This window comes from Flavobacterium galactosidilyticum, assembly GCF_020911945.1.
Classification (GTDB): Bacteria; Bacteroidota; Bacteroidia; order Flavobacteriales; family Flavobacteriaceae; genus Flavobacterium; species Flavobacterium galactosidilyticum.
In genome coordinates, this window is the sequence record NZ_CP087135.1 from 3,255,172 (window position 1) to 3,485,857 (window position 230,686).

Sequence of the window (230,686 nt, forward strand, 5' to 3'; positions counted from 1 at the left end):
CGTGGCAACTATTGTGCAAACCAACTTTATAAGGAAAACGAGCATTTAGTTTTTCAACTTTTAAAATATCAGTCAAAAATTCAGTTAGCTCATAAACATTCTTTCTAATTTGCTCTACTTTTTCCGGATGTAAATCGTCTTTTAAATGCTCCTTTACATGCAAAACACAACTTCCGGAAGGCGCTACTATATACTCAAACCCATCAAAATTTTTAATAAAATTAGTATCACAACCTTTGCTTGATGTAGCAAAACCGCTATTAGCCATAGGCTGGCCACAGCAAGTTTGTTCCAATGGAAAACTTACATCACAACCTAATTTTTCTAATAACTCCAAAGTAGCAATACCTACCTTGGGGTAAAACTGATCGATATAACAAGGTATAAATAAGGCGACCTTCATTAGTTATTTAATTTTATAAATCCACCATCAATAGGATAATCAGAACCCGTAATAAAACCAGCTTCATCACTGCAAAGAAACAAGGCAAGAGCGGCCACTTCATCTGGTTTGCCCATTCGTCCGATAGGTTGTGATTGAGATAATTTGTCGAAAATTTCAGCTTCTTTTCCTGGATACGTTTTTGATATAAATCCATCTACAAAAGGCGTGTGCACTCTTGCAGGAGAAATAGAATTACAACGGATATTCTCGTTCAAATAATCCTTTGCAACCGACAATGTCATTGCCATTACGGCACCTTTTGCTGTAGAATATGCGAATCGATCTGGAATTCCTACCCAGGCCGCAATAGAAGCCATATTTACAATTACACCGCCATTGCTTTTTCTAAATTGTGGAATCGCAGCATGCAAACAGTTGTAAACTCCTTTTACGTTTACATTCATAATACGATCAAAATCAGCCTCAGGAGTTGTATCTACTTTACCAATATGAGCAATTCCTGCATTGTTTACAAGAATATTAATCGCTCCAATTTTTTCAAAAGTGGCAATCACTTCTTGTTGATTAGCCACATTACAGGCATGCGAAAAAACTTTTCCACCGTTTGCCTTTATTTCGTCAAGAGCATCTTTAGCACTTTCGTCAGTTAATTCAAGAATATGAACCGTTGCTCCTTGTTTGGCAAATAAAGCCGAAATCGCTTTTCCTATTCCGCTACCGCCTCCGGTAACTACTGCAATTTTATTTTGTAATGAAAACATACTTTCTTTTTTAAGATTTTAAATATTTTACAACGAAACTCCCCGTTTCCACGGAATAAAATCGTCTTGATTTAACTGAACCGCTTTCGGGATAATTTCGCCACTGGCTGCTTTAATACAATATTCTAGAATATCTTCTCCCATTTCTTCAATTGATTTTTCACCACTAATAACTGGACCACAGTCAATATCAATAATATCACTCATTTTTTTAGCCAAAACGGAATTAGTCGCCACCTTAATCACCGGACAAACAGGATTTCCCGTTGGCGTCCCTAAACCTGTTGTAAACAAAATTAATGTGGCTCCAGCCGCAGCTTTACCAGTTGTTGCTTCTACATCATTTCCTGGCGTGCACACTAAATTCAATCCTGGTTTTGTAACGGGTTCTGTATAATCCAAAACATCTACTACTGGTGCCGTTCCACCTTTTTTGGCCGCACCAGCACTTTTGATAGCATCAGTAATCAATCCGTCCTTGATATTTCCAGGAGATGGATTCATGTGAAAACCAGAACCCACTTTGTGCGCCAAAGCATCATAAGATTGCATCAAATCGATAAACTTCTCCGCTGATTCTTTTGTGACACAACGGTCAATTAAATTCTGCTCTACACCACACAATTCAGGGAATTCTGCTAATAAAACTTTACCTCCTAAAGCTACTAACAAATCCGAAGTATAACCAACCGCCGGATTAGCAGAAACGCCACTAAAGCCATCGCTTCCTCCGCATTTCACACCTAAAACTAAATCGCTTAATGGTGCTGGAGACCTTCCTAACTTATTTATCTCTATCAATCCTTCAAATGTTTGTTTGATCGCATCAGCAATCAATTGCTCTTCACTAACAGTTTGTTGTTGTTCGAAAACAAGCAATGGTTTATCAAATGAAGGATTTTGTTTTTTAACATCGTTTACAAAATCTTGCACTTGCAAATGCTGACAACCCAAACTCAAAAGCGTAATTCCAGCTACATTAGGATGATTGGCATACGAAGCCAACAATGCGCTCAAAGTCGCCGAATCCTGACGCGTACCGCCACATCCTCCTTGGTGATTCAAGAATTTAATTCCATCAACGTTTTTAAACACGCGACTAGTGTTCGTATTTGGTGCAAGTTGGATGTTAACCGAATCCATATCTTCACCATTTTGGTATGCTTTCAACAACTGATTGGTATATTGAGTGTATTTATCACTCACAGAATAACCCAATTCGTTTTGCAATGCTTCTTTTATTACATCAAGGTTTCTGTTTTCACAAAAAACTGTTGGCACAAACAACCAATAATTAGCGGTTCCTACACGGCCGTCTTTTCTTTTATATCCCTTAAAAGTTCTATCCTTATACTTGGTTACATCTGGTGCTTGCCAAGAGTTTTTAACTTTTCTGTAGGCATAAGGTTCAGCAGCATGTTTAAGGTTTTCGATAGTCATCAAACTGCCTTTAGCAACATCAAACTGTACTTTTCCGACTAATACGCCGTACATAATAACCTCATCACCCGCTTTTAAATCTGTGGTATAAAATTTATGTTTTGCTTTAATTGTATTCTGAAGAACGAAAGTTTCTCCTTCAAAAATCACATCTTCATTTTGCGGTAAATCTGTTAAAGCCACCAAAACATTATCTTTTGGGTGCATTTTTATTACCAGTCTTTTCGTTTCATTATTTAACATAGTTGATATAAATAAAATTTATGCTTTATTAGCTTTGTGTCCGTTGAATGCGAATAATAATATTACTGAGAAACATACTAACGGAACTAAATACCCCATTTGAATACTTCCTGTAGCGTCAGAAATTAATCCTAAAACAGGAGGTAATAGCGCTCCGCCTACAATTGACATTACGATTAATGATGATCCAATTTTAGTATTATTTCCTAAACCGTCTATGCCCATTGAAAAGATAGTAGGGAACATAATACTCATAAAGAATGCAATAGAGATTAATGTATAAACTACAACCATCCCAGTTCCTGTAATGGCGAGGATTGTCAAAAAGATATTAATCATAGCATAGATGATCAACAATTTGCGAGGTTGAATGTATTGCATCAAAAATGTACCAGCAAAACGGCCTAACATAAACGCTAAACCAAAGAATCCTAAATATTTAGCAGCTGCTCCTTCTTCTATTCCAGCAGCAGTGGTTGCCATTTTAATAAAAAAGCTTCCTACACAAACTTGAGCGCCCACATAGAAAAACTGTGCTACAATTCCCCATCTTAATTTCATTGACTTAAGTGCACTCGAAAAACTAGATTCCCCAGCACCTTCGCTATCATTTTCTTTAACATCTGGCATCCTAGTGAAATAAACTAGTATTGTAACAACAAAAATGATCAGCCCTAAAACCAAGTAAGGCATCTTAACACTTGCCGCTTCTGATGCTAAATAAGCTTGTAAATCTACTGATGACATGCTTGCCATCTCAGCTTCTGTATAATTTTTACCAGACAATATCATTGGCCCTACAAAGGTAGGTGCTATAAAAGCAGCTAGCCCATTAAAAGATTGTGCAAAATTCAGTCGCTTAGTCGCAGTCTCTGGCGGACCTAATACAGTAACATAAGGATTTGCCGCAGTCTCTAAAAATGTTAAACCACAAGCGATAATAAATAGCGCACCAAGAAAATAAACGTATTGTAACGAATTTGCCGCTGGCACAAAAAGAATCGATCCAATACCAAAAAGCACTAAACCAATTAAAATCCCTGTTTTATAACCATATTTACGGGCTACGAATCCCGCAGGCAATGCCATAGCAAAATAGGCAATAAAAACAGCGGAGTCAACTAGCGAGGATTCTAAATCTGTTAAGTTGAAAGCTTTTCGCAAATGCGGAATCAAAATAGGATCTAGATTATGAACAAATCCCCAAAAGAAAAACAAGCTAGTCACTAACATAAATGGAAAAAGCCACTTTTTTGATTCAGTAGAGTCCTCATTTCCTTTTTTATCACAAGAAAATTTACTTTCTTGCAAATCAATATTTACAGCGCTTTTTTGTGGACCCAACTGAGAATTTAATGCCATACCTATTTTTTTTATTAAATTTATAATTATTTGGAAGTCGAAAGTTATAATAATTACGATATACTAATTAATCCGATATTATCTTTGTTTAATTACTATTTACCCATACAACAGTAATGAAAATCGAAAAAACTAAAATAACTCCTTACTTAAACACCTCAATTTCTGTAATTTCCAGAGAAGAGACATTTTTTCAATCTCCTTTTCATTCGCATCCAGAACTTGAATTAGTGTATATTAAGGAGAGCTTTGGCAAGAGGATCATTGGGAATTCTGTAGCTCCTTTTGAATCTGGAGACATGGTCTTTTTAGGTTCTGATATTCCTCATGTCTGGCTGAACGATGAAATGTATTACCAAGAAGTTAATGACTTAAAAGCTAAAGCGATTGTCGTTTATTTTAATAAAGAACTCTTTGGCACTACATTTTACGAACTTAAAGAAGTTCAAAAAATAAAAACGCTCTTCAATAATGGCATCCGAGGCCTAGCTATACACGGTAAAACCAATAAAAAAATTGCAAAAAAACTTGAGAAACTCGTTCACAAAAAAAAATTCGAAATTATCATTGGATTGTTTGAAATCCTATCTATTCTCTCTGAAAGCACCGATCTAACTTTTGTAAATAACGAAGCCTATTCGCCTGCTACTAATCAAAACACAAATGACCGATTGTCAGATGTTTTTATTTTTATAAAAGAACATTATAAGAAAGATATTTCATTAATCGAAATTGCTAAAATTGCCAATCTTACTCCTACCTCGTTCTGCAGAATGTTTAAAGTTAAAGCTAAAAAAAGCTTTGTAGAATACCTAAATGAAGTCCGTATTGCTAATGCTTGCAAATTCCTAATAGAAACCGACTTGGGAATATCTGAAATCGCTTATGAATGCGGTTATAAAACTGCTTCTAATTTCAACAAAATTTTTAAAAAGTTAAATGGAGTAACGCCAGGAGAGTATAAGAAGAACACAGAAAACTAACTTCCTCTCGCTCAAAATATCCTACAATCATTTGTTTAAGTAAAAAAAGAACCTTTATTGCACTAGCTTTAAAGGTTTTTTCTGCTACATCTTATTTTCAAAAAAAAGGAACTGTCTATTTCTTTATTTGCAACATTATAATACCGTGAGCTGGAATAGAAGTCTCAAATTCATTTTTAAAACTTCCTAAATCTGATTTTGTCCAAAGATTACGCAATTTTTGAGTTCCTTGCAGTTGCACTGCAGAAAAAGGAAACTTTACAGTTCTAGTTTCGTTAGCTAAGTTTAACATTCCAACCACTAGACTACCATCTTCCATTTGCTTTGTCCAAAACTCAGTATTGTCTATTGTTTTTACCAATGATCCAGCTCTACCTAAAGCATCCTGATTCACAGCGATAACTTCCTCATTTGTAAGCAAACTAAGTGTAGCTTCATCCATCAATTCCATGTTAGCGCCTATTAGCAAAGGAGCGCTCAACATACACCACATACTCATTACCGTTCTTTGTTCTTCAAAGGTTAAACCGTTTCCTCCTGCTTTTCCAGAGCTTTGGGCTCCAACTGCTCCTATTTGTAAAATATCAGGGTCATTCCAGTTCCCTGGTTTTACATAAGAAGCCTTATCAGAAAGCTTTTTGAAAGCATTTCGAACAGAAGGCCAAGTATCATGAACATCTTGTTCAGTACGCCAAAGCTGACCTCCGCTTTCATTACCCCATTCCCATACGTTCCCCATTCCGTATTGACAAAGCGCATGAATAATGTCCCTTTTTTGAGCATGTAAAGCATCTGACATTACACGGAAAGGTTTCATCAATTCCTCTTTCGAATTATCTTTTGCAATAGAACCGTAGCTGCACCAATCGTATTTTAAATAATCAAATCCATTATCTGCAAAAAATTTAGCATCTACTAATTCATATCCGTAACTTCCTGCAACTCCGGCGCATGTTAGTGGACCAGGTGAACTATATATTCCAGCCTTAAACCCCATTTTGTGCATGATAGCTGGGAATTGCTTAATATTTTTGAAAAAGGTGTTCGGAATTAATTCATCATTAGTATCTCTAACTGAACCTACTCTTTCTGGAAGATTATTAGGCCCTTCATAATAACCATAAACTCCTTCTGCTCTAGTTTTTATATTTTTCCAAACTGGATCAGTTTCCGTAGGTTGATTAGTCCAAGGATCATCAATTTCTATTACACTCCAACCGTAGTTTTGCAATCCTTTCTCTTTCATAATTTCGGCTGAACGAACCACTTTGTCTAAAGTTACGTTACGACCGAAGGAATACCAACTACTCCATCCCATAGGCGGAGTCAGCGCTAGTTTATTGCCGATAACCAATGTAAATGATTTAGAAGCTATCCCATATTTATTTTTTGCAGTCAATTCGATAACATAATCACCTGCATTTGTAACAGATCCAGTTATGATACCCGTATTTTTATCCATTTTGACTCCTTTTGGAAGTTTCTTTGCCGTAAAAGTCATAGGTCTGGCTCCACTTGCAGGAACAGTATAAATGAATTCTTTCGCTGGGCTAGCTCCGTACAAACGCGGACCGTTAATTTTAGGTTCATTTGATGTTTGCTGGGCTTCAGAAGTTAAAGTACTCAATAGAAACACCAATAAAAACGCTATTCTTTTCATTTCCTTTTTTAATTTATAATTATTAAATGTAGGCACTTCAGCCTACTACATTTATTAGATAAAACGGATTTTATTTTACAAAATAATAACTTCCTTTTTTAGTTGGGAAAACCACTACATTATTTGCCTGCGTCTTAAGCAAAACTTTTTTACCATTTGAGTGATATACGGCCATATTTAAAGGTAGTTTCACATAGCAATCAGCCTCATTTTTAGAAATTATCTCAGCTTGTTTTAATTTCGAATTACTCCATTCAAAATTTACTTCAAAACCATTTCTGGCCTGCATTCCCTTTACACTTCCTTGACTCCATTCCTCACTTTCAGGTAGTGCTGGTAATAAATTAATTACTGAATTTTGACCATTGCTTTGCAAAAGCATTTCGGCAATTGCGGATGTTCCTCCAAAATTTCCATCGATTTGAAAAGGAGGATGCGCACAAAAAAGATTAGGATAAGTTCCTGCACCAGTAGCAGTGTATTTATCAGCATCTTCTTTAAAAGCAGGAGTCAACAATCCTTTTAAAACTTTTAACGCATGATTTCCATCTCCTAATATTGCCCAGAAATTAGCCTTCCAAGCTCTTGACCAACCCGTACCTTCATCTCCTCTTCGCACTAATGTTTTACGCGCTGCCTCCATCATTTCAGGAGTCTCTGCAGCATTAATTTCGTCAAAAGGATAAAGTCCGTACAATTGCGAGACATGACGGTGGGTTATTTCCGTCTCGTCATAATCTCTTAGCCATTCCTGTACAATTCCAGTTTTTGGACTGATTTGATTTGGCGCCAAGCGGCCTCGTACTTTTTCTAAAGTACTTACAAAATCAGCGTCAAGACCTAATAAATTAGCAGCTTTAATAGTATTAGCAAACAATTCACGACCTATTTGCATATCCATTGTAGGACCCATTGTTGTTTGCCCCACAAAACCTTCTGCTGTTTTATAAGAATTCTCAGGAGAGTTAGACGGAGCCGTAACTAACCATTTTGTTTTTGGATCTTCAATTAAAATGTCTTTGTAAAATTGTGAAGCTCCTTTTAAAACAGGATAAATCTGCTTTAAAACTTCCTTGTTAGGATTGTATAAATAATGCTGCCATAAATGCTCACACAGCCAAGCTCCACCTGATAGCGTTGAACCCCAATCAGCTCCTTCACCAGGAGCAGTAAATTTCCAGGGATTTGCAACCACATGCGCAACCCAGCCCTCAGCATTATAATACGCTTTGGCCGTTTTCTCTCCAGGTTTAACCAATTGCTTTGTAAACTCCATTAAAGGTTTATGGCAATCCGATAAATTAGTGACCTCAGCTGGCCAGTAATTCATTTGTAAATTTATATTTAAATGGTAATCGCCGTTCCAAGGTGCCTGATATTCTTCGGCCCAAAGTCCTTGCAAGTTTGCTGGCAATCCACCTGGACGAGAGGAAGAAATTAATAAATACCTACCAAAATTAAAATAAAGGGCGGGCAAGGTAACATCGCTTTCTCCTTTTGAGTAACGAACCAAACGCTTTGCAGTAGATAAATCTGCAATTGATTCGTTTTGTTTCGCAGTGAATTCTAGTTTGCAACGATTGTAATAATATTGGTAATCTGCTATATGTTTTTCTTTTAATTTTTTCCAAGAAAATTTACTGGCTGTGCTTACCGTTTTTTCAACAACTGCTAAAGGATCCTTCCCACGTTTTTCAACAGTAGGCCAATTTAGATCTGTCGCAGCACTCAAAATTATAATACATTCCGAACTTCCCGTCACTTTTATACTGCTATTCTTTGTTTCCAATTTTCCATTTGTAGGCAACACTTTAGCATATCCCGCAAAACGGATTCCAAGTTCTCCATTTCCACCTGGCAACTGACCTGTCATGGTAATGTTATTTCCTACTGCAGAAAATTGAGCATGTTCTTTCCTGCTTAGCAAAACCTTAAAATTTAAGCCATTTGGTTTATCGGCAGTAAGGCGAACAACAATTACGTTGTCGGATCCACTGCTTAAAACTTCTTCCTTAAAAGTAACCCCGTTTTTTTTCCATTGGGTCACGGCCATAGCATTCTCTAAATTCAAGACTCTTTTATAATCGGTAACAGCAGCAGTAGTATCTTGCCAATTAATCAGTAAGTCGGCAAAGATTTGATAGCTTCCGTATTTTGCATTTGCACCATTACCGAATGCTGTCCCCTGTCCTGCACTAACAAAATATTTTTGTAGCAAATTCTGAGCTTCTTTATTTTTGTCCTCTTTTAGAAATCCTTGAATTTCAGCTAAATACTGAGAAGCATCCTCTCTGTTGGGGTTATCGATCCCGCCAGACCACATTGAAATTTCATTTAGTACAATTCGTTCCTTATGAGGATTGCCATAAACCATTGCACCTACCCTGCCATTACCCAAAGGTATTGATTGGGTAAAATGAGTAGCCGGCGAATCAAACTTAATTTCCTGATCTGTTTGAGCGAATATCCAACTATTCGATACAAAAAAAACTAATAAATAAAGAGCTGGTTTTTTCATTTCTTACACTATATTTTCTTCAATCGAAATAATTTAGTCTCATGACTTATCACTTTTCCATCCCATTTTTTTCCTTTTCCAATTACTTTGTGCTGCCATAAATCTCTTATTTCGTAGTTTCCTGTTAATCCTAATTCAGCAAAACTAAAATTGGCTTTTTGAGCATTATCAGCGCGATTTAAAATTGCCACTGCAAAATCTCCATTGGATAACGGTTTTACAAAAACACTCCATTTTTCATTATTTACTTTAGCTACCGCTTGTTTTCCAAGAGCATCCTGATTTATAGCAATCACTTCTGTGTTTAACAAGATGCGTTTCGTTTCCGCATTCATTTTTCTCAGATCATTGGTCGCAGCCAATGGCGAATTCATAATAGTCCAAAGACTCATTTGACTCTGGTACTCTGTATCAGTACAACCTGTTCCACCCAGAGCTCCAGAAGGCCCTTTTTTACCATAAAGTCCAACCACTAGCATATCCATATCGTTCCAATGACCTGGTCCTGCATAAGCAGCATAATTCATTGAGTAATCAACAATATCTAATATTCCAGCACCAGTTCCGTGCAAATCCTTTGCGTTTTTAGCAGGTTTAAGACTTTTCCATTTATCTCTTACGTCAGCCGTAGTTCTCCATAATTGCCCACCAACTTGTGCTCCCCAAAGCCAAGGTTTACGATCTCCCCACTCACAAATTCCAAAAGCAATATCACGTCCGCTTTTTCTTAAAGCATCGCCCATTTTTTTATAGCGTGTTTTGGCTATTTCCATATCGTCTGGAGCACCACAATAATCATATTTCAAATAGTCAATTCCCCAGCTAGCAAAAGTTTTAGCATCTTGTTCTTCAAAATTTAAACTGGCAGTATAACCCGCACAAGTAAGCGGAGCCGCATCCGAATAAATTCCTAATTTCAGTCCTTTACTATGTACATAATCAGCAAGCGCTTTTATTCCCGATGGGAATTTAACCGGATCTGGAATTATATTATTCTTGTTATCTCGACCACCTTGCCATCCGTCATCAATGAATAGATAATCATAACCTGCTTTTAGCATACCACTACTAACCATGGCATCGGCCATTTCACGAATATCTTTTTCGTTAAAATTATCGGCAAAATAGTTCCATGTCATCCATCCCATTGGTGGAGTTGGAGCTATTATTGAACCATCAATTGCTTTAGATTGTGCCTTGACATTACAAATTCCTACAAAAAGAATAACAAGTAGATGAATTAAAATTTTCTTTTTCATTAAATATATTTTATTAAAAGTTGTTAAAAATCGCTTTTAAAAATCTTTTCTAGAAGTCGTTTCGTCCATTTTAAATTATTCTTACGAATGATCAAAAAACTACCTCAACCTATTTGATTTAACAAAAAAACAAACATTTACTTTTTATTAATCCAATAAATTTTAAATATTACTTATTAATACTTTTATTTTTTACGATATCTAAAAAAAATCCAATTCCAAAAATAGAATACTTTTTTAAACACACACACCAGCACCTACCAGTTTGTTTCAGATTGAATTTAGAATTAATACTTAAAGCACTAACGTATAATTTCTTCTACAAAACTCTTAAAAATAACTACTATTGGGAACAAAAAAGCCAATCACATGGATTGACTTTCATTCGTATAAATTATAAAATTAGGTTTTCATTTTTTTCTTTCTTGCAGCTGGAAATAGTACATTATTTAAAATCAAACGATAACCCGGAGAATTAGCATGTAAATCTAAAACTGTCGGTGGATCACCAACTTGATGCTGATAATCTTCTGGATCATGACCTCCATAAAAGGTAAACATTCCTTTTCCTTTTTGGCCATGGATGTATCTTGCCTCCCCATTGAGTTCACAACTACCTAAAAGTAATACATTAGACTTCACAAGCGCGGAATCAAAGGATGTAGTTTGTCCCATAAATCCTTTCACCAATTGCGTATGATTTTGACAAAGCATACTAGGAATAGGATCCCATTTAGCTGAAAACTCCATCAATGTAAAATAATCTTTCTCCATTGGAATTCTTCTTTTATTAGTCATATCAATATCTGAAAACTCATAAACTTCTGGTTTTCTTTCCAAAGTAAAATCTTTAAAAGCAAACGAATTGTTATAGTTTATTTTAGATTGATAATTTCCTTCGCTAGCATCACCATCAAACATGGCTTCGCAAATATCAATCCCATCAGCAGCCAAAGCGATATCAAAACTATCCGTCGCAGAACACATCGCAAACATAAAGCCTCCACCAATTACAAAATCTCTAATCTTTTTTGCAACAGCTCCCTTCTCCTGAGACACTTTTGGATAACCTAATTTTGTTGCTAGATTTTCAGCTTCTTTTTTTTGCTCAATGTACCACGGCACATTTCTATAACTAGCGTAAAACTTACCATATTGACCGGTAAAATCCTCGTGATGCAAATGCAACCAATCGAAAAGCAACAATTGGTCACTTAAAACTTCTTCATCATAGATAGGAGTAAAAGGAATTTCGGCATACGTCAAAACTAAAGTAACAGCATCGTCCCACGGTTGTTTCCCTTTAGGAGTGTAAACAGCAATCTTTGGAGCTTTTTCTAAAATTACTGCCTCCATATTTTGGGAAGGACTCGATATTTCATTTAAAATAGATACTTGTTCCGCATCAGAAATAACTTCAAAACTAACGCCACGAATTTGGCATTCCTTTCTTATTTCTGGGGCATCTGGCAACAAAAAAGAGCCTCCGCGATAATTAAGCAACCAACTCGATTTGTAGTTTTTATCAATACACCAATAGGTAATTCCATACGCTTTCAAATGATTTTGTTGCGTTGTTTCATCCATTGGAATTAAAATAAAAGATCCTCTAACCGAGAAGGAAAGAAGCAACATAAGAATCCAAAGTGCTCTTGAGAAAGACATTGCTATTTTTTTTTATTTCAAAGATAAACGTTTTTATGGGACATAAAAGATAAAAAAAAAAACCGTCTCGTATGTAAACGAGACGGTTTTTAGAACTTATTTTTATAATCTTATACCTTAAAACGGCACATCACTATCATCATCAGGATCATTAAAATGACTTCCAAATGCTTCATTTGCTGACGGTAAATTTTTAGTTATAAATGGATTATCATCTTGATTCATACTTGATGGTAAATCATCATAACTACCGCTATGATCTTCTAAGTTGTCAAACTTTCCTAAATGTCCAATGAATTTCAAACGTACGTTTTCGATACTACCGTTACGGTGTTTGGCTATCATAATTTCTGCTTGACCTGCAGTTGGCGACGCTTCATCATCATCCCACTCATCAATTTTATAATATTCAGGACGATACAAGAACGATACAATATCGGCATCCTGCTCAATCGCTCCAGATTCACGTAAATCAGATAACAAAGGTCTTTTGCTAGAACCACGCGTTTCCACCGCACGCGATAACTGTGAAAGTGCAATTACAGGGACATTAAGCTCCTTTGCTAATGCTTTTAAGTTTCGGGAAATGGTAGAAATCTCTTGCTCTCTATTCCCTCCTCCTTTTCCATTTCCGCCAGCTGTCATTAATTGCAAATAATCGACAATAATAATTCGGATTCCATGTTGCGATACTAAACGTCTCGCTTTTGCTCTTAAATCGAAAATTGATAGTGACGGTGTATCATCAATAAAAAGCGGCGCTTTCTCTAGATTTTTCACTTTGGTACTCAATTGTTCCCATTCATGTTTTTCTAATTTCCCAGTACGTAATTTCTCTGATGACAAACCTGTTTCTGATGAAATCAAACGAGTAATTAACTGGACCGATGCCATCTCCAGAGAGAATAAAGCAACAGGCATTCCAAAGTCAATTGCCATATTCCTAGCCATGGATAATACAAAAGCTGTTTTTCCCATTGCAGGTCTTGCCGCTATAATGATTAAATCGCTTGGTTGCCATCCAGAAGTAATTTTGTCTAGTTTTTCAAAACCAGTAGCTACTCCACTCAATCCTTCTTGACCTGCAATTTCTTCAATACGCTTTTTAGCTTGCAAAACTAAACTCTGTGCAGTCTCTGAACTACGTTTAATATTTCCTTGCGTTACTTCGTACAATTTAGATTCCGCTCTGTCTAATAAATCAAAAACATCAGTTGTTTCATCATAAGAATCTTCGATGATTTCTGTCGAAATCCGAATCAAACTACGCTGAATAAATTTTTGAAGGATAATCCTCGAGTGAAACTCAATATGCGCTGAAGAAGATATTTTTTGCGTTAGCTGAATAAGGTAAAAATCACCTCCTGCGAGCTCTAATTTGGCATTTTTCTTAAGTTGGGCAGAAACGGTTAATAAGTCAATAGGTTGCGTTTCTGTAAACAGTTGAACAATAGCTTCAAATATGTGTTTGTGCGCCTCTTTATAAAATGCATCTGGTTGTAAAATGTCAATTACGTCATCTACTCCCTTTTTATCAATCATCATAGCTCCCAATACAGCTTCCTCTAAATCAAGAACTTGCGGCTGAAGCTTTCCTTTTTCAAGGCTTATTATAGTAGTTTTATCAATCTTTACAGGATTAATATTTCTAAAGTTTTCCATAGAGCGAAAGTAAGAAAAATTAAAAAAAGATAGCCTCAGAGTTGTTACAAATAGTTGTTGATAACTAACTATTTTTTGTTTATAACCCAAAAAAAATCCGCCTCATCTGTAGATGAGGCGGATTATGTATTTAGTAGTAAGGTCTTAGTCCTTATATTCACCCATTTTTAAATATTTCTCCATTCTATTAGCAACTAATTCATCTGTTGATAAGTCTTTCAGTTCATTATATCCCTTCATGATATATTGCTCCACAGTCTTAAAAGCAGTTTCTCTATCGTAGTGTGCTCCACCTAGAGGTTCTGGAATGATATCATCAACTAATTTCTGTTTTTTCATATCAGCCGAAGTCAATTTCAAAGCCTCAGCAGCTTGCTCTTTGTATTCCCAGCTTTTCCATAAAATAGAAGAACATGATTCTGGTGATATAACAGAATACCAAGTATTTTCCATCATATACACTTTATCACCCACACCTATTCCTAATGCTCCACCAGAAGCACCTTCACCCACAATTACAGTGATAATTGGCACTTTTAAACGAACCATTTCAAATATATTTCTAGCAATGGCTTCACCTTGTCCTCTTTCTTCAGCCTCTAAACCTGGATAAGCTCCCGGAGTATCAATTAAAGTTAGCACAGGAATTCCAAATTTCTCTGCCATTTTCATTAATCGCAATGCTTTTCTATATCCTTCAGGATTTGCCATCCCAAAGTTACGAAACTGACGCGTTTTAGTATTGAATCCTTTTTGTTGGCCTACAATCATAAACGATTGTCCGTCAATTTTACCTAAACCACCTATCATGGCTTTGTCGTCTTTAAAACCTCTATCTCCAAAAAGTTCTAAAAAAGTATCTCCACACAAAGCACGTACATGATCCATTGTGTAAGGACGACTTGGATGCCTTGATAATTGAACACGCTGCCAAGCAGTTAAATTTTTATATATACTTCTTTTAGTGTCTTCTAGTTTTTTGTTGATTTGCTTGCACGTATTAGTTACATCAACATCTGACTCTTGACCAATAACAACACATTTTTCTAATTGATCAACTAGTTCTTTTATTGGAAGCTCAAAATCTAAATATTCCATAGGATTTTTGCGGTTTTATTATGTTTGGATTGGCAAATATAAAATTTTATATGTTCCAAAAAGCTATATTTTTTTATTAATGTCCTAAATCACTTCATCAAGAATCAATTTTGCATTCAAAATAATTCTATTACTTAGTAACTATTTTACGTTTATTTTAAATAATTAACTTATATTAAATGCTTTAAAATAAATATACTCAGAAGAATTGGTATTACTGAATTACTTATCTAGCCTCTTATCAACCACTCTTTCCATATAATCTTGAATGAATGCTTTGCAATTTAATTCGATATCATTCATTTCAGCATTTCGATTTTTAATCAAATTATTTTTCAATGCTTTGTCATTTTTATCATAGAAACCTAGCGCTAACTTGCCGTCAAAAGTACAGATGTAATTTCCTCTTGCAAACTGATAAATATTTCCGGTGGAGTTAATAAAAAATGGTTGGCTTGATTTCTTGTCTAGTAAGCTTCTGCCCCAGCTTCTAAAAGGTTTATCATATCCTATCATATCTAAAATAGTAGGAAAAATATCAATTTGTTGTGCAAAATCATCATCTACACCTACATACTTACTATTGGGTTGGTAAATAAGAATTGGTACAGCAAACCGATTGATCGGTTTTTGATATTCGTCATAGTAAATTTGGTTACAATGGTCCGCAACCATTACAAATATAGTATTGTCGAACCAAGGCTCTTTTTTTGCCTCATCAAAAAAACGTTTTATTGCAAAATCAGTATATTCTGCATTTTTATGGATAGCAACTTTGCCTTCTTTAAATCGGTTTTTATATTTCTGCGGAATTACATAAGGTTCATGTGATGAAACTGTAAACGCTGTTGCAAAAAATGGCGTTTTCTTTTTGTCCAATGTCTTTTTCATATATTGAAGAAAGGGTTCGTCCCAAATTCCCCAAAAGCCATCAAATTGAGAGTCATCGTTAAACTCAGTACGCCCATAATAATCATCAATCCCAAGGATTTTACTAAAACCTAAGAAACCCATTGAACCATTAGCAGCACCATGAAAAAAGGAAGTGTTATATCCTTCACCTTTTAGAGTAGAGACTAGCGATTCAATTTTTTGTTTTGGATATGGCGAAGACGTAAAAGCGTCTTTAAACGATGGAATCCCTGATAACACAGAGGACATTCCATGTATAGACTGTCGGCCATTAGCATAAGCATTGGTGTAAATCATGCTGTGTTGAGCCAATGAATCTAAAAACGGTGCATGACTTTTATAATTTGGAATATTTGCTTTTTTGTTAAAAGCACCGATGTATTCGCGACCAAAACTTTCTACTATTAATACAACAACATTTGGTTTCGTTTTAGGGTTGTTGCTGTAAAATTTCACTGGTTGAACTTGTTGCTCAATGACTTCTGCAGTAACATCATCATAGTTAACCTTTAGGAAGCTATTAGTAAATAAGGTTCTTATAATTGCAAAAGGAGTGTTGAGTACGATATCCGAATGCACAATATTTTTTACATTTCGACTTGCATCCAATAAATTAATAGGACGAGTTGATTTCTTAAAATCACCTCCACGAATGCCCGCAATCACTAGCAAAACGATAAAGATAAAGCCTACAGATGAAAAACCAAAGTAAGCTACATGCTTTGTTGGTTTAAAATCCTCTACTACTACTTTTTTGTACAGAAAAATCCAAAGTAATGAAAAGAGAAAAAATAGCACAAAAACGTACCAATATTCCACTAAAAAATTAAGCAACAAGGTTGTTTTATTAGTTTCATGTTCTAAAACATTTAACGCAACAATTGTTGTTCTGGCAAAAGTAAATTTGTAATAAATAAAATCGACAAAATTAGTGGCGTAAGCCAATAAATTAGTACTGAAATAGACATAAAACAAGAACTTCTGATACCCTTGATTGGCATTTTTCCAAAGAGGAAGAATAGAAAATACAATAAACAGTAAGTTTACATATAAAATAGCTGTGGTATCAAAGGTCAATCCGTAATAGGATAATGAAAGAAAATCAGAAATTGATTCTACTCTTAACAAATCAGCATTGAAAAAATAAAATAAAACTCGAGCAATAAAGTAAAATAAATAAGCCAGAGAAATTCTAAAAAGTAGAACTTTGTATTCGTTTAAACGCAAGTGCTTTTGCATGCTTGGATAATTAATTGGTAAAACTTTGCAAAGGTATCATATTTAATTTGTTGGAAAATGTTAAAAAAAGGCCAATTGAAATCCGAAATCTCACATCCTTTCTAACTTAACTATTTAAAGACTGTTTGCTATCTTTTGCTTTTGCTTGTGTTTAATAATTCCGTTCAAAATCACAGTTATAATAATTATCACAGCTCCAATATAAAACTCAAAACTCATTTTTTCTTTAGCACCTATAATGAAGTACGCTAAAAATATACCGTAAACCGGCTCTAAATTAGTAGTAAGCATAACGGTGTAAGGGCTTAATTTTTGCATAACTTTTACTGAGGCAGTAAATGCATAAGCTGTACATATAGAAGATAAAATCAAAATTAAAACCCAATTATTCGTATCCAAAACAAAAAAATCTGCCGTGATTTTTTGTTGGAATAAAAAGTAAATGGATATAAAAAAGACACCTGCTAAGAATTCATAAAAAGAGATTATCGAAGGATCATGATCAGCAATTAATTTTCCGTTCATCAGTGTAAATAAAACTCCTAATATTATAGCAGCTAGGGCATATAGCATTCCGTCTAGATAATGTACTTCGACATTCATGATTAATGCTAATCCAGCGATTATAATGAGTCCAAAAAAAACTTCGTACCACAAGACTTTTCGACCATAAAAAAGAGGTTCTAAAAGGGAGGCAAAAAACGCACCTAATGAAAATACAGAGAGCGTAATAGAAACATTAGAAACATGAATTGCTTTAAAAAAAAGAATCCAATGTAAGGCGATTAGCAAACCAACGAAAATCAACTTTACAAATGATTTTAATGGAATTCTAAATGATTTTCTTTGGAACACAAGGAAAACACCTAAGAAAATGGTAGCAAAAAACATACGGTACCATACTAGAGCATCTGCAGATATGGTTATTAAAGCTCCTAAAATAGCAGTAAAACCCCAAATAAAAACAATTAGATGAAGATTTAAATAACTTTTTAAATTATCGTTTCGCATTTCGTAATAAATAAATGGCTAAGATTCCAAAAGCAACATTTGGTAACCAAACGGCTAAAAATGGTGGAATACTAGATTTTTCAGCTAGTACTCCAAAAATTTTGTCAAAAAATACAAAAGCAAAAGCCAGCGCAATTCCTATGGCTAAATTGGTTCCCATACCGCCTCGTCTTTTCATTGATGAAACGGCAACAGCAATGATAGTAAGGATAAAGGCAGAAACTGGTACACTATATTTTTTATACAAAACAACTAAATATACGTTGATACTGGATGATCCACGTTCTCTTTCTTTCTTGATAAAAGCATTTAATTTTCCCAAACTCAAGGTTTCGGCGATATAAATAACAGGCGTTAAATCCTCTAAATCAAAATTAAATTTCGCCTTTTTCTCTGGTAATTTTTCAATTTTATCGTTTAAATCTCCTACGGTTCTTTTAGTATAATCATACATCGTATAATTCTTCTCCTTCGGATTCCACTTTATTCTGCTAGCTGTAATTTTAGATACTAATTTCTCCTTATTGAACTCTTCTAATGAAAAATTAAAAGCCGTTTTAGTCTCTGTATTAAAGCTATTGACGTATATGAACTGATTATCTGTGATTTGCCTGTAAACATCAGTATTATTTCCTCGCATCATTTCCTTACCGCCAGTCCTGAGATACGTATATCTAAAGTTATTAAAACCCTCGCTTGCGGCGGGAACAACGAAAAAACCCATCAATAATACAAAAACAGAAACTATAGAAGCACCTATAATATAAGGTCTCATAAAGCGAGTAAACGAAATTCCAGAGCTCAGAATAGCAATAATTTCAGTGTCATTTGCCAATTTAGAAGTAAACCATATCACCGATAAAAACAAAAATATAGGAAAAAGAGAATTAGCAAAATATACGGTAAAGTTGTAGTAATAGAAAGCAATTTCTAATAGTGGAACTTTATTCTCCAACATGAAATTAATTTTCTCCGAAACATCTACAACAATTCCTATTGGAACAAATAGCAACAACATAGTCAGAAAAGTGGCTAAATATCTTTTTAGGATGTATTTATCTATTATTGTTAGCATATTTAAATTTACAAAATTAAATTTCAGTTTTAAAGATCAGCTACCTGATACTTTAAAACTGAAATCTGAAACTATTTTATAATCTTTGGTTCATATTTTTTACCATCATTTCTTTCCATGGTTTGAAATCACCTGCTAAGATACGTTTTCTAGCTTCACGCACTAACCACATATAGAATCCAAGATTATGGATTGTAGCAATTTGTTTCCCTAAATATTCATTAGCAGCAAACAAGTGACGTAAATACGCTTTAGTATATTCGGTATCAACAAAAGTGATTCCCATTTCGTCAATAGGAGAAAAATCAGCTTCCCATTTTTTATTTTTGATATTGATAGTCCCGTTTGCTGTAAAAAGCATTCCGTTTCTAGCGTTACGTGTTGGCATCACACAGTCAAACATATCGATTCCAAGTGCTATATTTTCAAGAATATTAATAGGAGTTCCTACACCCATCAAATAACGAGGTTTATCTTCAGGCAAAACTTCACAAACCACTTCGGTCATGGCATACATTTCCTCTGCAGGTTCCCCTACTGAAAGTCCACCAATAGCATTTCCTACCTGATTGGTATTAGCAATATATTCAGCTGATTGACGACGTAAATCTTTGTATGTGCTTCCTTGAACAATTGGAAAAAAAGCTTGATCATAACCGTATTTCACTGGAACTTTATCCAAATGGCTTACACAACGATCTAACCAACGATGCGTCATGTGCATGGAACGTTGCGCATAACGATAATCACAAGGATAAGGCGTACACTCATCAAAAGCCATGATAATATCAGCACCAATGGTACGTTGTATTTCCATCACATTCTCAGGTGTAAAAAAGTGGTACGAACCGTCAATATGCGATTTAAACTTTACTCCTTCTTCCTTAATTTTTCGGTTGGCCGAAAGTGAATATACTTGATATCCACCAGAATCCGTCAAAATATTGCGGTCCCAGTTCATGAATTTATGCAACCCACCCGCTTTTTCAAGGATTTCAGTTTGTGGACGCAAGTATAAGTGGTACGTATTTCCCAGGATAATATCAGGGTTTATATCTTCTTTCAATTCCCGTTGATGCACCCCTTTTACAGAGGCTACAGTACCCACAGGCATAAAAATTGGTGTTTCAATCACACCGTGATCAGTAGTAATGCTTCCCGCTCTGGCTTTCGACAGCGGGTCTTTCTTTAATAAATCAAACTTCATATTGGCGTATTTCTTCCGATTGTTCGGCGGGCAAAGATAGGTTAATTTGAAAACTAGATAATTAGATAATTTAAAAAATTAATTAAGATTTAGCAAATCAATTGGGGCGTGCCCTAAAAAGGTCGGGCTATTCACTGCAAACAAGTTCACTGAACTCAGCTTAAAATGAAAATATTGTGAAGTAATCTTTTATTCCGCTGCGCTTCATAAAAGGATTTCCACTTCTATCCCTCACGCAAAAAAGCAGCTATACATCAAGAGCCATTGCGATAATAACACAATATTTATAAAAAAACAGCATCTTTCAATCACAAAATCAACACGATATGCCTTGGGCAGCAAAACTTATAAAACAAAATAGCGAAAATAGAATTGCCGTCTATTTTCAAAAAAATCAAGACCTGATTGCCCGCATAAAACAAATAGAAGGCGCTAGATGGAGTCAGCAAAAAACCGTTTGGCATATCCCGGACACTATCGAAAACAGAGAACGTTTTAACATAGAATCCCTAGCAAATTCGCTCCCTTCGATGGAAGCGATAGAGCAAATCGAAAAATTCAAACAATGGATGCGTTCCAAACGCTATCGCCAAAGCACCATTGACACCTATAGCGAAGCCTTAAAATCATTCTTGGTTTTCTACCGAGAAAAACCAGTTGCCGAAATCAATAATGAGGATGTAATTATTTTTAATAACGACTATATATTAAAGAAGAAGCTTTCAGCTTCGTATCAGAACCAAACAGTTAATGCCATAAAGCTGTTTTTTAGGACAGTAAGAGAAACAAAAATTGAAGTTGATAAAATACACCGACCAAAACGAGCCAAACTATTGCCAAATGTATTAAGCAAAGAAGAAATAAAATTGATATTGAATGCTCATAATAATATAAAACATAAGATGATGCTTTCACTGATTTATAGTTGTGGGTTGCGCTGTAGCGAATTATTGGCTCTTCAGCCCGCCCATATAGATTCTTTAAGAAATATTGTATTGCTTAAAAACTCTAAAGGAAAAAAAGATAGAATTGTTCCATTGAGTTCTAAGATATTAGAAATGCTGCGGGATTACTACAAAGTATATAAACCTAAAACTTATTTATTTGAAGGACAAACTATCGGATTACAATATGATGCTCGAAGTTTGCAACTAATTTTGAAACAAGCGTTACAAAAATCGGAAATTACAAAACCAGCCACTTTGCACTGGCTTAGGCACAGTTACGCTACTCATTTATTAGAAAGCGGCACTGATCTACGCTACATTCAAGAATTATTAGGTCATAATAGTAGTAAAACCACCGAAATATATACTCACGTGAGTACAAAAAGTATCTAGCAAATAAAAAGCCCTTATGACGATTTGTAAGAAAAATTTAATATATTTGAGAATCGATAAAGCGAAACAAACCTTAGTCAATCTACCCCTACTTGGGGGTATAATACGAAGGTTTGTTTCGTCCTATTATGCAAGTTGGCGGAAATGGCACTTGAAACGAGACGAAACAAGAAAAAATTATAATATAAAAAAACACATAAAAATGGATTTGAAAGACCAACTTAAACTAATTGCTGACAGAACAAAACACAAAGAAAATATTCAAACTGAAGAAGCAACAAAAAACGCATTTATTATGCCTTTTTTGCAATGTTTAGGTTATGATGTTTTTAATCCATTGAAGTTGTTCCGGAATTTGTCGCAGATATTGGAATTAAAAAAGGAGAAAAAATTGATTACGCAATTTTCAAAGATGGACATCCAACAATTTTAGTAGAATGTAAGGATTGGCGACAAAATCTAAACGTTCACGATGGTCAATTATTGAGATATTTTCACGTATCAAAAGCAAAATTCGGTTTGTTGACAAACGGAATTGTGTATCGCTTTTATTCTGATTTGGTTGCACCAAACAAAATGGATGAAAAACCATTCTTGGAGTTTAACATAACCGAAATTAAAGATAACCAAATTGAGGAATTGAAAAAATTTCACAAAGCGAATTTCGATGCTGAAAGCATCGTAAATACTGCAAGCGAAATGAAGTATATGAATGAACTCAAACATTTACTAAATAAAGAATTAACCGACCCAACTCCAGAATTTGTAAAATATTTTGCAAAACAAGTTTATCCAAGTGTTGTAACGGCAAAAGTTTTGGAACAATTCACAGAATTGACAAAAAAATCTGTTCAACATTATATCAGCGATTTAATTACAGAAAGATTAAAAACTGCATTATCAAAAGAAGATGAAAAAAACAAATCTGAAATTTCAGCCGAAATTTCAGCCGAACAAAATCTTGAAGATATTAGCAAAATAAACACAACAGAAGAAGAACTTGAAGGTTTTTTAATCGTGAAAACTATTTTGCGACAAAAAATTCCAGCAACAAGAGTAACTTATCGAGATGCACAATCTTATTTTGCGATTTTTCTTGACGACAATAACCGAAAAGCAGTTTGTAGATTATATCTGAACGGCGGAAAGAAATTTATTGGAACAATTGACGAAAACAAAAAAGAAACTAAAAATGAAATAGAAAGTTTGGACGATATTTTTAATTATTCAGCCGAATTGTTAAAGACAATTGAACAATATGAAAAATAGGGATAAATAAAGCCACTATCCGCCAACACACGCTACAACAAATTTGGGCAATTGGCTTAATGGGAAGATGGTTTTGTACTTGTAATTTCGGTCTTTAATTTATACATTTGGCTAACCAAATCCCCAACTGACGCCAAGCCACGAAACATGATGACTAATGCTATGACTACAAGCAATAACAACAATACAATGAAAACACGGACTTTACTTTTTTTAGCATTACTGACAATTTCTTGTGTGAATAAGCAAGCAGACAAAGTTGACTTTTTAGTGACTGAGAATAATGTTGGTGTATTTAAAAAAGGAATGACTGTCAAAGAAGTGCTGGACATCGTCCCCAAAGTCCATATTAAAAAAGTGGTTGACAAAGATGACTATGAAAATTCTTATGACGACTATCAATATTTTGACACAAATAAGATTCATTTGCTTACACTGACACCAACTGTACAAGATGAGATTCAGAGCAAAATTAATCGAATATTAATTTTGGACAATAGGTTTAAAACCAATAAAAACATTGGACTTGGTTCAACATATGCAGACCTAAAAAACAATCATAAAATCACAGACATTGCTCCTGACTTAGAACACATAGTTTTGACTGTTGGAGAACTAAATGCTAGGTTTAGCATTAATAAAAAACAGCTATTAGACAATTGGTGGGACGAAAGCAAGAAGCAAATTGACATTTCAAAAATCCCGGACACAGCGACATTAGATACGTTTGTAATATGGTGGAAATAAAGAAAAGCAAAGGGCATAACAGCTGAGCTTTCGTTGCGTGCGCAGTACGAACAATGAAAGCTTAGCTGTTGCGCAATTTAAAAAACCAATGAAAGTTAATAAAAAAACTTAATTGAGTGATTATATAAAAATCGAAAGATTATATTTGTCGAATTAAAAAAAACGGAGACACTTTATGAGGCAATTCATTCAAAATAAATATTTTCTACTCATCTTCATTGCTATAATCTGGGGTTCTTCTTTTATACTCATAAAAAAATTACTACCCGTATTTAACCCATATCAAATCGGAGCTTTTAGGGCAGGATTGTCAGGCTTGCTTTTGTCATTTATTGGTTTCCCAGCCTTGAAAAAAATGTCAAAAAAGGATATTTTTTGGATTGCTCTGTCAGGATTATTTGGCAACTTTTTAGTGGTCTTTATTTTTCCCATTGCACAACAAGGCGTAAGTAGCTCATTGGCAGGCATTATAAATGCATTAGACCCAATGTTCACCCTCATTTTAGGAGCAATTCTTTTTGGAATCAGAAATAAACTTATTCAATACGCTGGAGCGATAATTGGATTTATAGGCGCAATCATTTTAGTTTACTCTTCCAATTCAGGAAATGGCGAAAATCATCTTTATTATACGATTTTATTGGTATTAGGTTCGGCACTTTATGCAGTTGCAGCACTCATCATTGAAAAAAAATTACATCACATAAAATCGACAGATATATCAACAGGTATTTATACTATTTGGATGGTGCCGTCTCTTTTAATTTTAGGTTTTTCAGGTTTTTTTACAGACATTGATTACAGCCAAAACGAAACTTTAACGGCTCTAGGCTATTTAGTCTTTCTAACCGTCATTAGTACTACTTTGGTAATGTTTTTGTTTTTCAAACTTGTTCAAGATACCTCTGCAGTTTTTGTTAGTACCATTTCACTTTTATTACCAGTCGTTGCGGTAATTTGGGGCATTTTGGACAAAGAGAAATTTACAGTTTGGTATGCAATCGGTGGATTATTGATTTTGATTAGTGTATATCTCATTAGAGAAAAGAAAAATAAATCATTGGAAAAGGAATAAAATATGCGCCCAACAGCTAAGCTTTCGTTGCGTGCGCAGCACGAACGATGAAAGCTGTGTTGAACGGAACCAGTCACTGGCAGGAACTATGGAATTATCGTAAAGTTAGCTGAGGAATATTTAAAGGATTTAGAGTCCTCTTTTTATTAGGAAGCGGTAAATACGCTTTTGATGCTGTTTTGAAAAGAAAAGTGTAATCCAACTATTTTATACCGAACACATTCCAAAAAGGGTAAATTTACTGTTTACCCAGTAAATTTACCCTTTTTACCTATCGTACAGTTTATAAACGCTATAATCTGGTCAAAGCGGTCACTCCTAGGATAGAAACTGAAGTACAATCAGGACGTATTTTTTTATTCAAGCGTACTGGCTTCCCCTCAAGTTGAAAAGGCTTGAAAGCATCTACAAAACGGCTATTGGCAGTTTTTACAGCATTATGGATTTTATCACCTATGTAAATTAAAAAAAGAGGCGATTTTTTTTATTTAAAAAATAAATAGACAAAGCATCTTTTCAATTCACAGGATCTGCGGTTATCAAGCGAGCCCATCCACTCTATTTTACCATCCTTTTTTATATTTTATATTCGAATCAAAGAAATTTAAAAATCCCTGCTATGTAACAAAAGTTACTCAGCATACCGAGGCGATGTATTACTTTTGTACTATTAAAAATAGAATCACTCTGTTTTAGAAAGGTGATTCCGTCAAAACAAACTTATAAAAGACAGAAATAATGAAAATAGAAAATTTAATAAAAGAAAGAGCGTGCACAATAGTTGATGTTCGCACAAGAGAAGAGTTTATGGGTGGACATGTGGTAGATTCTATAAACATCCCACTTGGAGAAATACAAGAAAGAATGGAAGAATTAGAAAATCTAAAAGCTCCTTTAATACTTTGTTGCGCATCAGGAAACCGCAGCGGACAAGCACAACATTACTTATCTCAAAAAGGAATTGATTGCTACAATGGTGGTTCTTGGCTAGACGTAAATTTTCATCAATCACAAACAAGTTAAATAATTATGTTCGATTCAATCAAAAAACTATTCGGTTTTGGACCTAGTGTTAACTATGCTGATTTAGTAAAACAAGGCGCAATTATCCTTGACGTACGAAGTAAAGCAGAATATTCAGGCGGACACATTAATGGCTCAGTAAATATATCAGTTGACACATTAAGTAGCAATTTGAGTAAGCTAAAAGATAAAAACAAAACAATCATTACTTGTTGCGCTTCTGGAATGCGAAGTGCTTCGGCTAAAAGCATCTTGAAATCAAACGGTTATACTAACGTATATAACGGTGGCGGATGGAGTAATTTAAAAAATAAAATAAATTCATAAAATCAACTTCTTAAAATTAAAGTCTGCTTCGTGCGGACTTTTTTTATGCCCGAGTTTCAGAAAAATAAGAATCTTTTACAGCATAAACAATAGGTTTATATCTATTTTAAATATTCATTAAAACTATTGTCATAACCCTAAATAAAATTTACATTTGCCACAGTTTAACTTTTACACATAAAATGAAGCCTAACACACAACAATTAAACGATTTAACTATCCAAATCAGAAGAGATATTCTTCGAATGGTACACGCAGTCAACTCAGGTCACCCAGGTGGTTCTTTAGGTTGTACTGAATTTCTTGTAGTCTTATACCAAAATATAATGGAACGCAAAGAAGGTTTTGAAATGGACGGCGTTGGAGAAGACCTTTTCTTTCTTTCAAACGGACACATTTCACCTGTATTTTACAGCGTTTTAGCAAGAAGCGGCTATTTCCCAGTTTCTGAGCTGGCCACTTTCCGTTTGATTAATTCAAGATTACAAGGACACCCTACGACTCATGACAGTTTACCTGGAGTACGAATTGCATCGGGTTCACTTGGACAAGGGTTATCTGTAGGGATTGGAGCTGCACAAGCTAAAAAACTAAACGGTGACAACCACATTATATACACCCTTCATGGTGATGGTGAATTACAAGAAGGTCAAAACTGGGAAGCAATCATGTATGCATCTGCTAAAAAAGTAGATAATCTTATTGCTACTATCGATTTGAACGGAAAACAAATTGACGGTTCAACTGACGAAGTTTTAGCTATGGGAAGCATCAGAGCCAAGTTTGAAGCTTTTGATTGGGACGTTCTAGAAATTGAAAAAGGAAATGACATCGAAGCTATTATTGCTGGTATGAATGATGCTAAATCAAGAACTGGAAAAGGAAAACCAGTTTGCGTATTATTGCACACTGAAATGGGTAATGGAGTAGATTTTATGATGAACACTCATGCGTGGCACGGTAAAGCGCCTAATGATGCTCAACTTGAAAATGCTTTAGGACAAAATTATAATGTTGGAGGAAACTCAGATTATTAGTCCCTACCTAGCCTGCCCAAAGGGGAGGAACAGCTACAATTAGCAAAATAATAACATAAAATCCCTATACACCCCAATAGGAACTCCCCTCCTTCGGAGGGGCTGGGGGAGGAAAAAATGAAAAAATATACAAATACAGGAAGTAAAGATACCCGTTCAGGTTTTGGAGCGGGAATGACTGAACTAGGTCAAAAAAATGAAAATGTTGTAGCACTTTGTGCCGATTTAATTGGATCATTAAAATTTGATGATTTCAAGAAAAATCATCCAGAGCGTTTTTTCCAAATCGGAATTGCTGAAGCAAACATGATTGGAATTGCAGCAGGTTTAACTATTGGTGGAAAAATTCCTTTTACAGGAACTTTTGCTAATTTCTCAACAGGAAGAGTGTATGACCAAATTCGTCAATCAGTAGCTTATTCTGAGAAAAATGTAAAGATTTGTGCATCACACGCAGGATTAACATTAGGAGAAGATGGCGCAACACACCAAATTCTTGAAGATATAGGATTAATGAAAATGTTGCCAGGAATGACTGTAATCAATACTTGTGATTACAACCAAACTAAAGCCGCTACACTTGCACTTGCAGATCACCATGGCCCAGCTTACTTGCGTTTTGGTCGTCCGGTTGTTCCTAACTTCATGCCAGCTGACGAACCTTTCGTAATTGGTAAAGCAATCCTTTTAAATGAGGGGTCTGATGTAACTATTGTTGCTACTGGACATCTTGTTTGGGAAGCTTTGATCGCTGCAGAAGCATTAGAAGCAAAAGGGATTTCGGCTGAAGTAATCAATATCCATACAATCAAACCTCTTGACGAAGAGGCGATTATGAAATCTTTGGCTAAAACTAAATGTATCGTTACTGCTGAAGAACACAATATTCTTGGTGGTCTTGGCGAAAGCATCTCTAGAGTATTAGCATTAAACGAGCCAGCTCCACAAGAGTTTGTAGCGGTTAATGATAGTTTTGGAGAATCAGGAACACCAGAACAATTAATGGAAAAATACAAATTAAACAATCAAGCAATTGTTGAAGCTGTAGAGAGAGTAATGAAAAGAAAATAATTTCTTTTTATCCATAAAAAATCCCGTCTTGATCATCAAGACGGGATTTTTTTATTCAGAAGATGTTGTGATTATTGGCAGCTTTTATCCAAATGCTTTTTAACTCTGGCTGGATCAGTTGTGTTCCCATCACAAGAAGGAATAGAGGCAAAAGGAATTATGTTTCCTGTGGCATCTGTAATTTCTTTCTTGGTACTTACACCATCTCCATCATCATCAGTATCTAAAAAATTAGGAATACCATCTCCATCTGTATCATCTGGGTTAATGACACCAGTTGGCATAATTCGCATATAACCATCACCATCTAAATCTTCTAAGTAGTTAGGAATACCGTCACCATCAGAGTCTACTCTCCTAATCTCATATAATTTTACACTAAAAACTAAAGGCGCATAAGCTGGAATACTAGCGCTTCCTGAATTATAGTATCCAAGCCCTGAAGGAATGAACAAAACTCCAGATCCATAATTATTATAAGAAACTGTACCATCAGCATTTGATGAATAGGTACCCGTTTTAAATTCTGGGAAACTTTCGCCCCAACCAACTATCGTTGAAGGCAAACTAAAAAATGTTTGTGGATTATCAGATCGCTCAAAAAAAGTAGCTCCTAAGTTTTCTACTTCAGCAACTTTAGTTCGTGATAAATATTCGCCTTTATATGCAGCCAACACATCGTCAGTGTTCGTTGGTGATTCCCCAACTCCTTCTCTTAATACTAAATAATACAATTTATAGGTAATATCATGAAGCTTAACGTCACGACTTAGTAGTTTAGGAAATGACGTATTGTCTTTATAAGACCAAATAGAAGGCTGCGTTCCTCCTGCAGGAATTTTAGTTATCTTAGTATCTACATCAGGTGAAACATCTTCAATATAATAATTTTTTAAATATTCTTCAATGTCATTTAAATCAGTTGCATATTGCGTTGCATAATCTCGGGGCGGAGTTATTTCTGCTGACCCATTATCCTTAGAACATGAAAATAAAGAGACGGTTGTAATTAATAGAATAAAATAATACTTAAATTTGTTCATTATAGCTAATTTTTTTAAGTGCGCAAGATACAATATTGATTGATTTTTGTAAACTATTTAACTCCGATTTTAGAAAATTTATGAGAATAGACAAATATTTATGGTGTGTGCGGTATTACAAAACCAGAAACATGGTTACCGAAGCCTGTAAAAAGAATCACGTAACAGTAAATAGCCTCGTTGCCAAACCTTCAAAAGAGGTTTTTCCTACCGATAAAATCACTTTTAGAAAAGATCAAATCACCCAAATCATTACGGTTTTAGACATTCCGGAAAATCGTGTTAGCGCAAAACTGGTAGACATATATAGAAGAAATGATACTCCAGCTGAAGTCTATCAACACTTAGAACTTTTGAAATTATCGAAAGAACATTATCGAAAAACGGGTACGGGACGACCGACAAAAAAAGACAGAAGAGACATAGATGAATTTGGAAATGAAATCATAACAGACGAAGATGAATAATTAAAAGGATAAGAATTGTCACTTCACTTTTAACCATTAAAACCCAATCCTTAACTTTAAACAAAAATAATGAGCAAGAATATCATCCTAACCAATCAAGAAATAGAACATAAAATAAGAAGAATTGCCTACCAAATTTACGAAACTTTTGTTGACGAGGAAGAAATTGTAATCGCGGGAATTGCAAGCAATGGCTACACATTTGCAAAAAAAATAACCGATGCACTACAAGTTATTTCACCTCTTAAAGTGTCGCTTTGCAAAGTCCAAATCAACAAACAAAACCCTCAATTACCTATCGAAACTTCCTTATCGAAAGAGGAATACGCAAATAAGGGCTTAATTCTAGTTGATGATGTACTAAATTCAGGTACAACTTTAATATATGCGGTAAGACATTTTATCGATGTTCCTTTGAAAAAATTTAAAACCGCCGTTCTCGTGGATCGAAACCACAAGAAATATCCTGTAAAAGCAGACTTTAAAGGAATATCTCTTTCTACATCATTATTAGAGCACGTACAAGTTGTTTTTGATGAAGATGGCAGCAGCTACGCTCATTTAAGCTAATACACTCATTATATCAAGCACGACAGCATCTACTGTTTTATTATCTACCGTCACTTTATGTTGTGCTTGATTGTAGTAAAAACTCCTTTCGAAAAGGTGTGTAGCAATAAACTCCTTCATTTCGGCATCATTTTTTTGAGCAATTAGAGGCCTCTTACTTTTATTTACAGACAACCTTTCAAACAAAGTGTCAATTGACGCTTTTAAGTATATAGAACATACGTTATCGCCTTTTAACAATTCATGATTATTAGCATAACACGGAGTCCCTCCTCCTAAACCTATTATCAATTGGTCTGGTGAATTTAATAATTCAACAAAAACTTCATGTTCTCGTTTTCTAAAGGAAATTTCTCCACGCGTTTCAAAAATCGTATTTATGGACAAATTTTCTTTTTCTTCAATCTTTTCATCTAAATCCACAAAGGGTATTTTTAAAGTTTTTGCTAATTTTACAGCAATGGTCGACTTTCCACAACCCATATAACCTAATAATATAATTTTCCTCATAGAATAAAAGCCTATAAACTAAGGCGTTAAAAATTAATGTAAAAAAAAGTCAAATTTATGACAAAATTCCTTGGAAAACTTCAAATAAAGTCCTTATATTTGCACCCGCATTCAAGCAAAGAATATATGACTCGATAGCTCAGTTGGTAGAGCACATCACTTTTAATGATGGGGTCCTGGGTTCGAGCCCCAGTCGGGTCACAATTTAAGTGATCAACACATAATTTTCTTGAAAGCATTGACTCGATAGCTCAGTTGGTAGAGCACATCACTTTTAATGATGGGGTCCTGGGTTCGAGCCCCAGTCGGGTCACAAAAGGTTGTTCGCATAGGCGAACAACCTTTTTTACTTTTAGGCCACGTGGAGAAACGGTAGACTTGCCAGCTTGAGGGGCTGGTGCTCGCAAGGGCGTGCGGGTTCAAATCCCGCCGTGGTCACTTTTAAGTTAAAAATAAAATCCTAACTACTTATACTAAGTGATTAGGATTTTTTAGTTTAAAATTTGTATTATTTCTGTATTCTAAGTGGTCAAGCGCAAAAGTTGGGGATTATCCAAAAAGATTAGATAATCTGAACAAGAAAAAGTCGATTTTCCGAACTCCTCTAAACTGACTTCTGAATCCTTTAATTTTAGCATTAAAAGATTCTGCTGAAGCATTTGTACGGATCAAAGCGAATACCTGTCGGGAAGCCAATATTAACTACTTTCCCTGAATTATTTCTTGATAACAACTGGCTAGAGTCCTATTTAAATAAATGAGTTTATAAGTATAGTTTTCTTAAACGTATGATATCATTTAAAAAATAGTAGTACCAAAATTACAGCAGAAAAAGTCCCAATCATAAGAAAGAAAGTCCCTAAATATAAAAAGAAACTATCCTTTCTACATTTTCCCTAATCAACTCCCTACTCGCTTCTTTGTATTTTTCAGTAATCCTCATTTTAAATATACTTTTAATTTAGAAAAAAAATTATAAAAAAATAATTTTCTATTAAAGCAAAGTAACTCGAATTTACCCTCGTTGACAATACCAACATTTAGTGATTTTAAAAAAAAATAATTTTAAACCACAGCAAAATCATTTTTTTTATAGACATTTAAATAATTTTGAAATAAATTCCATTATTACTCTTTCTCTAAACAACTTGATAAAGATTAATTGATGTATTACTCCCAAAATCAACTGTAGAAATTATCTATTATAAAAGGCTTAAAATTTACTATTGGCATAATTAATCCCATAAAAAAAGCGCCTTGACTCAACATCAAGACGCTTTTTGATTACATAAAATGGTTTATTTCATTAATTGCTGCAAAGGTTTCAGTTGTTCTAAATCAACATTTGACTGTTGTAAAACACTAATCATTGTCATAATGTTTGTTGGATTCATATCCTTCCCTAAAATACGAACTACAGCAAAACCATTTTCTTTTTTATTGGCATACAAAACAAATTCCTCAATATGGTCGTCTGAGCCCATAAAGCTTATTGAAGCCACCTCTTTCCCTGAGCCAAACTTCATTAACTGTTGGTACTTTTTATCCTTTAAAATCAAATCAATTTTAGCACACTCGGCTTCAAATTCTGCTTTATTCTTATCAGTCAACTTGAAAGCCAACACATTCATTTTATCAAATGAGTTCAAAGCATCCATTTGAGCAACAGATAATTTTGTTTTATCAAGGTTCAAAATCTCGGGTGAAACGTCAAGCGCAATAAAATTTTTGTTTTCGGTATTTTCTACAAAATACTTTTGCAAAGTTGGCTCTGAGTTGCAACTGGATAAAAACAAAATCATTATTATGGCAATTCCATGGATCGCTTTCATACTATTTTTTACCTTTGGTTGCTTTCTTCAAGTCATCACCGCCAGGAATTCTCATTTTATCTGTAAGAATCGAAATCTCATTCAAATCAAAATTACCGGTCAATGACATTAGAACAGTATCATCATTTTTCGCTCCTTCGATAAACATCAAAAGCTCTCTAATTTGAGAATCTGTTGCTCCCGACTTTACTAGAATTTTCACATTTCTACCGTTTTCATTTACGCGCATCAGCTCTTCTAAACCTGCTGTCTTTATATATTTATCAGCAACTGCTTTCATCTCCCCTTCTACCCTAGTACTTTTAGTTGTAAAAACTTTTAGATTATCCAGTTTTTTAATCAAGCTCAGGTACTGCTGCGTTTCTCGATCTGAGGCATCGACTTTCACTTTACTCATTAGGTCAAACATTTTTTTATTGACAATAATTGAAGTTACACCATCTTGACCATCGAATTTGTCAAAAGCCGTTTGTGCAAAAATTGTACTCGACGCTAATACAAAAACTAGAGTCACTAATAACTTTTTAGCCAAACTGACATTTGCTTGCTCTTTTTTTGCTTTTGCTTTTAAGCAAGAACATGAATTTAGATTGATTGATTTCATTTTATAGATTTATTTAGTATTATATTAAAATTATATTTAGGGTATGTACTTGACTTTTAACTGCATTGAGATTGCAATTACATTCTTGTAGTATTGGTTTCAAAACTGCTGAATATTCTATTTTTCGCCATTTCATATTCCTCGACATACTGCACACTTTCTATGCCAACATTTACATTATTAGAGAGAAGATTCAGTGCTCTTTGCGTTTCTTCAAAAGCTACTTCAGGATCATCATACGTTCCTAACCCCTCTTTAGTACTGAATGCTTTTGAAGCATAAAAAAGATAAAATCCTATTCCCATCAAAATCATTACTGACGCCGCAACTGAGAGCCATAAAAAATTTGATTTTTTATTTCTTTTTTGAAGCTTTAAAGTCCTAATAGTTAAATCATCCTCTACAAACTGCACATTTTTTGATGTAGCAAAATAGGTAAATAATGAAATGTGTTGCGCTAAATGCGGAGCAACATTACTTGAAGAAAAATACTGTTGTAAATGTTTCTCTTCATTGACTGTAGTTTCACCTGCAAAATACTTCTCCAGTATTTCTTCTATTTTATTTAACTCCATAACTGTGTATTTTCATCATTTCTTCCCGTATCGTTTTTCGTGCTCTTGAAAGAGATACCCTTATAGTACCCTCGCTTATGTCTAGTATTTCTGCTATTTCGTCAAACTCATATTGCTCAATATCTCTAAGCTGAATAATTATCCGTTGTTGTTCTGGGAGTTTATTAATGCTTTTTTCAACCCACGCCAAACTATCATTATCCTCTACGTTTTTATCTAATGGAGCTTCAGAACGCAGAAACTCCTTGTCACTAATTTTCACATTTGAAGCTCTTTTAGATTTCAATTGGTCTAAGCAATAATTTTTAGTCATTGTCATCGCTAATGCTTCAACATTATTATAATCCTGTAAATCACCCTTTTTGTTCCATAATTTCACCAAAACTTCTTGTGTAGCATCTTGTGCTTCTTCAATGCTTACAAGCAGTCGCTTGGCCAACCGGAATATTTTATCCTTACTTGGCGCAGTTAGCAACATAAACTCATTTTGATCCATAAAGCATATTTATTAAAAGCGATCCTATAATCAAGACGATTGTATTTTATTTTCGTTACAAAGAAGAGGAAAATAAAACTAAAGTTCTTATTTTTACGTTACTATAAGATATAGAAAACTTACACATGAAAAAAACAGTTCAATTTACACTTTTATTATTTATCGCAGTTTTCATTTTTCAAAGTTGTCAAGATAACGATGATGTAGCCCCTTCAGCCAATTTAGAAGTTCAAGACTTTATATGGAAAGGGCTAAATCAGTACTACTTATGGCAGCCAGATGTTCCAAACTTAGGTGATGATCGTTTTGCAAATCAAAATGCCTTAAACTCTTTTCTTAGCGGTTATTCAAAGCCTGAAACTCTTTTTGATGCTTTAAGAGTTAATGAATCCATTGATAGATTCAGTTGGATTGTTGATAATTATTTAGAATTAGAAGGACAACTGCAAGGAACTAGTAAAAATAACGGAGTTGAATTTGGCTTAAGTTATATGCCTGGAAGCACTACTGAAATATTTGGTTATGTGAAATACATAATTGCAAATTCAGATGCCGCAACTAAGAATATTAAACGCGGCGATTTCTTTACTGCTGTAAATGGGACGAAAATAACGTTAAATAATTATAACTCACTACTCTTTGGTGCAGATGAAAATTACACATTAAATCTTGCTGATTATAATGGAACTACTATTGTAGGAAATGGCAAATCAGTTTCGTTGACAAAGACGGTCCTAACTGAAAATCCAATTTTAGTGAACAAAGTACTTATTACTCCTGGATCTCACAAAATTGGCTATTTGATGTATAACGCTTTTTATGCAGATTTTGACACTAAATTAAATGATGCTTTTGGTGAATTAAAATCAGCAGAAATTACAGATTTAGTGTTAGATTTGAGATACAATAGTGGAGGTTCTATATTGTCTGCAACTCGATTAGCAAGTATGATTACAGGTCAATTTACTGGGAAAGTATTTGCAAAACAGCAATGGAACCCAAAAATTCAAGCTTTTTTCGAAAAGGAAGCCCCAAATAGTTTAAACAACTATTTTACGGATAAGATTAGTACTACACCTATCAACAGTCTAAGCATGACTAAAGTTTACATTTTGACTGCTAACGGAACGGCATCAGCAAGCGAACTAGTCATTAATGGTTTGAAACCACATATCAGCGTAGTACAAATTGGCGATGTAACAGTGGGTAAAAATGTAGGTTCAGTAACAGTATATGATTCTCCTGATTTTACGGATGAAAAGAGAAATCCAAACCATAAATATGCAATGCAACCTATTGTTTTGAAAATTGTTAATTCCGTAGGTTTTGGTGATTATTTCAATGGGCTACAACCTACTTTTTTAGCAAAAGAAACTTTAAGTACTTTGGGCGTTCTTGGCGATACGGCAGAACCATTATTAAGAACTGCAATAGAGAAAATAACTGGAACGGCTAGAATGACGAAACAAACTCCTGGAAAAGAATTCCAATTTTTCAAAGATTCTAAATCAATGAGTAGATTTAAAAATGAAATGTACATCGACAAAGCACCTGAAGGTCTTTTGAAAGCATTGGAACAGCAATAAAATTAAAAGTACATTATTTCAAGTCCAAAAATTTTAGATTCTAAAACTAAAAAAGTCGGCATTCGCAATTAAAAATTTTCGCCACGAATTACACTAATAAACACGAATCACAGCTGGTTTTTAATTGCACAAATTCTTAAAACAGATAAAATTCGTGCAATTCAATTTCAAATTTGATAAAAACTTGGTGTAATTTGTGGCTAACTTTTTTTTTAAAGTGAATGCCGTACTAAAAAGCCCCATTTTCAATTGAAAATGGGGCTTTGCTTTTTAAAGTCTCATATAGAGATCTCCTATAATTTAACTGTTATTAGTTATTAGAGTAGAAACTATTGGGTCCCATACCTACAGATACCGTTTTCAATTCAGTACCAGTTGCTGAAAATATTTTGACAATACCTGCCGCTGTAAACCCATTTGCATCAGCTGAATAGATTTTTCCGTCAATAACATTAAAACCATAAAAAGTAGACCAACTGTTATCACTAACAGAGAACAATGGCGTTTCGCTAAAAGTCGTTGCATTCAAAGCCATTGCATACACACCTGTTCCTTTAGTATAATAAATTTTATCTCCATCAATATCCATATTCAAAGCTTTCTTTAACGTACTAGATTCAATTGAAGTTGCTGTATCAGTGGTAGTATTGATTTTGAATAATTTGCTTCTATCAGAATTTCCACATAAAGCATAAACAAATCCGTTTTTCTCTTCGATAGAATTCACGCCATTATCAACAGTAATTACACTCATTGCATTATTACTTTGTGGATTGACAACCGTTATTGTATTACCACCACCAAAAGCGCCATTCATAACATATAATTTACCATTTGCAGTAATTATTTTTTCTGAAGTTTTACCAATTGCTATAGTCTGCAAATAAGCAAACGTTTTAGCATCATACACCGTTACTGCTTTAGAGATTGAATTAGTAACATACAATTTCCCATTTAAAACAACACTATAGCGAGGGTTTTTAAGGTTTTCGGTTATTGTGCCTAAACTTTTAAAAGTGTATCTATTCACTACTTCTACAACATTTGATGCATTCAAAACAATAAATGCTTTATCATCATAAAAACTTAATGATTGCGCTACATCTCCTAATTTTTTATCGTTATTTTCAATGCCAAAAATATTCTGAGTCAGCACATTGAAATCATTCGAAATATAAGTTACAGAAGCATTTGGTTTACCAAAATTCCCTTCATTCAAAACAAGAACTCCTTTATCGTAATTCCCTAAAGGAACATTAGTATCAATTGTGTCATCATTACTACAAGAAGCAAGCAATAAAGCACTTGCAAAAATTCCAAGAAAAACATTTTTAAATTTCATTTTTTAATAATTAAGGGTTAAATAAAGAGTTAAATTCCTTGCTGGCATCAAGCGACTAGGCAAAGATTCATATTTTTCGTTCCAAAGATTAGCTATTTTAAAACCTAGTTTACAAACGTTTTTTTTGCTGAAATTATAATCCATTCCAAAATTGGAAATGTTATAATCACTTAAAATATTTTTTGGATCATTATCTGAAGTTGTAAAAACTTCACCTACAAACATCAATTGATAGTATGAATTAAAGCGCTTATATGAATAAGAAGTTGAAGCTGTTAGTTTATGATAAGGAACATAAAAAAGCTGTTTGTCATTTTTATCATCCAAAGAAACGGTATATGAATAAGTTCCATTAAAATCAAGAGAATGATCGTTAAAATTGGTCTTCCATCCCAACAAAACTTCAGCACCATATATAGAAACATTATCTGTATTAATAGGTGACCAATTACCGCTGTTGTTAGGCAACCAACGAATCATATCACTAATTTTAGAAGCGTAGGCCGTGGCTGTTAATTTAAAATCTTTGTATCTAAATTGATTTCCCACTTCTGCCTGATAGGAGTTTTCTGGCTTCAAATCAGGGTTTCCGCTACCTTCCCAATATAAATCATTAAAAGTGGGTGTTCTATAATTTCGAGAAATATTAAACTTCAACTGATAGAACTTGGAGAAGTCAAAAGTAGATCCTGCCGAAAAAAGAACTGGGCTTTTATACACATCCGAGATCTCTTTGCGAGCGCTAAGTTCGTAGTTCCATTTCTCAGTAAGACTTTGTTTCAATAATACACTTATTCCTCCTATTTGTCTACTTTCATTACTTACAACTGATCCAACACCGTTACTTTTATTGTAATCTAATATAGTATTGAGACTTATTTTTGGCGCTAATTCATAGACAAAATCATATTTTGCAATAAAGCTTTTGACACCACCAGAAGTATAACCTTCTGTTTCTATATCTTCAAAATAATTGTAATGCTCCGTAATGTAGGCCAGTTTTAAATTAGAAACTGATCTCCCAACAGAACTGGTCCAGGCTAATAAATTTCGAGTATTAAAATCTTGATATTTTGTTTTAACAGCATAAGGTGACGTCAATGAAAAATGGCGTTCTCCATCATAAATCTCACTGTAAAACTTAATACTATTAGTAGCATTTAATTTGTAACCAATAGCGGTACTCAAATTATTATTATAGTACTGCCCATTCGTATTTTTACCTTCTTCTCCTATGAATTTAAAATCATTATTAGAACTATTTCGTGTAAAACTAGCATTGGTACTCCATTTATTTGTGGCAGCCGTAATCCCATAAACGGCACTTAGCGTATTAAAATCACCGTAAAAGATTTCTAAATTGTTTTTGAAAGTATTGGCAAACTTTAAATCGTTATTTAAATGAATCGTTCCACCTATAGCACCACTTCCGTATACGACACTTCCGCCACCCGCTTTCACATCAATCGAATTATAGCCTCTGGTAGAAATTGTATTAAAATCCGTTTGACCTAATAATTGGGAATTGATATTAATTCCGTTCCAAACTACTGCCGTTTGTTGTGCCGTTGTCCCACGAAAAGAAGGTGAAGAAACCATTCCCAAACCATTTTCTTTAAAATAAATAACAGTATTATAATTTAAAAGAGAAGTCAATGAAGACTGATTTTTACTGATAATGGAATCAGTCAATTTCAAAACTGACTGTGAGCTCGAGAAGTTTTTGAGCTGACTGTCCGATACAATAACTTCGTTTAAAGGTATTGCAGGTTTGCTTTGAGCCAAAAGCATTTGACTCAATAAAAAAATTGAAAATAATCGAAAATATTTAGTTGTCATAATTTCTGAACCTTTTTCCCGAAAGTTCGATATTAGTTAAGAAAAAAGGCAGGTCTCCTGGCTTGCGTCTTGTTGTTTACCTTCCCATCACACAAGGCGTGACAGTGGTTTTGTAGATAACAACAAGCTTGATAGCTTACAGTTGCGGGAACAGCTTAGGTTTTAAACCTAATTCCCTTTTAATGAGTTTTGCAAAAGCGCAAAACACAACCTCAATTCGGGCGCAAAGGTAGAATAATTATATGATTATAGGCAAAAACTTCATTGAATTAATAACAATTTAAAAATCAGAAACAAATCACACATATAACAAACTGATTTAAAGCAAACTAATAAAAAATATTATTCTCGTCTTCTTTCTTAGTTAATTTATAAACAAGCCAAGCAAAACCAATTACAAAATGCAAAATGATAATTCTGGCAAATAAATAAAAGTATTTAAACGGTCTCTCATGCTTTATTTTTAGATAAAATCACTTTGTAATTTCTGAAAAATAAGTACCAAAAAGCATACAAGACTATTTTTATTCAAACAAAACGATACTTTTGTAAAAAATTTTGCTCTATGAAAGTAGTTAAAAACACAGTATTCCTTTTTTTGATTTTATCACTTTTTGTTCAATGCAAAAAAGAAAATCAGCATGAAATTAAATCCAATATAAAGAACGAAATTTCATACGCAAAAGGTCTCGAAATTTATAAATACAAAGACTTTTCTGTGGTTAAAATCACCAAACCTTGGCCTGGAGCCAAAGAAAATTTTACCTACGTTTTAAAAGAAAAAAACGGAATTATTCCAGACAGTCTAAAACGGTTTACCATTATTCCAATTCCTTTAAAATCAATAGTAGTAACCTCAACAACACACATTCCAGCACTTGAAATGTTAGGTATTGAAAATACACTTGTTGGTTTCCCAAATACCGATTATATTTCGTCAGAGAAAACCAGAAAATTAATAGATGCAGGGAAAGTTAGAGAAGTAGGAACAAATGAAACTTTAAACACCGAAGTTCTTATCGATATGGCGCCTGATTTAATCGTTAGTTTTAGTTTAAACAACAATAATCCAACTATCGATAATTTACAAAAAAGTGGTTTAAAGGTCATTTATAATGGCGATTGGACCGAACAATCTCCTCTTGGAAAAGCAGAATGGATTAAGTTTTTTGGTGCTTTGTATGGATTAGATGCTAAAGCAAATACTATTTTTTCTGAAATCGAAAAAGAATATACGACCACTTTGGCATTAGCCAAAAAAGCAATTGCGAAACCCACAGTGCTGTGCGGAGCAATGTATCAAGATCAATGGTATGTACCTCAAGGCGAAAGTTGGGCTTCATTATTTATGAAAGATGCGCAATCTAATTATTTATGGGCAGACAGCAAAGGAACCGGTAGCTTGAGTTTGCCATTTGAAACTGTACTAGATAAAGCGAAAAATGCAGATTATTGGATTTCTCCTGGTGATTTTTCCTCCTTGAAAGAAATGAACGATAGTAATCCGCATTACAAGGAATTTACTGCATTCAAAAATAAAAAAGTATATTCGTATAGTATAAATAAAGGAGCTAAAGGGGGGATTTTATATTTTGAGTTATCACCTACTCGACCGGATTGGGTGCTGAAAGATTTTATAAAAATTTTTCATCCAGAATTGCTACCAAACCACAAACTTTTTTTCTTTCAGAAATTAGAATAAATTGAACAATACAAACCGAAACATCGTTCTTTTTCTACTCCTAACCATCGGAGTGATTTTCTTATTCTTGATTAACATCAGTTTAGGGTCTGTTTCCATACCTTTAAAAGAAGTATTCAAGAGTCTTACTGGAGGAAATATAAGCAAAGAAACTTGGCACTATATCATCATTAATTACCGTTTACCAAAAGCTATTGCAGCTATTCTGGTAGGAATGGGTTTATCCATAAGTGGATTATTAATGCAAACTTTGTTTAGAAATCCTTTAGCAGGTCCTTATGTTTTAGGATTAAGTTCAGGTGCTAGTTTAGGCGTTGCTATTGTACTATTAGGTGCTGCACTGATGCCATCATTTGTAGCAACATTTTTAGTATCCTCTTACGGAATTGTTTTGGCTTCCAGCCTAGGAAGTTTTGCTGTTTTGCTGGCAGTTTTAGCCGTTTCACATCGCTTGCGTGATACTATGGCGATCTTAATTGTAGGATTGATGTTTGGCAGTTTAACGAGTGCTATTGTTGGAACATTAACGTATTTCAGTACTGCTGAACAACTGCAAAAATTCACTTTTTGGTCTTTAGGAAATCTAGGAAATTTATCTTGGACTTCCATTTTTATTTTGTCCAATTGTGTTTTAATTGGTTTAGTACTCAGTCTTATTAGTGTAAAACCGCTAAACTCTTTACTTCTAGGTGAAAATTACGCAAAAAGCTTAGGATTAAATTATAAAAAGTCAAGACTAGTTATCATATTTGCTACCAGTATTCTGGCGGGAAGTATTACTGCTTTTGCGGGTCCAATTGCTTTTATAGGATTAGCGGTTCCACACATTGCAAAACTAGTTTTTCAAACCAGCAATCACACTATTTTATTTTGGAGTACCATTCTTTTTGGTGCCTTAATAATGCTGATTTGCGACAGTATTTCACAATTACCTGGCAGTGATATTACACTACCGATCAATGCTGTCACCTCTATTTTTGGTGCGCCTATTGTAATTTGGTTATTAATTAGAAAACGTAAAATGATGAACTAATGGAAAACAAAATCATCTTACAAGCTTCAAAAATCAGCATTGGTTATTCTCATAAAAAAGAAAAAACCATTATCGCTTCAAATATTGATTTGTCTTTGCGTAAAGGGAAATTAATTGCCTTAATTGGAGCTAACGGAATTGGAAAATCGACACTTTTACGAACGATCACAGGAATTCAAAAAACTATCTCAGGAATTGTTTTACTGAACGGAACTAACATTCACGAACTCGACGCTTTAACTTTGGCACAAAATTTAAGTGTTGTTCTAACCGAAAAATTACCACCAAGCAATCTAACCGTATTTGAATTGATTGCTTTGGGAAGACAACCTTACACGAACTGGTTAGGAAAATTAACGGATGCAGATATAGCAAAAGTAAATGAAGCTATGGAGCTAACGCAAATTAGTCATTTAGCTACTAAAAAGCATTTCGAAATCAGTGATGGACAACTGCAAAAAGTATTAATAGCAAGAGCTTTAGCTCAGGATACACCTTTAATAATTCTAGATGAACCCACAACTCATCTCGATTTACTGCACAAAGTTTCTCTTTTTAAATTGCTTAAAAAGCTAACGCAGGAAACAGACAAATGCATTCTTTTTTCTACCCACGATATTGATATGGCAATACAGTTGAGTGACGAGATGATTATTATGACTCCTGAAACAGTGGTTCAAGACGAACCTTGTAATTTAATTTCAAAAGGTAGTTTTACCAGTTTGTTCAACAATGAACATATTATTTTTGATCCAGAAAAAGGAAAGTTTCTTATTGTTTAAGGAACTATCTTTTTAGTGAAATTTGGCGCTTGGCTTCGCCAATAACAAAAGCAACCGAATTAGCAATATTAAAACTTCTAATTAGGTTTGACATCGGAATGGTTAAATGATTTTCAAATTGCGATAAAACTTCAGCACTCAAACCTTTACTTTCTTTACCAAAAACCAACCAGTCTCCATCTTCGAATTCAATTTCCAAATACGATTTATCTGCATGAGAACTCATTAAAAAAACGCGAGATAAATCGGGAATTTGAGCTTTCCATTCGGCTACATTTTGATATTCAGTTACGTCCAAGTTCACCCAATAATCGAGTCCGGAGCGCTTTAAGTTTTTATCATTGATTACAAATCCAAAAGGGTGAATAAGATGCAACCGACTTTCAGTACCAACGCACAATCGGCCAATATTTCCAGTATTATTAGGGATTTCAGGTTCTACTAAAACGATGTTTAACATGTTGTTTTGCTATTGGCTTTTAGCAGTTGGCTATTAGCAGTTGAAATTTAGTTTGAAATAGATTTTTGAAATTGCTATAGAAAATTGTCAACGGGTACAACTTCGCCAGCTTGTAAATCATTGAGATGTACATTGCCAATTCGAACACGCACTAAACGCAAAGTAGGAAATCCAACTGCAGCAGTCATTTTCCTAACTTGTCGAAATTTACCTTCACTAACGGTAATCGAAGCCCAAGAAGTTGGACCATGACGTTCATCTCTGATTTTTTTTCCTCTGGCTCCAAAAGCAGGAGTTTCATCAATCAATCTTGCTTCGCAGCGTTTGGTAGTGTATTTAGTTCCATTGAAACCAATTTCAACACCATCCTTCAATTTATCAATGGCTACTTGATTAATGATGCCATCAACTTGCACATAATATTCTTTATCAACCTTTTTGCTTCTAATGACTTCACTCATCATTCCATCCGTTGTAAGTAGCAAAAGTCCTTCCGAATCTTCGTCTAGTCTCCCTATCGCCATAGTCCCTTTTGGAAAGTCATACAATTCTCCCAAGAGTTTCTTTTTGCGTTTCAGTTCATAAATAAACTGGCTTAAATAACCGTAGGGTTTGTGAATAATAAAATGAGAATGGGACATTGATTTGTTTTATTAATGCGAGCAAAGATAGTTTTGTTTTCACTGAATTTAAAGTAGTATCGTAATACATTTATCGATTTCAACATAAAACCATGTTAAATGACGCCAATAAACCATTCAAAAATTGTAATATTATAGACAATTAAAATGATATTCATTAAAATTAATCATCATGGAAAGCAACAATTTAGGATCAAAAAAGACCAATAATAAGCAAAACTCGAACGAAGGATTTAGTGGCGAAAATCTTCCCGAAGATTACAACCCTAATCCATCAATCCTTAAAGCAGAAGTTGAAACTGACGCTAATGGAAATGAAAAAATTGTACAAAGGGCTCGTAATGTCGATGGAACAATTGCTTCAATACCCGATGAGAAAGAAAAATCATGGGATGAAAATGAAAGTTTAAGTCGCGGCGTTTCTTCAGAAAAGGAAGAAATGAGGACAGTAGAAAATAAAGATTTGAACTCAGATATTACGGCACATCGCTATCCCAAATCGCATCCCGATAATCATAAAGATCGCGGAAATATAAAACTAGACGAATAGATTTTATTTTTTTACTAGAAAAAGCCAATAGAGATGAGAATCCTTATTGGCTTTTTTTTTTACGATAGTAATCTATTTCTTCTATAATAGCACCTAACACGAAAGTACTATAAATGAAAAAAAAGCGACAACCGTAAAGATGCCGCATTAATTTTTTTTTGATACCATTTATTATTGAAGGCTCTTTAAGATAAAATAAATCACGATTTAACTACAAGCAAATACGAATTATAAGTATCTTAATTGTTTACTTTTAAAATTAATATTATTCCTTACTTTTACTTTTCAAAACCTTTTTTCATGTCAACTGTACTCCCGTTTCTACTTGCTTTTGTTATCTCACTTATTTTAGGTATATTCATTGGAAAACTTATATTCTCAGCTCGATTTCAGTCGGAAAAAATTAGTTTAGAAGAGAAAATGATAGCTGCTAACTATCAAATCGATCAATTAAAAGAACAAGCTACTAGTGATAAATCCAACTTTGAAAAACAACTCCACTTAAGTAATGTTGAAAAAGAAACCATACGAACAGAGAAAGACAGTTTAGCAATTCAGCTTTCTAAAAAAGAAGTAGATTTTGAAAACCTATGGGAACGCAATAAAGAACAAAAAGAGGAAGTTGAAAAACTACAGGAAAAATTCACCAAAGAATTCGAAAATCTAGCTAATAAAATTCTAGAAGAAAAATCAAATAAATTCACTGAACAGAACAAAGAAAATATGAAAAATATCTTGTCACCTTTGCAAGATAAAATTCAATTGTTCGAGAAAAAAGTGGAAGATACACACAAAGAAAGCATTGACTATCATGCGGCTTTGCGCCAACAAATTCTGGGCTTGCGCGAAATGAATATTCAAATGAGCAAAGAAACGATCAACTTGACCAAAGCTTTGAAAGGGGATAGCAAAATGCAGGGAAACTGGGGAGAACTAGTTCTAGAACGTGTTTTAGAAAAATCAGGATTAGAAAAAGGACGTGAATACGAAGTGCAACAAGCTTTTACTAACGAAGATGGAAATCGGGTTTTTCCAGATGTTGTCATTAATTTACCGGACGGAAAAAAGATGATTGTGGACTCGAAAGTTTCATTGACTGCTTATGAAAAATATATTAATGAAGAGGATGATTCTTTGAAATTGGGCTACCTCAAAGAGCATGTACTTTCTATAAAACGTCACGTTGAGCAATTAGGCAACAAAAATTATCACGATTTGTACCAAATTGAGAGTCCTGATTTTGTACTATTATTTATTCCTATTGAGCCAGCTTTTGCGATGGCGCTTAATGAAGACAGCAATTTGTACAACAAAGCATTCGAAAAAAATATCGTTATTGTAACTCCTGCCACTTTATTAGCCACTTTGCGCACTATTGATAGTATGTGGACGAACCAAAAGCAACAGGAAAACGCTTTAGAAATTGCCAGACAAGCTGGCGCTTTGTATGATAAATTTGAAGGTTTTGTATCAGATTTGATTAGGATTGGCAAAAAAATTGACGAAACAAAAACAGAATATACTGGCGCGATGAGCAAACTGGTTGAAGGAAAAGGTAATCTCATAGTAAGCGTAGAAAAATTGAAAAAAATGGGAGCTAAAGCTAAAAAAGCACTTCCTGAAAACATTATAAATAGAGCACAAAAAGACGAAAATCAACTTTTAAATTAACCGAGAAATGAAAAAATTTCTAGTGATTATAATTACAATAAGTGCCTTAGTAGTCGCAGTTTACTTTGGCTTTTTACACAATGCTTCTTACAGCGAAGGTGTCCGTTCAGGTGAATTGATTAAAGTAAGCCATAAAGGAATACTTTTTAAAACATGGGAAGGCGAAATTAGTCAAGGAATTTCTGGCGCACAGATTTTCTCGTTTTCGGTATTAGATAGTGAGAAAAAAGTAATCAGCGACTTAAAAGAAATGGAAGGTCAATACGTCCAAGTACGATATGAAGAGCGCTACAAAACCTTCCCGTGGTGGGGCGACACACGCTATTTTATTTCCTCTGTTAAAAAAGTTAACTCTCCGTTTAAAATTAAATAAATGACTCCAATTTTTAAAACTGTTGCTTCCTCACATATTAGTATTTCACAATTAATGTTACCTAGCCATTCTAACTTTAGTGGCAAAATTCATGGTGGATACATATTGTCTCTATTAGATCAAATTGCGTTTGCTTGTGCGTCTAAATTTTCAGGGAACTATTGCGTTACCGCTTCTGTTGATACGGTAAATTTTTTAAATCCTATTGAGGTTGGTGAATTAGTTACCATGAAAGCCAGCGTAAATTATGTGGGTAAAAGTTCCATGATTATTGGTATTCGCGTAGAAGCTGAAAATATCCAAACTGGAAAATTAAAACATTGTAATTCCTCTTATTTTACAATGGTTGCTAAAGATGAACATGGCAATAAAAGCGCGGTTCCTGGATTAATCCTAGCAAACAAGAATGATGTTAGACGTTTTATTAATTGCATTAAACAAATTGCGTTGAAAAAAGAACAAAATATCCATGAAAAAGAATTTGATTATAGCGCAGCTGAATCAATAGAAAGTCTGAAAAAGTACAATATTCGTATGGAGTTTTAGGTTTAAAATCTAATTAAATAAAAAAAAATCGATATCCAGTTTCATAGCATTATAAATTAATGCTAGCAGTGCTATTTTGCACTTCGTCGTAAATAAAGTGCTTGTCAACTTATTAGCTGCAAATCCTATTATAAATATTTTTTTTCTTCGTAACTTTAAGTAATTAATTCATAGACAAATATGAAGAAAAATTCCTTAATAGTATTACTTATAATTGCGTTTGCAACTAATGCTCAAGAAAAAATGGTTTCGTACGAAGGAATTATAAATTTTGAAGCATCAGTTCCTCTATTTGAAGAAGTGAAAGCAATCAATGACAACACCACTTGTATTTTAGTAACAAAAACTGGGGAGATTACTTGTTGGGTAACCATTAAAGATTTTAAATTCAAAAGAAATTTAATGGAAGAACATTTCAATACCTACTACATGGAAAGCGACCGTTATCCCAAAGCCATTTTTAAAGGTAAAATTGAAAAATTTGATTTAAAAAACGTTACGTCAGAAACTATACCTTATCAAATAAATGGCAAAATGACCATTCGTGGTCGCTCTAAAAAAATTATAACGACGGCGACGCTAAAAAAAGTGAATGACGGAATCGAACTTTTCTCAGAATTTCCATTAAACACTGATGATTACAAAATTGAAATTCCATTTATCGTACGTAGTAAAGTTTCAAAAAACGTAAATACTCAAATTGTATGTGTATTAAAGTAAACCTATTCTTTAACACAGTCTTTCAGTGCGTTTTCTAAATTTGTAAACTTAAATTCAAAACCCGTTTCTTCGATTTTATCTGATGAAACTCTTCGTCCTGTTAATACAATTTTTGACATTTCGCCTAAGGTCATTTTTAGAATAAATTCGGGCACATTAGGTAGCCAAATAGAATAACCAAAAATACCAGCTAATGTTTTAGAAAAAATACTATTTGTCGTATCATCATTAACCGCTGCATTATATGGTCCTGACATTTCATTATCCACAATCGCTTGCAAATAAATGCCGCACAAATCATCAATATGAATCCAAGGCATGTATTGCTTTCCAGATCCTAATGCAGAACCTAAACGATATTTAAACAGTGGTACTAGTTTTTTTAAAAAGCCATCGTTTTTACCCATTACTAAACCAGTTCTGATTTTGACGGTGCGAATATTTAAATTTTCGATAAAATCAATTGAATCTTCCCATTTCTGACAAGCGTAACCCAAGAAATCATTTGCGGGCGCATCATCTTCTGCACAGATCTCCTGACCGTTTACAGCACCGTAATATCCCACAGCTGAAGCAGAGATAAAAGCGTCCAGTTTTTTATAATGTTTTTTGAGTACCATATATAGGAGCTGAGCTGACTTTTCTCTACTATCAATTATAGCAGCTTTCCGTTTAGCTGTCCACCGCTTTTCAGCAATATTCTCTCCCGCTAGATGAATGATATAATCTGCCTTTAGAACCGCTTCTTCCTCTATAAATTGTTTAGCTACATCCCATTTATAATAAAATACATCCTCTTTATTCTGCTTTTCTGATCTACTCAAAATCGAAACAGTATAGCCTTTGCTTACTAACAAATTTGTCAAATGATTTCCAACAAATCCTGATCCTCCACTTATTAATACATTCTTTTTCATAATACTGTAAAGCTACTGATTTTTAATTTTATAAAATTATACTAAATTTTGTTTAACTTTATTAAAATATCGTTAAACATTTATTATCTTTATACTCTAATTACAAATACACACGAAATGGCAACTAAAAAAACTGCAATAACAAAAGATAAAATCGTTTCTCTATACATGGACTATGTATTAGAGCATAGTGAAAAACCAAAATCAGTTTATCATTTTACAAAAATTAATAATTTTTCTGAAACTGAATTTTATGCTTTTTTTGGAACGTTAGAAAGTATTGAGAAAGAAATTTTCAAAATGTTTGTAGAAAAAACGATTGATTTACTTTCTAAAAATGCAGAATACGAGACGTATGACATGAGAAGTAAAATGCTAAGTTTTTACTTTACCTTCTTTGAAATCTTAAGTGCAAATAGAAGTTATGTAACCTTACTATTGAAAGACCAAGGCAATCAGTTGAAAAAGTTGATGCAATTAACTGGACTTAGATCCAGCTTCAAAAATTATTTGACCGAAATTATTTCAGATGATTTTAGAACGCAACAAGAAAAACTTCAGAATTTTCAAGAGAAAGCATTTCAAGAAACATCATGGATTCAACTTTTACTAACATTAAAATTTTGGTTGGAAGATGATTCTCCGGCTTTCGAAAAAACAGATATATATATTGAGAAATCAGTGAAAGCCACTTTTGAATTAATGAATATTACTCCATTAGATAGCTTAATCGACTTTGGAAAATTTATTTTCAAAGAAAAAATATACAATAAATAATGAAAACAATAGATTACATACCAACTTCAAAAATTGAAAGAGCTACAAAACTGGTGCAAACTGGTGCAAAAGTGGGCGTGAATTACTTGAAATATTACGGTGAGAAAATGGTCAATTCCGATTTGACTCGTGATAAACTCAACGAGGAAAATGCTGAGGACATTTATGACGGTTTAAAAAGCCTCAAGGGAAGCGCACTTAAAGTAGCGCAGATGCTAAGTATGGATAAGAGTTTTTTACCACAAGCTTATGTAGAGAAATTTTCACTTTCACAATTTTCCGTGCCACCTTTATCAGCTCCTTTAGTTCTAAAAACTTTCAAAAATAATTTTGGTAAAACACCTTATGAAATTTTTGATGAGTTCAATTCGACTTCTGTAAATGCGGCAAGCATTGGTCAAGTACACGTAGCAATCAAGAATGGTAAAAAACTAGCTGTAAAGATTCAGTATCCAGGCGTTGCAAACAGTATTTCATCTGATCTAGCGATGGTAAAACCTATCGCTATCAGAATGTTCAATCTACAAGGAAAAGACTCTGATAAATATTTTAAAGAAGTTGAAGATAAATTGATTGAGGAAACTAATTATTTACTGGAACTAAAACAAAGTCAAGAGGTCGTTGAAGCCTGTAAAAAAATCGAAAATCTAGTTTTTCCAGAATATTATGCGGAATATTCATCAGAAAAAATCATCACGATGGACTGGATGACTGGAATTCATTTATCTGAATACACTAAGAAAAATACAGATCAAGTTGTAGCTGATAAAATTGGTCAGGCGTTGTGGGATTTTTATATGTACCAAATTCATATTTTGAAAAAAGTGCATGCTGATCCGCATCCTGGAAACTTCTTAGTCAATGATAAGAATGAATTGGTAGCATTAGATTTTGGATGCATGAAAGCAATCCCAATGGACTTTTACATTCCTTATTTCGAATTAATAAATAAAAAGGTAATTAACGATGCCGCTTTATTTAATGCAAAATTATTTGAATTAGAAATTTTACGCGAGGATGACTCCATAGAAGAGATTGCTTATTTCACTGAAATGTTCTACGATTTATTGTCTTTGTTCACCAAACCTTTTCAAGGAGAGACTTTTGATTTTTCTGATGAAACATTCTTTGAAAGTATTGCACAGTTAGGAGAACGGTTTTCAAAAGACACTAATTTGAGAAAAATGAATGGTAACAGAGGTTCTAAACATTTCATTTACATGAACAGAACTTTCTTTGGATTATACAATTTACTATTTGATTTAAAAGCAAAAATTGTGGTCAACGAATTCGAAAAATACAAATAGTGAAAAAGGAAAATCTGCCTTCTAAAATGTGTGTGGTTTGTAACCGACCATTTAGTTGGCGGAAAAAATGGGAGAAAGTTTGGGACGAAGTCAAATATTGTAGTGAAAAATGCAAAAGAAACAAAAAGGGGTAGTCTGGTTTAGAAATGATTTAAGAGTGAATGATAATGAATCATTGACTAATTCCATGGCTGAAAATGAATCTGTTATTGCTATGTACTGTTTTGATCCTAGACATTTCGAGCAAACCAGTTTTGGATTTAAAAAAACAGAAAAATTCCGAGCGAAGTTTTTACTAGAAACGGTTACAGAATTAAAGGACAATCTAGAAAAACTGAATATTGCGCTTTTAGTTTATCATGAAAAACCAGAGGATTGTATTCCAAAAATGGTAATTGAAAATGAGATTGACACTATCTATTTTCAGGAGGAGTGGACGACTGAGGAAATGAAAGTTTTAGAAAATGTAAAATCTAAAATTTCTGATTCAGTCGTATTTAAGCCTGCGTACAACCAGTTTCTATTTCATCCAGAAGACGTTCCATTTGAAATAAATTTTATTCCGAATGTCTTTACACAGTTCAGAACAAAGTGCGAAAAATATAGTAAAGTAAAGGCGGAGCTTTTAGTTTTGACTATGGCCAAAGCTAATTTGATAACAAATGACGGTAAAATACCTTCAATAGAGGCATTAGGTTTTAGCGATTTTGTTTCCGATTCTAGAACTGCCTTTCCTTTTCATGGTGGTGAGAATGAAGCATTAAAGCGAGTTGAAGATTATTTTTGGGAAACTAAAAAACTTGGCGTTTACAAGTTAACACGAAATGGATTGATAGGCAAAGATTTTAGTTCGAAATTTTCGCCTTGGTTGGCCAACGGAAGTATTTCTGCGAAAACTATTTATTGGGAAATTATTAATTACGAACAGCAAATAGGGAAAAACGAATCTACTTATTGGCTTATTTTCGAATTGATTTGGAGAGATTATTTCAAATATGTTTCATTGAAAAACGGAAATTCAATTTTTAAAATTGGAGGGATTTTAGACAAAGAATACGATTGGAAAACCAATAAGTCTGCGATTCATAACTGGATCAATGGCACTACAGCCGAGCCATTTGTGAATGCCAACATGATTGAATTAAAACAAACTGGCTGGATGAGCAATCGCGGAAGGCAAAATGTAGCGTCCTATTTTGCTAAAAATCTATTGTTAGATTGGCGTATTGGTGCTGCTTATTTCGAATCAATGTTAGTTGATTATGACGTACATAGTAATTACGGCAACTGGATGTATGTCTCCGGTGTGGGCAATGATCCTAGGGATCGCAAATTCAACATTCCGTTACAAGCAGAACGATATGATGGAGAGTCTAAGTTTCAAAAATTATGGTTGCAACAACAATTATTTTAGAAAAAAATGAGCACAAATAAGAAAGTTATCAATGTAGTTTGGTTTAAAAGAGATCTTCGTTTGCAAGACAACGAGGCTATTTTTAATGCCTCAAAAACTGGTATTCCAACCTTATTACTTTATGTATTCGAAAAATCACTAGAACATGATTCTCATTATAGCACCAGACATTGGAATTTCATCAAGCAATCTATTGTTGATATTAATACACAATTACAACCTTGTAATACCCACGTTTTGGCCGTTTCTTCAGAGGTTATTCAAGTTATGAATATCATAGAGGAAACCTATAAAATTGAAAACGTATTCTCACATCAAGAAACGGGCATAAAAATCACTTACGAAAGAGATAAAAGTTTTAAGAGATTTTGTAAAAACAATCGAATCAACTGGGTTGAAAATATAAATAACGGAATTTTTAGAGGTTTACAAAACAGAGCTAATTGGGTTTCTAATTGGGAGCATTATATGAACGATACCTTATTCGATTTTAACCCAAAGGAAGAACATTTCATTAAAAATAGCGAAATTATAGAGCTCGAAAACATTTTAGACAAGACCAATTTAGAAACGGTTCCCGATACTATCTTTCAAAAAGGAGGCTCGACTATGGCAGGAAAGTATCTAAAAACTTTTTTTGATGATCGCTATCATCATTACAGTTATAACATTTCAAAACCATTATTAGCTAGAAAAAGTTGCAGCAGATTATCACCATATATCGCGTGGGGAAATTTATCCTCAAGACAAGTGCTACAAAAAGCAGCAACGTTCAGATTGACTTGTAGTAACAAAAAACAAATTGATTCTTTTGTTTCGCGATTGACTTGGCAAGCGCATTTCATACAGAAATTTGAAATGGAGGAAATTATGGAATTCGAAAGTGTCAATAAAGGTTTTCACTCTTTGAAAAAAAAACAAAATGAAAATTATATCGAAGCTTGGAAAAAAGGACAAACTGGGTTCCCGTTAATCGACGCTTCCATGCGATGCTTGAACGAAACGGGGTATTTGAATTTTAGAATGAGAGCAATGCTAGTTTCTTTTTTTACGCATAATCTATGGCAGCCATGGCAAGAAGCGACCTCGCACTTATCGCAAATGTTCTTAGATTTTGAACCAGGTATTCATTTTCCGCAATTACAGATGCAGGCTGGTGAAACCGGAATCAATATGTTACGTATATATAATCCGATAAAGAATAGTTACGAGCATGATCCCGAAGGTGAATTTATAAAAAAATGGGTGCCTGAATTACAAAACTTGCCGCGAGCATTTGTACACGAACCATATAAAATGACCTATTTAGACCAAAAATTTAGTGAATTTGAAATAGGTGTAAATTATCCAAAACCGATTGTAAATATGGAACGAACTAGAAAGTTTGCAAGCGATTTTTTATGGAAAATGAAAAAAAATCCGATAGTAAAAGAGGAAGGTCTAAGAATTTTAAAATTACACACGATGGCTGACATTGGCGACAGCGATTAGCGAATAAATCAATAAGTACAACCAATATAAAAATAGTAAATCGTGACTACAAAAAAAGAACTTAACGATATAGACAAAGATCGAATTATAGAAATGGCTTGGGAAGACCGCACCACTTTTGATGCGATTTTAATGCAATTTGGATTAAAAGAGCAAGAAGTTATTGACCTAATGCGCACTGAAATGAAATCTTCAAGTTTTAGAATGTGGCGCCAAAGAGTGCAAGGACGCAAAACAAAACACGAAAAATTAAGAAATTTTCGTGAAGGTCGGTTTAAATGTGCGATGCAAAGACAAATTAATAATAACAAGATTTCGAAACGCTAATTTCCAAAAAAATAAAAATTAGAGAATAACTGATTGATATAAAACATGAAAAACATAGTAATTATAGGCGGTAGCAAAGGGATAGGAAATGCGATTTTGTTGCAACAATTAAAAAACAACAAAGTATTTAACATTAGCCGCAATGCTCCAGAAATCACGCATGCTAACTTAACACACTTTTCACTGAATGTATTAGAAGATGCGTTGCCTGAAATTGAAAATATTGACACTTTAATTTACTGTCCAGGTTCTATTAACCTAAAACCAATAGGTAGTCTAAGTGTTGAAGATTTCAGAACTGATTTTGAGATAAACGTAATTGGTGCGGTAAAAGCGATCCAAAAATACTTACCAACGCTTAAAAAAGGGATTGATCCATCAATCGTTTTGTTTAGTACGGTTGCAGTAAAATTAGGAATGCCGTATCACGCCAGTATTGCTGCTTCAAAGGCAGGTGTGGAAGGATTAGTAAAGTCGTTAGGTGCTGAGCTAGCTTCAGTAATTCGCATCAATGCTATTGCTCCAACCATTACAGAGACCACACTTGCTGCGGGGATTTTAAGAAACGATAGAATGAAAGAAAATATGGTAGAACGTCATCCTATGAAAGGGTACTTGAAACCAGAAGAAGTGGCAAGCATGGCCAACTTCCTAATTTCGGAAAGTGCGAAATCAATTTCAGGGCAAATATTTGAAATGGATTACGGCATTGTATCCTTTAAAATCTAAAATATACTATCAAAATAAAACACAAAATCATGATAAAAGAAATGAAAAGTTACGAAAAATTAGAACAATACGATACAGAAGTAACGGAAACATTAGCAGGTAATTATAAAACGATCATCGATACTTTAGGAGAAGATGTAGATAGAGAAGGTCTTGAAAAAACGCCAGAAAGAGTTGCTAAAGCAATGCAATATCTTACGCATGGTTACGGATTAGATCCTTTAGAAATTCTTAAGTCAGCCATGTTTACTGAAGATCACCGCCAAATGATTGTGGTAAAAGATATAGAAGTATATTCGATGTGCGAGCACCATATGCTGCCGTTTTTTGGAAAAGCACATGTCGCTTATATTCCTAATGGAAAAATTGTAGGTTTGAGCAAAATTCCAAGAATTGTGGACGCCTTTGCAAGAAGGATGCAAGTGCAGGAACGATTAACAGACCAAATAAAAGATTGTATTCAAGAAGCGCTTGAACCTCTTGGCGTTGCAGTTGTTATTGAAGCGCAACACATGTGTATGCAAATGCGTGGAATTCAAAAACAAAATTCAGTTACCACTACATCTTCCTTTACAGGCGCTTTCGAAAAAGATAAAACTAGAAAAGAATTCATTAGTTTGATTGCAAATAAATTCAGTTAAGGATTACTGATAGAAATAATCATGTATTTAAAATTGCCACAAACATTGAAATTTTGCGCGTTTTAATTACAAAAAAAGAAAATTGGTCACAGATTAAAATGTTTTCTACAGATTTAATTCGTGTAATCAGAGTAATCTGTGGCTAAAATTTCTAGAAGCTAAGAAATTATAGACTGAAAGTAAATTTTCATTAAATCTATTTTTGGCAAGTATATTCTTTAAAATTTGAATTTAGTTTTTGCCTAAAAATCCTTGGTATAAAAAAAGTACGAAAGACGAATTGTGAAAAAACTTAACTGTTTTTGCAATAAAGATAGATTCTTAAATAAAAAAATAAAACTATGAAAATTCTCTTAACAGGTGCGACAGGTTATATCGGGAAGCGACTATTACCTATATTAGTAGAACAAGGCCACCATGTGATTTGTTGTGTGAGAGATAAAAATAGATTTTACTGTCCTGTCGAGTTAGATGATCAAGTTACAGTGATCGAAGTAGATTTTCTAAATCAGGAAACATTAGCATCGATTCCCACCGAAATTGACGCAGCTTATTATTTAATACACTCCATGTCCGGTTCCGCATCTAATTTTGACGATCTAGAAAGTGAATCTGCTTCTAATTTTGTGGCAAGATTGAATAAAACGTTAGTCAAACAAGTGATTTATTTGAGCGGAATCGTTAATGATGACTCGTTGTCAAAACATTTGTCTTCGAGAAAAAAGGTAGAAGAAATTTTGAATACGGGTACTTTTGCAACAACGACACTTAGAGCTGGGATTATTGTAGGTTCAGGAAGTGCATCGTTTGAAATTATTCGGGATTTAGTGAATAAATTGCCCGTAATGATCACGCCAAAATGGTTGAATACTAAGTGTCAACCTATTGCTATTACTGATGTTCTTTGCTTATTATCTAAATCCTTACTAAATCTAGAAACATACAATCAAAGTTTTGATATTGGCGGTCCAGACATTTTGACTTATAAGCAAATGCTTTTGGGTTTTGCTGAGGCAAAAAACTTAAAGCGTTGGATTGTCACCGTTCCTATAATGACGCCAAAACTATCTTCCTACTGGTTGTATTTTGTTACCTCAACATCCTACCGACTAGCCTCGGCATTAGTAAGTAGCATGAAAGTGGAAGTGGTATGCAGCGACACTAGAATTAATGAATTACTTGGTGTAACTCCCATGACGTATAAGCAAGCTCTATCTCGTGCATTGATAAAAGTGGATGAAGATAAAGTGGCTTCGAGCTGGAAAGATTCTCTAGTGAGCGGCCGTTTTACCAGTAATATGTCGGAATATCTTAAAGTTCCCAAAAAAGATTGCTTTATCGATCGTCGCAAAATGGAAATTATAGACCGTGATTTTACTATAAACCAGATTTGGTCTATCGGAGGAGATACGGGTTGGTATTATGGTGACTGGTTGTGGGATTTACGCGGTTTTATCGATAAGTTATACGGTGGCGTTGGTTCTAGAAGAGGACGAACCCACAGGCATGAAATTCACTCTGGTGATGCCTTAGATTTTTGGCGCGTTTTATATGCTAATAAAGAAGAAGGAAAATTAGTATTATTCGCCGAAATGAAATTACCTGGTGAAGCATGGCTTGAATTCAAAATTATTAATAATACTTTATACCAAGCAGCTACTTTTAGACCAAGAGGAATCTGGGGAAAATTATATTGGTATTCTGTATTACCTTTCCATGGGTTTATTTTTAAAGGAATGCTGGAGAAGTTAATCAAGTAGTTTCTTTAACATATAAATCATTTAAATTGCTCTTTAATTTGTCACAAGGGCACAAAGAGAATAATTTTATAAAAATGTGCTTAAAAATTTTAACACAAATTGCATACCCGAACGATAGCGAACTGACCTAATAAATTAATGCAATTTAGCCTCTAATATGTGGGTTCACTAGAAACAGTTGCGGTAATTTTAAATAGTATTTTAACTGTTAATAAAGACCATTAAAAAAACTTAAATAGCTTAATTTTCTTACTGGTTTATAAAATTTTATTATTGAAATAATACTGGTCTTTTCAAATTAAGGATCGCATAAATTTCAAAAGAAACTCAAATAAAAGTCTGCGTACTACATGTTGCAAAACTTTGTGTCATTTATATTATTCAAACCAATGCAGTCTTTTTTAAAACTTACAAATCTTATATGATTTGAAAAAATACTATAATTTCCCTGAAAAACTTAATTTACTTTAAGATTCCTGCTTTGTAAGTAGCAATAGCGCGATCTCTAGCCATAGCGTGCTCGACCATAGGTTTTCCATATCCTAGTTCAAATTCTTTAATCCATTTGCGAATGTAGATTCCTTTTTCGTCAAATTTCTTTTGTTGAATTTCAGGATTAAAAACTCTAAAATAAGGTGCTGCATCGCAGCCTGTCCCTGCCGCCCATTGCCAATTCCCTACGTTAGCTGACATCTCATAATCTAATAATTTTTCGGCAAAATAAGCTTCGCCCCATTGCCACTGAATTAATAAGTGTTTGCATAAAAAACTAGCTACTACCATGCGAACTCTGTTGTGCATATAACCGGTTTCGTTGAGTTGGCGCATTCCTGCATCGACCATTGGATAACCTGTGTTTCCGGTACACCAGCGTTTGAAATCATCTTCATTATTACGCCATTGAATTCCGTCATAAGCCGCTTTGAAGTTTTGAGTAACCACTTTAGGGAAGCTAAAAAGGATTTGCATAAAAAACTCTCTCCAAATCAACTCACTCAAAAAAACATCATTTTTACGAAAAGCCCAATTCACTAATTTCCGAATACTTACGGTTCCAAAACGCAAATGTGGTGACAAATAAGAGGTTTGATCTAAAGCAGGAAAATCTCGTATATCTTGGTAATTTGAAATGAATTTTAAATTGTGATCTTTCACTTTTATAGCACTTTCCTGAAAACCAATCTGCTCCAAAGTTGGAAAAGGAAATTCACTTTTGTAAAAGTTAGAAAACGATGCCGCACAATCATATTCAAGAACAGGAGCCATTGTTTTGTACTTTTCTAACCACTTATTTTTAAAAGGAGTATAAACGGTATAGGGTAATCCATCCGCTTTAGTAATTTCTTTTTCTTCAAAAATCACTTGATCTTTAAACGAATAGGCGACAACATTTTTCTTTTCTAAAAGTTCAGAAATAGCAGTATCACGTTTTATTGCATACGGTTCGTAATCCTTGTTGAAGAAAACTTCTTTGACATCAAATTCATCTAAAAGCGATTCCCATACTTCAAAAGTATTTCCTTTTTTTATTAAAATGGAACTTTCTACTTCTTGTAATTTTAAATTTATCTTAGAAAGATTTTCATGAATGAATCCGACTCTTGGATCATTATTTGGTAAACTATCTAAAATTGCATCATCAAAAATGAATAGCGCAATTACTGGATATTGTGACTGCAGGGCTTGAAACAAACCTATATTATCCTCTAAACGTAAATCACGTCGAAACCAAAAAAAAGAAACTTGTTGCTTACTCATTATTTTGAATTAAACATTTCGTCTATAACTATACGGCGGTGCTCAAAAATAGATTTCAACTTGTTTTCTACTGCTAAGGTATTCATGATTCTTCCAAGGAAACCTAGTGGTAGTCCGTAATGCACTACATCAGTCATTTTTGTTCCGGTTGCTGTGGCTTCAAAGAAATGTTTGTGGTGCCAAAAACTATAAGGACCAAAACGTTGTTCGTCTATGAAATAACTATTTTCTTTAACCTGCGTAATTTCCGTCATCCATGATAAAGAAATTCCTAATAACGGAGTTACTTTATACTGAATTATTTGACCGGGATACATGTTTTTATTATCAAAATCAGTGATTTGAAATCCCATTTCTTTAGGTGTTATTTTTTGAAGATTTTTAGGGCTTGAAAAAAAACGCCAACATTCTTCAAGACTTGCATTTACATGCTGAACGGTTTCTTGTTTGTAAATTTTCATTATAGAATTTTTAGGAAAAATGTTTATGAAATACGCTGTTCGCGTGAGGGATAGTAATGGAGCTCTTTTTATAAATGGCTTTTGCCAGATATAAAAAGTGAGAATGGATAGCTCGACGCCGCTGCAACTTTCGTGAAAGTGGGGTCACACACTAATAAAAAATCATGTTGTTTTAAATGGATATTTGATTTAAAATTGAATCAAAAAGTGCACAACTAAATCTAGAAATTTATTCGCTAGCTGTCATTTTAAATAAAATAATATGCTAAAAAATCATTTATATTTTATAATACTTAAAAGGAACGAAAAGCATTCCGAAGCATTCTCCGTGCTCCTTGCCTAAATGTTTGTGGTGTACTTTATGCGCTTTTCTAAGTCCAATTAAGTACTTGTTATTCGTGTTTTTGAACCACTTGAAACGCTGGTGAATTAATACGTCGTGTATCATGAAATAACACATGCCATAAAACATAATCCCCAAGCCTATAAAGAATAAGTAATTTATTCCACCTTCGACTCCGTAATAGAACAGCACGATACTTGGTATGGCAAAAATCACAAAAAAGATGTCATTCCGCTCGAAAACATTAGCGTATTTAGGTTGGTGATGGTCCGCGTGAAAATACCACATTAATCCGTGCATCACATACTTGTGCGTTAGCCATGTAACACATTCCATTATCAAAAACGTAACGAAAAATATTAAAAAAAATATCATTTTTATTCTCTGTTTAATTTAAAAAATCCTTTAAAAACAATTTGACTATTGAACCAAATTCAATTTGTATGATACAAAAGACTTAGCTAATAATCCTGCTTTAGTATAATTAGAAACGCGAATTCTGGAGCTTCCTATTTCGTGATATGGTGTATTTTCTAACTTTTTGAGCAGCTTTTTGTAGTACACAAAAGCAGTGTACACGCCAAACTTAGCTTCGATAGGCAACTTGATAATTCCTTCATAGGCGACCCTAAAATCTTCATTAATTTCATTGATAATAGTCGTTTTAGCATTTTCATCAAATGAATTCAAATCGACACCTGGGAAATAATTACGGTTCAATACCAAATTATCATCCTTTAAATCACGGAGGAAATTCACTTTTTGGAATGCCGAACCTAGACGCATTGCTTCATCTTTTAACAGATTGTAACGCTCATTGTCTCCTGATACAAAAACCTTTAGACACATCAAACCAACTACATCAGCTGAACCATAAATGTAAGCGTCGTACTCTTCCTTGCTATGATAATCAGATTTTATCAAATCTAATTTCATACTACGCAAAAATGCCTGAATCAAGTCGTCAGTGATGTTATATTCTTTCACCGTTTGCTGAAAAGAATTTAATATTGGATTTAAACTGATCCCCCTATCAAATGCTTTGTAATACTCCTCTTCAAACTCCGTGATTAGACTTTCTTTGTTATACCCATGAAAACTATCCACGATTTCATCCGCAAAACGAACAAATCCATAGATACTGTAGATGGCGTCTCTAATACTTGGCGACAGCATATATACCGCCAAAGAAAAAGAAGTACTATAGTTTTTAGTAACTAGCTTGCTACACTTAAAAGATACATCATCAAATAATTGCTTCATATTATTGCTCTGAAAATTGCTTATTAATTAATTCCGACACTAATTTTCCAGAAATCAATGCGGGTGGAACTCCTGGTCCGGGAACAGTTAATTGCCCTGTAAAATATAAATTTTTAATCTTTTTACTCTTTAATTTAGGCCTCAAAAATGCAGTTTGCAATAGCGTATTAGCCATTCCGTAGGCATTCCCTTTGTATGAGTTGTATTCAGAAACAAAATCATTTTTGCAAAACGATTCTTTAAATATAATATTATTTTTGACACTTTGCTGTGTTAGCAACTCAAAACGATCCATTATTTTATCAAAATACTCTTCACGTAAGGCTTGGGTATCATTAATTCCTGGCGCCAATGGCACTAGAAAAAATCCAGATTCCATTCCTTCAGGCGCAGCCGTTTTATCGGTTATCGATGGAAAGTTAGCATAAAACAACGGTTCTGCTGGCCATTGAGGCTCATCATAAATATCTTTAGCGTGCTGGTAAAAATCAACATCAAAGAACAATGCATGATGCGAAATATTTTCTATTTTTTTATTAAAACCTACATAAAACAATAATGATGAAGGCGCAAAAACGCGACTGTCCCAATATTTCTCCGAGTAAGCACGATACTCTTGATCTAATAATGTTTCAGTATGGTGGTAATCAGCACCGCTCAAAACCAAATCAGATTGAATTGTCTCTCCATTAACAACGATTGCTTTAGCTGTTTTATTTTCGACAATTATTTTTTCAATATTCGCATTGGTTACAAATTGAACTCCTAACTCTCTTGCTAAGGTTTCCATAGCTCGAACCACATCAAACATTCCTGTTTTTGGGTGCCAAGTTCCAAGTCCGAAATCAGCATAATTCATAAAACTATAGAACGAGGGCGTATCCGATGGCTTTGCGCCAAGGAATAAAACTGGGAATTCCAAAATTTGAATTAATCTCTGATTTTTAAATTTCTTCCGAACATCTCTACTGATGTTGCTAAAAAACTGTCCTACTTTCATAGCGGTTTCCGGCGTGATCAATTCTAAAGGAGAAACACCTGGTCGATAAACTAATTCTTTTATTGCAATATCATAATTGCTTTTGGCCTCAGCCATAAAATCCTTAAGTAAAGCGCCACTCCCCTTTTCTATTGCTTCAAATGAAGTAATAATCTCCTCTAAATTATCAGCAATAGTAATAAAATCATCAATTCCATAATATACGCGGTATGCGGGAGATAGTTTTATTAAATCATAATAATCGGTAGTCTTCTTTCCAAAATCAGCAAAAAAACGATCGAATACATCCGGCATCCAGTACCAACTTGGCCCCATGTCAAATGTAAAACCCTCTTTTTTCAGCTGTCTGGCTCTACCACCAATACTAGCATTTTTCTCGAAAACAGTAACCTGATGTCCGCTTTTAGCCAAATAGCAAGATGCTGCCATTGCTGAAAATCCCGAACCTATAATTGTAATTTTATGTTTCATTTGTTTAGCAAATATACAAAAAGATTAAACGAAATACTAAATTTGGTTCACTAATTCGTTGATCGAAGAGAAAATAGTTATTTTGTCTGAAAGTCCCTCGCGATTAATATATTCAGTTTGCCTTCCTATAAACCATAACTCAGTGGTATCGTCTATTAATTCCTCACACATTTTCTGAACATAAGAGTCTAAAATATCGCGCTCTGGCTGCACGGTTAAATACGACACATAAACTATCGAGTCAAAATTCTTTTTTAAATCTTTTAGATTGTCAATTGGCATACTTTCACCTAAGAAAATAGTTCTATATCCTTCTAACAAGATTTCATAGTTAAGATACATTAAACCTAATTCATGTATCTCGTTCATTGGTAACGAAAGCACAAAAACCTTATCGATTTTACTCGGTTTTAGCACTTGTAATTTTTCTGTATTAACTAATAATTTTTGTTTAATTAAGTAACTAATAAAGTGCTCGTGTGCTGGAGTTATAGTATCGGACTGCCAGAGCAAACCCAACTCATTCATTAAAGGTATAAATACTTGATGGAAGATCTCTTTGAAAGACTTCTCCGCAATTAGCCAATTGTAGGTATTAAAAAACAGCTCTTGATCAAAATTCATCATCGCCATTTTCAACTCACTTATCGCATGACTTTTAGCTGTTTTGTTCGAAATAATTTCACGCACTAATGACGGAATTTTATCTTGCGGATAAGTAGCTATTTTAGAGATCTTGTACCCGTAATCGTGCAACAAGGTTATATTTAAAAGCTTTTGCAAACTAGCCAAATCATATAACCGAATGTTTGTATCAGTGCGCATAGGTTGTAGTATATCGTATCGCTTTTCCCAGATTCGGATGGTATGCGCTTTTATACCAGAAAGGTTCTCCAAATCCTTGATACTGAATACATTTTTTATATTGTTCATCGATATATTGATTTTATTAAACAAATTTAAAATAAAATTAATTATAAACCATATATAAGACCCTAAACTTTCTAAAAAAGTTCCTTTATTGTTTAAAAAGGTTAAACAAAACCAAATAAAAGGAAACGTTTGCCAGAGATTAAATGATTTTCACAGATTTTAAATATTATACACTAGCGAAAGAGTAAGCTAAATTTCTCCACTAAAATCCCTTTGATCATAATAATCTATGGCAAAAAAAAATCAAGTAGTATGCACACAGTCATATTGCTGCATTCTTTCTACAGCCGCGAAACAAAAAATGCTTTTTTGTAATTTATCTCAAACATTAACAATAATACTGTTGCGTCAAAAAAAGTTTTTTACTTACATTAGGTGTCTCAAAAAAAGGGACATGAAAAAGCTAACCAAAGAAGATATTAGTCAGGAAGTATTTGACTTATATGACGATTACGCCCATAATAAAATAGAACGCCGACAATTTATTGAAAAACTATCCTTATTTGCCGTTGGAACGCTAACACTTCCGTCATTGCTTAGTTTCATGACTCCTAATTATTTAGATTCCATTTTGATAAAAGCAGATGATCCACGCCTAAAATCAGTTTTCATCACTTATGATTCCCCTAAAAGTGGCGGTGCAATCAAAGGACTTTTATCACAACCAGCGAAAACAAAAAAGAAATTACCCGGAATTATTGTTGTCCATGAAAATCGCGGACTCAATCCATATATTGAAGATGTAGGCCGTAGAGCCGCTGTGGAAGGATTCATCACTTTGGCTCCAGATGCGCTATCACCTTTAGGCGGTTATCCTGGAAATGACGATGATGGCCGAGAATTACAAAAAAAACGGACTCGCGAGGAAATGCTCGAGGATTTCATTGCAGCCTATCACTATTTAAAATCACATAAAGACTGCAACGGACAAGTAGGCGTCGTTGGTTTTTGTTTTGGAGGTTGGATTGCTGGTATGATGGCAGTCAGAATTCCAGAACTAAACGCAGCCGTTCCCTATTACGGCGGACAACCCACTGCCACAGAAGCCGAAAACATCAAAACGCCTCTCCTATTGCATTACGCAGGTTTAGATACAAGAGTCAATGAGGGCTGGCCCGCTTTTGAAGTCATTCTCAACAAAAATAAAGTGGAAAACACGGCTCATATTTATCCCGCAGTCAATCACGGATTTCACAACAATACCACGCCCAGATACGATGAAGCAGCAGCAACACTATCGTGGCAACGAACAATCGATTTTTTTAAAGACAAACTAAACAAGAAATAAATTATGGCATCAGGAATTTTCGCATTACTGGATGATATTGCAGCACTTATGGACGATGTTGTACTAATGAGCAAGATTGCAACAAAAAAGACCGCCGGAATACTAGGTGATGATTTAGCCGTAAATGCTGAAAAAGCTGCTGGTTTTGTTTCCTCCAGAGAAATTCCCGTTTTGTGGGCAATTACTAAAGGCTCTTTTTTAAACAAATTAATTATTTTGCCACTGGCATTCCTCTTGAGCTATTTTGCACCATGGTTAGTTACTGTAGTGCTCATTTTAGGTGCTGTTTACCTAGCCTACGAAGGTGCCGAAAAAATATACGAGTACATATTTCCACATGAACATGCTGAAAAAACAAATAGTACAGCCGATTTACCCCCTGAAGAAGTAGTAGCACTCGAAAAGCAAAAAATAAAAGCAGCCATCGTAACTGACTTTATATTATCAGTCGAAATCGTAATCATTGCCTTAGGAACTGTAGTCGAAAAACCCATATCCACACAAATAATGGTAGTGACCTTTGTAGCAATAGTTGCCACAATCGGTGTGTACGGAATTGTAGCAGCTATTGTCCGCATGGATGATTTCGGAATGCTACTTCTTACTAAAAAATCCAAAATTGGAAAAGTAATCGGAAAACAGTTAATCGATTTACTGCCTTTGGTTATCAAAGCACTTGCCTTTGTAGGAACCATCGCGTTGATTCTAGTGGCCGGAGGAATATTCATGCACAAGATAGAGCCACTTCATCATTTACTGCAAAACTTACCATCCATAATTGGCGAATTCCTAGCAGGACTAATCGGAGGAATCATCGCATTTATAGTGGTAAAAGGATTTACGATGATTTGGGGGAAAATTAAAAAGAAATAAATACAGCTGGACTAAAAAAATAAAACCCGAAAATAGCTACTTAACTATAAAAGCTAAAATTAATACAATTATCCCATACATTCTCAGATAAATAAAATCAACACTACTTTTACCAGCAGTATTATGTCTATTCGATGCCTTATTTCCATTAACTTTCTGTTTAACTATAAAATATAATTATCACAAAAAACATCATTTTCTCTGTAAGGCATTAGAATAAACTACCTTACAAAGAAAATAATGGCTATAGAGCACAAGGTTAGATTGGTTGAAGCGTTATTCGACTATCTTGAAAAAGAAATTGCTGTCTTCCATTCAGAAACGCATTTGCATTGCATCGCTGGATGCGGTAAGTGCTGTTCTACTCCAGATATTGAAGCTTCGCCATTGGAGTTTTTGCCTTGGGCATTTCATTTGTTTTTAAATGGAGAAGCTGAAAATATGTTGCTCCAGCTCCAACAAAAATTAGATTCCAACTGCCATTTATATCGTCCGCATTCCTTTATTGATCGAAATATGGGAAGTTGTAGTGACTATCGCTATCGGGGATTAATTTGTAGGCTTTTTGGATATGCAGCCAGTCGAGATAAATATGGCCAACTCCGTTTAGCCACTTGTAAGATAATTAAAGAAGGCCAACAAGAAAACTACCACACCGCCGAAGAAGCGATTAGTAAAGGACTTTACGTTCCTGTTTTTACAGATTATTATATGCAACTGTCACAAATAGACAATAGACTAGCTACTACGCTACTTCCTATAAACCAAGCTTTGGCAACAGCTATAGAGGAAGTCTTGCATTATTATGCCTACCGACCTTTACCAAATGGTTTAGGAAATAGTGCTTAAAGTCTGTGATAGAAAACAAACATTATAAAATCAAATTGCACAAACTCTCACTCTTAAATTGGTGAAAATTTGTGCAATTTGTGGTGAAAATATTTTTTAAAACTAATAGCAGAAGACTACTTAAATTAGTTTATTTACTCAAATACATTTTTCTTCTTGAGTACAATTCGTAGAATTGATCGTCTTTTAAGTCATCAATAAACAAGATACTTTCTCCTGTTGATTTCATTTCTGGTCCTAATGCTTTATTTACATTTTGAAATTTACTGAAAGAGAAAACTGGTTGTTTTATGGCATATCCTTTCAATTGTGGGTTAAAAGTAAAATCAGTTACTTTATTGTGACCTAACATTACTTTAGTCGCATAATTTACATAAGGCTCGCCATAAGCTTTCGCAATAAAAGGAACTGTACGAGATGCTCTAGGATTCGCTTCGATGATATAAACGATATCATCTTTAATTGCAAACTGAATGTTTATTAAACCAACGGTTTTTAAAGCTCTTGCAATTTTTTCAGTATGATCTTTTATTTGTTGCATTACAAATTCCCCTAAGTTGAACGGTGGCAAAGTAGCATTACTGTCTCCAGAGTGAACTCCACACGGCTCGATGTGCTCCATAATTCCAATGATATAGACATTCCCATCAGCATCGCAAATCGCATCTGCTTCCGCTTCAATCGCACCATCTAAATAATGGTCTAAAAGCAATTTATTTCCTGGAATAGTTTTCAATAAATTAATTACGTGCTCCTCTAATTCTTGCTTGTTGATTACAATTTTCATTCCTTGACCACCCAACACATACGAAGGACGAATCAATAAAGGAAAGTCTAAAACATCTGCCAAAGCAGAAGCTTCATCAGCAGTTTCAGCAATTCCAAAATTTGGGAAAGGAATATTCAATTCCGTTAACAATTCAGAGAAACGTCCTCTATCTTCAGCTAAATCCAAAGCATCAAAACTAGTTCCAATAATTTTTATTCCGTATTTAGATAGTTTTTCAGCTAATTTCAACGCCGTTTGACCTCCTAATTGTACGATTACACCTTCTGGTTTCTCATGCTGGATGATGTCGTAAATATGCTCCCAAAAAACTGGTTCAAAGTATAATTTATCCGCTGTATCAAAATCAGTCGAAACTGTTTCTGGATTACAGTTGATCATAATCGTTTCATAACCGCATTCTTTAGCGGCAAGAACTCCGTGTACACAAGAATAATCAAACTCAATTCCTTGACCAATTCTATTTGGACCTGATCCAAGAACGATAATTTTCTTTTTATCTGTTACCACACTTTCGTTATCCACGTAGCGCGTTCCGTCTGCTTTTTCTATTTCAGCTTCAAAAGTTGAATAGTAATACGGTGTTTTTGCTTTAAATTCTGCCGCACAAGTATCAACTAGTTTAAACACACGACTAATACTCATCACGTCACGCAAACTGTGTACTTGACTTTCTAAACAACCCATCATGTGCGCAATTTGTCTGTCAGCAAAACCTTTTTGTTTGGCTTCTAATAACAATTCTCTTGGCAAGGTTTCTACTTTATAATTAGAAATTTCTTTCTCTAAAGTATAAAGTTCTTCATATTGTTTCAAGAACCACATATCGATTTTAGTGATTTCATGAATACGACTTAATGGAATTCCCATTGCAATAGCATCATAAATCACAAAAACACGATCCCAACTCGCATAAGTCAGTTTCTCGATAATTTGTTCATAGTTCGTATATCCTTTTCCGTCAGCACCTAAACCATTTCTTTTAATTTCTAAAGATTGAGTTGCTTTATGCAAGGCTTCTTGGAACGAGCGTCCAATTCCCATTACTTCACCTACGGATTTCATTTGAAGTCCTAAAGTTCGATCAGCACCTTCAAATTTATCAAAGTTCCAACGAGGAATTTTCACAATCACATAATCTAAAGTCGGTTCGAATAAAGCTGAAGTCGATTTGGTAATTTGATTTTGCAATTCATCTAAATTGTATCCTAAAGCTAGCTTAGAAGCAATTTTTGCAATTGGGTAACCCGTCGCTTTTGAAGCTAAAGCCGAAGAACGTGATACACGTGGATTGATTTCAATCGCTACAATGTCTTCTTTATCGTCTGGTGAAACGGCAAACTGCACATTACAACCTCCAGCAAAATTTCCGATGCTACGCATCATCAAAATTGCATAATCACGCATTTTTTGGAAAGTAGTGTCTGACAAAGTCATCGCTGGCGCAACAGTGATCGAATCTCCAGTATGAATTCCCATTGGATCCATGTTTTCGATAGAACAGATAATTACTACATTATCGTTTTTATCTCTCAACAATTCCAACTCATATTCTTTCCAACCCATCAAGGCTTTGTCAATCAAAACCTCATGAATAGGTGACATTTCCAAACCGTAAGTTAGTTTTTCGTCAAACTCTTCTTTTTTATAAACAATCGCAGCTCCAGTTCCACCAAGTGTAAACGAAGGACGAATTACTAATGGGAAACCAAATTCTTGTGCAATTTCTTTTCCTCTTAGGTAAGAAGTACATATTTCTGCAGGTGCTGACGGTACATTTATCTTTTTAAGCAATTGCTTGAACTGCTCTCTATCTTCAGTGATATTAATGGCGTTTACATCAACCCCAATCATTTTCACACCAAAATCAGCCCAAATTCCTTTTTCATCAGCTTCCAGACACAAGTTCAGAGCCGTTTGTCCACCCATAGTAGGTAAAACAGCATCAATTTGTGGATGTTCTTTTAAAATTTCAATGATTGATTTAGTCGTTAATGGCTTCAAGTAAACATGATCGGCCATAGTTGGGTCGGTCATAATCGTTGCAGGATTGGAATTGATTAGAATAACTTCAATTCCTTCTTCACGAATAGAACGAGCAGATTGTGATCCTGCATAATCAAATTCGCACGCTTGACCAATAACAATAGGGCCTGAGCCTATTATTAAGACGGATTTTATGGATGTATCTTTTGGCATTTTATTGTAATTATTGTGTTGTGTAGTTATTTTTAACAGATTAAAGTTGTTTTGTGATACTACTTTAAACGCTGATCTTTAGGCTTTATTTACCGATTAGGTATAAAAAAAGGCGATACTAAAAAAAGTAACGCCTTATTTATGTTTATAGAAACATTATTTTTTGTGTCTTGGTTCGCAAGATACAGTCAATTTATGTCTTCCTTTAGCTCTTCTACGCGCTAGAACTTTTCTTCCATTTGCAGAAGCCATTCTGTCCATAAATCCGTGCTTATTTCTTCTTTTTCTTTTCGATGGTTGAAACGTTCTTTTGCTCATTGCTTTGTATCTTTAAAAACTTATTTATATCTCTTCTTAATTCGGATACCTGTTACCCGAAATCCGAGTGCAAATATACAAAGACTTTTTTTCCTCACAAGTAGTTTTGTAAAAATATTTTCAATTCATTTTACTATATTTGTGATCTTAAAATAATCACACTATGTTTCACAGAAATATTAAACTTATTATCGCCGGACTTATCATTGCTACTGGCATTTGGCAATTTACAGAAAGTAATATTGGGAACGGAATTTTCCTTGTACTATTAAGTGCAATTCCTATTTTCCTTTACTTCAAAAATGAATTCATCTTATTAGCGTTCTTAAAACTAAGAAAACAAGATTTTGAAGGAGCGAAAAAATGGTTAGCTTACATCAAAAATCCAGAGACTGCTTTGGTTCAAAAACAACAAGGATATTTCAATTACTTACACGGAATCATGCTTTCTCAAACGAATATCAATCAAGCAGAAAAATATTTCAAAAAAGCAATCGAATTAGGATTATCGATGGATATGGATTTAGCTGTAGCCAAATTAAACCTAGCGGGAGTTGCCATGTCAAGAAGAAGAAAGTTAGAAGCGACTACATTATTGAATGAAGCTAAAAAATTAGATAAGCAGAATATGCTAAAAGAGCAAATCACGATGATGAAAGAACAGATGAAAAAGATCTAAATTTAAAAAAGGGCCAAATGATACACATTTGGCCTTTTTTTTATGACTTATATTTATTTTCAAGAATATTTCCTTCTTTTTCTGCTCCTACTATAATATAAGGTAAATTTTCGTTTAGCCATTTGTATTTATTCAAGATCATAATATGCGTTCCTCCTTTTACAACAATACAATTGGTTATATATTTTATAGGAAAAACATCATCGGCGTCTCCATGAATATGAATTACATTTTCGTCAACCACTGTCCTATCCCACAAAATAACTTGTTCAACAGCCCACTCTAAATATCGAATATCACGAACCGAAAGGAACTTTTCATATAATTTAATCCTTTTATTAATTGTTGCACCAAACGAAAATTTAGCCAAATTCTCAATATTCAACAGTAAACTCATCGGAATGAGTTTATATGCTTTTGTCTTTTTTCCTAATTTGAAACGTCGAGGAAATTCTAAATTACTTTTTACACTCGATATAATGATTACTTTTCTAACTTTAATAAACCGAGCCATTTCCTGAACTAGAATACCGCCAAATGACACTCCAATCAAAACGGGATTAGGATGTATGATTTTTTCAGCGATTCTTTTAGCATAATTCAGTAGCGATTCTTTCTCTAGCGGGATTTCCCATTCTAGCAAATGGATTTCAAAATTGGCCTCTGGAAGCTTAATTCGCTCAAAAATAGCCGTGCTTGCCGCCAGTCCCGGCATCATATAAACAGGTATTTTACTCATAATTGTTTTAACGATTTTATAACACTATTCTGATTTATTATTTCCAATTTTGTATAAAATTAATTTTTTTTATTCAAATTCATCCCACAATATCTATTATATTATTAATAATTTATGACAACACAACTTATAGCATCTAATACTAGAGGCAAGGCTGATTTTGGCTGGCTTAACGCCAATTTTTCTTTTTCTTTTGGCAATTATTTTAATCCTGAAAGAGTACAATTTGGAATGTTACGCGTTTTAAATGACGATACTATTGCAGGTGGAACTGGTTTTGGCACACACAGTCACGCCAATATGGAAATAATCACTATTCCGCTAGAAGGAGGTTTGCAACATCGCGATAGCATGGGCAATGAAGGAGTCATTCGTTTTGGCGAAGTACAAGTAATGAGTGCGGGATCTGGAGTGGAACATTCTGAAATGAATGCAAGTAAAGAGGAACAAGCAAAAACATTGCAACTTTGGGTTTTTCCAGATAGAGAAAATGCTACTCCAAGATACGACCAAAAATCATTTGATATTGAAAATCAAATCAATACCTTTGTAAATATTGTTTCGCCAAACGATATGAATAATGGCAATGCACTTTGGGTTTACCAGAAAACCTTTTTCCATTTAGGGATTTTTGACAGCAACACTACGACCAATTATTCGGTTCGGATTCCTAAAAATGGTGTTTATTTATTTTTAATTGAAGGCGAAATACGAATAAACGACCAAGTTTTGAAGGCAAGAGATGCCATGGGAATAAACAATTTTGAATCTTTTAAAATCGAGATTATTGCCAAATCAAAAATACTTTTGGTAGAGGTACCAATGAATTAGACTACAATATCATGGATGGATTAATCACTATGGAGATTAAAGACAACACTTTTGCACGACAATTTGAAACTACAGTAGAGGAAGGATTAGTTTCAGTAGAATATTCTTTTCAAGAGAAGAAGATATTTCTAACCAAAATAAATGTTCCTGAATCCTACGAAAACGAGGAGTTTATCACTAATTTTCTAAAAAACATTATGGAAATTGCAATAGAACGAAAATTTAAAGTAGTTCCTATCCTTCCTAAAATAGTCGTTTTCTTCAAGAAAAACCCAGTATATAAAGAATTACTTCCACCGGGAATTAGACTTTAGTAAAAAGGTGCAGTTCAAATGAGCTGCACCTTTTTTTTATAAAATGTTTAAAACAAATTCAATATCCTTTGTCGCTAATTACTCCTAGCTGTAGTTGTCGCACCATCTATGCTGCTGAAAAATCATTGTTGCTGTTGTTTATTTGATAAAATCAACCTCTAAAATAGTTTATAAGACACTCTTTTAAAAAAAAACATAATACTTTCAATTTACAAGTAAATTTTAAATACCTTTGTAGTTGTTTAAACAACTATATTTATGGAGACAATTTTTTCAACTGATAATTTATATACTATTTTGTCTGGAAAGACGCACTCCGCTTTTAACAGAGCCTTGTTGAGTAATTTTAGGAAAAACAATATTTCGCTAACAAAAGAGCAATGGACTATTTTGGGTGTTTTGTGGAAAAATGAAGGTTGCACGCAACAAACCTTAGCAGATCAAACTTCGACTGACAAACCCGGAATAACGCGTTTAATTGATCATTTGGAAAAAGAAAATTTAGTAGAACGGCATCCTGACGCAAATGACAAACGATTAAAATTAATTTTTTTAACTCCCAAAGGGAAATCGATTGAGAAGGAAGTAATGATTGTTGTTAATGAAACTCTTAAAAATGCGATAAGAGACATTGAACCAGAAAGGCTTGAAATCGTAAAAGAGACTTTTCTTCAAATTTATAATAATTTAGAAACAAAAAAATAAGATGAAAAAATATGTACTACTTTCCCTTCTTTCGCTTTTTTCATTTGCTACTGGTTATGCGCAAATAGAAATTTCAACTTCCTTACAAGAGGCGGTTCATAAAGCAATCGAAAAGAACAGTTCGATAAAAAATAAAGAACTCGAAATTAAAAAACTACAACTTCAGGAAAAAAGCGTTTGGAATAAATATATCCCAACGTTAGAAGCTAGCGCCATTTACTCCTATTTTGACAATAAACTGACAGTTGATCTACCTGCCACGACCCTACCTATAGTTAATATTCCGGTCTTTGGTGGAAAATCGACTTTTGATAATTACGGAAATATTTTTAATGGAAGTATAATGGCAAAAACGGTTTTGTTTAGCGGTATGCAAATTCCTAATGGCGCTAAAGCATTGAAGCAAAAAGCAATAGGAACAGAATACCTAAAAGAATCTGAAAAGGACATTATTATAAAAGACGTTATTAACACCTTTGACCAAATCACTTTATTAAATGAAGTGGAAAAGCTTTTAAATGACAGTGAAAAGAGATTGCAAACAGAAACCAAAAGAATTTCTAAAGCAATCGAAGAAGGTCTTGCTATCCCTTATGATAGAGATAAAATAAAATTGGCCTCATTAGAATTGAAATCTAAAAGAATTGAACTAGAGGGAAAACGCAAATTAGTCTATAGAAAAATAAGATATTTAACCGGCTATTCCGATTCAGAAATAAATAATGTTCAATACAATTTAGTTCCTTATTTAATTTTGGAAGAGAATTTAAGCACCGAAAACAAACAAGAAATCAAAGCCTTAGAATCATTTAAAGTAGCCTATGAATATTTGCTAAAGAAAGAAAAAGGAACTTTTCTGCCTACTTTAGGCGCTTTTGGGGGCGTAACCCATAGCAGTGTATTTGATGCAAACTCAGCAACTCCTGTAATTCCAGGCATAAATACGCCACTTCATTTACAGTTAAACGAGATGACGATAAGTCCAAATTGGATGGTTGGTGCAGGAATAAAATGGGAAGTTTTTGCCGGTTTTGAACGAAAACATAAAGTTCATGAAGCCAAATTAAATATTGAACAAGTACAAAACCAAATTGATGACACCAAAGAAAAATTACAATTACTGTTGGAAAACAATTATGTAAACTATTCGGTTTTAAATCAAAAAATAGAAATAGCATCACAACAAGAGAAAGTGGCTCAAAACAATTTGAATTTAGCCATAAAACAATATAAAGAAGGTTTGATAAACATCTCTGAACGTCTAGAAGCCGAAAATGACTCTTATAAAGCATCTTTAAATAAGATAAATATCTTAATAGAACAGCGTCTATCAGCTATTGAAACCATTATAGCCACGGGCGAACTAACAAAATATATAACAAATTAAAAGCCAGAATCTATGAAAAAAATAATCACTTTAGTGGCAATTGCAGTTTTGCTTATTGGCTGTGGAAAATCAAAAAAAGAAGCTCAAATTCAAGGAAAAGTAGAAAAAGAACAAATTTCTATAGTTAGTAAGATTCCTGGAAAAATCGTTCAACTATTAGTAAAAGAAGGCGATTTGGTAAAAAAAGGAGATACACTTGCTATCCTAGATCTTCCAGAAGTTGACGCCAAAAAACAGCAGGCTGAAGGCGCGGTTACTTCGGCAAAAGCACAGTACAATATGGCTGTAAAAGGGGCTACTGAAAATCAAATCAAACAACTTGAAGCAAAAAAACAAGGCCTAAAAGAACAGTATGAATTTGCTCAAAAATCCATCAAAAGATTGAGCAATATGCTCAAAGATTCCTTGGTTTCTCAGCAAACCTATGATGAAACATTTGCTAAATATCAAGGAGCACAAGCACAATACAATGCTGTTCAGGCAGAATTGAACGAAGCAAAGAAAGGTGGCCGAATCGAGCAACAAACTATGGCTCTTGGTCAACAAGACAGAGCTGTTGGCGCATTGCAAGAAGTACAAACCGCAGACAAAGAGCGTTATATCATTGCTCCTCAAGACATGAGCATCGAAACCATAACCCTAAACTTGGGCGAACTTGCATTGCCTGGATATACCTTGTTTAATGGCTATATTGCCGATAGTGTTTATTTTCGTTTTACGGTTGCAGAAAACCAATTAGGTAAAATAAAAAAAGGGCAGGAAATACTAGTTCATATCCCCTATACTAAAAAAGACATAAAAGGAATTGTTACTACCGTAAAACAATTGGGCGCCTATGGAAACATTGCAACTGCCTATCCCGATTATGAAATGCAGGAAAGCTTGTTTGAAATAAAAATAACCCCTTCGAATAGTAAGGAAGCAAAAGACCTAATTACAAAAACCACCGTAACTTTATCCCTATAAATTATGCAAAATTTCTGGACACTTCTTAAAAGAGAATTCAAACTCTTTTGGCAAAATAAAGTACTCCGATTGCTTTTTATTGGAGCACCGTTACTTTATGGTATTTTGTTAGGCTACGTTTATGGAAAAGGGAAAGTTACCGACTTACCAATCGTTGTAGTGGATGAAGACCGCAGCGAAATGAGCGCAAAAGCATTGCAGATGTTTGATGATAATGAAGTCCTTAATATCACCTCATTATTATACGACCAAAATAATCTTTCCCAAATTGCCATAGAAAAAGAGGCAGCATGCGTCGTAATTATTCCAAAGGGCTTTGAGAAAATGGTGTTGACCAAAAAATATCCGGAAATTGTAACTATAGTAAACACCTCAAATGTTTTAACGGCTAATTACGCTTCTGGCGCTTTGCAACTTTGTCTTGGAACATTAAAAGCAGGGGTTCAAATGGAAACATTACGCAAACAAGGAATACCTGAAAAATTACTAGCCACACAATATGAACCGTTTAAAACAACCTTTATAAAAAAGAACAACCGCAGCACTAACTATATGTATTTCCTTTGGCCAGGAGTATTAGCAGCCGTTTTACAACAAGTTCTTTTGCTGGGTTTAGCGTTGTCTTTTGCGTCAGAATACGAAAACGGCACATTCAAAAAACTAGTAAAAAAAAGCCCTTCTTTACTAAAATTGATGAGTGTTAAAATTATTCCCTATTTAATGATGAGTTTCGGACTTTGGCTATTGTTTTGGTTATTTACCTTTTGGTTCAGGATTCCCTTCTATGACAACCTGCTTCCGCTTACTTTTGTCGCAGGAATATTTGTACTTTCTGTGTGCTTCATCGGAATTTTAGTCAGTATTCTAATTCCGAACCAGTTAAAAGCAACCGAAATTTTAATGGTAATTGCTACGCCAAGCTTTATTTTGAGTGGATTTACCTGGCCTTTAAGTCAAATGCCGGTCTGGGTTCAAGGCATTGCTAATTGCATCCCGCTAACTCATTTCCTAAAAGCTTTTCGCATTTTGATTATTGAAGACGGAACGCTATCCCAAACTACTAGTTCCATTTGGAATATGATTATTATTGGGACAATTTGCGGGATTCTATCCTATATTGCTTTGTATTTCAAAAGAAAAAGTGTTTTAAAGGAAATTTAATATCCTATTATATAAAAAAGCAAAAGGCATAAGAAATCAACTTATGCCTTTTACTTTTTTATTCTACCTTTTAGAGCTAAAGGATTATTTCTCTATTTCATTCATACTATCCATTTTCTTATGCGCTAAGAAACCTGTGATATCTTCAAAATGCTCCAATACTCTTTTGTTTCCAAATTCGAAAACCTTAGTTGCTAAACCATCAAGGAAATCCCTATCGTGAGAAACTAATATTAAAGTTCCATCGAAATCACGTAACGCATCTTTGATAATATCTTTAGTTTTCATATCCAAGTGATTTGAAGGCTCATCCAGAATCAATAAATTTACGGGCTCTAACAATAATTTTATCATCGCCAAACGTGTTTTTTCTCCACCAGAAAGCACTTTCACTTTCTTAGTCACGTCATCGCCATGAAACATAAACGCACCTAAAATATCTTTGATTTTTGTTCGAACATCACCTACCGCAATATCATCAATCGTTTCAAATATCGTAGCATTTTCATTCAATAAAGACGCTTGGTTTTGAGCAAAATAACCGATTTGCGCATTATGACCAATCTCTAGACTTCCGCCATCGATTTCGATTTGCTTCATAATCGCTTTAATCATCGTCGACTTTCCTTCTCCATTTTTTCCAACAAATGCTACTTTCTCACCTCTTTCGATAACAATATTAGCATCTTTGAAAACAACGTGATCGCCATACGATTTAGATAAATCTTTTACAATTACAGGATATTGTCCCGAACGAACTGCTGGTGGAAATTTTAATTTCAAAGATGAAGTATCAACTTCATCCACTTGAACGATAACTAATTTTTCTAACATTTTAACACGCGATTGAACAGCATCCGTTTTAGAGAACGTCCCTTTAAAACGATCAATAAAAGTTCTGTTATCCGCAATCATGCGCTGTTGTTCATCGTACGCTTTTTGTTGGTGCATACGACGGTCTTTTCTTAATTCTAAATAATGAGAATACTTCGCTTTGTAATCATAAATACGTCCCATTGTTACCTCAATAGTACGATTTGTAATATTATCTACAAAAGCTCTATCGTGCGAAATTACGACAACTGCTTTAGCTGAATTTATCAAGAAATCCTCTAACCATTGAATACTTTCAATATCCATGTGGTTCGTAGGCTCATCAAGCAAAATTAAGTCTGGTTTTTGCAAAAGGATTTTAGCCAATTCTATTCTCATTCTCCAACCACCTGAAAACTCAGATGTTTGACGATTAAAATCTTCTCTAACAAACCCCAAACCAATTAATATTTTCTCTACTTCCGCTTCGTAGTTTACCTCTTCGATAGCATAGAATTTCTCACTTAAGTCAGAAACTCTTTCGATTAATTTCATGTATGCATCACTTTCATAATCCGTACGAATCGTCAATTGTTCATTAATTTCATCAATCTCTGCTTTCATGGAAAAAATTTCTCCAAACGCTTTCGAAGTTTCTTCCATTACTGTTGCCCCATCAGTAGTTAATAAATGCTGTGGCAAATAAGCCACAATAGCATCTTTTGGCGCTGAGATATTTCCAGTTGATGGCTTGCTTTGACCTGCAATTATTTTAAGCAGGGTCGATTTTCCTGCTCCATTTTTACCCATAAGGGCAATTTTATCATTTTCATTTATCGCAAAAGAAACATCACTAAAAAGCGTTGTGCCACCAAATTGCACAGAAATATCGTTAACTGTAATCATTATTATATTGATTTGTTTGTGGTGATAATCGTTTTCAGATTATCATTTTTTTAGAAAGTGCAAATATAGATTAATTCAGTAATTGAGCAATCGAATAATTTACTACATTACATCCTTTAAATAATATAAAAAAAAATTAAAGTTCTATAACAATAAAACGAATAGTTATTAGTTTTGTATTTAATCTACAAATATTTAATTAAACAAAAGAGGTAGAATCCATTGATGGCAATTTTCGCAGAAACACTAAACAAAGCGAAAAATCATAATGAACATCCCGAGTAAAGCATTATAAAACTCATTTTAAGCGGATTTAAAAAATATTAAAAATCAATTCATGAAAAAATTTCTGACTTTAATTTTATTAGCGACAATCCACTTCACCTTTGCTCAGCAGACTGATGCAATTGTAAAGAAAGCTAGTGAAGTTGAAACAAAGTGGGGCTACAAAGCCAAAAACAAAAATATAATCACACTGATCGATTTTTCTAAATCAATAGACTCTGCAAGACTATATGTAGTTGACATCAAAAACAACAAGATACTACTTAGTAGCAATGTAGACCATGGTTACGGCTCAGGAACGGGACAAACTCCGAGTTCCTTTAGCAATGCTGTAGGGAGTAATGCTTCGTCTCTTGGTTGTTATGTAACTATGCAAACCTATAATGGCACTTGGGGTTACTCCTTAAGAATCGACGGTTTAGAAGAAGACAAAAACTCAAATGCGCTAAAAAGAAATATAGTAGTACATTCCTCTAGAAAGATGTACAGTAAATTTAGTTTGGGATGCTTTTCAGTTCCTGATAAAAATTCTGATGCGCTGATCAACTTGATAAAAAACGGATCTCTTATATATGCTTACCAATAGTTAAATTTTAATATTACTAAATTATTTAACTTATAAAGTACGCTTTACCCAAATAAAAAAAGCTCCAATAAATAGAAAAATCAATTCTATTTATTGGAGCTTTTTTAGTTATGAGCTTACTATTTATTTTCTTCTTTACGTATCGTATTCCAAATGTGTGCATTTGTAACACCTATGTCTTCTGGAACAAACACGGGGTTTTTCCCGGCTTTCCTTTGCTTTTCATAATCTTTCAATGCAGCTAAAGCAGGCCTTTGTAATAGTAAAATAGCGATAATATTAAACCAAGCCATTAATCCTACTCCAATATCCCCAATATCCCACGCTAATGTAGCCTGATTAATCGAACCGTACATAATAACTAGCATCATAACTATTTTTAAAATATAATTAAAAACAGGTGATTCAAATTTTCTAGTCAAATAAGAGACATTTGTTTCTGCGATATAATAGTAGGCTAATATTGTAGTAAAAGCGAAGAAAAACAAGGCAATTGCCACAAAGTAAGATCCAAAACCTGGAAAAACACTGTCCATCGCACTTTGAGTATATCCAGGACCAACGGCTATATTCTGAGCACCAGAATATAAAAATTCAGATGCACCACCAGATCCAAAAGCTGGATTATGAACATTGTATTTTCCAGTCATCAGCAACATGAATCCAGTTGCAGAACACACTAACAAAGTATCTACATAAACAGAAAAAGACTGTACTAGTCCCTGCTTAACAGGATGCGAAACATTTGCAGCAGCCGCAATATGAGGAGCTGTACCCTGTCCCGCTTCGTTAGAGTAAATTCCTCTTTTTACACCCCACTGCACAGCTAAACCAAAAACAGCGCCAAAACCAGCTTCCATATTAAAAGCACTTTTGAATACTAACATGATAACACCAGGCAATTCTTTAAAATCAGCAATTATGATTATTAATGCAATAAAAATGTATCCAATTGCCATAAATGGAACTATATATTCTGTAAACTTGGCAATTCTTTTTACACCACCAAAAACGATAGCAGCGAATATTACAACAACACCAAGGCCTGTCATCCATGTTTCCAACTGAAATGCATTTTTAATTCCGTCAGCAACAGAATTGGCTTGAACACCTGGCAATAAAACACCCGCAGAAATAACTGAAACAATAGCAAACAAAACGCCAAACCATTTTACGCCTAATCCGCGTTCTATGTAAAATGCTGGACCTCCACGAAATTCTCCTAAATGTTTTTCTTTATAGATTTGAGCTAAAGTAGCTTCGATAAACGCAGTACTCGCTCCTAAGAATGCTACTAACCACATCCAAAACATAGCTCCTGGTCCACCAAAAGCGATTGCCGTAGCTACACCCGCTATATTTCCTGTACCTACTCGACCTGCCAAAGACATTGACAAAGCCTGAAATGAAGAAACTCCTGATTCTGTACTTTTGCCATCAAATAGTAAACGAAACATTTCTTTAAAATGACGGACTTGTAAAAAACGTGTTCGCCACGAAAAATACAACCCAGTACCCAGACACAAGACAATCAAAGCATCACTCCAAATAATGCTATTTACGACACCAACAAATTTCTCCATATAATTATATTATTTATAATTATCATAAAATGAACAAATCAATCATTTTATTACTAATTTTCGATAAAACTATAAAATAGTAATAAAAAAAACTAGCATTAAGGACTATAAAAAAAATTACAAATAGTAATAGACTTAAAATCAAGCAGTAATTAAATGATCCATTTTTAATAGAAGATTACCATATTAACAAATAAGTTAAACTATATGAAATTATATATAAAAAAGAGAAAATAAAAAAACTGCCTCATTACAATGAACAAGACAGTTTTACTTATAAAAAATCAATTTAAAACTAATAGAAAATTAATCTTTTCGCCACTTTTTACTTTCTTCAAAAACATGCTCTAAAATAGCCGCTTCTTGTTCGTCAAATTCTATTTCTCTCCTGCTCATCACCAATCTAGCCGTTTCAAATGCTTTTTTAGTTACATAAGTGGTAAAGCCAGAAGCTCCACCCCAAGAAAAACTAGGAATAAAATTACGCGGGAATCCTGTTCCAAAAATATTAGCACTTACTCCCACCACTGTTCCAGTGTTGAACATCGTATTTATTCCACATTTACTGTGATCTCCCATCATCAAACCACAAAATTGTAGTCCAGTCTTCGCAAATCCTTCTGTTTCATAGCTCCACAATTTTACTTCTTCGTAATTGTTCTTAAGGTTTGAATTATTAGTATCAGCACCCATATTGCACCATTCACCAATAACCGAATCACCTAAATATCCTTCATGACCTTTATTAGAATGTGCAAAAATAACGGTGTTTTTTACTTCACCACCAATTCTGGAATAAGGACCTACTGTTGTCGCGCCATAAACTTTAGACCCCATCTTTACTGAGGCATTGTCGCACAAAGCAAAAGGACCACGAATCATAGAACCTTCCATTATTTCTGTATCTTTACCTATATATATAGGACCCGTACTAGCATTTAGCGTAACAAACTCAAGTTTAGCTCCTTCCTCAATAAATACATTTTCGGGAGCAATAACGTTAACACTTTTAGGGATTGGTTGCGATTTTCTATCTTCAGTCAGATAATTAAAATCCTCTTGAATAGCCAAGTTGTTTTTGGAGAAAATATCCCAAGTATTTTTTATAGTGATACAATCACCTTCATATTCTATAATTTCATAGGTGTCAAAATCTACTTCTTCTTGATCTTCATTGGTATAAAAAGCAATCACTTCATCACCTTTAAAAATAGCTTGATTAGGACCTAAAACACTAACCATCTCTGCCAATGTATTATTAGGAAGAAAAGAAGCATTTATCATTACATTTTCGTCTAATTCAACCATTGGAAACTTCGCTGATAAATATTCCTCTGTTAATGTAGTGGTTGTTGAGCCCAAACGCATTTCCCATTTTTGACGAATCGTCATAATTCCTGTAAGGATATCAGCAACTGGACGAGTAAAGGTAAATGGCAATAATGCATTTCGTGCAGGACCGTCAAAAAGAATATAATTCATAAAAAGTAGTTATTTATTAGTTTGGTTATAGTATTTATTATTTTACGCGAAATTAATTATAATAATGCAATTAAATAATTAATTTTAAATAAAAAAATATAAATAATAATGTAATTAAAAACAGAAAAGCCACGCTTCCCAGCATGGCTTACCTATATTAAAAAACAAGTTAAAATTATTTAACGTGTTTAGCATATTTAGTTTTAAATTTATCAATACGTCCTGCAGTATCGATAAGTTTAGATTTACCTGTGTAAAAAGGGTGAGAAGTTCTAGAGATCTCCATTTTCACTACTGGGTATTCAACACCATCGTGAGTAATTGTTTCTTTAGTATCTGCAGTAGATTTAGTGATAAAAACTTCATCATTTGACATGTCTTTAAATGCAACTAATCTGTAATTTTCTGGGTGAATTCCTTTTTTCATCTTGTTAATCTTTTTTTATTTGTTAATTATAACTTGTCTTGAAGCTTTTCTTCTAACAGAAAAGGTATAAACTCGCTATAACTTTTTGTTTTATACTGTTATTTTGAGTTTGCAAATTTACAATTTATTTCCAATAATCAAATCTTTGTATCACTTTTTTTATATAATTGTAAAAAACGATTTTTGCTCCTGTATATATTGGGAATTGCTATATTTGTGCTTTAATCTAAAATCGCAACAATGATAAACGAAATCATAAAAAGAAACGGAATTACTTTTGGTGTACTAATAGGTATTGTTTCTTCGCTAATTACAGCAACCATATATGCAAGTGACTTAAATCTATTTTCATCATGGTGGATAGGAATCACAAGCATTATTGTTTATCTTGTATTAGGAATAGTGCTACTATCGAAGACAAAGAAAGAAATTAAAACTATTTTCACTTTCAAAGATGCTTTTACTACATATTTTATTGCTGCAGTAATTGGTATATTGATTTCAACTTTATTCAATGTTTTACTTTTCAATGTAATTGATCCATCTGCAAAAGATAAATTACTTGAAATAACGATGAAAATAACAGCCAACATGATGCAAAAGTTCGGTACACCGGCATCAGTTATTAATGAAGCTATAGCAAAATTAAAAGAAACTAATCCTTATTCTACAATAGAATTACTTAAAGGTTCTATTTTCAGTATAATTTTCAGCTCCATTTTTGGATTAATTTTGGCAGCATTTTTTAAAACAAGATCTACACAAGAATAATCAAAAATGAATTTATCGATACTTATACCACTTCTTAACGAAGAGGAATCTCTAAACGAACTGTACACTTGGATCATCAAAGTGATGCAAGAAAATAATTACACCTATGAAGTTATTTTCCTAGATGATGGAAGCACAGATAATTCTTGGTCGATTATTGAAGGCTTTGCAAAGCAGAACTCTCATATAAAAGGAGTTCGGTTTATGAAAAATTTCGGGAAATCTCAAGCGTTACACGCTGGTTTTGCAAAGGCGCAAGGCGAGGTAATCATAACTATGGATGCCGACCTACAAGATAGTCCTGAAGAAATTCCAGGATTATACGAAATGATTGTCAACGGTAAATTTGATTTAGTTTCTGGTTGGAAAAAGAAACGCTACGATTCTGTAGTGGCTAAAAACATCCCTTCTAAATTATTCAATTGGGCTGCTAGAAAAACTTCTGGTGTTGAACTGAATGATTTTAATTGCGGCTTAAAAGCCTACAAAAATACGGTTGTAAAAAACATTGAAGTCTCAGGCGAAATGCACCGCTACATTCCAGTTCTAGCAAAAAATGCTGGTTTTGGAAAAATTGGCGAAAAAGTAGTGCAACACCAAGCCAGAAAATACGGGGAAACTAAATTTGGTATGGAACGTTTCATCAATGGTTTCCTTGATTTAATTACTATTTGGTTTCTTTCACGCTTTGGAAAACGACCAATGCACTTGTTTGGCGCCATAGGATCTTTAATGTTTATTATCGGATTTATTGCTGCTGGATATATAGGTATTTCTAAATTATATCACATGTATAATGACATGCGCTACAACCTAGTAACAAACAATCCTTGGTTTTATATAGCACTGACAACAATGATTTTAGGCACACAATTATTTTTAGCTGGATTTCTTGGCGAAATCATTTTACGCACTAAGAACAATGAGGAACGCTATAAGATTTCAAGAGAAATAAATTTTTTATAATTTTTGTGATTTTTTGGTCGAAAGTAAAAAAAACATAAGTTAAATGTAATTTGTATCTATCAATTTTGCAAATTGTGTATTGCAAAAATAGCAACTAATGGAAATCTAACTAATTAGAAACAAAATTTTTGAAATTCGTAGTCAAAAAGGAATGCTTAATTTTGATTTGGCCACGCTCTCCGAAACAAGTTAAAAAGTTCTAAAACAATCTTTAAGAAGAAATATCATTAGATTTTCCAAAGATTTCATGTTCGAATTAGCTCCAATAGAATCAGAGCGTTTGATTTCAAAAATTGTGCCACAAATAGAAGAAGACTGCTATACATGCCTTTTGCGTTTACAGACCAAGGAGTTGCAATGTTATCAAGGGTTCTAAATAGCGAAAAAGCAATTGAGATTAATATAGCAATTATCCGCAATTTTGTAGCTTTAAGAAAATTCGTCTTGAACGACGAAGAACTTAGAAAACGACTAACCGAAATTGAAAATCAGTTTCCAGATATACACAAAGCACTAGATTATCTAGTTGACAAAGATAACGACAGCAACAAAAATACGAAAAGAAACAAAATAGGTTATAAAAATAAAGTTCTAGATTATCTAACTAGCCCGGATAACAGTGAAAATCCTTTTATGCTGGGGTTCAGCATAAAATATTGTAACGAATAGCCGGATTAGCTACTAAAATTTAAACTAAACCAAAAAAAATATAAAAATGGAGATTAAACAAAACATTTTAGATGCGCTGAATGAGTGGCTTACGCCAACTTTTGACACAACTACGCATGAAGCTATTAAGGAATTGATGACTACATCTCCTGCAGAACTAGAAGAAAGTTTTTACAAAAATTTAGAATTCGGAACTGGTGGAATGCGCGGTGTGATGGGCGTTGGCAACAATCGTATCAATAAATATACCCTTGGAAAAAGCACGCAAGGACTTTCTAATTACATGCACAAAGTGTTCCCTAATAAAGATTTAAAAGTTGCTATTGCTTTTGATTGTCGTCATAACAGCAAAACGCTAGCTAAAGTTGTTGCAGATGTTTTTAGTGCAAATGGAATTTCTGTGTATTTATTCTCTGATTTACGACCAACACCTGAGTTGTCTTTTGCAGTTAGACATTTAGATTGTCAAGCTGGAATAGTACTTACTGCTTCTCATAATCCGCCAGAATATAACGGTTATAAAGTATATTGGGAAGACGGTGGGCAGATTGTTCCTCCAGAAGATGAAGCAATTATTAATTTAATTGAAAACCTGAAATACAATGAAATTAAGTTTACTGCTAATGAAAATTTGATTCATTACGTAGATACTGAAGTAGATCAAGCATTTATAAAATCAACTATTGAAAATGCATCTTTTAATACTTCGGCTGCGGCCAAAGAAAATTTGAATATTGTTTTCACTTCTTTGCACGGTACGTCTATCACTTTAGTTCCTGATGTTTTTTCAAAAGCTGGCTACACTAACGTACATATTGTTCCTGAACAAGCGGTTCCTAATGGTGATTTTCCAACAGTAAAATCTCCTAATCCAGAAGAGCCAGAAGCGTTGACAATGGCGACAGCTTTAGCTGAGAAAACCAATTCTGATATTGTTATTGGTACAGATCCTGATTGTGACCGTTTAGGTGTTGCCGTTCGCAATAATGAAGGAAAAATGACTTTGTTGAATGGAAACCAAACTATGTTATTAATGACTGCTTTCTTATTAGAGCAATGGAAAAAAGCAGGAAAAATTAATGGAAAGCAGTTTGTAGGCACTACAATCGTTTCTACTCCTATGATGATGGAATTAGCGACGAATTACGGTGTAGAATGTAAAATAGGATTGACTGGCTTTAAGTGGATTGCTAAAATGATTAAGGACTTTCCAGAGTTGGAATTCATAGGTGGTGGTGAAGAAAGTTTCGGATATATGGTAGGTGATGCCGTACGTGATAAAGATGCTGTCGCAGCTACTTTATTGATTTGCGAAATGGCAGCTCAAGCAAAAGCAAACGGAAGCAGTGTTTATAACGAATTGCTTCAATTGTATGTTGACAATGGGTTCTATAAAGAACATTTAGTTTCATTGACTAAAAAAGGAATGGATGGTTTACAAGAAATCAGTCAAATGATGATTGATCTTAGAGAAAACCCTATGACAGAAATTGACGGACAGCGCGTAATTATGTTGGAAGATTATCAATCATCAACTGCTAAAAACTTGTTGACTGGCGAGATATCTACTATGGATATCCCAAAATCGAACGTGTTAATTTATTACACTGAAGATGGTTCTAAAATTTGTGCTAGACCAAGTGGAACAGAGCCGAAAATTAAGTTTTACATAAGTGTAAACACGACATTAGACTCTCTAGAAGATTTTAAAGAAGTAGAAAGCATTTTAGACAGCAAAATAAAAAACATTATTGCAGGAATGCAATTGATTTAATTAAAATAAAATAATTTTTCTGACAGACCCGACCCGCTTCAAAAACTGGTCGGGTCTTACTGATAAAAAAAATATAATGAGCAATTTCAAGAAAGTACTTCCCTTTATAAATCCGTATAAAAAATACGCCTATCTAAACATTTTTTTCAATGTTCTATATGCGCTTTTCAGTACACTTTCGTTTATGGCATTAATACCAATGATGCAAGTGTTATTTGACCAAACCAAGAAAAATACTATAGCGCCAATTTATGATGGATTTGTTAATACAGATCATTTATTTGAAGATGTAAAAACTTATTTTGAAAACACTAAACTATTTTTAGAAAATTCGCTAAGCTATTACATTACAACAACTACAGCCACAAATGGCGTTGGCTACACATTGTCAATAATGGTTGCTGTCATTATATCAATCTTTTTGTTAAAGAACTTGTTTGACTATCTTGCTATGTTTTTTATTACTTTTTTACGAAATGGTATTTTAAAAGACATGCGTAATGCGATGTACAAAAAAACAATAAACTTACCTTTATCGTTTTTCTCTGAGAAAAGAAAAGGAGATGTTATTTCACGAATTTCTGCCGATGTAAATGAGGTTCAAACTTCTTTTTTATCGATTCTTGAACTTGTTGTAAAAGAGCCTTTAACTATTATTTTTACGATAATCGCTATGCTTTCGATAAGTGTAAAATTGACACTTTTTGTATTTATTTTTATTCCGATCTCTGGTTACATCATATCGTTAATTGGAAAACAATTAAAAAAACAATCTACAAAAGCACAAGAAGAACAAGGTATCTTTCTATCAACTATTGAGGAAACACTAGGTGGATTAAAAGTGGTAAAAGGATACAACTCTGAAAATCATTTTTACAAGGTGTTTCAAGAATCAACACATCGTTTTTTTAACTTATCAAATAGTATTGGAAATCGTCAGAACCTAGCTTCACCAGCCAGTGAATTTATGGGAATTATGGTAATCGCTATATTATTGTGGTACGGCGGTCAAATGGTTTTAATAGAGCAAAGCTTAAACGGCGCCTCATTTATCGCTTACATGGGACTCGCTTATAACATTCTTACACCAGCAAAATCAATCTCTAAAGCTTCTTATTCTGTAAAAAGAGGTAATGCAGCAGCAGAACGAGTTTTAGAAATTTTAGAGCAGGAAAATAAGATTACAAACAAAGCAAACGCTATTAAAAAAGACTCATTTGACACGAATATCGTCATCAAAGACATCAACTTTAAATACGAAGATGAGAATGTTTTAAAACATTTTTCACTTGAAGTAAAGAAAGGGCAAACTGTTGCGCTTGTAGGTCAATCTGGTAGCGGAAAAAGCACCATTGCTAATTTATTGACTCGTTTTTACGACGTAAATGAAGGAACAATTTCCATTGATGGAATTAACATTAAAGATATGAATTTACATTCTCTTCGCGATTTGATGGGACTAGTAACACAAGATAGTATTTTATTTAATGACACCATAAAAGCGAATATTGCTTTAGGAAAACATGATGCTACAGATGCCGAAATTATGGAAGCACTGAAAATTGCTAATGCTTATGAATTTGTAAAAGATCTACCGCTCGGCATTCATACTAACATTGGCGACAGCGGAAACAAATTATCAGGTGGTCAAAAACAACGATTGTCAATTGCTCGAGCCGTTCTGAAAAACCCTCCTATTATGATTCTGGATGAAGCCACATCTGCATTAGATACTGAAAGTGAAAAGTTTGTACAAGTAGCCTTAGAAAATATGATGCAAAACAGAACTTCTATTGTGATCGCTCACCGTCTATCGACTATTCAAAAAGCTGATTTAATTGTTGTGATGAAAAAAGGTAAAATTGTAGAGCAAGGGAAACATGAAGAACTTATGGCACTTGATGGCAATTACAACAAATTAGTTACAATGCAGTCTTTCGAATAACTGTAAAAGTGAAAACAGCTCTAAATTTAAAATCCTTATAGATGTACATTCATAATCCAAGTATAAAACTTCCTGAAGATCCAAACACTATTGTTTGGAAATATCTCGATTTGTCTAAATTTTTGGATTTACTAATGTCTCAGAAGCTATTCATGTCCCGATCGGATAAGTTTGAGGATCAATATGAGGGAACGTTTAGCGAGCCTACTTTTGAGGAAATAAAAAAACTTTCTATTGGCAACCCTGGATTTTTAAAATTCTATAAAAGTCATCGAGAAAAAGTGGCTATCAGCAGTTGGCACATCAATGAATACGAATCATTTGCGATGTGGCAGATATTTACTCAAAATAGTGAAGGCTTAGCGATACAATCAACTATTGGGAGATTGCAGAAATCATTAATTCCAGAAACGAATTTTAAACAATTCATTGGACAAGTAAATTACATCGATTACAAAAAAGAACACATCCCATTTGACGATATGTTTTTCCCTTTCTTATTCAAGCGAAAAAGTTTTCAATATGAAGGTGAAGTCCGTGTGATAACAGACACTGGCAACAGCCCGATCAAAATTAATGAAGGGCTTAAAATTAGCGTCGACATCAATGAGCTAATTGAAAAAATATACATTCACCCAAAATCAGAGAACTGGTATAAAAACCTAGTCATCCAATTAGTGAAGCAACTTGGTTTTGATTTTAAAATTGAAAAATCTGATTTAGAAAGTGATATTTTAATTTAGAAATAATTACAAAACTGGTTCGTAACCTGTTATCTTCCATTCCTTATTAGATAGATCGATGTAGTAATAGTTCACAGCGTCGTTCTTATCGAACTCACCGTTTTTATTGGTGTCTTCAACCGTTCTGTAGTACAATCGGTTTTTAGAGCTTATCAATTTCCAGTCAATTAACTCTTGGAAATCAGTTGATATTTTAGTGAATTTTCCTCCACTAATATCACTTAAATAAAGTGCTTTGATATCGCTAGTATCCAGTTTTCCATCCTTATTTGTATCCATGTCCATCATAGTGTACACCATTACATGATTATTAGTCTTGTCCGCCACTGATTTTAAATAAGTAGCCGTTTGTATCAAAACAGGTTTATCCGTTAACTTATGAATAGAATCTGAATCTATTTTTTGAAATCTTATATTCTGTAAATAACCTGTAATTTCATATTCTCCATAATTAGAAATTGTAAAACTCAAATCATTCACACTTGACGAACCATATCTTGCTTTAATTCCTTTTTCACGAATGCTTAAATCAGCTACTGGATGCAATAAATAATCAGTTCCATCCATCTGAATTGGCAAATCAGCAATTTGTATCTGAGACGAATCTGCTCTAATAGACTCTTTAGCTTTAGCCGTTTGATCATAAGTTACTTTAGGTTTTTCAACTTCTTCCTTGCAACTTACTAAAAGTAAAAATGCCATTCCTATAAGTGATATATGTAGTCTTTTCATATTATAATACTATTAAAATTCAAATGTAATCATTTTTAAAAAACGATCCCGTTATTAAAGGTTCATTTAACTAATTAAATCCATCTAAAGCTTCTAACGAAAGCCTTCGTTAACCTATAACTTCGCTGTCAATTTCACATTAAAAACACGTGTTGTCATGTAATTAGGAATCGCATATTGATTTTTAGAATAGACATCCCTAACCCACGTATTTGTTATTGCATTTTGATTGTTAAAAAGATTAAAAATTTCTAAACCGATCGCTAATTCTTTAAAATTATTCAACCAATCACTTTTTCTTTTTACCATTTTACTATCAATAAACACTTTAGAAAAACCAACATCAACGCGACGATAGTCATTCAGTCGATTTTGGTACAAATATGGATCAGCGTATGACGGCGATCCACCAGGCAATCCAGTATTATAAACTAAATTCAAATATAATTTTAAGCTAGGAATATTAGGCATATAATCTTGAAACAACAATCCAAACTTTAACATTTGGTCTGTCGGTCTGGCAATATATCCTCTGTCACTGCTGTTTTCTTCTGTTTTTAAATAACCAAAGCTAATCCAAGATTCTGTACCAGGAACAAACTCACCGTTAAGTCTTACGTCCAATCCTTGTGCATAAGCCGTAGCATCATTATTAGCCGCATAGCGAATACGAACATTGTCAATTGCATACGTATTTACATCGGTCAGCGATTTATAATAGAGCTCTGAAACCAACTTAAATGGACGATTCCACATTTTGAAACTATAATCATTTCCAAAAACAATATGAACGGATTGCTGCGCTTTAGCATCTGGTTGTACCATTCCATCGGCACTTCTTAATTCTCTGTAAAATGGCGGTTGGTGATACAATCCTCCTGATAATCTGAAAACCATATCCTTTTCCCAATCCGGTTTTATGGCAAATTGTGCTCTTGGACTAAAAGTAGTTTGGGATTTCTCAACGATTCCATCACCTTGCACTCCCCAATTATGAGCCCGCATTCCGGCATTGTACCAAACGTCATTTGAACCTAGAGTCGATCTCAAACTCCACTGAAAGTAACCAGAAAATCTATTTATTGTATTAAAATTAGTTGCACGTATATTTTGGTTCGGAACAAGCGGGCCGGTATAAGAAACATATGGTTGGTCATTTTTAGGTAAATTAATAATAGGGGGATTTATCGAAAAACCTGCGGAATCAATTACCTCCCACTCTATTACGCGATCTCTAATAGACTCACTAGTATATTTAATTCCCCATTCTAGTTGACTTTCTCTCCAGTCATGAAATCCTTTCATCTCTGTATTTACAATTAGCGCGTCTAAATCGTTACGAGCATGATTGAGTTGTGATCCTATTCCTCGCATATGTGATACTTTTCCAAGATTCTCTGAACCAATACCTGAATCCACTTCGCCTAATCTGTATTGCGCGAAAATATCAAAATATTCCTGTTCCAAAGTTTGAAATACAGAACCGATAAACTTTAGAGTAAAATTATCAGAAACATTAAATGTAATTTTCAATGCTCCAAAATAGGTGTCGTATTTATCTTTTTCCTGACCTTCGTAAAAAACAGTTAGTGCCATAGGATTATCTAGGGTTCCAAAATTAGTTTGCCTGCTTAAAGGTTGGTATTGGTATTTATTTTGAGAAATATTCCCTAGAAAACTCCATTGCCATTTAGCAGAAGCTTGATAATTAATATTCGTTTGTATATCTGCAAATGATGGAGTGAAATTTGTTTGAGTATCTTGACTTTTCACCAAAAGACTATTGTTACGATACCTAACACCTGTGACAGCAGACCATTTTTTATCATTAGAAATAGCATCTACATAAAGGCTTCCGCCAATAAAACTCGCTTCGATACCGGCGCCAAATTTTGTTGGCTTCCTATATGTAATATCTAAAACCGAGGATAATTTATCACCAAATTTAGCTTGAAATCCACCGGCAGAGAAATCTACGTTTTGAACCAAATCAGTATTGATAAAACTTAAACCTTCTTGCTGTCCCGACCGAATTAAAAACGGGCGATAGACTTCGATTTCGTTAACATATACTAAATTCTCATCGTAATTACCACCGCGAACTGCATATTGAGTACTCAGCTCATTATTAGAATTTACGCCCGGCAATGTTTTTAAAATATTCTCTATTCCCGCATTAGCACCTGGGATTTTTCGAATCATCTCAGGCTCAATACTTGTTATTCCAAGAACAGATTTTCTATTATTTGACGTAACAAGTACTTCACCCATTTGCTCTTCCTGATCACTCATTACTGGATTGAACTCTTTCTGTTCATTTTCAGTAAAAGTAAAACTTACCGTTATTTTTTTTAAGGAAACATGAGTAAAAACAAGTGTGACTTTCTGTTGTGCCGGAACTCTAAGATCATAAAAACCATTTTGATTGGAGCGTGCAGTCACGTTAAGATAAGAGACATTTACGTTGTCTACCGGTTGATTTTTTTTGTCTAGAATAACACCTTTAATCCTAGCAGTCTGAGCAAATAAAGTCCCGCTCACTAAGAAAAAGAAGAATAACGAAAATAATTGCTTAGTATTCAAATGTTTATTTTTTGATTTCTTTTATTTTCTAAAAAAACGAGTTTCAAAGGTAGTTGAATTCCCTACATTATCGATAACAACAACTTTTAAATCATTAGCACCTTCAGCAACAATTCCGTCCCCAAAAAAATGGGTTAATTTTTTAGTTTTATTGTCATACTCCATTAAAATCCAATTACCATTCAAATATCCATTATATGATTTTATACCTGACAACTCATCACTTATCGAAACTTGAATCGTTTTTTGGCCACTAATCCACTTTCCTTCAATGGGTGAAGCAATACTAATTCTTGGCGCCACAGTGTCAGTTGCCAAAGTATATTTTCCTAAAGTCTTGACTTTCGTGGTAAAGATATTTCCTTTTCTATAAGTTGGATTGTAACTAATTTTATTTCCTTCAATTCTTCCAATAAACATTTTCTCCTTTTGAGCTTCAGGTGATTTTGTATCCTCCATTGTAATTGTAAAATTCGTGTGAGCAGGAACAGTATCCTCATGCAAAAACAAAGTGTCATTTTTCACAGCAAAATTGAATTCAAAATCATCATAAAAAGTCCCTGCAGGAAAAAAAACAGACATATTGGCTAAAGCAAAATTGCTATCTTTATTCGCTTTTATAAAATAATTAGACTGCAAAGGCTCTTTGCTTATTACAGCAGGCATTGTGTCGTACTGAATAGGAATAGCGATTGTTCTTTTATTTCCAAAAAAATCGGAAACTTCAATTCGGTAAATAGAAGCTAAATTTGGAGAAACTTGCAGCACACCTTTGGTCTCATCCGTTTTAATAATACTCAAATTGTACGGATTTTTCATAAAAAGCTTCTGAACTCTTTGCTGCATTTTTTTATATCTCGAATAATCAACTAACGCATTGATATAACGCATTTCATCAAAAGAATAGGTATTAAACTCATATCCGAAATTTGGTTTTCCATTATAAAAAGACTGCACTTTATAAACACCATTGTTATTAAACGAAACATCGTCAGTGTCATAAGTCGAAATTCCGAAACCTACTAACCCATTTGCTACCACTTTGTCAGCTAAATACGTTCCATCTTTTTGTAAAGACAAGTTAAGTAACACAGGTCGTTGAGCTCGGTTAACAGTGGTGTTAGCATTTAAAGGATATACATAAACGCTAGAAACAGTTGGTTTTTTAGAGTCTTTAGAAAATTTATCATAGCCAAAAAGCATCGGGTTTATAACGAATTCTGTTTTTGAATCTCTAAATTCAAAATGCAAATGTGGTCCTTCAGAAGAGCCCGTATTACCTGAAAATCCAATAATTTGACCTTTTTTAACGAGCATTTCGTCTGGCTTGAAAAACATTTCAATCTCAAAATTCTTCTCCTTGTAGTGCGTGTTTTTGATATATTGCTCTATATCTCCATTAGCCATTTGTAGATGACCATAAACCGAAGTATAACCGTTAGGATGGTTTATATAAATTGCTTTTCCATTACCAAAAGTAGAAATTTTAATTCTAGATATATATCCATCGGCTACAGCGTAAACACTCAAACCTTCCTTCTGCTGCGTTTTGAAATCAAAACCAGCATGAAAATGATTGGGTCTCAACTCTCCAAAGTTACCTGACAATTGCATAGGTATATCTAATGGCGATCTAAAATAATCCTTTGGATATTCAGCTTGTGAAATCGCTGACATACTAAGCAACAAAAAAAACACAGAAAATCTCATCGTTTTACATTTTTGCTAAGATAAAAAAAGTATTGAAAACACCGCTATAAAATAAATTTAGCAACTATTTGAATTTCTGATATTTAAATAATTTAATACAAAAAATAAAATAAAATATTGCAAAATTAAAAAGGAATAGTAACTTTGTATGATTATGTAATGAATAAGAGATATAATGAGTGTAATTGCAGAAATTATTGATACTCTTGAAAATAAAGTCGAAAAACTTTTCACTAAAATGAAAAGTATGGAGAAAAATAATCAAGATTTAAAAAACGAATTAATAGAATCTGCAACACTAATACAAACTCAATCACAACAGATTGAAGCGCTGAAATCGCAGTATGAAACACTCAAGATAGCCAATTCATTATTAGGCAGTGACGATAATAAAAGAGATACGAAGCTTAAAATAAATTCATTAATTCGCGAAATTGATTACTGTATAGCACAACTATCAGATTAATAAAAGATATGGACGAAAAGCTTAAAATTAAAATATCGATAGCAGACCGGGTTTATCCGTTAACGGTAGATCCATCTCAAGAAGAAGGGCTTAGGACCGCTTCAAAAAAAATCGATAAAATGATTAAGCAGTTTGAAGAAAATTATGCCGTACGTGATAAACAAGATGTATTGGCAATGTGTGCCCTACAATTTGCTTCACAAACCGAACAAAAACAAATTGATAATGCAATTGATGGTGAAGCAACCATCGAAAGAATTAAAAAAATCAACGCGATTTTAGATCAATATCTCGACAAATAAACGTTCTTTACAAAGACTAAGATACTGCCTACATTAGTTCACATTTGGTAAACTCAACACTAACAATTTAGAATGAGCAAATCATCACTACTAAAGCATGCCACGCTTCGGCGAGGAAACTTGAACAGTGAGTTAGCTCAAAACTTGTCTTTTCGAGTTTATTCAAGCAATTAATGTAGGCTTTTTTTATATATAAATTTTAACAAACTATGGACAACATATTAACGATTATTATCTCAGGATTAATAGGTATTGTAGCGGGTTTCGCAATAGCCAAATTAATAGAAAAAAGCAATATTTCTAACTTAATAAAAAATTCTAAAAAAGAGGCAGCTTCCATATTAAAAGATGCAAATCTAGAAGCTGAAAACATAAAAAAAGATAAAATTCTACAAGCAAAAGAGAAATTTATCGAATTAAAAGCTGAGCACGAGCAAGTTATTTTATCACGTGACAAGAAAGTTGCTGAAATAGAAAAAAGAGTCCGTGATAAAGAGTCTCAAATATCAAATGAGTTATCAAAAGCTAAAAAAGTAAATGATGATTTTGAAGCTAAAACTTTAGAATTCAGTACTAAAATTGAAAATTTAGACAAAAAACAGGCAGAAGTTGACAGACTTCATAAAAGTCAATTACAGCAATTAGAGGTAATATCAGGATTATCTGCAGAGGAAGCTAAAAATCAATTAGTAGATGGTTTAAAAGCAGAAGCTAAAAGTTCTGCAATGGCTCACATACAAGATACCATTGAGGAGGCTAAACTTACCGCACAACAAGAGGCTAAGAAAATTATCATAAACACGATACAAAGAGTTGGTACAGAAGAAGCAGTAGAAAACTGCGTATCTGTATTCAACATTGAATCCGATGATGTAAAAGGTAGAATAATAGGTCGTGAGGGTAGAAATATCCGTGCACTGGAAGCAGCTACAGGAGTAGAAATCATCGTTGATGACACACCAGAGGCAATTATCCTTTCTTGTTTTGACCCAGTTCGTAGAGAAATTGCACGTTTGGCATTGCACAAATTAGTAACAGATGGTCGTATTCACCCAGCGCGAATTGAAGAAGTAGTTGCTAAAACTGCTAAGCAAATTGATGATGAAATTATTGAAGTAGGAAAACGTACAGTTATCGATTTAGGAATTCACGGATTGCATCCTGAATTGATTAAAGTGGTGGGACGTATGAAATACCGTTCTTCTTACGGACAAAACTTATTGCAACACTCCCGTGAAGTTTCTAAACTTTGTGGAATTATGGCAGCTGAACTAGGCTTAAATGTTAAACTTGCTAAAAGAGCTGGTTTATTACACGATATTGGTAAAGTGCCAGATGCAGAAAGTGATTTACCTCACGCTTTACTTGGTATGCAATGGGCTGAAAAATTCGGTGAAAAAGAAGAAGTTTGTAACGCTATTGGTGCTCACCACGATGAAATTGAAATGAAATCTTTACTGTCGCCAATTGTACAAGTTTGTGATGCAATTTCTGGAGCTCGACCTGGAGCAAGAAGACAAGTATTGGATTCCTATATTCAACGTCTAAAAGACCTTGAAGAAGTTGCTTACGGATTTAACGGTGTTAAAAATGCATATGCAATTCAAGCCGGTAGAGAACTTCGTGTTATTGTGGAAAGTGAAAAAGTTTCAGATGATAATGCAGCTACTTTATCTTTTGATATCTCGCAAAAAATTCAAACTGAAATGACTTATCCAGGACAAGTTAAAGTAACTGTTATTCGTGAAACCAGAGCAGTGAATATAGCTAAGTAATATTTCAACTTACATAATGTTAATTCCAAACTCCAATAATTAGTTATTGGAATTTGGAATTTTTTTTTTGGAATCTCCTTTATAATATTCTAGCTAAGATTTTACTTTTTGCTCAATTAAAATATCATTAAAAGTAATTTTAAACGTTGTTCCCACTCCAACTTCACTTGCAACTGAAACAGTACCATTCATGGATTCTATTTGATTCTTTGTAAGGTGTAATCCCAATCCTCTAGACTCTTCGTGATTATGAAATGTCTTGTACATACCAAAAAGATAACTTCCGTATTTTTCTAAATCAATTCCTAACCCATTGTCTGAAATCGATAAGGTTTTCTTACCATCCTCTAGGGCATAAGTATATTTAATTTCGATTGCCCTATTTTTATCAGCGTACTTAATGGCATTTGTTGTAAAATTCAAAAAAACACTTTCTAAGTAGGCAGGATTAAAATCAACACAAGCTTCAGCATCGATTTCGTTAATAATAGATACTTCATTATAGTTTTTTAGATGCTTAATTAAATCTAAAGTTTTGGTAAGATATTGACTCAAATTTAATGACAGAATTGGAATATTAGCGTTGCTTTCTATTTGTACTAATTGCGTTAAATTTGCTATTGTTTCATTCAAATCATTGGAAACACTTCGCAAACTTACCAGCATTTCCTCAATAATGTCTTCCTCATCGTCAGATTCTATAAAATCTAAAATTGTTTTAATATTACCTGCTTGCGTATTTAAATTATGAGAAACAATATGAGAAAAATTAAGTAAACGACTATTTTGTTGACTATACAATTCCATCGTTTTCACTAATTCTAATTCTTTCTCTTTCTGAGCAGAAATATCAGTATGTGTGCCTATTACCCGCAAAGGCTTACCATTACTATCACGCTCAATTACTTTTCCTCTATCTAAGATCCATTTATACTTTCCACTTGATGTTAATACTCTGTGGTAATTTTCGTAAAAAGGAGTTTTATTTTCAAAATGTTCGTGAATGTCTGCGTAGTATTTTTCTAAATCATCTCTATGCACAATTTTATCCCAACGTTCTGGATTATCAAATATATCTAACGAATCCTGCTCCAAGATTTTCATCGATTGAGAGGAATAAAAAACGGTATTAGATGTTAAATTCCAATCCCACACACCAGCAGTTGAGGCTTCAAGTGCGAATTTGAAGCGCTCTTCAGATATTTTAAGTTTAATTTCTTGTTCTTTAAGGTCAGTTACATCCACCACTCTTCCGTAAAAACCAATATTGTCATTGTCATACATTTCAGGTTTAGCGGACATTTTTAACCATCGCAAACCCCTTTTAGGTAATACAACACGAAACTCGCATTCCCATCGGGAAAGAGATCTTTTTGCATGTAATAATGAATCAAAAAATAAGAACCTATCTGATTCAACTATCCTATTATAAACAAGAAATTTATCGCTGTCACTAAAGTGCTCTGAAGTAATCTCAAAAATTTCATTTACTGATTTGCTTACAAAAGGAAATTGATATGTATTATCACGAGTGATTATAAATTCAAATAGTAAATCGGGAATATCATTAAATAATTTAATATAAAAAGCATTCAACTCATTGGTAGTGCCACTCTGCAGAAAGTTAGAAACCATAACATATTATTATTTCTTAATTTAGTATTTACTTTTTTATTCTAGTGTTAAAAATACGACAAATTGATAGTAATTTAATTAAAAAGGAAAATATTATCTACATTTTTCTTTAGATGTGAAAATCCAAAGAAATACTTATCTACTATACCACGCTAATAAAGCCTATTTCCTAGGATGAAATGACTGTAAAACTTCTGTCAAGAATTTTCTATCAAGATGTACATAAATCTCAGTCGTAGTTATTGATTCATGACCTAACATTAACTGAATAGAACGTAAATCAGCACCATTTTCTAAAAGATGTGTTGCAAAAGAATGACGAAATGTATGGGGACTGATAGTCTTTTGTAAATTTATTTGGACCGCTAGATTTTTTATAATAGTAAAAATCATGGCACGTGTTAACTGTCGGCCTCTTCGATTTAGAAACAAAGTATCTTCAAAACCTTTTTGAATCGAAACATGACTTCTAATTGAGTTTTGGTAAATTTCAATGTACTTCTGAGTAACCTCACTTATTGGCACAAAACGCTGTTTGTTTCCCTTTCCTGTAATTTTTATGAATCCCTCTTCAAAAAAAAGATCTGAAACTTTGAGTGTAACCAATTCAGAAACACGAAGTCCACAACCATAAAGCGTTTCAAGCATTGCCCGATTTCGTTCTCCTTCGTTAGAAGACAAGTCTATTGCTTCTATAAGCGAGTCAATCTCGCTTACTGATAAAGTATCTGGAAGTTTGCGACCGGTTTTAGGAGTATCTATTAGTTCTAAAGGATGATCTGAACGATAATCCTCGAATATCAAATAATTAAAAAAACTCTTAAGTCCAGAAATCATTCGGGCTTGAGATCGTGCATTGACCTCTTTGGATACACTATAGATAAATTGCTGCAGCAGCTCCTCACCTATTTTAACTGGAGAAACTTCTATAGCATTTTGATCTAAAAAAAGACACAATCTTTCAATATCAAATGTGTAGTTGTCAATAGTATTTTTAGACAATCCACGTTCGATTCTTAAATAAGATTGATACGATTTGATGTAGGAGTTCCAATTCATATCTACAAAGAAAAGCGAATTTTAGACATAAAAAAAACCTTACTGACAAATGAAGAATTTCAATATTAGAATACGCAATATTAAAAATGTAACGCAAAAATTAATTGATGATTTCTAAAATAAAGCTTCAAACAAAAAAATAGTACAACATGACACCAAAAAGGCATGAAATGAAAAAATATATTTCAGAACAAAATAAAATACTATTTGCGAATTTTTATCAAAATATTGTTTGGCAACAACTTACATAAAAAGGAAGAATACTTATTCATAAAACAAACACTTTCAAAGTAAAAAAGTTAGAATCAAATGTAATTTTGGATTAGTTATTGAAATGTCACAATCGAATTAGTAAACAATAAATAATTAAAAAAATAGTTTACTTAGAAGTCCCATTTCAATTAATAGTAATCAATTTTAAAAAAATTAAAAATTATGAAAAAAATAATTGTAGCCGCAGTAATTCTTTTTGCAGGATCCTTAAGTATGAATGCACAAGCCATAAAATTTGGATTCAAAGGTGGTTTGAATTACGCAAATCAAACTGGAAGCGACATAACAGTCACTACTAACAATTACAAAAAGGAAGCTATTACCAGTTACCATGCTGGATTGCTAGCAGAAATTAGATTAACAGACGGTTTTGCGATCCAACCCGAATTACTATATTCAACGAAGGGCGCAACTTATAAAAATGCAGTGGAGGAATTCAAAAATGAATTAGGGTATATCTCTATTCCAGTGTTAGCAAAAATCAGCTTAAATAATGCAATTAGCTTAGATGTAGGACCGCAAGCATCATTCCTATTAAGCGAAAGAAAAAATGTTATTTTTAAAGAGTCTGAAACTTTTGAATTTGGAGCTGCAGCAGGCTTAAGTTTAAACATTACTAAAAACTTTTTTGTACAAGGTCGTTATGTTTTAGGATTGACAGAAGCGTCTAAAGATGCAGACGTAAAGAATTCAGTAGTGCAATTTTCTGCAGGATTTAAATTTTAAAAATAATAAAATTAAATTATTCAAAACCGTTCCTTTAATTGGAACGGTTTTTTTATTTTTACCAAAATAGGAATTATGAAAATCGCCATCATTAACGGACCAAATTTGAATCTGCTAGGCAAACGTGAACCAGAAGTTTATGGTAGCCTAACTTTTGAAGAGTATTTCACGACATTACAAATACAATTTCCTAGTATAGAATTTACTTATTTTCAAAGTAATATCGAAGGTGAGTTAATTGATAAAATTCAGGAGTTTGGTTTTTCATTTGATGGTATAATTCTAAATGCAGGTGCTTACACTCACACATCAGTAGGAATAGGCGATGCAATAAAAGCGATTACTACTCCAGTAGTTGAAGTTCATATTTCGAACACCTTTTCCCGTGAAAGCTTTAGACATCAATCCTATATTTCAGGTAATGCCAAAGGTGTTATTCTAGGTTTTGGATTGAAAAGTTATGAATTAGCAATACAGTCATTTTTATAGGATTTCTATATTATGTGACTATGCTATAAATGTTTAACAAATAATTAATACGCTCTTTTTAAACTTCTTCTATTTTTGTGAGAGAAAAAACTTTCATGAAAAAATACTACTTTCTAATATTCCTTTTAGTCTCTGTTCTATCCAGTGCGCAAATAAAAGGCACTATAACCGATGAGAAAGGTACCCCATTACCTTTTGTCACCATACTTCAAGAGAACACGTTTAACGGGACAACTTCAAACGAAGAAGGGTATTACGAATTCAACTTAAAAGAGAAGGAAAAACTAACGATTATTTTTCAGTTTTTAGGTTTTAAAACCCAAAAAGCAGCTATCCAAACAGACAAATTACCGTACACTTTAAATATTAAAATGGTTGAAGAAAGTCTTTCACTCAATGAGGTAGTGATTAACAAGAAAGTAAATCCAGCCTTGGCAATTATAAAAAAAGCAATTGCCAAAAGAAAAGAAAATACCGAAAAGACCAATCGATTCAATGCTGATTTTTATTCGCGAGGTATTTTTAAATTAAAAAATGCTCCTAAAAAAATATTCGGTCAAAAAATTGGTGACTTGAATGGAGCTTTAGATTCTACTGGAACTGGCATTATTTCGCTCTCAGAGACTTTTTCGAAACTATCGTATGAAAAGCCGGATAATTTAAAGGAAGTAGTAACTGCTTCAAAAGTTAGTGGGAACGACAATGGTTACAGTTACAATACCGCCCGATCATCATTCTATGATTTTTATGACAATACGGTGGAATTTGGTATAAAAATGATTTCTCCCATTGCGAACAATGCCTTTTACTATTATAGCTACAAGTTAGAAGGAACATTTTTTGATGAGAATAAGAACATGATCAACAAGATTAAAGTCATTGCAAAACGAGATAGCGAACCGGTTTTTGAAGGATATATTTATATTGTTGAAGATTCTTGGGCAATTTACGCGGTAGATTTAGATATAAAAGGATACCGAATGAAACAAGAATTCGTTGAGGTCATGACCTTAAAGCAAAATTTCAGTTATAATAACACCAACAAAATTTGGGCAAAAAACACACAAAGTTTAGATATTACTGCAGGTGCTTTTGGGATAGGATTTACTGGTAAATTCAACTACGTTTATAGTAACTATGAATTTATAAAAGCATTTGCACCCAAAACGTTTACAAATGAAATTACTCGAATCGAAATTGATTCCAATAAAAAAGACAGTCTTTTCTGGAGCAACCGCAGGCCTATTCCATTAACAATAGAGGAAAATACCGATTACTACAGAAAAGACAGTATCTATAAAGTTCGAAACTCCGAGAAATACCTGGACTCAACTGACGCAAAAGGAAACAAATTCAAATTAGGAAAGTTATTGACGGGCTATACTTTTAAAAATAGTGCCAAAAAATACAGTTTGAGTTATGAAGGTTTATTAAATGTAGGGTCACTTAGTTTTAATACTGTCCAAGGTTATAATTTCGATTCCGGTTTTAGATATTCCAATCGAAAAAATCAGGAAAGCAAAGGAAAATACACAACAATAAGTACTAAATTTAATTACGGTTTTGCAGAAGATCGGTTGCGTGTAACAGGAAAATATATACACCGATTGAACAAAATAAATTATGCGACATTGTCGATAAGTGGAGGAAGTTCTGTAGAGCAATTTAACCCAAATAACCCCATAAGCAAAGCCATCAATACGATTAGTTCATTAGCTTTTAGAAATAATTTTATAAAATTGTATAATTTAGAGTCGGCTGCATTAGGATATAGTCAAGATGTTGCAAATGGCGTGAACTTAAATGGTAAAATAGAATATCAGCAGCGTAAACCATTATTTAACAATACTGATTTTTCTTTATTAAACAAAAGTGATTTTTATTCTTCTAATAATCCTTTGGATCCAAATAATTTTACTACTTCTCCATTTGAGAAACATCATTTAACTAAAGCTGCTTTTACTGCAAGAATCAATTTTGGAAATAAATATTCCTCTCGACCTGATGGAAAATTTAATATTAGAAATGAAAAATATCCAACATTATATTTAGGTTTCGAAAAAGGATTTGCCTCTAATGAAAAAAGATATGAATTTGACCACCTCAACGCTCGATTAATTTATGATTTGATTTTGGGTAATAAAGGTCTTTTAGGATTAAGTCTAAAAGCAGGAAAATTTTTTAATGCTGAAAATATCGCTTTTATGGATTATAAGCATTTTAACGGCAATCAAACTCATATTGGTCAAAGCGAGCGCTATTTGAATGTTTTCAACTTGCTGCCCTATTATTCTAATAGCACAAATGATAGCTATTTTGAACTTCATAGCGAATACAACGATAAAGGATATATTATGAATAAGATTCCTTTATTAAACAAGCTAAAATCAACTTTGAATCTAGGTTTTCATTCACTTTCTACGCTAACTAATAAACCTTACAATGAAGTAACTGTTGGATTAGACAATTTAGGTTTTGGCAAATTTAAAATACTTCGAATAGACTATGTACGTTCATACCAAAGTGGGTTTAAAGGTGACGGCGTAGTTTTTGGACTTAAATTTTTAAATATTCTGGAGTAATCCTCTACGGGCCCATGAATAAGAATTTTTCAAAAAAAGGCATTAGAAATAAAATCTAATGCCTCTTATATATTAAATCCTAATCTAGTCATTGGGTTCGATATGAATTAAAACATGTCCTAATTCAGGTATTCTTTCTCGTAACGTATCCTTTAGTTTGTGCGCCAAATCGTGGCCTTCTTTTACGGTAATATCCGAGTTTACTGTCGCGTGTAAATCAACGTGATATTTCATTCCAGCTTTTCTAATAAAGCATTTTTCAGTACCTATAATTCCGTCAACTTGTAGTGAAACAGCTCTAATTTTTACTATTAAATCATCGTATAAATGCTCATCCATGATTTCGCCCAAAGCAGGTCTGAAAATCTTGTAACTGTTATATAATATAAATCCTGATGCAAATAATGCTGCCCAATCGTCAGCTGCTTCATAACCATTTCCTAAAAACAAAGCGATTGAAATTCCTACAAATGCCGCTACAGAAGTAATAGCATCGCTTCGATGGTGCCAAGCATCAGCTCTTAGTGAGGAACTATTTGTTTGCACGCTCCTTCTCATCACTACTCTATATGAGTATTCCTTCCAAATAATGATAGCTCCAAGAACAATTAAAGTCCACGATTTTGGTAATTGATGTGGAGTTTGAATATTTATTATACTTTCGTAAGCAATTATAGTTGCTGAGGTGATTAAAAAACCTACTACTAAAAAAGTAACAAGTGGCTCAGCTCTACCGTGACCATAAGGATGATTTTTATCAGCTGGCCTGGCAGAATATTTTATTCCAAACAATACTAATAAAGAGGCAAAAATATCAGTCGTCGATTCAATTGCATCTGCAATTAGTGCATACGAATTTCCAAAAAAACCAGCCAAGCCTTTTATAATGGCCATACATGTATTTCCTATAATACTAAAATAAGTAGCCCTTATTGCTGTTTGTACCCTTGACATGCGCTTTGTTATAAAATGAATTTAAAAAAAATCGTTTAAGTAAACCGAACTCAATTTAAAATTGTTCTTGACTTACTTAAACGAAATTATATGTGATTTAGGTTATTTACTCCCTTACAATTTTAGCTCCAATCGCTCTCAGCCGTTCGTCTATACGCTCGTACCCTCTATCTATTTGTTCAATATTTTGAATCGTACTAGTTCCTTTTGCAGAAAGTGCTGCAATTAATAATGAAATTCCAGCTCTAATATCTGGTGATGACATTGTAGTCGCTTTTAGTTGAGATTCAAAGTTATGTCCCATAACTACAGCACGGTGCGGATCACATAACATGATTTTAGCTCCCATATCGATTAGTTTGTCAACAAAGAACAACCTGCTTTCAAACATTTTTTGGTGAATCAAAACGTCACCTTTTGCTTGAGTGGCTATTACAAGAACAATACTCAATAAATCCGGAGTAAATCCAGGCCATGGAGCATCTGCAATCGTTAGAATTGAACCATCGATATCTGTTTTAACTTCATATCCATTAGTGTGAGCGGGAATATAAATATCATCGCCTCTACGTTCTAAGGTAATTCCTAATTTTCTAAATGTATTTGGAATCAAACCAAGGTTATCCCAACTAACATTTTTTATAGTAATTTCAGATTTTGTCATAGCAGCTAGACCAATCCAGCTTCCTATTTCAACCATATCAGGAAGAATACGGTGTTCACAACCGCCTAAACTCTCCACTCCTTCTATTGTCAGTAAGTTAGATCCTACTCCAGTAATTTTAGCCCCCATAGAGTTTAACATCTTACACAATTGCTGTAAGTAAGGCTCACAAGCAGCATTGTAAACCGTTGTTATTCCTTTAGCTAAAACAGCAGCCATAACAATATTAGCAGTACCAGTTACAGATGCTTCATCTAATAACATGGCAGCTCCAGTCAATCCTTCAGGTGCTTCAACACCATAAAAATGATCTTCTCTATTATATCTAAATTTAGCACCAAGATTGATAAAACCTTCAAAATGGGTATCTAATCTTCTGCGTCCTATTTTATCTCCACCTGGTTTTGGAATATATCCTTTTCCAAAACGTGCTAAAAGTGGACCTACAATCATAATCGAACCTCGCAACGAACCGCCTTCTTTTTTGAATGCTTCTGTTTCAAGATATCCCATATTAACCTCATCCGACTGGAATGTGTAAGAACCAGGTCCATTTTTTTGTATTTTAACTCCTAAATTTCCTAAAAGCGTAATCAGTTTATTGATGTCAATAATATCAGGAATATTATTGATTGTAACTATTTCAGGAGTTAAAAGAACGGCACATAAAATTTGTAACGCTTCATTTTTTGCACCTTGTGGCGTGATTTCACCTTTTAGACTTGCACCGCCTTCTATTTTGAAAATTCCCATTTTATTTTTTTAGTTTTATTAGTATAAATTAATGAGCTAAAAATTGCAACTAAAAATATTTAGCCATCAACTAATACCAGTTTTACAAAGGTTTTCTATTTTGATTTTTGTGAGTAGGATTTGGCTTCCCTGTTTTTGAATTCTTATTACTAAGAATTTTTGGTTGCCCTACTGGTAAGATTTTATTAGAAACTCTTTTATTGGTTCTCAATAAATCAGTAGTGTTTAATAACTCCTCTTCACTCTGTAATAAATTCAATTTTCCATCAGATAGTTCGTATAAATGTTCGAAAATAACATCATCTTTCACAGTATCTTTATTCCAACTCAAATAGGATTTCTTCATGTGATTGGCAATTACTTTTACTAAAGCATTTTTCATCTCACCCTCTTCCCATTTATTAGCAACATCAATCATATATTTAATGTTGTTACCATAAAACCTGTATTTGGGAAAATTCTGCGGATATTTTAACACATCAGGTTTCAATTGCAACACTTCACGAGATGGAATTGGATATGGCGAATCAGCAACTAATTTAAAATCAGACATAATAAAAAGCTGATCCCATAATTTGTGCTGAAAATCTAGTACATCACGCAAATGAGGATTCAAACTCCCCATCACTTGTATAATGTATTTTGCAGCTTTGTTGCGCTCTACATCATCCTCAATTTTAGTAGCTTGATCAATTAATTTTTGCAAATGACGTCCATACTCTGGAATAATTAAATGCGATCGCTCAGCATTGTATTCCAAATGATGAACCACATCGTTTGCAACTTCTTTAATATATTTTGAATTCATATTCGAATTTATAATTTTTAACTTTATTGATACCTACGGCATGAATTATAATAATTCAACGCTAATCTATAAAAGTATATTTTATTTAAAGGGAAACAATACCTTCAATTGTAGAAACTTCAAGGTATTTATCTACTATTTCTTGGGAATCTTTCATTGTAACATCAATAGAAATACTAGTAAACTTTCCTGTTTTGGATTTTTTAGTATTTATAACCGCGCCCATACAATCAAAAGCCTCTTCTACGCGCTTAATTTTCTCATCATCAGTAGGCACAATAAATTTAAATAAGTATATCGCTGGCCAAGTATTACTATTGTCCAACTCTACTTTTAATCTATCGTAGAATTCTTTAGTTTTCTGATCCATTTTCTATTTTAAATAAGGGCAAATATACGGTTTCATTAGTAAATTATGAATTATGAAATATGATTTTTTGCTTATTACTATTTTAAAAGCAATGATTTTTTCAAATTCCAATAAGTTTAAGTAAATTTGCGCCTTATTTTTCAAAAGTGCAAACAAAAATCATAGTTATTATTGGCGGTCCTGGAACAGGTAAAACCACTATCATAGATGGATTAGTCGCTAAAGGACATTGTTGTTATCCCGAAATTTCTCGGGAAGTAACTTTGGAAGCAAAAAAGCAAGGCATCGAACAGTTGTTTCTTGAAAAACCTTTATTATTTAGCGAATTACTACTTGAAGGTAGAAAAAAGCAATTTCAAAATGCTTCAAATGAGTCTTGTGAAGTAGTATTTATCGACAGAGGAATTCCTGATGTTTTGGCCTACATGCACTATATAGGTGATAGCTATCCTGCCACTTTTGATGCTGCTTGTCGCGAACATTTATATTCAAAAATCTTTATTCTTCCACCGTGGGAAGAAATTTACATCAGTGATGAAGCTCGCTATGAAAACTTCGAACAAGCAAAACTAATTAATAAACATCTTATAGAAACCTACCGAAATTACGGCTACGAGTTAATAGAAGTGCCAAAAGATACCATGGATAACAGAATTCTTTTTATCTTAGAGGAAATTTCTAAATAATTTACGAGTTTAGAATTAACTTTTTGGGATATTTAGAATGATCTGAAACTTGTAATCTATGCCAGAAGCAGTAGCGCTACTCCAAAAATATTGGAAACACAATAAATTTAGATCGCTTCAAAAAGAAATTATCACGTCAGTTTTAAAAGGGCATGATACTTTTGCATTGATGCCTACCGGAGGGGGAAAATCAGTTTGCTTCCAGATTCCGGCTTTAATGAATGACGGTATTTGCTTGGTGATTTCACCACTAGTGGCACTAATGAAAGATCAAGTAGCTAATTTACAAAAGCGCAACATCAAAGCGATTGCGCTAACTGGCGGTATCCGTTCAGAAGAAATGATTGATTTGCTCGACAATTGTCAATTTGGGAATTATAAATTTCTTTATCTATCACCAGAAAGACTTCAATCCGATTGGATTTTAGAACGAATAAAAAATCTACCTATTAATTTAATCACAATCGATGAAGCACATTGCGTATCGCAATGGGGGCATGATTTTCGTCCTGCTTACTTAAAGATTTCTGAATTAAAGAAACATTTCCCAAAAACACCTTTTCTAGCTCTGACAGCTACAGCAACTCCAAGAGTAAAAAAGGATATAATCACCGAGCTAGGTTTACATGAACCAAAAATATTTGAGAAGTCGTTCGCCAGAGAAAACATAGCTTATATGGTATTTGAAGTCGAAGATAAACTTTTTAGGATAGAACAAATCCTAAAGAAAAACCCACAAACTTCTATAATATATGTTCGAAATAGAAAATCATGTTTAGAAATTTCGTCCCAATTACAATCATTAGGATTTAAAGCAACGTATTATCACGGTGGACTTTCGTCCAAAGAAAAAGATAAAAATATGCAATCTTGGATGGATGAAGAGGTCCAAGTAATTGTAGCAACAAATGCTTTTGGGATGGGAATTGACAAAGCCAATGTAAAAACCGTTATTCATATCCAACTACCAGAAAACCTGGAAAATTATTATCAAGAAGCAGGTCGAGCTGGCCGTAATGGCGAAAGAGCTTTTGCAATATTATTGACTAGTCCATCTGATATTATTCAGGCAGAAAATCAGTTTATCAATATTCTTGCTGACAAAAAGTTTTTAAATGTGATGTATTTAAAGCTTAATAATTATTTTCAAATCGCGTATGGCGAAGGAATCAACGAACAATTCACTTTCAATTTGCATCGCTTTTGTTTGAAATACGACTTCCCTACATTGAAAACATATAACGCTCTACAATTCCTGGATCGTCAAGGAATTATTACTTTATCTCAAGAATTTTCAGAAAAAATCACATTGCAATTCCTTATTCCATCTAAAGAAGTAATGCGATATATGAGTTTGAATCAAAATGACGAAGAGATTATGTTGGCCATATTACGAACGTATCCTGGAATTTATGAAATGCAAACAGCTTTTAATTTAAAGTTAATAGCAAAAAAATCAAATCATAAAGAATCTGAAGTCCTAGCCGTTTTATATAAACTAAAAGAAAAAGAAATTATAGATTATCACTCTAAAAATAATGATGCAACCATACTATTTAATGAAATTCGTGAAGATGAGCGAACAATAAGTAGGGTTTCAAAACATTTAGAGAACCAAAATCAGTTAAAAAAAGAGCAGCTTCAAGCGGTTATTAATTATGTTAATGAAAAATCAGTGTGTAAAAATAAATTGATTTTAAATTACTTTGGCGAAAAATCAGCTATTGACTGCGGTATTTGTTCGTTCTGTATTACCAAGAAAATTAAGAAAAAAGACGTTACATTACTTTCAAAAGAAATAATCACCTTGTTACAAACAGAAGATTTGAATTCGAGAGATATTCAAAATAAAACAAAAAACAGTGCAGATGAAGTTATCTTTGTACTGCAGGAGTTGTTAGAAAACAATACAATTTTGGTTAAACCAAATAATAAATATACTTTAAGATACTAATGGAAAAATTACGAATTGTTTTTATGGGAACTCCAGAGTTTGCTGTGGGAATTCTCGATACAATAATCAAGAACAACTATGAAGTTGTAGGCGTTATTACCGCTGCAGACAAACCAGCTGGTCGAGGGCAAAAATTAAAATATTCTGCTGTAAAAGAATATGCACTAGCAAACAACCTAACGCTACTGCAACCAACCAACTTAAAAGACGAAGATTTTTTAAATGAATTAAACGCATTGAATGCAAACTTGCAAATTGTAGTTGCCTTTAGAATGTTACCAAAAGTGGTTTGGGAAATGCCTTCTTTAGGCACTTTTAACCTTCATGCTTCACTCCTACCTAATTATCGTGGTGCAGCACCAATAAATTGGGCTATAATAAACGGAGAAACTAAAACAGGAGTCACTACTTTTTTTATAGATGATAAAATTGACACTGGTGCCATGATTTTAAATTCTGAAATAGCAATTGACGAAAACGAAAATGCAGGACAATTACACGATCGATTAATGAATTTAGGAAGTACTACTGTAGTTGACACTTTAGAGTTGATACAAAAAGGAGATCTAACAACAATAGTACAAAAAGATAATGCTGATATCAAAACAGCGTACAAACTCAACAAGGAAAATTGCAAAATAGATTGGTCAAAGCCAGCAGTAGAAATAAATAATCTAATTCGAGGATTAAGTCCGTACCCTGCTGCTTGGTGTTTTTTTACTGACAAAAGCGAAGAGCTAACCGTGAAAATTTATGAATCTAAAATCCTTATTGAAGAGCATAATCACAGTATAGGTTCTGTAATTTGCACGAAAAAAGAAATGAAAGTTACCGTAAAAGATGGATATATTCAAATATTGCAAATACAATTTCCAGGCAAGAAGAAAATGAGCACCGCAGAATTATTAAATGGCATTTCTTTTTCACTTGATACAAAAGCTTATTAACATCAACAAAAACGGGGGTTTGTTAAGTTTAATATCAAAAAACGATTCATTTATCAACAAAAAAAATAAGTTATCAACAAAATAAATTAAATTAACACAAAACACTTGCAAGGAACGTATTTCCTACTAAATTTGCGTATCAACAATTTGTATAACCAACAATTAATAACTATTTATTATGAACAAATCAGAATTAATCGATGCTATAGCTGCTGACGCAGGAATTACAAAAGCTGCAGCAAAATTAGCTTTAGAGTCATTTTTAGGAAATGTAGGAGAGACTCTTAAAAAAGGTGGAAGAGTATCTTTAGTAGGTTTCGGATCATGGTCTGTTTCTGCTAGAGCTGCTAGAGATGGTAGAAATCCTCAAACAGGAAAGACTATCCAAATAGCTGCTAAAAACGTAGTGAAATTTAAAGCAGGTGCTGAATTAGAAGGAGCAGTAAACTAATTTTACCCCTCTTATATAATTAAAACCTTCCATCTGGGAGGTTTTTTTATACGTTTTATCGATTTTATTTGCCAATATTATAATAAAAAAACTAAATTTATTAAAAAATAGAATCAGATGATTACAGATAAATTAAAAAAAGGACATTTGCTTATTGCAGAGCCTACAACGATAGGAGATTTATCATTCAATAGATCTGTTATTTTATTAGCTGACTATAACGAAGAAGGTTCTATTGGCTTTATTATCAACAAACCCTTAAAGTACACTATACACGATTTAGTACCAGAAATTGCTGCACGCTTCAAGATTTATAATGGAGGACCTGTTGAGCAAGACAATCTCTATTTTATTCACAACATTCCTGAGCTAATTCCTAACAGCATTGAAATATCAAACGGTATTTATTGGGGAGGCGATTTTGAATCAACAAAGGAGCTCATTAACAAAGGTCAAATAAACAACACCAACATTCGATTTTTCTTAGGATACACCGGTTGGAGTGAAAAACAATTAGAAAGCGAAATGGAGAGCCATTCCTGGATTATTAACTCTAATAGTTACGAGAATAAAATCATAGGAAAGTCAGCTACACACTTCTGGAAAGAACAAATAAAAGAATTAGGAGGAGACTATCTAATCTGGCTAAATGCGCCAGAAAATCCATATTTGAACTAACTAGCACTTATCATTTCATTAAGTTCCTCTAACAATTGAGTAGAAACTTTAGTCGCAAAGCTTTTTTTACGATATTGTGTTATAGGCTGAATACCTTTGATAACATTAGTTATGAATAATTCATCCGCTTTTTGTAAATCAAATGGAGATATCACCTCTTCAACTATTTCTAAATTTTCTATTTTTTTTGCCATATTTAGAATTTGCTTTCTCATTACTCCATTCAAGCAACCCTCGGAAACTGGTGGAGTAATTAGTTTAGTGCCCAGTAGCATAAAGATGTTTCCTTGTAAAGCTTCAACAACATTCTTACTATCATTTAGCAGCAAACAATTATCTAAGCCGTTTTCATCTGCAAAAATACTTCCTGTTATATTTATGATTTTATTAGTTGATTTAATTGACGACAGCAATTGTTTTGTGATATAGAAATCTTTGTACAAATCTACCTCGTAATGCTGCTTTTCAAATGAATAAGATACATTTTCAAGCGCTACAGCATTAATCAAAAAAGAAACCGTATTATCTAGAGGTAAATAATAACCTCCATCGTTTCGATACACTGTAATTCGCGCACGAGAAGATGCAGATAATGAATTCGCGTTTACGACAGAAAGAATCTGCTCTTCGAAATATTCCATTGTAAAGTTCATTGGAATTTCCATTCGAACCACTCGCATAGAGGACATTAATCTAAAATAATGATCCTCTAAGAAAAGAATTTTATTGTTTATTATTTTAACCGTTTCAAAAACCCCATCACCATATAAAAAAGCACGGTTTTGAGTCAATACATTTGCATCCTTAGAAAGGATAGATCCATTAAAATTAATCATAAAAAAAGCCCTAAGTAAATTTAGGGCAAATATAAGTCATAAAATATGATTTTTCTATACAGAACCAATTAGATGTTTCAAATCAGAAATTTGATTTTCCCATAATAAAGTTGCTTCTTCCACCTCGCCTTTTTCGGCAAAATCAACCACCATTAAAGAGACATCTTTAGTAAGTTCATCTACTAATATATGCAATTCGAAAAAGTACTCTGTATCTTTACCTTTATCATCAACCCATTTAAATTTTACCTTTTCACCTGTTTTTTTCGAGGCTAGTCGTGCTTTTTCCTCCGAATCATTCCAGATAAAAGTAAAAAATTCACCACGAGAATTTACATTATCTGCAAACCATTCAGACAATCCTGATGGAGTCGATATATATTGATACAATAATTGAGGCGAAGAATTTATAGGAAACTCGATTTCGTAACGTACTTTCTGATCCATGAGCTGCATTTAATTTTTCGGAAATATATAGATTATAAGTACAAAAAAAAAACATTTTGAAAAATATTTTTTTTTCTTTAAAATATGTTTGCACGCATTAATATAATTTCTATATTTGCACCCGCATTCAAGGACAACAATCCATGAGTATTTGGCGAGGTAGCTCAGTCGGTTAGAGCGCAGGATTCATAACCCTGAGGTCACGGGTTCAACTCCCGTCTTCGCTACAAAAACAAACCCTTAAACATCAACCGTTTAAGGGTTTTTTATTGAAATAAAATCTTGAACTAACTTAGATTTTGGGGATCAACACGAAAACGGATCAACACGAAAACCTGTGGAGCAGCAAAAATTAAGCATATATATTCGTTAGTCGAAAAAGGAAAAATTCTACATTCCTAACACCTCTGAATCGTGATCTAAATGCTTTTATTTTTGCATTGAAAGATTCTGCTGAAGCATTAGTACTTCTATTGTCAAAGTAGTTCAATATTGTTTGATAGTGAGTCATAATGGTACGGGAGATTGTACCGAAAGACTTAAACCCAGATTGATTTACTTTTTCATGCCATTTGGCTAATTTCGCAAAAGCAATAATTTTATCCGTTGTGTGCTCAAAGATGCCACGAAGCTCTTGAGTTAGGTTATATCCTTTTTGAATATCAGGATATAATTCAAATAGTAAGCCAGCACGTTCTATTTGGTTTGGTGTCCATTTAGATTTGTTTTTATACAAGAAATAACGACTCCTTGCCAGTAATTGTTTAAGAGTATCGCCATTAGAGAGTGTTTTAGATTCGAAATTTACTTTTGACTTCCTTGCTCGTTCTATTGCGTCATTTTCTTGATCTATGGCTTCCCAACGATATTTGATCCTGATTTCCTGGAGTGCTTCTGTAGCCAGCTTCTGCACATGGAAACGATCAACAACACGAGTTGCATTAGGAAAACATTTTCGAGCAATTAAGCCCATATTACCGGCCATATCCAAAGTAATTTCTTTGACTAGGTTTCTTTGTTTAAAAGGGATTTTTTCAATAATTGATATTACTGTTTCTGCTTTAGTTCCTGCAACCATGGCTACAATGGTTCCTTTCTTTCCTTTAGCAGATTTACTGGTCAGAATTGTATAGAGCTCTCCGTTAGAGAGAGATGTTTCATCTATAGATAAATACTTTCGAATGTTCTTAGGGAAAAGAAGCCATTTTTTAGCATGTCCTAGTTGATCCCAAGTTTTAAAGTCACTTAAGTAGTCTTTGTATTGAGACAACAAATTTCTCCCCTTAACTCCATAAAAAGAAGCGATAGCATTACAATCATTTGGGCTGGAATCTATTGATCTCTTTTAAAAAAGACGCAAACTCCTGTGTTACACGAGTTCCGTCTGCTACTAAATTCCAATCTCTAAAGACCACTTTGCCAGTATCTTCGTTAAGCCATCTTCTTCGAGTGATATGAAGATATACCTGATGTCCACGAATAGGAAAATCTTGAACCGTTATCTCTTCAAAGAATCCTTTTGAACTCAATTTAGATCCTCGGTATTCTTCAGGAATTGAATTGATCTCCTTTAGATACAAATGAATTATCTCGTCTCCTTTTTTATAGGACGTAAGTTCAAAGTAGTCTACTATTATTTCTGGTAACAATAATTTAAGGATCTCGATAAAAGAGTCTTGCATTGGTATGTAATTTAGCAATACAAATATCTAGATTTTAATATTTCCCCACAACAATATGTATTGATCCGATTTTGGATCAAGCGCAAAAGGGATCAAGCGCAAAAGTGGGATCAAAGCGACTAAACCAATAGACGATTGTAAAATTGTGATAAAAATAATAGTGATTAATCATTCTACTTATGTTTCCACAGATCTATCAATACATATTAATTTTCAATTGCTTAATTAATGCTATCATATGCCCTTACATCCAATTTATCTTGTTTGTAAGACAAACTTCCTTAAAGAAAAGTAACCTTCAAAAGCTTGATTATATAATTTATTGAGGCAGAATAAAATAATCATACACTTTAAATCTGGATAAACTTTAATTTTATTGCAATTTTAGAAACTTCAAATACCATTATGCTAATAAAATGATACTATCATTTTATTTTATATATTTGTTTTGAACCTTTCTAATAATTTCTAGAAAATATAGTCAGAAACAAAAACTTTCTTAACTGCCCTGCCCCCTATAAAGTTATATACTTTTGAATATAAAAAAAACGGACTACTCCTATTTTTTATATCATATTTCAAAGTCGTTAATCGTAATGGGTTAACGATATACTATAATTAGCCAACCAAACCATGACAAGAAGCATCTTTTTTTATATCCTGCTTTTGAATTTCATTTTCCTACAGACCTCTTGTAATTCAACAGCTAGAGAAGAACGTGAAATTTCAATAGGCTTTTCACAAAGTGTTGGAAATGATTTATGGAGAGTTTCAATGAATCATGCAATGGAAGTCGAGACCTCTCTTCACCCCAACGTCAATTTGACTATATATAACGCGCATCAGCAGGCTAAAAAACAAATTCTTGACATAGAGAAGTTTATTGATAGTAAAGTTGATGTAATCATAATTTCTCCGTTCGAATCTGACTCTATTGTTCCCGTTATAGAAAAAGCCAAGGCTAAAGGCATACCTGTTATTTTAATAGACCGAAAAGCAAGCACAACTAATTACACTACTTATATAGGTGCAGATAATATTGAGGTTGGAAGATTAGCAGGAAAATACATCGCTGCTTCGTCAAAAGGGAATGCTACTGTAGTCGAAATTAAAGGAGATTACACAACTTCGCCAGGAGTAGAAAGAAGTGAAGGTTTTAAACAAATTATTAGTAAATACCCCGGAATCAAAGTGCATACCGTAAGTTCTTTGGGCTCTGAATATCCAAAAAAAGAATTTGTCAGATTATTAGATAGTTTACAAAATATAGATTATGTATTTGGCTATAATGATATTATCGCATATAATGCCTGGAAAATAGCTAAAAGTAAAGGTTTAGGAAATAAATTAAAGTTTATAGGAGTTGATGGTCTTAATGGTCCATTTGGAGGAATTCAATTGGTTAAAGAAGGAGTTTTGAGTGCTACTATTTTGTATCCTACAGGAGGTAGTGAAGCAATAAAATTAGCCTTGAAAATTGTACATAATGAAATAGTTCCCAAAAAAAACAAACTTTCTACAACAATAATAGATTCGCTTAACGCAGATATTATGAGTAATCAATTTGACAGAATATCTATTCAACAGTCAAATATTGAGGAACAGCAAAATATCATAAAAAACAAGGGGAAAGAATATACAACTCAAAATAATTTATTGAAACTATTATTTGCATTATTTATTTTAACATTATGTCTGGCAGTGTATAGTATCTATTCTCGTATTGCGATTAGCCGCAAAAAAGAGGAATTAGAAGTAAGAAATAAAAAAATTAAAAGTCAAAGAAATGAGATTAAAAAATACTCCGAAGAACTAAAACAAAGCAATGAAGCACGTTTGAACTTCTTTATGGGTTTATCACATGAATTTAAAACGCCGTTAACTTTAATTTTAAGTTCTGTAGAGTCTCTGGGAACAGAACTCAAAAACAAGGGGAATTCTGTCAACAAAGAGATTAATTTAATGTATAATAATTCTAGAAGGTTGCTGCGATTAATCAATCAATTATTAGACTATAGAAAAGTTGAAGAGGAAAAATTTATATTAAAGGCTTCCATCACTAATTTATTTGATTTTTCAAATAATATTATTGCGGATTTTGAAAGAGAAGCAAAGAAACTTAATATCGATTTCTCTTTGGTAACAAACAACCCTGACCTTGAGGTTTATATTGATCGTAATTTGATGGACAAAGTTTACTTCAATTTGCTTTCCAATGCCTTTAAATTTACTCCAGCAAAAGGGAAGATTTCTATTGTGATAAATGAGAATAAATTGAAGAAAGAGGTTAAAATTTCTTTTAAAGATTCTGGCATTGGAATACCAGAAAATGAATTAAAAGAGGTGTTTCGTGCTTTTTATCAAGGTTCTAATAATTTTAGAAATAGCTCTGGTATTGGTCTTCATCTGTCCAAAAGTTTTGTTGATTTACACAAGGGAAGTGTCGAAGTTCAATCGAAAAATGGAACTGAGTTTATTATAAAGTTACAAATAGGAAAAGAACATTTAGACCCTAAAAGTATAGTGAACACTCCAGCTTTAGACTTTGTTAATCAGAATGATTATCTTGACGAAGAAGTTGTCCCAAACAGTGAAATTACAAATTCTGATGATAAATATTCTATTTTATACATCGAAGACAATGTGGATTTACTTGATTTTATGGCTCAAAAACTATCTGTTGAATTTTCAATTTATACTTCTGACGGGACTGATGCTATTGAACGAGCATTAGATTTGATTCCTGATGTGATTGTTTGTGATTTGAATTTACCAGAGAAAAATGGATTTGAAATTTGTCAAATTCTCAAGAAAGATTTAAGGACGTCTCATATCCCGATAATTATTCTAACTGCTTCAGACGATCAGGATTCCTATTTAAAAGCCCTCGAGAGTGGTGCCGATGTTTTCCTAACCAAACCATTTAGTTTAAAAGTATTGGTTCAGTCCATAAAAGGATTGGTTTTTAATCGAGAAAAATTACGTTTTTATTACTCTAATAACATTGCAAATATTGTAAATAATGAGGATGTCAATTTTGGTAGTTCAGAACAGAATTTTCTAAGAAAACTTAATGAATTAATAGCCATGAATATTGACAACTCTATTTATACTGTCGAGGATTTGGCTAAAGACTTAAATATTTCTCGCGTACAATTATATCGTAAAGTAAAAGCAATTTTAGGGATTAGTGTTAGTGATCACATCAATAACATACGGTTAGCTAAATCAAAAGATCTACTTGTAAATTCGAATCTAACTATTTCTGAGATCGCATATGCAGTTGGGTTTTCTTCTCCGAATTACTTCTCAACCACTTTTAAAAATAAATATGGAGTGTCTCCAAAGGAATTCAAAAAATAAAAACGAAACTCATAAATAAGGTTTAGGCTGTAGTTAGTAGCTTTTCTATTATATTCTTAAATCTGTATGAACATCATTATTTTCTGAGTTAATCTTCTTTTAAAATCTACCTATTTCAAAATTAAGCATAACCATCGAAATATACTTTTGATGGTTTTTTGCTTCTACTCATGAACTCCGACTTTTAATTTCTTTTAACTTTTATTCAATATAGCATTAAAACTAATTATTATAGAAGTATTGATCTCCTTTAATTCCTTTTTCTAATCAATAACGATGCAACATGGTTCTACTTTATGTAACATAATTGTAACTATAACGAAGTAGTAAGTATTGTTTTAGAAGTTAAAATCGCTGGTTTTACACGTTTTAGCCGCAGATAATGTGTTTTATTATAGGTACTGTACGACATTGTAACATCTGTAAATTATAATTGTTTTTATTACACATAGCTTAGCAATTCAATATAATAATTATAGATAATGAAAAAAATAGCAGTTTGGGCATTAATAGCTTCGTTAGCAGGTTTCCTTTTTGGATTTGATACTGTAGTAATTTCAGGAGCAGATAAAAATTTGCAAGCGATTTGGAATTCATCTGATGCTTTTCACGGAACAGTTGTCATGGGAATGGCATTATGGGGTACAGTTCTAGGTGCCATATTTGGAGGGATACCAACTAATAGAATAGGACGAAAGAATACCTTATTAGGGATAGGAGTTTTATTTTTGGTTTCAGCTATTGGTTCTGCTTTTGCAAATGATCCGATTGTTTTTGCTGTTTTTAGATTTATTGGAGGTATCGGAGTTGGTGCTTCAACAATTGCTGCGCCAACGTATATCTCAGAGATTGCTCCCGCAAAGGACAGAGGAAAATTAGTAGCGTTTTATCAATTCAATATTGTTTTAGGAATCTTAGTTGCCTTTCTTTCTAATTATTTATTGAAAGACATTGGAGAAAACTCATGGAGATGGATGATGGGTGTTGAAGCATTTCCGGCTATAATATATGTATTGCTGGTTTTATTTATTCCTAAAAGTCCTAGATGGCTGTTATCTAAATTTAAAAATGATGAAGCCAGAAAAGTTTTGCAGTTGATGGGGCAAGAAGCTGACTACGAAAAAATGAAGGAGGAAATAGAGCTTGATAACGACAACGCCGCAATTGCAAACGATACTATCTTTTTGAAAAAATACAGAACTCCTTTGATATTGGCTTTTTTAATGGCTTTTTTCAACCAGCTGTCAGGAATTAATGCATTCTTATATTATTCAAGTAGAATATTTCAGGAAGCCGGTCTTGGCGAAAGTACCGCTTTGCTGAGCAGTATTGGTATTGGTGTTGTGAATTTGTTATTTACTCTGCTAGGTGTATTTCTTATTGACAAATTAGGTCGTAAGATTTTAATGTACATTGGTTCTGTCGGGTATATTATATCACTTAGTTTAGTGGCAATGGCCTTTTTCTTTCATTGGGAAGGAATGGCAGTTCCAATATTTTTATTTCTTTTTATTGCGGCACATGCAATAGGTCAGGGTGCTGTAATCTGGGTATTTATTTCAGAAATTTTCCCCAACCATCTTAGAGCATCAGGGCAAGCCTTTGGTAGCACTACACATTGGGTTCTGGCAGCAATAATTCCATCATTAATACCGTACTTATTTTCTACAGTAGGAGCTGGTACAGTGTTTTTGTTTTTTGCAGTGATGATGGTTTTTCAACTTTTGTTTGTTGCTTTCATGATGCCCGAAACAAAAGGAATTTCATTGGAAGAATTGAGTAAAAAATTAATTAAAAAATAAATTATGAAAACAATAATTAGAAAACAATTTTTCAGGCTCTCGTGTTGCATTCTCGGATTGGTTGTCTTAGCAGGATGTAAGCAATCATTATTTACTGAAAAGAAAGATTATACTGAAGCAGAATTGTATAGACCAAATTTTCATTTTACCCCGCAAAAAGGTTGGATGAATGATCCTAACGGGATGTTTTATTACAATGGCTACTACCATCTTTTTTATCAATACTATCCAGATTCAAATGTTTGGGGACCTATGCATTGGGGACACGCAATAAGTACAGATCTTATTTCCTGGACAGAAAAACCAATCGCCCTTTACCCCGACGAAAAAGGATATATCTTTTCTGGAAGTGCAGTTGTCGATGTAAATAACACTTCAGGTTTTGGAAGCTTACAAAATCCTCCTATGGTTGCGATGTTTACGTACCACGACATGAAAATGGAAAAAGCAGGTGAAATTAATTATCAATCACAAGGAATTGCATATTCATTAGATGAAGGTTTGACTTGGACAAAATATGAAGCTAATCCTATTATTAAAAATCCAAATATTAAAGATTTTAGAGACCCTAAAATAACTTGGGATGCCATTCATGAAAAATGGTTAATGGTTTTGGCAGCGGGAGATAAGACTATGTTTTATGGTTCTAAAAATCTGAAAGACTGGGAACTACTTTCTGATTTCGGAAAAAATATTGGGGCTCATGGAGGTGTTTGGGAATGCCCAGATTTTTTCCCGATACAAGTTGAGGGTACTGATGAATATAAATGGGTCATGTTATTAAGTATAAACCCTGGTGGTCCTAATGGTGGTTCTGCTACGCAGTATTTTGTTGGTGATTTTGATGGAAAAACATTCACGCTGGATGAATCTTTTGCTAAAGATGTAAAACAACAAAAAGGGCTATGGATTGACTACGGCAAAGACAACTATGCAGGTGTTACTTGGTCAAATATATCTGAAGTTGATGGTAGAAAGTTGTTTATAGGTTGGATGTCAAATTGGGATTATGCACAAAAAGTACCAACAGAAACTTGGAGAAGTAGTATGACGATTCCCAGAGAACTAGGACTTGTAAAAGAGAACGGTCATTATATTGTTTCCTCTAAACCTGTAAAAGAATTACAAAATTATATCACTAAGACAATCAAAAAAGAATCTCTTAAAATAGACAGAGAAACGATTATCATCAATAAGGCACTAGTCGATTTATCTAAAGTGGATATTAGCTTTTCTTTAAAAAATCTAAAAAAGGATGTTTACACTTTTTCGTTTTCAAATGATTCAAAGAATAAAATACAATTTGGAATCAATAAAGAGGATAATTACTTTTTTATAGATCGATCAAAATCTGGAAACTTAGCCTTTTCTGATGCTTTTGCAAATAAAATTTCAAAAGCTCCATTCACAGCAGACTTTGATAAAATGGATGTAAGAGTTATCGTTGATAAAACTTCAATTGAAATATTTTACAATAATGGAAAAACGGTTATGACAGAAATATTTTTTCCAGATAAACCAATGCAATATTTCACGGTTTCTAATGCTAATGCAGAATATACCATTGAAAACTTAATTATTAACCAACTAAATTTTAACTAAACCACATAAACCAACTAATTATGAAACACAAAATAATTCTTTACTTAATCCTGATGGGGTCCTTCTTTTCAATATCGGCCCAAAATATAGGAATCAAAGGAGTAGTAACTTCTTCAGATGATGGGATGACTCTTCCAGGAGCATCAGTACTGGTATCAGGTACAAATATAGGGACATCTACAGATATTGACGGTCAGTTTACAATTAATAATGTAGATAAAAATGCAACATTAATATTTAGTTATACAGGTTATGCTACACAAACTATTAAGCTTAATGGACAAACAACTTTAAATGTTTCATTGAAATCAGAGTCTCTTAAATTAGATGATGTTGTTGTAACTGGTTACTCTAGAGAGAAAAAAGCCGATTTAACGGGAGCGGTAACTATCGTGGATTTGAAACCCATAGAAGGACAAAGTATGAGCTCTGGTAATGCTATGCAAGCACTCCAAGGGAGAGTTGCTGGTTTAGCAATTGAAAAATCAGGAGATCCAAGTGGTGCAAATAGCAAAATTTTGATTAGAGGTGTAAGTACCTTGGGGAATACCGATCCTTTGTATGTGATTGACGGGGTTCCTACTGTTAGGCCAGAGGTATTTGCGAGCTTAAGTCCTAGTGTAATCGAATCCGTTCAAGTTTTGAAAGATGCTTCGGCTTCTTCTATTTACGGTTCTCGAGCAGCTAATGGAGTTATTATTGTAACCACAAAAAATAGAGCTAAAGGGGATGTTACTGCGGTTTCATTTAGTACTAACGTTTCAGTCCTTTCTGAAAAGAAACAACGCTATAAAATGCTTAATGCTATAGAAAGAGGTAAAGTATTATGGCAAGCATCTGTAAATGATGGTGCTGATCCAGCCGGTGGATATGGCGAAATTTATAATTTTGATTGGAATAATAATTTTGCTAATCCAGTCTTAAACAGCGTAAGCGTAAAACCATTTGTAGGAGGTGATAAGAACGTGCCTGTAGGTGATACTGATTGGCAAGATACAGTATATCAAACAGGATTACTTATAAATAATGACTTGTCTGTTTCTGGAGGATCTGAAAAAGCAAATGCAGTTTTAAATCTTGGATATCTGGATAATTCAGGGATGCTAAAATATACTAACTATGACAGATATTCTGCTAGACTTAATGCTAATTTTAAATTGTTTAATGACAAAGTAAGATTTGGAGTTAACTCTCAATTTACACAATCTGACGAAAGAAGCGCAGCTAATGATGTAGGTAGTGCGCCAACGCCAGGATTAGCAATATCTATTGCTCCTACTATTCCTGTTTATACTAATACTGGAGGGTATGGTGGTCCTATTGGATCTGGATATTCAGATAGAAACAATCCATTGTTGATGCAATATCTAAATAGATGGGATAATTCTAGAAAAATATCTTTATATGGTAATGTATTCACTGAAATTGATATCGTAAAAGGATTGGTTTTTAGAAACAGTATTGGTATGGACTTTAATGATTTTAAACGCAAAGACATTGAACCAACGGTAAATAATGGGTTTATTACTAGAAATGTAAATAGTTTGACCTTAGACACTAATAAATACTCAAGTTTAACCATTTCAAACACTTTGAATTATAATTTAAAAATTTCGGATCATAAGATTGGAATTCTTATTGGAACTGAATCAATTAAAACAGATTTCAATTCATTGTTTGCTCGTGCAGAAGGATTTGCAGTAGAATCAGAATCATATTTTACACTTGCAGCAGCAACTGGTGCAAGAACTAATAATGGAATAACAACCGGAAGTCGATTGCTTTCCCAATTCGGAAAATTTAATTATGCTTTTTCAGATCGTTATTTAGCTTCATTCACCATTCGTAGAGATGGATCTTCAAGATTTGGTCAAGATAATAGATATGGTATTTTTCCAGCAGTAACTGCAGGATGGAGAATTAACAATGAAAAATTCCTTAAAAATGTTTCGGCAGTTTCAAACTTGAAATTACGTGCTGGTTACGGAGAGGTGGGGAATCAATCTATTGGTGATAATGCTCGCTTTGGTTTGTTTGAAACGAGATATGGTCCTAATCAAAATGTATATTTCCCTGATTTTTTTAATGTTTATTATAATGTGGGTACAGCCTACGATTTGAATGGTGCTAATACTGGAAATTTACCTTCTGGTTTTGTGTCTACACAAGGCGTAAATTCAGGATTAAAATGGGAAACGACGAAGGAGTATAATGTAGGTTTAGATTTTGGTTTCTTGGGAAATAAATTGTCAGGTTCATTTGATTATTTCTCTAGAAAAACCGAAGGTATCTTGATTGTACCACCTGTGGCATCTGCTGTGGGCGAAGGACAACAACGTTCTGTAAACGGTGCTAATACTGCTAACAGAGGATGGGAACTTAGCGTAGGTTATGGCGAAACCTTGGATAACGGCTTGACTTTTAATGTGACTACTAATTTTGGTGCGACAAAGAATAAAATAACTGAATTACCAGAAGAGGTGCGAGCTGCCTATCCTGGGACAGCGGCTAATTCAATTGTAGGGCATTCACAGTTTGAGGTTTTTGGATACAAAACTGATGGTTTGTTTCAAAGTCAAGCTGACATAGATTCACATGCTACACAAGTGGCAGCCAGATTAGGAGGAATTAAATATATTGACCTTGATGGTAATGGTGTGATAAATTCTGAAGATAGAACTTTCATTGGAAGCACATTGCCAAAATTAGAATATGGAATCAACATTAGTTTAGGGTATAAAGATTTTGATTTTTCTGTCTTTGGATCCGGTGTAACAGGTCGTATTGGACAAGATCCATATATCTTTTGGAATAATTTTGTTCAAGGTAGAGAAAATGCGGGACCTGGAACCTTGAATGCTTGGACACCTACGAATACAAACACAGATGTTCCTTCCCTTTCTTTGGCTAATAATGACAATCAAGCATCCGATTATTTTTTCAGAAACAACTCGTATTTCAAAGTTAGAAACATGCAACTTGGATATACACTTTCTGAGAAATTAGTAGAAAAAACAGGATTCATAACAAATTGTAGGGTTTATGCACAGGGAGAAAATTTATTTTGGTTTACACCAAAAGGATATATCGGTCAAGACCCAGAACGCACAGATGTAAATAGAATACCAGTTCCAACTACATATTCATTAGGTTTAAACATTAATTTTTAAGCAATTATCATGAAGAAATATAATAAAATAGTTATTAGCTGTCTGTCAATCTTGTTTTTGGCATCATGTAGCTCCGATTTTTTAGATTATGAACCAACAGGAGTCTTGACTTCAGAAAGTGTTGCAACAGCAGAAAATGCTGATGCTCTTGTTACTGCTGCTTATGCTGCAATAGGAAATGACGAAATGATAGGGCCAATAACCAACCAATGGGTTTATGGAAGCGTGCGTTCTGATGATGCTTACAAAGGCGGTGGTGGTCGTGGCGATGTAGATGTAATTGATCGTTACGAACAATACAATACAACTATTGCTGACTATGGAGATTTTATGTTGCCTAGAACTTGGACAAATCATTACAAGGCCATTTCAAGAGCTAATTTTGCTTTGTCTGTTATTAATGGATTGACAGAAGCGGAATTTCCAAAAAAGAAAATAAGACAAGCAGAATTACGTTTTTTAAGAGCACACTCGCATTTTATGTTGAAATTAATATTTAATAAAGTTCCATATATAACAGAAGATTTATCTAAGGAGCAAATATTAAAGACATCTAATGATTTGACAAGTGATGAATTATGGAATAAAATAGCGGAGGATTTCCTTTTTGCCTTTAATAATTTAGAACAAACGCAAGAGCAAGTGGGTAGAGCTGATAAGAATGCGGCGGCGGCCTATTTAGCAAAACTAAGATTGTACCAAGCGTATCAGCAAAACGATAAACATCAAGTAACTAGCATAAATCCAGCAAGATTACAAGAAGTGATTAATTATGCCGATGCGGTTACAGGTGGTTTAGAAACTGATTATGCAAAAAACTTCTTGGATGGAAATGATAATGGACAAGAATCTATTTGGGCTGTTCAGTTTTCTATCAATGATGGTACAAATACAGGAAGAGTAAGTTTTGTAACTGGATTAAACTCTCCCCATGGAACTTCTCTTTATGGATGTTGTGGTTTTCACTTAGCGAGCCAAAATATGGTGAATGCTTTTAAAACAGATGCTAACGGATTGCCATTATTAGAAACGTTTAATGATTCAGATATTTTTAAAACAATTGATGCAAATGGTAATGCTCCGCTAACGGCTGGAGTAACTCTTGATCCGCGAATTGATCATACAGTAGGTGTTCCTGGAAGACCATTTAAATACAAAAATACCTTGAAAAACGCGGGTGATATGGTTTACAAGTTCAGTTGGGCTAGAGATCCAGGTGTTTATGGTTTTTTTGGAAATATGAAAGAACAACAATCGCCTGACTGCTCTTGTTATGTAAAAAACGGACCATTTATTGGAACGTCTAAAAATGTTGATTTCATTAGATATGCAGATGTCTTATTATTTAAAGCCGAAGCTTTAATTCAATTGAACCGTCACAATGAAGCTTTACCTCTTATCAATCTTGTAAGAGCGAGAGCTGCAGCTAGTAAATCAATGCCATTAGCAGCAGGTGCATCAGATGTTTATAAAATTTCTCCATACTTGGCTTTTCCATCAAAAGATTATGCAATGAAAGCATTGATGTTTGAAAGAAGATTAGAGTTTGGTATGGAAGGTCCTCGATTTTTTGACCTTGTAAGATGGGGAATCGCTGAACCCGTATTGAATGCTTATCTTACTGAAGAAAAAACAAAAAGAGACTTTCTTGCAAATGCCAAGTTTACAGCGGGGCGAGATGAATATTACCCAATACCACAAAGAGAAATTAATTTTACGGCTGGATTATACAAACAAAATCCAGGTTATTAAGAATAAAATTATTTTTTGGTTATTAATTTAATACTGTTAAAGGCAAGGTTTATTCTTGCCTTTAACTTATATTTTTTTTATTGAATAGGTCGTTATTATACTTATTCTTAATTTTAATAAATTTTACTATGAAGAAAAAGAACGCTTTAAGTGCAGTATGTTATGGGGAAGTGCTATGGGATATTTTCCCAACTCATAAGAAAATTGGAGGAGCTCCATTAAATGTCGCTTTGCGAATGAATTCTATGGGAGTTAAAACGAACATGATAAGTCGCGTTGGGGTGGATGAAAATGGAGAAGGTATTTTATCATATCTAAACGATCATGAAATTTCTACTGATCTAATTCAATTAACAAACGAATATAAAACAGGCGCAGTCCATGTGATGATAAATGAAAAGGGAAATGCTTCCTATGATATCGCATATCCATCTGCTTGGGACAAAATTGAAAAAACAGAAAGAACGGTTGAATTGATTACCGAAGCAGATGTTTTTGTTTTTGGAAGTTTAGCATCCAGAGATGAAGGATCTCGTGAAACTTTATTTTCTCTTTTGGACAAGGCACAATATAAAGTCTTGGATGCAAATCTGAGACCTCCATACTATACAACAGAGGTAATTAACTCATTAATGCTAAAAGCTGACTTTATAAAGTTGAATGATGAGGAATTGCGCGAAATAAGTAGAGAACTGGATTCGCCCTATAACTCGTTTGAACAAAATATTAAATTCATTGCCGAAAAAACAAATACAAAACAGCTTTGTGTCACTAAAGGAGAATTTGGAGCTGTTCTATATTATAATGGTAAATTTTATTACAATAGTGGATATTTTATAAAAGTGGTAGATACTGTGGGTGCTGGAGATTCTTTCTTGGCCTCACTCCTATTGCGCTTGCTTAGAGGTAAATCTCCACAAAAGGCATTGAATTATGCATGTGCGGTAGGAGCTTTAGTAGCTGGCCAGGAAGGAGCTAATCCTAAAATTTCTGAAAAAGAAATTAAAAAGTTCATGATGCTTGATAAAAGCAAAATCGAAAAATAGGATTCTATTATTTTAAAATTCACAATCCATCTAGACTACACTTAACTATCTAATTTTCATTATATATATAGCCAACTGAAATTCGAATTTTAATAACCATGAGGTCACGGGTTCAACTTCTGTCTTAGAGACAAAAACAAACCCTTAAAAAACAACTATTTAAGGGTTATTTATTGGAATAAAACTTCTTGATTTTCCATTTTCTTTTTCTTCAGTGAGAAAGATTTTAAATCATTATTAAATTTAGAAATTAAATAGACATATTTAGCCATCTCAACTAGGTTAAACCCATAAATTAATTATGGTATTTTTAAAAATTACCTCCATTTTTGAACATAAAAAAAGAGACGTACCTGATTTTTAAAATTTCATTTACGTCTCTTTATAGTATTACGATACTATTTTAACCAAATCTTTTAATGTCTTATGCTCCTTTTTCAATCGAAGTTAAAATTTTAGTATCTATATAAAATTCCTCCAAAACACCTTCAGAAGCGGGTGAGAATGATACTTTAGTATCAACTCCCATAGCCTGACTTATCCATGACAGATAGGTTTTTGTTAGACTTTTTAAACTCAAATCACTTTTAATATTAGCTCCTTTACGGAAATGAGTAAACGCTTTACAGTGATCATTCATAAATGTTTTATATTCACTTTTCGTTCTGGAAATAATAGGTGATCATCCGTTCCAATTTTCGCATCATATCCCATTCCTTGTGAAAAATTTAAAAATTTAAAAATTTAAAACCTGATTAGGCTCTCATTTATCACAGCTGATGTCAATTTCATTATTTAGAGAGGCATTTAAGCCTTCATTTGGTTCAAAATATTTAAAAAATTTTATCTAGTTAAGATCCAAATACTTATTCGTTAATTGTAACAGTTAAATAATCGATTTCTTTAGCTATGATTTCCATTTTTTTTAGATCGGTCAATTTACTAAACGTTAGTTTTTCCATTTCAAAATCACGCAAAACCTGTTCATCAACACGTTCTCCAATCTTTTTCACTAATGCAGATGCATTGGTATAGCATTCCACATTTGTGTCTACAAATTGCAAATAAAACAAGGCCTTATTGTAGTCTTTTTGAACTTCTGCAGCGTGAGCTTTTTGAACAAACTTACGACAATTTTCTTCTTTCGAGTCTAAAAAAATCTTAGTGATAATTCCTTCTGCTTCTTTAAAACAACTAACCATTTCTGGAACATATCTCAGGTAATCAAATGCTTTTGCATATTCTTGTCGATCAATATTTACCTTTACAGTTTTCAAAATAACATTACAATTACTTTGATAAAAAGACAAGATGCTAGAATTACTCTGGTCAATAAATGTTTTAATTTTCAGGTCATCCTTTAATGACACTAATGCTTTAGAAATAGCACTTGTTGCATCATCTGCCGTTATGGTAAATACCTTTTTAAACTTGTTAAACACATGATCGTCTTCTCGTCCTTGTGCGCTCAAACCTATTTCGAGTTTTATAACTTTTACAACCTGAACTTCTCCTGCAGTCTTTTCGCTAAGAATACTAATTGTTGGCACTATAACGAAAGGACTCTGATTTGAAAAAATATTATTAGAAGTATAAGTGTCCTTCACAATTGCAATCAAATTTTCATATTGACCATTGCTCGCTACTTGTTTACCTTCGGGCTGAACAAATGTATAATTTGCTTTGTAATTCTGAGTTTGTCCGAATCCAGAAAACTGATAAAACAAACAAACCAGTAGGCACAGGAATGCCTTTTTATTTCCTTTAAATTTCATAAAAACTATTTAATAGTGACATACATTTTTTGTCCATGTATATTTCTAGTAGCTTGTACCCCTTTACTTCTAAGGTATTTAATAACCTCTGAAGCAAATCGATTTAAGTTGTATGGTTTATTCGTTTCTTGATCGTAAAGCGGAATTCTCACTTCATCAAAAATCATTTTATTATCTAATATCCCGCTTAAATTGGCTCTACCTTTATAAGCATTGGTCGAAATCCAATCCTCGATAAGTTCATTTAAATATTCGCCAGATGCTAACTCACTGTCAAAATCAGTCCCAGCATTTTCATCTAAATTAAACTCGACCATACAAGCGCGACCAATCTCGCGTATTTCATCTGTTTTGACCATTAATGTATTTAGAAACTCTTCTTGAATACCTTCGAAAGCTTTCTTAATTAACTTTTCGTAGTCGCTACTTGTAAATTTACTGGTACCGGTTTTTATTAGAAAAACTGGCGCCAGTATGGGTTTCAAATGCCGTAAGATTCAAGACTGTATTTGTTCCGCTTTCATCAGTGGTAATTTGCACATCGGCTTGAACATAAAAATCAGCACCAGAAGTGGTTAACAAATCCGATTTAAAAGTAGACTGTCTATCCGATGTAAATGCGGCATTAGCTTGTGCTGCTCTAAGGTTGGCAACAAAATCTACAGTAGACCACCCTCGTTGATCAAATGCCTCTTTTACCATGGAAACTGCAGTTCTAATATGAGGATTTTCATCTAAAACAGTACGTACATCTTCGTTTTGTTTAGTATAAGGAACCACCATAATTTTTGCAGCAGCACGTGTAGACTCATCACTCTGCGTACCCGTAATTTGTGGTGCTTGAGAGAAAATACTACTACTAGCAAGCAACAAAACAAATAAAAAACGGTAAATAATATTTTTTTTTACAACCTGCATTAGAAACCTATTTTATTAATTATCTTATTATCTTCTAACTCTTTACGCAACATATTATAGTTAACGGAAAATACTGACACAGCGCTAACACAATTTTTCATTTGGCTGCAGCTATAGTAGCTCGCACTAGAATTTGTAATAAAACGCTCATATCCTTTATTCCAAAACTGATCAAAGTAAGCTTTATGCTTATCCTCAACTGATTTCCCAGCACGAATCATTGGATTTTTAAAATCTGTTCCTGTGAATCCTAAATAAAACAATTGCTGAAGTGCCTTTTTGTGTGCTAGTTTAAGGGCTACAATTTCTCCTTTTCCTTTTTTACCTTCTACTTCATCCCCTACTCCTCTTAAAGTTACAGACCCTTGTGTTTTATGTTCAATAACCTCAGAATCAGAGTAAGGGTTATACATTTTTTTTGAACAGCTACCTAATGTTAGGGAAATTACTGCTAATGCTAAGAAATTTTTTTTCATGATTTTTAAGTTTTATATATTAATCTTATCTTGTTACTACTTTTATTACACCGTCGTTTGCACGTACTTTTTTATAATTTTTTTCTGTTGAAATGATGACCGCTTCCGAAAAGTTAGCATCATCTACTTTTACAATACAAGCAACAGCAATTTTTTGACTTCTCTGAATTGTTTTGCCAGCTACTGAAGCTTCTGTTACTTGCAAAACATCTAACAGTTGACCGTTATGCATGCCAATTTTACTACCGGCAGCAATCGCAAATTTGTTTTTATTTTTATCATCCCAGTTCAGTATTTCCAGTGATATCGGGAAATTGGTATTCGAAAACTTTTTTACATTTTCTACTAAACGTTGCAAAGCCAAGATAAAAGCACCCTCTTTCTGTTTTTCGACCACTTTTAATCGTGCTTCTTGTTGCTCAATAACTTTAATTTCCTTTTTATCAGCATACCATACACGAGCATCTACTACACTTTTTTCAGGTGCAATAAAATCACTACTGATATTTTCGGTTGCTAAAATCTCTCCTGTAGAAACATCTAATACTTTAATTTGTAACTGCAGCATACTTTCCCATCCGCGACTTACCTCTGAATGTCTTAAAACCAATATACTTGAAGAAATTAAATAGCTTGCCCCCCTACTAATACCATCTTGAATACTCGTTTTGCTATCAATAAAAGATTCTGTTTTTTGTAGTTTCTTTTCATTTTCTAATTCGACCAATTTCTCTCTATCAACCACAACAAATTTTCTGGCTGCAACAAAAGAATTAAGTACATATTCGTGTACAAGCCTAGCTTCTGAAGCAGAAATCGTGGCCTGATCATAGGTTATAGGAATAAATGCAATTCCAATACGTTCTTGCGCTTGAAGTAATACGCTAAAGAAAAATAAAACTAAAAGAGATAGCTTTTTGTTCATAATGATTTTGTAAAGTTTTTTTTTAAAACAATTTTTCTTCTTTTTTAGAAAAAATATCGTTTTTATTTGTTTTTGTTTAAGGGCACAAAACTCTGCAACTTCTCCAAAGTATCCTAAATTTAACGAGGTAGTAAAAGGGTAGTTTACATAGACCAACTCTACTACCCTGTGGGTAGTTTCACCTTTAAAACAATAATTAGCAACACATTAATAAATTAAAACTTTTAAAAGAAAAAAGAGAGAATACTAAATTCAAAGTATCCTGTTTTTAATTATAAAACAGCAGGACAAAAAACAGCTAATAATTAACCACATATTCTCGTAAGATATTTTGAATATTGGCTTTTGACCTAACCCGTATCTTTGTTTTTAAGACAAAATAGGTTATATTTGTCATACATTACTTGTAAAAAAAAAGCCTTGTTACGCACATTCCTTCTTATATATTTTTTTTTATCGTCACTAATTAGCTTAGGAAATAATGATAAATATGCAAAACTTAATGCAGAAATAACCACTTTTAACGATAGTCACAACTATGAACAAGCTATCCTTCGGTTAGAGAATATCATTACAAATCCAAAGTCGTCTCATTACGATCTGTATAATGCATATTATAACAAATACCTCACGTATAAGAGATTGTTTAACTACACTCATGCGTTAAACAATTTAGATTTAGCATTAAAAGCTGGACTTTTGAGCGAAAAAAAAGAAGAAGTACAAATACAAATTAATATAGAAAGATTATTTGTTCATTTCGACCTACTTGAATTTGACAAGGTTACCCAAATTTTACCGACTATTTCAAGAGAGCATTTGAAATATATCAGTCCGGAAACAAAAGCATTCTATTTATCTATATTGGGTACAATGGAACTTCCGAAGTAAAACTTCAAGGAAGGTGAAAAATTTTTAGATGAAGCCCTAGTGCTATTACTAGAATTTGCTCCAAAACATCTTCCGCTTATTTATAAAAAAAAATAGGCCTTTATAAGCATCTGAAACAACATAGCAAAGCAATCGAAAGTTTTGAAAAAGGTTTATATTATGCAGAGAAATACAAAATGGACATCTATATCATTGCTATGTACGATGATATTTCTCATTTTTATAATGATATAGGCGATGTCGAAAATGCACTTCGAGCACAGCGAAAAGTACTTAGCTTGTCAACGAACTACGATACAACCAATAGAAGTGGAAAATTACATTTATTAGAAAAAGAATTGCTTCAAAAAAGCAAAGATCTCGATAAAGAAAATCAAAACCATACACGTATAGTCCTTATAACATCTATTATCTCTCTTGTAATTATTTTATTGGTTTTGCTTTACTTTTTCAAATCGGCTAAAGATAAGCGGATACTCGCAGAACTTAAAATCAATAACATGCGTAATGAATTGGAGAATGTAACAAAAGAACTCAATGAATCCGGGCAGACAAAAATAAATCTCGACAACTATAATTTAACAGAAAGACAAAGTCAAATTATTGCTTTGGTAAAACAAGGTAAAACAAATAAAGAAATTGGTGTAGAATTATTCATCTCGGAAAACACAGTAAAATACCATTTAAAGATTATTTATGAAGTTTTGAATATCGGCAACCGTTCTGAGCTTTAAACTCAACGAGCAATTAAAACTCTATAATTTTTTCTAAATCACCCCAATCTATAACAATAGTTACGGAGGTTTAAAATTACTCCTTATTTTCACTATCAAAATAATACAACAACTAGGTTATACTATCAAAAGTAAGGGCACTGCAATCAAAAAACCACCTATAACTGCAATGGCAAACGGTTGATACAATTCTGAACCAGTACAGATACCAATTGCTAAAGATAATAAAGCAATGATCGTGCTTTTTTGCATTTCTATTTTATCTTCAACAAGTAAGATTTTCATAAGATAAGTTATAAGTATAGAATTTTTACATAAAAACAGTTCTTAAATCTATTTCAAATTTGTGATTTTATTTTAAAAAAAACTCTCAAAAAGGAAATTTATTAAAACTTACTTAGAAAAGGCTAATTACCTAAAAACACATTACGCGAAACCGTAAAACAGTTGAATGCTTTTATGTATTTCAACCAATAAAAAAACCCGCTATTGGCGGGTTTTTATAAAAATTTTTACTTTTCTTATTTAGCGAATTCTAAACTTTTCAATTTATTCCAACCTCCACGAGTAAAATCAGGGATTTCAACTGGAGCAGAATTATTATCAAGAGAAATCTCCGTCAATGGAGCTAGACAAGACCATTCAGCTAAATCATAAACATCCATATCTAATGGAAGTCCTCTTTGAAGACAATAAATCAAACGGTAATCCATGATAAAATCCATACCTCCGTGACCCCCTACTTTTTTAGCTTGTTCTTCAATATCTTTAACAATAGGATGCTTGTATTTTTCCATCAAAGCTTTTTTAACTTCAGCAGGAACAAAACTATGCGCATTTAAATTTTCATGATTTGGAGTAACATCCGTTCCAATCGTTTTTGAATCCAATGCATAACCTTCTGTTGGATATTTATTTGCAAACCCTTTAGTACCGCTTAACTGGTACATACGGCTGTAAGGACGTGGTGAAGTTACATCGTGTTGAATTTGGATTGTTTTTCCTTTTTCAGTACGTATCATAGTCATCGTGTGATCACCGTTTCTAAAATCTTTCACATCTTCACCAGTCTTTTCTTTGATGTAAGCAGGATTTCCCACTGCTTTGGTATCCATAGAAACTAAATAGTTCATTTTATCACCACGGTGAATATTCATTGCTTGAGCAGCTGGTCCCATCCCGTGCGTAGCATAAATGTCTCCACGATGTTTCTTGTTGTAATCCATTCTCCAGTTGTCTTGGTATTGTCCCCAGAACGGTTGTAAACCGTGAATATAAGCACCTTCAGCATGAAGAATTTCTCCAAACAAACCTTGCTGAGCCATATTCAATGTAGTCAATTCAAAGAAATCGTACACACAGTTTTCTAACATCATACAGTGCTTACGTGTTTTTTCGGAAGTATTAATAAGATCCCAAATTTCCTTCATGTTCATTGCACCTGGAACTTCTATAGCTACATTTTTACCATCTTTCATTGCTTGAACTCCCATTTCAGCATGGTGTTTCCAGTCTGTTGCAATATACACAAGATCAACATTAGGAAGCTTAGTTACTTGACGCCATCCTTCTTCACCAAAAAATTCTTGAGCTTTAGGCAAGCCCGCTTTCTCTAAAATTTTATTAGCTGACTTTGCTCTTTCTTCTATCAAATCGCAAAGAGCAACAATTTCGACACCAGGAATGTGTGTCATACGTTCCACAGCACCAGGTCCACGCATTCCCAAACCTATAAAAGCCACTCTTACAGTTGGAATAGGATCAACTGTTAAACGCAACACATCGGTTTGACCCTTTGGGCGCTTAGGCGTAGGGGTTTTAATCATTTGGGCAGAGGCATTCGCCCAACCCACTAATAGACAAGCTATCAGGAAAAATTTAGAAATACTACTTTTCATAATTTTGATTTAATTTATTTAGTTTTAATAATAGGAATGATACTTATGATGGTATCATTTTTATGTTTTCTACCTTTATTTTCAAAAATATAAATCTTTTCTAAGGCAGACTGTTAAAATCTATATTTGGGCTTTTATTTGTAAGGGGTCTGCTGAATGTAGTTCCTGGAACAGAAAATTCATTGTAAAAACCTCCATTTTTAAGATAAAAACCATCTGAGTTTAAACCACCAGAATAATCCATTCTATACCCCTGTTTAGCGGTGTTGTCTACAGAAAATTTTGCGCTATTTAATTCATTCCAATTTCCTTTGTCATCACAAAACCATTGATTATTGAATACGACCATTCGAGAAAAATCTCCTTGAGCGGGAATAAAATTCTCTAAAAAAGAATGAAAACGTTTCAAGTAAGTATTAGTCTGAGGTCTATTAAAACTAGCAATTAATTGCCATTGCCCCGTCTCTGGAGCAAAAAAATAGGCGGTATAGTTTGTTGAATTATTGCCTTGAGGTGTACCTCTAAGCAAGAATTTGTAAGTTGTACCGGCTATCCAATTGTATTTCAAATAACTTTGTCCACCTGAACCTTCGTTGCCAAATTCACCTGTGGTTACATTATTCCCTTTTTTTAACAATTTAATTTTGTGCGATTCCGGAATACTATTAGGATCATCTGTCGTGAAAGGACTCCAGACAGAAAACAAAACTCTTCGCTCTTTATCGGAATTTACTTGAATACCAAAATAGCCTTCACCAAAACCATTGGCCATAAAATAAGAACCTATTTTATCCTCGCCTACAGGAATGGTCATTTCATTATAATACCATTCAGCATTTACATTTTCAGGAGCTTGATAATTTAAATGTACCGATGGCCCACGTCTTCCCCAATGATAAAAATTACCTTCATTATTAGGAACATAAGCTATTTTGCCGTCATAATCAGTACTGCTGATAGTCAAACGGCTAATGGCAGGAAAGTTTGTTCCCGATTTATTTAAACCTTTAATTACAATGGCAACATAACCTTCTTTGGTAATTTTCCAATTTCCCACTACAATGGCTTTCTTTTGGGCAGAAGCATTTAGTTTTACCCTCTTTGATTCCTTATTGATAGAAAACTCCAATTCTGATTTACCCGAAATTACAACTGATTCCTCTATAGTAACCTGGAAAGTCCCTGGATTAGAAACCCTAAAATAAGCTGTAAAATACTCTTTCGAATCAGTCCAGTTTTCTATTCCATTATCAGTAATCGTCCTGCTGTCTAAATGCATAGAACTGTACGCATTACCGGCTAATGGCAATGAAATTTGAACTTTTGGTTCTTCTTTAACAGATGTTTTTTGTGAGTAATCATTGTTGCTTGTACAAGAAACCGAAATCGATAAGAAAGCAATACACAAATAAAATATATTTTTCATTTTTTTTGGTTAAATAGTTAATGGCGATACGAAAACTGGGGTAGATTATTACTTTTTAAAACTCAAATACTATTGATTTCACACCTGTTTTGTTATCAATCTTTTCCTTAAGAAAGACGAAAATATATATTAAATTTTAATAAAACAAGAAAATGAAATAAAAATGTGTTCGAACACATAATTTTTGTGTTAACTAACACAAAAAATCCTGTTAAATTATTTTTTGTGCTGAATTTTAGGATTATTAATAATTTTTAATAACTAAATTATTTAAATCGATTTAAAAAATAAAAAGTCAATGAAAATCGTAATCGATTGCAAATCCAATTAAAATTAAGAGTATACTAAAAAACATTTGGCACTGCTGCTTATCAACATTTTTTTTTATATCAGAATAGAAGATCTTCAAATCCTTCAACTACTATTGAGAATTCAATTATTCGACAAAAATGAAATATTAGTTATTAATTTAAACCATCAAGGACTTCAAGTCCATAGATTTGGATGGGTAGAAATAAAGTCTGCTATACTAAAACTATTCACAAACAGTATAGGTGATAATGCATTTAATCTGTGGCTAAACATTTTATCGAAGCTAAAGCGTAATGCAATTTATTGCATCGCTTGAATTATTTATGTAACCAAAAAATTCCCCCTTTTTACCATAAAAAATGAGAAACTTGCGATCCTCAAAAATAAAATACAGTTTCAATTTATAGTGATATTTCACTTCTCTACTGTTCTTTACTAAATTAGTAGATTCAAATTTGAATTAAGATTAAAACTCATACTTAGCTCCTAAGAAAACATTTCTACCAGAAGCATTAATCCCAGATGCAAAAGTTCGGTATTGCGTGTCTAAAATATTTTCTATTCCGCTGAAAAAATTAAAATGTTGTGACAAAAATAAAGTTCCCTTTAAATTATACGTTTCCCAAGAAGGTGTTCCGTTTTCTGGTGCGTATTTCAAATTATCTTCTCCACTTGGCGAATAGTCTGCCAACTTTTTCTTACCATTATACAGCATGTATAAATCTAAGCTTAGTAAACCACTTTCATATTTAAACCCTGTTTTACCATAATAAGGCGCAATGTGATCTAAAGGTTCGTTTACATTATCATGCTTAATTCGTCCATGAGTAAAATTAAAATTTCCATACAAAAATAATGATTTTGTAATATAACTTTTTATTGTGGTAGAAATACCTGTTATACTACCTTTTCCTTGATTTTGATTAGCAAAAATTAAGCTATTCTCACCTTCATAATCTATGGATGACTGACCATTTAAAGTATAAGGTCCTGTAACAATAGCATCATATAGTCGGGTGTAATAAAATACATTTTCTAACTGAAAATGCTTTCCTTCCCACAGCGTAATGCTCAAATCAGCCGTTACTGATTTCTCTGGTTTCAAATTCTTGTTTGGCACAATTAAAGTTCCGGCCGAAGAATCAAAAATTTTAGCTAAATCATCAACATTTGGCACACGGAAACCAGAAGCTAAATTGAAAGCTATCTTCGAATTTTTGCTTGCATTGTTTACAAGTCCTACTGCTCCACTGTAAATAAAACTTTCCTGTGACATAGTAGTATAAGGCAAGTTCAAAAAGTTTGTAGTAATCTCGCTATTCAACGACGTATAACCTGCTCTCGCACTTGCATTATAGCTAGCCGTTCTATTAATATTATTACTAAAAGATACAAATCCCTCAGCCATGAAAGTGTTATTTTTTCCGTCAGGATAACGAGAATCTGTTATGGATTGTACGTTAGTGAGGATATTTTTCTTTATTCCTGTCGAATTTAAATCATCATAATAAATGTCGGCTCCGTAAATAAAATCGCCAGTACCTATTTTTGTTTTAAAGTCAGAAGTAATCGCGTAAACAGCCACTTTATCAATTCTTGAACTTTCATTTGCGTTACCAAAATTTCGATTGATTCTACTTTCCTCGATGTTTTGATAACTAGCTGTCAAATTCAAATCACTATTCAAGAACACGTCTTTTTGGCTTAATTTATAAGCAGAAAGCAATCTTTTTTGAGGACCATAGTTCCATGTCGCGTATTTAAGTTTCCCATTAGGACTCAAATCTGTTAATCTGTCATATCTAGGAATATCAGAACTAGTAGAATACTGTAAATTTAAACTGTGCTGGGTATTTTCACTTTGTTTGTAGATGATTTTTTGCAAGAAATCATATTGTTTGTATCCTGAAAACTTTTGCAAATAGCGATCTTCACTTGCGACAACCTCATCTACTCCATTGGAAGTTTTGACGTAAAAAGGTCTTTCGCCAAAAAAGTCATTAGAACCATTTTTACGTTTTCCCATTTTCAAATCGCCATAATCATTATAGGAAAATGAAGTTAGGGAAGCCCACCTTTCGCCAGCTATATTAAAATCTAAGTGCCCTAACTTTCCTTGATTTGATGAACTGTAATTAGTTAAAAAATTACCTGTAAATTGCTTTCCAGAAGTTTGAGAAATAAATTTTGGATCTTTAGTTTGGAAGAAAATAGCTCCTCCAAGCGCATCACTACCATAAATTGTGGAGGAAGGACCAAAAAGCACATCTATATTCTCGAGAATATTTTTATCTACAGAAATACTATTTTGTAAATGACCTGCTCTGTAAATTAAGTTATTCATTCTAATTCCATCAACTACTAATAAAATTCTACTGGCTTCAAAACCTCTAATATTTGGACTACCACCACCTTGTTGTGATTTTTGGACAGCTACTATTCCTGAATTAGCCAGAACATCAGGACTCGTTTGAAAATTCCCGGTTTCGATTTCGAATTTTGAAACACTTTCAACCTGCTGCGTGAGTTTTCTTTTAGGTTTTGCAAAACGCTGTGCACTTACAACAATTGCATCCAATTTTATTGAGTTTACAGTATCTTTTTTGGTTTGCGAAAAACCAGTTAAAGAATACAAGAAAACCATTAAAAACATTGTTTTTTTCATTTGATAACTTCTTTTTTTTTAAAATAATTTAACGAATATGGTTAAAACTCAATGGAGAGAATTTAAACAAAAGCTTTTTTAAAGCTAAAAAATCAGTGTCAAAAAGAATAGACTTAGCCAAACTAGTATCGAATCTTTAAAACAGTTTAATTTTCTTGGAAATTGAATTAAAACTGGAATTTTAAGGGCAAAGGATATTAAGAAAGGAGATTAAAATTTTGAGCCTACTTGGATTTAATGGGTAAATCCAAGCACAGAAACTCTAAATTTTCATACGCTTTCCTCTTTTGGCGAATTGATTTTAATGGATTAGACTATGCACTATAAAAATCGGCATTTTCAGTATTAATAATATCAATGGATAAAAGAATCTTTTCTGGAATTTCTTTTCCAAACAGGAAATGCTCAACTATTGAAGTAATTCCTAAATAAGTTTGTTGCTTTTCGTTTTGATGTATTATAAAATCAATAGTGCCTTGGTTTAAATAACTTCTGTTTTCTTCAATTAAATCATAACCAATAATACTGATGTTTTTATTTTTTTGCTCACTGATTATTTTGGCTATTTGATACGTTTTAGAAGTAGTAACAAAAACCCCTGAAACATCAGGATTTTCATTTAGGAATTTTTTGAAATTAATTTCAATAGTAGGGTTTTTTAAGTTGAGTGTTATGATGCTGAACTCAGAGTTTTCTTTATCTTCAAAATACTTTCTAAACCCTTTTTCCTTTTGCTGCATGTGCACAGCATTTTTGAAAGTTTCATCAATATGAACAACAACAATTTGACCTTTATCAATAATTGTGTCTAATAATTTTGCAGCTACTCGCCCACTTTTATACAAATCTTGACCAACAAAGCTTTTTACAAAACTGGATTCTACTTGGCTGTTAAAAGTACTAACCATAATATTTGAAGAATTGAATTTCTCAATAGCATCTATGGTTTCTTTATAAAATAAAGGAGCTAGTAATACTGCATGAGGAGCTAATTCAAGTACTATTTCACTCGCTTTTATAAAGGACTTCTTTTTTTCGGGATTGAAATAAAAAGTTTTTACTGATAAATTATACCCTTTATATTCCTTAATTGCATTCTCAATACCCTGCACACATGGAAGCCAATAAGGATCAAATTCCGGATCAGGGAGCAGTACACAAATATGATAATTTTTATTATTCTTTAAATTCCTAGCAATAAGATTTGGCTCATAGTCTATTACCTTTAAAACTTCATTAACTTTTTCAAGAGCAATTGGCGACACTTTTCCTCTGTTATGCAAAACTCTATCAACTGTCCCCTTGGAAACACCAGCTAATTTAGCAATATCTTTAATGGTATATTTCTTATTCATATGAGCAAATATATAAAAACTTTATTATAATTATTTTGTAAGACTTAATTAACAAAAGAGAAATATAACAATATTAAATAATTTTATTATATTTAGTTCAATACCCTATTATGAACATACTATATATGAGATTAATAAATATTATAAAATGTGTTCGATTACAATTTTGAAGTGTGTTCGAACACAATTTAACTTATTTATTTGGTATATTGAGATTTAATCAATAGTTTCGTATCTCAAAAAAAATTTTCTTAAAATTTTTTAGCCAACAATATATAAATTCGGCACATAACAACTCATTTGTTTAATAATTTAATACTATTTTTAACATATTTTCACGTGAAAGAAATCATATCATTAGCACCGGGCAGAACCTGTCTTTTTGGTGACCACCAAGATTATCTTGGACTACCTGTAATTGCCTGCGCAATCAGCAGAAATATAAAATTGACAGCTGTAGAAAATAATACTGGCGCATTCAAACTAAATATGGTCGATATTAATCAAGTTAGAATCATAGATATCAATCAAACATTTACAGAATTAACACCGAGAGACTATTTTGCCTCTTCATTGCGAGTTTTAAGAAGACATGGTTGCATTCCAAATGTGGGTTATGATATTACTGTAACAGGAAATATTCCTATTAATTCCGGCACTTCAAGTTCTTCTGCACTATTGCTAGCTTGGATTAATTTTCTAGTTAACGCCTATGGTGTCGATGAAGAAATCACTCCTGAATTCATTTCAAGAATGGGTTATCTATCAGAAGTTGTTGAACATGGAGAACCAGGAGGAATGATGGATCATTACAGCATTGGTGTGGGTAATATTGTGCATATCGACACTCGTGATCCGTTTTCATTTTCAGTAATAGGAACAGAATTAGGTGGACTTATAACTGGTGTTTCGGGTGTACCCAAAGAAACTATCGGCTTGATTGGTGATTTAAAAGGGAATGCTCTGTTAGCAATTACTACAATAAAAAAACATTTTCCACATTTTGACTTGAATACTGCGGAAATAGAGGATTTATATAAATACGTGAATTATCTTCCAGATCGCTTGATTCCATTCTTTGAAGCTGCTATAAAGAATCACCATTACACTAAAATGGCTTTGATTGAATTTCAAAAACCAAATTTAGATTTAAAAAAGATTGGAGCATTGATGAACCAACATCACGCTGTATTACGCGATCTTTTGAAAATTACCGTTCCAAGAATCGACGATATGATCGATGCTGCCCTTAAAGCGGGAGCTTATGGTGCTAAAATTGTTGGTTCTGGAGGTGGTGGTAGCATTGTGGTACTAGCTGAACCAGGAAATGAAGCTCCGGTAGTGGAGGCTATTCTTGCCGCAGGTGCAGTTGCTGCCTATCCAGTAACAGTTGATCCAGGATCAAGAATTCAATAAATAGTTTAACTTTTAAAAAAATAATCATGCATGACAATTTAGTAATTTTAGCGGGTGGCGCCTCTTCAAGAATGAAAAAACAAGTTGGATTAGACAACTTAAGCGCAGAAGAAATCGCACAAGCTAACGAAAGAAGTAAAGGACTGATTGGAGTTGGTCCTAATGGAAGACCATTATTAGATTATCTTTTATTAAATGCAAAAAGGGCAGGATACAAAAACATCTACATTATCATAGGGGAACAAGGAGATTTATTTAAAGAATTTTACGGAAGTCAGGATAAAAATAACGATTTTCACGGTTTGAACATCTCATTTGCCACGCAATATATTCCAGCAGGAAGAGTAAAACCTTTTGGAACTGCCGATGCTTTATTTCAAGCGGTTGAACAATATCCAGAATTAAATACTGAATCTTACTCTGTTTGTAATAGTGATAATCTATACTCTACTGCTGCCTTATTAGCTCTTAGAGAAACTGATAGCCTTAGTGCTTTTATCAGTTATGATAGAGATGCTATGGAATTCCCTTTAGAGAGAATTTCTCGTTTTGCAATTGCTAAACTTAATGAGAATAACAACCTACTTGATATTTTAGAGAAACCATCTGCTGATGTCTTAGAAGAATACAAAGACAGCGAAGGTAAATTAAGAGTGAGTATGAACGCTTTTAAATTTAAAGGTAACCTTTTATATCCCTATCTTAAAAATTGTCCTGTACATCCTGAAAGAGACGAGAAGGAATTACCAACAGTGCTTTTGAACTCTTTAATAGATCATCCAAATTCTGCTTTAGGAATCCCTTTTTCTGAACATGTACCTGATTTAACAGCCAAAGAGGATATAGCAGAAGTAAAAGAATACTTAAAAAAACACTACCCTACATTAGATTGGGAAAACTAAAAGCTTACGCTTTTCACAAGCTAACGCTGTTTAATAATTCAAAAAATAATTTTAATTATTGCTAAAAAAAAATAAAAATATGTCCCAAAATAACAGTGCTGCAGAAAAACACCAAGGCAGCGTATTGATTCCAATGATTATATTAACTACGTTATTTTTCATTTTAGGTTTTGTAACATGGTTGAATGGTCCGCTAATCCCATTTTTTGAATTAGCTTGTGAATTAACAGAATCTCAAGCCTACTTTGTAGCTTTTGCTTTTTACATTGCTTATTTTGTGATGGCTATACCTTCCTCATGGGTAATAGAGAAAGTTGGTTATAAAAATGGTGTATCAATTGGATTAATTGTAATTGCATTAGGTGCTTTTATGTTTTATCCCGCCGCAGAAACTAGAACTTTTCTATTTTTCCTAATTGCCTTATTTGTTATGGGAACTGGATTAGCAATTTTGCAAACAGCTGCAAATCCTTACGTTGTGGTTATTGGACCTAGAGAAAGTGCTGCTGCAAGAATCAGTGTATTAGGTCTTGCAAATAAGTTTGCAGGTTTTATAGCTCCATTAGCATTAACTGCTTTGGTATTATCAAACATGAAAGATTATACTGCTGATAAAATTGCACTACTTGATAGCGCTGCTAAAGCGCAAGCATTAGATTCACTGGCACTACAATTACAAACACCCTATATTTACATGGGGATTGTGATCCTTATACTTGCAGTTATTATCAGAATGTCACCATTACCGGAGATCAACCTAGATGAAGATGGAAATGTTTCTAATCAGGGGATTTTCAAGCAAATGGCTAATGCCCTGAAATTTCCTCAATTAGTTCTAGGAGTTATTACATTAATACTATACGTTGCTGCTGAAGTTATCGCAGGGGATACAATAGGAAAGTTCGGAAAACAACTAGGCGTTTACGGTGAGAATGGCGATTTATATTTAAAATTAACCTCATTTACTATGGTAGCCATGGTTATAGGCTATTTATTAGGGGTTTCACTTATACCTAAATATGTGTCGCAAGTAACTGCACTAAAAGCTTCTGGTATTCTGGGGATAATCTTAGTATTTTTAATCGTGTACGTTGATGCTTCAGTTATGGTGCAGTTACCATTACTACCAGTTATGCCATTAGTAATTATTTTAGTAGCTTTGCTTGGACTTGCAAATGCACTTTGCTGGCCCGCTATTTGGCCTTTAGCACTTCAGGATCTTGGTGGTTACACTAAAATAGCAGGAGCAATTCTAGTTATGGGTATCATTGGAGGTGCTGTTTTTCCATTAGTATATGGATATTTAGCTGAAGTTATTAATTTATCTAATGAAGCTCAAGGAATTACTCCAACTGCAAAAAGCGGAAACCAAATTGCGTATTTAATGCTTTTGCCAGCCTATTTAATGATACTGTTTTTTGCTATAAAAGGGCACAAGTATAGAAGTTGGTCAAGGAAATAAGATTCAAAATAATTACCATAATTTAAAATACATCTAAAAATGTTAAAAAGTAATATAGATAAGGCTACTGATTTTGAAAAAAGATTCGAAAATATTGATACTCTAGTTTTCGAAAATTCAACTGAGGCATCGAAAGCAGTTGCGCAACAGATTGCAACAGTTATTAAGGCAAAACAAGAAAAGAATGAATCTTGTATTTTAGGACTAGCAACTGGATCGTCTCCAAAAGGTTTATATGCTGAATTAGTTCGTTTACACAAAGAAGAGGGATTAAGTTTTAAAAATGTAATCACATTCAATCTTGACGAATATTACCCAATGGAGCCAGATTCCATAAATAGCTACGTGCGATTTATGAAAGAATTGCTATTTGATCATGTTGACATCTTGCCTGAGAATTACAATATTCCGGACGGAACTTTAACAAAAGAAGCAATTGCAGAATATTGTGCTACTTATGAAGAAAAAATCGAATCTTTAGGCGGAATCGATTTACAGATTTTAGGAATTGGAGGAAACGGTCATATTGGTTTCAATGAATCTGGATCGTTACAACACTCTAAAACGAGATTAGTTGCTCTAGATCATATCACAAGAGTAGCGGCAAGTAAAGATTTTTCTGGTCTGAACAATACACCTAGAACGGCTATTACATTAGGAGTTAAAAAAATAATGGAAGCTAAACAAGTTATTTTAATGGCTTGGGGTGAAGGAAAATCCAATATTGTTAAAGCTTCTGCTGAAGGTCCTGTAACAAATCAAGTTCCCGCTTCATTCTTACAAGAGCACAACAACGCAGTTTATGTATTAGACAAAGAAGCAGCTTCTAAACTAACTAGAATCAATAGACCTTGGCTTGTTGATAAAATCGAGTGGACTGATAAACTAACAACAAAAGCCGTTTTAGGATTAGCTCTTGATCTTAAAAAGCCAATTTTAATGCTTACAGATGCTGATTATATTGAAAATGGAATGAGCGATTTACTTGCAGAAGTGGGTCCTGCTTATGATACTAATATTAAAATATTCAATAACTTACAAAATACTATTACTGGATGGCCAGGTGGAAAACCAAACGCTGATGACTCACATAGACCAGAGCGTGCGGAACCAGCAAGAAAAAGAGTCCTACTTTTTAGTCCTCATCCTGATGATGATATCATTAGTATGGGTGGAACTTTCATGCGTTTGCAACAACAAGGACATGAAGTTCACGTAGCCTATCAAACATCAGGAAACATCGCTGTTGCTGATGACGAAGCGCTTCGTTTTGCGCGATTTGTATGTGACTACAATGAAAAATTTGGAATAAAAAGCCCAGAAGCTGACGCTATTTTCCAAAAATCGATTGAATTCCTAAAAAACAAAAAGAATAGTGAAATAGATATTCCGGAGGTTAGGTATTTGAAAGGTTTAATTAGAAAAGGAGAAGCACGTGCAACGAGTCACTTTGTAGGTTTAACTGATGATCAAATCCACTTTATGGAACTACCGTTCTATGAAACAGGAACTATCGAGAAAAAACCTATCGGAGCTGAAGATATTCAGTTGACGATGGATCTTATTGAAAAAATCAAACCACATCAAATATATGCTGCAGGAGATTTAGCAGATCCACACGGAACACACAAAGTTTGTCTTGATGCTATTTTCGAATCAGTGAAAAATCTTAAATCGAAAGATTTTATGAAAGATTGCTGGGTTTGGTTGTACAGAGGAGCGTGGCAAGAATGGGGAATTGACGAGGTTGAAATGGCTGTCCCTATGAGCCCTGATCAAGTATTAGAAAAAAGACACGGAATCTTCAAACACCAATCTCAAAAAGATGGTGTCGTATTCCAAGGATCTGATGCAAGAGAATTTTGGCAAAGAGCCGAAGATCGAAATAAAGAAACAGCTGATATGTACAATCAATTAGGATTAGCAAGTTATGCAGCCATGGAAGCCTTTGTTAGATGGCATTACTAAAAATATAATAATTAGAGCTTTTAATAATAGCCCTGAAACGGAAATTTAATTTCGGTTTCAGGGCTATTTCTTTTTATGGATTACTATATTAATAGGTATATTTCAATAAAAAAAATTGAAAGTATACCTTGGCTAATTTTATTTTATTTTTTTAATGCGTCACAATCAATTTATAAAAAAGAGAATAGTCATAAAAAAAGGAAACGTAAAACTACTTGTTCTTACATTTTCATACAAACATCTCATAATTATTTAATAATATATTTTTTTAAATAGCAGATATTTAATTTGTAGTTTTATATTTATATTTTTTAGATAAATATGCTTTTAATCGCTTATTGTAGCTTTTAATCGATGAACTAAAATAATTTATTTAAATTTAGGGTGGCAAATCGTAACTAATAACTAATTATTACGAGCAAAAATCATACTTAATTTATTAGTAGAAAACTATGCATAAAATTACTTTACGGAATAAAAAGATAAATGGATTACTATTATTATTACTGATTTTAATTTTCCCTATCCTTAAAATCACTGCACAAAGCGTAACAACCCCACAAGTTGATTTTTCTCAAAGATCTTCAACTGCTACTCCTGAAAAAAAAATTTATAATATTAAAGGAGATTTTACGCTGTTGGGAAATACTAATTTGACACTTTTATCTTATGGCGACAAAAAAAATAATGAAGGTAACGAGATGATATATGTCGATATCGACGAAGAATCAACTACTTTAAACTCTTCGATGGCAACATTGGAACTTTCTAATGCAGGTGAAAATGATACGAATCAGAGTTGCTCAAAAGTTTTATTTGCAGGACTTTATTGGACAGGAAAATCAGATGATACCAAAGAAATTTTTTCAGTTACCAAAAATTCCGTTACCAAAACATATAATAAAAATCGTGTTTCGTTAAAAGGTCCAGGTGCTATTAACTACACTGAAATCACAGCGACAACAAACTCTAACACAACTGCAATCCGTTTTCCTGGAGTTGCTCAAAGTGGTATTTTTGTAGGATATCAGGAAGTTACTGATTATGTAAAATTACATGGTCCAGGTAAATATACTGTAGCAGACATAGCATTGAAAGAAGGAACTAATAGTAATCCAGGGTATTCTGGAGGATGGGTAATGATAGTAATTTATGAAAATCCAGCAATGAAACCTCGCGCAGTAACACTTTTTGATGGTTATGCTTATGTAAACGGTCAAAAAACTAATGGTGGTGAATATGGAAACATTCCTATTTCAGGTTTTACAACAGTAGGCTCAGGTCCTGTAAATATGAAACTAGGAGTGATGGCAGCTGAAGGAGATGTGGGTACTGCATCAGGTAGAACCGATTATTTATCTGTACTAAAGCTCAATAGCGATTCAAATAGTTATCCTGGAAACTACCAAATACTAAATCATACAGGTAATTTAACTGGTAACTTTTTTAATTCATCGATTTTTCCAAAGCCAGTTACAGGTATGAGTAATCCGATTTTAAATAATAATACTGGAGTCGATTTTAGCATGTTTACAATGCCTAATCCAGGAAACTCAGTAATTGATAACAATCAAACCTCTACAAATTTTAGATTTGGATCAAATTATGATGTATATACTATTTTTGGTTTTGCTATGTCGGTGGATGCATATATACCCGAACCACAAGGAATAATAAAGATCAATTCAATAGGAGGAACCGCATCACCTTCTCCGCTTGCTGCTTCACCCGGAGATGATATTGAATATCAAATTGATATTAGAAATAGAGGGTCTGAGTCAACTAAAAATTCAATTATCACCATTCCAATACCATTTTCTACTCTATATACAATAGAAAGTATTGTTACTACCATCATTGACAACTCATTTTTACCTACTAATGCCCCTGTATTTGATAGTAATTCTAATTCAATAATATGGAATATTGGAAACATACCGCTAGCAAACCCCAACACGTTACTAGCGAGCTTAGTTTTTAAAGTAAAATTAACAACTGATTGCGCTACATTATTTAATGCCGGTTGTAATTCTAACATATCGCTAACCGGTACTATTTCTGGTGCTGGAGCTGTATCTAATAACCCCTTTACCATTCCAATTTCACAAGGTATTGATCCTAATTCAAGTTGTGGTGGTTTAATTGATAAACCTATTCTGGTGAACTTTAATAGTTCAAATAGCCCTTGCTTTGCTTCTTTAGCTGGTGCTGATACATCATCTTCAATGTGTGGTTTATCTTCAGTAGTTCTTAATGCAACAGCAGGAACTCAAGGCACTTGGTCAATATTTAATGGCCCAACAGGAGGTGGAGAAGTGTTTTCAAACAAAAATAGTCCAACCACTGAATTCTCAACTCCCAATGCAGGTATTTATACTTTGCGTTGGACAATTCCCTATGGCAATGGCACATGCACTCCAATATTTGATGACGTACAAGTTAGTACTGCTTTATGTAATAAATTAGATTTCGACGGAATTGACGACAATGTTAATTTTGGCAATAATTACAATTTTGATAGTGGTTCATTTAGCATTGAAGTGTGGGTTAAACCTTCAGTTTCGAATGGAAATATTCAAACTATTTTTTCTAAAAGAAGCTCAGTGGCTTTAGAAGATGGTTATGATTTAAGAATAGTAAACAATATCCTTTCATTTAATTGGAATAAAGGAAATTCAATAACTTCAAAATTTCCTATTAGTACTGGACGTTGGTATCATATAGCAGTGACATTTAATGGAACTGCCTATAATTTATTTATCGACGGGATTAAAGTAGAAAATGCAGTGTCTGGTTACAATCCAATTGCAAACAATAATACAAAATCTATATTAGGAGCCATGATTCAAAACACTTCTTATCCTTATCTCCCAACTAATTTTTTTAATGGATGGATGCAAGAACTACGAATTTGGAATGTTGCTTTGACAGAATCACAGATGCATCAGATGATGAATCAAAAAATTAAAAATAATGAATCTAGTGTTTTAGGTTTAACAGTACCACAAATTATTCTAGGGATAAACTGGGGAAATTTAGAAGGATATTACCAGATGGTTCAATCTAGTGATATTGTAAATGGTCATTTGATAGATAAAAGTACTAATTCACGCGATGGTAAATTAACAGGTATTACTACTGCCCAACCTGAAACAGCTCCATTACCTTATACTACATTAACAGATAATGTATGGGAAAATAATGCAACTTGGTCTCATGGAGATATTTGGAACATACCAAATTCATTAGGAGTAGACGTTAAAACTTACATTGATTGGAACATTGTAAAAACAAATCATAATATAATCTCAACAGGAAACAAAACAGTTCTAGGATTACTTGTTGAAAATAATACAGTAACCGCTACTAATGATACTAAAATTGAAGTTTCTCATTATTTAAAACTAGACGGAAAAATAGATTTGCAAGGCATGTCACAATTACTACAAACCACTGATAGTGAGCTAGACCCAACAAGCAAAGGTTCAATTGAAAGAGACCAGCAAGGACAATCCAATAAGTTCAATTACAATTACTGGAGTTCACCGGTTAGTAAAATTAATTCTAATGCAAATAATCAAGCTTTTACCTTAAAAGAATTGCTACATGACGGAACTGATCCTGCTAATCCTAAATCTATAAATTGGATAGAAGGCTATGATGGATCATCAACAGCAAACCAAATAAGTTTAGCGCGATATTGGGTTTATAAATTTGATAATTTACCGAGTGTTTATGCCAATTGGACTAGAATAGGAGAAAATGGTTCATTAGACGTAGGAAAAGGTTTTACGTTAAAAGGAAGTGGTACTAGTACTTCAACTCAAAACTACACTTTCGTTGGAAAACCAAATAATGGTACTATAAGCAACACTGTTAATCATGATCAATTATTATTAACAGGTAACCCCTATCCGTCTTCACTAGATGCTAATAAATTTATAAATGATAACATTAGCTCAATAAAAAACTCTGATGCAAATCCTGCTATCGATGGCGGACTCTATTTCTGGGAACACTACACTAGTAACAATACCCACATCCTACGAGATTATCAAGGTGGTTATGCCATCCGAAATTTATCGGGAGGATTACCCCCAAGTTCAGTTGGAATAGATTTTATTAGTGGTGCTGGTACAACATTAAGACTTGCCCCAAAACAATTTATCCCAGTAGGACAAGGATTTTTTGTGATTGGTAAAAACGTATCTAGTGCTGCAGTTACTTTTAATAATAGTCAAAGAGCTTTTATAAAAGAAAACGACACACCAAATTCGCAAGTGATGTACAAAGTAAAACCAAAAAACAACAATCAAAAACAGACAATATATAGAGACAATTCCAATGATGTTGTTGAAAAAGACACACACAAAAGAATTCGTTTAGGTTTTAATTATCATACCAAAACCTACCATAGACAAGTTTTAATAGCCTTTATGGATGAGCAAGCGAATAGCGAAATGAATGATGGTTACGATGCTTATAATATAGACAACTCACCAAGTGATATGTACTTATTGAATGGTGAAAATGAATTAGCCATACAAGGAGAAGGGTATTTTGATAAAAATGCCTCCTTCCCTATTGGCGTTCGAATAGAAACAGCCGGTAAAGTGTCTTTTGGAGTCGATGCTTTGGAAAATTTTGATACCAACCAATCAGTCTATATTTATGATGCTGAAACCGATATACACCACCCCATCAACGACGCTTTGTTTGAAATAGAACTTACAGAAGGAATTGTAAATGATCGGTTCTCCTTGCGTTTTACTGTTAAAACTCTTGGTATTAAAAATGCCACTTTTGAAAATGCAATTGCTATACATTACACGCAATCCAGCAAAATTTTGACTATTGCAAATAACATGAAAGACAACACAGTTGAAACAGCATCTCTTTTTGACATACAAGGAAAAGCAATTGCTAACTGGAAAGTGACCGATAAGGAACAAACAAACATTAAAATTCAAGTTCAAAGTATGACTTCAGGCGTGTATATTGTAAAACTAAAAACTACCAAAGGAAACATCAGTAAGAAAATTATCGTTAGATAAGTACACGCTTCTTTTTAAACTTTAAAAACTTCTCTTAATTGAGGAGTTTTTTTTGACTAAAAGCGGTCCTATATTCTCCTCTTTTGAGCTCAAAAAAACAAACTTAATTCTTTAAAAATAAAACGCTATTTACATAAAATTACAATAGCAATACAAAACTAAATATTAAGGAAATATTAATTAGAAATTTGACCTTATATTTGAATAATTATCTATATTTGGGTACTATTTTTCAGAATAGTATCTAATAAAAAAGAAACCAATTTAAAATTTATACAATGAAAAAGGTAATATCATTTATTGCAATTGCATTTTTTACAATCTCTATTAGTGCTCAAGAAGGCAAAACTGTAGTTAAAGAAAAAGCAAAAAAAGAATCTTGTTGTGCTAAAAAAGACTCAAAAACAAAAGGCATGACTGCAGCTGAAGTAGCAAAATGTCAAGCAAAGTGCAAAGCAGAAGGAAAAAAATGCGATTCTGGTTCTGGTAAAAAATGCTAATCTAAACGTCTAGAAATAGAATAAAAGAAAAATGCCTCTGAAATTCAGAGGCATTTTGTATTACTAGCGTATTTAAAAAATTTCTATTTGGCTCTTACACTCCACTCAAAATCCATTTCGGAAACTTGAATTCCCTTTTCATCCGTTCCAACGGATTTCATCCAGAAGGTCTGCCCCTCGCCTGTAGCTATTGTTTCTTGAATTGCTTTTTCGATAAGATGTCCGTCGTTGCAAACAAAAGTAATTCGTCCAGTAGCTTTTTTTGTAAAATTTCCTTTGTTGTTAGCCACTAACATCGATATTTTCCTATCACACTTTTGAATTTGATACATCACTAAAGCGCCTGTAGAAAGTTCAGCAGCCATTGCTTGAACAGCGAAATACATCGAGTTAAAGGGGTTTTGATTAATCCATCTGTGTTTTACAGAGACGATACATCTTTCCTCATCTATCGCTTTTACACGCACTCCGCAGATAAATGCTGAAGGTAATTTGAATAATAAAAAGTTGTTAAGTTTTGATACGGTTAGTTTCATCATCAGTGGTTTTTTGCTAAAATACAAAAAAATAGTATGCATACATATAAAATACAATTGTTAATTTTTTGTTAACATTCAGTACTATGCGAAACAATATACTGTCTTTTAGATATATATTTGCATAAGAAATTACTAGGCAGACAATTTAGCAATTTCTTTCGAAGTTTCAATCATCATCAAAAAATCAAACAAAATGGAATCAACTACGGAAAAAAACATTGCTACATTTACACATTTGAGTTCACTTACTCAATACTTTATTCCTTTCGGAAATTATATTTTTCCAATAATTTTATGGAGTACTAAAAAAGAGGAATCGGAATTTGTGAATCATAACGGAAAACAAGTCCTAAATTTTCAATTGAGTTTATTATTGTATTCTTTAGTTTTACTTATGATAGCAATTCCTTCTTTTCTAATTTCAATATTCAAAGACATGTCGCTTAATGCCTTAATGAATAATCATGATTTTGAATTTTCTAACTTTAACTTTGAAGCCAATATTGGATTCTTAACCGTTGGAATAGTATGTCTAACCATTTTTGGACTTTTGAAAATAGCTGAGTTCTTTTTAATTATTTATGCCGCTATTAAAACCTCAAATGGAGAAAACTTTAGCTATCCCATAACGATTCCTTTTATTAAGTAGAAACAAAAATATGATTAAATAAAGAGACGCATTGACAGACCGAATATCCTAGCCCCGATTGCAATGGAAATCCCACGTTTTTGAGCGTGGATTGTAATGGAAAGCGGGATTAGCTCCTAAAAAAAATTAAATCATCACAAGCCAGGTAACCAAACTGGCACATTAATCAAAAAATGAACAGTTTAATCAACTAAAAACAAAAAGCAATTATGAACATTGAAAACACAAAAGCCCAAATGCGCAAAGGTGTTCTCGAGTTTTGCATCTTATCTGTATTGAAAGAAAAAGATGCTTACACATCGGAAATACTGGACACTTTGAAAGATGCAAAGTTATTAGTCGTGGAGGGAACTATTTATCCGCTACTAACAAGACTAAAAAACGACGGATTACTGAACTATCGCTGGGAGGAATCAACATCAGGACCACCTAGAAAATATTACGGACTTACCGAAATAGGACAAACTTTTTTGAACGAACTAACTGGCACTTGGACTGAATTATCTGATGCCGTAAACCTTATAACCAACCAAAAACAATAGTCATGAACAAAACTGTAAATATAAACTTAGGTGGAATGTTTTTTCACATAGATGAAGATGCATACCAAAAACTAACGCGCTATTTTGACGCAATAAAAAGATCACTATCAAACTCTTCTGGTCATGACGAAATCATAAAAGATATTGAAATGCGTGTTTCGGAATTGTTGAACGAAAAGCAAAAAACAGATAAGCACGTAATAGGGTTGAAAGATGTAGATGAGGTTATTGCCGTAATGGGACAGCCCGAAGATTACATAATTGAAGATGACGGCACAACTGGGCCAACTTACAACAAAACATATAGTACGAGAACAAAAAAATTGTACCGCGATAAGGAAAAAGGAATGATTGGTGGTGTTGCATCCGGTTTAGGATACTATTTTGGGATTGATACTGTGTGGATTCGTTTAGCATTGATACTTTTAGTTTGGGGATTTGGTACAGGAATCATTGCGTACATTATTCTTTGGATTGTAGTACCTGAAGCTGTTACTACGTCAGAAAAACTAGAAATGACTGGGGAGCCAGTTAACATCTCGAACATTGAAAAAAAAGTAAGAGAAGAATTTGATAACGTTTCTGACAAAATAAAAAATGCAGATTATGACAAGTACGGAAACCAAATTAAAACTGGCGCAGGCAAATTAGGAAATTCTTTCGGCGACTTCATCTTGACCATTTTTAAGATTTTCGCTAAATTCCTAGGTGTAATTTTAATAATTACGGGAATAACAACCTTATTTTTTCTGTTGGTTGGAATTTTCACATTAGGTTCTGGAGTCTTTATAGATTTCCCTTGGCAAGGTTTTATTGAAGCCGGGAATTTTACTGATTATCCTATATGGGCTTTTGGACTTTTGATGTTTTTTGCTGTTGGAATTCCTTTCTTTTTTCTAACATTATTAGGATTTAAACTTTTAGCTCCTAACATGAAATCTATTGGTAATATTGCAAAATACACCTTGCTTGCGCTATGGATAATTGCTGTTTCATTAGCGATCTCCATTGCAGTAAAACAAGCAACTGCGTTCGCCGCTGATGGTAGAGTAGTAAAAAAAGAAACTTTTAATCTAAACCCTACTGATACACTTTTCATAAAATTCAAACACAACGATTATTTTGCTAAGAACGTAGAAGAGCGCAATAATTTTATGATAACCCAGGATTCTACTGGAATAGATATCATTTATTCTAATGAAGTTAGATTCAAAATAGAAAAAACAGATGAAAAATTGCCTTACATTCAAATTGAGAAAGAAGCCAAAGGAAAATCTTTAGCTGAGGCCAAAAAAAGAGCGGAGCAAATAAAATATGGTTATACAATCATGGGAAATCAGTTAGTTTTAGACAACTACTTACTGACGGATTTAAAAAATAAATACAGAGATCAAGAAATTGAAATCACTTTATATTTGCCAAAAGGGACGTTGATCAAACCAGATGATTCTATGAGAGATTATGATAGAACTGATAGTGATTATTTTTTATGGAATCCAGGACAAAACGAAGTTTATAAAGTAGGTCAAAATAAAATAATCTGTATAAATTGTGCTAACACAGAAAATGACGATGTACTAAATGGCGCTGAAGATAGTACAGGCGACTATGGTGATGTTGTAATTGATACGAATGATGATACTAAGACTTCAGTAACGATAAATCAAAAGGGAATTTCAATAAAGAAAGATTCTATTACTAATTCTGATAAAAAGTTCAAGGAATTGAAAATAAATAAAGACGGCATCATCATTAAAACGAATTAGTCATGTTAAAAATCATCACAATAATTACAAAATTCATCCTGGTTACCTTAACAGCCTTACTTTTTGCATCTTGTAACCAATCGATAAATCTGAATTCGATAAAGGGAAGTGGCAACGTAACCATTGAAAATCGTCGCATAGATGGAACTTTCAAAAGTGTAGAAGTGAGTAATGCTATCGATCTTGTTATTGAACAAGGCGATAATACTGCAATAAGCGTTGAAGCGGATGATAATTTGCAAAAACACATTACGACCAGAGTAGAAAATGGCGTTCTTATTGTGGCGTGTGATTACAACTCTTTTTTTAATATCGAATCAAAAAAAGTCATCGTAAAAACGCCAATAATTGAAGAGTTATCTGCTTCAAGTGCGGCAACGATTAACAGTGTCAATACATTGAGAAGCGAAAATATATCTTTTAGAACTTCTAGCGCCGCAACAATCAATGTAAATGTTAAATCAGATAATATACATAGTAAATCGAGCAGTGGAAGCTCAATAACTTTAGAAGGAATGGCACTAAATCTAGAAGCTTTAGCATCAAGCGGAAGTTCTATAAATGCGGGTTCACTATTAGTTAATGATATAATTGCAAAATCGTCCAGTGGTTCAACAATTCGTGTTCACCCTATTGTGAATTTGAATGCAACTGCTACTAGTGGAAGTAATATCTCATACAAAAACCAGCCTCAAACAATTCGTAAAATGGTTCATTCCGGCGGTAGCGTTGATAAGCAATAAAATTACCAATTAGAACATTAAAAACATCCACCAGTATGGATGTTTTTTTTTGCAACAGAAGCGTCACTACTAAGTAACTATGGTTATATATTTAAAAATCTGAAAGAATCGAAAATAAAAATAATGAATAGTAAAAGGAGAAAACCTTCTGTAAATAAAAAGATAGACTACTAAAATAATTTCTTTAAAATACAAAATTACCCCTTACAACGATTATGATTTCTTTATATTTGTGACTACTCTAATACAAATTGTTATGAAAAAATATATTACATTGCTTCTACTTGTTTTGTCTACAACAGTATTATTAGCGCAGAAAAAGGAAAAAATAAAGGGTTCAAAAATAGTTACTACAGAGCGTCGTGACATTGATAATTTTCAAGAATTAGTAATTGAAGATAATCTTGAAGTACACTTAGAGAGAGGAGAAAAAGCAGAAGTTAAAATTGAAGCTGACGAAAATCTTCACGAGATCATTTCATTGGAACAATACAACAAAACTTTACGAATTTACACTACTCAGCTGGCTAGTAGTTATAAAAAAATGATTGTACGAGTGACCTATACTGATAATTTGAATTTGATTTCTTCAAAAAACGAGTCTTCTATAAATGCAATTCAAGAACTTTTGCTAGATAAAGTTACTATAAATGCATTTGACTCCTCTAAACTATTCATAAATGTTAAGACTCAAAATTTTGTTCTTCAAGCAGGAGACAAAACAAAAACAGAATTAAATTTAAAATCTGAAAACACGACAATCCAATTGAATAAAAATGCTTCTTTGAAAGCATTAGTTATTACAGATGTTTTGAAAGTAGATCAGTATCAAAAATCGAGTGCTACTGTGGAAGGAAATGCAACAAGCGCAGCTATTCGCTTAGATAATAATGCTTCATTTACCGGAAATAAATTAAACACAGTAAGCGCTACTATAACCACTGAAAGCTACACCAACTGCAGCTTATTTGTGGAAAAAGAAGTGATTATCGACGCTATAAATAAATCTGAAATTCAACTTTTAGGCAGTCCAAAAATAGAGATAAGCAAGTTTTTAGATGAAGCTAAATTGATTAAGAAATTAAAATAATAAAATTCTTTAGCTTTTAGATCTTTACAATACTTTATAAAATCGCTTGAAAAAGAATTAAAAATTACGTCTCTCTAAAATTATTATACAAAAAAAAGCCGAAACACTCTGTTCGGCATTTTGTCGGGGCGGCAGGATTCGAACCTGCGGCCTTCCCGCCATTGCGGGACGCTACAACCGATAATATTAATTAAATTTTACAATAAGGTAATGTCCTCCAAATACCTTTTAGCACCTCTTTTTTTAACTTTACTCTCTATTTGTAAGGCTTCAGATCGCGTATTAAATTGTAACTGATGAATTAAAGTCCATGGCTTTCCCGATTTAGTAGATACACTTAAACCAGAATTATGTCTATTTAATCTGTCTTCAAGATTGTTTGTTTGTCCTGTATAATATTTCAAGGAAGTTTTGCTAAAAAGAATGTAAACTGTATACATAAGCGTGAAATTATTATACAAAAAAAGCCGAAACATTATGTTCGGCTTTTTGTCGGGGTGGCAGGATTCGAACCTGCGGCCTCCTGCTCCCAAAGCAGGCGCGATAACCGAGCTACGCTACACCCCGTAATCGGGTGCAAATATAAAACTTTATTTCGTTATACAAGGAATAATTTTAAATTGATTATAATTATTTTTTAATAGTTAATTATGATGGTAGTTATGAAACAAATTTTAATAAAAAACATACATTTGCAATCATAAAAAATTATAATAAAATCTTGTTATGTCAGATACTATCGAAAAAATTAAATGTCTTATTATAGGTTCTGGTCCTGCTGGTTATACTGCAGCTATTTATGCCGCTAGAGCGAATATTTTCCCCGTTTTATATCAAGGTATGCAGCCTGGAGGCCAACTTACTACAACTAATGAAGTAGAAAACTGGCCTGGAAATCCTGAGGGAATCACAGGTCCAGAAATGATGGTGGGTTTACAAGCCCAAGCGCAGCGTTTTGGTACTGATGTGCGCGATGGCTGGGCTACCAAAGTTGATTTTTCGGGAGATATTTTTAAAGTTTGGATAAATGATGTAAAAGAATTGCATTGTGAATCAGTTATTATTTCTACAGGCGCTTCAGCTAAATATCTAGGATTGCCTTCAGAACAGCACTATTTAAAAATGGGTGGTGGAGTTTCAGCTTGTGCTGTTTGTGACGGATTTTTCTATAGAAATCAAGAAGTAGTAATTGTTGGTGCTGGTGATTCAGCATGTGAGGAAGCTCATTACTTATCTAAACTTTGTAAAAAAGTAACGATGTTAGTACGAAGCGAAAAATTTAGAGCATCAAAAATTATGGAGGCTCGCGTTCGCAAAACTGAAAATATTACGATATTAATGAACCATGATACCGTTGAAGTATTGGGAGATGAACAAGTAGTTACTGGAGTTAAGGCTTTGAACAAAACTACTGGGGAAACGTTTGATATTCCAGCAACAGGCTTCTTCGTAGCAATAGGACACAAACCTAATACTGATATTTTTAAAGAATATATTACGTTAGATGAAACAGGATATATTGTTAATACACCAGGAAGTTCAAAGACAAATGTTGAAGGTGTTTTTGTAGCGGGTGATGCAGCAGATCATGTGTATCGTCAAGCAATTACTGCTGCTGGTACCGGTTGTATGGCTGCCCTTGATGCTGAAAGATATCTAGCTGCAAAGGAATAATCATCTTTATAGTTTAATATAAAAAGAGTCCCAATTTCCACTAATTGGGACTCTTTTCTTTTGAAATACTTCGAATCAATCACATAATACTTACTTACTAAAAAAATTCGAACAAAAATTCTAGCGCAATCACTATCAATCAACTTTTAAGTCCTTTTTACTAACCCATTTTTCATCTGACCTTATTTTGAACCAGTTATCCTGCTGACTATAAACTCTTAAAATCGCACCCATTTTGACACTTTCACGCTCTATCACTTTATCACTAGGTTTAGTAAGCACATTTAACTCATCTGCAATGACACTAACATAGTTTATAACTGCATCAGAATTAGTTTTAATTTGACCACCGCCAATTCGTGCTTTGACTAACGGAGCAAAATCCCTATCAAAATCCGCTACTTTATTCCCGCAAAAAAATTAGTACCCGGGAAACATTTATTATTTCCCGACCCATTATTCCATAAACCAGTATCAAAACGAAATCAATGTTGGTATACAATACTTTGCGAATTAACGGCTAAATTAAACTTGGAATAAAGAGCTGCTGTAAAACCAATTATAGCGCTTTTTTTGAATGGCAGTCATTATATCTCCACCAACATCAAAATTGCCGAAATTATCGATGCAAATAGCATACGCATTAACCTCTTATACATGCAGGTGAAGTCTCCATAATTCCTATTTTTTAATTTTTTATACTATTAAAAAGTAGAGCTGCAACTATACGTGTTGTAACTTATAAAAATCACCTAATTAATTTCTAAACATTTAACTTTAATTCGATGAAGTTTTATTATTTAATACTTGCTTGAAAAAAAATCAGTTCACAATTTCAAAGAAGAAATTGTGAACCAAAGTATTTGAAGCCATTCCAACCCTATCTAAAAGCAACGATTTGTACTTTTTTCAAAAGACTTTGCTAATCTGGAAGACAATTATGAATACTTTAGCTCGGCATCTATTCAAAAGCCTTATGTATCGTATTTATGTCAGCATGCAACACTCTAATTTCTGGAGTTTTTATCATGAGTTTCGCCACTTGAGAATCTCTAAAAAGCAATTGGATTTGAACATTTCGATAATCTAGCTTCAATATCTTGCTGTGGAAGTCCAAAATAACAGCTCAAAAAACTGTATCGATTATATCAAAAAAATTATCCTTATTAGCAGGTCATACAAGTTTTAATTTTTTGCGTTTCACTCATAGAAAAAATATTTAAAGATTAAAATAACATATCTATAATATATTTACAAAATACTAATAATAAGCTACATAAACCCCTATCTTTTTCTAATATCTAAGTTATTACCTTTATTTAAAATGTCAATATTTTTTTGAAACGAACAGAAAAATCCTCAAAAAATTGGAAACTTCAACTTTTTATGATGTAATTATCACTATGATTTCTGGAGTTTATTCTCATTTATAATCTTTGTTTACTTTTTTCAAACTATAGCATTAACCGAATGATAGAAGCAAAAAAATCTTAAGCACATCTTCTGTCAAAGTATTACAAAAATTTAATTCTTGTACAAAAGTCAAGGAATCAGACATTAACAAATGTTAACAAAATAGATTTTCAATAACCATAAATAATTGTATTTTTACGGTTCAAAATTTAGAAAAAATAATGGGCAAAATCATTGCGATTGCTAATCAAAAAGGAGGCGTTGGAAAGACTACCACATCAGTTAATCTTGCTGCTTCATTAGGAGTTTTAGAAAAAAAAGTATTACTTATTGATGCTGATCCACAGGCAAATGCTAGTTCCGGCTTAGGAATTGATGTTGAATCTATTGAAATAGGTACGTATCAAATTCTAGAACATAGTCACACACCAAAAGAGGCTATTATAAAATGCACTGCTATAAATGTTGACATTATACCTGCTCACATTGACCTAGTTGCCATCGAAATCGAATTAGTAGACAAGGAGAACAGAGAATATATGTTCAAAACAGCCTTGGAAAGTGTTAAAGATGAGTACGATTTTATCATCATCGATTGCGCACCATCATTAGGTTTGTTGACTCTAAATGCTTTAACAGCTGCTGATTCAGTAATTATTCCAATACAATGCGAGTATTTTGCGTTAGAAGGCTTAGGGAAATTACTAAACACGATAAAAAGTATCCAAAAAGTACATAATCCAGATTTAGATATCGAAGGACTATTATTAACCATGTTTGACTCAAGATTACGTTTATCCAATCAGGTAGTTGAGGAGGTTCAAAAACACTTTAACGATATGGTTTTTGAAACCATCATCCAAAGAAATGTGAAGTTGAGTGAAGCACCAAGTTTTGGCGAAAGCATTATAAACTATGACGCTACAAGTAAAGGGGCAATTAACTACCTGCATCTTGCTCAAGAAGTTATAAAGAAAAATAGCAAATAATTTTATGGCAAAGGCAATAAAAAAACAAGCTTTAGGAAGAGGATTATCCGCATTATTAAAAGATCCTGAAAACGATATAAAATCGGTAGAAGATAAAAATGCAGATAAGGTCGTGGGAAATATCATTGAGCTTGAAATTGAAGCTATTGAAATAAATCCGTTTCAGCCTAGGAGTAATTTCAATGAGGAATCACTAAGAGAATTAGCCACTTCTATAAAAGAATTAGGCGTAATTCAACCCATTACTGTTCGAAAGTTAGATTTTAATAAATACCAATTAATTTCAGGAGAAAGACGTCTTCGTGCTTCGACTTTAGTTGGATTAAAAACGGTTCCTGCTTACATCAGAATCGCAAATGACAATGAATCACTTGTTATGGCATTGGTGGAGAACATTCAACGTCATGATTTAGATCCGATAGAAATTGCGCTTTCGTACCAACGATTGATTGACGAAATTCAGTTGACACAGGAACAAATGAGCGAACGTGTTGGTAAAAAACGATCCACAATCGCGAATTATTTGCGTCTTTTAAAGTTAGATCCAATCATCCAAACAGGAATTCGCGATGGCTTCATTAGTATGGGACATGGTCGCGCCATAATCAATATTGAAGACCAAGACATACAAACAGATATTTATCAAAAAATTGTAAGCCAAAATCTATCTGTGCGCGATACTGAAGCTTTGGTCAAAAACTATCAAGAAAGTTTAAAACCAAAACCTGCTGGTAAAGTAAAAACAGCTTCATTTGAAATTGCAGAGTCTCAAAAAAGCACTTTCACTAATTATTTTGGAACTAAGGTTGATGTAAAAGTGGCTGGAAACGGAAAAGGAAAAATCACCATTCCATTTCATTCTGAAGAAGACTTCAATAGAATTATCAAATTAATAAACGAATAAGTGAATAAAATTATTTTCATAGTTCTATTCTTTGTTACCATGGGAACTGCAACAGTTTTTGCGCAAACAAAAACTGACGCAGTTCTTGTGGCTAAAGACAGTTTAAAATCAAATGATATTGATCCTCTTACGCCAGCAAAAGCTGCTTTTTTCTCTGCTGTTTTACCAGGTTTAGGTCAGGCTTACAATAAAAAATATTGGAAAATCCCTCTAGTTTATGGAGCTTTAGGAACTAGTATGTATTTTTATATTAGCAACAATAAAAATTATCATAAATATAGAGATGCTTACAAAAGTAGACTGGAAGGATATGTTACTGATGATTTAGCGTTTTTAGACAATAACAGATTAATTGCGGGACAAAAATTTTATCAACGCAACCGAGATTTATCTGCTCTTGTTACTTTGGCATTTTACGCCTTAAACATTATCGATGCCAATGTAGATGCGGCCTTAATACAATTTAATGTAGACGAGAATTTGTCAGTGAAACCATTTATCTATCCTAACGATGTAACATTAAAAACAAACGTAGGACTAACTCTTAATTACAATTTCTAATAGTAGCTGCAATTAGGAATCGAAGAAGTCAAACAACTGCTAAATATGCCATTAATAAATAAAATAGGAAAAAAATATTTCTTCGGTATCACTGCAGTTTTACTGCTAATTAATATTATGAATTACTCTCATTTTAAAGCTTTGGATTCGTTTCGAATGAACGATTTCTTTGCTGGTTTCTTTGCTGGAAGTTTGATAGTATTCTTACTGACAGGAACGATCAATTATACAAAATTAAAAAAATAATATAATGAAAATTGCGCTTTTAGGATACGGAAAAATGGGTCAAGTAATTGAGCGAATAGCACTTGAAAGAGGTCACGAAATTGTTTTGAAAAAAGACGAAAACAACACCTTTGAAGGACTTTCAATTGCTGATGTCGCAATTGATTTCAGTGTTCCAATGGCTGCAGTAGAAAACATCTCTAGCTGTTTTAATGCTAACGTGCCGGTTGTATCTGGAACCACAGGATGGCTGGAGCATTACGACGAAATGGCACAATTGTGTATGGCTAAAAATGGTGGATTTATTTCTAGTTCTAATTTTAGTCTAGGCGTAAATATTTTCTTTGAAATCAACGAATATTTGGCAAAAATCATGTCTAAATTTAATTCTTATTCGGTGCAGATGGAAGAAATTCACCATACTCAGAAACTAGATGCACCAAGCGGAACAGCAATTTCCTTAGCGAAAGGTGTGATCGAAAATAGTGCCTATAAAGAATGGACATTAGATAACGCATCAGCTGAACAAATTCATATAGAAACAAAACGCATTGGAACTGTTCCGGGCACTCACACTGTAACTTATAATTCAGCTGTTGATGCTATCGAGATTAAACATACCGCGCACAATCGCGAAGGTTTTGCTCTAGGAGCTGTAATTGCAGCAGAATGGATTGTTGGAAAACAAGGAATTTTCACAATGAAAGATGTATTAGAGTTTTAAATTTAAAATATAATTAAGTTCTAAAGAGTACTATTTTAAATAGCTTTATCAATAGAATAAATCAAAAATAAGAACTGGCAAACTTTCTAAGTTGCCAATTTTATAATTCAAAAAAAATATATTATGTCAGCATATCAGTGGTTTGTATTTTTTCTACTTCTTCAAATTGTTCACTTTTTAGGTACTTGGAAATTGTATGAAAGTGCTGGAAGGAAACGTTGGGAAGCAGCAATTCCCGTTTACAACGCAATTGTATTAATGAAAATAATAAAACGTCCTACTTGGTGGACCGTTTTACTATTTATTCCAATTATCAACTTGATTATGTTCCCCGTTATCTGGGTTGAAACGTTACGCAGCTTTGGAAAACGATCTGCCTTAGATACCTTTTTAGGAATTGTAACTCTTGGATTTTACATTTACTATGTGAACTACACACAAAAACTAGAATATGTAGCAGACAGAAGCCTAACTCCTCAAAACAAGACTGCTGACACTATTAGTTCATTACTTTTTGCAGTAATTGTTGCAACTATTGTGCACACCTATTTTATACAACCGTACACAATTCCTACCTCTTCATTAGAAAAATCTTTATTAGTAGGTGACTTTTTATTTGTAAGTAAAATGAATTACGGGGCAAGAGTTCCTATGACAACTATAGCACTCCCAATGGTTCATGACTCTATTCCTTTAACTAAAATAAAATCCTATCTTACCTACCCACAACTACCCTACATGAGATTGCCGGGAATTCAAAATATTGATAGAACAGATATTGTTGTGTTCAACTGGCCTGTTGATACCGTTTACAAGTTTTATGACACATCAAAAAGACGCGCTTACAAACCTGTTGATAAAAAATCAAATTATGTAAAAAGATGCGTAGGTATTCCAGGCGACACCTTATCCATTAGAGATGGCTTAATTTACATCGATGGGCAATTATTACAATTACCACAAAGAGCAAAACCTCAGTTTTCTTATAAAATTGCACTTGATGGTAAAACTCCTGTAAATCTTGAATATTTATTTAAAGATTTAGACATTACAGATCCAGCTTTTTTTACAAATGACACAAAAAGAGATACGCTTTTCTTAAATGCTTTAACGGAAGATGGAGCTCAAAAATTCAGAAACACACCTGGAATTTCTTCTGTAACAAGACAAATCAGTAAGAATGTTGATAATAGTGTTTTCCCACATATCAACAAATGGAATCGCGATAATTATGGCCCGATATATATTCCAGAGCAAGGAAAAACAGTTCCATTAACGTTAGAAACATTGCCCTTTTACAGAGCCATAATATCAGATTACGAGAATAACGATTTAAAGGTAGATGGATCGGTAATTAAAATTAATGGCGAAGTAGCTACTACTTATACATTTGCTCAAAATTACTATTGGATGATGGGAGACAACCGTCACAACTCTGAAGATAGCCGTTATTGGGGGTTTGTGCCTCAAAACCATATTGTAGGAAAACCAATTTTTATTTGGTTAAGTATTGATCCTAACGGAAAAGGTATAAACAAAATTCGTTGGGATAGAGTTTTTACTACCGTTAGCGGTGACGGTCAACCGCAATCTTATTTTAAATTATTCTTACTGGGTCTAGTCATTTTCTTTGTAGGTGAATATTTTTGGAAAAAAAGAAAACAGGCAAAAGTGTAAATACAATTAATTAAATTTTAAGGTTTAAAATGATTTTGAACCTTAAAATTTAAATTTCAAACGAATCAGCAAATGGATACTTTATTACATCCCACCTATTTCCCATCAATTAGTCATTTTGTAGTGATGGCTCAATCGGAGAATATAACGTTTGAAATAGAGGATAATTTTCAAAAACAAACTAATAGGAATCGCACATACATCTACAGTCCAAACGGAATTCAACTGTTAAATATTCCAATAAAACACTCGAAAGAAAATCGTCAGAAAACCAAAGATATCAGAATTGAAACTGATTTTGACTGGCAAAAACAGCATTTCAAATCTTTTGAAGCTGCCTACCGTAGTTCGCCTTTTTTTGAATTTTTTGAAGATGACCTAAGACCTGTTTTCGAAAAGAAACATGAATTTCTATTAGATTTGAATTTTGAAGCATTGGAAATAGTCTTTAAATGCTTACGCATGAAAGTGGAATGCAACAGAACTACGGAGTATTTTCATGAAGTTGATCACAATACAACCAGCGACTTTAGACATCTAGTTGAAGGAAAAAAAGACACTTCAGAATTTGGAAAATATACTCAAGTTTTTGATGACAAATTTGGTTTCATCAATAATCTTAGTGTTTTAGATTTGCTTTTTAACGAAGGCAAATACGCAATGGATTATTTGAGAGAACAAACAATACTAGTAAAGTAGAAATTAAAATAACTCTATTCGTACGATAATCTAGCTAAAACTGGAAAGTGGTCTGAGTTAACAAAATCCGGAAAACTCTCAAAGTTTTTGACAATCATTTTTTCATCAGCAAAAATATAATCGATACGTGCAGGATAATACCTGAATTTGTAAGTAGCTCCAAAGCCACTTCCAGCCTCTTCAAAAGTATCTTTCATATTCCCTTTAATACTTCGGTACACATACGAGAACGCGCTATTATTCATATCTCCGCATATTATAATTGGATACGTACATTCCATTTTATGCTTACGAAAAATCTCTGCTTGTTGCTGTTGCTGCTTGAATGCTTTACTGATACGTAAAAAAAGCTTTTGTGATTTTTGCTGATCTATGACGTCAATATTTTCGTCAATCTCATTGACATCAGGCGAAATTTTAATGGATTGCAAGTGCATATTATAAACTCTAATAATGTCTTTACCCTTTTTGATATCTACAAAAACAACATTGTTATTAGAGTTAGGGAAAATAATATTACCCTCATTTATAATGGGAAATTTAGAAAAAATAGCTTGACCAGATTTAATCTTAATACCCGTTGTAAAAATGTAACGATGTGGATATACTTTTAAATCAATATTAGCAGAAGGCGCATATTCCTGTATACACAATATATCTGGATTCTTATCATTTATGAATCCCACAATATCCAAAGGCACGTCATCTCTATCAATCCATTTGAATACATTCAGCAAACGGACATTATAGCTCATTACCGTGAAATCTTTTTCTTCTTTAGGGAAATTTGGAACAGAGAATTTGTAGAATTTATTTATAAATGTAATTCCTAACAGCAAAACCAAACCAGAAACAATCAACTGCTTCTTGAACTGAAATGCCCAATAGATAAACAACAATGCATTAAGAACAAAAAAAAGCGGCATGAACAGCGTAAGAACTGATAAGAGCGGAAATGATTTAGGCGCTAAAAAAGGTAAAACATAAGCAACTACAGTCACGAGAATAAGTAAGATATTCAAAAAAAACATTACTTTATTAAACCATGACAGATTTTTCATTTCCTATATTTTTGTATTTCCAAAAAATAAAATCTACTAGTTGCGACAATTTATTACTCTCAACTATTACTACTTCCCTACTCTGAATAGAAATTCTTTTTCTTCTTTATTTAAACTATCGTACCCAGACTGACTAATTTTATCTAAAATCTCATCAATTTGTTGTTGCGATTTGTCTTTCGTAATTATTTTTGAAACACTTTTCTCAAGCGGCTTATTATAATTCTTGTGTACTTTTTTGAACGGTGTTGCCTTTTGTTTTCGAAACAAATTAGTGAAAAAATCTAAAAATGAAGAAACAATTTTACTTAAATCAGTTCCATTTTGAAGCAATTTAATAAATATAAAACCAAAAAATGCTCCGGCAAGATGCGAAATATGCCCGCCCATGTTTTCGGATCGCAATTGCATTAAGTCAACTAGTATAATTACCGCAGCTACATGCCACAACTTTACATTTCCGATAATAAACAAACGAAGTTCCATCAGTGGATTGTATGTTGTTGTAGCCACTAAAATGGCCATAATCGCCGCTGAAGCACCTATTATAGGAGCACTAATATTTAAAATATAAAATATAGAAATATAAACAATTCCCGCAAAAATAGCACTCAAAAAATACAAGCCTACTAACTGCTTACCTGTAAAATAAGTCATAAACAATCGACCAGCAAAATTCAGAACAATCAAATTAAAAAGAATGTGCATAATTCCGGTATGAAAAAAAGCATAAGTGAGTAATGACCATGGTTTCCAAATTAACAACGCTGGATTTGATGACAAACTTACGTATTGCATATAATCGATAGTAATTCCTACCAACGACAAAATTGAGAAAATTAACCAAGGAATTACAAATAACGCCACATTCCAGAAGATGAGCTTTATCACTATTCCCCCAACTTTATACTGCAATTTTAAGTCATCAATTATATTCATATCGTACACTATTTAATATTTTGCTTAATTCCAACGATTTTCATTGAATTGGTTTTTCTTCCAATACCACATAATAAGGAATCCAAAAAAAGCACCACCAACGTGAGCAAAATGAGCAATTCCGCCACCTCCAAAAATAGATTGACCTGAAATTCCTAAATACAAATCGACTAGAACGATGCCTGGAACAAAATATTTAGCCTTAATTGGCACCGGAATAAACATCAAAGCTAACTCAGCATTAGGAAACATAAAAGCAAAAGCTACAATAGTTCCATAAATAGCTCCTGATGCTCCTACCGCAGTAACCATGTAAGCTTCAGTAAAATTTTTAAAATCAGAAACCGATAGCAATTCTTGCCATTTGGTATTTATTTTACCCTCACTCAAAAGTTGTAGAACCTCTTGTTTAGAGAAACCGTTCGCCATAAGTGTATTCAAACCACCTTCAAAATAATAGTAATTTACAGCCGTGTGCAACAAAGCTGCTCCTAGTCCACACGAAATATAAAAGAATAAGAATTTCTTACTTCCCCAAATACTTTCCAATGCAGATCCAAAAGAATATAATGCAAACATATTGAAGAAAATATGCATATATCCACCGTGCATAAACATGTGTGAAATAGGTTGCCAGAATTGAAATAAAGGATTCTCCGGAAAATACAGCGCTAAATATTTGTAAGCGACATCGCCTAATGCTAATGTTCCCACAAAAAACAATACATTAATAATAATTAATTGTTTTACGGTTTCAGTTACGTTTCTCATATTGCAAATTTTTTATCTAAATCTTCCACACGCATCGTGATGAAAGTGGGTTTGTGAAATGGTGATACGTTGGGATCTTTGCACGCAAAAAGTCCATTCACCAAATTTTCTTGTTCTTTTTCTGTTAAGTGAGTTCCAGTTTTTACGGCTAAACTCTTCGCCATCGATTTTGCTATAGTGTCATTTTGACTAAAACTACTTTCTGGAATTCCATCTTGTAAATCACTTAATAGTTGTTCGAAAATAATAGAAACTTCACTTTCAGTTACATTAACAGGAATTCCTGAAATAACAATATGGTCAGCGTTATTTTCTTCAAAAACAAAACCAGTATTCCTTAGTGAAAGTTGTAATCCAGCTATCAGTTCCATTTCGGTGGTCGAATAAAACAAATTTAACGGAAATAACAATTGTTGACTAGAAGCTTGATGCACAGTCATATTAACTAAAAACTGCTCATACAAAACACGCTGATGAGCGCGCTGCTGATCTACGATTACCATTCCTGATTTTATTGAAGAAATAATGTATTTTTTATGAATTTGATAGGTCTTATGAACTGAATGTTCCACTTCTTCGTCATTAAATAAAGACGAAGTCATCTCTTCATTTTCAAAAGTAAGATTTTCTATTTCTTGCGGTTCGTGCTTTAGTCCCACATACAAACTTTCCCAATTTGCAGTTGATTCTGTTTTTTTATAAGTAGAAAACTGCTTGCTAGGCTTCTCTTCAGAAAACGGATTAAAGTTTCCATCTATCTGAATTGTAGGTGTGGACCCATTTAAATCTTTATAATGATATGGCGTATCTAAATTTGAATCGCGATCAAAATCTAAAACAGGAGCAACATTAAACTGACCTAAACTATGCTTAATTGAAGCTCTCAAAATAGCATACAAAGCTTGTTCGTCGTCAAACTTTATCTCTGTTTTAGTTGGATGAATATTGATATCAATGGTATTAGGTGGCAGCGTTAAATTCAAAAAGTAACTAGGCTGAGTACCATCTTTTAAAATTCCGTCATAAGCAGCCATTACAGCATGGTGCAAATAACCACTTTTTATAAAACGATCATTGACAAAGAAAAACTGTTCACCACGACTTTTTTTAGCAAATTCAGGCTTACTTACAAATCCATCGATAGTTACTATTTCGGTTTCCTCTTGAACTGGTATTAGTTTTTCATTGGTTTTACCAGAAAAAACTGCAACAATTCTTTGACGCAATGTAGAAGGAGCCAAATTGAACATTTCGCTCCCATTGTGATAAAATGTAAAATGGATTTTTGGGTGTGCCAAAGCTACTCGCTGAAACTCATCAATAACATGGCGATATTCTACCGTATCCGATTTTAAGAAATTTCGTCGTGCGGGAATATTAAAGAATAAATTTTTGACTGCAAATGAGGTGCCTTTTGGCAAAACCGCTGCATCTTGCGATACAAACTTACTACCTTCAACAACGATGTGTATTCCAAGTTCTTCTTGATCCTGCTTAGTTTTCATTTCCACGTGAGCAATTGCCGCTATAGAAGCCAATGCTTCACCTCGAAAACCTTTGGTATGTAAAGAAAATAAATCTTCGGCTTGACGAATTTTAGATGTGGCGTGACGTTCAAAACACATGCGTGCATCGGTAACGTTCATCCCTAAACCGTTATCAATTACTTGTACTAATGCTTTTCCGGCATCTTTGATAATTAGCTTAATATCTGTTGCCCTTGCATCAACTGCATTTTCTAGCAATTCTTTAACCACTGATGCGGGTCTTTGAACCACTTCACCAGCAGCGATTTGATTCGCAACATGATCAGGAAGTAACTGAATAATACTCGACATTAAATAATTGAAGTTTAAAGTTTTTGATATTAATTTTTAAAACCAAGAAGTGCAAATTTAATGAATTTCTATGGGGATTGGTAGCTTAATTAATCATAAATAAAACAAAAAAACCTATACTATTTGAAACAGTATAGGTTTAATAATTTACTACTAATTTACTATTTATTCTTTTAATTCTAAAGGCCCTCCTTCTTCAATCTGAAGAGGTCCTGAAGACAACAAGTGTTGATTATCTATTTGGTGCGATAATGATGCTTGCTGACGAATAAAGGCCATTTTTATAGCTGCAATTGCTGCTTCTGTTCCTTTATTTCCATGAATACCACCGCTTCTATCAATGGATTGTTGCATCGTATTATCAGTCAAAACACAAAAAATAACAGGAATATCAGTCTGTACGTTCAAATCCTTAATTCCTTGAGTCACGCCTTCACATACAAAATCAAAATGTTTTGTTTGTCCTTGAATCACACATCCAATGGCTATAACAGCATCAACATTTTGAGTCTGCAACATTTTTTTAGAACCATATATCAATTCAAAACTTCCAGGAACATTCCAACGAATAATATGATGTGCTGGAACTTGATTTTCTAGAAATGCCTCAATAGCACCTTTGTAAAGTCCTTCAGTAATTGAATCATTCCATTCTGAAACAACAATCCCAAAACGAAAATTTTTCGCACTTGGAATTGAATTTTTATCGTACACAGATAAATTTTTATTTACAGTAGCCATATTAAAATTAGATTTTACAATTTAGAAGTTAAAGATACGAGAGAAGGTTAGAAATTACAAGTTTTTTGAAAAAAATTCAATAACTAAATAACTTCTAACCCCCACTATTTATAAACTAAAGTAGACTACTGAGCTGATCCAATAAGAACGTCAATTGACGCTCCTTCTGGCGAACCATCATAATTATCTTTAATATCTGTAAAATATTTTAAAGCGTCTGATTTATTTCCCAATGCTAAAGCTGTTTTACCCGCTTTCAATAAAAAACGAGGCGTAGTAAAATCATTTTTATTCATATTAGCTGCTTTCACATAACTATCTAAAGCTTCTTTAGCTTGTTTTTTTTGTGAGTAAGCATCTCCAATTGCTCCTTCTGCCAATGCACCTAAAACGATGTCATCTGATTTGAATTTCTTCAAATAATCAATAGCTTCAGTATATTTTCCAGTATTTAAGTAAGCGATACCGGCATAGTAGTTAGCTAAATTTCCAGCATCAGTACCTGAATATTCATCAGCAATTTTCAAAAATCCAAATTTACCTTCAGAACCGTTCAAAGACAATTTATATAATGAATCGCTAGCTACACCATCAGTTGCTTTTTGGAAATTTTGTTGAGCAAGAAACATTTCGTTAGCGGCATCCTCTTGTTTTGGAGCAGCAATAAAACGTTGATACGCTAAATAACCAATAGTAATAATAGCAGCAGCAGCTACTAATCCAATAATAATCTTTTGGTTTTTAGCAACCCAGTCCTCAGTCATTGAAGCAGTTTCGTCTAATTTAGAAAAAACTTCAGCAGTTGTGCTATCTTTTTCATCAATTACAGTAGCTGTAACTGCGTCATCTTTAACTTCTTTTTCTTTTGGTGCTTTATATCCTCGTTTATTGAACGTTGCCATTTTTTATAATTTAGTGAAGCGCAAAAATAAAATTTTTATTCAAATTCACACAAGAAAAATACTTTAATATTAAAAAAAAACGTTATTGTGTATTCTTTCTCTATAAAGCCATTTTTTTTACCTTAGAAACAAGGGGAAAACCACTTTATATCGATATTTTTCAATAATTTGCACCCTCTTTAAAAAAGCTGTTCAAAAACAGCAGAATTCTCAATACCAGTAAGCTTTTCCCATGTATTTAAAAAACATTTCGCTCTTTAACTATAAAAATTTCTCAGAAGCAAATTTTAATTTTGACAACAAAATAAACTGTTTTGTAGGCAAAAACGGAATTGGAAAGACAAATGTTCTTGACGCAATCTATCATTTGTCGTACGGAAAAAGCTATTTCAACCCCTTAGCTGTTCAGAATATCAAACATGGTGAGGAGTTTTTCGTGATTGATGCTACTTTCGAAAAAAATGACAGAAGTGAACAAATAGTCTGTAGTTTAAAAAAGGGGCAAAAAAAAATATTGAAACGCAATGGGAAATCCTACGAAAAATTCTCAGATCATATTGGTTTTATTCCTTTAGTTATAATTTCCCCAGCCGACAGAGATTTGATTGTAGAAGGAAGCGAAACCAGAAGAAAATTTATGGATAGCGTGATTTCACAATTGGATTCACACTACTTACAGCAACTCATTCAATATCAAAAAGTAATGAGTCAACGCAATGCATTACTAAAGTATTTTGCTTTAAATCATGTTTTTGAAAACGACACTTTATCTATATATAATGAGCAGCTAAATGTTTTTGGGAACTATATTTTCGAAAAAAGGAACGAATTTATCGAAAAGTTCATTCCTATCTTCAACAAACATCATCAAACGATAACGGGTTCGCAGGAAACGGTCCAATTAGTATATGAAAGCCATTTGTTCGACAAAGATTTACTGACACTTTTACAAGAAAACATTAATAAAGATCGCGCGCTGCATTATACAAGCGTGGGAATTCACAAAGATGATTTAGCTTTTCAAATTGATCATCATCCAATAAAGAAATTTGGCTCCCAAGGACAACAAAAAACCTATTTAATTGCTTTAAAATTAGCGCAATTTGAATTTCTAAAAAAGCAAAGTGGCGTGAAACCAATTTTACTATTTGATGATATTTTCGATAAATTAGACGAAAGTCGGGTAGCCAAAATAATAGAAATGGTAAACAGCGACACCTTTGGTCAACTTTTTATTTCAGATACTCATCCTGAACGAACAGAAGCGATTTTAAAATCGACGCATCAAACCTATAAGATATTCAATTTATAACTTTAATTTAGTATTCTATAATATTTGAACACTAAAAAATTAACTAATTTAGCCTTATCAATTTTTAAAGTAAAACACAAAGTGAAATTCAATCCAAAAATACTCGCGATTATATCTTTTATTATTTTATCCTGCAACGGGCAAACATCAAAAGACAGTAAAACGATAGATGTAAAAACTTTTGCCGAAAAAATGGACGCAACTCCAAACGCACAAATTCTTGATGTACGAACTCCTGAAGAATTTTCGGGCTCACATATTGACAATGCCGTAAATGTTGATTGGTTAGGCGACAATTTTGTTGCTAGTGCAGAAAAATTAGATAAAACAAAACCAGTTTTCGTTTATTGTAAAAGTGGCGGCAGAAGTAAAAATGCAGCTAGCAAATTGCAAGAGCTCGGTTTCACAACCATATACGAATTGCAAGGTGGAATCCTAAAATGGGATGCTGAAGGAATGTCAAAACCAAGCGGTAAAACTATTGGTATGACCGTTGAAGAGTACAATAATTTAATAAAGTCAAATAAAAAAGTCCTGATAAACTTTTACGCAGAATGGTGTGCGCCGTGTAAAAAGATGACTCCTTACATCTCAAAAATGCAAAAAGAAGAAAATAGCGATGTTGCTATCATTCGACTAGATGCTGACAAAAACAAAACGCTTATGAATGCTATGAAAATCAGCGAACTCCCTACACTGTTTTTGTATGAGAAAGCCGAAAAAAAATGGCAACACTCTGGTTTTATTAGCGAAGAAGATTTAAGAAAACAAATACAATAGCACAAAATGCTTTCAAAAGAAACATTACAATTTCTGGAAGATTTAAAAGCGAATAACAATCGCGATTGGTTTTTAGAAAACAAAAAACGATACGAGATATTCAAAAAAGACTATCAACAATTGACATCTGACTTATTGGATGCGCTAAAGCCGTTAGATTCTTCGCTGGAAATGCTAGAAGTCAAAAACTGCACTTTTAGAATCAATCGTGATATTCGATTTTCAAAAGATAAAACCCCTTACAAAACACACTTAGGCTTTTGGTTCTCCTCAGGAACTAAAGGCTTAAACCGTTCAGGCTATTACATTCACTTAGAAAAAGAAGCTAGCTTTATTGCAGGGGGATTATATTGTCCGGAAGCGGATGATTTAAAAAAAATGCGAAAAGAAATTGCGTTCTTCCACGAGGATTTAGAAGCTATATTAAACGATAAAAATTTCAAGAAAGAATTCAAGGATTTTGATCGTAACGAAAAAAACACCTTAAAAAATCCACCTAGAGGTTTTGAAAAAGAGCATCCAGCTATTGAATTGTTAAAATTAAAAAGCTTTGAATCTTCTCAAAAGATTGATTTCAATACTGTTACTAAGAAAGATTTTGTTACCGTAATGACTCAAAAATTAATTGTATTAAAACCATTAAATGATTTTATAAATCGAGCTTTAACGACGGAATAACGATAATGAAAAAAAGGAAAATACTTTTTCTTGGAGAATCCTACAGGGCCGATGCTATCACGTGGATGAATGGACTAAAGGAATTTGGCGATTTCGAAATCATTACTTGGGAGTTACAAACCTCAAATAAAGGAATTAAAAACAGAATTTTAAGAATTATAGAATTTCTATTTGCGATAGTTAAAATTAAAGAAATAATTAAATCTAAAAAAAAACCGGATATGATTATTGCAGAACGAACAACCAGTTACGGCTTTCTTGCTGCAATATCAGGAATACAACCCGTAGCAATAGCACAACAAGGCATAACTGATTTATGGCCAGAAAAATCCATCTTAAAATCGTTTAAAAAAAACATTCAACAATATGCTTTCAAAAAAGCAGATTTAATTCACGCTTGGGGATCTGTAATGACAATTTCCATGAAAGAGAATAATGTTGACATGAATAAAGTTTTGGTTTTGCCTAAGGGAATTGATTTGACAAAATTTAAAAACAACAACACAGCACCTTCACAGAAAATTTGCGCCATTGTCACGCGCTCTTTATTGCCTGAATATCGCCATTCAACCATCCTGAAAGCATTTGCTGTTTTACATCAAAAAGGAATAGATTTTTTACTTACCATCATTGGTGATGGAAACCAACTTAACACTTTGAAAGAACTGGCAAAAAAACTAAACATTGATGAGAAAGTAATTTTTACTGGTAGAATACCAAATTCTGATTTACCAAAATTATTACAGCAATCAAATATATACATCAGCATGCCGATAACCGAAGGAGTTTCGGCTTCATTGTTTGAGGCAATGGCTTGCAACTGCTACCCTATTGTAACGGATATTGCGGGAAACCAAAGTTGGATAACACATGGTGAAAATGGACAGCTTATTGCAATTGATGACCATGAAAATCTTGCAGAAGAAATACTATGGTCCTTTGAAAATAATTCCTTTCGTGAGCAAGCCGTTGTTAAAAACAGACATTTTGTAGAAGAAAATGCTAATTACGCCATAAATATGAAAATAATTTCAGACACTTACCATGAATTAATCAATACTAAAAGTACTAATTAAGTATGTGTGGAATTAATGGTATGTTTCATTTACAAGCCCAAAAGAAAGTAGACGAACGCATTTTGACAAAAATGCGGGATTCACTGCAGCATCGTGGTCCTGACGATAAAGGGATATTTATAGATCGCAATATAGGACTTGGCCATAGAAGACTTTCCATTCTAGATGTTTCTGCTGCTGGCCATCAACCTTTTTTTTCAGATAATGGGAGATTTGTCCTGACCTATAATGGCGAAATCTATAACTACAAAGAATTCTATTCAGAATTAACAAGAAATGGATTTAACATTAAAACCAACTCGGACACAGAGGTTTTGATAAAATTATTTGAATTACATGGCTTAAAAATGCTTCACCGGCTCAACGGAATGTTTGCATTTGCCATTTGGGATAAATTAGAAAAAAAATTGACTATTGTCAGAGATCGAATGGGTGTAAAACCATTATATTACACGTTTAATGATGACACCTTTTATTTCGCATCAGAACAAAAAGCACTATTTACTGCCGGCATTCCACTAAAAATTGCGCAACAGGGACTTGAAGAATATATTTTTAATCGATTTGTCGCCGGTAAAAATACACTTTATCAAAATATACATAAAGTGCTGCCAGGACATGCAATGACGATCCATGAAGGAGGAAAGACAACTACAGAAAAATGGTGGAATCTAAAAAGTGAAATAACAAACCAACCTGCTATTAAAAATCCTATCGAATGGTTCAGAGAAACTTTTGACGACTCTGTTAGACTGCGAATGGTTAGCGATGTCCCTGTAGGGGTTTTATTAAGTGGCGGATTGGATTCCTCTTCCATAATGAGTTCGTTATATCACCAGCATTTTACAGGAATACAGAGTTTTAATATGGGTTTTAAAGAAAAGGCGCACAATGAAGCACATTTAGCCAAAATGCTGGCTGAAAAATTAGACTATGATTTTCAAACCATGCAATTAGAAGACAATGATCTCTATAACCAATTAATAAGCGTAACCTATTAGCAGGATGAACCCATAACGCACTTAAGCGAACCGCATATTTTGGCTGTTTCTCAAATGGCAAAACCGGCTGCAAAAGTATTGCTTTCAGGCGAAGGCGCTGATGAATTAATGGGAGGTTATGTTCGCTATAAAGCTTTAAAGCATCCGTCCTTATTAAATGCGATCGCGGTATTTAGCAATTTAGATTTCGTAACTAAACAACACCGCTATGATAAGTTAACTCGTTATGCACAAATCACTAAAAAATCAGATCTAGTTATCTATAACGGCTCCAATATTTACCCCCAGGATATCAGTAAAACATACGGAATCAACACGCTACCAAACAACGAATATAGAAAAGAAATATACAACGAGGCAAAATCTTTATATCCTAACAACTTACGTAGGCAAGCGCTTTATTTTGACCAACATACTTATTTATGTTCTCTTCTTGACAGAAATGATCGCTGTACTATGGGAGCCTCTATCGAGTGTAGAGAACCTTTTTTAGACCCTAGGTTAGTTATAGGATTAGGCTCTCTAGAAGATCGCTGGCTTTTTTCTGGTACGAAATCGAAATACATTTTAAAAACGGCAATGGCAGAACGATTGCCTGATCAAATCTTGAAATTTAAAAAGGTGGGATTGAGTGCTCCTTGGGGAGATTATATCACAAAAAGCCCAGCATTTAAAGAAGAATTAGAATCTTTTATAAAAAGTGATATTTTTCAAATACCCTACTTGGAGCACATCGATATAAAGAAACTTGTGAAAAATTTAAAAAATGGAGATAATCGAATGACAGTGTACATTATGCCCTTATTTTCTCTGCATATATGGATGAAAACATATACAACTAAATTTTAATTCTTACTTTTGAATTTAGGATTCAAAAAAGCCAAATATTTCATGGAAATACAACATCATTTTTCTTTAAAAAATTACAATACATTTGGCATTGAAGCCAAAGCAAAACAATTTATAGCAGTTCATTCCACCGAGGAATTAAAAGACATTTTAGAGCAAAAGAAAGCAGATAAAAAATTTATTTTAGGTGGTGGTAGTAACATGCTTTTGACTAAAGATATTGATGCACTTGTTATCCATATTGATTTGAAAGGCAAAAATATCATCAAAGAAAATGACGATTTTGTATGGGTAGAAAGTCAAGCTGGCGAAAACTGGCATGAATTTGTACTTTGGACAATTGATCAGGATTTTGGTGGATTGGAAAACATGTCTCTTATCCCTGGAAATGTAGGAACCACACCAGTGCAAAATATTGGCGCGTATGGAACAGAAATAAAAGACACGTTTGTTTCCTGTCAGGCAATTACAATAGAAAATCAGGAGATAAAAAGCTTCTTGAAAGAAGAATGTAATTTTGGATATCGAGAAAGTATTTTCAAAAATGATGCGAAAGACCAATACATTATAACGTCGGTAGTTTTTAAATTGACTAAGAAAAACCATAAGATCAATACTTCTTATGGAGATATAGCAGCGGAACTAGCTAGAAACAATAGAACTGAACCAACACTAAAAGATGTCAGTAACGCTGTAATTAGTATTCGTAGAAGTAAATTACCAGATCCAAAAGAACTGGGAAATAGCGGTAGTTTCTTTAAGAACCCAATTTTATTAAAATCAGATTTCGAGAAAATATATCAACAATTTCCAGAAATGAAATATTACGAAATTTCAGAAACTGAAGTTAAAGTTCCTGCAGGTTGGCTAATTGAACAAGCCGGTTTTAAAGGAAAACGCTTTGGCGACGCTGGAATTCATAAAAATCAAGCTTTAGTTTTAGTAAATTACGGCAATGCAACTGGAGCGGAAATCTTGAATGTTTCAAAAGATATTCAAGAAACTGTTTTCAAGAAATTCGGTATTCATATTGAAGCTGAAGTAAATGTAATTTAAAAAAAATTATCAATACTAAAATTCCAAATTCCAATGTACACACCTGATATTTACAAAAACGAAAATCAAGAAGAAATTGAAAAATTTCTGCAAGAAAATAGTTTTGGTATTCTAATAAATCAAACTAATGGGAAATTGTGGGCTACTCATATTCCCTTAGAGCTGGCAATCAATAGAGAAGGAAAAGCTATTTTAGAAGGTCATATTTCTAAAGAAAATTTGCAATGGAATGGTTTTTTAGAAAGTAACGAAGTTTTAGCTGTATTTTCGGGACCACATTCCTACATATCTTCATCCTGGTATGACCATGAAAATGTGCCTACCTGGAATTATATCGCCGTTCATGTTTATGGAAAACTAAAAATAATTGAAGGTCAAGCTGTGATTGAATCTTTGAAAAAATTAGTTAATAAATACGAACAAAAATATGAGAACCCAACTCGCATAGAAGATTTATCAGAAAAAACAATGCTGCAAGCACGTGGAATTGTGGCTTTTGAAATTGAAATTGACGAAATCCAGGCTACGAGAAAAATGTCCCAAAATCGAGATTCTAAAAATTATCAAAATATCATTTCAGAATTAGAAAAAAATAATACTGCTGACTCTCTTGCAACTGCAAATGAGATGAAAAAATGCCCTATGTAAATTCTTCGAAATTCATAAATTTATAATTTACAATTCATAATTGTATTTCATACCTTTGCACTTTCTTAAAAACTGGGAATTAAATCACACAAAACTCTGATGCTTATTATTATTCTTTACTTTTTTATATTTATTGTTGCGGTTCAAATTTTATATTATTTAGGTATTTTTGGCACTTTTGCTTTCGCCAAAGCACAAAAGGTATCGCCGAAAAAAATACCAATTTCTGTAATCGTTTGTGCTAAAAACGAAGAGGAAAACGTGGCTAATTTTATTCCTTTACTCGCGGAACAAAACTATCCTGATTTTGAAATTGTCTTAATTGACGATGCTTCAAGTGACAATACTTTAGCCCTTTTTGAAAGTTTTGAAAAACAATATCCTAATATTCGTTTAGTTAAAGTACAGAATAATGAAGCTTTTTGGGGCAATAAGAAATATGCCTTAACTTTAGGAATTAAAGCAGCTAAAAAAGAATATTTATTATTCACTGACGCAGATTGTTATCCCACTTCACAAGACTGGATAACAGCCATGAGTTCACAGTTTACCATGCAAAAAACAATCGTTTTGGGTTATGGTAAATATGAAAAAATTGCCCATTCTTTTTTAAATAAAATAATTCGATTTGAAACATTGCTAACTGCAATTCAATATTTCTCTTGGGCAAAGTCAGGCCATCCTTATATGGGTGTGGGAAGAAATTTAGCGTACAAAAAAGAGGAGTTCTTCAATGTAAATGGATTCATTGAACATATGCAAATTCGTTCTGGCGATGATGATCTATTTGTAAACCAAGCAGCAACTGCTAAAAATACAACAATTGCATTTACTCCTGAAAGCATCACATTATCTAAACCAAAAACGACTTATAAGGAATGGATTATTCAAAAAAGAAGGCATGTAGCGACTGCTAATTATTATAAATCTTTTGATAAATTACAATTAGGACTTTTCTATTTTTCGCAATTATCATTTATAATACTACCAATCATTTTATTAGCATTCGAATTTCAATGGATATTAGTACTAAGTTTAATAGGATTACGTTATCTTATTACCTGGCTTGTAGTAGGGTTTTCGGCGGGTAAATTAAAAGAAAAAGATGTTGTTTATTGGTATCCTATAATTGAATTAGTACTCATATTTACCCAAATTAATATCTTCATAACAAATATATTCTCAAAACCAGTACATTGGAAATAAAAAAACAAATAGAAAAAGCAAAACAAGGCGACCAAGTTGCTTTCACTTTTCTATTAAACCACTATTGGAACGAAGTTTATGGCTTTATGCTGAAGCGTACCGAAAATGAAACCAATGCCGAGGATATCACGATTGAGACTTTTTCTAAAGCCTTTGATAAAATAGCAACCTACAATTCAGATTTCCAGTTTAACACATGGCTTATTGCTATTGCTAAAAACGTATATATCGATTTGTTACGAAAAAGAAAATCAAGCCTTTTTGTTGAAATTACTGACGAACAAGACCAGCAAGCTTATAATATTGCCGATACTACTCCTTCAGCAGAAGATGAATTGATTACAGAGCAGAATCTTTCACGCTTATTACAATTTATCAAAGAATTAAAACCACATTATCAAGAAGTGATTCAGCTGCGTTATTTTCAGGAAATGACGTATCAAGAAATCGCTAATAAAATAGATGAGCCGCTCAGTAATGTAAAGGTTAAACTACTTCGTGCCAAGAAATTATTGGCAGAAATCATTCAGAACAGAAGATAATAATATTGTTTTGAAAAAATTTTGGTAAAAATCTCAAAATTATATACTAAAATTCTTATTTTAAACGTTGTTAAATTAAAACAACAAAATGCTTATGAATTAAATGCTACTTAACCATTAAATCCATAAACCATGTCAAAATTAAGTATTTACGAAACCAGCTGGCTAAACCTTGTTTTTGAGAACAAAAACAAAAAATATGGTGCGTATCAATTACGTCAAGAAAGTACAAAAACATCATTGCTAGCGCTATTTTTAGGAATAATAGTGCTTTGCGTGGCGGCAAATATCCCCAGAATCATAACTTATTTTTACCCTACCAATGTGGAATCTGAAATTGTATCAGACTATACTACCACTATTGTTCAACTCAGTACAATCAATCAACAGAAAGTTGAGCAGAAAAAAGAACTTCCTGCAATAAAAACTAAATCTGTAGAGAAACCGATTAAAAGCAATCAATTTGTAAATCCTACAATCGTAAAGGCTGAATTTGCCGCTCAAGAGATTACCAAAAGTATCGAGATTATAGCTGTACCTTCTACAAATGATAGTAGTGGAATTGTGGGTATCAATCCCGCTTCTGGTGCAGGAGAAGGACCCGTAAATACAAATAGTACAGTAGTAGGAAATGAAATTATTAATAGTGTGGCACTTGATAAGCTTCCAGAATTTCCGGGCGGAATTAATAAATTCTACTCTTACGTAGGCAACAATTTTGAAAAACCTGAAATTGAAAATACAGCAAGCATGAAGATTTACGTATCTTTTGTAATTGAGAAAGACGGAAGCATGACGAACATTTAAGTAAAAAGAGATCCTGGTTTTGGATTAGGCAAAGAAGCTATTAGAGTATTAAAATCCTTAAAAACTAAATGGACACCTGGAATGATAAACGGTCAAGCAGTTCGAACAGCCTATAACCTTCCAATCACAGTGCAAATGGAATAAATAAATATAATTTGGAAAAAGCAGTGTCGAAAGATGCTGCTTTTTGCGTTTAACTAATTTATGAATCATCTTTATAACTATTAAAAGTTCAAGAGTAGCCCTGATTGCGCCGATATCCTCGCAGCGTAGTGGAGAGATAAAGGCAAAAGCAGGACAATTGCCACTGATGAAAATGGGATTTCTGCTCCTAATCCGCATACTTATTCTTTTCACACGAATTACACGAATTGCAATAATTTAATTTTAAAAAACTAATTTCATTAATCATGAAAAATTTCATTTTCTTAAATTACATAAGTCAATGTTTTTCTATCAATTCATCTGCCAAATTTGCTTTAAATAAACGCATAAACGAATCCACTAATAAAGTACAATCGTTATCTTTGCACTTTGAAAATTAATATATGGAAACTGTTTTAGAAAATACTTTACCGGTTGGAAAACCAAAATGGTTGAAGGTGAAACTCCCAATAGGCCAAAAATATACAGAGCTACGTAGTTTAGTTGATAAATATAGTCTAAATACAATATGCACCTCAGGTAGTTGCCCAAATATGGGTGAGTGTTGGGGTGAAGGAACAGCGACGTTTATGATTCTAGGAAACATTTGTACGCGTTCTTGTGGTTTTTGTGGTGTAAAAACTGGAAGACCTGAAACGGTGGACTGGGATGAACCTGAAAAAGTAGCGCGTTCTATAAAACTGATGAACATCAAACATGCTGTTATTACAAGCGTAGATAGAGATGATTTGAAAGATGGAGGTTCTATTATTTGGATAGAAACGGTGAAAGCCATTCGAAGAATGAATCCAACAACGACATTAGAAACACTAATCCCAGACTTTCAAGGAATTGAAAGAAACATAGATAGAATCGTAGAAGCTAATCCAGAAGTGGTTTCGCATAATGTGGAAACAGTTCGCAGACTAACTCGTGAAGTGAGGATTCAAGCAAAATACGACCGTAGTCTTGAGGTTTTGAGATACTTAAAAGAAAAAGGAATCAACAGAACAAAATCAGGAATTATGCTAGGTCTTGGTGAGCAGGAAGATGAAGTATATCAAACAATGCGCGATTTACGTGCAGCAAATGTAGATGTAGTAACTATTGGTCAATACCTGCAACCAAGTAAAAAACACTTGCCTGTAAAAGAATTCATCACGCCTGAACAATTTGCAAAATACGAAGCATTTGGTCTAGAACTTGGCTTCCGTCATGTAGAAAGTGGTCCATTAGTTCGCTCTTCGTATAAAGCTCAAAAACATATATTGTAAAAGTTGTTTGTAATTTAAAGTTTCAGGTTAATCATATAGCCTAAAACTTAAAGCTCTAATTTGAAACACAAAACATTGAAAATAAGAATTGCCATTAATGGATTTGGAAGAATTGGTCGGAATTTATTTCGCCTACTATTAAACCATCCTACTATCGAAGTTATTGCCATAAATGATATCGCTGACACAAAAACAATGGCGCATTTGATAAAATACGACAGTATTCATGGAGTTTTACCTTTTGACGTAAGTAAGGATGATTCTGGTATTGTAGTAGACGGAAAACACTTTTTATTTTTCCATGAAAAGAATATTTCGAATCTAGATTGGAAAATTATCAATATTGATTATGTAGTTGAATCAACAGGAAAGTACAAAACTTTTGAAGATTTAAATGCTCATATTTTGGCTGGAGCAAAAAAAGTAATTCTTTCCGCACCTTCGGAAGTTGATACTATAAAAACAGTAGTTTTAGGCGTAAACGATTCTATTCTTGATGGTACAGAAACTATAATATCAAATGCTAGCTGTACAACTAACAATGCTGCGCCAATGATTCAAGTAATCAATGAGCTTTGCGGTATTGAACAAGCATACATCACCACAATTCACTCCTATACAACAGATCAAAGCCTACACGATCAACCGCATAAGGATTTACGTAGAGCACGTGGCGCAAGTCAATCCATAGTCCCCACTACAACAGGTGCCGCTAAAGCATTAACCAAAATATTCCCTGATTTTGAAGGTAAAATTGGTGGTTGCGGCATTAGAGTTCCTGTACCTGATGGCTCGTTGACTGACATTACATTCAATGTAAAACGAGCAGTGTCAATAGAAGAAATAAATAATGCCTTTAAAATTGCAGCCCAAACCTCACTAAAAGGCATTTTAGATTATACTGAAGATCCTATTGTATCAGTTGATGTAATTGGCAATAGAAATTCATGTATATTTGATGCTCAACTTACTTCAGTTATTGATAAGATGGTAAAAGTAGTTGGTTGGTATGATAATGAAATTGGATATTCTTCCAGAATTATTGATTTAATTATTTTGACTGACGATAAAAACAAACTAGATAAAATGTAGTAACAAATGAAATTCTTTTTCGTTTACTTGCTTTTTTTAAATACGTTACTGTATTCTCAAAATCGTGAGAAAACAGATAGCACCGCGTATTATATTAGTTTAAATTACCCTGCTGTTCATGATAACAACTACAAAGAAGCTTTGTTGCTTATACAAAAAGCAATACTGATTGCTGAAACCAACGATAATACTAAAGAACAAGCTTCGCAAAATTATAATCTAGGAAAACTTTACTATGATTTAAAAAAATATGATGATGCTATTGAATCATTACTAACAAGCACCGCATTATATGATCGAATAAAGCCTAGTTCGAAAGCGGTTGCCGCCAATTATACATTAGGCCTATGCTACATGTCCAAGGATAATTATGACAAAGCCACTTCCTATTTTGACAAAGCCGAATCCATCCACACGCAATTAAATTTAAATGATAGTGCTCAGTTATTTAACCTACAAAGAGGTTTAATTTATAAGGCAAAAAACAACATAGAATTAGCTTTACCTTTTTTTGAAACGATTATAGCACTACCTAATAATGCAGCTATATCAGATACAAAAGCGGAAGCTTTATATCAAACAGGATGTATAGAAACGCAGAAGAACAGAAGTAATTTAGCTTTAAACTATCTGAATAAAGCACTTGATATAAACGAAAAATCAGAAAATCTTGAACAAAGGTCTGAGATATTGCTTGCACTGAGTAATGTTTATGAAAAAATGTTAGATAAAAAAACGGCTTATTCCTATCTTAAACAACATCTCAATATTAAAGAGCGTATTTCCATTAGAAATAATAAAAGATTAGGAATTGATGATTACACCAAATTTAAAGAAACCCAAAGGTTAAAGGAAACGATTATAACCAATAACAAAATTAAAGAGCAAGAGAAAACCAATAAATTTTCAAAACTTATCAGCATTCTTGCTATAGCATTAATTTCTATTTTATCGTTGTTAAGTCTTTCTTTGTACAAAAACAATATTATTAGAAATCAAACTAATTTATTGTTACAAGAAAAAAATAAAGAATTAGAAATTGCTAAAAATAAAGCCGAAAAAGCATCTCAAGCAAGATCGGAATTCCTTTCGACCGTAAGCCATGAGTTACGGACTCCGCTGAATGCCATCAACGGAATAGCCCACTTATTGCTGGAAGAAAACCCTAAAAAGCGGCAATTAGATTATTTATCCTCACTGAAATTTTCAGGTGATTATTTGACAAAGTTCATCAACGAAATACTAGAAATAAATAAAATTGAATCCCATAACACGGAGATAGAACAAACTATTTTCAATCTCAAAAAACTTTTAATTGACATTCAAAATTCATTAAAAGAACTTGCATTAGCAAACAACAATAATTTCATACTAGAAGTAGATCCAACTATTCCAGATTATTTGATTGGTGATCCAACTAAATTATCTCAAATAATACTGAACTTAATTAACAATGCACTAAAATTCACTGAAGATGGTGAGATTAAGGTGACAGTTAACCTTAACACACTAGAAGACAATGAAGCAACATTGTATTTTGAAATAAGTGATACTGGAATAGGAATACCTGAGGATAAGTTGTCTAGTGTTTTTGACAGTTTCTCTCAAGGCTCAACAGAAGTTAATAGAAAATACGGCGGAACAGGTTTAGGTTTGACAATTGTCAAAAAATTAATTAAAATGCTCGGGGGCAAAATAAAACTGAAAAGCATTGTTGATGAAGGATCTTCATTTTCTTTCAACTTAGCATTTAAAATCAGTGATCGACCTTTAGAAATTAATACATCTCCAAAAATTGATTATGATTCTAAATTGGTAAACAAAAAAATATTGTTAGTAGAAGACAATAAAATCAACCAAATGATCACAAAAAAGATGCTTCATAATAAGAAGATCATATGTGAAATCATTGATAATGGTGAGGATGCAATTGAATCAGTTCGCAAAAACAAGTATGACTTAATACTAATGGATGTCCATTTACCCGGAATCAACGGAACAACTGCTACAGAATCAATTAGATGTTTTGATAAAACCACACCAATAATTGCACTAACTGCAATATCTCTTCATGAAAATCGCGAAATGCTTTTATCCTTTGGAATGAACGAAGTAATCACCAAGCCATTCATTCCAGAGGATTTTTATAGCACAATAGCACAGCACGTTTAATATTAGTAATTTAAAATCAACTCTCTAATAAGACTTCTAACTTTTGGCTCTGCACCTTTAGCAGCTTCTAAAACTTCGTCGTGCGAAATAGTTCCAATACTTTCTTCATTACCCATATCAGTTATCACAGAAATCCCAAAGGTTTCTAGATCCATGTGTCGCGCCACAATCACTTCAGGAACAGTAGACATTCCTACGCAATCAGCACCTAGTATTTTTACCATTTTGTACTCAGCTAAAGTTTCAAAAGTAGGGCCTTGTAATCCTAAATAAATACCTTTGTGAACTTCAATACTTAAATTTTCAGCTAACGCGGTAACTTTAGCAATCATTTTTCTGGAATAAGGCTCGCTCATATTTACAAAACGAGGACCAAAACGCTCATCATTTTTACCACGCAAAGGATGCTCTGGTGTCATATTAATATGATCTGTAATCATAACAATTGATCCTACTTTATAATTTGGATTAACACCACCCGAAGCATTAGACACAATTAATTTATCTACACCTAAAAACTTCATTACACGCACTGGAAAAGTAACTTCGGTCATGGAATATCCTTCATAAAAATGAAAACGCCCTTGCATAGCCACTACTTTCTTTACGCCAATTGTTCCAAAAACTAATGCGCCTTTATGGCCTTGCACGGTCGATACAGGAAAGTTAGGAATTTCGTGGTAAGGCAATGTATATTCTACCTTTATTTCTTCTGTAAAACTCCCTAATCCAGAGCCTAAAATCACGCCGTATTCTGGTGTGAAATTAATTTTATTATTAATGTAATTAACTGTTTGTTGAACCTGTTCCCACATAATTTAAAATGGTTTTATTAAAATTTTCACTTCCCGAGAGAAAAGCACTTTTTATAGGCAGATAAAAAAGTTGTTCGCTTGGCAAACAACCTTTCAACCGTACAAAATCTTTTTCTGTAGTAATAATTTCGTTATTTTTAGCTAATTTTTTTATTTCCAAAATGTCTTTATCATTAAAATTATGATGGTCAGGAAAAGTCAAACAAACATCCTTTTGGTTTTGTAAAAAATCAAAAAACGGCTTTGGCTTTGCAATTCCAGCCACTAGAATCTTTGGATTTTTTTTAACTTGACTTACATTTATGTTTTGGTTTTCACCAAAAACAAAATCATCATATTCTATAAAAGTAAAGTATAATTCTTGGTTGGCGGTTAGTTTTAACTTTTTTCTTATGTCATTCTGCTGTTCTTGAGAAAGCACATTAGGACATTTTGTAACAATTACCATATTTGCTCTTTTAGCCCCTGTCCTACTTTCTCTTAAATTTCCAGTTGGCAATATAAAATCATCAGAAAACAATTCGCCATAAGAAGTTAGCAAAATATAAAAGCCAGCTTTTACTTTTCGATGTTGAAAAGCATCATCAAGCAAAATAACATCTGGCTTATCCTTTTGTGTAAGCAATTGTTCAATTCCATTTTTTCGATTGGCATCAACTGCAACCTGAATATTTTTGAATTTTTCAAAAAACTGAAAAGGTTCATCCCCAAGAATTTTCGCTGTAGCATTGGCTTGAGCCAAAATAAAACCTTTAGATTCTCTTTTATAGCCTCTGCTTAACGTAGCCACTTTGTATTTATCAGAAAGTAAACGAATCAGATATTCAATTTGAGGAGTTTTTCCTGTACCGCCAACACTTAGGTTTCCAACTACAATTACAGGTAAATCAAAAGAGTAGGACTTCAAAATACCTTTATCAAAAAGAAAATTCCGAATACTAGTAATTAGGCCATATAAAATTGCAAAAGGAAACAGTAATTTTCGCAGTAAATTCATTTTACGAAAGTAGAATAAATTATCTTTGATTTAAAATTTTGTCTCTTTTGTTTACTGTTTAAAGTTCCTAACATTAAGCTTTAGACTTTAAAATGAAAAAAATGAAAATCAAAGAAATAATTTCGGTCCTTCAAGAAATGGCTCCACTTGCGTATGCTGAAGATTTTGACAATGTTGGCTTATTAGTGGGAGACCAAGATGCGGAACTAACAGGCGTATTAGTTTGTCATGATGCTTTAGAAAATATAATTGATGAAGCTATTGTAAAAAATTGTAATCTAGTGGTTTGCTTTCATCCAATATTATTTTCTGGCTTAAAAAAAATTACCGGTAAAAATTATGTAGAACGAGCAGTAGTTAAGGCCATAAAAAACGACATCGCTATTTATGCCGTTCACACTGCATTAGATAATCATCAAAATGGGGTAAATAAAATTTTCTGTGATGCACTTGGTTTAATAAATACCAAAGTCTTGATCCCAAAGCAAAATTTTATCAGGAAATTAGTAACTTACACCATACCTGAAAATGCGGAGAAAGTGAGAAATGCACTTTTTGAAGCTGGAGCAGGAAATATAGGAAATTATGAAGATTGCAGTTTCAATTCTAAAGGGATAGGAACTTTCATGGGAAATGAAAATAGCAATCCTCAATTAGGCCAGCGATTTGAGTTTGTTCAAACTGACGAAATAAAAATCGAAGTTACTTTCGAAAAATATTTAGAAAATAAAATTCTAAAAGCTTTGTTTCAAAGTCATGTTTATGAAGAAGTAGCTTATGAAATTTATGAATTGCAAAACCAGCACCAAAATATTGGTTTAGGAATGATTGGAGAATTGGCACAACCAATGCAAGAAAAAGATTTTCTACTATTTGTGAAAGCGAAAATGCAAGCTGACGGGATTCGCCATTCCAACTTTTTAGGTAAAGAAGTAAAAAAAATAGCAGTACTTGGTGGAGCTGGGAGTTTTGCGATAAAAAATGCAATTCAGGCTGGAGCCGATGCTTATTTAACCGCTGATTTGAAGTATCATGAGTTCTACCAAGCCGAAAATGAACTTTTATTGGCAGATATTGGACATTTTGAAAGCGAACGCTATACAAAAAATTATATTGTTGAGTATCTTCGAAAAAAAATCCTTAATTTTGCCGTTATTTTATCAGAAGAAAATTCAAATCCAGTTAAGTACTTATAGAATATGACGAATACGAAAGAATTAAGCGTTGAGGACAAGTTAAGAGCGATTTATGATTTACAACTTATTGACTCTAGAATTGACGAAATCAGAAACGTAAGAGGAGAACTTCCTTTAGAAGTAGAAGATTTAGAAGATGAAGTGGCTGGTTTAACCACACGTGCAGAAAAACTGAAAGGCGAACTTGAAGTTGCTGAAGATAATATCAAGGTAAAAAAGAACGCAATTGAGGAGCACAAAGAGTCTATAAAAAAATATACTAAGCAACAAGAAACTGTTCGTAACAACAGAGAATTTAATTCGTTGACTAAAGAAATTGAATTTCAAGAACTAGAAATTCAATTGTCTGAAAAGCAAATTAAAGAAATGAAAGCTTCTATCGAACATAAGAAAGAAATTATTTCAAATTCGAAAGAAAGATTAGAACAAAAATCAAATCACTTAAAGCACAAGAAATCAGAGTTAGATGCTATCATGGCTGAAACTGCTAAAGAAGAGGCTTTCTTGTCTGAGAAATCAGCAGAATACCAGGCTTTAATTGAAGAGCGTTTATTAAAAGCATATACTAGAATCAGAACTAGCGTTAGAAATGGCTTAGCTGTTGTGTCTATTGAAAGAGGTGCATCTGCAGGATCATTTTTTACTATTCCACCACAAACACAAGTTGAAATTGCTTCTAGAAAGAAAATCATCACTGATGAGCACTCTGGTAGAATTTTAGTTGACAGTGTTTTAGCTGAAGAAGAAAAAGAAAAAATGGATCAATTATTTGCTAAATTTTAAATCAATTTAAGTCCCGATACACATCGGGACTTTTTTTTTATATTATATTTGGTCTGCTTTGCAGGCTTTTTTTGTTACGCCAGCTTGATAATTTTATTTCATGAAGAAGAATTTCTATTTCCTATTAACTAAATCAATTGGTACCTATATCAATCTAATGAGCTATGTATTCCCGTCTAGAGCTATTCAGATAGCACATGGATATTTTAGCCAACCCAGAAAAGGAAAAATAAATAGCACTAAACTTCCTAAAACACTACAAGAAGCTACTTTAGAAACTATAGTTGAGAATGAAAATATAGTCCAAACTTATATATGGAAAGGCAATGAGACTATTATATTGCTTATTCACGGATGGGAAAGCAATTCTTCACGCTGGAAAAAATTGTTGCCTCATCTTATCCAATCAGGAAGTACCATCATTGCTATTGATGGACCAGGACAGGGATTGTCAAATGGAAAAGAATTTACTGTCCCAAAATATGCCGAGTTTATAGACATCGTTGCAAAAAAGTACAATCCTCAATATATGATTGGTCATTCTATGGGTGGTAAAACGGGTTTGTATTATCAATATAAGTACAAAAACCCCACTATTCAAAAAATGGTCATTTTAGGCGCACCAAGCGATTTTGTTATTATTTTAAAGAACTTCACTTCACTACTGAGTTTAAATAAAAAGATGATACAAGCTTTACAGCACAAATACACGCAAGTATTAGATAAAAATTTAGATGAATTTGCATCCAAAGAATTTGTTTCAAATATGGAAACCAAAGGATTTTTGGCGCATGATATAGATGATACTATTGTTTTATTTACAGAAGGAAAAAAAATAGCGGAAGCGTGGAAAGATGTTCAATTTGAAGAAACGAAAGGACTTGGACACAAGTTGCACGATGAGGAATTATATAAAAAAGTAAGTGCTTTTTTGTTTGAATCGGACATCTAAAAATAGTTTACAACTGTCTGGAATATTCAAATAACCGCATAAACGATTAAGAAATTTGCTTACTTTTGCAGTATGGAAGAAAATCTAAAACGCCTTAACAAATTCATTGGAGAAACTGGTTATTGCTCTCGTCGCGAGGCTGATAAAATCATTGAAGAAGGTCGCGTGACTATTAATGGAATCGTCCCTGAACTAGGAACAAAAGTTTCCCCTAATGACGAAGTGCGGATTGACGGAAAATTGATCCGTGAGAAAAACGAGAAACTAGTTTATCTAGCATTCAACAAACCAGTAGGAATAGAATGTACCACCAATTTAGAAGTTCGAAATAACATTGTAGATTACATCAACTATCCGAAACGTATTTTCCCAATTGGACGATTAGATAAAGCCAGTGAGGGATTAATTTTCATGACTAATGATGGTGACATCGTTAATAAAATATTACGTGCCAGAAACAATCACGAAAAAGAATATACGGTAACAGTAAACAAATTAATCACTGATCGTTTTATCGAAAAAATGGGAAATGGAGTTCCTATTTTGGATACTATTACTAAAAAATGTAAGGTAGAAAAAATCAGCTCTACCACTTTTAAAATTATTTTAACGCAAGGTTTAAACCGCCAAATTCGTAGAATGACTGAATATTTAGGGTATGAAGTGACTGCCTTAAAACGCATCCGAATTATCAATATCTCACTAGATATTCCTGTAGGTCGCTATCGCGATCTTACTGATGCTGAAATGATAGAAATGAATCAACTTATCGAACCTTCTGTAAAAACAGAGGAAGGCAGTTTATTGAATGAAGATAAGCCAAAAAGAAGGACAGAATTTATAAAAAGAGATGATCCTAGATTTAAAAAAAGAGGAGATTATTAGTAAAAAAAAAGCGTTTCAAAAATCTGAAACGCTTTTTTTTAGACTCAAAACCAACGTTTTCTTTTAAATAAAAATACTCCAAAAGCTGATAAAATCATAGATATGGCGATCACAATCCAGATTCCGTAGCGATTATTTTCTAAATCATTAGGTACATTCATTCCGTATAAACTGGCAATCAATGTTGGAATCATCAATATAATTGAAATTGAAGTCATCTGCTTCATAATCGTATTCATATTATTTGAAATCACAGAGGCGTAAGCATCCATTGTCCCCGTCAAGATGTCACTATAAATATTAGTTGTTTCTTGTGCTTGACGCAATTCAATTTCAACATCTTCTAATAAATCCAAATCGAAGTGTTCCCTTTGATATTTTATATTCTTGATTCTGTGTAATAAAATATCATTGCCTTTTAAGGAAGTCATAAAAAATACCAGACACTTTTCGATTTGCAATAATGCTTGTAATTCTTCATTTTTTATGGATTTCTCCAAATTATCTTCGGCTAACTTTATTTTTTGGTTGACTTGCTTTAAGTATTTCAAGAACCAAACACTGGAAGAAAGCAGCAATTTCAATACTAAATCAAAATTATCTTTTATATCAATATTCTTGCGTTTGCTGTAGGTTACAAAATCCGAAAGCATTTCAGTTTTATGAAAACTGATGGTAATACAAACTTCACCTTTAAAAACAATACCAACAGGAATGGTATGAAAAGGCAGTTTTATATCATTACTCTTTACAGGAATTCGCATGATAATCAAAGTCCAGCCATTTTCAATTTCTATCCGTGGTCTTTCGTCTATATCTTCAATATCACTAAAAAAAGCTTCAGGAATTTGTAATTCTTCTAATAAGTATTTTTTTTCTGCTTCGGTAGGGCATTCTATATTGATCCAGCAGTTTGGAATCCAATCCTCAATGGCAATTAATCCGTTATTGTTTTTGTAAAAAGCTCTCATATCAAAATTCTATAGGTTTATTTATAGCCTCTTGATGGTATATCAAGTGCTACTTTAGTTCAACATTTCCGAATAATAATCGTCCATTTTAAAAATTATTTTTTTTAAGCGGTGCAAAAGTATTGTTTAAATTTTGTTTAATAGTCACTTAATATTTTTTTAAGCCTTTTTTAAGACCAAAAGAGCCTTAAACTTTCGTTTAAGGCTCTTTATCACAACTTATAATTTATTTTATTTTCTGCTTCTAATTTTTCGAGCGAGAAGTGTGTTTTTCAACAACATGGCAATAGTCATAGGTCCTACTCCACCAGGAACTGGCGTAATAAAACTTGATTTCTTACTAACCTCTTCAAAATCAACATCACCTGTGATTCTATATCCTTTTGGATGAGAAGCGTCCTCTACTCTAGTTATTCCAACATCTATTACGACTACACCATCCTTAACCATATCAGCTTTTAAATAATTAGGAACTCCAAGTGCGGTAATGATAATATCAGCAGTTTTGGTATATTCTTCAATATTTTTGGTTCTACTATGAGTCAATGTAACAGTTGAATCTCCAGGATACCCTTTGCGACTCATTAAAATACTCATAGGCCGACCTACAATATGACTGCGTCCAATAATAACAGTGTGCTTACCTGCAGTTTCTACTTTATAACGTTCTAACAGTTCCATAATTCCAAATGGAGTTGCAGGCAGGAATGTATCCATTTCTAAAGCCATTTTTCCAAAATTTGCAGGATGAAAACCATCTACATCTTTATCAGGATCAATAGCCATAAGGATTTTTTGTTCATCGATATGTTTAGGCAAAGGCAACTGAACGATATACCCATCTAAATTATCATCCGCATTCAACTCTTTAATTTTATCTAACAATTCAGACTCAGTAATAGTTTCTGGTAAAGCAACTAAAGTTGAGTTAAAGCCAATTTGCTCACATGAGCGCACTTTGCTTCCAACATAGGTTAAACTCGCACCATTACTACCAACTATAACAGCTGCTAAATGAGGTAATTTCTCCCCATTATCTTTCATTTTTTGTACCTCTACAGCGATTTCTCTTTTAATATCTTCTGCTGTTTTTTTTCCGTCTAGTAGTTGCATTTTTATTTATTTTAAAGTTTAAAAGCTTTCGCTTCAAAGCTCCGTGTAGAACTAAAAAATAAAGCTTTATAACTGAATAGTTTTTGTAGCTGTATTTTAAAAAAAGTAAGGTCTAAAGTTTCAATACGTATGAAACTTTAAACCTTAAATAAATATTATCTCATTCCAGGCATTCCTCCAGGCATTCCACCTTTCATACCGCCCATCATTTTCATGAGGTTTTTTCCGCCTGGTCCTTGCATCATTTTCATCATCTTACTCATTTGATCAAACTGTTTCATCAATTGATTGACTTGTTCGATTTTAGTTCCAGAACCTTTAGCAATTCTCGCTTTTCTTTTCACATCGATCAAAGCAGGTTTGCTTCTTTCAATAGGAGTCATAGAGTGGATAATTGCCTCAATATGTTTGAATGCGTCGTCTTCGATCTCTACATCTTTCATGGCTTTTGAAGCACCAGGTATCATTCCAACCAAATCCTTCATATTACCCATTTTCTTCACTTGCTGAATTTGAGAAAGGAAATCATCAAAACCAAATTCGTTTTTTGCAATTTTCTTTTGGATTTTTCTAGCTTCGTCTTCGTCAAATTGCTCTTGAGCTCTTTCAACCAAAGACACAACATCACCCATCCCCAAAATCCTTTCGGCCATACGAATTGGATAGAAAACATCAAGAGCTTCCATCTTCTCTCCAGTACCTACAAATTTAATCGGTTTGTTTACTACCGTTTTAATCGAAAGAGCAGCTCCTCCACGAGTATCACCATCTAATTTAGTTAAGATAACACCATCAAAATTTAATCTATCGTTGAATGTTTTTGCAGTGTTTACAGCATCCTGACCTGTCATTGCATCAACAACAAATAAAGTTTCTTGCGGTTGAATGGCTTTATGAACGCGTTCAATTTCGTTCATCATTTCCTCATCGACTGCTAAACGACCTGCAGTATCTACGATCACTACGTTGAAACCGTTTGCTTTAGCATGTTTGATTGCATTTTGAGCAATTTCAACAGGATTTTTATTTTCTGGCTCTGAATAAACCTCAACCCCTATCGAATCTCCAACAACATACAATTGTTGAATTGCTGCCGGACGATAAATATCACAAGCAACTAGTAATGGTTTTTTATTTTTTTTGTTCAGTAAATAATTAGCAAGTTTCCCAGAGAAAGTAGTTTTTCCCGATCCTTGTAAACCTGACATTAAGATAACAGTTGGATTTCCAGAAAGATTAATTCCAGCAACATCACCACCCATTAATTCAGTCAGTTCATCTTTCACTAACTTCACCAACAATTGTCCTGGCTGAAGCGTTGTTAACACGTCTTGTCCTATTGCTTTTTCTTTAACTCTTGTGGTAAAATCTTTAGCAATTTTAAAGTTAACATCGGCATCAAGCAAGGCTCTACGAACTTCTTTCAGCGTTTCAGCTACATTTACTTCGGTGATTTTTCCGTGACCTTTAAGTATATGAAAGGCTTTGTCTAGTTTATCGCTTAAATTATCGAACATGGTTTGTTTTTTTATTGAAATGCAAAGATAAACTAATTAGATAATTAGGCAATTAGATAATTAGAATATTGACATCTCATTTTGAGGTTTATTTTAACAAAAAAACGACCTCATTTAGAAGTCGTTTTTTTGTTATCTTATTTTACATTCTATCCGGAACATTTATACCTAACAATTTGAACGCTGATGAAATTACATCTGCCACTTTTTTAGATAATTGGACTCTGAATATTTTCTTTTCTAAATCTTCTTCTCCTAAAATAGGAACCGCTTGATAGAACGAATTGTACTCGCGTACTAAATCATAAGTGTAATTAGCAAGCAAAGCCGGACTGTGATGTTGTGCCGCATTTTGGATCACTTCAGGAAACAACTCTAATTGCTTTACTAATTCTTTTTCTTTTTCATGCATCACATTTATGCTCGATTTCACATTGTAATCAAAATTAGCTTTACGAATAATCGATTGAATTCTGGCATACGTATATTGAATAAACGGACCTGTATTTCCAGCAAAATCAACAGATTCTTCTGGATTAAACAAGATACGTTTTTTAGGATCTACTTTCAAAATGTAATATTTCAAAGCTCCAAGACCTATTGTATTGTATAATTTTGCTTTTTCTTCAACAGAATAAGTGTCCAACTTCCCTAAATCTTCCGCAATTTTCTGAGCAGTATCAGTCATTTCTTGCATCAAATCATCGGCATCTACTACTGTTCCTTCACGACTTTTCATTTTACCAGAAGGCAAATCTACCATTCCGTATGACAAATGAAATAAGTTTTTAGACCAATCAAAACCTAATTTTTTTAAGATTAAGAACAACACTTTAAAGTGATAATCTTGCTCATTCCCTACGGTATAAACCATTCCGCCAACATCAGGAAAATCTTTCACACGCTGAATAGCAGTTCCAATATCTTGTGTCATATAAACAGCAGTTCCGTCAGAACGCAATACAATTTTGCGATCTAAACCTTCTTCGGTCAAATCAATCCAAACTGAACCGTCAGGATCTTTCTCAAAAACACCTTTATCTAAACCAATCTGAACGACATCTTTTCCTAGTAAATAGGTATTACTTTCATAATAATACGTATCAAAATCTACTCCTAGATTTTTGTAGCTAATAGCAAAACCATCATAAACCCATTGATTCATCATTTTCCAAAGCTCGATCACTTGTTCATCTCCAGCTTCCCATTTCAAAAGCATTTCTTGCGCTTCAAGAATGATTGGCGCTTGTTTTTTAGCTTCATCTTCGGTTTTACCCGCACTCATTAATTGGGCAATTTCTTCTTTATACGCTTTATCAAAAGCAACATAGTAATTCCCAACTAATTTATCTCCTTTCAAACCGGTCGATTCAGGAGTTTGTCCTTTTCCGAATTTCTGCCAAGCCAACATCGATTTGCAAATATGAATCCCTCTATCGTTAATGACTTGAGTTTTATATACTTTTTTACCAGATGCTTTTATAATTTCAGCGACTGAATATCCAAGAAGATTATTACGAACGTGACCTAAATGTAGTGGTTTATTAGTATTTGGCGAAGAATATTCAACCATTACTGCTTTATCTTCTGGATTTGGAGTTACAAAACCAAAGGATTCAATGTCTTTTATTTCATGAAAGAAATTCAAATAATATTCATCAGAAATGACAATATTCAAAAATCCAGAAACTACATTAAAGCGACTAACCTCAGCAAGATTTTCGACTAAGTACGCCCCAATTTTATTCCCTAACTCTACTGGATTACTTTTTACCACTTTTAACAACGGAAAAATAACCATGGTAATATCTCCTTCAAATTCCTTCCGAGTAGTTTGAAATTCAACTTTGTCAATAACAACGTCAAATAAAGCGTTCACGGCTTTTTCAATAGCGGGCGTAAGAATCTGTGGTAATGTCATTTTTTGTACTGTTTTAAGGGCGCAAAGATAGTTATTCTGCGGGAATTTTAGAATTGACAAATAAGATAATTTCTCACTAATAATGAGACACTTAACAATTTATCATTTGAATCAATTACATTTTTTTAAAAAAAGTTGTAACAAAAAAAATATTTCTAAGTCTACTGTGTATCATTAAATAGTAAATGCATTATAAAACTATATGCTATTTATTACTAAAATGAATAAGTAACGTAATCATCAATCCATTAAATAAATCAATCATGAAAATCAAACTAACATTAATGTGCTTTATCGCAACACTATTTTCGTTGCAAGCACAAACTGCGGTCAAAACGAACCTTCTGGAGAACACAGGAACTATTTCAGGAAAGGTAATTGACAAAAAAACAAGCGAACCTTTACCGTATGTAAATATTGTTGTAAAAGAAAACAACAAAGTGGTTACTGGCGGAATAACATCTGATAAAGGGACTTTTCAAATAAAAAACTTAGCACTAAAAAACTATGTTATAGAGATTCAGTTCATTGGTTATAAGACGATTACAAAATCAGCAAAACTGACTGAAAACAGCAGCATTAACTTAAATACAATTGCTATTGAAGAAGATGCTATCCAATTAAAAGGGGTTGACATCGTGAGCGAACGCTCTACAATAGAACAAAAAATCGACAGAAAAGTAATCAATGTTGGTAAAGATCTGACTACCGCTGGCGCCACAGCATCAGAAATCATGAATAACATTCCATCGGTAAACGTTGATCAAGATGGAAAAATTTCATTGAGAGGTAATGAAAACGTACGTGTTCTAGTGGATGGCCGTCCAAGCAACATTGACGCAGCACAATTATTGAAACAAATCCCTTCTACCTCTATTAAAAAAATTGAATTAATCACTAATCCAAGTGCTAAATACAATCCAGAAGGAATGTCTGGAATCATTAACATTGTTTTGAATAAAAATGCAAGTGATGGGTTCAATGCTAGCATCAATACAGGTTTAACTTTTGCGAAAACACCAAAGATTAGTAATTCACTTAATATGAATTATAGAACTGGCAAGGTGAACTTTTTTGGAACTTACGGTAATAATTTTGGTAAAAAATTTAACGAAGGAAGTATTTTAAGATTAGACGATCAATCCAATCAAATGTTTGACATCAAAAACAATGATAAATCCCATTTGTTCAAAATTGGAATGGACTATTTCATCAATGATAAAAATACGCTTTCTGTTTATACCAATCAAAACAAACTTATTGGAGATGGAATAGTTGACGTAAGCATCCTGAATCCTGATGCTACAAAAAACTTACTGCAAAACTCAAAATACGACGGAAAAAATAATGACGGAACTTACAATTTAGCATTCAAACATTTAACAAAAAAAGAGGGAGAAACTTTGGATTTAGAAATAAACCAAAGCATTTATTCGGGAAATCAGGATGCTAATTTTCGTACTACTTTCAACAATTCAAGCATCCCAACTAGCGCTTATACTGACAACATTGGTGAAAAAAGAAAAAATTCTACGATCAATCTAGATTATGTAAATCCATTAAATGACAAAACTAAATTAGAGCTAGGTGCTGAAACTCGAATTGTAAGAACCGAGAATAACTATGTTACCAATAACAGTTCGTTATCAAATTCTATCTACAATTATGATTTAGACATCTATTCAGCATACGTTACTTTTGGACAAAAATTTAAAAAAATTGGTTATCAATTGGGTAGCCGTTTTGAAAGCTACAAAGTAAATGCCTCTTTAAACGGAGCAACGGCATACAAAGATGATTATATTACTCTATACCCTTCGGCATCTATCACCTATTCTCTAAGCGAAAAAGATCAGTTTCAAATGAGTTATAGTCGCCGAGTAGACAGACCTAGTTTATCACAAACTAAACCTATCAGAGAATTCAGTACTCCTAGAGTAACCTCAATAGGTAATCCGGAATTAGAACCTCAATTTACTAATTCTGTAGAGATTAATTACACTAAAACTATCGAAAAAGGGTCTATAACTACAGGAGTTTTTGTGAGATCAATAAATAACGAAATCAATAGAATTCTATATCCAGATCCACAAAATCAAGACAGACAAATTATGAGTTATGGTAATTTTAGTGACAACACCTCTTATGGCTTTGAAGCTTCATTGAATTATAAAATTAACAGCTGGTGGGATATTCAACCCGCGATAGATTTTTCGAGCATCAAACAAAAAGGATTAGTTTCAGTATTAAACTCAACAACCTATATGTACAGTTTTGCCAACAAAGAAGTAAATGCTTCAGCATTTAATGCCCGTTTCAACAGTAATTTTAAAGCTACTAAAAGTTTACGATTCTTATTATTTGGATTCTATAGATCAGGAGTTGATGGCGTTCAATTTAACGGAAAAGAAATGTATAAAATTGATGCCGGAGGGCGCTATTCATTCCTAAAAAACAAAGCGACTTTAAGTGTTCGTTTCAACGATATTTTCGATACGATGAAGGCTGGATTTTATGGAGATAATCCGTATCCTCAAGTAGGTCAATTTACTTGGGAAAGCCAATCGGTGTATGTTGGCTTCAATTATATGTTTGGTGCAGGCAAAAACAAAAGTTTACAGCGTAAACAAAGAGACAGTAACACTAAAGAAAGTGGCGGAGGATTATTCTAAAAAAAAATGTAGAGAATTAGTTTTTAATAGTTTTGTTACCCAAAAAAAACCCAGAGTATGCCAACTCTGGGTTTTTTGATAAATTTATTATTGCTCTTCCCAAATTCTAACATAATCAACTGCCATTTCGTAAGGGAAATTAGCTGTAGAAGTTACATTTCCTGGCCAGAAATATTTTCCTGATTGTCCTTTATCTGCACAAGCATAATTAAGAATAAGATAGAAATCTGTTTCAAATGGCCATTTATCTTTTTTATTGCCCGTAGCTTCATAGGTACTAATTAGCTTATTATTCACATAGAACTCAATACGATTAGGTGTTTTTATTATCCCAAAAGTATTATAATCGGATGCGTTAATTACAGGTTTACTATCTGTTGAAATTGGATTTGAATTTCCGTCCACTTGATGCACTACCTGATGTACGAATGAATCGTTATTTAGCCGTTCCATTATATCAATTTCTCCACCTTGAGGCCAACCACTATATACTGGATTCTGTGGCATTAACCATATTGCAGGCCAACCACCTACTCCTGAGCTTGTAAACTTTGCTCTCACCTCTAATTTACCGTATTTAAAACTCAGCTTATTCAATGTTTGTATTGCCCCTGTTTCCGGTAGATCAGTATTAGAATTCCATCTCGCTCTTAAATACAAATTTCCCTCTTTTACTTCGGCCAATGAAGCGTCATTAGGAACTACATAATAATTCCATGCTGATTTCCACGACTGCGTTTGATAGCTAGTCCAATATTTTTTATTGTATTCACTACCATCAAATTCATCAGCATATACCAATTTCCATGATTTTGCGACCGGTTTGATTATTATGGGCTCTTGTACAGTTTCTTGAGCAGTACAACAGGCGAAAAGCGCAACAATACATGCATAACTTATATTTTTTATATAACACATAGCTCTAATATTATTTTTACTAATAGATTTAAAAAAAAAATGCATTTCCTATGCTACAATATGGATTAAAAAATAACCACATCACTAACAAAGGGAAATGCATAATTTATTTTTATGAACTTAAGTTTTTTACCAACCTGGGTTTTGCACTAATTTTTTACTATTTTGCATTTCTGACATTTGTATTGGGTATAAATACATAGATCTTTCAAATATTCTAGCGTTAGGATCACTATTTCTAATTTGAAAAAATGACAAATCGTTTGCCTCACCATCCATATTCATTCCAGTAAAAAAACCGCCTTGTCTACCTTCAACTTTATCGGCGATCATCCAACGGCGAACGTCAAAATAACGTTGACCTTCAGTGAATAACTCAACTCGTCGTTCTGCGACAATAGCATTTCTAATTGCATTTTTATTTCCAATCACCCCTGTTTTCGCACCACTATTTTCCATAGCTACATAACCCGGAATACCTGCTCTATTTCTAACTAAATCAAGATACTTAACGATATCAGGACTACTTGGATCAATTTCATTTAATACCTCGGCGTACAATAAATAGAAATCAGCTAGACGAAAAATTATAGATGGCCTATACACACTTCTAATACCCGAACCAACAGTTGGATGTATTGTTCTGTTAGAATTTTTATAACATAAATAACCTGTTTTTGGAAAACCTCCCAACCTATTATCATTATTTGCTATTCCTCCATATCCTGGTAATGGTGAAGGAGCTTTAGACGAAGGTACGTCTCTTGCAAATAAAACTTTGGTTACTTTTGAGGTAGCTGGAGTTGTTCCTTGTAATGCAGGATTAGAAACTACATCATGCCAGCTTTTACCGTGATAAGTTACAGCTGCATAAAAACGGGGCTCACGATTAGCATATGCTTTTAAAACATTGCTATCAGTCATATATACTGTAGATCCGCTTTTAACAAATCTAGTGGCAGGATTCAATACATTTGCAAAACCCGTTGCTTCATAAGTAGAGCCTGCATCAGTTGTCGCTAATCCATTCTTCATAAAAAAGGCATCAACCATTTGTTGTGTCACACCAAGTGTAGATCCAGTTCCTCCTCCTGCAGTAGTTGTTATATCTCTAGGCGTTTGAGCAGCTTCCACCGTCGACCAACTTTGCGCAGGATTTGCCCATATTATTTCCTTATTATAGCGTTGAAATAATTCATATATATTAAGGTTTGGGTCATTAGATGCACTTCTATATAGTTCGTAATTTCCTTGTTCTGCATAGTCTAAAAAATTTTTTAATGCATCCCTAGCCTTTACCCATTTGTTCGCATCGTAATTAGGAAATAATTTTTTCCCATCAAGGTTTGTTAACGCTAACCCTTCACTGAAACCACCATTTAACAAAGGAGATGCTGTTAAAACTAATAGTTTTGCTCTTAGTGCTAACGCAACTCCTATTGTTGGAACCGCCAAACGATCTTCTTGAAAACCACTTGGATAAGCATTTGAAATTCTAGTTGGATTAAGATCGTTAATAGCTATAGCTAAATCTTTTTCGATAGCAGCTATTACTTCATCAACTGAATTTCTTTCAAAATCAGAATGTGCATCTGATGGATCTGCGATTTGATCTAATACTGGAATAGGACCATATTGTTCCAAAAGCAGATAGTAGGAGTACGCCCTAAAAAAATGACATTCTGCTTTAAGAGATTTTATTTCTGCTTCATCTACAAAATCAGGATCTCCTTGTTTACCGATAACTTGAGCCCCATTAATATAAATACTTGCTGTTCTTATTGTTTTGTAAAGAGTTTGCCAACGATGTGAGGATGCTGTAAAAGAATTATATCCCAATGTGCCAATATTCTGTAGAGTACCAATGGCATTATTAGATAATTCATCACTCATAGATGCCCAAGGATTATCTAAACCTCCTGCAGATGCAGATGCATAATTAGAGTAATTAGGCATTGCAAGGTAGATTGTTCTTTGAAATCTTCGTGATTGTCCAGGATCTCTTAGTATATAATCTTTTGAATCTGAGGCTGAAAAATCATCTTCAACACTCAAATAATCAGTGCAAGAATTTAAGCCTACAATAGCGCATAATATGAAAACTAAATTTAAGATTGTATATTTTTTCATGTGATTTTGATTGTATTAATTAAAATGATACGTCTATTCCAATATCTATTGATCTTTGAATCGGATATCGTCCTCCGCCTGCGGAACCCCCTTGCTCTGGATCCCAATATTTTATTTTATCCCAAATTGCTAAGTTGGTACCTAATACATATACTCTAACTTTGCTAAACCCTACTCGTTCTAATTGCTTTTTATTAAAATTAAATCCAACTTCTGCATTTTTTAATCTTAAAAAACCTGCATCTCTTAAAAACCAAGAACTTCTTCTATTGTCGCTTTGATTTGTATTGTTTATCTGCAAACGAGGAAGTAAGGCATTTGGATTTGGATTTTCTTCAGACCATCTATCCAATGAAAAGCCTTTTGTTGAAGTTGCCAATGGATTAGAACCTACAAATGGAATCATAAAACCAGGATCTAAATATGCAGTTGTATTAGCCACTCCTTGAAAGAAAGTACTTGCATAAAAACCTTTATATTCAACATTTATTCCAAATCCATAAATAATTTGAGGAATTGAAGTTTTAGCACCATCTACATGTTTTGTCCAGTCAAATCCATCAATAACACCGTCATTATTTAAATCTGCATATTTAATATTTCCAGGCGCTACATTCCCTAATTTAGATGTTGGAAAGCCTTCTTTTAAATTGTAGGTTTTCGTTCCTGTAGTAGGATTAACTATTATATCAAAGTCATCATGAGTATAAAGTCTCTCATCAACCCATCCATCAATTGTACCTATGCTAGTTCCTGTAGTATTTTGATACCACTCCGCTCTTGGAACTTCATCCATTTCAATTATTTTATTTTTCGCAAAAGTGAATGTTCCTGTTCCCCCTATGCTAAAATCATTAATTTTTTTGTTTAAATTTAAACTTGCATCTATACCATGATTCGAAACTTTTCCGAAATTCTCAAAAGGAGCTTGCTGTAATCCAGCGACCTGACTAACAGTATTTCTTGCTAATAAAATATCATGTCTAAGGTTGTCAAAATAATCAATGGTAAAGTTTAATGAATTGTGCCAAGCAGTTAGATCTATTCCTATATTCTTTTTATCTTCCACTTCCCAATGAATATTAGGATTATAAGCCTGCTTTTCAAAAATTAGGTTCCCGGATGAATTAATTCCGCCCGATGAGCTCATCCCTAAATTAAGAGTACTACCTGTCCAGTTTAAATTTTCTTTGTACGGAAATCTAGTGTTTGAAACTTGATCATTACCAGTTTTACCATAAGAAACTCGTAATTTCAGTTTATTAATTCCAACAGATTGTATTAAATCACCAATTTTATACTCGTTGGTCAACATATAACCTAATCCAAAGGCTGGAAAGAAACCAAAGCGATTCTCAGGCGCAAAATTTTCACTACCAGTAAAACCAAAACTAGCATCCGTAAAATATTTATTCCCATATGCATAGCTAATTCTACCTACTGCACTTTGCTTCTTATAAGGATAAGCAACATTTTGTAATTGAGATTCTTTTTGTGATAATAAAAATAAACTCGAAATATCATGATCTGAGCCTATTTTTGTTGCATAGGCTAGCGATGTTTCCATATATATTTTTTTATTTCCACCAGCAAATCCACCGCCAGTCGCTTCTGTTGCAGTAGCCGCACCGTTAATAACTTTTCTTAATATTAAATTTCCTTCTGCATCTCTAGAATCTGCATAATATTCACTTGGATTTCGTACTTTAGAAACATTTGAATTGAAATCAGAATCAAAAGCAGTTCTGAATTTCCATACTAAACCTGGAACAGGTTTAAACCTTTGTTCTATCCCGATATTAGTTTGCAAGTTAACTCTGTACTCTTTAGTATAACCTCTTAGATTTAACAACGTATATGGATTAGTAAAACTACTTGAATTATTAAATCTTGCTGGATACCCATTTGAATAGATCATTGGAACTAAATGTGGAGCAGAGCGCATCATTGCATCAAAAATTGTACCTGTACCTGTCCCAGGATAGTTAGTGGTAAGATATTGAGTTGAAACATCTACATTTAACTTAGTTGTTTCAGATACGTCCATATCAATATTCGATCTAAGGTTAAATCGTTTTAAACCAATATTTGTATCATACTTTATATTTTTATTAAACTCAGTAAAATCAATTGGGTTTGATTTAAATGCACCTTCTTCGTTAAAGTACGAGGTGCTTACAAAAAAACGCATCTTATCTCCACCTCCTCTAAAAGTCAAGGAATACTTTGAATTTAAAGCTGTTTTTTTTTAATAAATCCATCCAGTTTACATTTGGATATAAATCAGGGTCTACTCCGCTTTCATATAATGCAATTTGTTCGTCAGTTTTATAAGGATTAAAAGAGGCCATATCAGGATTCCCTTCTGTATTCCACTTTGCTTCATTATACAATCTTAAATAATCACCTGAACCCAAAAACGGCATCACTCTAGTAGGACTATTATAAGTATGATCAACTCTAAAGTCAATCGCTGTTTTTTGTTTTAGACCTCTTTTTGAAGTAATAAGAATAACACCATTGGCTCCTTCAGATCCATATACAGCAGTTGCAGAAGCATCTTTCAATATCGTAAATGTCTCTATTTCTTCAGGGCTAATATCTGACATATTACGAGGTACGCCATCCACAAGAATCAATGCACCCGTACCCCCAGCAAAAGAACTAATACCTCTAATATAAATTTCAGCATTGTCATAACCTGGCTCACCACTTCTTTGAATAGCAAAAAGACCTGCAACTCGACCTGCCAATGAATTATTTAAGCTTCGTCCTGGTAATTTTAACTCTTCTCCTTTTATGGAAGACACCGCACTTACAACTTGAGCACTTCTCTGTTTACCATAACCTACTACAACTACATCATCTAATTGTTCGTCTGATCCTTTTAAGATAACAGTAATTGGAGTACTGCTTACAGCCACTTCTTGAGTTGCCATTCCAATAAACGAAAAAATAAGTCTCGATGATTTTGCAGGTACTTCAATAGTAAAGGTTCCGTCTTCTTTAGTAACTGTTGCTATCGTACTTCCCTTAACACTTACAGTAACTCCAGCTAAAGGAAAACCAGTTTCATCCACAACTTTTCCGGTAACTATTTGTTGTACAGCTGATCCCGAAATTTTTACTGGTTTAGAATTAACTGTTACAGTATTATTCGAAATATAGAAGTTAAGATTTGTGTTGTCTAAACACTGATGCAATAAAGCACTAACGGTAGCGTTCTTAACATTTACACTCACATTACCAACTTGTTTTAGCAATGCGTCTTTTATAAAAAAATCATAACCTGTTTGTTTGTTAATCTCCTCAAATACTTTTTTCAATGGAATACTTTTTGAAGATAGAGTTACTGTTTGTGAAAAAACAGCTGCACTTACCTGAAAACAAGCAACAAAAAGCAGAACAACACTTAATTTCATAATTAGTAATGTTTTGGAATAGTCCCTACTATTATTTCTAGGTGGGTACTTTTTAAATAAATAATTCATAAATTTGGTTTGAATTTTGGTTAAACATAATAAATAACTTTTTTCGCAATTAGTTTTTTGACTTTGACCTTAAAATTTTAACCGTGTAGTGGTGCAAACACTATGCGGTTTTATTTTATTTCTAATTTTTTACATAGGCATTGGTTTTATTTTACATAAATTTTCTTTCCTTCAATTTCAAATTTTACTCCCGAAGTTTCCATTAATTTTAAAACTTGAGAAATATTACTAGAGCGCTTAACTATAGCACTAAATGTTTCAGTACTAACTTTTCCTTGATAAACAACTTCTACGTCATACCAGCGACTTAGCTGAAGCATAATTTCTTGTATCGTATTAGAATTAAATTGAAATTTCCCCTTAGTCCAAGCAACTTCTTTATTTAAATCAATATTGTTTTTCTTAGATAACTGACCGCTTCCATTTAGTTGAGACTGTTCCCCTGGCACCAGGCAAATTGCTGATTTTTCGCTATTAATTTTTACAGCACCTTCTAACAATGTTGTTTTAATTACAGACTCATCACGATACGATGAAACATTAAAATGAGTACCTAACACTTCAATATCCATCTTAGCTAAACTAACAATAAAGGGCATTTTTTTGTTTTTTGCCACCTCAAAATAAGCTTCACCAGTAATTGTTACTTTTCTTTCCTTCCCTACAAAAGCAACAGGAAAACGAATGGAAGAAGCAGCATTTAACCAAACCTTAGTCCCATCTGGCAATACGAGTTGATATTCTCCACCTCGGGGCGTACTAACGGAGTTATAAATTAATTCTTTAGTAGTTTGATTTAAAGTAGTGTACGATAGTTGTCCTTTAGCTGTTTTAACTATTTGAGTATTGGACTGCTGAGTAACAAGTCCATTCTTTGTAGAATCTAAAACAACAGTAGAACCATTAGATAATGTAAGTATGGCTCTATTTCCTCCTGGAGGTAAATCTTTTTTAGCCAAAACAGGAGCTGTAATAACAATAGTTTCGGAATCGCTTGTCGAAATAAAATTATAATAAGTTCCTAGACCTATAAACAGAAGAATTAAGGCTGCTGCCGCTTGTTTGTACCAGCTGATTTTGCTTAATTGGAAGGTTTTCTTCTTTTTCGTAGTTTTTTGTAAGATTCCGGTAAACAATTCTTTCTCTAAATTTTCTTTCTCCTTATCGGAAAGTAAAGAAGTAACACTTGACTCTTTCTCAAAGTGATTGTAATACTTCTCAAGAAACGAAACTTCAGCATTAGAAGCTTTCCCCTTGAGGTACTTTTTTATGATTTTTATGAATGCTTTTTTCCTAATTAAATTGGTCATACTATCTTCCCTTTATATAGATGTACCGGAAAAATATAAAACTCCCAAAAAAAAAACTAAATTTTATTTTATTATTTCATTTAATGCAACCAAAACAAGTGTAGAAAGTATCACTTTGTCATATAAATCAGTAGTTGCACGGCCTACTTGGTTTTGAACAGTTTTTTGCGAAATTTGCAATAACTCAGCGATTTCCTTTGTACTACGATTTTCACGAAAGTGTAGCAGAAATATTTTCCTTCTTTTTTCAGGAAGACAATTAATCCAACTATCGAAGAGAATTTTTAGATCCTGATCATGCAAATCACTTTCGGGACAATTATGCTGACTAAGAATGGTATCAAATAACTCAAGGAAAACAGGACTTGATTTTTTCTTTGAGAAAATCTTAAAAACCTGAAAGCGTACCGCTGTATTTAGATAAGCAGCTAAATTTTCAATTTCTACCTTATTCCTTCTATTCCATAAATCGATAAAAACATTTTGTACTATATCTTTACTATTATCAATATCTTTTATCCTCCTAAATGCAGCATCAATCATTGACTGCCAATATCTGTGGTAAATTTCCTCGAAAGCCTTACTACTATCGTTAGAAAGAAGGTCGAGTAATTCTTTATCAGTATATTTGCTAATGGATTTCAAGAAAATCTTATTTAATAATTATTGATGTTTGTGTGATTATTTTATAGTCTAAAAATAAAGTCAATTAAAAATAGTACGAGAAGCTTTTTCTTGATATTTTGAGTGTTAGATTAATCTACTCTGTTCACTTCCATCAAAAAGGTCGAGAAAAACCCGAATTAAACTACAAATAAAAGCCTAAATCTCTATTTTTTCAATATTAAGCATTTTGTATTTACCAAACAAAAAATACGCTGTATTAAACAAAAAAAATAATAATAAATAAATTATAAACAAAATTTTAGTTAAAAAATTGACCAATTAAACCAAAAACAGCTATCTATTCAATAAAAAATTCGTCCTAAAAATCATCTTCATTTAAGCAGAGTCGATTTTTACGGACGAATTTTTATTTTATTCCTAGTTTGCCTAAAGAATTTCCTTAGAGGCTACATTCTAATTTTCTCTTTAAAGCTTTCACTTCATCACCACTAGCGGTTTCACCTAATTCAACAATTGCTGATGAATGGTAAAAACTAGCATTCGTTTTTTCTTTTAGTAAACCAATATTTGTTGAGCGCAATCCACCACCTGGCATAATTGTTATTCTTCCATTAGCTTTAACAACTAATTCAGCTAACACCTCAATACCTTCGACTACATTTAGTTCTTGACCAGAAGTTAGTATTGTTTTAAAACCGCATTCGATCACCGTTTCAAGAGATTGATATACATTATTTACTACATCAAAAGCACGATGAAACGTACAGGGAACAGGATCTGCCAATGCCACTAATTCGCTATTTTGTTCTTTATTGACATTGCCGTCTTTATCTAAAATCCCGAAGACAAAACCATCTACATTTAGTTTTTTGAACGCTATAATTTCTTCTTTCATTTGTTCAAATTCGGCATTCGTATAAGCAAAATCACCACCACGTGGTCGAATCATTACATTCAAATCGATATTCAATTCTTTACGAGCTTGCTTAGCAATTTCAAAATCAGGTGTAGTTCCGCCTTCATTCATATTAGCGCACAACTCGACTCTGTCGGCTCCATTTACTTGCGCTATAAGTGCACTTCTAAGATTAAAACACGCAATTTCTAATTTATTCATTTTCATTTTATTTTAAAAAATATTCAGCATCAATTAATCTATTTCCAGTGTCGTCATGAACGGCATAATTAAAACCTCCTTGAATACAATACGATCCATATTCTCCTTTCTTATTCAATGCAATAAAACCTACCTGAATGTCCTTTAGCTCTTTATTTCTGTTCTTAGTCAGTTTGACAATTCGCGCAACGGCTTCTTCACATGCTTTTTGTGGTGATTTACCTTGGCGCATTAATTCGACAACCAAATGGCAACCCGAAATTCGAATCACTTCTTCTCCATGGCCTGTTGCTGTAGCTGCACCAATTTCGTTATCGACAAACAAACCCGCACCTATAATAGGAGAATCGCCTAACCGACCGTGCATTTTGAAAGCCATTCCACTGGTAGTACAAGCTCCCGAAAGATTACCGTCAGCATCCAAAGCGATCATTCCAATAGTATCGTGATTTTCAATATTCGCAATGGGTTTATATTTACTATCTTTTAGCCATTCCTTCCATTCTTTTTCGGATTCTTCGGTCAATAAATTCTCCTTTTTAAACCCTTGCGATAAGGCAAATTGCAAAGCACCATCACCTACTAACATCACGTGTGGCGTTTTTTCCATAACAGCTCGCGCCACAGAAATAGGGTGTTTTATATTTTCCAAACAACCAACCGATCCTATATTAGATTGCTCATCCATAATGCAAGAATCGAGCGTTACACGCCCGTCTCTATCAGGTCTTCCGCCGTAGCCCACGCTGCGTTCTTTTGGATCGCCCTCGGGAATTTTCACGCCAGCTTCTACAGCATCAAGTGCACGGCCTTTATTTTTCAATACTTCCCAAGCCGCTTCATTCGCTTGAATTCCGAAATTCCAAGTAGAAAGAACAATAGGTTTCTTCCCTTTTTTGGAGCTAACGGTATTATTTTCTTCTTCAGACTTTACACCAAATGAATTTAATGCAACAGCCACCGAAGCCGCTGCAGCAGTCTTTATAAAATTTCTACGATTACTCATCTTATTATTTTTAATTCATTAAAATCACATCTTAAATCTAAAAACGAACAAATTTGTCATTAAAACATTCTTTATAAATCAAACTTGTAGCGCCCAATAAAGCTGCTATCTCATTATTAGAAGAAATGGTAACTTTTACATTGCAGCCTTGCTTTTTAATTTTATCCTCAAATGAAGGTAAGAAAAAAGTACTTGCATTGGCAATTTTCCCACCAATTATAAAACTATCCGCTTCAAATATTTTTAGCCAAGGAGATACAATTGATCCTAAATCTTCTCCAAATTTTTGAAATGCTTCAATAGCCAAATTATCTCCGGCTGTGGCCAAATTAAAAATTTCTAATCCAGTCTCAACTTTAGCTCCACTCAATTTATAATAATTATTAATCAATCCACGGGCAGAAACATAATCCTCGGCTACGCTATCTTTATAAGAAGCATTGTATAATTCGCCATCTTTCGGTACATAATTACCTGTTGAAATTGCTTCTCCCTTTTCTATAAAACAAGCTCCCAATCCAGTTCCAAGTGTAACTGCCATTACCTTTTTCGTTCGGTTTTCAGCATTTTTAAAAACTTCTCCTTTACCAAAACTATCGGCATCATTCTCAAAAAGAACCGGAAAATCATACGACAACTCAAGTCGGTCTTGAATTAATTTTCGAACATCTAATCCGTAAAAATGTTCGTATTTTGTTTGTCCCTTTATCCAACAAATTCCATTTCTGTAATCAAAAGGCCCCGGCATACAAACGGAAATCCCTGAAAACTCTCCGATTCCGGAGTTTTTCAATGATGTGCGAATCACTCGTTCCCAAATATCCATAACCTGATCAGCCTGAAGATTCGAATCAAATGATTCTTTATATAAAGAAGACTTAAGCACTTTCATATCATTAACAGCTATAATTCCAGCCGTGATATGGCTTCCACCTACATCTAATCCTATAGCGAATATATCTTTCATTTATTCTTATTAATTGTATGGTCCGCAAATGAAAATCTAATCTTTTTCAAATTAAACTCTCAGTATTGCATACCTATTTCTATACTCTCTATCTTATTTAAAAAATACTAATTGATTTTAGTTCTCTATTATTCTACAATAATTTCATCAACAAACAACCAAGCAGCTTGCTTCTCTCCTGGATGACCTACAGGACATTTTCCTAAATTTTTAGCGGTAACACGAACTGCTTTTATCTTTTGTTCAGGAAATTTAGTCTTGAAATCTTGTATTTGTGTATCTCTGGCATCAACAGGAATTGTATTATTTACCGTTTTAATTTCTTTGAAATTAATTCCATCTACTGACACTTCAAACTTTACCCATTGTGGAAAAAACACCCATTGCGGCCAATTTTGAATTGTACCCAATGAAATACTACTTGCTAAAACTGGAGTTCCTAAATCAATTGTCGCAACCATATCATTTCCACTGAAACCATGCCACTGCTTGCCTATATCTTTAGTTCCTCTAAATCCGTCAGTCAAAGTATTAACACCATTTGCAGGATAATAACGACTGTTTACACTTTCGTATTTGACAGCTTTTCCTGTAGCTTTATTAAAAGTAAAAGATTGTTCAGCAGGCTTGGTATTCATCACTTTACCGTTCAAAGCCATTATAGCTTTTACAGTCATAGAAGTCGTTACTACAAAAGGTTTTTCATATTTAGTACTTCCAATTGTTGGTACACTACCATCTGTTGTGTAATAAATTACGCCATCAGCATTCTCCGTTTCTAATGCTATAGAAAGTGAGTTGTTTGCAACAATTGGTTTAATATCTACCTTATAATTCCCTTTAGAATAATGGAATCCTTTTTGCTCATAACCTACTAAATGAGGCTGTAAACGCTTGTTGAAATTCTCCCAATTGCGGCTTCCTTTTGAAGACCACAATACTTCTGCCAGTGCGGGCATACGAGGTAAGATCATATACTCAACATGTTCGTAAGTTGGAACATATTCCGTCCATAGATTCGCTTGAGACCCTAACACTCTTTTTCCTTCCTCCACAGTTAATTCTGCTGGAATTGGTTCGTAGTGATATACTTTTTTCAACGTATTAAAACCTCCAATTGCTAACGGCTCTGTTTCTGGATCACCTTGATAATGGTCAAAGTAAAGTGGGTAACCCGGTGTCATAATTACATCATGTCCCATTTTAGCGGCTTCAATTCCACCTGCCTCACCTTGCCAACTCATAACGGTAGCTTCTGGAGCCAATCCGCCTTCTAGGATTTCGTCCCAACCAATCATTTTTCTGTTTTTAGAAACGATGAATTTTTCCATTCGACGAATGAAATAACTCTGTAGTTCCTTTTCATCTTTCAAATTCTCCGTTTTCATTCTGGCTTGACATTTAGGACAGTTTTTCCAGCTCTTTTTGTCAACTTCATCACCTCCAACGTGAATATATTTAGATGGAAAAATAGCCATTACCTCAACTAAAATATCCTGTAAAAAACCAAAAGCTTGGTCATTTCCTGCGCAATAATTACTTTCTACTTTAGAGGCTAAAAAATTACCTGACTGTGCAAATGTATTTTTAGGATTACAAGAAAGTTCTGGATAAGCAGCCATTGCAGCCTCAGAGTGACCTGGCATCTCGATTTCTGGAACTACGGTAATATTTCTTGCTTTGGCGTAAGCCACAATATCCTTAGCTTGCTCCTGTGTATAATACCCTCCGTAAGTCGATTTGCTTCTGTCCGCATTAAATTCTATTCCTGCCCAATCCCAAGGTTTCCCCCAATCCTCAACGCGCCAAGCAGCTTGTTGTGTCAATTTTGGATATTTTTTAATTTCTAAACGCCATCCTGCACCATCAACTAGATGCCAATGAAAAACATTCATTTTGTAAGTTGCCAATAAATCTATAAATTCCTTTACCAATTCAGTCGAAAAGAAATGGCGACTCACATCAAGCATCATTCCTCTCCATCCAAAACGTGGATAATCTTTGATTTCCATGCTTGGGATTTGTACCACATCATTAGTTCTTATAAAAGGCAACGTCTGTAGTAAAGATTGCACTCCGTAAAATAATCCTTTAGAAGAATTAGCTTTCACCAAAATCCCTTTTGGATTTACCGATATCAAATAGCCTTCGTCACCAATTTCTTTTATTTTTTCGATACTAAAAACAATCGCTTTCGCTTTAGGTTGATTTGACTTTAAGGTAAAGCCAGTCACTTTATTTACATATTCTGTAAAAAAATGAACTACATCTGCAACAGCTTTATCGTTTTTTGGAAATTGAACCGTTGTATTATTATCCATTACAAAATTGCCTTCCTTCATTTCTAAACTCAACGGTTGTGGAATAATATGCACTGCTTGTTGCGCCTGCAGCAGCATCGTGAAGAGCAAACTGGCTATTAAAATTGTCTTTTTCATTTTCTTTTATTTTTATTAATTCGTTTATTATTTCATTTGCCACAAAGACGCAAATTTTAGATAATAGTTACTTAGTGTATTAAAGTGGAAACCCAGTCAATTACCTGCTATCTTCGCGGATCTTTCGTGATTATACCTAATTATTATAAAATATTATTTTAAAACCTCCGTGATTTCATTAGCAATTGGATGATCCGCTTTATAAGTATAGCCCAATAATTTAGCTATAGTTTGAGCGAACTGTTTTTGATAGATTTGTCCCTCTGTTTTGATTTCGCCTTTAGACTTAATATTTGGTCCCATTGCTGCAAACCAAATTTCTGAAGCGCCCTTGATCGAACTATCATGACTTGTCCATTGCCCTTTAATTACATCACCACGACCATGATCTGTGGTGAAAATTAATGCTGTTTTGTTTCTATACTGAGGATCATTTTGCACATACTCCCAGATTTGCTTTATCCAAGCGTCCACCTGATGCGCCGCGTCTAAATACGAACGATACTTCCCAGCATGCGCCCACTCATCAGTTTCTCCGTATGCTATGTATAATACTTTTGGTTTATTAATTTTTAGTTCTTCTAATGCACCGTAATGTGTAAAAATATCGAAACACTCCGCACCATGCCATGGTTTATAAGAATCAGCAAGCATATCATTAATCAATTTTTGACTTGCTGAAGGATTTTTTCCACCAATTGGATCAAAGGCCGAAATAACTGGAATTCCACTTCTTTTTTCGTTGAGAATTCTACCAAATGCTTCCCAGGCTCCAAAAGCGGCTATTTTGCCTTTCAGCTTTGGTTGTTGATTTAAAAACTCCAAAACAGTAACATGCGGATTGGGTTCATAACTATTAGAATTAATAGCGGGGTCAGGATAACCAGTCATAATCTCACTATATCCAGGATAGCTAAACCAATGTGGATTAGCGGTAGTAACCAAATTACCCAGCTTTCTATTTCCGTATAATTGCCCCTTTGAAGCAAAAACGGACCACATAAAAGGCATTAATTTTTCTCGACGTTCCTGAATATTGTCACTCCAATATTTTTTAAAAATATAAGTACTATCGCCCTCATTATATTTTTTATTATTTGCTATTTCAGGATCCATTCCTTGAAATAACTCTTGCCATCTGAGTCCGTCCGTAGTAATAACAATAATATTCTCTACCTGTTGAGCATTTATGATATTTCCAATAAAACATAGTAACAATAGTAAGATTTTTTTCATTTCTTTATTTTTTTTTAAGTTCCTGATACGTTATTTTATTTTTTCTCGTAAACTCTCACGTAGTCTACTAGAAACTGTTGTGGCAAAACGCTATCATCGATTGGTCCAGGCCAGTTGGCGCCCATTGCTAAATTCAGCAACAAATAAAACGGTTTTCGAAACGGATTGTCATCTCCTACTCCAGCCGAATCAATAGAAAAACTATGGTATTTATTGTTGTTGAAATAAACATCAATCGTTTTCTCATTCCATTCTATCGCATACAAATGAAAATCATTTTTTAAATTTTCTGAAGTAATCTTATTTCCATTCGATTTATTTCCTTCAGCATTGGGATCTGGAAAATGCATAGTTCCATAAATATCTTTTGGCTGATTACCAATAAATTCCATAATATCAATCTCACCGCATTTGGGCCAACCCACTTCTGATCGATTTGTTCCCATCATCCAGATTGCAGGCCATATTCCACCACCATGAGGAAGCTTAGCTTTGACCTCGATCCTTCCATATTTCCAACCTACTTTCCCCAGTGTATTAATACTCGCCGAAGTGTATTGTGCAGTAGAATCTTGTGTTTTCCAAGTTGGATTTTCTTTAGAATAAAATTCGTTTGGAAAACTTTCCTTTCTACCTGTAATAGCTAAAACTCCTTTGCTTACCCACACATTCTCTTTTCTGGCATTGGTATAATATTGTTGTTCATTATTCCTAATGTGTCCTACTTCATAGCTCCACTTTTTAGGATTTGGAAGTCCGGTATAATTAAACTCTTCCTTCCAAACTAATTTCCATTTATCCTTTTTCTGAGCGTTTGAGGAAGTGCCAGCAATTAATATCAGCACAAGAAACAATCTGCTAATTAGCGTTGTTTTCTTATTTTTTAAATATTTATTTTTTAGGTTCATGTGATTTGGGGGTTATTTTTAACTTGCTTTTTAAACTTCAATAATCATCCAACTTTAAAAATTAAAATCCTTGTTACTTAATATTCTTGGATGATTGATACTTGTATTTACAATCAATTCTCCAAACAAAGTATTTGCCCAAGCAAACCATTTACGTGTAAACTGCATCGCATCATCTTTATGGAAAGATTCATGCATAAAACCGGTATTAGCGTGGGTTTTTATCAACATACTAATACATTTTTTTATCTCCTCCTCATCCACGCTAGTGATGGCTCTTAGAATAATACTCATTGGCCAAATCGTATCCGTTCCTGTGTGTGGCCCTCCAACACCCTCACCGGCTTTTCCTTTATAAAAGAATGGATTATCCTCTGAAAGCACTAACTTTCTTGTATTGAGATACAATTCATCATCAGGAGCAATCGCACCTAAATATGGCAATGACAATATAGAAGGAACATTTGCATCGTCCATCATGTGGAAACTTCCGTAACCATTAACCTCAAAGGCAATTATTTTTCCAAACTTTGGATGCTGAATAATTCCTTGCTCTTGCAACCCTTTTTCTACTTGAAGTCTTAATTCTTTGGATTTTCTAACCATTTCTTCGTCCTTCAATTTTGGTGAAGAAAACATCTCTTCTAAATAACCTAGTACTTCAATAGCAAACATATTGCTTGGAATCAAAAAGCCAAATAAAGTACTATCATCACTTGGTCTAAACGTAGAAACAATCAATCCGCAGGGTTTTACAGGGTATCCATATCCACTTAACGGAACGCCGTCTGTAGCCCAAGCGGTAGTTCTTTGAAACGTATAAGGACCTTTATTATCCCAACGTTGTTGCTCTTTGAATGTTTGCAACACTAGTCCCATTGCTATTTTCCAATCAGCATCAAACATACTGATATCGCCTGTATTTTTCCAGTACTCATGTGCCAATCGGATAGGATAACAAAGACTGTCAATCTCCCATTTACGCTCATGAATTCCCGGTTGCATCTTGGTCATGTCATTTTTCCATTCGCTTATTTCATTAAAATCCTTGTAAAAAGCATTCGCATAAGGGTCTAAAATAATACATTTTGTTTGGCGGTTGATTACTCCTTTTATCAATTCGCGAAGTTTTGAATCTTCTTTGATAAAAGGTAAATAAGGCCAAATTTGAGCCGTACTATCACGCAACCACATTGCATCAATATCCCCAGTAATTACATAAGTATCCGGTTTCCCGTCAATAATTTCAAAATCAACTGTGGTATCTAAAGTATTAGGGAAGCAGTTTTCGAATAACCAAGCCAATTCAGGATTAGCAATTTGTTTTTTGATTCGGATGATAGCCGCTTCGATTGCTTTACTAGTGAATTTTCTTTGTGCCAATGGCGGTCTGTTACTAACAAAATCTTTCATTGCAAAATTGAAAGCAGTTCCCTGCGAAGCAAAAACTTGCGATTGAATTGCCAATAAACCGGCTGATAAAATTCCTGTGTTTTTGATGAATTTTCTACGTGATTGCATATTATTTATTTTTTTGTGCTGAATATGAATAAGGAAAACTCGTTGCCGAAGTTCCTCTTTGTTGGTTAGGTGTAGGGATCATTTCAAAATCTAAAGTAGCTCCTTTGAGCAAATCAAAATGATTTAGATAGTTTTTTGTATAAGTAGAATTGTTCCATTTTAACTCGTCAACATATTTATTAGTCTCTGAATTATCATCTGCTTTAATGATGAGTTGTTTTTCGTTTTCTAAATTCATTGTTATTTTCTTGAATAGAGGTGCTCCCAAAACATATTCGTCAGAAGCGGGACAAACAGGATAAAAACCCATCGCCGAGAAAACATACCAAGCTGAAGTTTGTCCGTTATCCTCATCACCACAATACCCATCAGGTTCCGGTTTATATAAACGGTTCATTACTTCTCTACTCCAATATTGTGTTTTCCATGGTTGGCCTGCATAATTATACAAATAAATCATATGCTGAATAGGCTGATTTCCGTGAGCATATTGTCCCATATTCATAATTTGCATTTCGCGAATTTCATGAATTACAGATCCATAATAACTTTCGTCAAAAATAGGAGGCATCGTAAATACCGAGTCTAATCTATCAGTGAATTGTTTCTCACCACCCATTAGATCAATCAACCCTTGAATATCATGAAAAACACTCCAGCTATAATGCCAACTATTCCCTTCAGTAAAAGCATCTCCCCATTTGAATGGATTAAAACTAGCAGGAAAACTACCATCTTTATTTCTTCCGCTCATTAATCCAACTGCAGAATTGAACAAATTTTTATAATTCATCATTCGTTTTTCGAACAAATTGATTTCTTTTTTCGGACGCTTCAATTCCTTAGCTAATTTCCAAATTGCAAAATCATCATAGGCATATTCCAATGTTCTTGCTGCATTCTCATTAATTTTTACATCATAAGGAACATAGCCCAAAGTATTGTAATACTTAACGCCTTTTCTCCCTACTGCATCCATAGGTCCTTCATTGTTAGCACCATTTAACAATGCTTTGTACAATGTATTTATATCATAACCACGCAATCCTTTTATATAAGCATCTGAAACTACTGAAGCCGAATTATTTCCTACCATTACGTTTCTGAAACCCGGGCTCGACCATTCCGGTAAGAAACCACCTTCTTTATAATCGTTAATTAATCCCTCCTGCATTTCTTTATTTATCGAAGGATACACTAGATTCAACAAAGGATATAAGGCTCGAAATGTATCCCAAAAACCAGTTCCTGCATACATATAACCAGGTAAAACTTTACCATTATAAGGACTGTAATGCACAATTTTCCCTTTAGAATTAATCTCGTATTGCTTTTGCGGAAAGCAAGTAGTACGATACAAACAGGAATAAAATGTTTTCAGTTGCTCATCACTTCCGCCTTCAACCGCTATTTTTCCTAAAACTTTATTCCATTCTTTTTTAGATTCGGCTACTGTCTGCTCGAAAGAATTCTTTTTTAATTCACTTACTAAATTCAATTCGGCCTGTTCAAAACTGATGAACGAAGAAGCGACTCTTACATTGATTTTCTCTCCTTTTTTAGTTTTAAAACCTATTACGGCTCCAACATGATCATCTTTTAGTTCTAGTTTATCTTGTTCTAAAATAGCATCACGCCAAGTATAATTAGTTGCAAATGGCCTATCGAAAACCATCACAAAATAATTTTTAAAATTTGTTGGAACACCACCGCTGTTTTTAGTGGTGTAACCAATAATTTTATTTTCTGAAGGAATGATTTTAATATAAGAACCTTTGTCAAAAGCATCAATTACAACAAAAGATTTATCATTTTCAGGAAAAGTAAATTGAAAATGCGCCGCTCTTTCAGTTGTAGTCAATTCCGCTGTTACATCATAGTCAGCAAGATATACACTGTAATAATGAGGCTTTACTATTTCTGATTTATGGCTGAACCAACTCGCTCTTTCATCTTCGGTAAAAACCAATTTTCCTGTTACTGACATAATCGAAAACTGACCGTAATCATTCATCCATGGCGATGGTTGGTGCGTTTGTTTGAAACCACGTATTTTTTCAGCTGTATACGTATAAATCCATCCATCTCCCATTTTCCCTGTTTGTGGTGTCCAAAAGTTCATTCCCCAAGGTCTAGCAATTGCTGGATAGGTATTCCCATTAGAAAGACTGTGCACCGATTGTGTTCCCATCAAAGGGTTTACATAATCTACTGGATCTTTAGCTTGTGCTTTTGATTCAATAAACAAAAATAAAAGTGCTAATAAAATTAAATACTTTTTTGCCATGTTTTAAATATTAATGATTTATAACCAAGTTTGAAACCATCGGTTCTATTTTAAATTATATGTTGTCCCCAAGGTTAAAGCCTTACGCTATATTTTAAATACTAGATCGAAACTTTGATAAATACTGCGGAATGATCTGATAAGAATTTGCCATTAGCAGTTTCCGGAGCAATAATGTGTTCTTTAACTCTTACCGCTTTATTGATAAAAATATAATCAATGATTGGTCTGTCTTTAAGAGCAACTGATCCAAATCCATTAAACGTCCACTTTGCACCATAAACTTTCTTTGCCACTGCTTTTGAATAAAAAAGTTCATTTGAATTACTACGCATGAGCATTTGTTTTATTACAGTTGATTCTGGATCCGCATTAAAATCGCCCATAATAATTTGGGGGAAACCCTCACTTAACATTGCTGTATTTTTCCTTAATAACTCCACACTTTTTTGCCTTGCCATAGTTCCCTCATGATCTAAATGAGTATTCAAAACAAAAATTATTTTCCCAGAGGCATTTTCTTTTAATTGTGCCCATGTTGCAATACGTTCACAAGCAGCATCCCAACCTTTTGATGGCACTTCTGGTGTTCCACTCAACCAAAAATAACCCGATTTCATAACTGTGAATTTATTTTTCTTATAAAATATTGGGCTGAATTCCCCTTTTGCTTTTCCATCTTCTCGACCTACACCAATGAAATTGTATTCTGGTAATTTTTCAGTAATATCTTTTAATTGGTTTACCAGAACTTCTTGCGCACCAAGAATGTCAATATTTTCAGCACGAATCAATTTTGTTACAGCTTCCTTTCGATACTTCCAATTATTCAAATTATCATCTGGATTATCGTACCGAACATTAAAAGTCATCAACTTCAAATCGAGTTTTACTTTATCCATTGTATTAGATGAAAGCGCAAAAAATAACACTAAAAAAAATATGTTTTTCATACAAGGTATACTCTTTGCAAAATTCATACTTCTAATTTTTAATTAAGAATAACTACAAGGGTCTGTCTTCCTTTTTAACTCCAAAAGAAGCAGAAGGTTTGCTTCCCATATACAATTTCAGTTCACCACCATTTGCAATCATTTCGTGTGTGATGTATGATTTTGTATAGGGTTTACCATTGTATTCCACTTTTTGAATGTATATATTTGCTTTACTATACTCTAAAGCTGTCATTTTAAAAGACAATGCATTTTTATGAGTTATAACGGCACTTTCAACCAATGGACTCCCCAAAACATAAATCCCATTAGCTGGATTAACCGAATAAAATCCCATAGAAGAAAGAATATACCAAGCTGACATTTGACCTAAATCTTCGTTTCCGCAAAGACCATCGGGTTTTGAGGTGTAAAATTTATCGGCAATTTCGTGAACTAATTTGGCTGTTTTCCAAGGCTGACCCACATAAGCATATAAATAAGGAATATGATGATTTGGTTCATTTCCTTGTGCATATTGTCCAATAAAACCACTAATATCAGGCGAAGCATTATCTCCCACAACACCTTCTTCTAAAGTGAATAAAGTATCGAGTTTTTTGACAAATTTTTCTTCGCTACCAAATAATTTAATCAAACCATACGGATCTTGTGGCACTAGCCAAGTGTATTGCCATGCATTCCCTTCTACATAGTCATCCTCACGATGCGAAGAAGAAAGCGGATTGAAAGGCTCACGCCATTGTCCGTTTTTCAACTTCCCTCGCATAAACTCGGTTTTAGTGTCAAAGTACAGCGTATATAATTTGGCTCTTTTAGAGAAATACTCATAATCATCTTGCTTGTTGAGCGCTTTTGCCATTTGCGCCACACACCAATCATCAATAGCATATTCTAAAGCGTTTCCTACACTTTCCAGTTCCACATCAGCAGGAATGTATTCTAGTTTTTGAACATAATTCATTCCGGCGCGAGTTTGCATCGATGTTTTTTTGATGGCTTCGTAAGCAAGATCAACATCATACCCTCTAAAACCTTTCATGTAAGCATCTACAATTACGGCTATGGAATGGTTTCCGTTCATTGTATTCGTTTCGTTGCCCATCAAATGCCAAACCGGTAATCTCCCTTGTTGCTGGTATATTGCCAGAAAAGACTTTACAATATCATTGATTTTATCTGGATGAGTGATCGTGTATAAAGGATGCAAAGCGCGATACGTATCCCAAAGTGAAAAAGTAGTGTAATTTGTAAAACCGGCATTTTTATAGACTTTTTTATCTGTTCCTCTATAATCGCCATTAACATCATTAAAAATAGAAGGTGCAAACATGGTATGGTACAAAGCAGTATAAAAAATCTTCTTGCTGTCTTCGTCTGCTTTAATCTGAATTTTATTTAATTCTGTATTCCATTTTGTTTTGGCTTGTTGCGTCGTTTTAGCAAAATCCCAATGCGGAATTTCAGCTTTTATGTTTGCCAAAGCGTTTTCATAACTCACTGGAGAAACTCCGACTTTAACCAATATTGTTTTTCCTTTTTTCAAATTAAAATCAAGTACCGCTTTCATTCGAACTGCCTCACCTTCATTGCCTTTTATGCTAGAAATACTGTCATACAAAGCCATATTAGTTATAGGCTCTGAGAATTCTATTGCAAAAAACACTCTTTGATCATCGGCCCATCCTTTAGAAAGTCGATATCCTAGTAAACTATTTTTCCCTGTTTTTTTGATGAATGTTTTTATTGGTTTATCCCAACCAAGTCCATCAGCTAGGTCCAATAATATATGAGAATCATCAGCACTGTTAAATGAATACTTATGAAAACCAACTCTTTCTGTTGCAGTTAGTTCCGCTTTTATTTTATATTTATCTAGTAAAACGCTGTAATAACCGGCCTTGCTAACTTCATTTTTATGGGAAAAATAAGAGCCATAACCGCGCTCCATATCGGTTTTAGTTCCTTTGGTTAGCGGCACTTTTCCAGTAACGGGTAGAATTAAAATATCACTCAAATCACCAATTCCTGTTCCGCTCAAATGCGAATGCGTAAAACCTAAAATAGTGTTGCTGGCATAATTGTAGCCACTGCACCAATCCCAACCTTCAAATACATTTACAGGTCCAAGTTGTACCGCTCCAAAAGGAACATTGGCACCTACAAATACATGCCCGTGCCCTGCAGAACCAATAAAAGGATCTACATATTGGGTAAAATCTGTTATAGTCTGTTTTTTTACTTTCGTTTGCCCAAAAGTATTTTGGGTAAACAATACGCTAATTGCGGTAAGACCGAAGAAAGCTATTTTTCTATATTGTACAAACATTATTCTTTATTTTAATATTAATAACTGTTAGCATTTTTAAACTACTAAAAAAATGAAACCATTAAAAAGAGTAATCGAAATTAAACCCTAATTTTCTTAATGGATCAATCGTTTATTCATTTATTTGTATCTATTGAGAACGTCATATAATGACATCACACTAATAATTGGCTTATTTATTTTACCTTCAAACGAAATTTTTATTTCTTTTCCAGCCTCTAAATCCATATAATTATCAGTTAGTTTTCCAGTATAACCCTCAATTTCTATATAAACATATTTAGCTGCTTTGGTAGCTTTTAAAGTAATTTCATTTCCTTTAATTTTCCAAGTAATATTCGGATTTTCCAATGGTAAATCGATTGGTCGGGTTAAGTCAATTTCTGGAACAATATCATCTCGATAGGCTTCTCTCATAGCGTACCAAGCAGCTTTTGGTTGGCGATTGTAATAATCAGTGACACTCCAACTCGTTGCAGGCCAACAATCGTTAAGCTGCCAAACTAAAGTTCCCATATTAAAAGGCGCTTTGGAACGGTGAATTCCAATGATATTTTTAAGCGAATAATATTGCAAACACTGCGTCAAATAAGTATAATCTTTCACATTCATTTTTTCCACTTTAGTGGAGTCAATAAAATAGCGATTCAAATAGGAGTTCAGTTTCATAAAACCATTCCCTGCTTTTTGATGCGCTTTTAACACATCTGAAAATAAATGGCGGTCTTCTGGATTGGTAAACTTTTTAATGGTCGAATAATTTGGCATTGCTTGCATTCCGTATTCACTCACAAAACGACCTGTTCTATTTTTATTATCTTCAATATCAGCTAATCCCCACCAAGTTCCCCAATAGTGGCTATCACCTTCCGTATAACTTTTCTCTCTTCCCCAACCAAATAATGGTGAACTACTAATATAAGGTCTTGTTGGATCAACTTCCTTTACCCATTTAGGAATACTATCCTGAAACAAACGCACATAATCTTTCCACATGCGAGTAGAATCTTGTTTGGACATTTTCATCGATTTTTGCCAACCCCAGTTGTTGAAGGCTTCATCGATTTCATTATTTCCGCACCATAAAACAATACTCTTATGATGGCGCAAACGCTTTACTTGGTATTTCACTTCTTCTTTAACATTGTCAAAAAAAGCGTCGTCACCGGGAACCATTGCTCCCGCAAACATAAAATCCTGCCAAACATTAATACCATATTTATCGCATAAATCATAAAAATAATCATCTTCATAAATACCGCCACCCCAAACGCGAAGCATGTTCATATTAGCATCTTTGGCTGATAAAACTACTTTCTCATATTCTTTTTTAGTCACTCTCGAAAGCAAAGCATCCGATGGAATATAATTGGCGCCTTTCATATAAACCGGCTTTCCATCAATTTTAAAATAAAATGATTTTCCGAGGCTATCAGGTTGCTGTACCAATTCAATTTTACGAGTAGGAATAAATTCTTTCTCCTTTGGTTTCACATTATAAGCTTCCAATCGAACTTCTTTCCAAACACCACAAGTAGTTAATTTTGGTCCCCAATCCCAACCAAAATGGTATGGTGCTTTACGCACATACAAACGAGGATTGTCCGGAAGTACATATGGCAGATCTTTCTTAGCTAATGAATCAACTACATTTTGCGCCGATTGAAATACAATTTGCAATTGATTGTCTCCAGAACGCAAAATAGATTTTACATCAGTTCTCCATTGACGAAACATATTGTCTGCTTTCAAAACTAATTTTCCATTTAGATAAACAGTTGCATAAGTGTCTAGTCCGTCAAAAACTAATTCTGCATGCTTATTTTTTAAGGTTGCCGGCGTTACCGAAAAAGAAGTTTTATATTCCCAATTCTCTTTTTCCACCCATTGCACTTTTTTCTCGTTGTCACGGAAATAAGGATCTGGAATCATTTTGTTATTCAACAAATCCGTGTGAACCTCCCCAGGAACAGTGGCTCCATTCCATTTGGCAGTTCCCTGCTGACGAAATTGCCAACCTTTTTTTATAACAACTGTATTGTTTTGAGCATTAACTCCCAACGAAAAATGGGTTAAGCAAATGAACAAAAACCAGTAAAATCCTTTTATGTTTTTCATTATTGTCGCATTTTTAAAATTATGCAATATCTACAATTAGTAGATTTTTTTTTCCAAATTTACTTTAGATAAACGTATTAAAGTATAAAAGTGAAGAATCAATTGAACAGTATTTATTATAACGTTAATTATTGTTTTTTAGATTAGCGTTTAAAATTCTATTGTTTTTGCAGAAGCCATTATCTAGTTTTTATGCAAAAAGAAGAGAATTAAAACATCATTGCTCTTTATTATAATTAAATCTCAATAGTACTGTTAGTTATACTACAACTTTTATTATGAAAAATAAGCCGGGTAGAAACTACCCGACTTATTTCAAACTAACTCTAAATAAAAACCAAATATTTATTTTTTAGCCCACCATAATGGGGTGAAAACATCATCAGCACCGCCTAAGAATCCTACTGCTTGCGCATATCCTGCAGCATTTGAATTTCTCAATCCAGAAGGATATTTCAAACGTTGTGGGAAAAATTTAACTTGATTGCTCATGAAATTTCCACTAGTCAAAACAGGCATATTAGGCAAAGGAACTTCGACTGCTGGATTTTCAAAGAAAGGCAATCCTAACCTTCTGTGATCACTCCATGCTTCTAAAGGTAACCATGGCATTTGCGATATGAATTTTTGCGTAATAATTTTTGTCAACAAATCGTTTTTTACCGTACCATTTTTATAAATAGTATTGTTTGGGTACAAAATTGTTGCCACACCAGCTGCATTTGTATAACCATCTTTATAGTCCATTGTATGACTTGCAGGTGGTTCAGTAGTGTGGGTCCAACTTACAGAAGTACCAGTTCTATTATAATCTGACGAAGCAAGATAAGCACCTAGATGAGATGAAACTCCCCAGTATGCAAAGTTAGATTTGATTCCTTCTTCATAAGCATCTTTACCAGTCATAGGAACTGCCCAGCCTTTTACAGCAGCTTCAGCTAGTAAAAAGTAAGTTTCCCATGGTGCAAAAAAGATACGTTGACTAGTACTTCCTCTAAACTGCTGAGACATACGAGGCATCGTTCCATTAAAGCTACGCACTTGATTAGTACTCCCTAATGTTCCCCAATCTCCAGCTGCAAAAGCATTCCAAGTATTTTTAGCATCAATTGTTTTTACTACAGCTCCTGTACCATCTAGTAAATCTCTTGATGTTGTTTTTGAACTATTATCCCAAGAAGGATATCCTGAAAAAACTGGGCTAGTAAAATCACCAGGAATATTAAATGTTTTATAAGCACGAGGATCAATTTTATTAGGTAAACCATCTAACCAATAACCTGCACCAGGCTCATTAGTTTTCATTGAAAAATGATTAGCAAATTTTAATCCAATGTAATTTGCAGGTTTTACACTTGCATGAAAAGAACTTGCCAATTGATCTGTAGAATTTATTCCTCCCAATCCAATATAAAGATTATTTAATGTTGCTGACATGATTTGTTCATTCCATTCACGACTCATTACTCCTGACAAATCGTCCCAACCTGGTCTTTCTTGAACTTTAAATGTATCATCAACTTCTTTTAACAGAACTCCTGCTGCTGCATCTTCAAACTCTGCTTTAGCTTTAGCTGGATCAACTTCAGATAAACGCATCGCTAAACGCAAACGCATTGAATTAGCATATTTTTTCCATTTACTGTAATCATATCCGTAAGCTGGATCTCCAGCACTTAATCCACTTGGATTAACTACTGCAACATCTAATTTAGTAGAAGCATCTTTTAACTCTGCTAACAAAAAATAATAAACGTCTTTTACAGTATTAAACTGAGGATTAGTCCCTTGAAATGCTTCAATAGCAATTGGTCCGAAATTATCCGATAGTTCACTCATCAAATAAACTCTCCAGATACGAGCTATTTGAATTAGGTTTTGCGAGTATACTTTCACATCCCCTTTAGCTTGTTTCTCTTGAGCAACTTCAATAGCAGTATTAGCCGCATTCAACCAGTTTGAACTATAATTATAATATTCGCTTGACCAACCATCATCAGCAGTTCCGCCAGAAATACCAGTTCTTAACATTTGATGTCCTGTCGTTTTCCAATACAAAACAAAAGACCTTTCAGCAATATTTGGATCTTGTTGTGCTCCAATGATTGATTTATTAATGAAATACTCAATTTGTACTTGATCAGCACTTGCAGCATTAGGGTCTTTATTGATTTCTTCGAAATCTGAACAAGAGGCCAGCATTGCAACCGCTGTCAACGCCAGACCAGATTTTTTAAATATATTTTTCATGTTATATTTTTTTTTAATTTTATTAAAAACTCACTGTAAGATTCATCAAGAAAGTACGAGTTGTTGGTGCTCCACCATTTTCAAAACCTACTGCATTAGTACCCGTTGCGTAAACAGATTCTGGATCAAGCCCATTCATGTGACTTTTAATCATCCAAACATTATTACAAGAAAATCCAATTTGAGCCTTCTGAACTGCAATTTTACTTAATATTTGTGATGGGAAATTGTAGTTAAGCTGCACATTTCTTAAACGAACATTAGAAGCATCATAAATATTAGCTTCAGTAACTCCAAGATTACCACTTCCTGCTACTCTATTCCAATACAATTGAGGACTAACTGCCTTTGTGTTTTGAACATAACTGTTACCGCTCATTACAACACCATTAGCTATCATATCAGCTCTTGATCCATTCACAACAGTTTCAGATGAAGTTCCTGCTAACTGCATTCCTGCCAAAGTTCCTGAAAATATTTCTCCTCCAATTCTTGCATCAATTTGAAAAGATAATGAAACTGCCTTGTAAGCAAAACTGTTTGTAAATCCAAGCATCGCCTTAGCCTGTTGATTTCCTAAACGAACAATTTTTGAATCAACAAGTGGTAACCCATTATTATCTACTATAATTTCTCCAAATGAAGGACTTGTTTCATCCGCAACTCTTAAAAATTGAGAACCATAAATTTCTCCATACGCTTTTCCTACTTCAGCAAAAACAGAAACATTGTCGAATCCGCCTAAAGGATATTGTGATACATCTTGGTATAATGAAACAATTTTACTTTTGTTAGTAGAAAAATTAAATTGTGTATTCCAAGTCAATGAACTAGCATCAGTTAATATTTTTCCATCCAATGTTACCTCAACTCCAGAATTCTGAATATCACCAGCATTTATTTTCTTGAAATTATAACCACTCAATGGATCCATAGGAAGATTAATCAATTGATTAGTTGCGTTAGATTTATAAACAGATACATCAAGACCAAGTCTGCTTTTGAAAAAACGAAGTTCAGCTCCAAACTCAGTAGATTTAATTAATTCACTTTTCACATTTGGATCAAACAATGTTTTCCCTCTTGATGAAGTTAAATTACCATTTGGATCTTTGTCTATGTAATAAACATTATACAATTGATAAGGCTCAAGATCATTACCTACTGATGCGTAACTTGCTCTTAACTTTCCATAAGAAAACCAGTCAGGCAAATTGACATCCATACTATTTAGCATATCAGTAAATACATAAGAAAGACTTAAAGATGGATAAAAGAAAGAACGATTTGCTTTGCTTAAAGAAGAAGACCAATCATTTCTAAAAGTAGCATCAAGGTATAAATAACCATCATAGTTAATTTGAGCCGATCCAAATACAGAATTAATTGATTTGTTATAAATATTCTCTTCAGCAAAAGTATTTCCTAAAAAGTTCTTTACAGAGAAGTAGTCAGGAACAAGAAGTTCACCATTTCTAACAATTAAAGAAGATGATTTACGATCCATCAAGTTTCCTCCTAAAGTTGCCATACCTCCAAATTTACCAAAAAGATCATCTTTTTTAGCTATTAATAAAGCCTGGTAATTAGTCTCCATAAAAGTTCCTTTAGAAGTACCATATCTACCTGTGTTAGGAGCTAGAGGGCTTCCAGCGTATGTTTTTTCATAGGTAGTATTCGTGTACATGTCAGCACCACCTTTAATTTCAGCGTTAAGCCAGTTGTTAACTTCATATTTCAAAGACGCATTCATCATAAAACGATCTCGTACGTCTTGATTAAGTTTATATTTGCTAGCCCAATATGGGTTAATTGCACTACCGCTACCAT

General features: G+C 33.4%; 197 protein-coding genes, 5 tRNA genes, 3 pseudogenes and 1 riboswitch (2 of these 206 running past the window's edge). Of the genes and pseudogenes, 108 read left to right on the forward strand and 97 right to left on the reverse strand.

All coding sequences use genetic code 11. The annotated features are described in order from the left end of the window. The 4 genes in view from LNP27_RS13990 to fucP are tightly spaced (at most 54 nt apart) and all read right to left on the reverse strand, a layout consistent with a single transcriptional unit that may run on beyond the window. Positions 1–403, reverse strand: partial view of a (Fe-S)-binding protein gene (locus LNP27_RS13990; RefSeq protein ID WP_229942253.1) — the 5' portion only. The gene continues 335 nt to the left of window position 1, outside the view; only the first 403 of its 738 coding nucleotides appear in the window; the start codon lies at positions 401–403; its stop codon lies off the left edge, out of view. Further along, positions 403–1,167, reverse strand: coding sequence for an SDR family NAD(P)-dependent oxidoreductase (locus LNP27_RS13995; protein ID WP_229942254.1), 765 nt, complete (start codon positions 1,165–1,167; stop codon positions 403–405). Before LNP27_RS13995 ends, LNP27_RS13990 begins: the two co-directional genes overlap by 1 nt. Positions 1,168–1,194: 27 nt before the next feature. Then, positions 1,195–2,814, reverse strand: a complete 1,620-nt coding sequence (locus LNP27_RS14000) for a UxaA family hydrolase (RefSeq protein WP_229942255.1) — start codon at positions 2,812–2,814, stop codon at positions 1,195–1,197. Positions 2,815–2,868: 54 nt separating this feature from the next. Continuing rightward, positions 2,869–4,212: an L-fucose:H+ symporter permease gene (gene fucP, locus LNP27_RS14005; protein ID WP_229942256.1), complete on the reverse strand. Its 1,344-nt coding sequence runs from the start codon at positions 4,210–4,212 to the stop codon at positions 2,869–2,871. Positions 4,213–4,328: 116 nt separating this feature from the next. Between fucP and LNP27_RS14010 the strand changes: the two genes are divergently transcribed. Further along, the gene (locus tag LNP27_RS14010; protein WP_229942257.1) at positions 4,329–5,195 is read left to right on the forward strand and encodes an AraC family transcriptional regulator; all 867 of its coding nucleotides are present in this window, start codon (positions 4,329–4,331) and stop codon (positions 5,193–5,195) included. A gap of 115 nt (positions 5,196–5,310) precedes the next feature. Here the strand turns inward: LNP27_RS14010 and LNP27_RS14015 are convergent, their stop codons facing one another. The 10 genes from LNP27_RS14015 to tgt all read right to left on the reverse strand — a co-directional run bounded on the left by LNP27_RS14015 (position 5,311) and on the right by tgt (position 20,501). Continuing rightward, the gene (locus tag LNP27_RS14015) at positions 5,311–6,855 is read right to left on the reverse strand and encodes a putative Ig domain-containing protein (protein WP_229942258.1); all 1,545 of its coding nucleotides are present in this window, start codon (positions 6,853–6,855) and stop codon (positions 5,311–5,313) included. 70 nt (positions 6,856–6,925) lie between these two features. Continuing rightward, positions 6,926–9,373: a glycoside hydrolase family 95 protein gene (locus LNP27_RS14020; RefSeq protein ID WP_229942259.1), complete on the reverse strand. Its 2,448-nt coding sequence runs from the start codon at positions 9,371–9,373 to the stop codon at positions 6,926–6,928. An 8-nt stretch (positions 9,374–9,381) separates the two neighbouring features. After that, positions 9,382–10,632 (reverse strand): glycoside hydrolase family 27 protein, encoded by a 1,251-nt coding sequence (locus LNP27_RS14025; RefSeq protein ID WP_229942260.1) that lies wholly within the window; start codon positions 10,630–10,632, stop codon positions 9,382–9,384. A 402-nt stretch (positions 10,633–11,034) separates the two neighbouring features. After that, on the reverse strand, positions 11,035–12,297 hold the full coding sequence (locus LNP27_RS14030; protein WP_229942261.1) for an asparagine synthetase B: 1,263 nt from the start codon (positions 12,295–12,297) through the stop codon (positions 11,035–11,037). Between the two features lie 117 nt (positions 12,298–12,414). Further along, positions 12,415–13,959 carry a replicative DNA helicase gene (dnaB, locus tag LNP27_RS14035; protein ID WP_229942262.1) on the reverse strand — a complete coding sequence of 515 codons (1,545 nt, stop codon included), beginning with the start codon at positions 13,957–13,959 and terminating at the stop codon, positions 12,415–12,417. 144 nt (positions 13,960–14,103) lie between these two features. Further along, a complete protein-coding gene (locus LNP27_RS14040) occupies positions 14,104–15,057 on the reverse strand; it encodes an acetyl-CoA carboxylase carboxyltransferase subunit alpha (protein ID WP_229942263.1) in 954 nt (317 codons plus the stop codon). Positions 15,058–15,279: 222 nt separating this feature from the next. After that, entirely contained in the window at positions 15,280–17,208 is a 1,929-nt protein-coding gene (locus LNP27_RS14045; RefSeq protein WP_229942264.1) for an LTA synthase family protein, read from the reverse strand. A gap of 114 nt (positions 17,209–17,322) precedes the next feature. After that, on the reverse strand, positions 17,323–18,219 hold the full coding sequence (locus tag LNP27_RS14050; RefSeq protein WP_229942265.1) for a DMT family transporter: 897 nt from the start codon (positions 18,217–18,219) through the stop codon (positions 17,323–17,325). Continuing rightward, positions 18,206–19,294 (reverse strand): LptF/LptG family permease, encoded by a 1,089-nt coding sequence (locus LNP27_RS14055; protein ID WP_229942266.1) that lies wholly within the window; start codon positions 19,292–19,294, stop codon positions 18,206–18,208. Before LNP27_RS14055 ends, LNP27_RS14050 begins: the two co-directional genes overlap by 14 nt. Before the next feature lie 76 nt (positions 19,295–19,370). After that, positions 19,371–20,501 carry a tRNA guanosine(34) transglycosylase Tgt gene (tgt, locus tag LNP27_RS14060; protein ID WP_229942267.1) on the reverse strand — a complete coding sequence of 377 codons (1,131 nt, stop codon included), beginning with the start codon at positions 20,499–20,501 and terminating at the stop codon, positions 19,371–19,373. A 326-nt stretch (positions 20,502–20,827) separates the two neighbouring features. Between tgt and LNP27_RS14065 the strand changes: the two genes are divergently transcribed. The 10 genes and pseudogenes from LNP27_RS14065 (at position 20,828) to LNP27_RS14110 (ending at position 28,390) form a co-directional block, all read left to right on the forward strand. After that, positions 20,828–21,841, forward strand: coding sequence for a tyrosine-type recombinase/integrase (locus LNP27_RS14065; RefSeq protein ID WP_229942268.1), 1,014 nt, complete (start codon positions 20,828–20,830; stop codon positions 21,839–21,841). Between the two features lie 202 nt (positions 21,842–22,043). Continuing rightward, positions 22,044–22,274, forward strand: a complete 231-nt coding sequence (locus LNP27_RS14070) for a hypothetical protein (RefSeq protein ID WP_229942269.1) — start codon at positions 22,044–22,046, stop codon at positions 22,272–22,274. Further along, positions 22,244–22,354 (forward strand): annotated as a pseudogene (locus LNP27_RS14075) (restriction endonuclease); the annotation flags it as partial. The gene LNP27_RS14070 and the pseudogene LNP27_RS14075, both read left to right, overlap by 31 nt. 9 nt (positions 22,355–22,363) lie before the next feature. Further along, a complete protein-coding gene (locus tag LNP27_RS14080) occupies positions 22,364–23,110 on the forward strand; it encodes a hypothetical protein (RefSeq protein ID WP_229942270.1) in 747 nt (248 codons plus the stop codon). A 189-nt stretch (positions 23,111–23,299) separates the two neighbouring features. Next, a complete protein-coding gene (locus tag LNP27_RS14085) occupies positions 23,300–23,857 on the forward strand; it encodes a hypothetical protein (protein ID WP_229942271.1) in 558 nt (185 codons plus the stop codon). A gap of 175 nt (positions 23,858–24,032) precedes the next feature. Further along, entirely contained in the window at positions 24,033–24,932 is a 900-nt protein-coding gene (locus LNP27_RS14090; RefSeq protein ID WP_229942272.1) for a DMT family transporter, read from the forward strand. Positions 24,933–25,670: 738 nt separating this feature from the next. Next, positions 25,671–25,955, forward strand: a complete 285-nt coding sequence (locus LNP27_RS14095) for a rhodanese-like domain-containing protein (protein WP_229942273.1) — start codon at positions 25,671–25,673, stop codon at positions 25,953–25,955. 6 nt (positions 25,956–25,961) lie between these two features. Next, on the forward strand, positions 25,962–26,282 hold the full coding sequence (locus LNP27_RS14100; protein WP_229942274.1) for a rhodanese-like domain-containing protein: 321 nt from the start codon (positions 25,962–25,964) through the stop codon (positions 26,280–26,282). 182 nt (positions 26,283–26,464) lie between these two features. Beyond that, a complete protein-coding gene (locus LNP27_RS14105) occupies positions 26,465–27,319 on the forward strand; it encodes a transketolase (RefSeq protein WP_229942275.1) in 855 nt (284 codons plus the stop codon). A gap of 117 nt (positions 27,320–27,436) precedes the next feature. After that, on the forward strand, positions 27,437–28,390 hold the full coding sequence (locus LNP27_RS14110; RefSeq protein ID WP_229942276.1) for a transketolase family protein: 954 nt from the start codon (positions 27,437–27,439) through the stop codon (positions 28,388–28,390). 71 nt (positions 28,391–28,461) lie between these two features. Here LNP27_RS14110 and bamM read toward each other — a convergent pair whose 3' ends face one another. After that, positions 28,462–29,433 (reverse strand): BamM family beta-barrel-assembly machinery protein, encoded by a 972-nt coding sequence (gene bamM / locus LNP27_RS15280; protein WP_305070164.1) that lies wholly within the window; start codon positions 29,431–29,433, stop codon positions 28,462–28,464. 80 nt (positions 29,434–29,513) lie between these two features. On the opposite strand from bamM, the gene LNP27_RS14120 reads away from it, so the two are divergent. Further along, positions 29,514–29,900: an RNA-binding S4 domain-containing protein gene (locus tag LNP27_RS14120; protein ID WP_229942277.1), complete on the forward strand. Its 387-nt coding sequence runs from the start codon at positions 29,514–29,516 to the stop codon at positions 29,898–29,900. 69 nt (positions 29,901–29,969) lie between these two features. Beyond that, positions 29,970–30,470, forward strand: a complete 501-nt coding sequence (locus LNP27_RS14125; RefSeq protein WP_229942278.1) for a phosphoribosyltransferase domain-containing protein — start codon at positions 29,970–29,972, stop codon at positions 30,468–30,470. On the opposite strand, the gene LNP27_RS14130 is transcribed toward LNP27_RS14125, so the two are convergent. Next, positions 30,462–30,980, reverse strand: a complete 519-nt coding sequence (locus tag LNP27_RS14130; protein WP_229942279.1) for a shikimate kinase — start codon at positions 30,978–30,980, stop codon at positions 30,462–30,464. The two genes, LNP27_RS14125 and LNP27_RS14130, sit on opposite strands and share 9 nt — an antisense overlap. A 128-nt stretch (positions 30,981–31,108) precedes the next feature. Here LNP27_RS14130 and LNP27_RS14135 point away from each other — a divergent pair. The 3 genes from LNP27_RS14135 to LNP27_RS14145 all read left to right on the forward strand — a co-directional run bounded on the left by LNP27_RS14135 (position 31,109) and on the right by LNP27_RS14145 (position 31,418). Further along, positions 31,109–31,181: transfer RNA gene (locus LNP27_RS14135), tRNA-Lys, on the forward strand. Between the two features lie 39 nt (positions 31,182–31,220). Beyond that, positions 31,221–31,293, forward strand: a tRNA-Lys gene (locus tag LNP27_RS14140). A gap of 42 nt (positions 31,294–31,335) precedes the next feature. Further along, positions 31,336–31,418: transfer RNA gene (locus LNP27_RS14145), tRNA-Leu, on the forward strand. A gap of 111 nt (positions 31,419–31,529) precedes the next feature. Here the strand turns inward: LNP27_RS14145 and LNP27_RS15360 are convergent. The 5 genes and pseudogenes from LNP27_RS15360 to LNP27_RS14165 form a co-directional block, all read right to left on the reverse strand. Next, positions 31,530–31,643, reverse strand: a pseudogene (locus LNP27_RS15360) (transposase); the annotation flags it as partial. A 635-nt stretch (positions 31,644–32,278) separates the two neighbouring features. Beyond that, positions 32,279–32,812, reverse strand: a complete 534-nt coding sequence (locus LNP27_RS14150; protein WP_229942280.1) for a DUF4252 domain-containing protein — start codon at positions 32,810–32,812, stop codon at positions 32,279–32,281. Position 32,813: 1 nt separating this feature from the next. Further along, complete coding sequence (locus tag LNP27_RS14155) at positions 32,814–33,416, reverse strand: DUF4252 domain-containing protein (RefSeq protein ID WP_229942281.1); 603 nt, start codon at positions 33,414–33,416, stop codon at positions 32,814–32,816. Between the two features lie 77 nt (positions 33,417–33,493). After that, positions 33,494–33,991, reverse strand: a complete 498-nt coding sequence (locus LNP27_RS14160) for a hypothetical protein (protein WP_229942282.1) — start codon at positions 33,989–33,991, stop codon at positions 33,494–33,496. Then, positions 33,978–34,487, reverse strand: a complete 510-nt coding sequence (locus LNP27_RS14165; RefSeq protein WP_229942283.1) for an RNA polymerase sigma factor — start codon at positions 34,485–34,487, stop codon at positions 33,978–33,980. Before LNP27_RS14165 ends, LNP27_RS14160 begins: the two co-directional genes overlap by 14 nt. A 125-nt stretch (positions 34,488–34,612) precedes the next feature. Between LNP27_RS14165 and LNP27_RS14170 the strand changes: the two genes are divergently transcribed. Further along, complete coding sequence (locus LNP27_RS14170) at positions 34,613–36,073, forward strand: S41 family peptidase (protein WP_229942284.1); 1,461 nt, start codon at positions 34,613–34,615, stop codon at positions 36,071–36,073. Between the two features lie 310 nt (positions 36,074–36,383). Here LNP27_RS14170 and LNP27_RS14175 read toward each other — a convergent pair whose 3' ends face one another. Next, positions 36,384–37,415 carry a YncE family protein gene (locus LNP27_RS14175; RefSeq protein ID WP_229942285.1) on the reverse strand — a complete coding sequence of 344 codons (1,032 nt, stop codon included), beginning with the start codon at positions 37,413–37,415 and terminating at the stop codon, positions 36,384–36,386. A gap of 3 nt (positions 37,416–37,418) precedes the next feature. Next, on the reverse strand, positions 37,419–39,254 hold the full coding sequence (locus tag LNP27_RS14180; protein WP_229942286.1) for a TonB-dependent receptor plug domain-containing protein: 1,836 nt from the start codon (positions 39,252–39,254) through the stop codon (positions 37,419–37,421). Positions 39,255–39,284: 30 nt separating this feature from the next. Continuing rightward, positions 39,285–39,484: riboswitch (cobalamin riboswitch) on the reverse strand. 335 nt (positions 39,485–39,819) lie between these two features. Here LNP27_RS14180 and LNP27_RS14185 point away from each other — a divergent pair. The 3 genes from LNP27_RS14185 to LNP27_RS14195 are packed head-to-tail and all read left to right on the forward strand — an operon-like array spanning position 39,820 to position 42,771. Continuing rightward, positions 39,820–40,956 carry an ABC transporter substrate-binding protein gene (locus LNP27_RS14185; protein ID WP_229942287.1) on the forward strand — a complete coding sequence of 379 codons (1,137 nt, stop codon included), beginning with the start codon at positions 39,820–39,822 and terminating at the stop codon, positions 40,954–40,956. Between the two features lies 1 nt (position 40,957). Further along, positions 40,958–41,989: an iron ABC transporter permease gene (locus LNP27_RS14190; RefSeq protein ID WP_229942288.1), complete on the forward strand. Its 1,032-nt coding sequence runs from the start codon at positions 40,958–40,960 to the stop codon at positions 41,987–41,989. Then, the gene (locus LNP27_RS14195) at positions 41,989–42,771 is read left to right on the forward strand and encodes an ABC transporter ATP-binding protein (protein ID WP_229942289.1); all 783 of its coding nucleotides are present in this window, start codon (positions 41,989–41,991) and stop codon (positions 42,769–42,771) included. Before LNP27_RS14190 ends, LNP27_RS14195 begins: the two co-directional genes overlap by 1 nt. Positions 42,772–42,775: 4 nt before the next feature. Here LNP27_RS14195 and LNP27_RS14200 read toward each other — a convergent pair whose 3' ends face one another. After that, positions 42,776–43,231, reverse strand: coding sequence for a tRNA (cytidine(34)-2'-O)-methyltransferase (locus LNP27_RS14200; RefSeq protein ID WP_229942290.1), 456 nt, complete (start codon positions 43,229–43,231; stop codon positions 42,776–42,778). 74 nt (positions 43,232–43,305) lie between these two features. Further along, positions 43,306–43,872, reverse strand: coding sequence for a pseudouridine synthase (locus tag LNP27_RS14205; RefSeq protein WP_229942291.1), 567 nt, complete (start codon positions 43,870–43,872; stop codon positions 43,306–43,308). A gap of 172 nt (positions 43,873–44,044) precedes the next feature. On the opposite strand from LNP27_RS14205, the gene LNP27_RS14210 reads away from it, so the two are divergent. From LNP27_RS14210 to LNP27_RS14230, 5 genes are all read left to right on the forward strand, one after another. Continuing rightward, entirely contained in the window at positions 44,045–44,422 is a 378-nt protein-coding gene (locus LNP27_RS14210) for a hypothetical protein (RefSeq protein ID WP_229942292.1), read from the forward strand. Positions 44,423–44,722: 300 nt separating this feature from the next. Beyond that, positions 44,723–46,093, forward strand: coding sequence for a DNA recombination protein RmuC (locus LNP27_RS14215; protein ID WP_229942293.1), 1,371 nt, complete (start codon positions 44,723–44,725; stop codon positions 46,091–46,093). Between the two features lie 7 nt (positions 46,094–46,100). Next, positions 46,101–46,466: a 6-phosphogluconate dehydrogenase gene (locus tag LNP27_RS14220; RefSeq protein WP_229942294.1), complete on the forward strand. Its 366-nt coding sequence runs from the start codon at positions 46,101–46,103 to the stop codon at positions 46,464–46,466. Further along, on the forward strand, positions 46,467–47,012 hold the full coding sequence (locus LNP27_RS14225; RefSeq protein WP_229942295.1) for an acyl-CoA thioesterase: 546 nt from the start codon (positions 46,467–46,469) through the stop codon (positions 47,010–47,012). 180 nt (positions 47,013–47,192) lie between these two features. Then, on the forward strand, positions 47,193–47,732 hold the full coding sequence (locus LNP27_RS14230) for a YceI family protein (RefSeq protein ID WP_229942296.1): 540 nt from the start codon (positions 47,193–47,195) through the stop codon (positions 47,730–47,732). Positions 47,733–47,734: 2 nt separating this feature from the next. On the opposite strand, the gene LNP27_RS14235 is transcribed toward LNP27_RS14230, so the two are convergent. Further along, positions 47,735–48,649 carry a TIGR01777 family oxidoreductase gene (locus LNP27_RS14235; RefSeq protein WP_229942297.1) on the reverse strand — a complete coding sequence of 305 codons (915 nt, stop codon included), beginning with the start codon at positions 48,647–48,649 and terminating at the stop codon, positions 47,735–47,737. Positions 48,650–48,766: 117 nt separating this feature from the next. Between LNP27_RS14235 and LNP27_RS14240 the strand changes: the two genes are divergently transcribed. The 9 genes from LNP27_RS14240 to LNP27_RS14280 all read left to right on the forward strand — a co-directional run bounded on the left by LNP27_RS14240 (position 48,767) and on the right by LNP27_RS14280 (position 57,095). Continuing rightward, positions 48,767–49,426, forward strand: coding sequence for a TetR family transcriptional regulator C-terminal domain-containing protein (locus LNP27_RS14240; RefSeq protein ID WP_229942298.1), 660 nt, complete (start codon positions 48,767–48,769; stop codon positions 49,424–49,426). Next, entirely contained in the window at positions 49,426–50,733 is a 1,308-nt protein-coding gene (locus tag LNP27_RS14245; protein ID WP_229942299.1) for an ABC1 kinase family protein, read from the forward strand. Before LNP27_RS14240 ends, LNP27_RS14245 begins: the two co-directional genes overlap by 1 nt. Beyond that, positions 50,733–50,867, forward strand: coding sequence for a DUF2256 domain-containing protein (locus LNP27_RS14250; protein ID WP_229942300.1), 135 nt, complete (start codon positions 50,733–50,735; stop codon positions 50,865–50,867). Before LNP27_RS14245 ends, LNP27_RS14250 begins: the two co-directional genes overlap by 1 nt. Continuing rightward, positions 50,843–52,147: a DASH family cryptochrome gene (locus LNP27_RS14255; RefSeq protein ID WP_229942301.1), complete on the forward strand. Its 1,305-nt coding sequence runs from the start codon at positions 50,843–50,845 to the stop codon at positions 52,145–52,147. The genes LNP27_RS14250 and LNP27_RS14255 overlap by 25 nt, the downstream gene beginning before the upstream one ends. A gap of 6 nt (positions 52,148–52,153) precedes the next feature. Beyond that, a complete protein-coding gene (locus tag LNP27_RS14260) occupies positions 52,154–53,638 on the forward strand; it encodes a cryptochrome/deoxyribodipyrimidine photo-lyase family protein (RefSeq protein ID WP_229942302.1) in 1,485 nt (494 codons plus the stop codon). A 93-nt stretch (positions 53,639–53,731) separates the two neighbouring features. Next, the gene (locus LNP27_RS14265) at positions 53,732–53,965 is read left to right on the forward strand and encodes a TIGR03643 family protein (RefSeq protein ID WP_229944077.1); all 234 of its coding nucleotides are present in this window, start codon (positions 53,732–53,734) and stop codon (positions 53,963–53,965) included. A gap of 45 nt (positions 53,966–54,010) precedes the next feature. Next, a complete protein-coding gene (locus tag LNP27_RS14270) occupies positions 54,011–54,694 on the forward strand; it encodes an SDR family NAD(P)-dependent oxidoreductase (RefSeq protein WP_229942303.1) in 684 nt (227 codons plus the stop codon). A gap of 41 nt (positions 54,695–54,735) precedes the next feature. Continuing rightward, entirely contained in the window at positions 54,736–55,335 is a 600-nt protein-coding gene (gene folE, locus LNP27_RS14275; RefSeq protein ID WP_428979023.1) for a GTP cyclohydrolase I FolE, read from the forward strand. A 341-nt stretch (positions 55,336–55,676) separates the two neighbouring features. Beyond that, positions 55,677–57,095 carry an SDR family oxidoreductase gene (locus LNP27_RS14280; protein ID WP_229942305.1) on the forward strand — a complete coding sequence of 473 codons (1,419 nt, stop codon included), beginning with the start codon at positions 55,677–55,679 and terminating at the stop codon, positions 57,093–57,095. A gap of 462 nt (positions 57,096–57,557) precedes the next feature. Here LNP27_RS14280 and LNP27_RS14285 read toward each other — a convergent pair whose 3' ends face one another. From LNP27_RS14285 to LNP27_RS14310, 6 genes are all read right to left on the reverse strand, one after another. Continuing rightward, complete coding sequence (locus LNP27_RS14285) at positions 57,558–58,853, reverse strand: cryptochrome/photolyase family protein (RefSeq protein WP_229942306.1); 1,296 nt, start codon at positions 58,851–58,853, stop codon at positions 57,558–57,560. Continuing rightward, the gene (locus LNP27_RS14290) at positions 58,853–59,314 is read right to left on the reverse strand and encodes an SRPBCC family protein (RefSeq protein WP_229942307.1); all 462 of its coding nucleotides are present in this window, start codon (positions 59,312–59,314) and stop codon (positions 58,853–58,855) included. Before LNP27_RS14290 ends, LNP27_RS14285 begins: the two co-directional genes overlap by 1 nt. 277 nt (positions 59,315–59,591) lie before the next feature. Further along, entirely contained in the window at positions 59,592–60,032 is a 441-nt protein-coding gene (locus LNP27_RS14295; RefSeq protein WP_229942308.1) for a sterol desaturase family protein, read from the reverse strand. 45 nt (positions 60,033–60,077) lie between these two features. Then, positions 60,078–60,920, reverse strand: a complete 843-nt coding sequence (locus LNP27_RS14300) for a phytoene/squalene synthase family protein (protein ID WP_229942309.1) — start codon at positions 60,918–60,920, stop codon at positions 60,078–60,080. 1 nt (position 60,921) lies between these two features. Next, entirely contained in the window at positions 60,922–62,391 is a 1,470-nt protein-coding gene (locus tag LNP27_RS14305; protein ID WP_229942310.1) for a phytoene desaturase family protein, read from the reverse strand. 36 nt (positions 62,392–62,427) lie between these two features. Next, complete coding sequence (locus LNP27_RS14310) at positions 62,428–63,324, reverse strand: MerR family transcriptional regulator (RefSeq protein ID WP_229942311.1); 897 nt, start codon at positions 63,322–63,324, stop codon at positions 62,428–62,430. 394 nt (positions 63,325–63,718) lie between these two features. Between LNP27_RS14310 and LNP27_RS14315 the strand changes: the two genes are divergently transcribed. The 3 genes from LNP27_RS14315 (at position 63,719) to LNP27_RS14325 (ending at position 66,334) form a co-directional block, all read left to right on the forward strand. Continuing rightward, a complete protein-coding gene (locus tag LNP27_RS14315) occupies positions 63,719–64,612 on the forward strand; it encodes a dienelactone hydrolase family protein (RefSeq protein WP_229942312.1) in 894 nt (297 codons plus the stop codon). Positions 64,613–64,615: 3 nt separating this feature from the next. Continuing rightward, positions 64,616–65,485 carry a DUF808 domain-containing protein gene (locus LNP27_RS14320; RefSeq protein ID WP_229942313.1) on the forward strand — a complete coding sequence of 290 codons (870 nt, stop codon included), beginning with the start codon at positions 64,616–64,618 and terminating at the stop codon, positions 65,483–65,485. A gap of 240 nt (positions 65,486–65,725) precedes the next feature. Beyond that, the gene (locus tag LNP27_RS14325) at positions 65,726–66,334 is read left to right on the forward strand and encodes a YkgJ family cysteine cluster protein (protein ID WP_229942314.1); all 609 of its coding nucleotides are present in this window, start codon (positions 65,726–65,728) and stop codon (positions 66,332–66,334) included. Between the two features lie 130 nt (positions 66,335–66,464). Here the strand turns inward: LNP27_RS14325 and carB are convergent, their stop codons facing one another. Together carB and rpmH are read right to left on the reverse strand one after the other, a co-directional pair. Next, positions 66,465–69,320 (reverse strand): carbamoyl-phosphate synthase large subunit, encoded by a 2,856-nt coding sequence (gene carB / locus LNP27_RS14330; protein WP_229942315.1) that lies wholly within the window; start codon positions 69,318–69,320, stop codon positions 66,465–66,467. Between the two features lie 156 nt (positions 69,321–69,476). Further along, positions 69,477–69,638, reverse strand: a complete 162-nt coding sequence (gene rpmH, locus LNP27_RS14335) for a 50S ribosomal protein L34 (protein WP_007136275.1) — start codon at positions 69,636–69,638, stop codon at positions 69,477–69,479. A gap of 163 nt (positions 69,639–69,801) precedes the next feature. Between rpmH and LNP27_RS14340 the strand changes: the two genes are divergently transcribed. Next, positions 69,802–70,317, forward strand: coding sequence for a DUF2892 domain-containing protein (locus LNP27_RS14340; protein WP_229942316.1), 516 nt, complete (start codon positions 69,802–69,804; stop codon positions 70,315–70,317). A gap of 40 nt (positions 70,318–70,357) precedes the next feature. Here LNP27_RS14340 and LNP27_RS14345 read toward each other — a convergent pair whose 3' ends face one another. Then, a complete protein-coding gene (locus LNP27_RS14345) occupies positions 70,358–71,056 on the reverse strand; it encodes an alpha/beta hydrolase family protein (RefSeq protein ID WP_229942317.1) in 699 nt (232 codons plus the stop codon). A 114-nt stretch (positions 71,057–71,170) separates the two neighbouring features. On the opposite strand from LNP27_RS14345, the gene LNP27_RS14350 reads away from it, so the two are divergent. From LNP27_RS14350 to LNP27_RS14375, 6 genes are all read left to right on the forward strand, one after another. Continuing rightward, positions 71,171–71,887, forward strand: coding sequence for a pirin family protein (locus LNP27_RS14350; RefSeq protein WP_229942318.1), 717 nt, complete (start codon positions 71,171–71,173; stop codon positions 71,885–71,887). Between the two features lie 29 nt (positions 71,888–71,916). Then, entirely contained in the window at positions 71,917–72,201 is a 285-nt protein-coding gene (locus LNP27_RS14355) for a GNAT family N-acetyltransferase (RefSeq protein ID WP_229944078.1), read from the forward strand. A gap of 258 nt (positions 72,202–72,459) precedes the next feature. Continuing rightward, a complete protein-coding gene (locus LNP27_RS14360; RefSeq protein WP_229942319.1) occupies positions 72,460–72,906 on the forward strand; it encodes a MarR family winged helix-turn-helix transcriptional regulator in 447 nt (148 codons plus the stop codon). Between the two features lies 1 nt (position 72,907). Beyond that, positions 72,908–74,293 (forward strand): TolC family protein, encoded by a 1,386-nt coding sequence (locus LNP27_RS14365; protein ID WP_229942320.1) that lies wholly within the window; start codon positions 72,908–72,910, stop codon positions 74,291–74,293. A 12-nt stretch (positions 74,294–74,305) separates the two neighbouring features. Next, entirely contained in the window at positions 74,306–75,259 is a 954-nt protein-coding gene (locus LNP27_RS14370; RefSeq protein ID WP_229942321.1) for an HlyD family secretion protein, read from the forward strand. 3 nt (positions 75,260–75,262) lie between these two features. Continuing rightward, positions 75,263–76,420 carry an ABC transporter permease gene (locus LNP27_RS14375; protein WP_229942322.1) on the forward strand — a complete coding sequence of 386 codons (1,158 nt, stop codon included), beginning with the start codon at positions 75,263–75,265 and terminating at the stop codon, positions 76,418–76,420. Positions 76,421–76,504: 84 nt separating this feature from the next. On the opposite strand, the gene LNP27_RS14380 is transcribed toward LNP27_RS14375, so the two are convergent. Then, entirely contained in the window at positions 76,505–78,139 is a 1,635-nt protein-coding gene (locus tag LNP27_RS14380) for an ABC-F family ATP-binding cassette domain-containing protein (RefSeq protein WP_229942323.1), read from the reverse strand. Between the two features lie 337 nt (positions 78,140–78,476). On the opposite strand from LNP27_RS14380, the gene LNP27_RS14385 reads away from it, so the two are divergent. Then, positions 78,477–79,010 carry a murein L,D-transpeptidase catalytic domain family protein gene (locus LNP27_RS14385; RefSeq protein WP_229942324.1) on the forward strand — a complete coding sequence of 178 codons (534 nt, stop codon included), beginning with the start codon at positions 78,477–78,479 and terminating at the stop codon, positions 79,008–79,010. Positions 79,011–79,129: 119 nt separating this feature from the next. On the opposite strand, the gene LNP27_RS14390 is transcribed toward LNP27_RS14385, so the two are convergent. The 3 genes from LNP27_RS14390 to LNP27_RS14400 all read right to left on the reverse strand — a co-directional run bounded on the left by LNP27_RS14390 (position 79,130) and on the right by LNP27_RS14400 (position 82,502). Continuing rightward, positions 79,130–80,593 carry an alanine/glycine:cation symporter family protein gene (locus tag LNP27_RS14390; protein WP_229942325.1) on the reverse strand — a complete coding sequence of 488 codons (1,464 nt, stop codon included), beginning with the start codon at positions 80,591–80,593 and terminating at the stop codon, positions 79,130–79,132. A gap of 306 nt (positions 80,594–80,899) precedes the next feature. After that, positions 80,900–82,075 (reverse strand): GlmU family protein, encoded by a 1,176-nt coding sequence (locus tag LNP27_RS14395; RefSeq protein WP_229942326.1) that lies wholly within the window; start codon positions 82,073–82,075, stop codon positions 80,900–80,902. A gap of 175 nt (positions 82,076–82,250) precedes the next feature. Then, entirely contained in the window at positions 82,251–82,502 is a 252-nt protein-coding gene (locus tag LNP27_RS14400) for a type B 50S ribosomal protein L31 (RefSeq protein WP_229942327.1), read from the reverse strand. Between the two features lie 240 nt (positions 82,503–82,742). On the opposite strand from LNP27_RS14400, the gene LNP27_RS14405 reads away from it, so the two are divergent. The 6 genes from LNP27_RS14405 (at position 82,743) to LNP27_RS14430 (ending at position 89,370) form a co-directional block, all read left to right on the forward strand. Then, positions 82,743–83,273, forward strand: a complete 531-nt coding sequence (locus tag LNP27_RS14405; protein WP_229942328.1) for a DUF4199 domain-containing protein — start codon at positions 82,743–82,745, stop codon at positions 83,271–83,273. A gap of 6 nt (positions 83,274–83,279) precedes the next feature. After that, on the forward strand, positions 83,280–84,239 hold the full coding sequence (locus tag LNP27_RS14410) for a glycosyltransferase family 2 protein (protein ID WP_229942329.1): 960 nt from the start codon (positions 83,280–83,282) through the stop codon (positions 84,237–84,239). Between the two features lie 324 nt (positions 84,240–84,563). Further along, positions 84,564–84,908 carry a hypothetical protein gene (locus LNP27_RS14415; protein ID WP_229942330.1) on the forward strand — a complete coding sequence of 115 codons (345 nt, stop codon included), beginning with the start codon at positions 84,564–84,566 and terminating at the stop codon, positions 84,906–84,908. 46 nt (positions 84,909–84,954) lie between these two features. Continuing rightward, positions 84,955–86,682 carry a phospho-sugar mutase gene (locus tag LNP27_RS14420; RefSeq protein WP_229942331.1) on the forward strand — a complete coding sequence of 576 codons (1,728 nt, stop codon included), beginning with the start codon at positions 84,955–84,957 and terminating at the stop codon, positions 86,680–86,682. 76 nt (positions 86,683–86,758) lie between these two features. Next, positions 86,759–88,627 carry an ABC transporter ATP-binding protein gene (locus LNP27_RS14425; RefSeq protein WP_229942332.1) on the forward strand — a complete coding sequence of 623 codons (1,869 nt, stop codon included), beginning with the start codon at positions 86,759–86,761 and terminating at the stop codon, positions 88,625–88,627. A gap of 41 nt (positions 88,628–88,668) precedes the next feature. After that, positions 88,669–89,370 carry a hypothetical protein gene (locus LNP27_RS14430; protein WP_229942333.1) on the forward strand — a complete coding sequence of 234 codons (702 nt, stop codon included), beginning with the start codon at positions 88,669–88,671 and terminating at the stop codon, positions 89,368–89,370. A 6-nt stretch (positions 89,371–89,376) separates the two neighbouring features. Here the strand turns inward: LNP27_RS14430 and LNP27_RS14435 are convergent, their stop codons facing one another. From LNP27_RS14435 to LNP27_RS14445, 3 genes are all read right to left on the reverse strand, one after another. Beyond that, complete coding sequence (locus LNP27_RS14435) at positions 89,377–90,102, reverse strand: hypothetical protein (RefSeq protein ID WP_229942334.1); 726 nt, start codon at positions 90,100–90,102, stop codon at positions 89,377–89,379. Positions 90,103–90,216: 114 nt separating this feature from the next. Further along, entirely contained in the window at positions 90,217–92,685 is a 2,469-nt protein-coding gene (locus LNP27_RS14440; protein ID WP_428979007.1) for a TonB-dependent receptor, read from the reverse strand. Positions 92,686–92,706: 21 nt separating this feature from the next. Further along, a complete protein-coding gene (locus LNP27_RS14445; RefSeq protein WP_229942335.1) occupies positions 92,707–94,362 on the reverse strand; it encodes a M23 family metallopeptidase in 1,656 nt (551 codons plus the stop codon). Positions 94,363–94,570: 208 nt separating this feature from the next. Here LNP27_RS14445 and LNP27_RS14450 point away from each other — a divergent pair, with 208 nt between their 5' ends. The 3 genes from LNP27_RS14450 (at position 94,571) to rny (ending at position 96,938) form a co-directional block, all read left to right on the forward strand. Continuing rightward, on the forward strand, positions 94,571–94,861 hold the full coding sequence (locus tag LNP27_RS14450; protein ID WP_229942336.1) for a hypothetical protein: 291 nt from the start codon (positions 94,571–94,573) through the stop codon (positions 94,859–94,861). 8 nt (positions 94,862–94,869) lie between these two features. Next, positions 94,870–95,163 carry a cell division protein ZapA gene (locus LNP27_RS14455; protein ID WP_229942337.1) on the forward strand — a complete coding sequence of 98 codons (294 nt, stop codon included), beginning with the start codon at positions 94,870–94,872 and terminating at the stop codon, positions 95,161–95,163. Between the two features lie 209 nt (positions 95,164–95,372). Next, positions 95,373–96,938 carry a ribonuclease Y gene (gene rny / locus LNP27_RS14460; RefSeq protein ID WP_229942338.1) on the forward strand — a complete coding sequence of 522 codons (1,566 nt, stop codon included), beginning with the start codon at positions 95,373–95,375 and terminating at the stop codon, positions 96,936–96,938. Between the two features lie 93 nt (positions 96,939–97,031). Here rny and LNP27_RS14465 read toward each other — a convergent pair whose 3' ends face one another. After that, on the reverse strand, positions 97,032–98,573 hold the full coding sequence (locus tag LNP27_RS14465; RefSeq protein WP_229942339.1) for a PAS domain-containing sensor histidine kinase: 1,542 nt from the start codon (positions 98,571–98,573) through the stop codon (positions 97,032–97,034). A 162-nt stretch (positions 98,574–98,735) separates the two neighbouring features. Beyond that, entirely contained in the window at positions 98,736–99,632 is an 897-nt protein-coding gene (gene xerD, locus LNP27_RS14470) for a site-specific tyrosine recombinase XerD (protein ID WP_229942340.1), read from the reverse strand. Between the two features lie 435 nt (positions 99,633–100,067). On the opposite strand from xerD, the gene LNP27_RS14475 reads away from it, so the two are divergent. From LNP27_RS14475 to LNP27_RS14485, 3 genes are all read left to right on the forward strand, one after another. Further along, the gene (locus LNP27_RS14475; protein ID WP_229942341.1) at positions 100,068–100,631 is read left to right on the forward strand and encodes a porin family protein; all 564 of its coding nucleotides are present in this window, start codon (positions 100,068–100,070) and stop codon (positions 100,629–100,631) included. A 75-nt stretch (positions 100,632–100,706) separates the two neighbouring features. Next, the gene (gene aroQ, locus LNP27_RS14480; RefSeq protein WP_229942342.1) at positions 100,707–101,120 is read left to right on the forward strand and encodes a type II 3-dehydroquinate dehydratase; all 414 of its coding nucleotides are present in this window, start codon (positions 100,707–100,709) and stop codon (positions 101,118–101,120) included. A gap of 95 nt (positions 101,121–101,215) precedes the next feature. Then, positions 101,216–103,702: a DUF5686 and carboxypeptidase regulatory-like domain-containing protein gene (locus tag LNP27_RS14485; RefSeq protein WP_229942343.1), complete on the forward strand. Its 2,487-nt coding sequence runs from the start codon at positions 101,216–101,218 to the stop codon at positions 103,700–103,702. A gap of 84 nt (positions 103,703–103,786) precedes the next feature. On the opposite strand, the gene LNP27_RS14490 is transcribed toward LNP27_RS14485, so the two are convergent. The 4 genes from LNP27_RS14490 to LNP27_RS14505 form a co-directional block, all read right to left on the reverse strand. Next, positions 103,787–104,656 (reverse strand): cation diffusion facilitator family transporter, encoded by an 870-nt coding sequence (locus tag LNP27_RS14490; protein ID WP_229942344.1) that lies wholly within the window; start codon positions 104,654–104,656, stop codon positions 103,787–103,789. A 106-nt stretch (positions 104,657–104,762) separates the two neighbouring features. Next, a complete protein-coding gene (gene murA / locus LNP27_RS14495) occupies positions 104,763–106,073 on the reverse strand; it encodes a UDP-N-acetylglucosamine 1-carboxyvinyltransferase (protein WP_229942346.1) in 1,311 nt (436 codons plus the stop codon). A gap of 82 nt (positions 106,074–106,155) precedes the next feature. Beyond that, positions 106,156–106,881, reverse strand: a complete 726-nt coding sequence (locus tag LNP27_RS14500) for a DUF4290 domain-containing protein (RefSeq protein ID WP_229942348.1) — start codon at positions 106,879–106,881, stop codon at positions 106,156–106,158. Between the two features lie 85 nt (positions 106,882–106,966). Continuing rightward, positions 106,967–107,251, reverse strand: coding sequence for a DUF493 family protein (locus LNP27_RS14505; RefSeq protein WP_229942349.1), 285 nt, complete (start codon positions 107,249–107,251; stop codon positions 106,967–106,969). A 146-nt stretch (positions 107,252–107,397) separates the two neighbouring features. Between LNP27_RS14505 and LNP27_RS14510 the strand changes: the two genes are divergently transcribed. From LNP27_RS14510 to LNP27_RS14530, 5 genes are all read left to right on the forward strand, one after another. Then, positions 107,398–107,937 carry an AAA family ATPase gene (locus LNP27_RS14510; protein ID WP_229942351.1) on the forward strand — a complete coding sequence of 180 codons (540 nt, stop codon included), beginning with the start codon at positions 107,398–107,400 and terminating at the stop codon, positions 107,935–107,937. 58 nt (positions 107,938–107,995) lie between these two features. Next, positions 107,996–109,891: a RecQ family ATP-dependent DNA helicase gene (locus LNP27_RS14515; RefSeq protein WP_229942353.1), complete on the forward strand. Its 1,896-nt coding sequence runs from the start codon at positions 107,996–107,998 to the stop codon at positions 109,889–109,891. Continuing rightward, a complete protein-coding gene (fmt, locus tag LNP27_RS14520) occupies positions 109,891–110,838 on the forward strand; it encodes a methionyl-tRNA formyltransferase (protein ID WP_229942354.1) in 948 nt (315 codons plus the stop codon). The genes LNP27_RS14515 and fmt overlap by 1 nt, the downstream gene beginning before the upstream one ends. Before the next feature lie 178 nt (positions 110,839–111,016). Continuing rightward, on the forward strand, positions 111,017–111,289 hold the full coding sequence (locus LNP27_RS14525) for an HU family DNA-binding protein (protein ID WP_026706853.1): 273 nt from the start codon (positions 111,017–111,019) through the stop codon (positions 111,287–111,289). Between the two features lie 117 nt (positions 111,290–111,406). After that, complete coding sequence (locus LNP27_RS14530) at positions 111,407–111,967, forward strand: YqgE/AlgH family protein (protein WP_229942355.1); 561 nt, start codon at positions 111,407–111,409, stop codon at positions 111,965–111,967. On the opposite strand, the gene LNP27_RS14535 is transcribed toward LNP27_RS14530, so the two are convergent. Both LNP27_RS14535 and LNP27_RS14540 read right to left on the reverse strand, forming a co-directional pair. Further along, a complete protein-coding gene (locus LNP27_RS14535; protein WP_229942356.1) occupies positions 111,964–112,803 on the reverse strand; it encodes an aminotransferase class IV in 840 nt (279 codons plus the stop codon). The two genes, LNP27_RS14530 and LNP27_RS14535, sit on opposite strands and share 4 nt — an antisense overlap. A 54-nt stretch (positions 112,804–112,857) precedes the next feature. After that, positions 112,858–113,250: an START-like domain-containing protein gene (locus tag LNP27_RS14540; RefSeq protein WP_229942357.1), complete on the reverse strand. Its 393-nt coding sequence runs from the start codon at positions 113,248–113,250 to the stop codon at positions 112,858–112,860. 153 nt (positions 113,251–113,403) lie between these two features. On the opposite strand from LNP27_RS14540, the gene LNP27_RS14545 reads away from it, so the two are divergent. Next, positions 113,404–113,477 (forward strand) — tRNA-Met (locus LNP27_RS14545). Positions 113,478–113,602: 125 nt separating this feature from the next. Here LNP27_RS14545 and LNP27_RS14550 read toward each other — a convergent pair. Further along, the gene (locus tag LNP27_RS14550) at positions 113,603–114,586 is read right to left on the reverse strand and encodes an ISAon1 family transposase (protein ID WP_428979024.1); all 984 of its coding nucleotides are present in this window, start codon (positions 114,584–114,586) and stop codon (positions 113,603–113,605) included. Further along, on the reverse strand, positions 114,567–114,932 hold the full coding sequence (locus LNP27_RS14555; protein ID WP_229942359.1) for an ISAon1 family transposase N-terminal region protein: 366 nt from the start codon (positions 114,930–114,932) through the stop codon (positions 114,567–114,569). The genes LNP27_RS14550 and LNP27_RS14555 overlap by 20 nt, the downstream gene beginning before the upstream one ends. Before the next feature lie 666 nt (positions 114,933–115,598). Between LNP27_RS14555 and LNP27_RS14560 the strand changes: the two genes are divergently transcribed. The 6 genes from LNP27_RS14560 to LNP27_RS14585 all read left to right on the forward strand — a co-directional run bounded on the left by LNP27_RS14560 (position 115,599) and on the right by LNP27_RS14585 (position 127,667). Further along, the gene (locus LNP27_RS14560; RefSeq protein WP_229942360.1) at positions 115,599–118,295 is read left to right on the forward strand and encodes a substrate-binding domain-containing protein; all 2,697 of its coding nucleotides are present in this window, start codon (positions 115,599–115,601) and stop codon (positions 118,293–118,295) included. Between the two features lie 482 nt (positions 118,296–118,777). Further along, complete coding sequence (locus LNP27_RS14565) at positions 118,778–120,097, forward strand: sugar porter family MFS transporter (protein WP_229942361.1); 1,320 nt, start codon at positions 118,778–118,780, stop codon at positions 120,095–120,097. Positions 120,098–120,100: 3 nt separating this feature from the next. Next, a complete protein-coding gene (locus LNP27_RS14570; RefSeq protein WP_229942362.1) occupies positions 120,101–121,699 on the forward strand; it encodes a glycoside hydrolase family 32 protein in 1,599 nt (532 codons plus the stop codon). Positions 121,700–121,719: 20 nt separating this feature from the next. Next, a complete protein-coding gene (locus tag LNP27_RS14575) occupies positions 121,720–124,869 on the forward strand; it encodes a SusC/RagA family TonB-linked outer membrane protein (RefSeq protein ID WP_229942364.1) in 3,150 nt (1,049 codons plus the stop codon). Between the two features lie 9 nt (positions 124,870–124,878). Next, a complete protein-coding gene (locus LNP27_RS14580) occupies positions 124,879–126,621 on the forward strand; it encodes a RagB/SusD family nutrient uptake outer membrane protein (RefSeq protein WP_229942366.1) in 1,743 nt (580 codons plus the stop codon). Between the two features lie 128 nt (positions 126,622–126,749). Next, the gene (locus LNP27_RS14585; RefSeq protein ID WP_229942368.1) at positions 126,750–127,667 is read left to right on the forward strand and encodes a carbohydrate kinase family protein; all 918 of its coding nucleotides are present in this window, start codon (positions 126,750–126,752) and stop codon (positions 127,665–127,667) included. A gap of 424 nt (positions 127,668–128,091) precedes the next feature. Here the strand turns inward: LNP27_RS14585 and LNP27_RS14590 are convergent, their stop codons facing one another. The 6 genes from LNP27_RS14590 to LNP27_RS14615 form a co-directional block, all read right to left on the reverse strand. Continuing rightward, positions 128,092–128,307 (reverse strand): phospholipase D-like domain-containing protein, encoded by a 216-nt coding sequence (locus tag LNP27_RS14590; protein WP_229942369.1) that lies wholly within the window; start codon positions 128,305–128,307, stop codon positions 128,092–128,094. Positions 128,308–128,533: 226 nt separating this feature from the next. After that, positions 128,534–129,442, reverse strand: a complete 909-nt coding sequence (locus LNP27_RS14595) for a hypothetical protein (RefSeq protein ID WP_229942370.1) — start codon at positions 129,440–129,442, stop codon at positions 128,534–128,536. A 5-nt stretch (positions 129,443–129,447) separates the two neighbouring features. Continuing rightward, the gene (locus tag LNP27_RS14600) at positions 129,448–129,927 is read right to left on the reverse strand and encodes a DUF6175 family protein (protein ID WP_229942371.1); all 480 of its coding nucleotides are present in this window, start codon (positions 129,925–129,927) and stop codon (positions 129,448–129,450) included. Further along, the gene (locus tag LNP27_RS14605; protein ID WP_229942372.1) at positions 129,878–130,360 is read right to left on the reverse strand and encodes a DUF6175 family protein; all 483 of its coding nucleotides are present in this window, start codon (positions 130,358–130,360) and stop codon (positions 129,878–129,880) included. The genes LNP27_RS14600 and LNP27_RS14605 overlap by 50 nt, the downstream gene beginning before the upstream one ends. After that, positions 130,360–130,836 carry a hypothetical protein gene (locus LNP27_RS14610; RefSeq protein ID WP_229942373.1) on the reverse strand — a complete coding sequence of 159 codons (477 nt, stop codon included), beginning with the start codon at positions 130,834–130,836 and terminating at the stop codon, positions 130,360–130,362. Before LNP27_RS14610 ends, LNP27_RS14605 begins: the two co-directional genes overlap by 1 nt. 25 nt (positions 130,837–130,861) lie before the next feature. Further along, on the reverse strand, positions 130,862–131,761 hold the full coding sequence (locus tag LNP27_RS14615) for a CsgG/HfaB family protein (protein WP_229942374.1): 900 nt from the start codon (positions 131,759–131,761) through the stop codon (positions 130,862–130,864). A gap of 390 nt (positions 131,762–132,151) precedes the next feature. Between LNP27_RS14615 and LNP27_RS14620 the strand changes: the two genes are divergently transcribed. Together LNP27_RS14620 and LNP27_RS14625 are read left to right on the forward strand one after the other, a co-directional pair. Then, positions 132,152–132,652 (forward strand): hypothetical protein, encoded by a 501-nt coding sequence (locus LNP27_RS14620; protein WP_229942375.1) that lies wholly within the window; start codon positions 132,152–132,154, stop codon positions 132,650–132,652. Between the two features lie 176 nt (positions 132,653–132,828). Next, positions 132,829–133,386 (forward strand): response regulator transcription factor, encoded by a 558-nt coding sequence (locus tag LNP27_RS14625; RefSeq protein ID WP_229942376.1) that lies wholly within the window; start codon positions 132,829–132,831, stop codon positions 133,384–133,386. A gap of 117 nt (positions 133,387–133,503) precedes the next feature. Here LNP27_RS14625 and LNP27_RS14630 read toward each other — a convergent pair whose 3' ends face one another. The 5 genes from LNP27_RS14630 to LNP27_RS14650 form a co-directional block, all read right to left on the reverse strand. Continuing rightward, positions 133,504–133,671 (reverse strand): hypothetical protein, encoded by a 168-nt coding sequence (locus LNP27_RS14630; RefSeq protein ID WP_229942378.1) that lies wholly within the window; start codon positions 133,669–133,671, stop codon positions 133,504–133,506. 236 nt (positions 133,672–133,907) lie between these two features. Beyond that, positions 133,908–135,284 (reverse strand): Gfo/Idh/MocA family protein, encoded by a 1,377-nt coding sequence (locus LNP27_RS14635; RefSeq protein ID WP_229942382.1) that lies wholly within the window; start codon positions 135,282–135,284, stop codon positions 133,908–133,910. Positions 135,285–135,384: 100 nt separating this feature from the next. Then, positions 135,385–136,710, reverse strand: a complete 1,326-nt coding sequence (locus tag LNP27_RS14640) for a DUF3472 domain-containing protein (RefSeq protein ID WP_229942383.1) — start codon at positions 136,708–136,710, stop codon at positions 135,385–135,387. Between the two features lie 778 nt (positions 136,711–137,488). Further along, positions 137,489–139,687, reverse strand: a complete 2,199-nt coding sequence (locus LNP27_RS14645; protein WP_229942384.1) for a TonB-dependent receptor plug domain-containing protein — start codon at positions 139,685–139,687, stop codon at positions 137,489–137,491. A gap of 314 nt (positions 139,688–140,001) precedes the next feature. Beyond that, positions 140,002–141,042 carry a LacI family DNA-binding transcriptional regulator gene (locus LNP27_RS14650; RefSeq protein ID WP_229942386.1) on the reverse strand — a complete coding sequence of 347 codons (1,041 nt, stop codon included), beginning with the start codon at positions 141,040–141,042 and terminating at the stop codon, positions 140,002–140,004. 339 nt (positions 141,043–141,381) lie between these two features. Between LNP27_RS14650 and LNP27_RS14655 the strand changes: the two genes are divergently transcribed. From LNP27_RS14655 to LNP27_RS14680, 6 genes are all read left to right on the forward strand, one after another. Further along, positions 141,382–142,458 carry a mevalonate kinase family protein gene (locus tag LNP27_RS14655; RefSeq protein ID WP_229942387.1) on the forward strand — a complete coding sequence of 359 codons (1,077 nt, stop codon included), beginning with the start codon at positions 141,382–141,384 and terminating at the stop codon, positions 142,456–142,458. Positions 142,459–142,484: 26 nt separating this feature from the next. Beyond that, entirely contained in the window at positions 142,485–143,360 is an 876-nt protein-coding gene (locus LNP27_RS14660) for a sugar phosphate nucleotidyltransferase (RefSeq protein ID WP_229942388.1), read from the forward strand. A gap of 79 nt (positions 143,361–143,439) precedes the next feature. After that, entirely contained in the window at positions 143,440–144,822 is a 1,383-nt protein-coding gene (locus tag LNP27_RS14665; RefSeq protein ID WP_229942389.1) for a sugar MFS transporter, read from the forward strand. Between the two features lie 39 nt (positions 144,823–144,861). Next, entirely contained in the window at positions 144,862–146,790 is a 1,929-nt protein-coding gene (gene nagB, locus LNP27_RS14670) for a glucosamine-6-phosphate deaminase (RefSeq protein ID WP_229942390.1), read from the forward strand. A gap of 452 nt (positions 146,791–147,242) precedes the next feature. Beyond that, positions 147,243–151,844, forward strand: coding sequence for a LamG-like jellyroll fold domain-containing protein (locus tag LNP27_RS14675; RefSeq protein ID WP_229942394.1), 4,602 nt, complete (start codon positions 147,243–147,245; stop codon positions 151,842–151,844). A 278-nt stretch (positions 151,845–152,122) separates the two neighbouring features. Then, complete coding sequence (locus tag LNP27_RS14680; protein WP_229942395.1) at positions 152,123–152,344, forward strand: hypothetical protein; 222 nt, start codon at positions 152,123–152,125, stop codon at positions 152,342–152,344. An 83-nt stretch (positions 152,345–152,427) separates the two neighbouring features. Here LNP27_RS14680 and LNP27_RS14685 read toward each other — a convergent pair whose 3' ends face one another. Continuing rightward, entirely contained in the window at positions 152,428–152,880 is a 453-nt protein-coding gene (locus LNP27_RS14685; RefSeq protein ID WP_229942396.1) for a DUF4442 domain-containing protein, read from the reverse strand. 196 nt (positions 152,881–153,076) lie between these two features. On the opposite strand from LNP27_RS14685, the gene LNP27_RS14690 reads away from it, so the two are divergent. The 5 genes from LNP27_RS14690 (at position 153,077) to LNP27_RS14710 (ending at position 157,673) form a co-directional block, all read left to right on the forward strand. Beyond that, positions 153,077–153,532 (forward strand): DUF4870 domain-containing protein, encoded by a 456-nt coding sequence (locus tag LNP27_RS14690; RefSeq protein WP_229942397.1) that lies wholly within the window; start codon positions 153,077–153,079, stop codon positions 153,530–153,532. A 209-nt stretch (positions 153,533–153,741) separates the two neighbouring features. Beyond that, positions 153,742–154,074 carry a PadR family transcriptional regulator gene (locus LNP27_RS14695; RefSeq protein WP_229942398.1) on the forward strand — a complete coding sequence of 111 codons (333 nt, stop codon included), beginning with the start codon at positions 153,742–153,744 and terminating at the stop codon, positions 154,072–154,074. Between the two features lie 2 nt (positions 154,075–154,076). Then, positions 154,077–155,840: a PspC domain-containing protein gene (locus LNP27_RS14700; protein ID WP_229942399.1), complete on the forward strand. Its 1,764-nt coding sequence runs from the start codon at positions 154,077–154,079 to the stop codon at positions 155,838–155,840. 2 nt (positions 155,841–155,842) lie between these two features. Further along, positions 155,843–156,583 carry a head GIN domain-containing protein gene (locus LNP27_RS14705; RefSeq protein WP_229942400.1) on the forward strand — a complete coding sequence of 247 codons (741 nt, stop codon included), beginning with the start codon at positions 155,843–155,845 and terminating at the stop codon, positions 156,581–156,583. 256 nt (positions 156,584–156,839) lie between these two features. Beyond that, complete coding sequence (locus tag LNP27_RS14710; protein ID WP_229942401.1) at positions 156,840–157,673, forward strand: GIN domain-containing protein; 834 nt, start codon at positions 156,840–156,842, stop codon at positions 157,671–157,673. A gap of 197 nt (positions 157,674–157,870) precedes the next feature. Here LNP27_RS14710 and LNP27_RS14715 read toward each other — a convergent pair whose 3' ends face one another. Then, positions 157,871–158,113 carry a GIY-YIG nuclease family protein gene (locus LNP27_RS14715; RefSeq protein ID WP_229942402.1) on the reverse strand — a complete coding sequence of 81 codons (243 nt, stop codon included), beginning with the start codon at positions 158,111–158,113 and terminating at the stop codon, positions 157,871–157,873. A 52-nt stretch (positions 158,114–158,165) separates the two neighbouring features. Further along, positions 158,166–158,240, reverse strand: a tRNA-Pro gene (locus LNP27_RS14720). Positions 158,241–158,399: 159 nt separating this feature from the next. Here LNP27_RS14720 and trxB point away from each other — a divergent pair. From trxB to LNP27_RS14760, 8 genes are all read left to right on the forward strand, one after another. Then, the gene (trxB, locus tag LNP27_RS14725) at positions 158,400–159,347 is read left to right on the forward strand and encodes a thioredoxin-disulfide reductase (RefSeq protein WP_229942403.1); all 948 of its coding nucleotides are present in this window, start codon (positions 158,400–158,402) and stop codon (positions 159,345–159,347) included. Between the two features lie 1,634 nt (positions 159,348–160,981). Continuing rightward, the gene (locus LNP27_RS14730) at positions 160,982–161,749 is read left to right on the forward strand and encodes a ParA family protein (RefSeq protein WP_229942404.1); all 768 of its coding nucleotides are present in this window, start codon (positions 160,982–160,984) and stop codon (positions 161,747–161,749) included. Positions 161,750–161,753: 4 nt separating this feature from the next. Further along, positions 161,754–162,653, forward strand: coding sequence for a ParB/RepB/Spo0J family partition protein (locus LNP27_RS14735; RefSeq protein WP_229942405.1), 900 nt, complete (start codon positions 161,754–161,756; stop codon positions 162,651–162,653). Then, complete coding sequence (locus tag LNP27_RS14740) at positions 162,654–163,214, forward strand: DUF5683 domain-containing protein (protein WP_229942406.1); 561 nt, start codon at positions 162,654–162,656, stop codon at positions 163,212–163,214. Between the two features lie 45 nt (positions 163,215–163,259). After that, positions 163,260–163,460: a hypothetical protein gene (locus LNP27_RS14745; protein WP_229942407.1), complete on the forward strand. Its 201-nt coding sequence runs from the start codon at positions 163,260–163,262 to the stop codon at positions 163,458–163,460. A gap of 4 nt (positions 163,461–163,464) precedes the next feature. Next, positions 163,465–164,163, forward strand: coding sequence for a 4-hydroxy-tetrahydrodipicolinate reductase (gene dapB / locus LNP27_RS14750; protein ID WP_229942408.1), 699 nt, complete (start codon positions 163,465–163,467; stop codon positions 164,161–164,163). 123 nt (positions 164,164–164,286) lie between these two features. Beyond that, on the forward strand, positions 164,287–165,840 hold the full coding sequence (lepB, locus tag LNP27_RS14755) for a signal peptidase I (protein ID WP_229942409.1): 1,554 nt from the start codon (positions 164,287–164,289) through the stop codon (positions 165,838–165,840). 72 nt (positions 165,841–165,912) lie between these two features. After that, positions 165,913–166,539, forward strand: a complete 627-nt coding sequence (locus tag LNP27_RS14760) for a WbqC family protein (RefSeq protein WP_229942410.1) — start codon at positions 165,913–165,915, stop codon at positions 166,537–166,539. Between the two features lie 14 nt (positions 166,540–166,553). Here the strand turns inward: LNP27_RS14760 and LNP27_RS14765 are convergent, their stop codons facing one another. The 6 genes from LNP27_RS14765 to LNP27_RS14790 all read right to left on the reverse strand — a co-directional run bounded on the left by LNP27_RS14765 (position 166,554) and on the right by LNP27_RS14790 (position 172,791). Then, positions 166,554–167,600 (reverse strand): endonuclease/exonuclease/phosphatase family protein, encoded by a 1,047-nt coding sequence (locus LNP27_RS14765; protein WP_229942411.1) that lies wholly within the window; start codon positions 167,598–167,600, stop codon positions 166,554–166,556. A gap of 69 nt (positions 167,601–167,669) precedes the next feature. Then, the gene (locus tag LNP27_RS14770; protein WP_229942412.1) at positions 167,670–168,539 is read right to left on the reverse strand and encodes a rhomboid family intramembrane serine protease; all 870 of its coding nucleotides are present in this window, start codon (positions 168,537–168,539) and stop codon (positions 167,670–167,672) included. A gap of 24 nt (positions 168,540–168,563) precedes the next feature. Next, positions 168,564–169,310: a rhomboid family intramembrane serine protease gene (locus LNP27_RS14775; RefSeq protein ID WP_229942413.1), complete on the reverse strand. Its 747-nt coding sequence runs from the start codon at positions 169,308–169,310 to the stop codon at positions 168,564–168,566. Beyond that, on the reverse strand, positions 169,307–171,148 hold the full coding sequence (mutL, locus tag LNP27_RS14780; protein WP_229942414.1) for a DNA mismatch repair endonuclease MutL: 1,842 nt from the start codon (positions 171,146–171,148) through the stop codon (positions 169,307–169,309). The genes LNP27_RS14775 and mutL overlap by 4 nt, the downstream gene beginning before the upstream one ends. Positions 171,149–171,313: 165 nt before the next feature. Further along, on the reverse strand, positions 171,314–171,889 hold the full coding sequence (gene ribH / locus LNP27_RS14785) for a 6,7-dimethyl-8-ribityllumazine synthase (RefSeq protein ID WP_229942415.1): 576 nt from the start codon (positions 171,887–171,889) through the stop codon (positions 171,314–171,316). 125 nt (positions 171,890–172,014) lie between these two features. Then, complete coding sequence (locus LNP27_RS14790; protein WP_229942416.1) at positions 172,015–172,791, reverse strand: tetratricopeptide repeat protein; 777 nt, start codon at positions 172,789–172,791, stop codon at positions 172,015–172,017. 232 nt (positions 172,792–173,023) lie between these two features. On the opposite strand from LNP27_RS14790, the gene recF reads away from it, so the two are divergent. From recF to LNP27_RS14855, 13 genes and pseudogenes are all read left to right on the forward strand, one after another. Continuing rightward, positions 173,024–174,103, forward strand: coding sequence for a DNA replication/repair protein RecF (gene recF / locus LNP27_RS14795; RefSeq protein ID WP_229942417.1), 1,080 nt, complete (start codon positions 173,024–173,026; stop codon positions 174,101–174,103). Positions 174,104–174,127: 24 nt separating this feature from the next. Beyond that, positions 174,128–174,883 (forward strand): thioredoxin domain-containing protein, encoded by a 756-nt coding sequence (locus tag LNP27_RS14800; RefSeq protein ID WP_229942418.1) that lies wholly within the window; start codon positions 174,128–174,130, stop codon positions 174,881–174,883. Between the two features lie 6 nt (positions 174,884–174,889). Then, positions 174,890–175,561, forward strand: coding sequence for a DUF2461 domain-containing protein (locus LNP27_RS14805; RefSeq protein WP_229942419.1), 672 nt, complete (start codon positions 174,890–174,892; stop codon positions 175,559–175,561). A gap of 5 nt (positions 175,562–175,566) precedes the next feature. Beyond that, positions 175,567–176,637: a glycosyltransferase gene (locus LNP27_RS14810; protein ID WP_229942420.1), complete on the forward strand. Its 1,071-nt coding sequence runs from the start codon at positions 175,567–175,569 to the stop codon at positions 176,635–176,637. A 20-nt stretch (positions 176,638–176,657) separates the two neighbouring features. Further along, positions 176,658–178,487, forward strand: a pseudogene (gene asnB / locus LNP27_RS14815) (asparagine synthase (glutamine-hydrolyzing)). Positions 178,488–178,529: 42 nt separating this feature from the next. After that, positions 178,530–179,543 carry a UDP-N-acetylmuramate dehydrogenase gene (gene murB / locus LNP27_RS14820; protein ID WP_229942421.1) on the forward strand — a complete coding sequence of 338 codons (1,014 nt, stop codon included), beginning with the start codon at positions 178,530–178,532 and terminating at the stop codon, positions 179,541–179,543. A gap of 33 nt (positions 179,544–179,576) precedes the next feature. After that, positions 179,577–180,191, forward strand: coding sequence for an FMN-binding negative transcriptional regulator (locus LNP27_RS14825; RefSeq protein WP_229942422.1), 615 nt, complete (start codon positions 179,577–179,579; stop codon positions 180,189–180,191). A 99-nt stretch (positions 180,192–180,290) separates the two neighbouring features. Continuing rightward, positions 180,291–181,397 carry a glycosyltransferase gene (locus LNP27_RS14830; RefSeq protein ID WP_229942423.1) on the forward strand — a complete coding sequence of 369 codons (1,107 nt, stop codon included), beginning with the start codon at positions 180,291–180,293 and terminating at the stop codon, positions 181,395–181,397. After that, positions 181,388–181,939: an RNA polymerase sigma factor gene (locus tag LNP27_RS14835; RefSeq protein ID WP_229942424.1), complete on the forward strand. Its 552-nt coding sequence runs from the start codon at positions 181,388–181,390 to the stop codon at positions 181,937–181,939. The genes LNP27_RS14830 and LNP27_RS14835 overlap by 10 nt, the downstream gene beginning before the upstream one ends. Before the next feature lie 132 nt (positions 181,940–182,071). Then, a complete protein-coding gene (locus LNP27_RS14840) occupies positions 182,072–182,746 on the forward strand; it encodes a ferric siderophore ABC transporter substrate-binding protein (RefSeq protein ID WP_229942425.1) in 675 nt (224 codons plus the stop codon). A gap of 548 nt (positions 182,747–183,294) precedes the next feature. Then, entirely contained in the window at positions 183,295–184,164 is an 870-nt protein-coding gene (gene lipA, locus LNP27_RS14845; protein WP_229942426.1) for a lipoyl synthase, read from the forward strand. A 75-nt stretch (positions 184,165–184,239) separates the two neighbouring features. Continuing rightward, positions 184,240–185,256 carry a type I glyceraldehyde-3-phosphate dehydrogenase gene (gene gap / locus LNP27_RS14850; protein WP_229944080.1) on the forward strand — a complete coding sequence of 339 codons (1,017 nt, stop codon included), beginning with the start codon at positions 184,240–184,242 and terminating at the stop codon, positions 185,254–185,256. A 6-nt stretch (positions 185,257–185,262) separates the two neighbouring features. Continuing rightward, positions 185,263–187,428, forward strand: coding sequence for a tetratricopeptide repeat-containing hybrid sensor histidine kinase/response regulator (locus tag LNP27_RS14855; RefSeq protein ID WP_229942427.1), 2,166 nt, complete (start codon positions 185,263–185,265; stop codon positions 187,426–187,428). Between the two features lie 2 nt (positions 187,429–187,430). Here LNP27_RS14855 and LNP27_RS14860 read toward each other — a convergent pair whose 3' ends face one another. Both LNP27_RS14860 and lpxK read right to left on the reverse strand, forming a co-directional pair. Beyond that, positions 187,431–188,243: a purine-nucleoside phosphorylase gene (locus LNP27_RS14860; protein WP_229942428.1), complete on the reverse strand. Its 813-nt coding sequence runs from the start codon at positions 188,241–188,243 to the stop codon at positions 187,431–187,433. Continuing rightward, positions 188,215–189,240 carry a tetraacyldisaccharide 4'-kinase gene (gene lpxK / locus LNP27_RS14865; RefSeq protein ID WP_229942429.1) on the reverse strand — a complete coding sequence of 342 codons (1,026 nt, stop codon included), beginning with the start codon at positions 189,238–189,240 and terminating at the stop codon, positions 188,215–188,217. Before lpxK ends, LNP27_RS14860 begins: the two co-directional genes overlap by 29 nt. A 101-nt stretch (positions 189,241–189,341) precedes the next feature. Here lpxK and LNP27_RS14870 point away from each other — a divergent pair, with 101 nt between their 5' ends. The 4 genes from LNP27_RS14870 (at position 189,342) to rluF (ending at position 193,056) form a co-directional block, all read left to right on the forward strand. Further along, on the forward strand, positions 189,342–190,436 hold the full coding sequence (locus LNP27_RS14870; protein WP_229942430.1) for a Nif3-like dinuclear metal center hexameric protein: 1,095 nt from the start codon (positions 189,342–189,344) through the stop codon (positions 190,434–190,436). A 3-nt stretch (positions 190,437–190,439) separates the two neighbouring features. Beyond that, entirely contained in the window at positions 190,440–191,219 is a 780-nt protein-coding gene (locus tag LNP27_RS14875; protein WP_229942431.1) for a zinc ribbon domain-containing protein, read from the forward strand. A gap of 100 nt (positions 191,220–191,319) precedes the next feature. After that, positions 191,320–192,171 carry an alpha/beta hydrolase gene (locus LNP27_RS14880; RefSeq protein WP_229942432.1) on the forward strand — a complete coding sequence of 284 codons (852 nt, stop codon included), beginning with the start codon at positions 191,320–191,322 and terminating at the stop codon, positions 192,169–192,171. A gap of 72 nt (positions 192,172–192,243) precedes the next feature. Further along, entirely contained in the window at positions 192,244–193,056 is an 813-nt protein-coding gene (rluF, locus tag LNP27_RS14885) for a 23S rRNA pseudouridine(2604) synthase RluF (protein ID WP_229942433.1), read from the forward strand. A 44-nt stretch (positions 193,057–193,100) separates the two neighbouring features. On the opposite strand, the gene LNP27_RS14890 is transcribed toward rluF, so the two are convergent. The 4 genes from LNP27_RS14890 to argS all read right to left on the reverse strand — a co-directional run bounded on the left by LNP27_RS14890 (position 193,101) and on the right by argS (position 198,578). Next, the gene (locus tag LNP27_RS14890) at positions 193,101–194,027 is read right to left on the reverse strand and encodes a magnesium transporter CorA family protein (RefSeq protein ID WP_229942434.1); all 927 of its coding nucleotides are present in this window, start codon (positions 194,025–194,027) and stop codon (positions 193,101–193,103) included. A 231-nt stretch (positions 194,028–194,258) separates the two neighbouring features. Beyond that, positions 194,259–195,140 carry a bifunctional 5,10-methylenetetrahydrofolate dehydrogenase/5,10-methenyltetrahydrofolate cyclohydrolase gene (locus tag LNP27_RS14895; protein WP_229942435.1) on the reverse strand — a complete coding sequence of 294 codons (882 nt, stop codon included), beginning with the start codon at positions 195,138–195,140 and terminating at the stop codon, positions 194,259–194,261. Between the two features lie 155 nt (positions 195,141–195,295). Then, positions 195,296–196,657: a signal recognition particle protein gene (gene ffh / locus LNP27_RS14900; protein ID WP_229942436.1), complete on the reverse strand. Its 1,362-nt coding sequence runs from the start codon at positions 196,655–196,657 to the stop codon at positions 195,296–195,298. 142 nt (positions 196,658–196,799) lie between these two features. Then, positions 196,800–198,578 carry an arginine--tRNA ligase gene (gene argS, locus LNP27_RS14905; protein ID WP_229942437.1) on the reverse strand — a complete coding sequence of 593 codons (1,779 nt, stop codon included), beginning with the start codon at positions 198,576–198,578 and terminating at the stop codon, positions 196,800–196,802. Positions 198,579–198,841: 263 nt separating this feature from the next. On the opposite strand from argS, the gene LNP27_RS14910 reads away from it, so the two are divergent. Beyond that, the gene (locus LNP27_RS14910) at positions 198,842–201,250 is read left to right on the forward strand and encodes a TonB-dependent receptor (protein ID WP_229942438.1); all 2,409 of its coding nucleotides are present in this window, start codon (positions 198,842–198,844) and stop codon (positions 201,248–201,250) included. A gap of 87 nt (positions 201,251–201,337) precedes the next feature. Here LNP27_RS14910 and LNP27_RS14915 read toward each other — a convergent pair whose 3' ends face one another. The 19 genes from LNP27_RS14915 to LNP27_RS15005 form a co-directional block, all read right to left on the reverse strand. Beyond that, positions 201,338–202,168 carry a glycoside hydrolase family 16 protein gene (locus tag LNP27_RS14915; RefSeq protein ID WP_229942439.1) on the reverse strand — a complete coding sequence of 277 codons (831 nt, stop codon included), beginning with the start codon at positions 202,166–202,168 and terminating at the stop codon, positions 201,338–201,340. Between the two features lie 129 nt (positions 202,169–202,297). Continuing rightward, positions 202,298–204,298: a RagB/SusD family nutrient uptake outer membrane protein gene (locus LNP27_RS14920; protein WP_229942440.1), complete on the reverse strand. Its 2,001-nt coding sequence runs from the start codon at positions 204,296–204,298 to the stop codon at positions 202,298–202,300. A gap of 19 nt (positions 204,299–204,317) precedes the next feature. Continuing rightward, complete coding sequence (locus tag LNP27_RS14925) at positions 204,318–206,516, reverse strand: SusC/RagA family TonB-linked outer membrane protein (protein ID WP_229942441.1); 2,199 nt, start codon at positions 206,514–206,516, stop codon at positions 204,318–204,320. Then, positions 206,506–207,720, reverse strand: coding sequence for a SusC/RagA family TonB-linked outer membrane protein (locus LNP27_RS14930; RefSeq protein WP_229942442.1), 1,215 nt, complete (start codon positions 207,718–207,720; stop codon positions 206,506–206,508). Before LNP27_RS14930 ends, LNP27_RS14925 begins: the two co-directional genes overlap by 11 nt. A 215-nt stretch (positions 207,721–207,935) precedes the next feature. Beyond that, positions 207,936–209,099 (reverse strand): FecR family protein, encoded by a 1,164-nt coding sequence (locus tag LNP27_RS14935; RefSeq protein ID WP_229942443.1) that lies wholly within the window; start codon positions 209,097–209,099, stop codon positions 207,936–207,938. 63 nt (positions 209,100–209,162) lie between these two features. After that, a complete protein-coding gene (locus LNP27_RS14940) occupies positions 209,163–209,744 on the reverse strand; it encodes an RNA polymerase sigma factor (protein WP_229942444.1) in 582 nt (193 codons plus the stop codon). Positions 209,745–210,165: 421 nt separating this feature from the next. Further along, the gene (locus LNP27_RS14945; protein WP_346432390.1) at positions 210,166–210,843 is read right to left on the reverse strand and encodes a copper homeostasis protein CutC; all 678 of its coding nucleotides are present in this window, start codon (positions 210,841–210,843) and stop codon (positions 210,166–210,168) included. Between the two features lie 7 nt (positions 210,844–210,850). Beyond that, positions 210,851–211,849 carry an isoaspartyl peptidase/L-asparaginase family protein gene (locus tag LNP27_RS14950; RefSeq protein WP_229942446.1) on the reverse strand — a complete coding sequence of 333 codons (999 nt, stop codon included), beginning with the start codon at positions 211,847–211,849 and terminating at the stop codon, positions 210,851–210,853. Between the two features lie 37 nt (positions 211,850–211,886). Continuing rightward, on the reverse strand, positions 211,887–212,816 hold the full coding sequence (locus LNP27_RS14955; protein ID WP_229942447.1) for an ROK family protein: 930 nt from the start codon (positions 212,814–212,816) through the stop codon (positions 211,887–211,889). A gap of 128 nt (positions 212,817–212,944) precedes the next feature. Continuing rightward, the gene (locus LNP27_RS14960) at positions 212,945–215,254 is read right to left on the reverse strand and encodes a glycoside hydrolase family 20 protein (protein WP_229942448.1); all 2,310 of its coding nucleotides are present in this window, start codon (positions 215,252–215,254) and stop codon (positions 212,945–212,947) included. A 153-nt stretch (positions 215,255–215,407) separates the two neighbouring features. Beyond that, positions 215,408–216,490, reverse strand: coding sequence for a sulfatase-like hydrolase/transferase (locus tag LNP27_RS14965; protein ID WP_229942449.1), 1,083 nt, complete (start codon positions 216,488–216,490; stop codon positions 215,408–215,410). Between the two features lie 35 nt (positions 216,491–216,525). Continuing rightward, positions 216,526–217,398, reverse strand: coding sequence for a glycoside hydrolase family 16 protein (locus tag LNP27_RS14970; protein ID WP_229942450.1), 873 nt, complete (start codon positions 217,396–217,398; stop codon positions 216,526–216,528). 54 nt (positions 217,399–217,452) lie between these two features. Further along, a complete protein-coding gene (locus LNP27_RS14975) occupies positions 217,453–218,919 on the reverse strand; it encodes a glycoside hydrolase family 125 protein (protein WP_229942451.1) in 1,467 nt (488 codons plus the stop codon). A gap of 1 nt (position 218,920) precedes the next feature. Beyond that, complete coding sequence (locus LNP27_RS14980; RefSeq protein ID WP_229942452.1) at positions 218,921–221,206, reverse strand: GH92 family glycosyl hydrolase; 2,286 nt, start codon at positions 221,204–221,206, stop codon at positions 218,921–218,923. Positions 221,207–221,307: 101 nt separating this feature from the next. After that, positions 221,308–222,159 carry an endonuclease/exonuclease/phosphatase family protein gene (locus LNP27_RS14985; RefSeq protein ID WP_229942453.1) on the reverse strand — a complete coding sequence of 284 codons (852 nt, stop codon included), beginning with the start codon at positions 222,157–222,159 and terminating at the stop codon, positions 221,308–221,310. A gap of 52 nt (positions 222,160–222,211) precedes the next feature. Next, entirely contained in the window at positions 222,212–224,488 is a 2,277-nt protein-coding gene (locus tag LNP27_RS14990; protein WP_229942454.1) for a GH92 family glycosyl hydrolase, read from the reverse strand. A gap of 120 nt (positions 224,489–224,608) precedes the next feature. Next, positions 224,609–226,606, reverse strand: a complete 1,998-nt coding sequence (locus LNP27_RS14995) for a beta-mannosidase (RefSeq protein ID WP_229942455.1) — start codon at positions 226,604–226,606, stop codon at positions 224,609–224,611. A 345-nt stretch (positions 226,607–226,951) separates the two neighbouring features. Then, positions 226,952–228,856 (reverse strand): SusD/RagB family nutrient-binding outer membrane lipoprotein, encoded by a 1,905-nt coding sequence (locus LNP27_RS15000; protein ID WP_229942456.1) that lies wholly within the window; start codon positions 228,854–228,856, stop codon positions 226,952–226,954. A 22-nt stretch (positions 228,857–228,878) separates the two neighbouring features. Beyond that, positions 228,879–230,686, reverse strand: partial view of a SusC/RagA family TonB-linked outer membrane protein gene (locus LNP27_RS15005; protein WP_229942457.1) — the 3' portion only. It continues 1,309 nt past the right edge of the window; only the last 1,808 of its 3,117 coding nucleotides appear in the window; the start codon falls outside the window, past its right edge; its stop codon occupies positions 228,879–228,881.

Bases quoted from the DNA above. Each gene is read 5' to 3' on its own strand.
- LNP27_RS14210 (WP_229942292.1), top strand. From the start codon at position 44,045: ATGGAAAGCAACAATTTAGGATCAAAAAAGACCAATAATAAGCAAAAC.
- LNP27_RS14730 (WP_229942404.1), top strand. From the start codon at position 160,982: ATGGGCAAAATCATTGCGATTGCTAATCAAAAAGGAGGCGTTGGAAAG.
- LNP27_RS14610 (WP_229942373.1), bottom strand. From the start codon at position 130,836: ATGAAAAAAAATTTCTTAGCATTAGCAGTAATTTCCCTAACATTAGGT.
- LNP27_RS14455 (WP_229942337.1), top strand. From the start codon at position 94,870: ATGGACGAAAAGCTTAAAATTAAAATATCGATAGCAGACCGGGTTTAT.
- LNP27_RS14355 (WP_229944078.1), top strand. From the start codon at position 71,917: ATGGAGATTAAAGACAACACTTTTGCACGACAATTTGAAACTACAGTA.
- LNP27_RS14525 (WP_026706853.1), top strand. From the start codon at position 111,017: ATGAACAAATCAGAATTAATCGATGCTATAGCTGCTGACGCAGGAATT.
- LNP27_RS14970 (WP_229942450.1), bottom strand. From the start codon at position 217,398: ATGAACCTAAAAAATAAATATTTAAAAAATAAGAAAACAACGCTAATT.
- LNP27_RS14095 (WP_229942273.1), top strand. From the start codon at position 25,671: ATGAAAATAGAAAATTTAATAAAAGAAAGAGCGTGCACAATAGTTGAT.
- LNP27_RS14000 (WP_229942255.1), bottom strand. From the start codon at position 2,814: ATGCACCCAAAAGATAATGTTTTGGTGGCTTTAACAGATTTACCGCAA.
- LNP27_RS14120 (WP_229942277.1), top strand. From the start codon at position 29,514: ATGAGAATAGACAAATATTTATGGTGTGTGCGGTATTACAAAACCAGA.
- LNP27_RS14100 (WP_229942274.1), top strand. From the start codon at position 25,962: ATGTTCGATTCAATCAAAAAACTATTCGGTTTTGGACCTAGTGTTAAC.
- LNP27_RS14855 (WP_229942427.1), top strand. From the start codon at position 185,263: ATGAAATTCTTTTTCGTTTACTTGCTTTTTTTAAATACGTTACTGTAT.
- dnaB (WP_229942262.1), bottom strand. From the start codon at position 13,959: ATGGAAAACTTTAGAAATATTAATCCTGTAAAGATTGATAAAACTACT.
- LNP27_RS14450 (WP_229942336.1), top strand. From the start codon at position 94,571: ATGAGTGTAATTGCAGAAATTATTGATACTCTTGAAAATAAAGTCGAA.
- LNP27_RS14155 (WP_229942281.1), bottom strand. From the start codon at position 33,416: ATGAAATCAATCAATCTAAATTCATGTTCTTGCTTAAAAGCAAAAGCA.
- LNP27_RS14640 (WP_229942383.1), bottom strand. From the start codon at position 136,710: ATGAAAAATATATTTTATTTGTGTATTGCTTTCTTATCGATTTCGGTT.
- LNP27_RS14745 (WP_229942407.1), top strand. From the start codon at position 163,260: ATGCCATTAATAAATAAAATAGGAAAAAAATATTTCTTCGGTATCACT.
- LNP27_RS14805 (WP_229942419.1), top strand. From the start codon at position 174,890: ATGCTTTCAAAAGAAACATTACAATTTCTGGAAGATTTAAAAGCGAAT.
- lpxK (WP_229942429.1), bottom strand. From the start codon at position 189,240: ATGAATTTACTGCGAAAATTACTGTTTCCTTTTGCAATTTTATATGGC.
- xerD (WP_229942340.1), bottom strand. From the start codon at position 99,632: ATGAATTGGAACTCCTACATCAAATCGTATCAATCTTATTTAAGAATC.
- LNP27_RS14040 (WP_229942263.1), bottom strand. From the start codon at position 15,057: ATGGAATATTTAGATTTTGAGCTTCCAATAAAAGAACTAGTTGATCAA.
- LNP27_RS14170 (WP_229942284.1), top strand. From the start codon at position 34,613: ATGAAAAAAACAGTTCAATTTACACTTTTATTATTTATCGCAGTTTTC.
- LNP27_RS14840 (WP_229942425.1), top strand. From the start codon at position 182,072: ATGTCAAAATTAAGTATTTACGAAACCAGCTGGCTAAACCTTGTTTTT.
- LNP27_RS14790 (WP_229942416.1), bottom strand. From the start codon at position 172,791: ATGGCAACGTTCAATAAACGAGGATATAAAGCACCAAAAGAAAAAGAA.
- LNP27_RS14265 (WP_229944077.1), top strand. From the start codon at position 53,732: ATGGCTTGGGAAGACCGCACCACTTTTGATGCGATTTTAATGCAATTT.
- LNP27_RS14415 (WP_229942330.1), top strand. From the start codon at position 84,564: ATGCCTTTTGCGTTTACAGACCAAGGAGTTGCAATGTTATCAAGGGTT.
- LNP27_RS14420 (WP_229942331.1), top strand. From the start codon at position 84,955: ATGGAGATTAAACAAAACATTTTAGATGCGCTGAATGAGTGGCTTACG.
- LNP27_RS14575 (WP_229942364.1), top strand. From the start codon at position 121,720: ATGAAACACAAAATAATTCTTTACTTAATCCTGATGGGGTCCTTCTTT.
- LNP27_RS14375 (WP_229942322.1), top strand. From the start codon at position 75,263: ATGCAAAATTTCTGGACACTTCTTAAAAGAGAATTCAAACTCTTTTGG.
- lipA (WP_229942426.1), top strand. From the start codon at position 183,295: ATGGAAACTGTTTTAGAAAATACTTTACCGGTTGGAAAACCAAAATGG.
- LNP27_RS14365 (WP_229942320.1), top strand. From the start codon at position 72,908: ATGAAAAAATATGTACTACTTTCCCTTCTTTCGCTTTTTTCATTTGCT.
- LNP27_RS14110 (WP_229942276.1), top strand. From the start codon at position 27,437: ATGAAAAAATATACAAATACAGGAAGTAAAGATACCCGTTCAGGTTTT.
- LNP27_RS14500 (WP_229942348.1), bottom strand. From the start codon at position 106,881: ATGAATTCAAAATATATTAAAGAAGTTGCAAACGATGTGGTTCATCAT.
- LNP27_RS14990 (WP_229942454.1), bottom strand. From the start codon at position 224,488: ATGTTTGTACAATATAGAAAAATAGCTTTCTTCGGTCTTACCGCAATT.
- LNP27_RS14505 (WP_229942349.1), bottom strand. From the start codon at position 107,251: ATGGATCAGAAAACTAAAGAATTCTACGATAGATTAAAAGTAGAGTTG.
- LNP27_RS14485 (WP_229942343.1), top strand. From the start codon at position 101,216: ATGAAAAAATACTACTTTCTAATATTCCTTTTAGTCTCTGTTCTATCC.
- LNP27_RS14980 (WP_229942452.1), bottom strand. From the start codon at position 221,206: ATGGCAAAAAAGTATTTAATTTTATTAGCACTTTTATTTTTGTTTATT.
- LNP27_RS14700 (WP_229942399.1), top strand. From the start codon at position 154,077: ATGAACAAAACTGTAAATATAAACTTAGGTGGAATGTTTTTTCACATA.
- LNP27_RS14105 (WP_229942275.1), top strand. From the start codon at position 26,465: ATGAAGCCTAACACACAACAATTAAACGATTTAACTATCCAAATCAGA.
- LNP27_RS14300 (WP_229942309.1), bottom strand. From the start codon at position 60,920: ATGAAGCAATTATTTGATGATGTATCTTTTAAGTGTAGCAAGCTAGTT.
- LNP27_RS14650 (WP_229942386.1), bottom strand. From the start codon at position 141,042: ATGAATAAGAAATATACCATTAAAGATATTGCTAAATTAGCTGGTGTT.
- LNP27_RS14535 (WP_229942356.1), bottom strand. From the start codon at position 112,803: ATGATTAATTTTAATGGATCTATCCTTTCTAAGGATGCAAATGTATTG.
- murB (WP_229942421.1), top strand. From the start codon at position 178,530: ATGGAAATACAACATCATTTTTCTTTAAAAAATTACAATACATTTGGC.
- LNP27_RS14555 (WP_229942359.1), bottom strand. From the start codon at position 114,932: ATGCAAGACTCTTTTATCGAGATCCTTAAATTATTGTTACCAGAAATA.
- LNP27_RS14055 (WP_229942266.1), bottom strand. From the start codon at position 19,294: ATGCTAACAATAATAGATAAATACATCCTAAAAAGATATTTAGCCACT.
- LNP27_RS14320 (WP_229942313.1), top strand. From the start codon at position 64,616: ATGGCATCAGGAATTTTCGCATTACTGGATGATATTGCAGCACTTATG.
- LNP27_RS14065 (WP_229942268.1), top strand. From the start codon at position 20,828: ATGCCTTGGGCAGCAAAACTTATAAAACAAAATAGCGAAAATAGAATT.
- LNP27_RS14960 (WP_229942448.1), bottom strand. From the start codon at position 215,254: ATGAAAAAGACAATTTTAATAGCCAGTTTGCTCTTCACGATGCTGCTG.
- LNP27_RS14770 (WP_229942412.1), bottom strand. From the start codon at position 168,539: ATGAATATAATTGATGACTTAAAATTGCAGTATAAAGTTGGGGGAATA.
- LNP27_RS14910 (WP_229942438.1), top strand. From the start codon at position 198,842: ATGAAAATCAAACTAACATTAATGTGCTTTATCGCAACACTATTTTCG.
- LNP27_RS14260 (WP_229942302.1), top strand. From the start codon at position 52,154: ATGAGCACAAATAAGAAAGTTATCAATGTAGTTTGGTTTAAAAGAGAT.
- LNP27_RS15000 (WP_229942456.1), bottom strand. From the start codon at position 228,856: ATGAAAAATATATTTAAAAAATCTGGTCTGGCGTTGACAGCGGTTGCA.
- LNP27_RS14290 (WP_229942307.1), bottom strand. From the start codon at position 59,314: ATGAAAATTTACAAACAAGAAACCGTTCAGCATGTAAATGCAAGTCTT.
- LNP27_RS14400 (WP_229942327.1), bottom strand. From the start codon at position 82,502: ATGAAAAAAGGAATTCACCCAGAAAATTACAGATTAGTTGCATTTAAA.
- LNP27_RS14230 (WP_229942296.1), top strand. From the start codon at position 47,193: ATGAAGAAAAATTCCTTAATAGTATTACTTATAATTGCGTTTGCAACT.
- LNP27_RS14340 (WP_229942316.1), top strand. From the start codon at position 69,802: ATGTTTCACAGAAATATTAAACTTATTATCGCCGGACTTATCATTGCT.
- LNP27_RS14945 (WP_346432390.1), bottom strand. From the start codon at position 210,843: ATGAATAAATTAGAAATTGCGTGTTTTAATCTTAGAAGTGCACTTATA.
- LNP27_RS14765 (WP_229942411.1), bottom strand. From the start codon at position 167,600: ATGAAAAATCTGTCATGGTTTAATAAAGTAATGTTTTTTTTGAATATC.
- LNP27_RS14625 (WP_229942376.1), top strand. From the start codon at position 132,829: ATGGACATCTATATCATTGCTATGTACGATGATATTTCTCATTTTTAT.
- LNP27_RS14685 (WP_229942396.1), bottom strand. From the start codon at position 152,880: ATGAAACTAACCGTATCAAAACTTAACAACTTTTTATTATTCAAATTA.
- LNP27_RS14445 (WP_229942335.1), bottom strand. From the start codon at position 94,362: ATGTCAGCGATTTCACAAGCTGAATATCCAAAGGATTATTTTAGATCG.
- LNP27_RS14220 (WP_229942294.1), top strand. From the start codon at position 46,101: ATGAAAAAATTTCTAGTGATTATAATTACAATAAGTGCCTTAGTAGTC.
- LNP27_RS14675 (WP_229942394.1), top strand. From the start codon at position 147,243: ATGCATAAAATTACTTTACGGAATAAAAAGATAAATGGATTACTATTA.
- folE (WP_428979023.1), top strand. From the start codon at position 54,736: ATGAAAAGTTACGAAAAATTAGAACAATACGATACAGAAGTAACGGAA.
- recF (WP_229942417.1), top strand. From the start codon at position 173,024: ATGTATTTAAAAAACATTTCGCTCTTTAACTATAAAAATTTCTCAGAA.
- ribH (WP_229942415.1), bottom strand. From the start codon at position 171,889: ATGGCTACTGTAAATAAAAATTTATCTGTGTACGATAAAAATTCAATT.
- LNP27_RS14890 (WP_229942434.1), bottom strand. From the start codon at position 194,027: ATGAGAGCTTTTTACAAAAACAATAACGGATTAATTGCCATTGAGGAT.
- LNP27_RS14995 (WP_229942455.1), bottom strand. From the start codon at position 226,606: ATGAAAAACATAAAAGGATTTTACTGGTTTTTGTTCATTTGCTTAACC.
- trxB (WP_229942403.1), top strand. From the start codon at position 158,400: ATGTCAGATACTATCGAAAAAATTAAATGTCTTATTATAGGTTCTGGT.
- LNP27_RS14175 (WP_229942285.1), bottom strand. From the start codon at position 37,415: ATGAAATTTAAAAATGTTTTTCTTGGAATTTTTGCAAGTGCTTTATTG.
- LNP27_RS14775 (WP_229942413.1), bottom strand. From the start codon at position 169,310: ATGAGAAACGTAACTGAAACCGTAAAACAATTAATTATTATTAATGTA.
- LNP27_RS14985 (WP_229942453.1), bottom strand. From the start codon at position 222,159: ATGAAAAACATATTTTTTTTAGTGTTATTTTTTGCGCTTTCATCTAAT.
- lepB (WP_229942409.1), top strand. From the start codon at position 164,287: ATGTCAGCATATCAGTGGTTTGTATTTTTTCTACTTCTTCAAATTGTT.
- LNP27_RS14540 (WP_229942357.1), bottom strand. From the start codon at position 113,250: ATGGATCAGAAAGTACGTTACGAAATCGAGTTTCCTATAAATTCTTCG.
- LNP27_RS14280 (WP_229942305.1), top strand. From the start codon at position 55,677: ATGAAAATTCTCTTAACAGGTGCGACAGGTTATATCGGGAAGCGACTA.
- LNP27_RS14705 (WP_229942400.1), top strand. From the start codon at position 155,843: ATGTTAAAAATCATCACAATAATTACAAAATTCATCCTGGTTACCTTA.
- LNP27_RS14635 (WP_229942382.1), bottom strand. From the start codon at position 135,284: ATGAAAAGTAGTATTTCTAAATTTTTCCTGATAGCTTGTCTATTAGTG.
- LNP27_RS14490 (WP_229942344.1), bottom strand. From the start codon at position 104,656: ATGTCAAGGGTACAAACAGCAATAAGGGCTACTTATTTTAGTATTATA.
- LNP27_RS14860 (WP_229942428.1), bottom strand. From the start codon at position 188,243: ATGTGGGAACAGGTTCAACAAACAGTTAATTACATTAATAATAAAATT.
- LNP27_RS14915 (WP_229942439.1), bottom strand. From the start codon at position 202,168: ATGTGTTATATAAAAAATATAAGTTATGCATGTATTGTTGCGCTTTTC.
- LNP27_RS14810 (WP_229942420.1), top strand. From the start codon at position 175,567: ATGAAAAAAAGGAAAATACTTTTTCTTGGAGAATCCTACAGGGCCGAT.
- LNP27_RS14630 (WP_229942378.1), bottom strand. From the start codon at position 133,671: ATGAAAATCTTACTTGTTGAAGATAAAATAGAAATGCAAAAAAGCACG.
- LNP27_RS14185 (WP_229942287.1), top strand. From the start codon at position 39,820: ATGAAAGTAGTTAAAAACACAGTATTCCTTTTTTTGATTTTATCACTT.
- LNP27_RS14085 (WP_229942271.1), top strand. From the start codon at position 23,300: ATGAAAACACGGACTTTACTTTTTTTAGCATTACTGACAATTTCTTGT.
- LNP27_RS14425 (WP_229942332.1), top strand. From the start codon at position 86,759: ATGAGCAATTTCAAGAAAGTACTTCCCTTTATAAATCCGTATAAAAAA.
- LNP27_RS14180 (WP_229942286.1), bottom strand. From the start codon at position 39,254: ATGACAACTAAATATTTTCGATTATTTTCAATTTTTTTATTGAGTCAA.
- LNP27_RS14875 (WP_229942431.1), top strand. From the start codon at position 190,440: ATGACGAATACGAAAGAATTAAGCGTTGAGGACAAGTTAAGAGCGATT.
- LNP27_RS14130 (WP_229942279.1), bottom strand. From the start codon at position 30,980: ATGAGGAAAATTATATTATTAGGTTATATGGGTTGTGGAAAGTCGACC.
- LNP27_RS14070 (WP_229942269.1), top strand. From the start codon at position 22,044: ATGGATTTGAAAGACCAACTTAAACTAATTGCTGACAGAACAAAACAC.
- nagB (WP_229942390.1), top strand. From the start codon at position 144,862: ATGTTAAAAAGTAATATAGATAAGGCTACTGATTTTGAAAAAAGATTC.
- LNP27_RS14580 (WP_229942366.1), top strand. From the start codon at position 124,879: ATGAAGAAATATAATAAAATAGTTATTAGCTGTCTGTCAATCTTGTTT.
- LNP27_RS14615 (WP_229942374.1), bottom strand. From the start codon at position 131,761: ATGAACAAAAAGCTATCTCTTTTAGTTTTATTTTTCTTTAGCGTATTA.
- LNP27_RS14310 (WP_229942311.1), bottom strand. From the start codon at position 63,324: ATGAACAATATAAAAAATGTATTCAGTATCAAGGATTTGGAGAACCTT.
- LNP27_RS14690 (WP_229942397.1), top strand. From the start codon at position 153,077: ATGGAATCAACTACGGAAAAAAACATTGCTACATTTACACATTTGAGT.
- LNP27_RS14515 (WP_229942353.1), top strand. From the start codon at position 107,996: ATGCCAGAAGCAGTAGCGCTACTCCAAAAATATTGGAAACACAATAAA.
- rny (WP_229942338.1), top strand. From the start codon at position 95,373: ATGGACAACATATTAACGATTATTATCTCAGGATTAATAGGTATTGTA.
- LNP27_RS14475 (WP_229942341.1), top strand. From the start codon at position 100,068: ATGAAAAAAATAATTGTAGCCGCAGTAATTCTTTTTGCAGGATCCTTA.
- fmt (WP_229942354.1), top strand. From the start codon at position 109,891: ATGGAAAAATTACGAATTGTTTTTATGGGAACTCCAGAGTTTGCTGTG.
- LNP27_RS14360 (WP_229942319.1), top strand. From the start codon at position 72,460: ATGGAGACAATTTTTTCAACTGATAATTTATATACTATTTTGTCTGGA.
- LNP27_RS14025 (WP_229942260.1), bottom strand. From the start codon at position 10,632: ATGAAAAAGAAAATTTTAATTCATCTACTTGTTATTCTTTTTGTAGGA.
- LNP27_RS14430 (WP_229942333.1), top strand. From the start codon at position 88,669: ATGTACATTCATAATCCAAGTATAAAACTTCCTGAAGATCCAAACACT.
- LNP27_RS14645 (WP_229942384.1), bottom strand. From the start codon at position 139,687: ATGAAAAAAACAATGTTTTTAATGGTTTTCTTGTATTCTTTAACTGGT.
- LNP27_RS14735 (WP_229942405.1), top strand. From the start codon at position 161,754: ATGGCAAAGGCAATAAAAAAACAAGCTTTAGGAAGAGGATTATCCGCA.
- LNP27_RS14015 (WP_229942258.1), bottom strand. From the start codon at position 6,855: ATGAAAAGAATAGCGTTTTTATTGGTGTTTCTATTGAGTACTTTAACT.
- argS (WP_229942437.1), bottom strand. From the start codon at position 198,578: ATGACATTACCACAGATTCTTACGCCCGCTATTGAAAAAGCCGTGAAC.
- LNP27_RS14305 (WP_229942310.1), bottom strand. From the start codon at position 62,391: ATGAAACATAAAATTACAATTATAGGTTCGGGATTTTCAGCAATGGCA.
- LNP27_RS14165 (WP_229942283.1), bottom strand. From the start codon at position 34,487: ATGGATCAAAATGAGTTTATGTTGCTAACTGCGCCAAGTAAGGATAAA.
- LNP27_RS14150 (WP_229942280.1), bottom strand. From the start codon at position 32,812: ATGAAAGCGATCCATGGAATTGCCATAATAATGATTTTGTTTTTATCC.
- LNP27_RS14030 (WP_229942261.1), bottom strand. From the start codon at position 12,297: ATGTCTTTCTCAAGAGCACTTTGGATTCTTATGTTGCTTCTTTCCTTC.
- LNP27_RS14245 (WP_229942299.1), top strand. From the start codon at position 49,426: ATGAAAACAATAGATTACATACCAACTTCAAAAATTGAAAGAGCTACA.
- LNP27_RS14590 (WP_229942369.1), bottom strand. From the start codon at position 128,307: ATGAATGATCACTGTAAAGCGTTTACTCATTTCCGTAAAGGAGCTAAT.
- LNP27_RS14665 (WP_229942389.1), top strand. From the start codon at position 143,440: ATGTCCCAAAATAACAGTGCTGCAGAAAAACACCAAGGCAGCGTATTG.
- LNP27_RS14920 (WP_229942440.1), bottom strand. From the start codon at position 204,298: ATGAAAAAATATACAATCTTAAATTTAGTTTTCATATTATGCGCTATT.
- LNP27_RS14270 (WP_229942303.1), top strand. From the start codon at position 54,011: ATGAAAAACATAGTAATTATAGGCGGTAGCAAAGGGATAGGAAATGCG.
- LNP27_RS14680 (WP_229942395.1), top strand. From the start codon at position 152,123: ATGAAAAAGGTAATATCATTTATTGCAATTGCATTTTTTACAATCTCT.
- LNP27_RS14350 (WP_229942318.1), top strand. From the start codon at position 71,171: ATGACAACACAACTTATAGCATCTAATACTAGAGGCAAGGCTGATTTT.
- LNP27_RS14715 (WP_229942402.1), bottom strand. From the start codon at position 158,113: ATGTATACAGTTTACATTCTTTTTAGCAAAACTTCCTTGAAATATTAT.
- LNP27_RS14435 (WP_229942334.1), bottom strand. From the start codon at position 90,102: ATGAAAAGACTACATATATCACTTATAGGAATGGCATTTTTACTTTTA.
- dapB (WP_229942408.1), top strand. From the start codon at position 163,465: ATGAAAATTGCGCTTTTAGGATACGGAAAAATGGGTCAAGTAATTGAG.
- LNP27_RS14975 (WP_229942451.1), bottom strand. From the start codon at position 218,919: ATGCAATCACGTAGAAAATTCATCAAAAACACAGGAATTTTATCAGCC.
- mutL (WP_229942414.1), bottom strand. From the start codon at position 171,148: ATGTCGAGTATTATTCAGTTACTTCCTGATCATGTTGCGAATCAAATC.
- LNP27_RS14370 (WP_229942321.1), top strand. From the start codon at position 74,306: ATGAAAAAAATAATCACTTTAGTGGCAATTGCAGTTTTGCTTATTGGC.
- bamM (WP_305070164.1), bottom strand. From the start codon at position 29,433: ATGAACAAATTTAAGTATTATTTTATTCTATTAATTACAACCGTCTCT.
- LNP27_RS14010 (WP_229942257.1), top strand. From the start codon at position 4,329: ATGAAAATCGAAAAAACTAAAATAACTCCTTACTTAAACACCTCAATT.
- LNP27_RS14045 (WP_229942264.1), bottom strand. From the start codon at position 17,208: ATGCAAAAGCACTTGCGTTTAAACGAATACAAAGTTCTACTTTTTAGA.
- rluF (WP_229942433.1), top strand. From the start codon at position 192,244: ATGGAAGAAAATCTAAAACGCCTTAACAAATTCATTGGAGAAACTGGT.
- LNP27_RS14125 (WP_229942278.1), top strand. From the start codon at position 29,970: ATGAGCAAGAATATCATCCTAACCAATCAAGAAATAGAACATAAAATA.
- LNP27_RS14660 (WP_229942388.1), top strand. From the start codon at position 142,485: ATGCATGACAATTTAGTAATTTTAGCGGGTGGCGCCTCTTCAAGAATG.
- LNP27_RS14390 (WP_229942325.1), bottom strand. From the start codon at position 80,593: ATGGAGAAATTTGTTGGTGTCGTAAATAGCATTATTTGGAGTGATGCT.
- LNP27_RS14295 (WP_229942308.1), bottom strand. From the start codon at position 60,032: ATGATATTTTTTTTAATATTTTTCGTTACGTTTTTGATAATGGAATGT.
- LNP27_RS14955 (WP_229942447.1), bottom strand. From the start codon at position 212,816: ATGAAAGATATATTCGCTATAGGATTAGATGTAGGTGGAAGCCATATC.
- LNP27_RS14405 (WP_229942328.1), top strand. From the start codon at position 82,743: ATGATAAACGAAATCATAAAAAGAAACGGAATTACTTTTGGTGTACTA.
- LNP27_RS14930 (WP_229942442.1), bottom strand. From the start codon at position 207,720: ATGAAATTAAGTGTTGTTCTGCTTTTTGTTGCTTGTTTTCAGGTAAGT.
- aroQ (WP_229942342.1), top strand. From the start codon at position 100,707: ATGAAAATCGCCATCATTAACGGACCAAATTTGAATCTGCTAGGCAAA.
- LNP27_RS14215 (WP_229942293.1), top strand. From the start codon at position 44,723: ATGTCAACTGTACTCCCGTTTCTACTTGCTTTTGTTATCTCACTTATT.
- LNP27_RS14710 (WP_229942401.1), top strand. From the start codon at position 156,840: ATGAAAAAATATATTACATTGCTTCTACTTGTTTTGTCTACAACAGTA.
- LNP27_RS14160 (WP_229942282.1), bottom strand. From the start codon at position 33,991: ATGGAGTTAAATAAAATAGAAGAAATACTGGAGAAGTATTTTGCAGGT.
- LNP27_RS14880 (WP_229942432.1), top strand. From the start codon at position 191,320: ATGAAGAAGAATTTCTATTTCCTATTAACTAAATCAATTGGTACCTAT.
- murA (WP_229942346.1), bottom strand. From the start codon at position 106,073: ATGGGAATTTTCAAAATAGAAGGCGGTGCAAGTCTAAAAGGTGAAATC.
- LNP27_RS14285 (WP_229942306.1), bottom strand. From the start codon at position 58,853: ATGAGTAAGCAACAAGTTTCTTTTTTTTGGTTTCGACGTGATTTACGT.
- LNP27_RS14760 (WP_229942410.1), top strand. From the start codon at position 165,913: ATGGATACTTTATTACATCCCACCTATTTCCCATCAATTAGTCATTTT.
- LNP27_RS14200 (WP_229942290.1), bottom strand. From the start codon at position 43,231: ATGTTAAACATCGTTTTAGTAGAACCTGAAATCCCTAATAATACTGGA.
- LNP27_RS14570 (WP_229942362.1), top strand. From the start codon at position 120,101: ATGAAAACAATAATTAGAAAACAATTTTTCAGGCTCTCGTGTTGCATT.
- LNP27_RS13995 (WP_229942254.1), bottom strand. From the start codon at position 1,167: ATGTTTTCATTACAAAATAAAATTGCAGTAGTTACCGGAGGCGGTAGC.
- LNP27_RS14235 (WP_229942297.1), bottom strand. From the start codon at position 48,649: ATGAAAAAGAATGTATTAATAAGTGGAGGATCAGGATTTGTTGGAAAT.
- LNP27_RS14195 (WP_229942289.1), top strand. From the start codon at position 41,989: ATGGAAAACAAAATCATCTTACAAGCTTCAAAAATCAGCATTGGTTAT.
- LNP27_RS14020 (WP_229942259.1), bottom strand. From the start codon at position 9,373: ATGAAAAAACCAGCTCTTTATTTATTAGTTTTTTTTGTATCGAATAGT.
- LNP27_RS14530 (WP_229942355.1), top strand. From the start codon at position 111,407: ATGATTACAGATAAATTAAAAAAAGGACATTTGCTTATTGCAGAGCCT.
- LNP27_RS14950 (WP_229942446.1), bottom strand. From the start codon at position 211,849: ATGAGTAATCGTAGAAATTTTATAAAGACTGCTGCAGCGGCTTCGGTG.
- ffh (WP_229942436.1), bottom strand. From the start codon at position 196,657: ATGTTCGATAATTTAAGCGATAAACTAGACAAAGCCTTTCATATACTT.
- LNP27_RS14935 (WP_229942443.1), bottom strand. From the start codon at position 209,099: ATGACCAATTTAATTAGGAAAAAAGCATTCATAAAAATCATAAAAAAG.
- LNP27_RS14870 (WP_229942430.1), top strand. From the start codon at position 189,342: ATGAAAATCAAAGAAATAATTTCGGTCCTTCAAGAAATGGCTCCACTT.
- LNP27_RS14565 (WP_229942361.1), top strand. From the start codon at position 118,778: ATGAAAAAAATAGCAGTTTGGGCATTAATAGCTTCGTTAGCAGGTTTC.
- LNP27_RS14595 (WP_229942370.1), bottom strand. From the start codon at position 129,442: ATGAAATTTAAAGGAAATAAAAAGGCATTCCTGTGCCTACTGGTTTGT.
- LNP27_RS14465 (WP_229942339.1), bottom strand. From the start codon at position 98,573: ATGGTTTCTAACTTTCTGCAGAGTGGCACTACCAATGAGTTGAATGCT.
- fucP (WP_229942256.1), bottom strand. From the start codon at position 4,212: ATGGCATTAAATTCTCAGTTGGGTCCACAAAAAAGCGCTGTAAATATT.
- LNP27_RS14965 (WP_229942449.1), bottom strand. From the start codon at position 216,490: ATGAAAAAAATCTTACTATTGTTACTATGTTTTATTGGAAATATCATA.
- LNP27_RS14410 (WP_229942329.1), top strand. From the start codon at position 83,280: ATGAATTTATCGATACTTATACCACTTCTTAACGAAGAGGAATCTCTA.
- LNP27_RS14325 (WP_229942314.1), top strand. From the start codon at position 65,726: ATGGCTATAGAGCACAAGGTTAGATTGGTTGAAGCGTTATTCGACTAT.
- LNP27_RS14695 (WP_229942398.1), top strand. From the start codon at position 153,742: ATGAACATTGAAAACACAAAAGCCCAAATGCGCAAAGGTGTTCTCGAG.
- LNP27_RS14240 (WP_229942298.1), top strand. From the start codon at position 48,767: ATGGCAACTAAAAAAACTGCAATAACAAAAGATAAAATCGTTTCTCTA.
- LNP27_RS14395 (WP_229942326.1), bottom strand. From the start codon at position 82,075: ATGAATTATATTCTTTTTGACGGTCCTGCACGAAATGCATTATTGCCA.
- LNP27_RS14315 (WP_229942312.1), top strand. From the start codon at position 63,719: ATGAAAAAGCTAACCAAAGAAGATATTAGTCAGGAAGTATTTGACTTA.
- LNP27_RS14345 (WP_229942317.1), bottom strand. From the start codon at position 71,056: ATGAGTAAAATACCTGTTTATATGATGCCGGGACTGGCGGCAAGCACG.
- rpmH (WP_007136275.1), bottom strand. From the start codon at position 69,638: ATGAGCAAAAGAACGTTTCAACCATCGAAAAGAAAAAGAAGAAATAAG.
- LNP27_RS14385 (WP_229942324.1), top strand. From the start codon at position 78,477: ATGAAAAAATTTCTGACTTTAATTTTATTAGCGACAATCCACTTCACC.
- LNP27_RS14050 (WP_229942265.1), bottom strand. From the start codon at position 18,219: ATGCGAAACGATAATTTAAAAAGTTATTTAAATCTTCATCTAATTGTT.
- LNP27_RS14605 (WP_229942372.1), bottom strand. From the start codon at position 130,360: ATGCAGGTTGTAAAAAAAAATATTATTTACCGTTTTTTATTTGTTTTG.
- tgt (WP_229942267.1), bottom strand. From the start codon at position 20,501: ATGAAGTTTGATTTATTAAAGAAAGACCCGCTGTCGAAAGCCAGAGCG.
- LNP27_RS14255 (WP_229942301.1), top strand. From the start codon at position 50,843: ATGCAAAAGAAACAAAAAGGGGTAGTCTGGTTTAGAAATGATTTAAGA.
- LNP27_RS14585 (WP_229942368.1), top strand. From the start codon at position 126,750: ATGAAGAAAAAGAACGCTTTAAGTGCAGTATGTTATGGGGAAGTGCTA.
- LNP27_RS14205 (WP_229942291.1), bottom strand. From the start codon at position 43,872: ATGTCCCATTCTCATTTTATTATTCACAAACCCTACGGTTATTTAAGC.
- LNP27_RS14895 (WP_229942435.1), bottom strand. From the start codon at position 195,140: ATGCAACTACTAGACGGAAAAAAAACAGCAGAAGATATTAAAAGAGAA.
- LNP27_RS14825 (WP_229942422.1), top strand. From the start codon at position 179,577: ATGTACACACCTGATATTTACAAAAACGAAAATCAAGAAGAAATTGAA.
- LNP27_RS14225 (WP_229942295.1), top strand. From the start codon at position 46,467: ATGACTCCAATTTTTAAAACTGTTGCTTCCTCACATATTAGTATTTCA.
- LNP27_RS14830 (WP_229942423.1), top strand. From the start codon at position 180,291: ATGCTTATTATTATTCTTTACTTTTTTATATTTATTGTTGCGGTTCAA.
- LNP27_RS14380 (WP_229942323.1), bottom strand. From the start codon at position 78,139: ATGATTACAGTTAACGATATTTCTGTGCAATTTGGTGGCACAACGCTT.
- LNP27_RS14090 (WP_229942272.1), top strand. From the start codon at position 24,033: ATGAGGCAATTCATTCAAAATAAATATTTTCTACTCATCTTCATTGCT.
- carB (WP_229942315.1), bottom strand. From the start codon at position 69,320: ATGCCAAAAGATACATCCATAAAATCCGTCTTAATAATAGGCTCAGGC.